General features: G+C 67.2%; 219 protein-coding genes, 3 tRNA genes and 3 pseudogenes (2 of these 225 cut by a window edge). 101 read left to right on the top strand and 124 right to left on the bottom strand.

From position 1 onward, the window contains the following. Both gltB and EQ874_RS00775 read right to left on the bottom strand, forming a co-directional pair. Positions 1-2484: the 5' portion of a glutamate synthase large subunit gene (gltB, locus tag EQ874_RS00770; protein WP_129974987.1), read on the bottom strand. Its footprint begins 2112 nt before the window's first position; 2484 of the gene's 4596 nt are visible here — the first part of the coding sequence; the start codon lies at positions 2482-2484; its stop codon lies off the left edge, out of view. 300 nt (positions 2485-2784) lie between these two features. Next, on the bottom strand, positions 2785-3357 hold the full coding sequence (locus EQ874_RS00775) for a TetR family transcriptional regulator (protein ID WP_242496589.1): 573 nt from the start codon (positions 3355-3357) through the stop codon (positions 2785-2787). A gap of 59 nt (positions 3358-3416) precedes the next feature. On the opposite strand from EQ874_RS00775, the gene EQ874_RS00780 reads away from it, so the two are divergent. From EQ874_RS00780 to EQ874_RS00805, 5 genes are all read left to right on the top strand, one after another. Further along, the gene (locus EQ874_RS00780; protein WP_129974991.1) at positions 3417-4445 is read left to right on the top strand and encodes an FAD-dependent monooxygenase; all 1029 of its coding nucleotides are present in this window, start codon (positions 3417-3419) and stop codon (positions 4443-4445) included. 94 nt (positions 4446-4539) lie between these two features. Then, on the top strand, positions 4540-4857 hold the full coding sequence (locus tag EQ874_RS00785; RefSeq protein WP_064064468.1) for a type VII secretion target: 318 nt from the start codon (positions 4540-4542) through the stop codon (positions 4855-4857). Further along, positions 4858-7224 (top strand): hypothetical protein, encoded by a 2367-nt coding sequence (locus EQ874_RS00790; RefSeq protein ID WP_129974993.1) that lies wholly within the window; start codon positions 4858-4860, stop codon positions 7222-7224. A 53-nt stretch (positions 7225-7277) separates the two neighbouring features. Further along, positions 7278-8024 (top strand): hypothetical protein, encoded by a 747-nt coding sequence (locus tag EQ874_RS00795; RefSeq protein WP_242496590.1) that lies wholly within the window; start codon positions 7278-7280, stop codon positions 8022-8024. An 850-nt stretch (positions 8025-8874) separates the two neighbouring features. Then, positions 8875-9144, top strand: coding sequence for a YbaB/EbfC family nucleoid-associated protein (locus tag EQ874_RS00805; RefSeq protein ID WP_129974995.1), 270 nt, complete (start codon positions 8875-8877; stop codon positions 9142-9144). A 112-nt stretch (positions 9145-9256) separates the two neighbouring features. Here the strand turns inward: EQ874_RS00805 and EQ874_RS00810 are convergent, their stop codons facing one another. The 4 genes from EQ874_RS00810 to EQ874_RS00825 all read right to left on the bottom strand — a co-directional run bounded on the left by EQ874_RS00810 (position 9257) and on the right by EQ874_RS00825 (position 14403). Beyond that, positions 9257-11374, bottom strand: a complete 2118-nt coding sequence (locus EQ874_RS00810; RefSeq protein WP_129974997.1) for a catalase — start codon at positions 11372-11374, stop codon at positions 9257-9259. A 97-nt stretch (positions 11375-11471) separates the two neighbouring features. Next, on the bottom strand, positions 11472-12128 hold the full coding sequence (locus EQ874_RS00815; protein WP_129974999.1) for a superoxide dismutase family protein: 657 nt from the start codon (positions 12126-12128) through the stop codon (positions 11472-11474). Between the two features lie 52 nt (positions 12129-12180). Beyond that, the gene (locus tag EQ874_RS00820; RefSeq protein WP_129975001.1) at positions 12181-12933 is read right to left on the bottom strand and encodes a Clp protease N-terminal domain-containing protein; all 753 of its coding nucleotides are present in this window, start codon (positions 12931-12933) and stop codon (positions 12181-12183) included. Positions 12934-12942: 9 nt separating this feature from the next. Further along, a complete protein-coding gene (locus tag EQ874_RS00825; RefSeq protein ID WP_129975911.1) occupies positions 12943-14403 on the bottom strand; it encodes a wax ester/triacylglycerol synthase domain-containing protein in 1461 nt (486 codons plus the stop codon). Positions 14404-14615: 212 nt separating this feature from the next. On the opposite strand from EQ874_RS00825, the gene EQ874_RS00830 reads away from it, so the two are divergent. The 5 genes from EQ874_RS00830 to EQ874_RS00850 all read left to right on the top strand — a co-directional run bounded on the left by EQ874_RS00830 (position 14616) and on the right by EQ874_RS00850 (position 19469). Further along, the gene (locus EQ874_RS00830; protein WP_129975003.1) at positions 14616-15671 is read left to right on the top strand and encodes an ABC transporter substrate-binding protein; all 1056 of its coding nucleotides are present in this window, start codon (positions 14616-14618) and stop codon (positions 15669-15671) included. 21 nt (positions 15672-15692) lie between these two features. Beyond that, a complete protein-coding gene (locus EQ874_RS00835) occupies positions 15693-17042 on the top strand; it encodes an LLM class flavin-dependent oxidoreductase (RefSeq protein WP_129975005.1) in 1350 nt (449 codons plus the stop codon). Positions 17043-17067: 25 nt separating this feature from the next. Further along, positions 17068-17958, top strand: a complete 891-nt coding sequence (locus tag EQ874_RS00840) for an ABC transporter permease (RefSeq protein ID WP_129975007.1) — start codon at positions 17068-17070, stop codon at positions 17956-17958. Further along, positions 17934-18656 carry an ABC transporter ATP-binding protein gene (locus tag EQ874_RS00845; protein ID WP_129975009.1) on the top strand — a complete coding sequence of 241 codons (723 nt, stop codon included), beginning with the start codon at positions 17934-17936 and terminating at the stop codon, positions 18654-18656. The genes EQ874_RS00840 and EQ874_RS00845 overlap by 25 nt, the downstream gene beginning before the upstream one ends. Positions 18657-18752: 96 nt before the next feature. Continuing rightward, on the top strand, positions 18753-19469 hold the full coding sequence (locus EQ874_RS00850; protein ID WP_129975011.1) for an SOS response-associated peptidase: 717 nt from the start codon (positions 18753-18755) through the stop codon (positions 19467-19469). Positions 19470-19510: 41 nt separating this feature from the next. Here EQ874_RS00850 and EQ874_RS00855 read toward each other — a convergent pair whose 3' ends face one another. Continuing rightward, entirely contained in the window at positions 19511-20146 is a 636-nt protein-coding gene (locus EQ874_RS00855; RefSeq protein ID WP_129975013.1) for a TetR-like C-terminal domain-containing protein, read from the bottom strand. Positions 20147-20337: 191 nt separating this feature from the next. Here EQ874_RS00855 and EQ874_RS00860 point away from each other — a divergent pair, with 191 nt between their 5' ends. The 4 genes from EQ874_RS00860 (at position 20338) to EQ874_RS00875 (ending at position 25284) form a co-directional block, all read left to right on the top strand. Beyond that, the gene (locus tag EQ874_RS00860) at positions 20338-21585 is read left to right on the top strand and encodes an FAD-binding oxidoreductase (protein WP_129975015.1); all 1248 of its coding nucleotides are present in this window, start codon (positions 20338-20340) and stop codon (positions 21583-21585) included. Between the two features lie 35 nt (positions 21586-21620). Continuing rightward, positions 21621-22049 (top strand): RidA family protein, encoded by a 429-nt coding sequence (locus EQ874_RS00865; RefSeq protein WP_129975017.1) that lies wholly within the window; start codon positions 21621-21623, stop codon positions 22047-22049. Between the two features lie 221 nt (positions 22050-22270). Continuing rightward, the gene (locus EQ874_RS00870; protein WP_129975019.1) at positions 22271-23749 is read left to right on the top strand and encodes an MFS transporter; all 1479 of its coding nucleotides are present in this window, start codon (positions 22271-22273) and stop codon (positions 23747-23749) included. Positions 23750-24024: 275 nt separating this feature from the next. After that, positions 24025-25284, top strand: a complete 1260-nt coding sequence (locus EQ874_RS00875) for a glycosyltransferase 87 family protein (RefSeq protein WP_129975021.1) — start codon at positions 24025-24027, stop codon at positions 25282-25284. A gap of 15 nt (positions 25285-25299) precedes the next feature. Here EQ874_RS00875 and EQ874_RS00880 read toward each other — a convergent pair whose 3' ends face one another. From EQ874_RS00880 to EQ874_RS00910, 7 genes are all read right to left on the bottom strand, one after another. Beyond that, entirely contained in the window at positions 25300-26298 is a 999-nt protein-coding gene (locus tag EQ874_RS00880; RefSeq protein ID WP_129975023.1) for an MDR family oxidoreductase, read from the bottom strand. A gap of 46 nt (positions 26299-26344) precedes the next feature. Further along, entirely contained in the window at positions 26345-28627 is a 2283-nt protein-coding gene (locus tag EQ874_RS00885; protein WP_129975025.1) for a heavy metal translocating P-type ATPase, read from the bottom strand. Between the two features lie 26 nt (positions 28628-28653). After that, positions 28654-29616 carry a hypothetical protein gene (locus EQ874_RS00890; RefSeq protein ID WP_129975027.1) on the bottom strand — a complete coding sequence of 321 codons (963 nt, stop codon included), beginning with the start codon at positions 29614-29616 and terminating at the stop codon, positions 28654-28656. After that, the gene (locus EQ874_RS00895) at positions 29613-29819 is read right to left on the bottom strand and encodes a cation transporter (protein WP_016931862.1); all 207 of its coding nucleotides are present in this window, start codon (positions 29817-29819) and stop codon (positions 29613-29615) included. The genes EQ874_RS00890 and EQ874_RS00895 overlap by 4 nt, the downstream gene beginning before the upstream one ends. A 40-nt stretch (positions 29820-29859) precedes the next feature. Then, positions 29860-30216 (bottom strand): metal-sensitive transcriptional regulator, encoded by a 357-nt coding sequence (locus tag EQ874_RS00900; RefSeq protein WP_064064481.1) that lies wholly within the window; start codon positions 30214-30216, stop codon positions 29860-29862. A gap of 256 nt (positions 30217-30472) precedes the next feature. Then, positions 30473-30679 (bottom strand): hypothetical protein, encoded by a 207-nt coding sequence (locus EQ874_RS00905; RefSeq protein ID WP_006553307.1) that lies wholly within the window; start codon positions 30677-30679, stop codon positions 30473-30475. A 47-nt stretch (positions 30680-30726) separates the two neighbouring features. Beyond that, the gene (locus EQ874_RS00910) at positions 30727-31368 is read right to left on the bottom strand and encodes a dihydrofolate reductase family protein (RefSeq protein ID WP_016931865.1); all 642 of its coding nucleotides are present in this window, start codon (positions 31366-31368) and stop codon (positions 30727-30729) included. Between the two features lie 543 nt (positions 31369-31911). Here EQ874_RS00910 and EQ874_RS00915 point away from each other — a divergent pair. Then, positions 31912-32547: a pentapeptide repeat-containing protein gene (locus tag EQ874_RS00915; RefSeq protein WP_242496591.1), complete on the top strand. Its 636-nt coding sequence runs from the start codon at positions 31912-31914 to the stop codon at positions 32545-32547. Between the two features lie 151 nt (positions 32548-32698). On the opposite strand, the gene EQ874_RS00920 is transcribed toward EQ874_RS00915, so the two are convergent. Both EQ874_RS00920 and EQ874_RS00925 read right to left on the bottom strand, forming a co-directional pair. Then, on the bottom strand, positions 32699-33391 hold the full coding sequence (locus EQ874_RS00920) for a DUF2290 domain-containing protein (RefSeq protein WP_165369171.1): 693 nt from the start codon (positions 33389-33391) through the stop codon (positions 32699-32701). Further along, a complete protein-coding gene (locus EQ874_RS00925; RefSeq protein ID WP_129975031.1) occupies positions 33384-35561 on the bottom strand; it encodes an ATP-binding domain-containing protein in 2178 nt (725 codons plus the stop codon). Before EQ874_RS00925 ends, EQ874_RS00920 begins: the two co-directional genes overlap by 8 nt. A 403-nt stretch (positions 35562-35964) precedes the next feature. Between EQ874_RS00925 and EQ874_RS00930 the strand changes: the two are divergent. Continuing rightward, positions 35965-36477: pseudogene (locus EQ874_RS00930) on the top strand (peptide deformylase). An 83-nt stretch (positions 36478-36560) separates the two neighbouring features. On the opposite strand, the gene EQ874_RS00935 reads toward EQ874_RS00930, so the two are convergent. Next, positions 36561-36643, bottom strand: a tRNA-Leu gene (locus EQ874_RS00935). Positions 36644-36845: 202 nt separating this feature from the next. On the opposite strand from EQ874_RS00935, the gene EQ874_RS00940 reads away from it, so the two are divergent. The 7 genes from EQ874_RS00940 (at position 36846) to pknB (ending at position 46719) form a co-directional block, all read left to right on the top strand. Then, positions 36846-38162 carry a DUF3662 and FHA domain-containing protein gene (locus EQ874_RS00940; RefSeq protein ID WP_129975033.1) on the top strand — a complete coding sequence of 439 codons (1317 nt, stop codon included), beginning with the start codon at positions 36846-36848 and terminating at the stop codon, positions 38160-38162. 157 nt (positions 38163-38319) lie between these two features. Continuing rightward, positions 38320-38781, top strand: a complete 462-nt coding sequence (locus tag EQ874_RS00945; protein WP_006550946.1) for an FHA domain-containing protein — start codon at positions 38320-38322, stop codon at positions 38779-38781. Continuing rightward, positions 38778-40313 (top strand): PP2C family serine/threonine-protein phosphatase, encoded by a 1536-nt coding sequence (locus EQ874_RS00950; protein WP_129975035.1) that lies wholly within the window; start codon positions 38778-38780, stop codon positions 40311-40313. The genes EQ874_RS00945 and EQ874_RS00950 overlap by 4 nt, the downstream gene beginning before the upstream one ends. Further along, a complete protein-coding gene (locus EQ874_RS00955; RefSeq protein WP_026002729.1) occupies positions 40313-41761 on the top strand; it encodes an FtsW/RodA/SpoVE family cell cycle protein in 1449 nt (482 codons plus the stop codon). Before EQ874_RS00950 ends, EQ874_RS00955 begins: the two co-directional genes overlap by 1 nt. Then, positions 41758-43242 (top strand): penicillin-binding protein 2, encoded by a 1485-nt coding sequence (locus EQ874_RS00960; protein WP_016931493.1) that lies wholly within the window; start codon positions 41758-41760, stop codon positions 43240-43242. Before EQ874_RS00955 ends, EQ874_RS00960 begins: the two co-directional genes overlap by 4 nt. 1 nt (position 43243) lies before the next feature. After that, entirely contained in the window at positions 43244-44818 is a 1575-nt protein-coding gene (locus EQ874_RS00965) for a serine/threonine-protein kinase (protein WP_129975037.1), read from the top strand. Further along, positions 44815-46719 carry a Stk1 family PASTA domain-containing Ser/Thr kinase gene (gene pknB, locus EQ874_RS00970; protein ID WP_129975039.1) on the top strand — a complete coding sequence of 635 codons (1905 nt, stop codon included), beginning with the start codon at positions 44815-44817 and terminating at the stop codon, positions 46717-46719. The genes EQ874_RS00965 and pknB overlap by 4 nt, the downstream gene beginning before the upstream one ends. Before the next feature lie 69 nt (positions 46720-46788). Here pknB and EQ874_RS00975 read toward each other — a convergent pair whose 3' ends face one another. Both EQ874_RS00975 and EQ874_RS00980 read right to left on the bottom strand, forming a co-directional pair. Next, positions 46789-47451, bottom strand: a complete 663-nt coding sequence (locus EQ874_RS00975) for an aminodeoxychorismate/anthranilate synthase component II (protein WP_129975041.1) — start codon at positions 47449-47451, stop codon at positions 46789-46791. A 125-nt stretch (positions 47452-47576) separates the two neighbouring features. Next, positions 47577-48302, bottom strand: coding sequence for a DUF881 domain-containing protein (locus EQ874_RS00980; protein ID WP_016931497.1), 726 nt, complete (start codon positions 48300-48302; stop codon positions 47577-47579). Between the two features lie 103 nt (positions 48303-48405). Between EQ874_RS00980 and crgA the strand changes: the two genes are divergently transcribed. Next, the gene (crgA, locus tag EQ874_RS00985; protein WP_016931498.1) at positions 48406-48669 is read left to right on the top strand and encodes a cell division protein CrgA; all 264 of its coding nucleotides are present in this window, start codon (positions 48406-48408) and stop codon (positions 48667-48669) included. A 104-nt stretch (positions 48670-48773) separates the two neighbouring features. Continuing rightward, on the top strand, positions 48774-49232 hold the full coding sequence (locus EQ874_RS00990) for a PH domain-containing protein (RefSeq protein WP_129975043.1): 459 nt from the start codon (positions 48774-48776) through the stop codon (positions 49230-49232). Here EQ874_RS00990 and EQ874_RS00995 read toward each other — a convergent pair. Together EQ874_RS00995 and EQ874_RS01000 are read right to left on the bottom strand one after the other, a co-directional pair. Then, complete coding sequence (locus EQ874_RS00995; RefSeq protein ID WP_064064265.1) at positions 49217-50143, bottom strand: rhomboid family intramembrane serine protease; 927 nt, start codon at positions 50141-50143, stop codon at positions 49217-49219. The two genes, EQ874_RS00990 and EQ874_RS00995, sit on opposite strands and share 16 nt — an antisense overlap. A gap of 10 nt (positions 50144-50153) precedes the next feature. Next, positions 50154-50681, bottom strand: a complete 528-nt coding sequence (locus EQ874_RS01000; RefSeq protein WP_016931501.1) for a peptidylprolyl isomerase — start codon at positions 50679-50681, stop codon at positions 50154-50156. A 102-nt stretch (positions 50682-50783) separates the two neighbouring features. On the opposite strand from EQ874_RS01000, the gene EQ874_RS01005 reads away from it, so the two are divergent. Then, positions 50784-51236 (top strand): hypothetical protein, encoded by a 453-nt coding sequence (locus EQ874_RS01005; protein ID WP_084421790.1) that lies wholly within the window; start codon positions 50784-50786, stop codon positions 51234-51236. 371 nt (positions 51237-51607) lie between these two features. Then, positions 51608-53563: an acyl-CoA dehydrogenase family protein gene (locus tag EQ874_RS01010; protein ID WP_129975045.1), complete on the top strand. Its 1956-nt coding sequence runs from the start codon at positions 51608-51610 to the stop codon at positions 53561-53563. A 72-nt stretch (positions 53564-53635) separates the two neighbouring features. Here EQ874_RS01010 and EQ874_RS01015 read toward each other — a convergent pair whose 3' ends face one another. After that, positions 53636-54928, bottom strand: a complete 1293-nt coding sequence (locus EQ874_RS01015; protein ID WP_129975047.1) for a lipase family protein — start codon at positions 54926-54928, stop codon at positions 53636-53638. A 214-nt stretch (positions 54929-55142) separates the two neighbouring features. On the opposite strand from EQ874_RS01015, the gene EQ874_RS01020 reads away from it, so the two are divergent. Then, complete coding sequence (locus tag EQ874_RS01020; RefSeq protein WP_129975049.1) at positions 55143-56249, top strand: hypothetical protein; 1107 nt, start codon at positions 55143-55145, stop codon at positions 56247-56249. Between the two features lie 28 nt (positions 56250-56277). Here the strand turns inward: EQ874_RS01020 and EQ874_RS01025 are convergent, their stop codons facing one another. The 4 genes from EQ874_RS01025 to EQ874_RS01040 all read right to left on the bottom strand — a co-directional run bounded on the left by EQ874_RS01025 (position 56278) and on the right by EQ874_RS01040 (position 59553). After that, positions 56278-57255, bottom strand: a complete 978-nt coding sequence (locus EQ874_RS01025) for a R2-like ligand-binding oxidase (RefSeq protein ID WP_064064261.1) — start codon at positions 57253-57255, stop codon at positions 56278-56280. Positions 57256-57300: 45 nt separating this feature from the next. Then, positions 57301-58476 (bottom strand): Dyp-type peroxidase, encoded by a 1176-nt coding sequence (locus EQ874_RS01030; RefSeq protein WP_129975051.1) that lies wholly within the window; start codon positions 58474-58476, stop codon positions 57301-57303. Further along, positions 58469-58975, bottom strand: a complete 507-nt coding sequence (locus tag EQ874_RS01035; protein WP_024102556.1) for a copper chaperone PCu(A)C — start codon at positions 58973-58975, stop codon at positions 58469-58471. The genes EQ874_RS01030 and EQ874_RS01035 overlap by 8 nt, the downstream gene beginning before the upstream one ends. A 77-nt stretch (positions 58976-59052) precedes the next feature. Continuing rightward, on the bottom strand, positions 59053-59553 hold the full coding sequence (locus EQ874_RS01040) for a hypothetical protein (protein WP_064064258.1): 501 nt from the start codon (positions 59551-59553) through the stop codon (positions 59053-59055). A gap of 142 nt (positions 59554-59695) precedes the next feature. Between EQ874_RS01040 and EQ874_RS01045 the strand changes: the two genes are divergently transcribed. The 3 genes from EQ874_RS01045 to EQ874_RS01055 are packed head-to-tail and all read left to right on the top strand — an operon-like array spanning position 59696 to position 62107. Next, positions 59696-60826, top strand: coding sequence for an ABC transporter permease (locus EQ874_RS01045; RefSeq protein WP_064064257.1), 1131 nt, complete (start codon positions 59696-59698; stop codon positions 60824-60826). Beyond that, positions 60823-61503, top strand: a complete 681-nt coding sequence (locus EQ874_RS01050) for an ABC transporter ATP-binding protein (RefSeq protein WP_006550926.1) — start codon at positions 60823-60825, stop codon at positions 61501-61503. Before EQ874_RS01045 ends, EQ874_RS01050 begins: the two co-directional genes overlap by 4 nt. Positions 61504-61534: 31 nt before the next feature. Beyond that, positions 61535-62107: a TetR/AcrR family transcriptional regulator gene (locus tag EQ874_RS01055; protein WP_129975053.1), complete on the top strand. Its 573-nt coding sequence runs from the start codon at positions 61535-61537 to the stop codon at positions 62105-62107. Between the two features lie 36 nt (positions 62108-62143). On the opposite strand, the gene EQ874_RS01060 is transcribed toward EQ874_RS01055, so the two are convergent. The 17 genes from EQ874_RS01060 to dnaA form a co-directional block, all read right to left on the bottom strand. Then, positions 62144-62581 carry a class I SAM-dependent methyltransferase gene (locus EQ874_RS01060; protein WP_129975055.1) on the bottom strand — a complete coding sequence of 146 codons (438 nt, stop codon included), beginning with the start codon at positions 62579-62581 and terminating at the stop codon, positions 62144-62146. Between the two features lie 97 nt (positions 62582-62678). Further along, positions 62679-62751, bottom strand: a tRNA-Ala gene (locus tag EQ874_RS01065). A 137-nt stretch (positions 62752-62888) separates the two neighbouring features. Further along, positions 62889-62962: transfer RNA gene (locus tag EQ874_RS01070), tRNA-Ile, on the bottom strand. A 75-nt stretch (positions 62963-63037) separates the two neighbouring features. Next, complete coding sequence (locus EQ874_RS01075) at positions 63038-64264, bottom strand: DUF3566 domain-containing protein (RefSeq protein WP_129975057.1); 1227 nt, start codon at positions 64262-64264, stop codon at positions 63038-63040. Further along, the gene (gene gyrA, locus EQ874_RS01080; RefSeq protein ID WP_016931515.1) at positions 64265-66769 is read right to left on the bottom strand and encodes a DNA gyrase subunit A; all 2505 of its coding nucleotides are present in this window, start codon (positions 66767-66769) and stop codon (positions 64265-64267) included. 149 nt (positions 66770-66918) lie between these two features. Beyond that, positions 66919-67752, bottom strand: coding sequence for an MHYT domain-containing protein (locus EQ874_RS01085; RefSeq protein WP_242496592.1), 834 nt, complete (start codon positions 67750-67752; stop codon positions 66919-66921). A 132-nt stretch (positions 67753-67884) separates the two neighbouring features. After that, positions 67885-68697, bottom strand: a complete 813-nt coding sequence (locus EQ874_RS01090; protein WP_242496593.1) for an MHYT domain-containing protein — start codon at positions 68695-68697, stop codon at positions 67885-67887. A gap of 173 nt (positions 68698-68870) precedes the next feature. Beyond that, positions 68871-69683, bottom strand: a complete 813-nt coding sequence (locus EQ874_RS01095; RefSeq protein WP_064064251.1) for an MHYT domain-containing protein — start codon at positions 69681-69683, stop codon at positions 68871-68873. Next, positions 69683-70237 carry an ATP/GTP-binding protein gene (locus EQ874_RS01100; protein ID WP_016691076.1) on the bottom strand — a complete coding sequence of 185 codons (555 nt, stop codon included), beginning with the start codon at positions 70235-70237 and terminating at the stop codon, positions 69683-69685. The genes EQ874_RS01095 and EQ874_RS01100 overlap by 1 nt, the downstream gene beginning before the upstream one ends. 13 nt (positions 70238-70250) lie before the next feature. Further along, on the bottom strand, positions 70251-70625 hold the full coding sequence (locus EQ874_RS01105) for a DUF742 domain-containing protein (protein ID WP_016931519.1): 375 nt from the start codon (positions 70623-70625) through the stop codon (positions 70251-70253). A gap of 13 nt (positions 70626-70638) precedes the next feature. After that, entirely contained in the window at positions 70639-71055 is a 417-nt protein-coding gene (locus EQ874_RS01110) for a roadblock/LC7 domain-containing protein (RefSeq protein WP_006550917.1), read from the bottom strand. Next, on the bottom strand, positions 71052-74606 hold the full coding sequence (locus EQ874_RS01115; RefSeq protein WP_129975061.1) for an ATP-binding protein: 3555 nt from the start codon (positions 74604-74606) through the stop codon (positions 71052-71054). The genes EQ874_RS01110 and EQ874_RS01115 overlap by 4 nt, the downstream gene beginning before the upstream one ends. Before the next feature lie 350 nt (positions 74607-74956). Further along, entirely contained in the window at positions 74957-76993 is a 2037-nt protein-coding gene (gyrB, locus tag EQ874_RS01120) for a DNA topoisomerase (ATP-hydrolyzing) subunit B (RefSeq protein ID WP_016931521.1), read from the bottom strand. 214 nt (positions 76994-77207) lie between these two features. Then, a complete protein-coding gene (locus EQ874_RS01125; protein WP_129975063.1) occupies positions 77208-77762 on the bottom strand; it encodes a DUF721 family protein in 555 nt (184 codons plus the stop codon). Then, the gene (gene recF, locus EQ874_RS01130) at positions 77759-78991 is read right to left on the bottom strand and encodes a DNA replication/repair protein RecF (protein ID WP_064064248.1); all 1233 of its coding nucleotides are present in this window, start codon (positions 78989-78991) and stop codon (positions 77759-77761) included. Before recF ends, EQ874_RS01125 begins: the two co-directional genes overlap by 4 nt. A 22-nt stretch (positions 78992-79013) precedes the next feature. After that, positions 79014-80198, bottom strand: a complete 1185-nt coding sequence (gene dnaN / locus EQ874_RS01135) for a DNA polymerase III subunit beta (protein WP_026002735.1) — start codon at positions 80196-80198, stop codon at positions 79014-79016. Positions 80199-80697: 499 nt separating this feature from the next. After that, positions 80698-82431, bottom strand: coding sequence for a chromosomal replication initiator protein DnaA (dnaA, locus tag EQ874_RS01140; protein ID WP_064064247.1), 1734 nt, complete (start codon positions 82429-82431; stop codon positions 80698-80700). A 586-nt stretch (positions 82432-83017) separates the two neighbouring features. Between dnaA and rpmH the strand changes: the two genes are divergently transcribed. The 9 genes from rpmH to EQ874_RS01190 all read left to right on the top strand — a co-directional run bounded on the left by rpmH (position 83018) and on the right by EQ874_RS01190 (position 89937). Further along, positions 83018-83161 (top strand): 50S ribosomal protein L34, encoded by a 144-nt coding sequence (gene rpmH, locus EQ874_RS01150; RefSeq protein ID WP_006550910.1) that lies wholly within the window; start codon positions 83018-83020, stop codon positions 83159-83161. Between the two features lie 20 nt (positions 83162-83181). Beyond that, a complete protein-coding gene (gene rnpA / locus EQ874_RS01155; RefSeq protein ID WP_084421784.1) occupies positions 83182-83577 on the top strand; it encodes a ribonuclease P protein component in 396 nt (131 codons plus the stop codon). Beyond that, positions 83574-83864 (top strand): membrane protein insertion efficiency factor YidD, encoded by a 291-nt coding sequence (gene yidD, locus EQ874_RS01160; protein ID WP_129975065.1) that lies wholly within the window; start codon positions 83574-83576, stop codon positions 83862-83864. Before rnpA ends, yidD begins: the two co-directional genes overlap by 4 nt. A 69-nt stretch (positions 83865-83933) precedes the next feature. Beyond that, positions 83934-85037: a membrane protein insertase YidC gene (gene yidC / locus EQ874_RS01165; RefSeq protein WP_129975067.1), complete on the top strand. Its 1104-nt coding sequence runs from the start codon at positions 83934-83936 to the stop codon at positions 85035-85037. 22 nt (positions 85038-85059) lie between these two features. Beyond that, positions 85060-85608: a R3H domain-containing nucleic acid-binding protein gene (locus EQ874_RS01170; RefSeq protein WP_129975069.1), complete on the top strand. Its 549-nt coding sequence runs from the start codon at positions 85060-85062 to the stop codon at positions 85606-85608. A 108-nt stretch (positions 85609-85716) separates the two neighbouring features. After that, complete coding sequence (rsmG, locus tag EQ874_RS01175; RefSeq protein WP_129975071.1) at positions 85717-86397, top strand: 16S rRNA (guanine(527)-N(7))-methyltransferase RsmG; 681 nt, start codon at positions 85717-85719, stop codon at positions 86395-86397. A gap of 606 nt (positions 86398-87003) precedes the next feature. Further along, positions 87004-87975: a ParA family protein gene (locus tag EQ874_RS01180; protein ID WP_064064242.1), complete on the top strand. Its 972-nt coding sequence runs from the start codon at positions 87004-87006 to the stop codon at positions 87973-87975. Further along, entirely contained in the window at positions 87972-89189 is a 1218-nt protein-coding gene (locus EQ874_RS01185) for a ParB/RepB/Spo0J family partition protein (RefSeq protein ID WP_242496594.1), read from the top strand. Before EQ874_RS01180 ends, EQ874_RS01185 begins: the two co-directional genes overlap by 4 nt. Before the next feature lie 58 nt (positions 89190-89247). Beyond that, the gene (locus tag EQ874_RS01190) at positions 89248-89937 is read left to right on the top strand and encodes a GNAT family N-acetyltransferase (protein WP_207213455.1); all 690 of its coding nucleotides are present in this window, start codon (positions 89248-89250) and stop codon (positions 89935-89937) included. Positions 89938-90031: 94 nt separating this feature from the next. On the opposite strand, the gene EQ874_RS01195 is transcribed toward EQ874_RS01190, so the two are convergent. From EQ874_RS01195 to EQ874_RS01210, 4 genes are all read right to left on the bottom strand, one after another. After that, on the bottom strand, positions 90032-91210 hold the full coding sequence (locus EQ874_RS01195) for an N-acetylmuramoyl-L-alanine amidase (RefSeq protein ID WP_016931534.1): 1179 nt from the start codon (positions 91208-91210) through the stop codon (positions 90032-90034). Between the two features lie 133 nt (positions 91211-91343). Continuing rightward, complete coding sequence (gene trxA / locus EQ874_RS01200) at positions 91344-91679, bottom strand: thioredoxin (RefSeq protein ID WP_016931535.1); 336 nt, start codon at positions 91677-91679, stop codon at positions 91344-91346. Between the two features lie 44 nt (positions 91680-91723). Continuing rightward, positions 91724-92689, bottom strand: a complete 966-nt coding sequence (trxB, locus tag EQ874_RS01205) for a thioredoxin-disulfide reductase (protein ID WP_016931536.1) — start codon at positions 92687-92689, stop codon at positions 91724-91726. 189 nt (positions 92690-92878) lie between these two features. Beyond that, entirely contained in the window at positions 92879-94078 is a 1200-nt protein-coding gene (locus tag EQ874_RS01210) for an NADH:flavin oxidoreductase (RefSeq protein ID WP_129975075.1), read from the bottom strand. Positions 94079-94185: 107 nt separating this feature from the next. Between EQ874_RS01210 and EQ874_RS01215 the strand changes: the two genes are divergently transcribed. Next, positions 94186-94743, top strand: coding sequence for a TetR family transcriptional regulator (locus tag EQ874_RS01215; protein ID WP_016931538.1), 558 nt, complete (start codon positions 94186-94188; stop codon positions 94741-94743). 17 nt (positions 94744-94760) lie between these two features. Here EQ874_RS01215 and EQ874_RS01220 read toward each other — a convergent pair whose 3' ends face one another. From EQ874_RS01220 to EQ874_RS01240, 5 genes are all read right to left on the bottom strand, one after another. Continuing rightward, positions 94761-95486 (bottom strand): hypothetical protein, encoded by a 726-nt coding sequence (locus EQ874_RS01220; protein WP_242496595.1) that lies wholly within the window; start codon positions 95484-95486, stop codon positions 94761-94763. 54 nt (positions 95487-95540) lie between these two features. Beyond that, positions 95541-96089 (bottom strand): RNA polymerase sigma factor SigM, encoded by a 549-nt coding sequence (gene sigM / locus EQ874_RS01225; protein ID WP_064064269.1) that lies wholly within the window; start codon positions 96087-96089, stop codon positions 95541-95543. 157 nt (positions 96090-96246) lie between these two features. Then, positions 96247-100089: a murein biosynthesis integral membrane protein MurJ gene (gene murJ / locus EQ874_RS01230; protein WP_129975079.1), complete on the bottom strand. Its 3843-nt coding sequence runs from the start codon at positions 100087-100089 to the stop codon at positions 96247-96249. Further along, entirely contained in the window at positions 100086-102566 is a 2481-nt protein-coding gene (locus EQ874_RS01235; protein WP_129975081.1) for a DUF6049 family protein, read from the bottom strand. The genes murJ and EQ874_RS01235 overlap by 4 nt, the downstream gene beginning before the upstream one ends. Continuing rightward, a complete protein-coding gene (locus EQ874_RS01240; protein ID WP_064064238.1) occupies positions 102563-103168 on the bottom strand; it encodes an NUDIX hydrolase in 606 nt (201 codons plus the stop codon). The genes EQ874_RS01235 and EQ874_RS01240 overlap by 4 nt, the downstream gene beginning before the upstream one ends. Positions 103169-103243: 75 nt before the next feature. Between EQ874_RS01240 and EQ874_RS01245 the strand changes: the two genes are divergently transcribed. From EQ874_RS01245 to EQ874_RS01270, 6 genes are all read left to right on the top strand, one after another. Next, complete coding sequence (locus EQ874_RS01245) at positions 103244-104698, top strand: CCA tRNA nucleotidyltransferase (RefSeq protein ID WP_064064237.1); 1455 nt, start codon at positions 103244-103246, stop codon at positions 104696-104698. 175 nt (positions 104699-104873) lie between these two features. Continuing rightward, positions 104874-108959, top strand: coding sequence for a bifunctional nitrate reductase/sulfite reductase flavoprotein subunit alpha (locus EQ874_RS01250; protein ID WP_129975083.1), 4086 nt, complete (start codon positions 104874-104876; stop codon positions 108957-108959). Between the two features lie 64 nt (positions 108960-109023). Further along, complete coding sequence (locus EQ874_RS01255) at positions 109024-109428, top strand: TOBE domain-containing protein (protein ID WP_064064235.1); 405 nt, start codon at positions 109024-109026, stop codon at positions 109426-109428. Beyond that, a complete protein-coding gene (gene modA / locus EQ874_RS01260) occupies positions 109425-110171 on the top strand; it encodes a molybdate ABC transporter substrate-binding protein (protein WP_129975085.1) in 747 nt (248 codons plus the stop codon). Before EQ874_RS01255 ends, modA begins: the two co-directional genes overlap by 4 nt. Beyond that, a complete protein-coding gene (locus tag EQ874_RS01265; RefSeq protein ID WP_129975087.1) occupies positions 110168-110953 on the top strand; it encodes an ABC transporter permease in 786 nt (261 codons plus the stop codon). The genes modA and EQ874_RS01265 overlap by 4 nt, the downstream gene beginning before the upstream one ends. Continuing rightward, positions 110950-112011, top strand: coding sequence for an ATP-binding cassette domain-containing protein (locus EQ874_RS01270; RefSeq protein ID WP_129975089.1), 1062 nt, complete (start codon positions 110950-110952; stop codon positions 112009-112011). Before EQ874_RS01265 ends, EQ874_RS01270 begins: the two co-directional genes overlap by 4 nt. A gap of 23 nt (positions 112012-112034) precedes the next feature. Here EQ874_RS01270 and EQ874_RS01275 read toward each other — a convergent pair whose 3' ends face one another. Beyond that, positions 112035-113354 (bottom strand): hypothetical protein, encoded by a 1320-nt coding sequence (locus EQ874_RS01275; RefSeq protein WP_129975091.1) that lies wholly within the window; start codon positions 113352-113354, stop codon positions 112035-112037. 301 nt (positions 113355-113655) lie between these two features. Between EQ874_RS01275 and EQ874_RS01285 the strand changes: the two genes are divergently transcribed. Continuing rightward, positions 113656-114273, top strand: a complete 618-nt coding sequence (locus EQ874_RS01285) for a YqgE/AlgH family protein (RefSeq protein WP_051017507.1) — start codon at positions 113656-113658, stop codon at positions 114271-114273. Between the two features lie 6 nt (positions 114274-114279). On the opposite strand, the gene EQ874_RS01290 is transcribed toward EQ874_RS01285, so the two are convergent. After that, positions 114280-115236 carry a DUF1648 domain-containing protein gene (locus EQ874_RS01290; protein ID WP_129975092.1) on the bottom strand — a complete coding sequence of 319 codons (957 nt, stop codon included), beginning with the start codon at positions 115234-115236 and terminating at the stop codon, positions 114280-114282. A gap of 9 nt (positions 115237-115245) precedes the next feature. Then, the gene (locus EQ874_RS01295; protein WP_129975094.1) at positions 115246-116400 is read right to left on the bottom strand and encodes a LuxR family transcriptional regulator; all 1155 of its coding nucleotides are present in this window, start codon (positions 116398-116400) and stop codon (positions 115246-115248) included. A gap of 99 nt (positions 116401-116499) precedes the next feature. Between EQ874_RS01295 and EQ874_RS01300 the strand changes: the two genes are divergently transcribed. Then, complete coding sequence (locus EQ874_RS01300; protein WP_129975096.1) at positions 116500-117153, top strand: hemerythrin domain-containing protein; 654 nt, start codon at positions 116500-116502, stop codon at positions 117151-117153. A gap of 9 nt (positions 117154-117162) precedes the next feature. Here EQ874_RS01300 and EQ874_RS01305 read toward each other — a convergent pair whose 3' ends face one another. Continuing rightward, entirely contained in the window at positions 117163-117567 is a 405-nt protein-coding gene (locus tag EQ874_RS01305) for an SdpI family protein (protein ID WP_129975098.1), read from the bottom strand. 96 nt (positions 117568-117663) lie between these two features. Between EQ874_RS01305 and leuS the strand changes: the two genes are divergently transcribed. Continuing rightward, positions 117664-120531, top strand: coding sequence for a leucine--tRNA ligase (gene leuS, locus EQ874_RS01310; protein ID WP_129975100.1), 2868 nt, complete (start codon positions 117664-117666; stop codon positions 120529-120531). A 69-nt stretch (positions 120532-120600) separates the two neighbouring features. On the opposite strand, the gene EQ874_RS01315 is transcribed toward leuS, so the two are convergent. From EQ874_RS01315 to EQ874_RS01325, 3 genes are all read right to left on the bottom strand, one after another. Then, positions 120601-121260: an IF2 family translation initiation factor gene (locus EQ874_RS01315; protein WP_129975102.1), complete on the bottom strand. Its 660-nt coding sequence runs from the start codon at positions 121258-121260 to the stop codon at positions 120601-120603. A 61-nt stretch (positions 121261-121321) separates the two neighbouring features. Beyond that, positions 121322-121924, bottom strand: a complete 603-nt coding sequence (locus EQ874_RS01320; protein WP_129975104.1) for a CsbD family protein — start codon at positions 121922-121924, stop codon at positions 121322-121324. Between the two features lie 71 nt (positions 121925-121995). Continuing rightward, the gene (locus EQ874_RS01325; protein ID WP_064063983.1) at positions 121996-122823 is read right to left on the bottom strand and encodes an alpha/beta hydrolase; all 828 of its coding nucleotides are present in this window, start codon (positions 122821-122823) and stop codon (positions 121996-121998) included. A 147-nt stretch (positions 122824-122970) separates the two neighbouring features. Here EQ874_RS01325 and EQ874_RS01330 point away from each other — a divergent pair, with 147 nt between their 5' ends. The 3 genes and pseudogenes from EQ874_RS01330 to EQ874_RS23020 all read left to right on the top strand — a co-directional run bounded on the left by EQ874_RS01330 (position 122971) and on the right by EQ874_RS23020 (position 124674). Continuing rightward, positions 122971-123354: a nuclear transport factor 2 family protein gene (locus EQ874_RS01330; RefSeq protein ID WP_016934902.1), complete on the top strand. Its 384-nt coding sequence runs from the start codon at positions 122971-122973 to the stop codon at positions 123352-123354. A 102-nt stretch (positions 123355-123456) separates the two neighbouring features. Beyond that, positions 123457-123615: pseudogene (locus EQ874_RS23410) on the top strand (alpha/beta hydrolase); the annotation flags it as partial. A gap of 9 nt (positions 123616-123624) precedes the next feature. Further along, on the top strand, positions 123625-124674 hold the full coding sequence (locus tag EQ874_RS23020; protein WP_207213457.1) for a DUF6777 domain-containing protein: 1050 nt from the start codon (positions 123625-123627) through the stop codon (positions 124672-124674). A gap of 5 nt (positions 124675-124679) precedes the next feature. Here the strand turns inward: EQ874_RS23020 and EQ874_RS01345 are convergent, their stop codons facing one another. Together EQ874_RS01345 and EQ874_RS01350 are read right to left on the bottom strand one after the other, a co-directional pair. Beyond that, positions 124680-125351, bottom strand: a complete 672-nt coding sequence (locus EQ874_RS01345; RefSeq protein WP_064062302.1) for an SDR family oxidoreductase — start codon at positions 125349-125351, stop codon at positions 124680-124682. Between the two features lie 10 nt (positions 125352-125361). Beyond that, positions 125362-126066, bottom strand: coding sequence for an ElyC/SanA/YdcF family protein (locus EQ874_RS01350; protein ID WP_129975106.1), 705 nt, complete (start codon positions 126064-126066; stop codon positions 125362-125364). Positions 126067-126106: 40 nt separating this feature from the next. Between EQ874_RS01350 and EQ874_RS01355 the strand changes: the two genes are divergently transcribed. Together EQ874_RS01355 and EQ874_RS01360 are read left to right on the top strand one after the other, a co-directional pair. Then, positions 126107-127117, top strand: coding sequence for a PHP domain-containing protein (locus EQ874_RS01355; protein WP_064062304.1), 1011 nt, complete (start codon positions 126107-126109; stop codon positions 127115-127117). Positions 127118-127120: 3 nt separating this feature from the next. Beyond that, positions 127121-128563, top strand: coding sequence for an NAD(P)/FAD-dependent oxidoreductase (locus EQ874_RS01360; RefSeq protein WP_129975108.1), 1443 nt, complete (start codon positions 127121-127123; stop codon positions 128561-128563). Positions 128564-128566: 3 nt separating this feature from the next. On the opposite strand, the gene EQ874_RS01365 is transcribed toward EQ874_RS01360, so the two are convergent. Further along, the gene (locus EQ874_RS01365) at positions 128567-129187 is read right to left on the bottom strand and encodes a class I SAM-dependent methyltransferase (protein WP_129975111.1); all 621 of its coding nucleotides are present in this window, start codon (positions 129185-129187) and stop codon (positions 128567-128569) included. Positions 129188-129272: 85 nt separating this feature from the next. On the opposite strand from EQ874_RS01365, the gene EQ874_RS01370 reads away from it, so the two are divergent. Beyond that, complete coding sequence (locus EQ874_RS01370) at positions 129273-129563, top strand: antibiotic biosynthesis monooxygenase family protein (RefSeq protein WP_016931776.1); 291 nt, start codon at positions 129273-129275, stop codon at positions 129561-129563. 47 nt (positions 129564-129610) lie between these two features. On the opposite strand, the gene EQ874_RS01375 is transcribed toward EQ874_RS01370, so the two are convergent. Both EQ874_RS01375 and EQ874_RS01380 read right to left on the bottom strand, forming a co-directional pair. Continuing rightward, on the bottom strand, positions 129611-130639 hold the full coding sequence (locus tag EQ874_RS01375; RefSeq protein ID WP_129975113.1) for a pirin family protein: 1029 nt from the start codon (positions 130637-130639) through the stop codon (positions 129611-129613). Next, positions 130636-131550 (bottom strand): fused MFS/spermidine synthase, encoded by a 915-nt coding sequence (locus tag EQ874_RS01380; RefSeq protein WP_115311515.1) that lies wholly within the window; start codon positions 131548-131550, stop codon positions 130636-130638. Before EQ874_RS01380 ends, EQ874_RS01375 begins: the two co-directional genes overlap by 4 nt. 209 nt (positions 131551-131759) lie before the next feature. Here EQ874_RS01380 and EQ874_RS01385 point away from each other — a divergent pair, with 209 nt between their 5' ends. After that, positions 131760-133097, top strand: coding sequence for a glycogen debranching protein (locus EQ874_RS01385; RefSeq protein ID WP_129975115.1), 1338 nt, complete (start codon positions 131760-131762; stop codon positions 133095-133097). Positions 133098-133160: 63 nt separating this feature from the next. Here the strand turns inward: EQ874_RS01385 and EQ874_RS01390 are convergent, their stop codons facing one another. The 4 genes from EQ874_RS01390 to EQ874_RS01405 all read right to left on the bottom strand — a co-directional run bounded on the left by EQ874_RS01390 (position 133161) and on the right by EQ874_RS01405 (position 138090). Beyond that, a complete protein-coding gene (locus EQ874_RS01390; protein ID WP_129975117.1) occupies positions 133161-135239 on the bottom strand; it encodes a PhoX family phosphatase in 2079 nt (692 codons plus the stop codon). Between the two features lie 129 nt (positions 135240-135368). Then, positions 135369-136598, bottom strand: coding sequence for an alpha/beta fold hydrolase (locus tag EQ874_RS01395; RefSeq protein WP_129975119.1), 1230 nt, complete (start codon positions 136596-136598; stop codon positions 135369-135371). A gap of 60 nt (positions 136599-136658) precedes the next feature. Then, positions 136659-137453: an LLM class F420-dependent oxidoreductase gene (locus EQ874_RS01400; RefSeq protein WP_064062510.1), complete on the bottom strand. Its 795-nt coding sequence runs from the start codon at positions 137451-137453 to the stop codon at positions 136659-136661. A 10-nt stretch (positions 137454-137463) separates the two neighbouring features. After that, positions 137464-138090 (bottom strand): TetR family transcriptional regulator, encoded by a 627-nt coding sequence (locus EQ874_RS01405; protein WP_064062312.1) that lies wholly within the window; start codon positions 138088-138090, stop codon positions 137464-137466. Positions 138091-138192: 102 nt separating this feature from the next. On the opposite strand from EQ874_RS01405, the gene EQ874_RS01410 reads away from it, so the two are divergent. Beyond that, the gene (locus EQ874_RS01410) at positions 138193-139362 is read left to right on the top strand and encodes an acyl-CoA dehydrogenase family protein (RefSeq protein WP_016931785.1); all 1170 of its coding nucleotides are present in this window, start codon (positions 138193-138195) and stop codon (positions 139360-139362) included. Positions 139363-139372: 10 nt separating this feature from the next. After that, positions 139373-140509 (top strand): acyl-CoA dehydrogenase family protein, encoded by a 1137-nt coding sequence (locus tag EQ874_RS01415; RefSeq protein ID WP_129975120.1) that lies wholly within the window; start codon positions 139373-139375, stop codon positions 140507-140509. A 10-nt stretch (positions 140510-140519) separates the two neighbouring features. Here the strand turns inward: EQ874_RS01415 and EQ874_RS01420 are convergent, their stop codons facing one another. From EQ874_RS01420 to EQ874_RS01475, 12 genes are all read right to left on the bottom strand, one after another. After that, a complete protein-coding gene (locus EQ874_RS01420) occupies positions 140520-140813 on the bottom strand; it encodes a gas vesicle protein K (protein WP_016931787.1) in 294 nt (97 codons plus the stop codon). After that, positions 140810-141037, bottom strand: coding sequence for a gas vesicle protein (locus tag EQ874_RS01425; protein ID WP_064062314.1), 228 nt, complete (start codon positions 141035-141037; stop codon positions 140810-140812). Before EQ874_RS01425 ends, EQ874_RS01420 begins: the two co-directional genes overlap by 4 nt. Next, a complete protein-coding gene (locus tag EQ874_RS01430) occupies positions 141034-141822 on the bottom strand; it encodes a GvpL/GvpF family gas vesicle protein (RefSeq protein ID WP_129975122.1) in 789 nt (262 codons plus the stop codon). The genes EQ874_RS01425 and EQ874_RS01430 overlap by 4 nt, the downstream gene beginning before the upstream one ends. Then, the gene (gene gvpJ, locus EQ874_RS01435; RefSeq protein ID WP_064062316.1) at positions 141815-142201 is read right to left on the bottom strand and encodes a gas vesicle protein GvpJ; all 387 of its coding nucleotides are present in this window, start codon (positions 142199-142201) and stop codon (positions 141815-141817) included. Before gvpJ (EQ874_RS01435) ends, EQ874_RS01430 begins: the two co-directional genes overlap by 8 nt. After that, positions 142198-142494 carry a gas vesicle protein GvpO gene (gene gvpO / locus EQ874_RS01440; RefSeq protein WP_016931791.1) on the bottom strand — a complete coding sequence of 99 codons (297 nt, stop codon included), beginning with the start codon at positions 142492-142494 and terminating at the stop codon, positions 142198-142200. The genes gvpJ (EQ874_RS01435) and gvpO overlap by 4 nt, the downstream gene beginning before the upstream one ends. A 4-nt stretch (positions 142495-142498) precedes the next feature. Beyond that, positions 142499-142753 carry a gas vesicle protein GvpG gene (locus EQ874_RS01445; protein ID WP_016931792.1) on the bottom strand — a complete coding sequence of 85 codons (255 nt, stop codon included), beginning with the start codon at positions 142751-142753 and terminating at the stop codon, positions 142499-142501. A 3-nt stretch (positions 142754-142756) separates the two neighbouring features. Continuing rightward, positions 142757-143569, bottom strand: coding sequence for a GvpL/GvpF family gas vesicle protein (locus EQ874_RS01450; RefSeq protein WP_129975124.1), 813 nt, complete (start codon positions 143567-143569; stop codon positions 142757-142759). After that, a complete protein-coding gene (gene gvpJ / locus EQ874_RS01455) occupies positions 143569-143982 on the bottom strand; it encodes a gas vesicle protein GvpJ (protein WP_172506068.1) in 414 nt (137 codons plus the stop codon). The genes EQ874_RS01450 and gvpJ (EQ874_RS01455) overlap by 1 nt, the downstream gene beginning before the upstream one ends. Next, a complete protein-coding gene (locus tag EQ874_RS01460; RefSeq protein WP_129975126.1) occupies positions 143979-145307 on the bottom strand; it encodes an SRPBCC family protein in 1329 nt (442 codons plus the stop codon). The genes gvpJ (EQ874_RS01455) and EQ874_RS01460 overlap by 4 nt, the downstream gene beginning before the upstream one ends. A 5-nt stretch (positions 145308-145312) precedes the next feature. Beyond that, positions 145313-145984, bottom strand: coding sequence for a hypothetical protein (locus EQ874_RS01465; RefSeq protein ID WP_129975128.1), 672 nt, complete (start codon positions 145982-145984; stop codon positions 145313-145315). Between the two features lie 296 nt (positions 145985-146280). Continuing rightward, on the bottom strand, positions 146281-146808 hold the full coding sequence (locus EQ874_RS01470) for a TIGR04338 family metallohydrolase (protein WP_064062321.1): 528 nt from the start codon (positions 146806-146808) through the stop codon (positions 146281-146283). Further along, the gene (locus EQ874_RS01475) at positions 146805-147614 is read right to left on the bottom strand and encodes a DUF2786 domain-containing protein (RefSeq protein ID WP_064062511.1); all 810 of its coding nucleotides are present in this window, start codon (positions 147612-147614) and stop codon (positions 146805-146807) included. Before EQ874_RS01475 ends, EQ874_RS01470 begins: the two co-directional genes overlap by 4 nt. A gap of 98 nt (positions 147615-147712) precedes the next feature. Here EQ874_RS01475 and EQ874_RS01480 point away from each other — a divergent pair, with 98 nt between their 5' ends. The 7 genes from EQ874_RS01480 (at position 147713) to EQ874_RS01510 (ending at position 156151) form a co-directional block, all read left to right on the top strand. Further along, positions 147713-149164, top strand: a complete 1452-nt coding sequence (locus EQ874_RS01480) for an alanine/glycine:cation symporter family protein (RefSeq protein ID WP_064062322.1) — start codon at positions 147713-147715, stop codon at positions 149162-149164. 47 nt (positions 149165-149211) lie between these two features. Then, complete coding sequence (gene ugpC, locus EQ874_RS01485; protein WP_064062323.1) at positions 149212-150285, top strand: sn-glycerol-3-phosphate ABC transporter ATP-binding protein UgpC; 1074 nt, start codon at positions 149212-149214, stop codon at positions 150283-150285. Between the two features lie 156 nt (positions 150286-150441). Further along, positions 150442-151725, top strand: coding sequence for an ABC transporter substrate-binding protein (locus EQ874_RS01490; RefSeq protein WP_064062324.1), 1284 nt, complete (start codon positions 150442-150444; stop codon positions 151723-151725). Positions 151726-151743: 18 nt separating this feature from the next. Continuing rightward, positions 151744-152817 carry a sugar ABC transporter permease gene (locus EQ874_RS01495; protein ID WP_064062325.1) on the top strand — a complete coding sequence of 358 codons (1074 nt, stop codon included), beginning with the start codon at positions 151744-151746 and terminating at the stop codon, positions 152815-152817. Positions 152818-152879: 62 nt separating this feature from the next. Further along, positions 152880-153713, top strand: coding sequence for a carbohydrate ABC transporter permease (locus EQ874_RS01500; RefSeq protein WP_064062512.1), 834 nt, complete (start codon positions 152880-152882; stop codon positions 153711-153713). Continuing rightward, entirely contained in the window at positions 153710-153901 is a 192-nt protein-coding gene (locus EQ874_RS01505) for a hypothetical protein (RefSeq protein WP_016931804.1), read from the top strand. The genes EQ874_RS01500 and EQ874_RS01505 overlap by 4 nt, the downstream gene beginning before the upstream one ends. A 123-nt stretch (positions 153902-154024) precedes the next feature. Further along, entirely contained in the window at positions 154025-156151 is a 2127-nt protein-coding gene (locus EQ874_RS01510) for a transglycosylase domain-containing protein (protein WP_129975130.1), read from the top strand. A 42-nt stretch (positions 156152-156193) separates the two neighbouring features. Here EQ874_RS01510 and EQ874_RS01515 read toward each other — a convergent pair whose 3' ends face one another. Then, complete coding sequence (locus tag EQ874_RS01515) at positions 156194-156781, bottom strand: TetR/AcrR family transcriptional regulator (protein WP_129975132.1); 588 nt, start codon at positions 156779-156781, stop codon at positions 156194-156196. A gap of 79 nt (positions 156782-156860) precedes the next feature. Between EQ874_RS01515 and EQ874_RS01520 the strand changes: the two genes are divergently transcribed. From EQ874_RS01520 to EQ874_RS01530, 3 genes are read left to right on the top strand one after another with little or no spacing between them, the layout of a single operon-like run. Next, entirely contained in the window at positions 156861-158093 is a 1233-nt protein-coding gene (locus tag EQ874_RS01520) for an acyl-CoA dehydrogenase family protein (protein WP_064062327.1), read from the top strand. Positions 158094-158110: 17 nt separating this feature from the next. Further along, positions 158111-159184, top strand: a complete 1074-nt coding sequence (locus EQ874_RS01525; RefSeq protein WP_129975134.1) for a phosphotransferase family protein — start codon at positions 158111-158113, stop codon at positions 159182-159184. Next, the gene (locus EQ874_RS01530) at positions 159181-159939 is read left to right on the top strand and encodes an SDR family oxidoreductase (RefSeq protein ID WP_129975136.1); all 759 of its coding nucleotides are present in this window, start codon (positions 159181-159183) and stop codon (positions 159937-159939) included. Before EQ874_RS01525 ends, EQ874_RS01530 begins: the two co-directional genes overlap by 4 nt. Positions 159940-160027: 88 nt before the next feature. On the opposite strand, the gene EQ874_RS01535 is transcribed toward EQ874_RS01530, so the two are convergent. Continuing rightward, positions 160028-161128, bottom strand: a complete 1101-nt coding sequence (locus EQ874_RS01535; RefSeq protein WP_016932951.1) for an inositol-3-phosphate synthase — start codon at positions 161126-161128, stop codon at positions 160028-160030. Continuing rightward, positions 161121-161678, bottom strand: a complete 558-nt coding sequence (locus EQ874_RS01540; RefSeq protein ID WP_129975138.1) for a PadR family transcriptional regulator — start codon at positions 161676-161678, stop codon at positions 161121-161123. Before EQ874_RS01540 ends, EQ874_RS01535 begins: the two co-directional genes overlap by 8 nt. A 211-nt stretch (positions 161679-161889) precedes the next feature. On the opposite strand from EQ874_RS01540, the gene EQ874_RS01545 reads away from it, so the two are divergent. From EQ874_RS01545 to EQ874_RS01565, 4 genes are all read left to right on the top strand, one after another. Beyond that, positions 161890-162312, top strand: a complete 423-nt coding sequence (locus EQ874_RS01545; RefSeq protein WP_051017502.1) for a DUF5318 domain-containing protein — start codon at positions 161890-161892, stop codon at positions 162310-162312. Between the two features lie 628 nt (positions 162313-162940). Beyond that, on the top strand, positions 162941-165559 hold the full coding sequence (locus EQ874_RS01555; protein ID WP_165369173.1) for a transglycosylase domain-containing protein: 2619 nt from the start codon (positions 162941-162943) through the stop codon (positions 165557-165559). Positions 165560-165568: 9 nt separating this feature from the next. Then, complete coding sequence (locus EQ874_RS01560) at positions 165569-167161, top strand: glycosyltransferase 87 family protein (RefSeq protein ID WP_129975140.1); 1593 nt, start codon at positions 165569-165571, stop codon at positions 167159-167161. Positions 167162-167190: 29 nt separating this feature from the next. After that, on the top strand, positions 167191-167673 hold the full coding sequence (locus EQ874_RS01565; protein WP_064062332.1) for a hypothetical protein: 483 nt from the start codon (positions 167191-167193) through the stop codon (positions 167671-167673). 280 nt (positions 167674-167953) lie between these two features. Here the strand turns inward: EQ874_RS01565 and EQ874_RS01575 are convergent, their stop codons facing one another. The 3 genes from EQ874_RS01575 to EQ874_RS01585 are packed head-to-tail and all read right to left on the bottom strand — an operon-like array spanning position 167954 to position 170288. Then, entirely contained in the window at positions 167954-168364 is a 411-nt protein-coding gene (locus tag EQ874_RS01575; protein WP_064062333.1) for a DUF2752 domain-containing protein, read from the bottom strand. After that, complete coding sequence (locus EQ874_RS01580; protein ID WP_129975142.1) at positions 168361-168948, bottom strand: GNAT family protein; 588 nt, start codon at positions 168946-168948, stop codon at positions 168361-168363. The genes EQ874_RS01575 and EQ874_RS01580 overlap by 4 nt, the downstream gene beginning before the upstream one ends. Then, the gene (locus tag EQ874_RS01585; protein WP_064062335.1) at positions 168945-170288 is read right to left on the bottom strand and encodes a glycosyltransferase 87 family protein; all 1344 of its coding nucleotides are present in this window, start codon (positions 170286-170288) and stop codon (positions 168945-168947) included. Before EQ874_RS01585 ends, EQ874_RS01580 begins: the two co-directional genes overlap by 4 nt. A gap of 154 nt (positions 170289-170442) precedes the next feature. Here EQ874_RS01585 and rpsF point away from each other — a divergent pair, with 154 nt between their 5' ends. From rpsF to dnaB, 5 genes are all read left to right on the top strand, one after another. Next, on the top strand, positions 170443-170730 hold the full coding sequence (gene rpsF, locus EQ874_RS01590; protein WP_016931707.1) for a 30S ribosomal protein S6: 288 nt from the start codon (positions 170443-170445) through the stop codon (positions 170728-170730). 64 nt (positions 170731-170794) lie between these two features. Next, positions 170795-171313 carry a single-stranded DNA-binding protein gene (locus tag EQ874_RS01595; protein WP_064062336.1) on the top strand — a complete coding sequence of 173 codons (519 nt, stop codon included), beginning with the start codon at positions 170795-170797 and terminating at the stop codon, positions 171311-171313. A gap of 41 nt (positions 171314-171354) precedes the next feature. After that, the gene (gene rpsR, locus EQ874_RS01600) at positions 171355-171597 is read left to right on the top strand and encodes a 30S ribosomal protein S18 (protein ID WP_006550800.1); all 243 of its coding nucleotides are present in this window, start codon (positions 171355-171357) and stop codon (positions 171595-171597) included. Positions 171598-171614: 17 nt separating this feature from the next. Next, on the top strand, positions 171615-172070 hold the full coding sequence (gene rplI / locus EQ874_RS01605; protein ID WP_026002765.1) for a 50S ribosomal protein L9: 456 nt from the start codon (positions 171615-171617) through the stop codon (positions 172068-172070). A gap of 468 nt (positions 172071-172538) precedes the next feature. Beyond that, complete coding sequence (gene dnaB / locus EQ874_RS01610) at positions 172539-175763, top strand: replicative DNA helicase (protein ID WP_129975144.1); 3225 nt, start codon at positions 172539-172541, stop codon at positions 175761-175763. Positions 175764-175838: 75 nt separating this feature from the next. Here dnaB and EQ874_RS01615 read toward each other — a convergent pair whose 3' ends face one another. Then, a complete protein-coding gene (locus EQ874_RS01615; RefSeq protein ID WP_129975146.1) occupies positions 175839-176339 on the bottom strand; it encodes an ArsI/CadI family heavy metal resistance metalloenzyme in 501 nt (166 codons plus the stop codon). A gap of 92 nt (positions 176340-176431) precedes the next feature. Between EQ874_RS01615 and EQ874_RS01620 the strand changes: the two genes are divergently transcribed. The 4 genes and pseudogenes from EQ874_RS01620 to EQ874_RS01635 all read left to right on the top strand — a co-directional run bounded on the left by EQ874_RS01620 (position 176432) and on the right by EQ874_RS01635 (position 178093). Next, positions 176432-176791 carry an Rv2640c family ArsR-like transcriptional regulator gene (locus EQ874_RS01620; RefSeq protein WP_129975148.1) on the top strand — a complete coding sequence of 120 codons (360 nt, stop codon included), beginning with the start codon at positions 176432-176434 and terminating at the stop codon, positions 176789-176791. Between the two features lie 24 nt (positions 176792-176815). Then, a pseudogene (locus tag EQ874_RS01625) lies at positions 176816-177107 on the top strand (helix-turn-helix domain-containing protein); the annotation flags it as partial. Then, positions 177088-177420 (top strand): DUF3703 domain-containing protein, encoded by a 333-nt coding sequence (locus EQ874_RS01630; RefSeq protein ID WP_242496596.1) that lies wholly within the window; start codon positions 177088-177090, stop codon positions 177418-177420. The pseudogene EQ874_RS01625 and the gene EQ874_RS01630, both read left to right, overlap by 20 nt. Positions 177421-177487: 67 nt before the next feature. Further along, complete coding sequence (locus EQ874_RS01635; RefSeq protein ID WP_129975150.1) at positions 177488-178093, top strand: phosphoribosylanthranilate isomerase; 606 nt, start codon at positions 177488-177490, stop codon at positions 178091-178093. A gap of 25 nt (positions 178094-178118) precedes the next feature. Here EQ874_RS01635 and EQ874_RS01640 read toward each other — a convergent pair whose 3' ends face one another. From EQ874_RS01640 to EQ874_RS01660, 5 genes are all read right to left on the bottom strand, one after another. Further along, positions 178119-179069 carry a DUF808 domain-containing protein gene (locus EQ874_RS01640; protein ID WP_207213480.1) on the bottom strand — a complete coding sequence of 317 codons (951 nt, stop codon included), beginning with the start codon at positions 179067-179069 and terminating at the stop codon, positions 178119-178121. 205 nt (positions 179070-179274) lie between these two features. Beyond that, positions 179275-179682: an arsenate reductase ArsC gene (locus EQ874_RS01645; protein ID WP_129975154.1), complete on the bottom strand. Its 408-nt coding sequence runs from the start codon at positions 179680-179682 to the stop codon at positions 179275-179277. Next, positions 179679-180758: an ACR3 family arsenite efflux transporter gene (arsB, locus tag EQ874_RS01650; RefSeq protein WP_129975156.1), complete on the bottom strand. Its 1080-nt coding sequence runs from the start codon at positions 180756-180758 to the stop codon at positions 179679-179681. Before arsB ends, EQ874_RS01645 begins: the two co-directional genes overlap by 4 nt. Beyond that, the gene (locus EQ874_RS01655) at positions 180755-181111 is read right to left on the bottom strand and encodes a metalloregulator ArsR/SmtB family transcription factor (RefSeq protein ID WP_129975158.1); all 357 of its coding nucleotides are present in this window, start codon (positions 181109-181111) and stop codon (positions 180755-180757) included. The genes arsB and EQ874_RS01655 overlap by 4 nt, the downstream gene beginning before the upstream one ends. 196 nt (positions 181112-181307) lie before the next feature. Next, positions 181308-182297, bottom strand: coding sequence for a bile acid:sodium symporter family protein (locus tag EQ874_RS01660; RefSeq protein WP_165369174.1), 990 nt, complete (start codon positions 182295-182297; stop codon positions 181308-181310). Positions 182298-182381: 84 nt separating this feature from the next. Between EQ874_RS01660 and EQ874_RS01665 the strand changes: the two genes are divergently transcribed. Both EQ874_RS01665 and EQ874_RS01670 read left to right on the top strand, forming a co-directional pair. Next, positions 182382-183239 (top strand): LysR substrate-binding domain-containing protein, encoded by an 858-nt coding sequence (locus EQ874_RS01665; RefSeq protein ID WP_064062344.1) that lies wholly within the window; start codon positions 182382-182384, stop codon positions 183237-183239. A gap of 70 nt (positions 183240-183309) precedes the next feature. Then, complete coding sequence (locus tag EQ874_RS01670) at positions 183310-183804, top strand: hemerythrin domain-containing protein (RefSeq protein ID WP_064062345.1); 495 nt, start codon at positions 183310-183312, stop codon at positions 183802-183804. Here EQ874_RS01670 and EQ874_RS01675 read toward each other — a convergent pair. Beyond that, a complete protein-coding gene (locus tag EQ874_RS01675; protein ID WP_129975160.1) occupies positions 183797-184477 on the bottom strand; it encodes a phosphodiesterase in 681 nt (226 codons plus the stop codon). The genes EQ874_RS01670 and EQ874_RS01675 overlap by 8 nt on opposite strands. A gap of 87 nt (positions 184478-184564) precedes the next feature. Between EQ874_RS01675 and EQ874_RS01680 the strand changes: the two genes are divergently transcribed. Both EQ874_RS01680 and EQ874_RS01685 read left to right on the top strand, forming a co-directional pair. Further along, positions 184565-185833 carry a glutaminase gene (locus EQ874_RS01680; RefSeq protein WP_129975162.1) on the top strand — a complete coding sequence of 423 codons (1269 nt, stop codon included), beginning with the start codon at positions 184565-184567 and terminating at the stop codon, positions 185831-185833. A gap of 213 nt (positions 185834-186046) precedes the next feature. After that, entirely contained in the window at positions 186047-186919 is an 873-nt protein-coding gene (locus EQ874_RS01685; RefSeq protein WP_129975164.1) for an alpha/beta hydrolase, read from the top strand. 278 nt (positions 186920-187197) lie between these two features. Here EQ874_RS01685 and EQ874_RS01690 read toward each other — a convergent pair whose 3' ends face one another. From EQ874_RS01690 to EQ874_RS01715, 6 genes are all read right to left on the bottom strand, one after another. Beyond that, a complete protein-coding gene (locus EQ874_RS01690; RefSeq protein ID WP_129975166.1) occupies positions 187198-187662 on the bottom strand; it encodes a hypothetical protein in 465 nt (154 codons plus the stop codon). Between the two features lie 101 nt (positions 187663-187763). Beyond that, on the bottom strand, positions 187764-188438 hold the full coding sequence (locus EQ874_RS01695; RefSeq protein WP_165369175.1) for an ABC transporter permease subunit: 675 nt from the start codon (positions 188436-188438) through the stop codon (positions 187764-187766). Continuing rightward, positions 188435-189079, bottom strand: coding sequence for an ABC transporter permease (locus EQ874_RS01700; protein ID WP_064062349.1), 645 nt, complete (start codon positions 189077-189079; stop codon positions 188435-188437). The genes EQ874_RS01695 and EQ874_RS01700 overlap by 4 nt, the downstream gene beginning before the upstream one ends. Then, the gene (locus EQ874_RS01705) at positions 189076-190200 is read right to left on the bottom strand and encodes an ABC transporter ATP-binding protein (protein ID WP_129975170.1); all 1125 of its coding nucleotides are present in this window, start codon (positions 190198-190200) and stop codon (positions 189076-189078) included. The genes EQ874_RS01700 and EQ874_RS01705 overlap by 4 nt, the downstream gene beginning before the upstream one ends. Positions 190201-190216: 16 nt before the next feature. After that, positions 190217-191128: an ABC transporter substrate-binding protein gene (locus tag EQ874_RS01710; protein ID WP_129975171.1), complete on the bottom strand. Its 912-nt coding sequence runs from the start codon at positions 191126-191128 to the stop codon at positions 190217-190219. Between the two features lie 162 nt (positions 191129-191290). After that, entirely contained in the window at positions 191291-193366 is a 2076-nt protein-coding gene (locus EQ874_RS01715) for an ATP-binding protein (RefSeq protein ID WP_129975173.1), read from the bottom strand. A 283-nt stretch (positions 193367-193649) separates the two neighbouring features. Here EQ874_RS01715 and EQ874_RS01720 point away from each other — a divergent pair, with 283 nt between their 5' ends. Beyond that, on the top strand, positions 193650-194576 hold the full coding sequence (locus EQ874_RS01720) for a LysR family transcriptional regulator (protein WP_129975175.1): 927 nt from the start codon (positions 193650-193652) through the stop codon (positions 194574-194576). Between the two features lie 71 nt (positions 194577-194647). Here the strand turns inward: EQ874_RS01720 and EQ874_RS01725 are convergent, their stop codons facing one another. From EQ874_RS01725 to EQ874_RS01765, 9 genes are all read right to left on the bottom strand, one after another. Continuing rightward, the gene (locus EQ874_RS01725) at positions 194648-195493 is read right to left on the bottom strand and encodes an SRPBCC family protein (protein WP_064062353.1); all 846 of its coding nucleotides are present in this window, start codon (positions 195491-195493) and stop codon (positions 194648-194650) included. A 51-nt stretch (positions 195494-195544) separates the two neighbouring features. Then, positions 195545-196399: a xanthine dehydrogenase family protein subunit M gene (locus tag EQ874_RS01730; RefSeq protein ID WP_129975177.1), complete on the bottom strand. Its 855-nt coding sequence runs from the start codon at positions 196397-196399 to the stop codon at positions 195545-195547. Then, complete coding sequence (locus tag EQ874_RS01735; protein WP_129975179.1) at positions 196396-198795, bottom strand: xanthine dehydrogenase family protein molybdopterin-binding subunit; 2400 nt, start codon at positions 198793-198795, stop codon at positions 196396-196398. Before EQ874_RS01735 ends, EQ874_RS01730 begins: the two co-directional genes overlap by 4 nt. Then, a complete protein-coding gene (locus tag EQ874_RS01740; protein ID WP_129975181.1) occupies positions 198792-199286 on the bottom strand; it encodes a (2Fe-2S)-binding protein in 495 nt (164 codons plus the stop codon). Before EQ874_RS01740 ends, EQ874_RS01735 begins: the two co-directional genes overlap by 4 nt. 214 nt (positions 199287-199500) lie before the next feature. After that, the gene (locus EQ874_RS01745; protein WP_129975183.1) at positions 199501-200643 is read right to left on the bottom strand and encodes an XdhC/CoxI family protein; all 1143 of its coding nucleotides are present in this window, start codon (positions 200641-200643) and stop codon (positions 199501-199503) included. After that, positions 200636-201748 carry a VWA domain-containing protein gene (locus tag EQ874_RS01750; protein ID WP_129975185.1) on the bottom strand — a complete coding sequence of 371 codons (1113 nt, stop codon included), beginning with the start codon at positions 201746-201748 and terminating at the stop codon, positions 200636-200638. The genes EQ874_RS01745 and EQ874_RS01750 overlap by 8 nt, the downstream gene beginning before the upstream one ends. Further along, complete coding sequence (locus tag EQ874_RS01755) at positions 201745-202638, bottom strand: MoxR family ATPase (protein ID WP_129975187.1); 894 nt, start codon at positions 202636-202638, stop codon at positions 201745-201747. Before EQ874_RS01755 ends, EQ874_RS01750 begins: the two co-directional genes overlap by 4 nt. A 111-nt stretch (positions 202639-202749) precedes the next feature. After that, the gene (locus tag EQ874_RS01760; RefSeq protein ID WP_129975189.1) at positions 202750-202962 is read right to left on the bottom strand and encodes a hypothetical protein; all 213 of its coding nucleotides are present in this window, start codon (positions 202960-202962) and stop codon (positions 202750-202752) included. A gap of 360 nt (positions 202963-203322) precedes the next feature. Continuing rightward, positions 203323-203655: a helix-turn-helix transcriptional regulator gene (locus tag EQ874_RS01765; RefSeq protein ID WP_064062359.1), complete on the bottom strand. Its 333-nt coding sequence runs from the start codon at positions 203653-203655 to the stop codon at positions 203323-203325. Between the two features lie 151 nt (positions 203656-203806). Here EQ874_RS01765 and EQ874_RS01770 point away from each other — a divergent pair, with 151 nt between their 5' ends. Beyond that, complete coding sequence (locus EQ874_RS01770) at positions 203807-204232, top strand: Hsp20 family protein (RefSeq protein ID WP_064062360.1); 426 nt, start codon at positions 203807-203809, stop codon at positions 204230-204232. Positions 204233-204289: 57 nt separating this feature from the next. Here the strand turns inward: EQ874_RS01770 and EQ874_RS01775 are convergent, their stop codons facing one another. Continuing rightward, positions 204290-205471 carry a zinc-dependent alcohol dehydrogenase gene (locus tag EQ874_RS01775; RefSeq protein WP_064062361.1) on the bottom strand — a complete coding sequence of 394 codons (1182 nt, stop codon included), beginning with the start codon at positions 205469-205471 and terminating at the stop codon, positions 204290-204292. 227 nt (positions 205472-205698) lie between these two features. Between EQ874_RS01775 and EQ874_RS01780 the strand changes: the two genes are divergently transcribed. Beyond that, complete coding sequence (locus EQ874_RS01780) at positions 205699-205944, top strand: DUF6480 family protein (RefSeq protein ID WP_129975191.1); 246 nt, start codon at positions 205699-205701, stop codon at positions 205942-205944. Between the two features lie 30 nt (positions 205945-205974). Here the strand turns inward: EQ874_RS01780 and EQ874_RS01785 are convergent, their stop codons facing one another. The 4 genes from EQ874_RS01785 to EQ874_RS01800 all read right to left on the bottom strand — a co-directional run bounded on the left by EQ874_RS01785 (position 205975) and on the right by EQ874_RS01800 (position 209838). Beyond that, complete coding sequence (locus tag EQ874_RS01785) at positions 205975-206427, bottom strand: response regulator (RefSeq protein ID WP_026003108.1); 453 nt, start codon at positions 206425-206427, stop codon at positions 205975-205977. A gap of 10 nt (positions 206428-206437) precedes the next feature. Beyond that, entirely contained in the window at positions 206438-208075 is a 1638-nt protein-coding gene (locus tag EQ874_RS01790; RefSeq protein WP_129975193.1) for a sensor histidine kinase, read from the bottom strand. Positions 208076-208393: 318 nt separating this feature from the next. After that, entirely contained in the window at positions 208394-209164 is a 771-nt protein-coding gene (locus EQ874_RS01795; protein ID WP_129975195.1) for a thioesterase family protein, read from the bottom strand. Beyond that, a complete protein-coding gene (locus tag EQ874_RS01800; RefSeq protein ID WP_129975196.1) occupies positions 209161-209838 on the bottom strand; it encodes a TetR/AcrR family transcriptional regulator in 678 nt (225 codons plus the stop codon). The genes EQ874_RS01795 and EQ874_RS01800 overlap by 4 nt, the downstream gene beginning before the upstream one ends. Positions 209839-209927: 89 nt before the next feature. Between EQ874_RS01800 and EQ874_RS01805 the strand changes: the two genes are divergently transcribed. Genes EQ874_RS01805 through EQ874_RS01825 form a run of 5 tightly spaced genes read left to right on the top strand, consistent with a single transcriptional unit; the run spans position 209928 to position 216007 of the window. Further along, positions 209928-211523 carry a carboxyl transferase domain-containing protein gene (locus EQ874_RS01805; RefSeq protein ID WP_129975198.1) on the top strand — a complete coding sequence of 532 codons (1596 nt, stop codon included), beginning with the start codon at positions 209928-209930 and terminating at the stop codon, positions 211521-211523. An 8-nt stretch (positions 211524-211531) separates the two neighbouring features. Next, a complete protein-coding gene (locus tag EQ874_RS01810) occupies positions 211532-213538 on the top strand; it encodes an acetyl/propionyl/methylcrotonyl-CoA carboxylase subunit alpha (RefSeq protein ID WP_129975200.1) in 2007 nt (668 codons plus the stop codon). Continuing rightward, positions 213535-214698 (top strand): acyl-CoA dehydrogenase family protein, encoded by a 1164-nt coding sequence (locus EQ874_RS01815; protein ID WP_129975202.1) that lies wholly within the window; start codon positions 213535-213537, stop codon positions 214696-214698. The genes EQ874_RS01810 and EQ874_RS01815 overlap by 4 nt, the downstream gene beginning before the upstream one ends. Next, positions 214695-215189 carry a MaoC family dehydratase gene (locus EQ874_RS01820; RefSeq protein WP_006550752.1) on the top strand — a complete coding sequence of 165 codons (495 nt, stop codon included), beginning with the start codon at positions 214695-214697 and terminating at the stop codon, positions 215187-215189. The genes EQ874_RS01815 and EQ874_RS01820 overlap by 4 nt, the downstream gene beginning before the upstream one ends. Then, positions 215186-216007 carry a CoA ester lyase gene (locus tag EQ874_RS01825; protein ID WP_129975204.1) on the top strand — a complete coding sequence of 274 codons (822 nt, stop codon included), beginning with the start codon at positions 215186-215188 and terminating at the stop codon, positions 216005-216007. The genes EQ874_RS01820 and EQ874_RS01825 overlap by 4 nt, the downstream gene beginning before the upstream one ends. A 7-nt stretch (positions 216008-216014) precedes the next feature. Here EQ874_RS01825 and EQ874_RS01830 read toward each other — a convergent pair whose 3' ends face one another. Beyond that, the gene (locus tag EQ874_RS01830) at positions 216015-216788 is read right to left on the bottom strand and encodes an IclR family transcriptional regulator (RefSeq protein WP_129975206.1); all 774 of its coding nucleotides are present in this window, start codon (positions 216786-216788) and stop codon (positions 216015-216017) included. Positions 216789-216990: 202 nt separating this feature from the next. Here EQ874_RS01830 and EQ874_RS01835 point away from each other — a divergent pair, with 202 nt between their 5' ends. Together EQ874_RS01835 and EQ874_RS01840 are read left to right on the top strand one after the other, a co-directional pair. Then, complete coding sequence (locus EQ874_RS01835; RefSeq protein ID WP_129975208.1) at positions 216991-217752, top strand: CoA transferase subunit A; 762 nt, start codon at positions 216991-216993, stop codon at positions 217750-217752. Between the two features lie 4 nt (positions 217753-217756). Then, on the top strand, positions 217757-218410 hold the full coding sequence (locus tag EQ874_RS01840) for a CoA transferase subunit B (RefSeq protein ID WP_129975210.1): 654 nt from the start codon (positions 217757-217759) through the stop codon (positions 218408-218410). Here the strand turns inward: EQ874_RS01840 and EQ874_RS01845 are convergent. Beyond that, entirely contained in the window at positions 218397-218933 is a 537-nt protein-coding gene (locus EQ874_RS01845) for a DUF1992 domain-containing protein (RefSeq protein WP_016931951.1), read from the bottom strand. The genes EQ874_RS01840 and EQ874_RS01845 overlap by 14 nt on opposite strands. Before the next feature lie 116 nt (positions 218934-219049). Here EQ874_RS01845 and EQ874_RS01850 point away from each other — a divergent pair, with 116 nt between their 5' ends. From EQ874_RS01850 to dmpG, 4 genes are all read left to right on the top strand, one after another. Continuing rightward, entirely contained in the window at positions 219050-219805 is a 756-nt protein-coding gene (locus tag EQ874_RS01850) for an IclR family transcriptional regulator (RefSeq protein ID WP_129975919.1), read from the top strand. 91 nt (positions 219806-219896) lie between these two features. Next, positions 219897-220739, top strand: coding sequence for a fumarylacetoacetate hydrolase family protein (locus tag EQ874_RS01855; protein WP_016931953.1), 843 nt, complete (start codon positions 219897-219899; stop codon positions 220737-220739). Continuing rightward, a complete protein-coding gene (locus tag EQ874_RS01860) occupies positions 220736-221668 on the top strand; it encodes an acetaldehyde dehydrogenase (acetylating) (protein ID WP_129975212.1) in 933 nt (310 codons plus the stop codon). The genes EQ874_RS01855 and EQ874_RS01860 overlap by 4 nt, the downstream gene beginning before the upstream one ends. After that, positions 221665-222720, top strand: coding sequence for a 4-hydroxy-2-oxovalerate aldolase (gene dmpG / locus EQ874_RS01865; RefSeq protein WP_016931955.1), 1056 nt, complete (start codon positions 221665-221667; stop codon positions 222718-222720). Before EQ874_RS01860 ends, dmpG begins: the two co-directional genes overlap by 4 nt. 76 nt (positions 222721-222796) lie before the next feature. Here dmpG and EQ874_RS01870 read toward each other — a convergent pair whose 3' ends face one another. The 9 genes from EQ874_RS01870 to EQ874_RS01910 all read right to left on the bottom strand — a co-directional run bounded on the left by EQ874_RS01870 (position 222797) and on the right by EQ874_RS01910 (position 229863). Beyond that, entirely contained in the window at positions 222797-223087 is a 291-nt protein-coding gene (locus EQ874_RS01870; RefSeq protein WP_064062375.1) for a GNAT family N-acetyltransferase, read from the bottom strand. A gap of 93 nt (positions 223088-223180) precedes the next feature. Next, positions 223181-223657 (bottom strand): bacterioferritin, encoded by a 477-nt coding sequence (gene bfr, locus EQ874_RS01875; RefSeq protein ID WP_016931957.1) that lies wholly within the window; start codon positions 223655-223657, stop codon positions 223181-223183. Positions 223658-223705: 48 nt separating this feature from the next. After that, positions 223706-223903 (bottom strand): (2Fe-2S)-binding protein, encoded by a 198-nt coding sequence (locus EQ874_RS01880; protein WP_026002802.1) that lies wholly within the window; start codon positions 223901-223903, stop codon positions 223706-223708. Between the two features lie 142 nt (positions 223904-224045). After that, positions 224046-224804, bottom strand: a complete 759-nt coding sequence (locus tag EQ874_RS01885; RefSeq protein ID WP_064062376.1) for an AIM24 family protein — start codon at positions 224802-224804, stop codon at positions 224046-224048. Continuing rightward, the gene (locus tag EQ874_RS01890; protein ID WP_129975214.1) at positions 224801-225505 is read right to left on the bottom strand and encodes an AIM24 family protein; all 705 of its coding nucleotides are present in this window, start codon (positions 225503-225505) and stop codon (positions 224801-224803) included. Before EQ874_RS01890 ends, EQ874_RS01885 begins: the two co-directional genes overlap by 4 nt. Before the next feature lie 6 nt (positions 225506-225511). Next, positions 225512-226132, bottom strand: coding sequence for an AIM24 family protein (locus EQ874_RS01895; RefSeq protein WP_064062378.1), 621 nt, complete (start codon positions 226130-226132; stop codon positions 225512-225514). Positions 226133-226214: 82 nt separating this feature from the next. Next, on the bottom strand, positions 226215-227372 hold the full coding sequence (locus EQ874_RS01900) for an acyl-CoA dehydrogenase family protein (protein WP_064062379.1): 1158 nt from the start codon (positions 227370-227372) through the stop codon (positions 226215-226217). A 56-nt stretch (positions 227373-227428) separates the two neighbouring features. Beyond that, on the bottom strand, positions 227429-228622 hold the full coding sequence (locus EQ874_RS01905; RefSeq protein WP_064062380.1) for an acyl-CoA dehydrogenase family protein: 1194 nt from the start codon (positions 228620-228622) through the stop codon (positions 227429-227431). Continuing rightward, positions 228619-229863 (bottom strand): CoA transferase, encoded by a 1245-nt coding sequence (locus tag EQ874_RS01910; RefSeq protein ID WP_129975216.1) that lies wholly within the window; start codon positions 229861-229863, stop codon positions 228619-228621. The genes EQ874_RS01905 and EQ874_RS01910 overlap by 4 nt, the downstream gene beginning before the upstream one ends. 301 nt (positions 229864-230164) lie before the next feature. On the opposite strand from EQ874_RS01910, the gene EQ874_RS01915 reads away from it, so the two are divergent. Beyond that, positions 230165-230686, top strand: partial view of an MFS transporter gene (locus EQ874_RS01915; protein WP_129975218.1) — the 5' end (the start) only. It continues 825 nt past the right edge of the window; the window shows 522 of its 1347 coding nt (coding positions 1-522); its start codon is at positions 230165-230167; its stop codon lies off the right edge, out of view.

Genomic DNA, 230686 nt, shown 5'->3' on the forward strand with positions numbered 1-230686 from the left:
CGTGTCCGGGTTGAACAGGTGGTACTCGCCCTCGCGGCGCCACTGGTACTCGCCGCCCACCTCGAGCTCGCGGTGCGCGCGCTCGGACTGGCGATCGAGGAAGGCCGTCCGGTGGCGGGCCGCGACGTCCGCGGCGATCTCGTCGAGACCCACGCCGCCGAGCTGCGACTGCAGACCGGTGAAGTACTCGTCGACGAGTTCCTGCGACAGGCCGATGACCTGGAACAGCTGGGCACCGGTGTAGGAGGCGAGCGTGGAGATGCCCATCTTGGACATCACCTTGAGCACGCCCTTCGAGGCCGCCTTGATGTAGTTGGCAATGGCCTTCTCGAGGGTGATGCCCCCGGGCAGGTCGCCGTTCTGCAGCAGTTCGTCGATGCTCTCGAACGCCATGTACGGGTTGACCACGGCCGCACCGAAACCGCACAGGGCGGCGATGTGGTGGACCTCGCGGGCGTCGCCCGCCTCGACGAGCAGACCGACCTGGGTGCGGGTCTTCTCGCGGACGAGGTGGTGATGCACCGCGGAGGTCAGCAGCAGCGACGGGATCGGCGCGAGCTTCTCGTCCGACTCACGGTCGGACAGCACGATCAGGCGTGCGCCCTTCTCGATGGCCTGCGAGACCTGCTCGCGGATCGAGGCGAGCGCGCGACGCAGGCCCTCACCGCCCTCCGCGACCGGGTACAGACCGCGGATGATGACGCTGGAGAAGCCGGGGAACTGCTTCTCGTCGTTGACATGGATGAGCTTCTGCAGGTCGTCGTTGTCGATGACCGGCGCGCCGATGAGGATCTGCCGGCACGAGGCCTCGGTCGGGTTCAGCAGGTCGCCCTCGGGGCCGAGCATGCCGCCCATGCTGGTGACGATCTCCTCGCGGATCGCGTCGAGCGGCGGGTTGGTCACCTGCGCGAACAGCTGCGAGAAGAAGTCGAACAACTGACGCGGACGCGACGACAGCACGGCGATGGGCGTGTCGGTGCCCATCGAGCCGAGCGCTTCCGCCCCGGAGGCCGCCATGGGCTTGACGAGCAGGTCGACTTCCTCGCGGGTGTAACCGAAGACCTGCTGACGCAACACCACACGCTCGTGCGACATGTAGGTGTACTTGCTCTCGGGCAGATCCTCGAGGCGGGTGACGCCGCCGGCGACCCATTCCTCGTAGGGATGCTCGGCGGCGAGTTCGCGCTTGATCTCCTCGTCCTCGACGATGCGGCCCTTGGCCGTGTCGACGAGGAACATGCGGCCCGGCTGCAGGCGGCGCTTGCTGACGATCTTCTCGGTGGGGATGTCGAGCACACCCACCTCGGAGGCCATGACGACGAGACCGTCGTCGGTGACCCAGGCACGCGAGGGGCGCAGACCGTTGCGGTCGAGCACCGCGCCGATGACGGTGCCGTCGGTGAAGCACACCGAGGCCGGTCCGTCCCACGGCTCCATGAGGGCCGCGTGGTACTCGTAGAACGCGCGACGGGCCGGATCCATCGAGTCGTGGCGCTCCCACGCCTCGGGGATCATCATGAGCACGGCGTGCGGCAGGCTGCGGCCACCGAGGTGCAGCAGCTCGAGCACCTCGTCGAAACGTGCGGTGTCGGACGCGCCCGGTGTGCAGACCGGAAAGATCTTCTCGAGCTTGTCGCGGCCACCGAAGACCTCGGTGTCGATCAGCGCCTCACGGGCGCGCATCCAGTTGGCGTTGCCCGTGACGGTGTTGATCTCACCGTTGTGCGCGACGCGACGGAAGGGATGCGCGAGCGGCCACGACGGGAACGTGTTGGTGGAGAAACGCGAGTGCACGAGGCCGAGAGCCGAGACGACGCGCTCGTCCTGCAGGTCGCGGTAGAAGCCCTTCATCTGGGGCGTGGTGAGCATGCCCTTGTAGACGAAGGTCGACGCCGACAGGCTCGGGAAGTAGACGGTCTCGCTGCCGGGACCGTCCTCGCCCGCACCGTGGTGGCCGAGCTCGTGCTCGGTGCGCTTGCGCACGACGTACGCGCGGCGCTCGAGCTCGAGGCCGGTGAGCGCGCGGGCGCCGGAGGCGATGAAGATCTGCCGGAAGGTGGGCATGGCGTCCTTGGCCATGGAACCCAGCTCGGACTCGTCGATCGGCACCTCGCGCCAGCCGAGGACCTCGAGGCCCTCCTCGGCGACGATGCGATCGACCTCGGCGGCCGCGGCGTCGGCCTTGGCCGTGTCCTTGGGCAGGAACGCGATACCGGTCGCGTATGCGCCTTCGGCGGGAAGATCGAAGTCGACGACCTCACGGAAGTAGGCGTCGGGGACCTGGATCAGGATGCCGGCGCCGTCGCCGGTGTTCTGTTCCGCTCCCGCTGCACCGCGGTGTTCGAGATTCACCAGGGCGGTGATCGCCTTCTCCACGATGTCGCGACTGCGACGACCGTGCATGTCGACGACGAACGCGACGCCACAGGAGTCGTGCTCGTTCGCCGGGTGGTAGAGCCCTCGAGGCCCGGGGAGATGAGTCATACCTAGCCTTCGTTGATGCGATAGCACCGACGACCAGCAGCGCTGATGGCCATCTACTGCCGTAGACGGGTATCGGCCGGGTGCCCGATACCTTCGACATCGCCAGTATCCGCTCATCCGCGACGGTGCGGGTGCCTTTTCGGCAGCGCGAGCGTGGACCCGGCGACCGGTGGGACGTCGTGGTCCCACCGTCTTCGAATCGAACGATATGCCAGGTGGCGGGGGGTAGCGCAAGCCAGTGTTCCCTATCCGGCCCCTGATCTGCGGAAACGTCGGCGTAATGTGACCGAATCGTACCCGTCACGCCGCGGTTCGAAGCACCGCACGCACGGCGAGAACGATGCCGGGACGCGGGTCGGGTTCGTCCGCTCCGGCCGTGCAGCGATGCAGGATGACACCGTCCAGATAGTCGATGAGAAGCCGCGCGCCCGTGGCGGAATCGTCCGCGCCGAGGGCCTCGAGCATGCTGCGGACCCACGTCCGGAGTTCGCCTCGGCGCGCATCCACTCCGGCCCGCAGTTCCGGCGTTGCCATCGCTTCGACGAACATCGCGAACCGCGCCCGGGTCCGGACGATGTCGGGGCCGGTCACGAACATCACGTAACCGTGCATCAGATCTTCGAGCTCCCGGGCCGAGGCCGGAGCGGTGGTTCCGCTCAACGCCTGCGCGTCGATCCGGTCGCGTGCGAGCAACCGGTCGAGCACTCCTTCGACGAGGGCCTGCCGGGTGCGGAAGTAGTTGGAGGTGGATCCGGCGGGCACGTTCGCGGTGGTGTCCACGCGCCGGTGGGTCAGGGCGCGCAGTCCCTCGGTGCCCACGAGTTCGATTGCGGCGTCGAGGACGGTGGCGCGTTTGTCGGTCACGAGAGGCATTCTACGAGGATCACTACAGGGGTAGTGACTGTCCACTACATACGTAGTATCGTCATGACATGACCGTGAAGCCAGGCAGTGCAGCGATCCTCGGCGGCGGAATCGGAGGGCTCACCGCCGCGAACACCCTCCTCCGCCACGGATGGCACATCGATGTGTTCGAACGATCTCCGGAACCTCCGCGCACCGGCACCGCGCTCGGGATGTGGCCTCCTGCCCTGGCCGCACTCGAAGTTGCCGGCGTCGGCGGACGGGTGGAACAACTCGGGGTGACACAGCGCTCCGCGACGCTCAGACGCTGGGACGGTGTGGTGCTCGCCCACGTCGGGGACCTTCGCCGGGCACCGGTCATGGTGTCCCGGCCCGCCCTCCTCGACATCCTGCTGTCCGGCCTCCCCGACCACACCGTGAAGTTCGACGCCCCCGCGCCACCGCTCACGGCCCTCGCCGGATACGACGTGATGATCGGCGCGGACGGAATCGGCAGTGCAGTACGCGACGAGGTGTTCGGTCCGACCTACCGGCCCGTGCACACCGGGTACGGAGCGTGGCGCGGCTGGGTCGGCGGCTCCACCACGAACCATGGAGAAACCTGGGGTCCCGGCGCGCTCTTCGGAATCACCGACCGCGACGGCGACCTCACCAACTGGTTCGCCGCCGTCCGCACCACCGAAGGCACCGGCGGCACCCTCGACGACCTGTACGGCCGCTTCCACGACTGGCACCCCGGCGTACGCGACATCCTCGGCCGCCTCGACCCCGACGACGTCATGTACCACGACCTGTACGAATCCCCCCGCCTCCCGTCGTACGTCCGCGGCAACACCGCACTGATCGGCGACGCGGCGCATGCGATGGCACCGAATCTCGGCCGCGGCGCATGCGAAGCAATCGTCGACGCCACGACACTCGCGACGCTGTTGTCCGAGCATCCGGTACCGGTCGCTCTGCAGCGCTACGACCGTGCCCGTCGACGCCGCACCCAGCTCCTCGTGCCCGCGTCACGGGCGGTCGCCAGGATCGCGACCGCGTCCCGGCTGACATCTCTCCGCGACTCCTCCATCACAGCATTCGGCCGCATCGCCTGAAACGTTCCGAAAATCACCCGGTCGAGGGAACCGATCGTCACGCTGCTGCGTCCAACCCTGATGGAACGTCTGCCGTACAGGAGTTGGTGAGCTGATGTCAGCGCTGAAGGTCGACCCGGACTCGTTGAAGAGCCTGGCCCATGCCCTGGAGGGAGAAGCCGAGACCATCTACGCGTTGGAACCGTCCGCGGCGCTCGAGTCGGTAGCGGGCGCGATGCCATCCTCAGCGGTCGGTGGTGTCGCCGGACGCGCGGGAGCACCACTCGACACCGCCTACCGCGCTATGGCCAACTGCCTGCGACGCATGGCCGAGGCCACCGAAGCGGCCGCACGGAACTACGAGGTGGCCGAGGAGGAATTCAGCCGCCAACTCGCGGCCGTCGGATCCGACTTCGAAGGAAAGTCCCTGTAGATGTGGTCTCCTTCCGCGATCCGCTCGCTCGATCCGGCTGCGCTCACCACGGCTGCCGACGCGGTCGAGTCCGCAAACAACACATTCCGGGAGTCGACCCACCGCGTCGACCGGAATGTGGACTCCACATTCGGTGGATGGGACGGTGAAGGCGGAGCGGCCGCCGCGGCACGTGCGTGGAGTGACCGGGTGGCCGGCCAAGGCATCAGCCGCGCTGTCGACGAGCAGGTCGACGCCCTCCGCGACGCCGCAAACACGCTCATTCCCGCCCGCGCCACCGTCGTCGGAATCGTCGACAACGCGGTTGCAGCCGGCTTCACCGTCCACGACGACGCGCGGGTCGAGGCACCCCGAACCCACACGGGCGACGCGCAGACCGACCTCGTCGTGCAAGCGGGTCTCGACGACACCGCCATGAACTTCGAGGTCCAACTGAAATCGGCAGTGCGCACATTCGACGAACTGGATCGAGACGCCGCCGTCCGACTCGAGCAGGTCAGCAACCGGCTCTCCACGTTCGGCGGTGAATTCCGTTCCCAAAACACACATTCCATCGATGCTCCGGACGGTGCTGCCGACGCTGCGCTCCTAGCATCCGGGGCTGCACGCGATACCGATCTCGAACGCATCGGACGCACCCTGTCGCTACCGTCGGGTGCGAGCATCGAGTACCTCGACGCCTTCTACAACAGCCTCGACGAGGACGAACTGGCGAACCTGCACGAGACGTACAAGACATGGGAAGCCGAAGGCAACCCCGACGCGGCGCGCTGGGCCGACGGTCTCGGCAACGGTCTGCTCATCCTGTCGAATCCCGAATACGGCGGGTCGTGGGAGTCGGTGCCGCAGGACATCCGAGACACCATTCGATACGGCTACGAACCCGACCCGAACGCCGAGCACCCCGGTGAACCACTGGACCGGCTGGATCGACTCGGCGCGATACTCGGCGAGGCCAACCCTCAGTATCGACCCGGAACCGAGATGGGCATCGAGATGAGCCGGGTCGCCGGATACATGGCGGGCATCCCCACCTATGCCGATCCCCACATCGTCCCCACCCCCGACCCTTCCTATTACGACCACATGGCAAGCACATTCCTCGACCTCGCCACCCGGAACACCGACACGTCGTATCACCTGCTCACCGGCACCGACGTCGACGGCAGCCCTGCGGACTTCAGTAGGGACGAGGTGCTCGTTCCGCTGCTCACCCGCGAATGGGCCGACGACGGAGCAACTCTGGCCGGCCTGACGGAGTGGATCGCTGCCGACGCGTTGCCCGCCGACCCGGGTGACCCCGCAGCAGTAATCCGAGCCGAACGTGCGGGCGAGGCAGCATTCGGTTTGGCCAAGGTGTTGTCTGCGCCGGAATCGGAGTGGAACTCCGACAACAACTTCAACCGTTTCCTCCATATGCCGGGTGCCTTCCGGGAAGAAACCGACCTGACCATAGGCGACGTCAATCCTGTTGCTGTCCGTTCCTTCGCGACCGCCCTGTCACCGTTCGTCGGCGACATGGTCGGTTCCGTCGACGACGCCACCGCCACCAGCGGCTTCGGTGAACTCGGCCCGGTCCCGGCGACGCGCGTATTCACCCTCATGAACACCGACCCCGCGGCAGGTGCCCTTCTCAACGGTGCAGCAATCGCGCAGGCCACCGATTTCGACCGCCGGTTCGCTCTCGAACAACTCGACGGTGTGAACAAGTACAGCTACGGAACGTATTCGGGCCGGTTGCAAAGCCTCGTCGAGGTCGGTTTGAGCAGCACCTACGAGAACGAGAAGCTGGTCGAGCAGGCTGCGATCGACAACCGGAACCAGTCCAGAGCAGACGCGTATGCCGTGGCCCAAACCCTCGTCACCGGTGCGGTGACGGCGTTGCCGGGTGGCGTGGTCACGGGTCCGCTCGTGTACTCGACAGGGGTTCTGCTGCAATCCGAAATCGTCGATGCTGAAGGGCAATACGTGGGGCATCCGTCGGGGGTCGAGGGGTTCGATTCCGAAATGTATCTGACGGAGACGGGCGCCGAAAATACTCGGAGATACAACATGCTCAATGCGTTGGTCGACGCCGGAAGAGTGGATCCAGCGGACATGCCCTTCAGCCAGGCAGAGGGTCACACTATCCCTGAACGCACCAAAGCCGATGAACACGTCCTGACGAATCAAGCTGCCAGCATCATTTCGGAAAACGGGATCGATTACGGGTCCCAGGACATGTATCTCGGATCTGCCTCGAACGGAGCGGGCGACCTCCGAAATATCGTCTACGCAGACCAGAGGGACGGCACCGACGGATTTCGCGATGTGCTCGTAAACGATGTTGTTCCGGCCGGAGGAGAAAGGTGGAACTACGGCGCATGACAACAACGTGCCCGCGGGGGAACCGGAAACTCGTTACCACTCTAGTCGTTTTCATGCTTGTCGCATGCACGTCGGAAACCGAGCCGGCACCGCAGCAATCCCCTTCCCTTCCCGTAGACGCGAGCGAATACCAAGCGCCGGAGCAGGTTCGCAACGCGACCTACGTCTGGTCGGCGGAGCCCGGAATTGATCTGCTGGATAACCGTGGAAAATTGATCCGGGCATCGCACGAATCGATGATGATCGCATTCTACGGAGGTATCGAAACAACCTACCCAGGATTCAGCAATGCGATCGATCCCAGGTATGCGCGCAGGATAAATACCATCGCTACGCGCGCGCTAGTGGGCACGATCCGAGCGCACCTTCTTCAGGTGCATCAGACAGAAAAGGGTTTCAACGCGACCGTCTGCATTCAGCCCTCACACTATGCAGTGCGAAGAGACGACGGCCAGTATCACACTGTGCATGGCTCGGCCATCGAAGAGAGAGTCGAGTTCAACCACCCCACCGCTGAGGATCGCGACCTCGCCCGGGTCCGACCCAACCTCCCACCGAGCACCACTCCCCGCCCGCCATCTCCTCCCATCGCCGACGCGACTCACCAATGGTCCGCGCCGACGGAGGACGTCTTCGCGGGCACCGAGTGGTTGATCAGTTTCGGCGCAGATCTCGGCGATGCCAAGAAACGTTGCGAAGAGTGGGGACGCAGCATCGAGCCGGGGGTGCCCGATGACGGGGCCGAGTTTCTCGCCTCCCCCACCCCACCCGAAACCCTGCCCGCCTACCCGGGCTGGTGAGCACATGAACCGAATTATTTGCGCTGCAATAGCATTCCTTGTCGGATCATCCCTACTTGCAAGCTGCACGCCCGATCGAGCGCCGGCACCGGTTGCGCCCCAGACCATCATCACCGCCGAGTACGAACCACCCGGACAGGTCCGAAGTTCCACCTTCGTGTGGTCCGCAGAACCGGGAATCGACCTTGCGGATCAACGCAGCATCCTCACCCGAGCCGCGTACGAATCCATGATCATCGCCCACTACGGCGGACTCGATACCACCTATCCCGGGTTCGCCGGAGCACTCGTCCCTTCCTACGCACGCAAAGTCCCAACTGCGCTGGAAACATCCCTCGTCGGAACATTTCGGGCGCACATCCTCCAAGCGCTCGATACGGCGGCTGGGTTCAAAGCAACCGTGTGCACCCAATGGTCGAAGGTGGGCATCAGGGTCCGAGACGGCGACTATCGCATCAACCAATTTTCCGGCAGGAGGAATTTGTCGAGTTCACCCGTGACACCGAGGAACATCGGCGCGAAGGGCAACTCCACAGGCACGACCCGGAACCACCGACACCAAGCGATCAGTACCTGACTTCTCTCCCCACCACCGAGCACCAATGGTCCGCTCCTACGGAAGATCTGTTCACCGATACCGGACTCAGAATCGACTTCGGGGGCGACTTGGGCGAAACGATGTATCGATGCGAAGCATGGGGTCGCAGCATCGAACCCAGCTTGCCGCCCTACAGAAGTTCCGAAACCATCATCTCCCCCACCCCACCCGAGACCCTCCCCGCCTACCCGGGCTGGTGAGAAAGGAACCATGTTGACGTATCCGGAAGAACTCTCTGTCACCGTCAGGCGCGTGCAGGACACGATCGAACGGATAGTAGGCAACGGATCGGCCCACAGCATCCGTATCAGCGTCACCCCGACCGGCCGCATCGTCGCCCTCGAGATCCCACCCGAGGCGTACAACTGGTCGCCGGATGTGCTCGCGACTCGCATTACCGCCGCCCACGACCTCGCGTCCGCGGACGCCGACGAGCAGGCTCGCTACGCGCGCGTCGAGTTGGCCGACGACCCGCGTATCCGGCGCATCGTCTCGGGGATCGGGCAGCTGACCTCGAGGTGAACGGCCCGTAAATAACAACTGGCCGCAGCGATAAGAATCAGCTGCGGCCAGAGGTAACGAAAGAATAACTTGGGTCCCCCGAACTTAGGAAGGCACGTTCAGGTGAGGTCTGTCACATGATGTCTCGTTCCCACACGCGGTGGGTACCCAGCAGCTCCAGAACCTGCGCAACGGCCGTTTCGGGACCGTCCGTGATCTCGACACCGGGTGCCTTCAGCTCGTCCAGCGCCGCTGCCCCGGCCCCCCACGCGGCCAGTGCCTTGTGGTGGCGGAACATCTCGTCGACGAGGATCCGGACTCTCGTGTCGGGCACGGTGGTCGCCATGATCACCGCGTCGAACTCGATCGACCGGGCCGTGAGGAAGGTGCGCGAGATGGGCACGACTCCCCCGAGCATCCCGCCGTGCGGAGCGATCACGAGGGGCACGCAGTCGGCCGCATCCACGGCCTGCACGGCCGCAAGGACCTGGTCGACGTCGGTGGTGTCGTCGGCGACGATGCCGATCAGCCGACCCTGCACGGGCCACGTCTTGCCGACCTGTGCCAGCGCGGGGCTCTGCGGCAGATCGGAGACCTCGACGGCCGGCTTCGGGGCCGGCAGACCGAGACCGGCGGCCACCTTCTCGCACAGCCCGGCGTCGATGTTCGCCAGGACCTGCAGCTGCCGCTCCTTGATCGTCTGCTCGTAGCACTTGCCCAGCTCGAACGTGTAGGCGTAGGCCACGTGGTCCTGCTCGATGTCCGACAGGCTCAGATAGAACTGGCGGGCCTGTGTGTAGTGGTCGTCGAACGACCGGGAGACCTCGCGTTCCTTCTTCGCCGCCGGTACCTCCACCGGTAGGTCGACGAAGGCCCCCTCGGTGATGCCGGCCATGAACGGGCATCCCGCGTCGAGCGAGTTCGGCTTGTACGGAGCGACACCGGTGTGGACGGCGTGCTGGTGGAAGCCGTCGCGGAACATATCGTTGACGGGAGCGTGCGGACGGTTGATCGGGATCTGCCCGAAGTTCGGTCCACCGAGTCGCGTCAGCTGGGTGTCGAGGTACGAGAACAGGCGGCCCTGCAGCAGCGGATCGTCGGTGACGTCGATGCCCGGGACGAGATGGCCCGGGTGGAAGGCGACCTGCTCGGTCTCGGCGAAGAAGTTGGTGGGGTTGGCATTGAGGACCATCGTGCCGATGATCTGCACGGGCGCGAGTTCCTCGGGGACGATCTTGGTGGGATCGAGCAGGTCGATGCCTTCGAAGACCTGTTCCGGGGTGTCCGGGAAGACCTGTACGCCGAGATCCCATTCGGGGTAGGCACCGGCCTCGATCGCGTCGGCGAGGTCGCGGCGGTGGAAGTCGGGATCGAAGCCGTTGATGAGCTGGGCTTCCTCCCACACCAGCGAGTGCACGCCGAGCCGCGGCTTCCAGTGGAACTTCACCAGCGCGGTATCACCCTCGGCATCGACCACACGGAAGGTGTGGACACCGAAGCCCTCCATCATGCGGTAGGAGCGCGGGATGCCGCGGTCGGACATGTTCCACATCGTGTGCGCCGTGGCCTCGGTGTGGAGCGAGACGAAATCCCAGAAAGTGTCGTGAGCGCTCTGCGCCTGCGGGATCTCGCGATCCGGGTGCGGTTTGGCCGCGTGGACGACGTCCGGGAACTTGATGGCGTCCTGGATGAAGAACACCGGGATGTTGTTGCCGACGAGGTCGAAAGTGCCTTCCTCGGTGTAGAACTTCGTCGCGAAGCCACGAGTGTCGCGCACCGTGTCGGCCGAGCCACGGGAACCGAGCACCGTCGAGAACCGTACGAACACCGGCGTCTCCACGTCTTTCTGGAGGAACTGGGCACGCGTGATCGAGCTTGCGGCACCCGTCGCGCGGAAGACGCCGTGGGCGCCGGCGCCGCGGGCGTGCACCACGCGCTCCGGGATGCGTTCGTGGTCGAAGTGGGTGATCTTCTCGCGGAAGTGATGATCCTGCAACAGGATCGGCCCGCGCCGACCGGCCTTGAGCGAGTGGTCGGTATCCGTCAACCGCGCCCCCTGAGCCGTCGTCAGGTATTCCCCCTGCTGGGCACGGCCGCGCGGCAGGTCCGCGGGAGTGCCGGTGGCGGTCCGCACCGCGGGCTCCGCCTGATCGGGCTTGGGCTCGGGCGGCGTCGTGGGCGTCGTGGGTTCCTCCACGGGTGGCACGGTGGACGAGGGGACGCCGGGGATCTTCGGGGTGTCGTCGGGCATATGAGAACTCCGATTCGTGGCTGTCGTCGGGGCTGGACACGTCTTTTCCACGGCTACCCGGAAGGACGGCGGCCAAACGCGGCGGCGGGCGGTCGGGTCAGAAGTCCTCGTCGATGCAGGCGAGCCGGTCGCCGGCCTGTCCGGCCTCACCCGGTGCGGTCTTGGTGTGCTGTGCGTGGAGCACCACCGAGTTGGCTTCGCCGTCGCGGAATTCCCAGTCGACGGTCGTGGACGCCTCGGCGTTGCCCTGCGCGTCGGTGGTGATGTCGAGCCAGATCTCGTTCTGCGGATTGGCGTAGGCGGGGTCGGTGGACGGGGAGTCGGGGTTCGCCGCCGGGTCGACCCGGTTCTGGTAGTGCGGCCCCGAATCGGACGGGTTCGGCCCGCACGGCCGGGTGTGGACGTGCGCCCCGAAATCCCGATCGGGTTGCAGACCCATCACCCTGAGCGTGACGGTGGTCCGGCCGTTCTCCTCCTCGGATTCGACGTCGAAGGTCGCGCCGGCCGGCACGGCCGCCTCGTCGTAGGTGAAGGCGTTGTCGTCGTCGCCCCCCTCGTTCGGAAGACCGAAGGCATCGCCGCTCATCCCGGGCAGCGGCGTGGGCATGGCATCGGTGGTGGTGGTCGCGAGGGAAGTGGGTGGCGTTTCGACGGTGGCCTCGGTGTCGGTGGACGAGTCGTCGCTGCCGCACCCCGCGGCCACGAGCGTGGCGACGGAGAAGCCCGCGACGAGACATGCGTGGCGTGTGTTCATGACTTCGACGTACCCCGGGGACGCCGTCCGCGAACCTGCCCGCGCTTGTCGCCTAGTCCTGGGTCCCGGCCTTCCGTTCCTCGGCCTTCCGGGCCTCGACGATCGCGGCGAGGTCCTCCGCGATCTTCTTCTCCACGGCGCTCTTGCTCACCCCGGCCCCGGCCAGCACACCGTGACCGTTCTCGAGTTCGAGCAAGGCGAGGAGGATGTGCTCGGTGCCGATGTAGTCGTGTCCGAGTCGAAGGGCTTCGCGGAAGGTCAATTCGAGGGCCTTGCGGGCTCCGGCGTCGTACGGAACGAGTTCGGGAATGTCGTCGGCCGCTTCGGGGAGCGTCGCTTCGGCGGCCGCGCGCAGGGCCGCGGAGTCCACGCCCTGAGCCGCGAGTGCGCGGGCTGCGAGCGACTCGGTGTCGACCAGCAGACCGAGCAGCAGATGCACGGGTGTGATCTCGGGGCTTCCCGTGGCACGCGCTTCGTTCATCGACGCCATCACGGTGTTCTGCGCGCGTGGGGTGAACCGCGAGAACCCCTGCTCGGGGTCGAGGTCGTTGTCGCTCTTCGAGACGAACCGCTTCTGGGCGGCCTGCTTGGACACCCCCATGCTCTGCCCGATCTCGGACCACGACCTGCCGGACCGGCGCGCCTGGTCGACGAAGTGACCGATCAGGTGATCGGCGACCTCACCGAGATGATCGGCCGCGATGACGGCGTCGGACAGTTGCACGAGGGGATCGTCGTGGACCTTCTTGATGGCGTCGATGAGGTCGTCGAGTCTGATGGGGTGGGACGGCCGAATGGGTTCCATGCGTCAACTCTAGGTTGACGCATGGAACCCGTCAACCGTTGGTTGACGATGCGAGGGCGGCGCGGCAGACAGGACGGCCTCGATGCGCGCGCCTTCGCCACCCACCGCAAGCACGTCGCCGAAGCCCTCCACCATGGACTCGACGAGGACCGGCAGGTCGGGAACGGCTGCGGAGTCGGCGTTGATGCCGATGCAGCAGTGCGTCGTGTGCGACATCAGCGTGATGTTGACCGCCGAACCGAGGGTGGGAGCGAAGGGGTAGTACCTCAGCACCTCCGCCCCGGCCATGTAGAGCGGAACCGGCGATCCGGGAACGTTCGACGCGAGGAAGTCGATGTGTTTGAAGATTCCGCCCAGAACACCGGCCGGGAGCACGTTCAACGCACCCGCGATGGCGGACGAGAGCGGTACGGCCGGTTCGTCCCGCCAGGAGCGGACGATCCGATCCACCCGGTGCATCAACGCGACCGGTTCGGCGATGTCCAGGGGAAGCGCGAACCGGGCCAGCGTGATCCGGTTCCCTCCGATCGCGTCGCCCTCCTGCCGGAGACTGATCGGCAGTGTCGTCATCAGCTCGCCGGCCTGCGTCCCGTGGCGGGCATGATAGTTCCTCAGTCCCGACAATATTCCGGCGAGGAAGGCGTCGTTGAGAGAGGAGTCCGCTGCCCGCCCGGCCCGCCGTAGTGCGTCGAGGGGCAGGTCGAGAGCGGCGACCTCACGAACCGTGCTGCGGTCGATCATCACCGGGGAACGCGTCGTGAACACCGGCCGCACGAACCGGGCCGTCGACCCGGCCGTGCCCACGACGGTACGCAGCGCCGCGACGGGATTCGCCAGCGACCTCAGGCCGGAGCGCACGAGCCACGGCGCACCTCGGCCCACCGCCTCGCCGGCCGTCGAGAGGTACCAGCCCACGGAGTCGGCGAGGTCCGATGCCGATGCCGGGGAGGGCGGAGTCTCCGGCCACGGCCCGCGATCGGTGCCGTCGCGTTCGAAGTCGACCATCTCGTTCGCGATCTGGATACCACCGATGCCGTCGGTGAGCGCATGATGCACCTTGAGGACGATCGCGGCACGACCGTCGTCGAGGCCGTCGACGATCGTCGCCTCCCACAGGGGACGGTCCTTGTCGAACGCCGACATCGCCGCGGCGCGCACGAGCGGAAGCACAGCGTCCAGTCCCCCGGAATGTGGGAGGGCGATCCGCCGCAGATGCCAGGACAGGTCGAAATCGGGATCGTCCACCCATCGCGGTGGGGTCCGCCCGAACGGGGAGTCGGCGAGCTTGCGGCGGAAGCTCGGCACCGCACGTGTGCCGCGCTCCATCATCCGGACGAAGCGCTCGTGGTCCGGGGACCGGTCGAGCAACGCCACCGCGACGATCGTGGACCGCAGGACGGGATCGGACTCCATCCGCCAGGACATCAGATCCGTCTGCGACATGCGCCGGTCATCCGTGCTCATGCGCATCTCCCTCCCTGCCACCGATTCTCCCTCGCACGGTAATCGCTGCGAAGCACGGATATCGGCGATACCGGCCCACGAGCAGGCCCGATGCGCGACGGATCCTTTCGCTCACGCTGACGCAAAACCTGGTTCCCCGGCGGCGGATCGCCCAGGATCGGTGACGTCCTCGACTCCGTCGAAGACCTCTCCCCGTTGTCGGAACCGTGAGGAAGTCCATGCCTCGTCTACGTCGTGCCGGATCGACAGCCGTCATCGCGCTCCTTCTGACCGCGGTCGCGGCATGCAGCTCCGGTTCCTCGGGCGAGGGCCTCGGTTCCGACAGCGCGCTGCCCACCGAGGTCCCCGCGGGCACCAAGCTCGTCATCGCCGATCAGGGTGAGCGCCAGCAGATCCCCCTCGAGGCCTCCGGACAGCTCGAGGCGGTGCCGTTCGAGTACGAGTTCGCGACCTTCCAAGGGGCACCTTCGATCCTCGAGGCGTTCCGCGCCGACGCCGTCGACATCGCGTGGGCCGGTGAGATCATGACCGTCCAGTCCCTCGTCGCCGGCGACGATGTGCAGGTCGTCGCGGCCATCCAGACGAACAACGGTCTCAACATGGGCATCGCCCCGAACGCCTCGGACATCGAGACGCTCGCGGATCTGAAGGGCAAGCGGATCGGTTACGCCGAGGGCACCTCGCAGCAGGCCTTCGTCCTCCGCGGCCTCGACAAGGCCGGTCTGTCGGTCGACGACGTGAACCTCGTCCCGATGTCGTTGCCGGACTTCCTGGATGCGCTGCGCTCCAACCAGATCGACGCCGCTCCGATGAGCGAGCCGGTCTTCTCCCGGTACATGCGGACCCCGGGCGCGACGTCGCTGCCGCGTCCCGAGATCGAGGACCTCAGCGAAGGCATCTCGTACCTCTACTCGAGCAGGAAGGCCCTGTCCGACCCGGCCACGGCCGCAGCCGTCCGCGCCTACGTCACCGCCTACATCAAGGCGATCGACTGGGCCGACGACAACCGCGACGCGTACATCGACGCCTACTTCGTCGAGAGTCAGGGTCTGACGGTCGAGGACGGCGAGCGCATCCTCGACACCGCCGGGATCACCACGTTCCCGCATCTCGACGACGAGCTCATCGCGATCCAGCAGCACACCATCGACGTGATCGATGCCGCCGGTGAACTGCCGAAGCCCGTCGACGCCGCCGACGCATTCGACCTGCGCTTCGACGAGGTCGTCACCGCCGCAGTCGCCGAGACCGGCGCGTCGCACACCCGCAGCTGACCTTCCGAAGGGAACCCGAAGATGACGTACCGCCGGCTCAACCTCAACGCCTTCATCTATCCCACCGGCCACCACGAGGCGTCGTGGCGCCATCCCCTCAGCGTGCCCGAGCGCCTCTACGACATCACCTACTTCCAGGAACTCGCTCGCCTCGCGGAGGGCGCGAAGCTCGACGCGGTGTTCTTCGCCGACGGCCCGGCCCTGCGCACCGAGGTGAAGTACCGGCCCGACTACGGTCTCGAGCCGATCACCACGCTGGTCGCGATGGCCACGGTCACCACGCATCTCGGGCTGATCGCCACCGCATCGACCACCTACTACGAGCCCTACAACCTCGCGCGTCTGTTCTCCTCGCTCGACCACATCTCCGGTGGCCGCGCCGGTTGGAACATCGTCACCACCGCGACCGACGCCGCGGCGGCGAACTTCGGTCTCACGGAGCACCCCGACGTGCACGAGCGGTACGCCCGGGCACGCGAATTCGTCGACGCCGCAGTGAAACTGTGGGATTCGTGGGAGGACGACGCACTCGTCGTCGACAAGGTCGCCGGCGTCTACGCCGATCCGGACAAGATCCACCGCACCGACATCGACGGTGACTACGTCAAGGTGCGCGGTCCGTTCGGTTCGGCCCGCTCGCCGCAGGGGCGTCCGGTGCTCGTGCAGGCCGGATCCTCCAACGACGGGCGCAATTTCGCATCCACCCATGCCGAGGCGATCTTCACCGCACACCAGCGCATCGAGGACGCCCGGGCCTTCTACACCGACATCAAGACTCGCGCAGCGGCATCGGGGCGTAACCCCGATCACGTGAAGATCCTGCCCGGCCTGAGCCCGTTCATCGGCGCCACCGAGGCCGAGGCGAAGGACCTGCATCGCGAGTTCAACGAGCTGACCATCGTCGAATACGGCCTCGGGCAGCTCCAGAAGATGGGGCGCGTCGACGTGTCCCGGCTCGAGCTGGACGAGAAGGTGCCGTTCGAATTGTTCTCCGGCGCAGGCGACATCACCGACAACGACAACAGTCGCCGTCTTGTCTTCGCGAAGATCGTCGAGCGCGAGCAGCCGACCCTGCGTCAGCTGCTGCACAAGCTCGCCGGTGCACGCGGCCACAACGTCGTCGCGGGCACGCCGGTGCAGATCGCCGACATCATCGAGGAGTGGTTCACCGACGGTGCCGCGGACGGCTTCAACATCATGCCGCCGCAGTACCCGCAGGGCCTCGAGGCCTTCGCCTCCCAGGTGGTGCCGATCCTGCAGGAGCGCGGCCTGTTCCGGACCGAGTACACCGGCACCACGCTGCGTGACCATTACGGCCTGCCGCGTCCGGAGAGCCAGTACGCACGCACACTCGCGGCTGCCGGCGTCTGACCGAACGGACGAAAGGACTGGAGCCATGAGCATCTCCACCGTCGAATCCCGGCGTTTCGGCAGTGGCCCGGCCGGTGACGCCGACACCGGCCGGAAGCCCGATCCCGGCGCGACGGCCGACCTGTCGCCCCGCACGACCCGCAGCCACCTCGCCCCCGGCAAGCCGATCACGTTCGGCCTGGCGATCGGTCCGGTGCTGCTGCTGGTCCTGTGGGTCGTCACCTCTGCCACCGGGGTGCTCGACCCGAAGACCCTCTCGGCGCCGTGGACGGTCGTCACCACCGCATGGGATCTGATCGGCGACGGGCGACTGCAGTCGAACCTGTGGACCTCCGTCCAGCGCGCCCTGATCGGCGGGGTCATCGGCGTCGCCCTCGGACTGGTGCTCGCCCTGGCCGCCGGCCTGTCGCGCATCGGGGAGGCGCTGATCGACGGTCCGGTGCAGATCAAACGCTCCATCCCCACGCTGGCGTTGATGCCGCTGGCGATCCTGTGGTTCGGCATCGGCGAGGAGATGAAGATCCTGCTCGTCACCCTGTCGGTGTTCGTCCCTGTCTACATCAACACCTACGCGGCGTTGCGCGGCATCGATGCCCGCTACGTGGAACTGGCCGAGACACTGGATCTGTCCCGCGCCCAGTTCGTCCGTCGCATCGCTCTGCCGGGGGCGCTGCCCGGCTTCTTCACCGGTCTGCGCCTGGCGGTGACCATCTCCTGGCTGGCCTTGGTGGTCGTCGAGCAGGTCAACGCCTCGAGCGGTATCGGCTACCTGATGTACCAGGCCCGCAACTACGGCCTGACCGAGATCATCATCGTCGGATTGGTGGTCTACGCGATCCTCGGTTTCGGCAGCGACCTGCTGGTCCGTGCGGCGGAGAGGAAGGCACTGGCATGGCGCAGGACGATCGGCAGCTGACCGTACGCACCCGGGGTCTGAGCCGTGGCTTCGACGGACGGGCGGTCCTGAACAACATCGACCTCGAGATCGCACCCGGCGAGTTCGTGGCGCTGCTCGGCCGTAGTGGCTCGGGCAAGAGCACCCTGCTGCGTGCCCTGGCCGAACTCGACCACGGCGTGCCGGGATCGGGAACGCTCGAGGTACCGAAGAAGCGGGCGGTGGTCTTCCAGGACTCGCGACTGCTGCCCTGGGCGCGGGTGCTCGACAACGTCGTCCTCGGCCTGGACGGCGACGACGCCGCCGAGCGCGGCCGCACGGCCCTGGCAAAGGTCGGGCTCGCCGGACGCGAGAAGGCCTGGCCCACCGAACTGTCCGGCGGTGAGCAACAGCGCGTATCGCTCGCGCGGTCGCTGGTGCGCGACCCCGAACTGCTGCTCGCCGACGAGCCGTTCGGCGCCCTCGACGCACTGACGAAGATCAAGATGCACGGTCTGTTGCAGGAGTTGTGCGCCGAGCACCGGCCCGCGGTGCTGCTCGTCACCCACGATGTCGACGAGGCGATCGCGCTCGCCGACCGTGTGCTCGTGCTCGATCACGGCTCGTTCGCCGTCGAGCTGAACATAGACCTGCCGCACCCGCGGGCCGATCACGTCGTCGAGGCGGCCGACTACCGGCGCGCACTGCTCGAGGTGCTGGGGGTCGAGCTCTCCGTCTGAGCGACCCGCACTGTCTCTGCCGGAGCAGCCCGCTCCGGAGCGACCGATGCGAGAGAATCGACTCGTCGCTCCGGAGTCACCGACGGGAGATACATCGTGTGTGGACGTTATGCCAGCACCAGTACCCGCGGGGATCTGCTCGCGGCCTACGACGCCGTCGAGACCGCGGGTGAGGAACTGCCACCCTCGTACAACATCGCCCCCACCCAGCGTGTGAACGCCGTACTCGAACGAGCGCCGCGCGAGGAACCGGACGCCGAACCGGTGCGTATGGTGTCCTCGCAGGTCAAATGGGGGTTGGTGCCGTTCTGGGCGAAGGACCCGAAGATCGGGTCGCGCATGATCAACGCCCGCTCCGAGACGATCACGCAGAAGCCCGCCTTCAAGGCGGCCGCAGCGCGGCGGCGGTGCGTGCTGCCGGCCGACGGTTACTACGAGTGGATGACAGGCGAGGACGGGAAGAAGATCCCGTTCTTCCTGCACGCGGACGCACCGATCTCCATGGCCGGGCTCTACGAGCTGTGGCCGAACCCGGAACTCCCCGAGGACCATCCCGACCGCTGGTTGTGGACGTGCACCGTACTGACCCGTCCGGCGACCGACGCCGCCGGGCACATCCACGAACGTTCGCCGGTGATCCTCCCCGCCACCTTCGTCGATCCGTGGCTCGATCCCGAACTGAACGACCGCGACGACGTCGATGCCCTCCTGAATTCGATTCCCGAACCCCGCCTCGAACCGTACGAGGTGAGCACGGCGGTCAATTCACCGCGCAACAACAATCCCGACCTGCTGCGACCTGTCGATTCGTGAAAGACCGGCCGTCTGCCGTTCCCCACGCCGGGAAGGAACCATCAACCGGAGGTGTCGCTGCTCGTACCGGGCAGCGGCGTGGGCGTGGAGTCGGTGGACGAGTCCGGCCTGGTGGCCGCAAGAACCATCCTGACGATCCGGTCGATCTCCTCTGCCGATGCCTTGCGACCCAACATCATCGGCGCCAGGAACAGCGGCGCGGCCAGCGCGTTCACCATCGCTTCCGGCGAATGGTCGGAGTTGGCATCTCCACGTTCGATCGCCCGGCGGGCCATCGTCCGCCACGCTTCGAGAACGGGACGGTACTGCTCGAGCACGAGTTGGTTGAAGTCGGGATAGCGATGACTCGCCATGAGTGCCGCCGAGGCGACCTCGACCGGGCCTGCTGCGTACTCCGCGATGGACTCGGCGAAGGCTCGGACGTCCGATTCCCATGCGCCGGTGTCCGGCGGAGCCACCTGTCGCACGTGCATCGACACCGCTTCGACGAGCAGGTCGTTGTGTGTGGGCCACCATCGGTAGATGGTCTTGCGGCTGACACCGGCGCGGGCGGCGACCTCGACGGTGGTGAAGTCGAGTCGCCCCTCCGCGAGAAACGCCAGGCATGCCTCACCGACCGCGATCCGGACCTTCTCGCTCCGTCCACCGGTCCGAATCCGTTCAGGCTTGTCGCTCACTCCCGCTCTCCCCGCTCGAAACACAATATTAACGACACACGATGTTGACTTAGTGACCGGTGCTGTGGATGATCTACATCACATCGCCGCAGACACCGCCTCCAGCCTCTCAGAGCACACGGTGCCTGCGGAATCTCGATCGAGTCATTTCAACGGAAGGCCGGTACCCGACCGGCCGCGGAGGAGCATCCATGCACGAGAGAAGTCACTTCGACGTCGTGGTCGTCGGCGCAGGACCCATCGGCACCGCCACTGCCCGGCATGTCAGCGAACGAGGTGCATCGGTACTGCTCGTCGGGCCCGACGAACCCTCCGACTTCACCGACCACGACGGCGTGTGGGCCGGTTACTACGACCAGGGACGCCTGGCACACGTCCTCGAGGTCCCGCTGATGACGTCCCTTCTGGCGATGCGGTCCATCCGCCGGTTTCCCGAGCTGCAGGAACGCACCGGCGAACGGTTCGCGACATCCACACATTCACTGACGGTCATGCCGGACGACTCGGAGCCCAGCGGTGTGACCACATGGTTCAACCGCGCCCTGCTCGCATCCAATGCCGCCGATCTCGGTATCGACGTCGAGCACCTCGACAGCGACCGGTTGCGCAGCGAATACCCGGAGCTGCGCTTCGCACCGGGTCATGTCGGCATCGTCCAACGCGATGATGCCTTCATCGTCAATCCACGCGGGCTGGTTCGAGCCGAGCTGGCCGCCGCAACCGAACGAGGGACCGTGGTGATCCGCGACATCGTGGACACGATCGATCGGTCCGATCGCGGGGCGATCGTGACCGCTCGTTCGGGTGCATCCTGGAGCTGCGAGAAGGTGGTGGTCGCGACCGGAGCCGCCACCAACGTCAGCGGCCTGCTCCCCCGGCCCCTGGACATGCTCACCTACGGTGCGACGGTGGTCCTGGTCGAAGTGCCGGATCCGGCCGACTTCGACATTCCTGCCATGATGTACCTGAAGGCTCCCGGCGGACGAGTGGAATTCGGCGGAATCGTCATGTCGCCCTTGCAATATCCGGACGGACGGTGGTATCTCAAATGCTCCGGCAGGAGCCTTCTCGACAACCCACTCGACTCCGCCGAGGCGATCGCCCGCTGGGTCCGCACCGGGGGCCGCCGGGAAGACATCGCCGACACGCTCGGGTTGCTCACCGAACTGTTACCCGGCAAGAACTTCGGCTCTGCACATACCCGGCCCTGCATGGTGTGCGAGACCCCCACAGGGTTGCCCTACATCGACCGGGTGGACGACCACACGATCGTTGCGATCGAAGGCGAGCGCGGCGCCATGGCTGCGGACGAGATCGGCAGGCTCACAGCAGGACTCACCCTCGATGGAATGTGGACCGACGGCATTCCGCATGCCGCCTTCCGAGCCCGCTGGGTGGAGGCCGAGTCGGTACGGCCGCTGCTCCCGGCGGGCGTGTGAGTCCCATGGATCCGTACACAGAAACGACCCACACCATGCCGAACCCGAGCGGTCCCGTCATCCCGGCAGAACTCACGCACATGTATCAGCAGTGGCACATCTCGCCGGCGGTGCGCGCAGGCAACTTCCTCATCTGTTCCGGAGTACTCGGCCAGCGCCTCGACGGAACCGTTCCCGACGATCCGACCACGCAGTTCACCCTCGCATTCGAGAATCTCCAACGGGTGCTCGCGGCCGCGGGTGCCGATTGGACCCACCTGGTCGAGTTGGTCACCTTCCACATCGATCTCGAGGGCGACCTCGAAGCCTTCAGTGCAGTCAAGGAACGGTTCGTCCGGGAACCGTACCCGGCGTGGACCGCCGTGGGCGTCGCTGAACTCGGCGCGGGACCGGAACCGTCCCCGCGAGTCGAGATGAAAGCGACGGCCTATCTGGCCGATGCCGTCGCACCGCCCGCTCGATAACGATCGACCGTTCCTCGCACGTCCATACGCGGGCAGGAACCACCACAGTCCCCCGGTTACGGGGGTTCCGCTCCCCGACGGCGATATCGGGATCGCGACTCCGCGCGACATTTCCTGTGCTGCTCCATCCTTCGAACCGCCACGCCCGCACCGTGTCTCGGCCCGGGCGTGGCCGGCACGATCCTTTCATCCATCCGGGCTCCCACCTGAAAGGCCTCCCCATGGATCTCGCATCCTCCAGCGGTGACACGTTCGTCGCGACGTCGAAGGAACCGCATTCCGGTAGAAGAGGCTGGACGCCACAACTGGCGGTCTCGTTCCTCTCCATGGTGCTGGTACTCGAGATGCTCTCCTGCAGCTATCTGATGGTTTCCGTTGCACTGCCGCAGATCTCGGGTCACTTCCGAACCACCCAGGGGGTGTGGATCATCACGTCCTTCCTGCTGGTCGGGGCGGTCTCGTCACCCTTGATCGGCAAGCTCGCCGACATGCACGGCAAGCGGAAGCTGCTGCTGTGGTGTGTTGCGCTGGCAGCGGTCGGTGCACTCATCGCTGCGGTGGCTCCGAACATTGCGATCGTCGTCCTCGGCTGGTCGCTGACCGGGTTTCTCAGCCCGTGCCTGTTCCTGGTCTACTCGCTGATCCGCGATGTCTACCCGCCACGGACGGTGGCGATGGCAGTGAGTATCTCGACGACCGGCATGGGCCTGGTCGCCATCCCGGCTCCCTTCGTGGCAGGCTGGATCATCGACAACTTCGGGTTCCGCGGGGTCTTCTGGTTCTTCGTCATCGGCCTGTCGCTTCTCACCGTCGTCATACGCGCCACCACCGAGGAGTCGCCGATCCGGCTGCGATCGACAATCGACCTCGTCGGTGCAGCCCTTCTGGGCGCAGGCCTCGGCGGGCTGCTCCTCGCAATCAGCTTCGGACCGGACCGGGGGTGGGCGGCACCGTCGACCATCATCTTTCTGATCGGTGGGCTGGTGTTCGTGATCGCCTGGTCGGTGTCGGCACGGGTACTACGCGATCCCGTCATCGACCTCTCGATCCTGACGCAACGTCCTGTGGCACTGACCTCGCTCAGCTCCGGTCTCGCGTGGGCCGCCATGGCCACCTTCGTGATGATCTTGCCGATGATGATCATGGCTCCGAGCGATGTGGGTCTCGGCTACGGGTTCGGTGCCGATGCCGGCCGGTACGCCTGGTTCCATGCTCCCGAAGCCGTGATGACCCTGATCGGTGGGTTCATCGTCGGCGGGCTGGCCCCGCGAATCCGGCCCAAGGCATTGCTCGTTGCCGGGCTCACCGTCGTCACCGTCGGCAGTCTGTCACTCGCGTTGTCGCACGATTCGGCAGTGGTCGTCGTCCTGCTCGCCGCGCTCGTCGGCCTCGGCGGCGGCATGGCCTACGCAGCGACACCGAACCTGCTCATCGAAGCTGTTCCGGCTCAGCAACTTGCGACGGCCGGGGCCATCGCTTCCACGGCGGGCAACCTCCTCCCCGCTGTTCTCCCGGTTCTCGTATTCGCAATGCTGAACTCCCACATCGCTCTCGCGATCGACGGGAGCGTGCTGTATTCCGACGCGGGCATGTCCATCGGATTCGCGATGGTCGCAGGCGCGGCACTCGTCGGAGCACTGGCCGCACTCGCCATTCCCCGGATGATCCGCCGAGCGGACGCGCTCACCCCGTCCGACTGACCCGGATGCCGTACCGGTGCTGTCCTCCGGGTCCCGGGTCTCCACGAGTGCGACACGTGTGCTCCCCGCATCGTCTTCGCCACGTCACTCCTGCTCACCCGGCCCGGAGCAGCACATCGTCACCGTTCTCGTATTCGAGCGGCGCGAAGCGTAGATGCTCGATGTCGGTGCAGTCGTGTCCGAGTCGCAGGCCCTGACGGGAGATCGTCTCGACGGCCGTATGTCGTTCCCCACGTCGGACGGGAACGATTGCCGGAATTGACTAAAGTTGCCGGGTGCGACATTCACCGCAGGATCCGATCGGCTCGACGACGCCTCCGCTCTTCTCCGGAAGAAGAGGCACTGCCGTCGTGGCGGTCGCGTCGCTCGTCTCCGTCGGTGTGCTCATCACGATCCTCGTCAGAAGCGAGCTCATCGACTTCCTGGTCTACCGGATGGGCGCGCGGGTTCTGCTCGACGGCGACGACATCTACGGGCAGATGCCCCCGGTGACCGACGACTTCGCGTTGCCGTTCACCTACCCGCCGCTGTCGGCGATGCTGTTCGCTCCCCTGGCGCTGATTCCCGTGACGTTCGGCAAGATCGTCTTCACCCTCGTCTCCGTCGCGGCGCTCGTCGTCACCCTGCGGGTCGTGCTGGACCGGCTCCGCCCGGACTTCGAGGCGCGGACGGCGTGGATCGTCACGGCAGTGGCGGTCGCCGGAGCGCTGCTGCTCGAGCCCGTGCGCGAGACGATCTCGTTCGGGCAGATCAACCTCGTCCTGATGGCGCTCGTCGCCCTCGACGTCCTGGTGAAGACCCCGAAGTGGCCGCGCGGACTGCTGATCGGGCTGGCCGCCGCCGTCAAGCTCACGCCCATCGCATTCCTGTTGCTGTTCCTGCTGCGGCGCGACCGGCGGACCAGCGCCACCATCCTCGCGTCGACCTTCGGGTTCACCGCCCTCGCGTTCGCCGTGATGCCCGCGACCTCCGCGAAGTACTGGCTCGACACCCTGCCCGACACCGGCCGGATCGGCGCGGCGTACTTCGCCACCAACCAGTCCTTCAAGGCGATGATCTCCCGCTTCGGACCGCCCGAACTCATGGGTTCCGTGCTGTGGCTGCTCGCCGTCGCGGTGATGCTGCTGGTCGCGGTGGTGGCCATCCGGCGGGCCCTCGCACAGGGTGATCTCGTGCTCGCCCTGCTCGCGAACGCCACGGCCGTGTTGTTGTCCTCGCCGGTGTCGTGGTCGCACCACTGGGTGTGGATCGCACCGGCGCTGCTGACGCTGTCGCCCGCGGCACGGCGCGCAACCGATCCGCAGAAGCTCGCGGCGATCGCAACGGGCGTGGCACTCGTCTTCGCGATCGGCCCGCACCACCTGTTCCCCACCGGTGACGACCTCGAACTCACCTGGGCCGCATGGCAGCACCTGCTGGGCACGCTCTACGTGACGGTCGGCTTCGGGTTTCTTTTCTGGCTCGCCTTCGGTCGTCTCCCCGGTCCGGAAGCCGTGGCACCGGAACCGCTTCCGGACGCGGAGACGTCGAAGTAGTCCCTCGTCCGGACGTCAGGCGGTGACGTCGACGACCACCCGGCCACGCACCTTGCCCGCCAGGATCTCCTCGGCGAGTCGCGGGACGTCCGAGAGCGGTTCGACGCGCGACAGCGAATCCAGGATGCTCGCAGGGAGATCGCGGGCGAGGCGCTCCCATGCCGACCGGCGGAGCTGTGCCGGCGCCATCACCGAGTCGACGCCCAGCAACGCGACGCCGCGCAGGATGTGCGGCAGCACCGTCGCATCCGGCATCGACGGCGATTCGGTGAGACCACATGCGGCCACCGCACCGCCGTACCGGATCTGCGACAGCACGTTCACGAGCGTCGAACCACCCACCGCGTCCACGGCGGCATCCCAGCGTTCCTTGCCGAGGGGCCGGCCCTTGCCCTGCAGTTCGGCGCGGTCGACGAACGACGACGCACCGAGTTCGCTCAGGAAGTCGTGGGTCTCGGGACGGCCGGTCGCGGCGACCACCGTGTGTCCGGCGGTGGCGGCGAGCGCGACGGCGATCGACCCGACGCCACCTGCCGCGCCGGTGACGAGCAGTTCCGCGTCCGATGCGATGCCGTAGCGTTCGAGCGCGTCGAGGCACAGGGCGGAGGTGTATCCGGCGGTGCCGACGGCCATGGCGTCGCGGGTGGAGAAGGCGTCGGGGATGCGCACGAGCCATTCGGGCTTCACCCGCTGGCGCCGGGTGTACCCGCCCGACTGGGTCTCGGACAGGCCCCATCCGTTGACGACGACGCGGTCGCCGGGCTTCCAGTCGGGATTGCCGCTCTCGAGGATGGTGCCGGCCAGGTCGGCTCCGGCGACCAGCGGGGTGCGTCGCGCCATCTTCTGCGGCCCCGCGATCACGAGACCGTCCTTGTAGTTCAGCGACGAGTACTCGACCTCGACGAGAACATCGTGGTCGGGAAGGTCGGCATCGGTCAGTTCGCGGAACTGTGCCACCTGGCCGTCGTCGGTGTCGTCGACGACCAGGGCACGGAAGGAGGACGGCTGTGTCATGGATCCGATCCTGACAGGCCGCCCTCCTCGCTGCAGCCGAAAGCGGTCAGGCCGCGTGGGCGCGGAACCGTCGCAACCGCAGGCTGTTGGAGACCACGAAGACCGACGAGAACGCCATCGCCGCGCCGGCGAGCATCGGGTTCAGCAGGCCCGCGGCCGCCAGCGGCAGTGCCGCGACGTTGTACGCGAACGCCCAGAACAGGTTTCCCTTGATCGTCGTCAACGTGCGGCGCGACAACCGGATGGCGTCGACCGCGACCATCAGGTCGCCGCGGACCAACGTCAGGTCGCTCGCCTCGATCGCGACGTCGGTGCCGGTGCCCATCGCCAGGCCCAGGTCGGCCCGGGCGAGCGCCGCGGCGTCGTTGACACCGTCGCCGACCATCGCGACCACCGCGCCCTCGCGCTGCAGTCGCTCGACCACGTCGACCTTGTCGGTGGGCAGCACGTCGGCGATCACGTCGGCCTCGTCGATGCCGACCTCGGCCGCCACGGTGTGGGCGACGGCGGCGTTGTCGCCGGTGAGCAGGATCGGACGCAGCCCGAGTTTCCGCAGTTCGGCGATTGCCTGCGCGGAGGTCGGCTTGACCGCGTCCGCGACGACGACGATGCCACGGGCCTTCCCGTCCCAGCCGACGGCGATGGCCGTGCCGCCGGACTTCTGCGCCTGCTCGAACGCCCGCTGCAGCTTCTCGGAGAGGTGCTGCGACCAGTCGGCCAGCAGCGTCGGACGACCCACCAGCACCGCGCGGCTCGTGTCGCCGTCGACGAGCACTCCCTGGACACCGAGACCCTCGACGTTCGTGAAGTCCTCGACCTCGGGCAGACCGCCGAACCTGTCCGCGGCCGCATCACCGACGGCACGTGCGATCGGGTGTTCCGACGCCGACTCGAGTGCCCCGGCGTACCGCAGCACCTCGTCGGCGTTCTCACCGTCGTCGGCGACGACCTCGCGCAGGGTCATCCGGCCGGTGGTGACCGTGCCGGTCTTGTCGAGGACCACGGTGTCGACCGAGCGGGTCGATTCGAGGACCTCGGGGCCCTTGATGAGGATGCCGAGCTGAGCGCCGCGACCGGTACCGACCATCAACGCGGTCGGGGTGGCCAGGCCGAGGGCGCAGGGGCAGGCGATGATCAGCACGGCGACCGCCGCGGTGAAGGCCGCCGCGGGTCCGTTGCCGGTGCCGAGCCAGAAACCGAGGGTGCCGGCGGCGATCAGCAGCACGATCGGCACGAAGATGCCGGAGATCCGGTCGGCCAGGCGCTGCACCTGGGCTTTGCCGTTCTGGGCGTCCTCCACCAGCTTCGCCATCTGCGCGAGCTGGGTGTCGGAGCCGACGCGGGTCGCACGCACCACCAGTCGTCCACCGACGTCGACCGTTCCGCCGACGACACTGTCGCCCACACCGACCTCGACGGGAACCGATTCACCGGTCAGCATCGACGCGTCGACCGCCGACGTGCCCCGTGCGATCACACCGTCGGTGGCGATCTTCTCGCCCGGACGCACGACGAACAGGTCGCCGACCGCCAACTGCTCCACCGGAATCCGGGTCTCGGTGGTCCCGTCCGGTCCGAGGACCGCGACGTCCTTGGCTCCGAGTTCGAGCAGGGCATGCAGGGCGGCGCCGGCACGTCGCTTCGACCGTTGCTCGAAGTAGCGCCCGGCGAGGATGAACGTCGTGACACCGGCCGCGGCCTCGAGATAGATGTTGCCGCTGCCGTCGCCCCGCGCGATGGTGAACTCGAAGGGGTGGACCATCCCCGGTTCACCCGCCGTTCCCCAGAACAGGGCGTAGACCGACCATCCCAGGGCGGCAAGGGTTCCCAGCGACACGAGCGTGTCCATGGTGGACGTGCCGTGGCGCAGGTTGATCCACGCCGCCCGGTGGAAGGGCCAGGCACCCCACACCACCACCGGTGCGGCGAGGGTGAGCGAGAGCCACTGCCAGTTGGTGAACTGCAGGGCCGGGATCATCGCCATCGCGATCACCGGCACCGTCAGGATCGCCGAAACGACGAGCCGGTGACGAAGCGGCGCAACGGGATCGGATTCGGGCACGTCACCGGTCCGGCCGGTCGCCTGCGCGGACGGCGGCGGCAGTGCGGCACCGTAGCCGGCCTGCTCGACGACCGTGACGAGATCCTCGGGGGTCATGTCGTCGGGGTAGGTGACCTTCGCCTTCTCGGTGGCGTAGTTGACGGTCGCGGTGACGCCGTCGAGCTTGTTGAGTTTGCGTTCGATGCGATTGGCGCAGGATGCGCAGGTCATGCCGGTGATGGCGAGTTCGATCGATTCGGCGGCGACCGGCTGACTCTGCGTGGTCATGTGTGTCTCCTCGGAAAAATGGGCCGTCAGCGGCCGGAATGGCTGTGGTCGACCGGCGCGGAGGGTTCCTCGTGCGTGGCTCCGGCGCCGTCGGCGGTGAGCGCGAAGGCGGCGGTACGGACCACTCCGTCGTGCTGGAAGTCGAGATAGAGGTGATAGGTGCCGGCACTCGGGACGGAGGTGTGGAAGACGACCTCGGGGCCGGGACGTGTGGTGCCGTCGCCGGGTGTTCCGTCCGGGTGGACGTGGAGGTAGGCGAGGTCGCCGCCGCGCAGCGCCACCAGGTGTCCGTAGGCACCGAGATAGGGCTGCAGGTCGGCGACCGGCTGTCCGTCCTTGCTCACGGTGAGGGTGAGCATCGCGTCGCCACCCGACGACAGATCGCCGTCCAGGGTGACCTCGTAGCCGTCGACGGTCGCGGTGCGGTTGTCGGCTTCGGTTGCGGCAGGGACGAATTCGCCCGCCACCGTGAGATCGGTGCCCAGCGTGAGCGCCTCTCCCCCGGTGGGTGTGAAGTCGGTGAAGACCCGCCACGTGCCGGGCGTGAGGTCGACGTCGACGGACCAGATTCCGGTGTTCTCGTCGAGCACGGGATGGACGTGCTGGAAACCGGTGAAGTCGCGGCGCACGGCGATCAGGTGCAGCTCTTCGTCGTGGGTGACGTCGAAGTCGGTCACCGGCGCGCCGTCGGGACCGTTGATCGCGAATGTCAGGTTCCTGTCCTCGCCCGACTCGAGGTTCGTCTCGGCGAGTGCGAGGGCATAACCGTTCCGATAGGTCATCAGTCCTCCCGGGATTTCTTCCACAGCAGGTGTTTCCGCGGCGTCGCCGGTGGCGGTGTCGTCACCGTGACCGGCGTCGTGGGCGCTCGCGGCAGGATCCTCGGTCTGCTCCTCCACCGGGCCGACGGTCGCGCCGACGAGCAGCGCGATACCGAAGACCGCGGCTACGGCGGCGACGAAGCCGGTGAGCTTGGCCGGGGTGTTCATGCGAGGTTGTAACCGGCCTCCTCGACGGCGGCCGCGACGGCGGCATCGTCGAGGGACTCGGCGCTCGTGACGGTGACGGCACCGGTGGCCAGGTCGACCTCGACGTTCTCGACGCCGGGGATCTCCTGGACCTCTTCGGTGACCGACGCGACGCAGTGCCCGCAGGTCATGCCGGTGACGGTGTACGTGCTGGTCTCACTCATGGGTACTCCTCGGTGACGGGTCGTGAACGGGTGGGGACGGTCAGGAACGGACGAGTCGCGCGATGGCGTCGCCGGCTTCCTTCAGCTTGAGGTCGGCTTCGTCGCCACCGGCGCGCACTGCACCGGCCACGCAGTGGGCCATGTGCTCGTCGAGCAGGCCGAGCGCGACGGCCTCGAGAGCCTTCTTCATCGCCGCGATCTGCGTGAGGATGTCGATGCAGTACTTCTCTTCCTCGACCATCCGCTGCAGACCGCGGGCCTGCCCCTCGATGCGACGCAGTCGCTTGAGGTAGTCGGCCTTGGTGTTGTTGGCGATGTAGCTGTGCTGATGCGTGTCGTCGGGCGCGACGACATCGGCAGTATCGGGCTTCCCGGTTTCACTGGTGGTGTTCGGCATCGAAATCGTCCTTGTCGGTGCGCTCGGCGGTCGTCCTACCGGATACCATACCCCCCTAGGGTATCTACGACAACCACGACGACGGACAGAGCATCTGCCCAGGTAGAGGCACATGGAATCGCCAGGGATACACACGTCGGCCCCGCATTCCGGGAATGCGGGACCGATCCGAAGAGGGTTTCCCAGGTCTGCGGACGACACGCCCGAACACCTCACGAGGTGATCGAGCGCCTCGTCGTCGATACGTCGCGGGACGTCACGGCACGTGCATCATCTTCCCGGCGAGGGTGAACAACCGGCGGGAGAGCCGGATGACGGGGATGCCCAGCGGAATCAGCAGGATCGTCACGCACAACACCGCACCCAGGAGCATCACCACCGCGGCGACGATCCCCAGGACGGTGCCGAGCAGGGCGGTGAGAAGTCCGAGCACGACATCCAGTAGGCCACTCAGAGCACGCATGACGACCTCCTAGCCACACCCCCCCATTATGCGCCGCCCCCGGGTGTTCACTTCCTCCAGAACAGGTGATGCATCACCCCGCTCGTGCTGGGCACGACCTCGAGGTGGAAACGATCCCGTAGTTCGTCCGGGGAGTCCCAGAGCTTCAGGCCGGCGCCGTACCGCACCGGCGACACCACCACGTGCATGGTGTCGACCAGATCGGCGTCGAGGAACTGCCGGATGGTGGAGACGCCACCCCCGAGGCGGACGTCCTTGCCCTGCGCGGCGGCGCGGGCCTGATCGAGCACCGCGGCCGGCTCGCCGTTCACGAAGTGGAAGGTGGTGTCGGCGAGCGTGAAGGACGGGCGTTCGTGGTGGGTCAGGACGAACACCGGGGTGCGGAAGGGTGGCTCATCGCCCCACCAGCCCTGCCACTCGTGGTCCTTCCAGGGACCCCGCTGGGGGCCGAATTTGTTGCGCCCCATGATCTCCGCACCGATGTTGCAGGAGAAATCCCGGATGAAGTAGTCGTCGAGTCCGCGGCTCCCACCGGGCTCGGTGCGCAGGTTCCAACTCGCCGTGGCTGCGGCCCACTCGAACATCGGGCTCGGATCCAGGCCGAAGGGACTCTCGACACTCTGGTCCTTCCCCGCGCCGATCCCGTCGCTCGACACGGTGAAGTTCTGTACTCGCAGCAACTGGCCCACTCTCTTCTCCTCGCATCCCGATCGCACCGGTACGAAGAGGAAGACCTCGTGAGCCGTGCGAACTCATCGGATCGTGCTCGGATCACGAAGAGATTCGGCGACAGCCGTCCGGCCCGGCGGCACTGCACGTGCCGACTGGTATTCTCGTATCCAGTGATCAGCACCGTGTATCCGTGAGACAGACGTCCCGCGCCATCCGTGAACCGCGCCTGCAGGCGGCGGTGATTCCGTGTGCCCCGAGAGGGAACCCGCGCCAGGGTTCCCCGATCCCATCGTGCAGTCCTTCATGCATCGGAATCGACTTTCGGAGTTCACATGTCCACCCCATCACCTCACTCGTCCCCATTACCGGCCGTTCATCGATCCGACCTCCGGGGCGACTGCAGCCGTTGCTTCGCATTGTGTTGCACGGCTTTCGGATTCACGCGGTCGTCGGACTTCGCCGAGGACAAGCCCCCCGGTTCGCCGTGCCGGCATCTCGACGCGCGCTTCGCGTGCACCATCCATGAGACGCTGCCGTCCCGTGGCTTCCGCGGATGTACGGTGTTCGACTGTTTCGGAGCGGGACAAGCCGTCTCCCAGCGGTTGTTCGCCGGCGTGAGTCGGCGGGACCGACCCGACACCCGCTACCGGATGTTCTCGGCGTTCGCCGTGGTGAAAGAGCTGCACGAGATGATGTGGCACCTGCTCGAGGCCCAGCAGCGCACCTACGATCCGGAGCTCGCGGACGACGCGCGGGAGCTCGTCGAATCCCTTGCCGTCCTGACTCGCAGGGGCGTGGACGAACTCGAGTCCCTCGAGATCGGCGAGATACGTGCATCCGTTCGGCCGGTCCTCATGGAGGTCAGTGCGGAGGTGCGGGGTTCGTACTTCGCGGACGACGAGGGAATCGATCCCGATCTCGTCCCGGGCGCCGACCTCGCCGGAACCGATCTGCGGGGCCACCGGTTGTGCGGCGCCGACCTGCGGAACGCACTGCTCATCGGCGCCGATCTCCGAGGATGCGACCTCGCGGGGGCGGACCTGCTCGGCGCGGACCTGCGCGGTGCGCGAGTGGAGGACGCCGATCTCTCCCTCGCCCTGTATCTCACGGGACCACAACTCGCCGCCGCGCACGGCAATCGACGCACCCGAGTACCCACGGGCGTGCCGGTACCGCGGAGTTGGCACTGCCGATAGGCGGCATGTGGAGGGCGTTATCGGTTCTCATACGACGGGGAGGTTCGACGGGCAGTGACATATGTCCCGCGGTTTCATAGTGGTGGATCCTACAAAATCCCGTTTACAGTCCCGAGAAGCTCTCCGATGGAGGATACGAACTACTTAATACTTATTTTACTCCGATACTAAAATGTACGCCATTACGTTCTCTTTCGGTAATCGTGGCACCCCATCCAGAGACGTATTTCTTCAAAATAATCCTGTTCATACTTGGTGTTGAGTAAAAACTTCCCAATATGAACTCGACAAAAATTCGTGGAGATACGGGATGTGTTGCCGGAATCCGGCAGTGTTGATATTGACCCAAGGTCACATGTGAGACCGGATGAATCGTGTCTACAGGTACACCCTCACGGTTATCAAAATCGAATCGAACCGGAACGGGCACTACTTGGTGACCAACAATTTCTACGAAATGTTGTTCCATAAAGTACAGGTCGGGATCATCCTGGAATGGCCTGAGGCTGGGGGAAGGAAAATAGGCCAATCTGTGTCGAATTAACGTCTCTCCGGAGCCTTCGTATGAAAGCTGCATCATAGCGCCATCCAGAAAAAGAAGGTTATAACTTTCAGCTCCAATCAAACTGAGATATATTTCTTCATACGGGCTGCTCTTTAGAGAGAGGTGTAGTTTCGCACCGGATTGACCGACCTGCCACAGTCCATTGGGACCGGTATCTATCGACGCATAATTCTGGGCGTCGACAAGGCCTACCCCGATCAACTCTGACGTTAACTCAGTTATCTCCTGATATATTGCTAGAGCGAGGCTGCTACTCTCGCCAGCTTTTTTCCTACTCATTCGTGCTTTCCTCATTGAGGATAGCCTTCAGCTGGTCAAGCAATTCGGGTGGCAAGTCTTCTTTGTAGAGCTGCCCGGATCGAACGCCTTCAATAAACTTGGTTACCGCTTCTCCGGCCTCAGAAATTTGCTCTTGAGCGGCACTATTGATTTCTCGATGAACGATACTCAGTCGCTCTCGCTGACGTTCCGTCGGATATCCGAATCGCAGTTCAAATGATTGTTTCTTTACTCTTTCAAACTCTTCCTGAAGAAGCTTCATTTCGTGTCCGGTGCCGCAAACCCGGACCCAAGCTTTGCTTCTGGTTATTGCAGTAAAAAGCCGATTTCGAATTGCCGCAAGATTTGCACGACTATCGTTGCCCTCCTGAGCGTTTACAATGTACACCATTCCAGCTTCGTTGCCTTTTGCTCTATGGATTCCTGTGAACGTGACCGATTCTCGTTCGGGTGAAAAGAATGAGTCAGCCGAGTTGTCAACACCAGCCATATGATTGTTCACACCCTGCTCAAGGAGCAATTTGCGCAGCGGTCCTAGATTTCGGCGGGCCGTAAAAGGATTAGGATTTATGACCATGACATCGTCATACCGCAGTTCATCCTCTTGGAGATTGCGGACGAGCTGATCAGACACCCAGGAATTTTGCTCGTCTACACTATCGAATACATGGAATTGAATCAGATCTGCAGGATCCGAATGATCTTCAAGGAATTTCGGACTACTCTCGGGGGTTCGAGCCAATGACACTTTCTTTCCGTCTGCAAGCTCCCCAGATTTCACATAATATCCGATTTCTTGCCACAATCGCGTCTGTTCAAAAATTTGGACGAGCCCGATATCATCGGTAAATCTTGGATCTCGATAAATACCAAAACCGAGAGAATGCGCAGTCACGAGTACCGGTCGCGAGTTTCTATAGCATTTCTCTAAAACGATGTCACGACGAGCACCGAGATCGTAGGGGGAGATCTCAAACGACACGCGAGGTTCTCCGTGCTCGTCATGACCGAAGATCTCTGTAGCATCAGGGAGTCCGTCACCATTTAGACTTTGAAGCTCATCGTACGCATATACCAGCCGGCGATCCGAATTAAGCATCCAGTAACAAAGACGTAGAAAGGCCGGAGGAAAATCCTGAGCTTCATCGACAAGGATTAGGTCATAGACTTCCTTGGGATCTTTTGCTTGTGCGAGCGCCCGTTTAACAGCGCCCTCGAAAGCATTGGGTCTTCCGAACTCATTTGAAGCGGTTTGCAAGTCGAAGTAGTCAACGCCATTCGCGTCACAAAATTTTTTATAAATTCCTGTTCTCTCGATACCCCCACGCCCACCCCAGGCATTAATTACGTGTACCCGATCCCAATCGGGCTCCATACCTGTCTGTTCTATACAGAATGTAGTGATTAGCCTTTTGAACTGTTCTTTTAACGACCGCGTGTAGAACGTCACGGCAATATTCCAGTCCGGATGCCTTCCGTGGAGGTACGCGGCCTTTAATGCCAGGATGATAGTCTTTCCAGATCCGGCCAACCCGCGGATACGTTGGACGCCGTCAATCGTTTCAATCACCGCGTGGTGTTGCTTGTTGTCCAAGGTGGAGATCGAGTTTTCGAGTTTTAGCAGTTTTGCACCGCGAGAATTTTTCTTATCTACAACTCGAGTCTGTCGCGCTTTACGTATAGATGAAATGCTTTGTGCAGCGGAAAGCAGCTTCTCATATGTATCTTCGTCAAGACTTCGTGCTTCAAAACCACCAATAACATCGAAAAGATTCTGAGAATCAGCGACGACACTTTCATCGCCCACCTTGTTGCCAGACTGGAGGCTCGTACCGGGAGCAAAGGTGACGACTTGGATATCTACAGTCAAACTTCTGTTCTTGACAAGTTCGCGGTGCTGAAACAACCTCGCGTGGAAGAGTCGGTAGAGGTCATCCTGGCGACGGTCAACGTCTCCTAGAGATGTTCCCTCGACTAGGTCGAAGAGTATTGCTCCGAAGGAGCGGGATACCCACAAAGCATCTGCTGTTGCATCACCAACCTGACCACCAAGGTTCGGGAACCCAATAATCAACTGCCCCTCCGCCTCAGTCTCCGCACGGAAGAGCCTGATCAGCTCCTCGGTAGCAGCAGGTTTCGTGGTCGTACCGCGGATGATCTCGATTGGCATGCATGGATCGTAATTGGCCGCCAGGCGACAAACTACGAATGTATCGGGAGAGCAGGGTCGAACCTTCGCTTCGCAGCGCGAGAACACTGCTGTGACCAGGGTAAATGATCTAAACCGTGACAACGCGTCGGAGCGGTAGATCAGTTACTAACAAGTTCAACCTCAGTCGCGCACATCGTCCGGTGCGTTGTCGACGGGCTCAGGGGTTGCCCAGTTGCAATGGAATGACCCTGCATGTAGAAGAGTGTCGGAAGGACCGAGATCCTCGGCTGACAACCCGACTGCCTTGGGGGTAGACGGGTAGGACGCGTCTACCCACAAATTGCCTAGTGAGGCTAGCTATCGTTTTCGGCGCACTATCTATGGTCTGTCGCACTATCTTACGAACTGTAGAATGAAGCGCTTGACTGTCGTTCGTTCTGAGCTGGTTAGTCCGTGCGATGCACGATTCATCGACTCCACCTCCTTCATAAGTCTCGGTACCGCGCGACCGATCCTCCGCTGGGGAACTCCCGTTCTCCACACACCGACTCGGCCGGTCACCGATTTCGGTGCCGAGCTCCAGGAACTTCTCGCCGACATATTCGCGACGAACACCGCTGCGGAGGGAGCCGGTCTGGCCGCTCCGCAGATCGGTGTCGACCTCGCCGTGTTCGTCTACGACTGCACGGACGAGACCGGGACCCGCCGCACAGGTGTCGTCTGAAATCCGACGGTCGAACTTCCGGAGGGGCCGGATCGGCGCCTCGCCGAATACGGGGAGGGGTACCTCTCCCTGCCCGGTGCCTACGCCGAGGTTGCCCGACCGGAGTTCTCGACGTGCCGAGGACAGGATCAGTACGGCGACCCGATCGAGATCACCGCGGGTGGAACTCTCGGCCGGTGCTTCCAGCACGAGACCGACTGGCCGGCCTAGAAAAACGAGAACGAAAAGGACGAGGTCACGATCTCCGAAGAGTTCGTGGCCTCGTCCGTCGCAGTTCGTGGAACTGCACACTGTGGGCGAAGGGGGACTTGAACCCCCACGTCCCGAAGGACACTGGCACCTGAAGCCAGCGCGTCTGCCATTCCGCCACTCGCCCGAGCAACGCCGAAAACAGTAACACACACCGGAGCGAAACAACCATTCGCCTGGTCAGACGGCTGTGAGCCCCGCCGACTCGATCGCTGACGATATCCGTCGGAGACGTGCCGCATGCCTCAGGGTCGAATCCGGGGAAAAGTGGATACCATGCAGTGACGAGATCTGCATTGCGACACGCTGAGTACGGAAAGGGGGTCGCCATGGGCATCGCCCAGCGCTTCGAGCGCAAACTACAGGCCGCGATCGGCGACGCTTTCGCCCGCGTGTTCGGCGGCGGCGTCGTGCCCCAGGAAGTCGAGGCGGCGCTGCAGCAGGAGGCAACGGACGGCGTCCGACAGCTCGATCGGGGTCATATGCTGGCGCCGAATCATTACGTCATCACGATCAGCGAAACCGATCACAATGCCCTCGCAGCGGATCGGGACTTGACTGTGAAGGCGTTCTCCCGTCACCTTGAGGACTTCATCCGAGAACAGGGATGGCAGACATACGGTGAGATCCAAGTCGTCTTCGAGTCGTCGTCGGCACTGCACACCGGGCAGTTCCGGACTCGCGGCTCGGTAGATCCCGATGCGGGGCGCTCAGCGACGCGTGCTCCGTCACCACGGAACCCACAGAACCGCCCACCCGCGACCTCTGAACCAGGAGCTGGCCCCATGACGCAGAACCCCGGCTACGACCCCAGCCGTGACCCCGCCGAGGCGGAACCGCAGTACGCACGCAACGGTCACGCGCACGTCGGCCAGGAGCAGCGCTACAACCAGGGCTACGGGAACGCCGGTTACGACCAGGGCCAGGGCGGCTACGACCAGCAGGGTGGATACGACCAGCAGGCGTACGGGCAGGCCTACAGCGAGCAGGACTACCAGCAGGCCGGCTACGACCAGCAGGCCTACGGAGCCCAGGATGCCCAGCCCCAGGCGTACAGCCAGGACTACGGCCGCGACTACCCGCAGCAGGGCGGCTACGACCAGCAGGCGTACGGCCAGCAGGCCGGCTACGACCAGCAGGGTTACGCGCAGCCCGGTTACGACCAGGGTTACCAGGATCAGGGCTACCAGCAGGGCGGCTACGACCAGCAGGCCTACGGTCAGCAGAACTACGCACAGCCGGGCTACGACCAGCAGCACGGCGCGCAGCAGGGCTACGACCAGGGTTACGCCGCTGCGGCACCCGGCTACGACCAGGGCTACCAGCAGGGCGGCTACCAGTCGCCGGCGGCCGGTCGTGTGCTGACCGCGACCCTCCAGCTCGAGGACGGCAGCGGCCGCTATTACCAGCTCCGCGAGGGCAGCAACATCATCGGCCGCGGCCAGGACGCACAGTTCCGCCTCCCCGATACCGGTGTCTCGCGTCGCCACATCGACATCCGCTGGGACGGCCAGGTCGCGATGCTCTCCGATCTCGGCTCGACGAACGGCACGACGGTCAACGGCGCGTCCGTTCAGGACTGGCAGCTCGCCGATGGTGACGTGATTCGCGCCGGGCACTCCGAGATCCTCGTGCGCATCCTCTGATCAGCCGGTATCGAAAGACCCACCGGACCCGTTCATACCGTCCGACGCGTGTCGCAGCGCGTCGGACGCTGCATGGAGTCGTCCGGTGTCCGTATTGTGAGTGACCGCACGACCCGGAAGACCACGACCGGTCTACTACCCCGAAGGAGGATGCACCGTGCAGGGGCTGATTCTGCAGCTGACCCGAGCGGGATTCCTCCTCCTGCTGTGGTTGTTCGTGTGGGCGGTGTTGCGCACGCTCCGGTCCGACATCTATGCCGGTGCCGCACGCCCGCTCCCGCGCTACTCCCCCAAGCAGTCGGTGCTGCCGACGCTGAGCCGTAACAAGACCGCCAAGTACCTGGTGGTCACGCAAGGCGCGCTGGCAGGCACCAGGATCACGCTCGGCACCCAACCGGTTCTCATCGGCCGTGCCGACGACTCCACACTCGTGCTGACCGACGACTACGCATCCACGCGCCACGCACGGTTGTCGCCCCGAGGTTCCGACTGGTACGTCGAAGACCTGGGGTCGACGAACGGCACGTATCTCGACCGCGCGAAGGTCACCACCGCCGTCCGTGTCCCACTCGGAACCCCGGTTCGGGTGGGCAAGACCGTGATCGAGCTCCGCCCGTGACCCTCGTACTCCGTTATGCCGCCCGCAGCGACCGCGGCCTCGTGCGCTCCAACAACGAGGACTCCGTCTACGCCGGCGCCCGCCTGCTCGCCCTCGCCGACGGCATGGGTGGTCACGCAGCAGGTGAGGTCGCCTCACAGCTGATGATCGCGGCGCTCGCCCATCTCGACGACGACGAGCCCGGCGGCGACCTCCTCGGCAAGCTCGCCGCGGCCGTCCGCGAAGGCAATGCCTCGATCGCCGATCAGGTGGAAGAAGAGCCCGAACTCGACGGCATGGGCACGACGCTCACGGCCATCCTGTTCGCAGGCAGCAAGCTCGGACTCGCCCACATCGGCGATTCCCGCGCCTATCTGCTGCGCGACGACCAGCTCACCCAGATCACCCGCGACGACACCTTCGTGCAGTCGCTGGTCGACGAGGGGCGCATCACCCCGGAGCAGGCGCACACGCACCCGCAGCGGTCGTTGATCATGCGGGCGCTGACCGGCAGCGAGGTCGAACCCACCCTCACCGTGCGCGAGGCCCGCGCCGGCGACCGCTACCTCGTGTGCTCCGACGGCCTGTCCGACGTCGTCAGCGACGAGACGATCGCCGACACCATGCGGCAGGGCACGCACGACGAGTGCGCCGACCGGCTCATCGAGCTGGCACTGCGCAGCGGCGGCCCCGACAACGTCACCGTCGTCGTCGCCGACGTCATCGATCTCGACTACGGCCAGTCGCATCCCATCGTCGCCGGTGCCGCATCGGCGGACGACGAGGACACTCCCCCGCCGAACACCGCGGCCGGTCGGGCCGCCGCGATGCGGCCACCGCGCGCCACCCCCAAGCGGGTCATCAACAAGGCCCCGGAGCCGGCGCCGAAGAAGAAGCGCAGTCGCCTGTGGTGGCCGGTCGCCGCCGTCGTGGTGATCGCGGTGCTGGTCGGCGGTCTGTTCGTCGGCCGGCAGTTGATCCGCAACAACTACTACGTCGGCGCCGACGACGGTCGCGTGACCGTGCTGCGCGGTATCCCCGGCGACGTCTTCGGCTACTCGCTGCAGGAGGCGGCGCGCGTCGGGTGCATCACCGACGAGGGCGACCTCACGCTCGTCGATCCGAACAGCGCGTCGTGCCGGGTGATGCTCGTCGACGACCTGTGGCCCGCCGCTCGCGAGCAGGTCCGTGCCGGCCTTCCGTCGGGTTCGCTCGACGACACCCGCGAGCAGATGCAGCGGCTCGCGGAGCTGGATCTGCTGCCGGTGTGCACTCCGGAGGAACCCGCACCCACCCCCGGCGGGCCCGCTCCGGGCCCGGGAGAGCCGACGCCGGCGCCCGGACCGAACGGCACTCCGCCCACCGAGACACCTGCGGTGCAGCCTCCGGCGCCCGGCGAGCCCACACCGCAACCGGGTGAGCCCGCACCGGCGTCGCAACCCGGTGCGTCGCCCCCCGGGGAGCCGGCCCCCGGCGAACCCGCTCCGAACACGGAACCGGCTCCCGAACCCGCGCCCCAGATCCCCGGTCAGAACTGCAGGGTGGGCGCCTGATGTCGGTGTCCCATGGTGTGGGGGCCTTCCCGAGTCCTCCGGGAGGTTTCGCCCCGGCTCCGGTCCAGTCGACCCGGCGCAACACCGAACTGGCCCTGATCGTCGCGGCCATCGGTGTGACGACGGTGTCGCTGATGCTCGTCGAGGTCTCGATGGAGCAGGCGCTCACCCTCGACCTGCTCAAGTACGGGGTGACGTTCGCGGCGCTGTTCCTCGCCGCGCACCTCGCGGTCCGGCGCTTCGCGAAGTACGCCGATCCCCTGCTGCTGCCGATCGTCGCGCTGCTCAACGGTCTCGGGCTCGTGCTCATCCACCGGCTCGATCTGTCCGATCAGGAGAACGCCCGCTACATGGGTCTGCCGCCACCGTCGCCCGATGCGACGCAGCAGGTGCTGTGGACGGCGCTCGGTATCGGATTGTTCATCGTCGTCCTCGTGTTCCTGCACGACTACCGGCTGCTCGCGCGCTTCAGCTACACGCTCGGCCTCGTCGGCCTGGTGGCACTCGCGATCCCGGCCCTGCTGCCGAGCCGCTTCTCCGAGGTCAACGGCGCGAAGATCTGGATCCGGCTGCCCGGTTTCAGCATCCAGCCCGGTGAGTTCGCGAAGATCCTGCTGATCATCTTCTTCGCGTCGGTCCTCGTGGCGAAACGCGATCTGTTCACCACGGCGGGCAAGCACTTCCTCGGCATGGATTTCCCCCGGGCCCGCGATCTCGGCCCGATCCTGGCGGCCTGGATCATCTCGATCGGCGTGATGGTCTTCGAGAAGGATCTCGGCACGTCGTTGCTGCTGTTCACCACCGTGCTGGTGATGCTCTACATCGCGACCGAACGCGTCGGCTGGCTGATCATCGGGTTCTCGCTGCTCGCCGTCGGCTTCTACGCGGCGTACCAGATGTTCGGCCACGTGCGGGTGCGTGTGGAGACGTGGCTCGATCCGCTCGCCGACTACAACAACACCGGCTACCAGATCTCCCAGTCCCTGTTCGGTCTCGCAACCGGCGGAGTCGCCGGCACCGGCCTGGGCAGCGGACGGCCGGGGCAGGTGCCGTTCGCGAAGACCGACTTCGTCGTCGCGGCGATCGGTGAGGAGCTGGGCCTGATCGGTCTCGCCGCCATCCTGCTGCTGTTCCTGATCCTCGTCGTCCGCGGCATGCGTACGGCGCTGGCGGTGCGCGACAGCTTCGGCAAGCTGCTCGCCGCCGGCCTGTCGTTCACCCTCGCCGTCCAGCTGTTCGTGGTGGTCGGCGGGGTCACGAAGTTGATTCCCCTGACCGGTCTGACCACACCGTTCGTGTCCTACGGTGGCTCGTCTCTGCTCGCAAACTATCTGCTCCTGGCTCTGCTGATGAAGATCTCGCACGCTGCCCGCCAACCCGCGATCCCCCGCAAGAAGGCACCCACGCCCATCGCCGAGGCCCGGACCGAAATGATGGGGCGCGAATGAACGGTCCGCTCCGCAAGGTCGCGATGGCCGTGATGTTCATGGTCGTCGCGTTGCTCGCAAACGCCACCTACGTGCAGGTCATCAAGGCCGACGATCTCCGCACCGATCCGCGCAACTCGCGTGTGCTGATCGACGAGTACTCCCGTCAGCGCGGACAGATCGCCGCGGCCGGGCAGGCTCTCGCGGTGTCGGTGCCCACCGACAGCCGCTACAAGTACCTGCGCGAATACCCGGCACCGCCGACCCAGCCGATGAGTCCGCTGGCCTACGCGCCCGTGACGGGCTTCTACTCGATGCAGTACGGCAGCACCGGACTCGAGCGGTCCGAGGACTCGCTGCTCAACGGTTCCGACAGCCTGCTGTTCGGCCGTCGCCTGTTCGACCTGGTGTCGGGTCGCAACCCGCGCGGCGGCAACGTCGTGTCGACGATCGACCCGGTGGTGCAGCAGGTGGCCTACGACGAGCTGACCGCGAAGGGTTACACGGGTTCGGTGGTCGCGATCGAGCCGAGCACCGGCAGGATCCTCGCGATGGTGAGCACCCCGAGCTACGACCCCAACCGCCTGTCGGGGCACGACGGCGCCGCGACCTCCCAGGCCTGGGACGAGCTGAACGCCGATCCCGACAAGCCGATGCTCAACCGCGCGATCTCCCAGACCTATCCTCCGGGCTCGACGTTCAAGGTCGTGGTGACCGCGGCCGCGCTCGAGAACGGGGTCACCCCCGACACGCAGTTCACCGCGGCACCGCAGATCACCCTGCCCGACACCGCGACCACCCTCGAGAACTACGGCGGGGCGGCGTGCGGTGGCGCACCGACGGTGACGTTGCGGGAGGCGTTCGCGCGGTCGTGCAACACGGCCTTCGTCGAGATGGGTATCGACGACGGACGCGAGGCCCTCGTCGGCCAGGCGGAGAAGCTCGGCATCGGGGAGACCCTCGACATCCCGCTGCCCGTCGCGCCGAGCACCGTCGGCCCCATCCCGGACGGCGCGGCGCTCGGCCAGTCGAGCATCGGTCAGCGCGACGTGGCGCTCACTCCGCTGCAGAACGCGTCGATCGCCGCGACGATCGCCAACGGCGGTGTCCGCATGAAGCCGTATCTCGTCGACCGGCGCCAGGGCCCCGATCTGTCGGTGCTCGCGGAGACCAAACCCGAGTCGCTCGGTCAGGCCATCTCGCCGGAGGTCTCCGCGACCCTCACCGACCTGATGATCGGCGCCGAGAACAACGCCGGTGGCGGCGGTGCGATCCAGGGTGTGCAGATCGCGTCGAAGACGGGCACCGCGGAGCACGGCAACGATCCGCGGAACACCCCGCCGCACACCTGGTACATCGCGTTCGCACCCGCACAACAACCCCGCATCGCCGTGGCGGTGCTCGTGGAGGACGGCGGCGACCGAGCTCTCGCCGCGACCGGCGGCTCGGTGGCCGCCCCGATCGGCCGGGCCGTCATCTCGGCCGGATTACAGGGAGGCTGACATGGCTCTGAGCAGCGGCGCCATGATCGCCGACCGTTACCGTCTCCAGCGGCTCATCGCGACCGGCGGAATGGGTCAGGTGTGGGAAGGACTCGACACCCGGCTCGACCGGCGGGTCGCGGTGAAGGTCCTCAAGGCCGAGTTGTCGGGCGACGAGGACTTCCTCGCCCGGTTCCGGTTCGAGGCGCGCACCACCGCACAGCTCAACCATCCCGGTATCGCCGGGGTGTTCGACTACGGCGAGACCACCGACGCCGAAGGCCAGTCCATCGCCTATCTGGTGATGGAGCTGGTGCACGGCGAGCCGCTCAACGCCGTCCTGTCCCGGCTGGGACGCCTGTCGCTGCCGCATGCGCTCGACATGCTGGAGCAGACCGGACGCGCGCTGCAGGCGGCACACAACGCCGGCGTGGTCCACCGCGACGTCAAGCCGGGCAACATCCTCATCACCCCGACGGGCCAGGTGAAGATCACCGACTTCGGTATCGCGAAGGCGGTCGATGCCTCCCCGGTCACCCGCACCGGCATGGTGATGGGCACCGCGCAGTACATCGCGCCCGAGCAGGCATTGGGCCAGGAGGCCACGTCCGCGAGCGACGTCTACTCGCTGGGCGTCGTCGGCTACGAGGTGCTGTCGGGCCGGCGTCCGTTCCTCGGCGACAGCGTCGTGACGGTCGCGATGAAGCACGTCCAGGAGACCCCGGCACCCCTGCCGACGGATCTTCCGGCCGAGGTGCGCGAACTCATCGAGATCGCGATGTCGAAGGACCCCGCCTACCGCTACGCGAACGGTGGCGAGTTCGCGAACGCCGTCGCTGCGGTGCGCTCGGGCCGGCCCGTGCCGCCGCCCGGCAACGTGCCGCCCGTGACCAGCGCCAACCGGGTTCTTCCGCCCGGCGTTCCCGGGACCACGGCCCCGACCTCCGCGACCCGTGCACTGCATCCGACCCAGCAGTACGACCAGACCGCGTACTCGTCGGTGCCGCGCTCCGCGCAACCGCCCACCGCCGGACGCCCGCCGGTGATGGGTCCGCCGACCTCGGGTATGCCCGCCGACGACCGCGGTCGGCGTATGCCGAGCCCCACCGCGCTGGCCTGGGCCGCGGGTGCGGCCGTCGTGCTCGCCCTCGTGACCCTGGGAATCGTGCTGTTCGGCGGCGACGACGAAGAACCCGCACGCGCCCCGTCGCCGACGACACAGCTCACCACGACCCGCGCGACCACCACCACGACGACCCGGCCGCCGCAGACCACCACGACGACGTTCGTGCCGTTGCCACCGCCCGTCGAGACGGAGACCTTCGTCCCCACTCCGACGCCGACCACGACGGTGCCGCCGACGACCACGGCGGAGCCGACGACCGTGCCACCCACGACCACACAGCCCACCACCACGGCGGAGCCGACGACCACCGCGACGACGACCACCCCCACGGAGGCCACGGGTGGCGGCAACGGCGGAACGGGCGGCACGGAGGGTGGCGGCGGCAGCGAGACCGACCCCGAGGCCGCAGGTGGAGGGGACGACAATTCATCCGCAACCAGCAACGGTACGAACAACCAAGGAACGTCATGACCACACCCCGCAAGCTCTCCTCCCGCTACGAGCTGGGTGAGATCCTCGGCTTCGGCGGTATGTCCGAGGTGCATCTCGCGCGGGATCTGCGGCTCGGCCGGGATGTGGCCATCAAGGTGTTGCGTGCCGATCTTGCACGCGACCCCACGTTCTACCTGCGTTTCCGACGCGAGGCGCAGAACGCTGCTGCACTGAACCATCCGGCGATCGTCGCCGTCTACGACACCGGTGAGGCCGAGACCGAGGCCGGACCGCTGCCCTACATCGTCATGGAGTACGTCGAGGGTGACACGCTGCGCGACCTCGTGCGCGCCGACGGACCGATGACTCCCAAGCGGGCGATGGAGATCATCGCCGACGTGTGCGCGGCCCTGGACTTCAGCCACCGCAACATGATCGTGCACCGCGACGTGAAGCCGGCCAACGTCATGATCAACAAGGCCGGGGCGGTGAAGGTCATGGACTTCGGCATCGCCCGTGCCATCTCCGACGCCGCGAGTCCGATGACACAGACGGCCGCGGTGATCGGCACCGCGCAGTACCTCTCGCCCGAACAGGCACGCGGTGAGCAGGTCGACGCCCGGTCGGACGTCTACTCGGTGGGCTGCGTCCTGTTCGAGATCCTCACCGGCGAACCCCCGTTCAAGGGCGACTCGCCCGTCGCGGTGGCCTACCAGCACGTGCGGGAGGATCCGCCACTGCCGTCGTCGGTGAATTCGTCCGTGCCGCCCGAGCTCGACTCGGTGATCCTCAAAGCGATGGCGAAGAACCCCGCGAACCGCTACCAGTCGGCCGCGGAGATGCGCAGCGACCTGATCCGCGTGCTGAGCGGACAGCGTCCGAGCGCGCCGATGGTGATGACCGACGAGGACCGCACCACGCTGCTCGACTCCGCCGACAACAACCCCGGCCGGTACAACCGCGTCGCGCCCGCCGGTGCGGCCGGAGCACCCGCCGACGATTCCGGGGGTGGTTCGGTTCTCAAGAAGGTGCTGCTCGGGATCGCCGCGGTGGCGGTCGTCGGCGTGGTCGGTGTCTTCCTCTGGTCGCTCGGACCCGGTTCGACGGCCGCCCAGGTCGCGGTTCCCGACGTCCGCAACGTCCCCGCCGAGGTCGCCGAGAGCCGGCTGCAGAACGCTGGCTTCCGGGTCTCGATCCAGCAGAAGAGCGATCCGGTGGTCGCGAAGGGCAACGTCATCAACACCCGTCCCGTGCCCGGGAGCCAGGCCGAGGAAGGCTCGACCGTGACGCTCGAGGTGTCGAGCGGGCCCGAGCAGGTGCAGATTCCGCGGCTCGAAGGGATGACGCAGGAACGCGCAGCCCAGGAGCTGTCCGCCGTCGGTCTGCGGCTCGACCCGAATGTCGGCCGCGCTCCGTCGGCCGCCGCCGACGAGGATCTCGTCGTCGACCAGAGCCCCAGCGCAGGCGCGAGTGTCGACCGCGACAGCCCGATCACCGTCACCCTGGGATCCGGCCCCGAACTGGTGCGTGTCCCCAATGTGGTGGGCCAGACCGTCGAGGTGGCGAGCGACAACATCGAAGGTGCCGGCTTCACGGTGGTCGTCGAGCAGATCGACTCCAGCGAGACCGAGGGCACCGTCGTGTCGACGAGCCCCGCCGGTGGCGCCTCCACCGAACAGGGCTCGACGGTGACCGTGCGGGTGTCCAACGGCGACCGCATCGAGATGCCCGTCATCACCAACCGCTCGGTTTCCGACGCGCTGACCGCCCTGCGCAGCGCCGGCTGGACGGGCAACGCCTCCCAGCTCCAGCAGACACGGGAGGCGACGCTCGACGTCGATCTCGTCGGCACGGTGATCACGCAGGCCCAGCCACCGGGTTCGGAGATCTCGAAGAACCAGCCCATCACCGTGGGAGTCGGTGTGCTCGGTATCCGCTGAGCGGCTCGTGAACCACGAAAGGCGCCGGTCCTCGAAGGGACCGGCGCCTTTCTCGTCGAACGGGGATGCTCAGGCGGCTCCGCCGTCGAGGGCGCGGGCCATCTGCGCCTCGAGCCGGGCGACGAGCGCCTCGTCGGGGGCTTCACCGCAGACCGTGAGCCAGTTCGCGAGCATCCGGTGACCGCCCTGCGTGAGCACCGACTCCGGATGGAACTGCACACCGTGGATCGGCAGCTCGGCGTGACGCAGGGCCATGACGATCCCTGTCTCCGTATGACCGGTCGGCTCCAGTTCGGCGGGCATCGTCTCGGGCAGCACGGTCAACGAGTGGTAGCGGGTCGCGGTGAACGGGTTCGGCAGGCCCGCGAGCACACCCGCACCGGTGTGGCGGACCAGGCTGGTCTTGCCGTGCAGCAGTTCGGGAGCGCGGTCGACGGTCGCGCCGAACGCGACGCCGATGGACTGGTGACCGAGGCACACACCGAGCAGCGGAGTGCCGGTGTCGGCGCATGCCTTGACCAGGTCGATGCTCACCCCGGCCCGTTCGGGGGTGCCCGGGCCGGGGCTGAGCAGGATGCCGTCGTACCCGCTCGCGACCCGCGTGAGAGCACCCGGTGCGGTGAGCTGCGCGTCGTCGTTGCGCCACACGTCGGCCGTCGTTCCGAGCTGACCCAGATACTGAACCAGGTTGAAGACGAAGCTGTCGTAGTTGTCGACGACGAGAATGCGCATGAGACGAGGGTACTCAGTGGTCCGTATCGGGCGACCCGCCCGGTGTCCGTATCGGGCGACCCGCCCGGTGTCCGAATCGGGCGACCCGCCCGGTATCCGAATCGGGCGACCCGCCCGTGCACCGCTCAGCGCGCGGACGAACCGCCGGTGTAGGCGGGAACCGACAGGTCGTTCGACACCTGCTGCCCGTAACCGAGTTGATAGCGAGCCGCGTACTGCTTGTAGATGCGGATACCGGGTTCGGCGTCGAGGGCGGCCTGCAGCCGCGCCGGGTCGCCCAGTGCGGTGACGACATAGGGCGGCGAATAGGTACGTCCGTGCAACAGCAACGTGTTGCCGATACAGCGAGGCGCGGACGTCGCGACGATCCGCTGGTCCTGCATGGCCACGGCCTCGGCACCGCCGGCCCACATCGCGTTGAGCACGCTCTGCACGTCCTGCTGGTGCACGACGAGATCGTCGGGCGACGCACCGGACGGATACCGCCCGTTCGCGTCGCGGGGTGCGTCGGTGAGGGTCACGGTCACGCCCGGGCCTCGCCGGGCCACGAGCCCGGCCGGGTCCTCGATCGCCGACAGGTCGTCGAGTACCGCGGCGACGTCCTCGTCCGTCACGGCGGCGCGGTTCTGGAGTTCGTCGATGCGGGCGGCGAGATCGTCGCGTGTGGCGGCCAGTTCGTCGGCCTTCTCCTGCGCGGCGCGGACCAGATCGGACAGTCGCGGGGAGTCGCCGGCGCGCAGTTCGTCGCCGTCGGACACTCCGCGGGTGGTGCCCACGAGCAGACCGGCCACGAGGCAGACGACGAGGGTCGCGACACCCCACACGGGTGCGCGCAGTCGTCGTTCCGACACGTCGTACCTCCGATCCTGGCCTTACGTTAGCGTGATCTCGACAGGTAGCCGACCGACCACTCCATCCGTATGCGACGGATGGAGTCGTGAGAACGAGGACATCATGCCCAAGTCGAAGGTTCGCAAGAAGGACGTCTCCGCGACCCGGACCGTGAGCCGCACACCGGTGAAGGTCAAGGCCGGGCCGTCGAGCGCGTTGTACGTGACGGTGATGCTCGGCCTGATGGTCATCGGACTGTTGTGGCTGGTCGTGTACTACCTCGCGGCCGAGCAGATCGCCTGGATGAACGATCTCGGAGCCTGGAACTTCCTGATCGGCTTCGGGTTCATGGTCGTCGGCCTGATCATGACGATGAGATGGCGCTGACTCCACCCGCACGGGTTACACCGATGTTATTCATCCCCACCTGGGGATAACACTGTGCACAACCCGATGATCGGCCCCGCACGAGGACGCTGAAGAGGACGCGCATGCCCGACGACACACCGTTGCGATGGTCGACCCCGCCCGCCGCGATCGCGGCCCTGTCGGCCGCCGGTATCGCCCTCGCCGTCACGGCGGTAGTCGCGGTTCCCGACTCGGCCGGTCGCGTGCTGGTGGGTTTCGCGGCGATGCTCGTCCTCGTGACGGTCGCGCTCGCACTGCGACAGCGTCCGCGTCTCGAGGTGCTACCGGGAGGGGCGGGTATCGCGACGATGCGGCTGACGGGTCGTCGCGAGTTCCCGCGCGCGGCCCTGCACCGCGTGCGGATCGTCGAATACCCGCGGTTCGGGCGGCGCGTGCCGATGCTCGAGATCGACACGGTCGACCCCGCGACCGGCACCGAGAGCCTGATGATCTTCGGCCGGTGGGATCTGGGCACCGACCCGAGGACCGTGCACGCGGCCCTCGCGGTGCGCGATCTGGCGCCCGATCAGACGCCCAACTGAGCGCGTAGCCGCAGCACGGCGAGCACGATCGCGACCAGCGTCACCACGACGACGGCGACCAGCGCGATCCATCCGGTGCGCACGATGCGTTCCCGGTCGTTGCCGGCGCCGAGATACTGCGGGGCGTACAACAGGGCCGCGGTCGCGGCGGCACCGGCCACGAGACCTCCCAGGTGACCCCACAGCGAGATACCCGGGATCGTGATGCTGATGATCACGTTGAGGCCCACGATGGTGAGCACGGGTGCCGGGCTCCGGCGCAGACGCAGCAGGATGACGGCCTGTGCCCCGAGCAGACCGAAGACCGCTCCCGACGCACCGGCCGTGACCGCACCGGTCTCCATGAACAGCACCGCGGCGGATCCGCCGAGGATCGACACGAGATAGACCGAGAGGTAGCGGACGCGTCCGAGCACGAGTTCGGTGTCGCGGCCGATCACCCACAGAGCGAACATGTTGACGGCCAGATGCATCGGACCGAAGTGCAGGAAACCGCTGCCGAGGATCCGGATGTACTCGTCCTGCGCGGCGATGAGGGGCGGCCACAGCGCCCAGTCGAGGAACAGCGCAGAACCCTGCTCGTTGTTCAGCACGCTCGCCGACTGCGCGGCGGTGATGCCGAAGACGAGCACGTTCAGGGCGATGAGCACGTACGTCACGATCGGCGACGGCCGATCCGAACGGACGGGCGCGCCGGCGATCGTGCGGGCCCGCGGCACCGACCGTTCGGCTGCGGCGACGCAGTCCACGCAGTGCTGTCCGACAGACGCGTCGCGCAGGCACTCGGGGCACGAGGGCCGGCCGCACCGGGAACAGGCGAGAAGGGTGGGACGGTCGGGGTGGCGAACGCACCGCGGCTGGGGCTGCGGGCCACCACCCTCGGGCACGGAGCCCCAGCCGGGGTTCGTCATGGGAACTCTCTCAGGCGATGGTGATGCTGTTGATCACGACGTCGTCGACCGGGCGGTCCGCGCGGTCGGTGGCGGTGGTGGCGATCGCGTCGACGACCTTCTTCGAGTCGGCATCGACGACCTCACCGAAGATGGTGTGGCGGCGGTTGAGATGCGGGGTCGGGCCGACGGTGATGAAGAACTGCGAGCCGTTGGTGCCCGGGCCGGCGTTCGCCATCGCGAGCAGGTAGCCACGGTCGAACTGCAGCTCGGGGTGGAATTCGTCGGCGAACTGGTAGCCCGGGCCGCCGCGGCCGGTGCCGGTGGGGTCGCCGCCCTGGATCATGAAGCCGTCGATGACGCGGTGGAAGACCGCGCCGTCGTAGAACGGGCCGCTGGTCTCGCCCTTGGCGTTCTGGGTCTTGTACTCCTTGGTGCCCTCGGCGAGGCCGACGAAGTTCTCGACCGTCTTGGGAGCGTGGTTGCCGAAGAGGGCAATCACGATGTCGCCGCGGTTGGTGTGGAGCGTGGCCGTTGCTGTCTGATGCGGTGAAGTCACTCCCCCATGGTGCCATTGCCCGCCTCCCGGGCAGGACAGGCCGCGCAGGACACGCTCTCCGGTCACGGCCACAAGGCCGGGACCGTATGGAAGAGTGGACGCATGAGCAAGCTGATTCATGCCGACACCGACAACGTGTGGCTTCCGGCATTCGTGCGGCGCCACGACGAATCCGGCGATCTTGCGGGTGCTCTCCGTGTGGCCGGCGAGGGCGCTGTCGCGCTCGCGCAGGGTTCGAGTGCCGCCGGACTGTTCGCGGCCCGCAAGGGTCTGGACGTCGCGGGCGGATTGCTCACGGCAACACGACACGCCGCGGCCGCGCGGTGCGCCACGAAGTCGGCCGCGAGACGCGAGCGCAGGGGTAGGCGGACCGGTCTCGTCATCGCGGGCGTGGTGGCCGTCGCTGCAGCCGGAGGGGTCGTGCTCTACCGGCGACGCAGGCCGGCCCACCCTCCGATCGCTCCGGAACCGCCGCGCGTGCGGCCTGCGGAGTCGCCGGAGGCGACGACCGGCACGGTGGAGTCGCCGGGGACCACCGACGCGTCGGGCGACTGACCGCCGGGACCCGCCGAGACCTCGTCCGCCTGTCCGAATTCTCGTTCCGCCGAACGGATCTCGTAGTCGACGATGAGACGGGCCGCGAAGTAGAACACCGTCGGCAGAGCGAGTAGGACGGGGACGAAGGCCAGGAATTCCATGGCCACCTCCGTTCCGATCCGTGATGGGACCGGCGAGTAACGGGCGGGCGCGTCGTCGATGACGGTTCGAGCGTAGGCGTGTCCGGAAGAGCCGGCACGTCCCGGGCCCTGTCCCGGGCGGTGATCTCGTTCACACTCCCGTGGCTTCATGATCGACTTTCCGGAAGCTGTGATAAGCGACACATCCGGGTGCATACTCACCAGTAGGCACGCGACCCGGAGGCAGTCATGGCAGACAGCGCCGATGTCCGAACCCCACAGGTCACCGAACGGCAGGCCCGAGAAGTGGCCGAGCAGGCCCGCGAAACCGAATGGAACAAGCCGTCCTTCGCGAAGGAACTGTTCCTCGGACGTCTCACCCTCGACCTCGTCCATCCCTTCCCACGTCCGACGCCCGACGAGGACGCCCGCACCGAGGAGTTCCTCACCCGGCTCCGCGCGGTGTGCCGCTCGATGGACGGCGCCCGCATCGAGCGCGACTCGCGGGTACCCGACGAGTACGTGCGCGACCTGGCCGGACTCGGCTGCTTCGGCATGAAGATCCCCGAGGAATACGGCGGCCTCGGCCTGTCGCAGGTCGCATACAACCGGGCGCTCACCGTGGTCGCCGGGGTACATCCCACCATCGGTGCACTGTTGTCGGCGCATCAATCGATCGGGGTGCCGGAACCGCTGAAACTCGCCGGCACCCCCGAACAGAAGCAACGCTTCCTGCCGCGATGCGCGCGCGGTGCCATCTCGGCCTTTCTGCTCACCGAACCCGACGTCGGTTCCGACCCTGCCCGACTCGCGTCCACCGCCACCCCGATCGAGGACGGGAACGCCTACGAACTCGAGGGCGTCAAGCTGTGGACCACCAACGGGGTGGTCGCGGAACTGCTCGTCGTCATGGCACGCGTACCGAAGAGCGAGGGGCACCGCGGAGGGATTTCCGCATTCGTCGTCGAAGCGGACTCCCCCGGCATCACCGTCGAACGCCGCAACGCCTTCATGGGGTTGCGCGGTATCGAGAACGGCGTGACCCGGCTGCACGCGGTGCGTGTCCCGAAGGAGAACCTCATCGGGCGCGAAGGAGACGGTCTGAAGATCGCGCTGACGACGCTCAACGCCGGCCGGCTCGCCATTCCCGCGATGTGCGCGGGCGGCGGGAAGTGGGCGCTGAAGATCGCTCGTGAATGGTCGTCGGCGCGGGTCCAGTGGGGTAGACCCGTCGGTGAGCACGAGGCCGTCGCCGCGAAGATCTCGTTCATCGCCGCAACCACCTACGCGCTCGAGTCCGTCGTGGAACTGTCGGGACAGATGAACGACGAGCAGCGCAACGACATCCGCATCGAGGCCGCACTGGCGAAACTGTGGGCGAGCGAGATGGGCTGTGTCATCGCCGACGAACTCGTGCAGATCCGCGGGGGCCGCGGTTACGAGACCGCCGCGTCGCTCGCGGCGCGCGGTGAACGAGCCGTTCCCGCAGAACAACTCGTCCGCGACCTGCGGATCAACCGCATCTTCGAAGGGTCGAGCGAGATCATGCGTCTGCTCGTCGCCCGCGAGGCGGTCGACGCTCATCTGCGCGCCGCCGGCGAACTCGCCGACCCCGACTCGACGGGTAAGGCCAAGGCCCAGGCCGCGGTACGGGCGAGCGGGTTCTACGCCCGGTGGCTGCCGAAGCTGGTCGCCGGCAAGGGACAGCTACCGCGGACCTACAGCGAATTCGGTTCCCTCGCAGCACATCTTCGATACATCGAACGCAGTTCGCGCAAGCTGGCCCGCTCGACCTTCTACGGGATGGCCCGCTGGCAGGCCGGACTCGAGAAGCGGGAGAACTTCCTCGGACGGATCGTCGACATCGGAGCCGAGTTGTTCGCCGCGACCGCCGTATGTGTACGCGCCGAACGGCAACGCGTCGACGGGCATCCCGGAGCCGACGCGGCCTTCGAGCTGGCCGATACCTTCTGCCGGCAGTCGCGGCTGCGGGTGGACAGATTGTTCGACGCCCTGTGGACGAACACCGATTCCGAGGACCGGCACACCGCGGTGGGCGTTCTCGAGGGCAGATACGAGTGGCTCGAGCGCGGTGTGCTCGATCCGAGCGAGGGCACCGGCCCGTGGATCGCCCGCTGGGAACCGGGTCCGTCGTCGGAGACGAACGTCGCGCGCCGGATCATCGACACCCGTCACTCGGTGTAGACCCCTCGTACGGATCAGGCCCGCACCCCGGGAGGGAGTACGGGCCGGATAGGTCGTGAATCGGCCGGAGCGTCAGAAGGTTCCGCAGTTGGACGGTGCGGGCTCACCACGCAGTCGCGCCTCGATGTACGCGACGGATTCGGGCAGCCCGGCGATCATCGGCACCGCGTGGTTGATGACGAAGCCGGGAAGGACGGGCGGCGTCGTGTTGGGCAGGAACTGCACCGTCGCGCCCTGGCCGCACCAGTCCAGCGCCAGCTCCCGGCCCTGACCGTAGGGAACGGTGTCGTCCTGCGTACCGTGCTGCAGCAGGACGGGCACGGCCGGGGTGCGCTTGCCGATGCGCTGTTCCTCGAGGATCTTCCGGACCTCGGGGAGGCGGCCGAGCACGATGTCGAGGGGCTCGCCCGTACGCGTGTAGTCGCCGGTGCGCTGGAACGCGAAGTTCGCCACCGTCTCCGGGACGCACTGGTTCGCCACGGCCGCGAGCATCTGCCGGCCACGATCCCCGATCTCGGCGTCGATCTCGTCGCGCAGTTCCGGGTACGCCTCGCCCAGACCGTTGATCGTGTAACCGATCGCACCGGTGAGCAGCGTGCCGTCGATCTGCTTCAGTGTGGCCACGAGATCGGCAGGCGGAGCACCCACGTAGGCACCGGCGAGGTTCAGTTCGGGGGCGTACTCGGGAGCGAGCTCGGCCGCCGCGCCCGATGCGCCGCCCCCCTGCGAGTAGCCGAACAGGCCGACCGGGCTGTTCTCGGTCACCGAGGCGTTCTCGAGTTTCAGCGCCGCACGCACCGAGTCTAGGACCGCGTGCGCCTCTGCGGCCCGGTTGACGTAGGTGTGGTGCCCCGGCGTACCGAGACCGTCGTAGTCGGTGACGACCACGGCGATGCCCCGCAACAGCAACGCGTTGATCGACAGCACCTCGTACTCGGTGAAGAAGTCGAGCGGTGGGTTGTAGTTGACGAGCGCCCCGAGATTTCTCGACGGCGCACACTGGTCGCCCTGACCGTGGGTGCCGACGGCCAGCGCGACGAGCGGACGGTCGCCGGGACCGTTCCACGGGGTCGACGGCTCGATGTAGGTGCCGCTCACCGCGTTGGGTGCACCCTTCGCATCGTTGCTGCGATACAGGAGCGTGGTGCCCTGACCGGGGAAGACGCCGTCGGCGACCGGCACGCGCAGCGCCAGATCGGACGGTGCTGCGCGCAGGACGTCGCCGGGAGCGCCCGCCGGCGACAGGTCGGGGGGAAGGTAGAAATCCGTCTCGGCTCCCGCGGTCGTCGCGGTTCCGAGAAGCCCACCCGCGAGGACGATCGTCGTCACCGCCGCGGTCATCCATGTCCGAGCACGCCCCACCATGTGTTCCTCCCACTGGACACACCGGCACTGTGTGTCCCTCGTCACGGTGGTACGGACTGTAACACGCACCTACCCGCCAGTAGGGTCGGCACTTTCCGGCCGGTCTGCCACAATCGTTCTTCGCGCCCGAAGCGGTGTATTTGTCCGGCCTACCCGCAACGGGTCGGGTCCTCGGCAGCACGACGGGCGGACAGCCTCTCGAGGAAGGGAAGACATGGCGATCGGTGTCGGCCTCCGGATCGGGCGAGTCGTGTCCACGGCGGTCATCGCATCCAACGAACCCGGCACTCCCGACCCTGTCGTCCTCGCCCGCGACACCGTCCTGCACGTCGACCACGACGGCACCACGTCGCTCGGCAGCGTGGCGCACGGAGACGAAGCACGCACGATCGCGGGGTTCCTCACCCGGGTCGGCGACGCCTCGGGCATCACCGCGAGCGACGGTCGCATGTACCGCGCCGAGGACGCGATGGCCACCGCCATCCACTGCCTGTTGCGGGAGTGCCACCCGTTGCCGACCTTCGGCGGCATGGACCGGGACAGCGATCCCGGCTACGCCGCCACCTACCCGTCGCACTGGGATCCGGACACCATCGCGACCTTGCGTGCCGCCCTGGACTACGCGGATCTGCGGCACGTGGATCTCGTGTCCGACGCGCAGGCGGCCGCCGCCTGGTACGCCTCCGAGATCTCCGAGACCCCAGGCCAACTCGTGGGGGTCTTCCATCTCGACGACGGCGGTTCGACCGTCACCCTCGTACGCTCGGGCGTGCCCGCCGGCAAGGCCTACCGCACTCCCGCTCAGGGCGCTCCGTCCCCGGCGGCCCAACTCGCCACGGCCCTCGGATCGTTCGGCTGGATACCGGACAATCTCGAGGCCGTCGTCGTCATGGGCGACGGTCTCGTCGCACGCGATCGCACCCACATCCAGGAGATCGCGAACAGCCTCGCCACGAAGCTCACGGTGCGCAGCCTCGTCGGGCCGGGCCCGGAACAGACGGCGGCGCTCGGCGCCGCGATCCTCGCGGCCGGATTCACGCCGGCACGCGAGACCACCAAGACCCGGATCGGACTTCCACCCTCCTACGACGAAACCGACGTGCTCACCGGCGGTTTCGCTCGGCTGCGCGAACTCGAGGAGAGACGTCTCGGGGCCGAGAGCACCGCCGAGAACAGCGGAGCAGCGAGGAAGGAGGCCGCGCCCGTTCCGGTACTCACCACGGGCACCACGGACGAGAACACCGGCAACACGAGAACGGTCGTCATCGGGGTGGTCGCCGTTCTCGTGCTGATCGCGATCCTCGCCGGCATGCTGCTCTGACCGATCTCCTGTCTCCGATCGACCCTGCTCAGTCCGTCGGGGTGCGGTCGGGAGCCGGAACCGCAGCGAGCGCGGCGGCGTCCTCGTCCCCGAAACGATCCTCGAGCACGGCGGGAGCGAAATCGAGATCGATCTCCTCCAGCGGGCGTCCGCGCGCGGATTCTATTGCACCGAGCCGTCTCTGTGCCCGGTCGGCCGCATAGGAGATGAACTCGTCGTTGTCGAGACCGTAGGGCTGTTCGTCGAACTGCTCGTTCTGCCACTGGATCATGCCGGTCGCGAGGGGAAGCAACTCCTCCATCCGCTGCAACACGACGTTCCAGTTCGAATCGTCCGCTGCCACATGCCGTCGGCAGGTGAAGGTCCCCCACGCCATGTGCCGGCGCTCGTCGGAGCCGATCCGCCGGATGATCTCCTGCATGCCCGGCAGGATCCCGTACTTGGTGCACACCTTCTGCCACGCGTAGTAGCCCGTCAGCGCGAGACTGCCCTCGATGACGTGGTTGTAGGTGACACTCGCGCGGACCTGATTGGCCGGGGACGGATCTCGATCGAGCACGCGCAGGCTGTGCGGCAGCTCCTCGTAGAACAGCCGCCGGTAGTAGGGATTCTCGGCAACGAACGGGTGCAGGTCGGACGTCAGTCCCACGGTGTCCATCCAGCGACGGAACACCTGCACGTGCTTGGCCTCCTCGTAGCAGAACTGGGTCAGGTACATCTCGTCACCCAACCGGCCCTCCGCTTCCATGGCGCGGAGGAACGGAAGGATGTCCTGCGTGACGGCCTCCTCGCCGGCGACGAACAACGCGACCAGATAGGTCGAACTGCGGCGTTGTTCCGAGTTGAGCGACGCCCAGTCCTCGGCGTCGTGGGAGAAATCGATGTCCATCGGATCCCAGTGCGCTGCGTTGCCCTTCGCGAAGAGCCGGAGCGGGAAGGCGTCCCAGTTCAGGCCGCCTTCCCGCAGCGACGCGAAACCCTGACGTATCTGTGTAATCTCGGTCACACCCTCGAGGCTAGACCTCGATTCCACATACGTCGCGGTCTTGTCTCAGACACCCAGCAAGGTGTCGCCGGGATACCCCTCCGGACCGAATCCCGGAGGGACGAGAAAGACCGCCGACCCGATCGGCGTGATCCACGGATTCAGCGCGTCGTGCTCGGCGAGGCGCTGCTGCACCGGGACGAACTGACGGTCCACATCCGCCTGATAGGCGGCGAACAACAGACCGGCGCCGTCCTGATCGTCGTAGTTGTAGCCGCGTCGCAGGAACTGCTCGTCGCCGGTGCGGGGACGTGCCCGCGCGACGTGCGATTCCGGTGGGATCACCGGGATACCGAACCGGTCGGTGGCCTCGAAATCGGCGTCGTCGTGTTCCTCCGAACCCGTCAGCGGAGCGCCGTTCGACAGTCGCCGGCCGAGCGCGAGTTCGCGAGCCGGACGGTCCAGCTCGTCCCATGTGTCGAGTTCCATGCGGATCCGGCGCAGCACGAGCGAGGTGCCACCGGCCATCCACGGCGGGTCGCCGGGATTCCACACCTGCCGGTCGAAGTCCGGGCTGCGCGGGACGGGATTGACGGTGCCGTCGACCTGTCCCATGAGGTTGCGCATCGTCGTCCCGTCGGGCCGCGTACCGGCCGCACGCCGGAATCCGCGCTGGATCCACCGGACCGTCGCCAGCGATCGCACGCTCCTGGTGAGTGTGCGCACCGCGTGGGAGACGGTCACCGGGTCGTCTGCGCAGACCTGCACCAGCAGGTCACCGCCGGACCATCGCTCCTCGAGCCGGTCGATCGGGAAGGCCGGCAGCGGCTTCAGCCACGCCGGTCGCCGGTCGGTCAGGCCCGCGGCGGCGAAGACCGCGGGACCGTAGCCGACCGTGACCGTCAGACGGGCCGGGTCGACGGCGAGTTCGGGCTCGGTGTCGCCCAGCGCCGGCGTCCCGGTGGTGAGTCGCCGCGAATCCTCGGCCCACACCCGCATGATCCCGACGAGCCCGTCACGATCGACACCGTCGGCGAGGTCCAGTGCCACGAACGACACGAACGACTGCGCGGGGGTGTCGATACCCGCCTGATGGGCGCCGTGGATCTCGACGGTCTGCGAGCCCCTCGGTTCGGGCGCACGGGACGCGACCGCTGTGCCACCGCCGACCGCACCGAGCCCGGCCGCACCCAGCGCGGCGACACCGCCACCGAGCAGGGTGCGTCGAGTGAACCTAGCCATCGTGGGCTGCCCCGTCGTGGGACGGCACGTACTCCTCCTGCGCCCCGGCGAAGTCGCGGACCTGGGCCGTGAACTCCTCGGTCGATCCGTCCGCGAACTCGAGTGTGAAGGTCACCGTGCTCCCGGGTCGCAGAGGCTCCACGAGGTCCATGAGCATGAGGTGGTCGCCGCCGGGCGCGAGGCTGTGCACGGTGTCCGCGGGGATGACGAGCCCGTCCCCCATCTCCTGCATCACCATCGAGGCGCCGCCGGACGACACCATCTCGTGCAGTTCCGTGGTGGCGGATGCAGGACTGGACGCGCCGACGATGTGCACGTCACTGCTGCCGGTGTTCTCGATCTCGGCGAAGGCGCCGGTCATCCCGGTGTCGGATGCCTTGACCCAGGCCTCGGACACGACGACGGCCTCGGCCGAGTCGGTGGTGCCGGTGTCGGAACCGCAGGCGGCGGCGAGCAGGGCCGTTGCGGCGATCGCAGTGCCGAACATGGTCTTCTTCATGATTCTCCGTAAGTGTCGGTGCCTCTGCGGGCACACGGAACGAGCGGTCGCCGGCGGCGGCGACCGAGAAGGTTGACCTAGCGGAGAACAACGGGAGGTGCGCGGCTGCCGGTTCCGCCGACGAGTAGTACGCCGGGACCGATATCGGGGCGGTGGATCGTCGGGACAGGTTCGGCGACGGCCACGGGCAGCGTGCGGTACGTCTCGGGAACGATCCGGCGCAGCGCTGCGAGTGCTGCTTCGCAGCCCTTCTCGGCGCCCCGTACCAGCACTGCGGCGAGGAGGACGGCAACCGCGTGGGCGGACATCATTCCGGATCCCGGTGTGTGCAGGTGACCGTCGTGGAGTCCCAGCACGAGGTGGCCGGCGACCTGCCCGAGGACGAGGACGAGCGGCACCGGAAGCCTGGTTTCGCCGGTGAGGACTCCGATGGCGAAGGCAAGCCCGAGGAGGAACACCAGGGCGTCCTGGTGGGGAATCGCTCCGCCGGCGAAGGCGTGCGCGGCGATGCTCAGTGCGGCCGAGATTCCGCTCACGAAGACCGCGCGCATGCGCATCACGGTGTTCACCTCGGCCATGAAGTCAGAATACTTCCCTCACCTGCGATTACTACCCCATGTAGTAACCATCACGAAATATAACGACAGCGCGTCGGTAAGATATCGACGTGCCGTCGAGAAGATTGGGCACATATCCGGTCCAGCCCACGAAGGACTCCGCATGTTTCTTGCCATGCGCGAACTATGGTTCGCGCGCACCCGCTTCCTGTTGATGGGCGCCGTCGTCGCGCTCATCTCGATCCTCATGGTGATCCTGTCCGGTCTGTCGTCCGGTCTCGTCGTCGACGGCGTCTCCGCACTGCAGCGCACACCGGTGCAGGCATTCGCCTTCGCCGAAGGAACCAAGGCCGACTCCGCATTCTCCCGATCCGTGGTCACGGAGGACCAGGCCGATGCCTGGCGTGCCCGCCCGGACGTCGCTCGGGCCGAACTGTTCGGCAACACCATCGTCAACGCGAAGACCGAGAGCGGGGTCCCCGTGGACCTCACACTCTTCGGCATCCGGCCGGGCTCGTTCCTCGAACCCTCGGTCGCCGAGGGGGCACCGCTCGGTGGTGACACCGATGTCGTCCTCAGCGACAGCGCCCGCGCCACCGGCGTCGAACTCGGCGACACGATCGTCGTCGATCGTCTCGGTACCCGGTTGGACGTCGTCGGGTTCACCTCCGACAAGCGCACCTTCGGTCACGTCGACGTCGCCTACCTTCCCCTGAGCACCTGGCAGGAGATCCACGCCGGTGTCCGGCTCGGTGAACAGGTCCCTCCGAGCGCGTACACCGAAGCCAGTGTGGTCGCGATCGAGGGTGTGGACGGAGCACTGCCCGATCTCACCGCGGGTGACGCAGCGGCCGGTACGACAGCGAAGATCCTGGAGGAATCGTTCGATTCCTCCCCCGGCTACAGCGCCGAGATGATGACGATGTCGATGATCACCGCCTTCCTCTACGCGATCTCAGCCCTCGTCGTAGGAGCGTTCTTCACGATCTGGACCGTGCAGCGCAGCCGTGAGATCGCCGTCCTCCGCGCCATGGGCGCCTCCACCGGATTCCTCCTGCGCGACGCCCTCCTGCAGGCCGTGATCGTGCTCGTCGGCTCGGTCGCCTTCGGTGTGCTCGTCGGTCTCGGACTCGGGTCGGGCCTCGAGGGCAGCGGCATGCCGTTCGTCCTCGAATCCGGCCCCGTCGCTCGAGGTGCCGTTCTGCTCGTCGTCCTCGGCCTGCTCGGCGCCGCCCTCGCCGTGGTCCGCATCGTCCGTGTCGATCCGCTCGCTGCCCTGGGAGAGAACAGATGACCGTCACCACCTCCACCGGCCTCGCACTGTCCGACGTCTGCCTGTCCTTCGGCGACGGCGACAGCACGGTCCACGCCCTCGATCACGTCGACCTGGGCGTCGAGCCGGGTGAACTGGTCGCCGTCGTCGGGCCGTCCGGTGCCGGCAAATCGAGTCTGCTGGCGGTCGCCGGTGGCCTCGGCCGACCCACTTCCGGCACCGTGAGTGTCGACGGTATCGAGGTGACCGCACTCGACCCGCGGGCGACCGCGAAGCTGCGCCGAGAGCGGGTCGGGTTCGTATTCCAGTCCGGCAATCTCCTCCCCGCCCTGACCGCACGCGATCAACTGCTCCTCGTCGAGAAGATCGCCGGACGCCCCGGACGGAACCCTGACGAGCTGCTCGCCTCGGTGGGTATGGAGCACCGCGCCCAGCGGCGACCCGGGCAGCTCTCGGGCGGTGAGCGTCAACGTGTCGGCATCGCGCGGGCCCTGATGGCCGAACCGTCGTTGTTGCTCGTCGACGAACCCACCGCCGCCCTCGATCGGAAACGCAGCCACGAGGTCGTCGAACTGCTGGCACGGGAAACCCACACCAGTGGAGTGGCTACGATCATGGTCACCCACGACCACGAAATCCTGCGGCACTGCGACCGCGTGCTCGAAATGGTCGACGGAAGACTTCGACCACACGACTGAACGGTCGACAGCCGAACGAGGAGGGCCGGCGGTGCCGAAGATTTCCGCAGCGACGGTCGCGGAGCACCGCGCAGCGCAGCGCCGTGCCCTCCTCGACGCGGCGCTCGAACTCCTCGCCGAGAAACCGGAACAGGCACCCTCGCTCGGCGACGTGGCGCGTCGTGCGGGTCTGGCCCGGTCGAGCGTCTACAACTACTTCGATTCGCGCGACGACCTGCTGCACGCGGTCGTCGTCGACATGTTCCCGCGCTGGAACACGCGCGTGGTCGAGGCGATGGAGAAGGTGTCCGATCCGACGGAGCGGGTGCTGACGTACATCGACGTCAATCTGCAGCTGGTCGCCGAAGGAGAGCACGCGATCGTCGGTGCTCTCGCCGCTTTCACCCCTCAGGCGTTCAGTGACGAGAGCATGCACGCCATGCATCAGGACCTCGTCCTCCCCCTCGTCGAGTCGCTGCGGGTCCTCGGAGTCGCGGATCCCGAACTCGATGCCGAGCTCGTCACCGCGCTCGTGCACAAGGGAACGGAATTGATCGAGGCCGGTCGCGGGCTCGACGACGTACGTGCCTCGATCCGAAGAATCCTCACCACCGCCCTGTCCTGATGTTTCACGTGAAACGGCGCACCGATTAGGGACTCTTCACGATCCTCTCGGGATCGGAAGTTCCCTCAACGGATCACCACCGTCGATGAACAGTCGCGCATCCGGGCACGTCGCCGCCGCGATGCGTGCCAGAGCTGCCCTACCGGCTTCGGGGTGCCGTCCGTCGAGGGCGCCGACCCTGATTGCGAAGACGAGGTCGAACGGCTCCTCGTCCACGCCCGGGACGAAGTCCTCGACGGCGACACAGCGCGCCCTCAACCGGCCCGCAGCGATCAGATCTCCGGACGACGAGGTCAGCCGGTCGATCGCCACCGGGGACCGGTCGAGAGCGAGAATGTGTCCGGTGGTCAACCGTTCGGCGACCGCACGCGCTGCGGCCCCGGGCCCACAGCCGATCTCCAGCACCCTCAGGTGAGGCTCCAGAGGCAGGGCCGCGACGATCTCGGCGAGTCGCGGAGAGAGGCGAGGCGTCACCCTTCGAGTGTGGGATGTAGGCACACCAGCCGGGGCAGCAACAGAGAAAGGGCGCTTCCGGAATCCCGGAAACGCCCTCTACCTGAATATTTTCTTGTGGAGCCTAGGAGATTCGAACTCCTGACATCTGCCTTGCAAAGGCAGCGCTCTACCAACTGAGCTAAGGCCCCGTCCGCCGCTTCAGCGACTGGGAACCGCGTGCCATTCGTCTTCGCTCCGAAGCATGCGAGCAATTCCGAGAACGATCAGGAACCCGGTTCCCACGAGTGCGAGAACCTTCATTCCGATCACCCTTCCGGCACGGGAGTGGGCCTAGGAGGACTTGAACCTCCGACCTCTTCGTTATCAGCGAAGCGCTCTAACCGCCTGAGCTATAGGCCCTCGAACCGAGATGGAACACTACCCCACCGAAGCCGCCAGAAACAAATCGCCTCGGCGGGGCAGCGTTCCCGCAGGTCAATCCGGGTCGGCGAGGGTCGCCTGAACCCCCCCGACGAGATCGGTGCAGAGGTTGTAGATGAACGCACCGAGAGTCGCGAGAGCCGTCAGCAACACCGTGTTGGCGATGCCGATGATCGTCGCGTAGCCGAACACCTGGCCGGCCGAAACGAGCGCACCACTACCGGAGTCGGAGACGATGTCGGTGAACGCACTGTTGAGGCGTTCCCACACCCCCATACCGGCCAGCACGCCGTAGAGCAGGCCCACCGCGATCATCCACACGAAGAACAGCGACACCGAGATCACCGACGAGATCTTCAGCATCGACCACGGGTCGATACGGCGGATCTGGACGGTGGCTCGCAGCGGTCCCGTGGCAGGAATCGCCGTGGGAACCGCAGTCGTGGCTGCAGCCGCGCTCACCTGAGGGGTCTCCCCCGTGCTCGGCGAACCGGACGACGGATGCTTCACGGCGGACAGATCGGGCAGATCCTTGGCGAGATCCTTGCGCTCGATGTGCCGGGTCGGACCGTCGATGACCGCGGACTTCGCCTTCGCCGCAGCGGCACGGTCCGCTTTCGCCGCAGCGACCCGGTCGGCCGCCGCCCGAGCGGCATCTCCGGAACCGGCGGGGCGAGCCCCTCCGGCGGCCTTGGGAGCGGCCGTACCCGTCACGACGGGACGCGTCGACGGATTCGCACCTCCGGGCGCAGCACCCTTACCCGCGGACGCAGCGGGACGCTGAGGCGATCCGCCCTGTTTGGAGAGACCGGGGCCGACACCGGGAACGTTCGTCTGCGGAGCGTTCTGCTGGGCACCCGACTGCGCCGAGGCCGTTCCCCGCTGCCAGGGAGGGGTCGGGCCACCGGAGCGAGGCGACTGACCTGGGCGCCCCTGACCGTCGGCCACGGAGGCACCACCGGACTTCGGCGCGCCCTCCTGGACCGGCTTCTCCGGGGTCGCCTTCGCCGGTGCCTCGGCGGCCTGCTGCGCGGGTGCCGTATCTGCCGGGGAATCGTCGCGACGCGGCTGCTCCGGCGCCCCCGCTGTCGGACCGGACGAGTCCTTCGCCGGTGCCCCGGCCGCCTGGGACGGCCGGTTCTCCGGCGCCGGTTTCTGCTCCGGTGCCGCGCCCTGCTGCTGACCCGATGTCTCGGGTGTCACCTCGTTCTCTGTACGGTCCTCCGGCTTCCGACCGGGTTGCCCGCGATCGGCCCCGTTCGGTCCCTGGGGAGTGCTCACTTACGACTCCTTAGCTCCGGCTGCGTCGGCTTCGTCCGGCTCGTCGGCGTTGCGTGCGATCGCGAGCAATGTATCGCCCTCGGCCAGATTCATGAGCCGCACGCCCTTGGTCTGACGGCCTGCCTTGCGCACCTGCTTCGCCGCAGTGCGGATGACACCGCCGCTCGAGGTGATGGCGTACAACTCGTCGTCGTCCTCGACGATGCGTGCGCCGACAAGGGTGCCACGTTTCCGGTCGTACTGGATCGTCAGGACGCCCTTACCACCGCGACCCTGCACCGGGTAGTCCTCCATCGCGGTGCGCTTCGCGTAACCACCGGACGTTGCGACCAGCAGATAGGTGCCTTCCTTGACGACATTGAGCGAGAGCAGCCTGTCGTCGCCGTTGAAACGCATGCCCTGCACACCGGAGGTCGCGCGGCCCATCGGACGCAGTGCCTCGTCGGTGGCCGAGAAGCGGATGGACTGGCCCTGCTCCGACACGAGCAGCAGGTCGTCGTCGGCGGAGCACAGTACGGCGCCCACCATTTCGTCGTCGCCGCGCAGATTGATCGCGACGATGCCGCCCGAGCGGTTGGAGTCGAAGTCCGACAGGCGCGACTTCTTCACCAGACCGTTGCGGGTCGCGAGCACCAGGTAGGGGGCGTCCTCATAGGTCTTGAGACGGATGACGCCCTGGATGCGCTCGTCGGGCTGGAAGGCCAGCAGGTTCGCGACGTGCTGGCCACGCGCAGTGCGGTTCGCCTCGGGCAGCTCGTACGCCTTCGCCCGGTAGACGCGGCCCTTCGTCGTGAAGAATAGCAGCCAGTCGTGCGTGGACGTCACGAAGAAGTGCTTGACGATGTCGTCCTGCTTGAGCTCGGCTCCCTTGACGCCCTTACCGCCACGCTTCTGCGAGCGGTACAGGTCGGTGCGCGTGCGCTTGGCGTAGCCGGTCTCGGTTATGGTGACGACGACGTCCTCGCGTGCGATGAGGTCCTCGTCGTTGACGTCGCCGTCGGCCGCGACCAGCCGGGTGCGACGATCGTCGCCGTACTTGTCGACGATCTCCTTCAGCTCGTCGCGGACGATCGCGCGCTGCCGCTCGGGCTTGTCGAGAATGTCCTTGTAGTCCTCGATCTCGCGCTCGATCTCGGCGAGGTCGTCGATGATCTTCTGCCGTTCGAGAGCGGCGAGGCGACGGAGCTGCATCGCAAGGATCGCGTCGGCCTGGATCTCGTCGACCGTGAGCAGGTCGATCAGGCCGGCACGCGCGATGTCGACGGTCTGCGACGCACGGATGAGCGCGATGACCTGGTCGAGCGCGTCGAGCGCCTTGACCAGGCCGCGCAGGATGTGGGCGCGTTCCTCGGCCTTGCGCAGCAGGTAGCGCGTGCGCCGGACGATGACTTCGACCTGGTGGTTGACGTACAACCGGATCATCTGGTCGAGGCGCAGCGTGCGCGGCACCCCGTCGACGATCGACAGCATGTTGCAGCCGAAGCTGGTCTGCAGCTGCGTGTGCTTGTACAGGTTGTTGAGGACGACCTTTGCGACGGCGTCGCGGCGCACCGTGACGACGATGCGCATTCCCACGCGGTCCGACGACTCGTCGTGGATGTCGGAGATGCCGGCGATCTTGCCGTCCCTGACCTGCTCGGCGATCGAGGTGATCAGGTTGTCCGGGTTGACCATGTACGGCAGCTCGGTGATCACGATGGTGTTGCGACCCTTGGCGTCCTCTTCGATCTCGACGACGCCGCGCATCTTCACCGAGCCGCGACCGGTCGTGTACGCATCGTGGATGCCCTGGGTGCCGGTGATGAGGCCGGCCGTCGGGAAGTCCGGTCCCTTGATCCGCTCCATCACAGCGGCGAGGGTGGTCTCCTCGTCGGCCTCGAAGTTCTCGAGCGCCCAGTAGATGGCCTCGGCGACTTCGCGAAGGTTGTGCGGAGGAATGTTGGTGGCCATACCCACCGCGATGCCACCCGAACCGTTGATCAACAGGTTGGGGATACGGCTGGGGAGAACCGTCGGTTCCTGCGTGCGGCCGTCGTAGTTGGGCTGGAAATCGACCGTCTCGTGGTCGATCTCGCGCAGCATCTCCATCGCGAGCGGCGTGAGCCGGCATTCGGTGTACCGCATGGCGGCCGCGCCGTCGTTGCCGCGGGAACCGAAGTTGCCCTGGCCGTCGACGAGCGGATAGCGCATCGACCACGGCTGGGCCAGACGCACCAGCGTGTCGTAGATCGACGAGTCGCCGTGCGGGTGATAGTTGCCCATGGTCTCGGCGACCGCGCGTGCCGACTTCACGTACCCGCGGTCGGGGCGGAAGCCGTTGTCGAACATCGCGTAGAGCACGCGACGATGCACCGGTTTGAGGCCGTCACGCACGTCGGGCAGAGCACGGCCGACGATCACGCTCATCGCGTAATCGATGTAGCTGCTCTGCATCTCCTGCTGGATGTCGACGGGCTCGATGCGGTCGTGCCCCGGCCCCTCGGGAGGCAACGTGGTGTCGGTCATGAGCTCCTTCTTCTACTCGGCTCGCACGCCCCGGCTCCGGCCTTCGGCCGGACGGACGTCTCGCAACCACACGAGTCTATAGGTGCAGGTCAGCTGGTGCCGCGAAGGACAGGCACTTCACATGCCGAGATCTGTCCGGAACGGGGCTCTCACATGTGGGATCCGGTCACGGGGTCGCGGTCGACCTGCCGTTCCACCTCTGCCGCCCACTGCTCGAGCCGGGCGTCGCGCACGGCGTCCTCCGGGTCGGAGGCGAGCAGCAGCGCGGTGATCGGCACGGCCAGGACGATGATGCCGAGAACGAACGCGGGGAAGAGCAGCGACAACACGGTCATGCCTTCCGGCGCGGGCAGGCTCGGGTCGAGGGTGACCCGCACCCCCGCCATACCGGTGTAGTGCAACGCCACGACCGCGCACCCCATGACGACCGCGGCGACGATGCGGATCTCGAGCCGCCGCGCCCGGCGCGCGAGTGCGAGGGCAACCGTGGAGGCGACGACACCGATGATCACCGACGCGATCACGTAGCCCGTCTCGTGTTCGATCGTGCCCCGGATGCGGATGGCGAACATGCCGCTGTAGTGCATCATGCTCACCGCGGCGCCCATCAGCAGACCGCCGACGAGCAGACGCACCGATTCCGCCACCTGGCGCTTGCTGACGGCGTGCACGTCGGCGATCCTCAACCCCACGAGAGTCGCGACGACGGCGAGAACGACCGAGAAGACGGTCGGTGCCAGCTCGTACCGGATGGCTGTGCCCGGCACGGAGAAACCCATCATGCCGATGAAGTGCATGAGCCAGATACCCACGCCACCGATGGACAGCGACGCCATGAGGAGCCACCAGTTGCCGCTGCGCCGGGGCTCGTCGAGCGACCGTCGAACGCAGGACAACCCGACGAACGACCCTATTACCGCAGTGGCATAGGACAGGAAGAATACCCACATCCCCATGGAGAAGTGGTGTACGTCGTGTGACACGTGGGCCCTCACAGTGGCACGCTGTCACCACCGCGCTCGGAGGGCGCGCGCCACGACCTACCCGATGCGAGCTGCACCCCGACTGTCCAGCAGCGTAAGAGACCTTATCGCACTGTGGGCGTTCACATCACATCACCGTTCCACACGTCGTTCGTCGGGACCGGACATAACATCGGAGCGGTCCTCGCCCAGCCAGCTCGCCATTTCTCGTTCCTGCTCGAGGTCCTGGGTGCTCGCCGACGCCATCAGAGCGACGACCGGGACAGCGAGCAGCGCGACGCCGATGATGAATCCGGGGAACAGCAGAGTCATGATGGTCATCCCCTCCGGGTTCGGAGCGGACGGATCGACGGTCACCGCGATCCCGGCCATTCCCGTGTAGTGCAACGCCACGACAGCGCATCCCATGACCGCAGCGGCCGGGACCCGTACGGCGGGCCGTTCCGCGACCCGCGACAACCACAGCGCCACGACCGACGCGACGACACCGATGGCCACGGACGCTGCGATGTACAACCGTCCCTGCTCGAGTTCGCCCTGGACCCGCACCGCGGCCATGCCGCTGTAGTGCATGCCGGCGACGGCGAACCCCATGATCACTCCGCCGATGAGAATCCGCACGTCGGACGGCATCGCGCGGAGCCACTGCACGTCGGTGTCGACGATCCGTAAGCCGAACAGGGTGGCTGCGACGGCGAGCGCGACCGACAGCAGCGTCAGTCCGAGGTCGTAGCGGATGGTGGAACCGGGTACGTCGAATCCCATCATCCCGATGAAGTGCATCAACCAGATCCCGACGCCCCCGATGGACAGGGCTGCCATGAGCGTCCATCGGGTTCGGGCGACCGATGTCCATGCGTTCGCGGCTTTGCGCGCGCAGGACAGACCGGCATAACATCCGACCGCGGAAGTGATGTAGGCGAGGGCGAAAACCCATACACCCATGGAAAAATGGTGAACCTCGTGCGACATGTTGCCCCCAGGAGAGCGGCACGCACGACGCATCGGTTCGTGTCGTGCCGAGTAGACCGACAGCGCCCCCCGACGCTATCCAGCAGCGTACTCCCCTTTTCCGGTTTCAACCAGATGTGCTGGGTGACAATATATTCGGAAAATCTTCAGAAGGTCCGTCCGTCGACCGACTCCACCGGTCCTTCCGCAGCCCACCGCTCGGACTCCGCTTCCAGTTCCGCCGCAACCCGATCCGGCGCCTGAAGCACCAACACGATGGGTACGGCCAGCAACAACAGACCACCGACGAAGAGCGGGAAGAGAATCGAGAAGACCTCGATCCCACCCGAGACCACCACCGCGGGATCGATCTTCACACGCACCGACGCGGCGGCGAGAAAGTGCACGGCGATCACGGCAGCACCGGCCAGCGCGCTACTGAGCAGACGTTTGGGCCACGTGTCCGCGGTCTTCACCTGCGCCAGGAAACCCACGGCGGTCACGACCGCCAGCACCACCGCCGCGACGACCCAGACGGGATCGAACGTCAGTGAACCCCGGATCCGCACCGCGGCGAGGACTGTGAACGGCACGGCTGCCAGGCCGGCGCCCAGCACCAGAGCCCCCATGACCGTGCGGCCGAGGGTGGCAGGGCTGTCGCCGGAAATCGCGACGAGCAGAGCCACGTACACCGACACCATCGCGACGAGTATCGAGAACACGATGGTGACGGTGTCGTACCGCACCACGCTGTCGTCGACGTTGAAGCCCGCCATGGGCAGGAAGACGGCGAGCCAGACACCCACACCGCCGCTCACCAGCGCCGCGAGAATCATCCAGTACGAACGCAATCGATCACTGGAGGTGGTTCGTACACGCCGAGCACCGGTGCCCCCGACGAACACCCCGATCGCCGAGGTCAGATAAGCGAGGACCGTAACCCACGACCCCATCGTGAAGAGTTCGAGGCCCTCCCCCATTACTGGGTCACCGGCTGGTGCAACTTGCGCAGGGCATATTCGGTGACGGTGACCAGCGCCTGCTTCGCCGATTCCCGTGCTCGGGCGTCGATGGAGACGATCGGCACATCAGCCGAGATCGCCATCGCCTGCCGGATGTCCTCGAGCGGGTACCGGGGAGCATCGTCGAATTCGTTGATGGCGACGATGAACGGGAGATTGCGCGCCTCGAAGAAGTCGACGGCGGCGAAGCTCTCGTCCAGGCGACGCGTATCGATCAGCACGATGGCACCGATGGCGCCGCGGATGAGGTCGTCCCACATGAACCAGAAGCGATGCTGTCCGGGGGTGCCGAACAGGTAGAGGACGAGGTCGTCGGCCAGACTGATACGACCGAAGTCCATGGCGACCGTAGTAGTGGCCTTCTGCGGTGTCGCAGAGAGGTTGTCGACGCCGTCGCTGGCGTTCGTCACGAGCGCCTCGGTGCGAAGCGGCACGATTTCCGACACCGCCCCGACCAGAGTCGTCTTACCGACGCCGAAGCCTCCGGCAATGACGATCTTGGTCGAGGTCACGCGCTTCGTGGCGTTAGAGTTCGCGAAGTCCACTGAGGACCCTTTCAATCAGCTCACGACGCTCCGCGTCGCTCGAATCGTCTTTCAGCGTGGCCAGGATCTGTACGTGTCCGGCTTCGACGAGATCGGCGACGAGCACGCGTGCCACGCCGATCGGCAACCCCACGCGCGCGGCGATCTCCGCGACGGAGGGTGATTCCTTGCACAGCTCCAGGATCGTGGCGTTGATGTTGTCCAGATCCCGAGACCGATCGTCGGTCCCCGGAATGGCCTGGATGAGCGCCTCCAACGCCAATTCGACCGCAGGACTCGTACGTCCCGAAGTCAGGGAGTAGGGCCGGACCAGACTGGGCTGATCCGGCACCGACTCCGGCTTCCGCGATTCCATGGCCACCTCGACGTCAGGACCCTAGACCGACCCGCGGCGTGGCTTCGACCGAAGCACCCACTCGATCGACCAAGAGCGCCATCTCGTAACCGACCTGTCCGATGTCGCACTCGGAGGCCGTCAGAGCCGCAAGGTGGGAGCCGTCGCCGACACTCATCAGCAACAGGTAGCCGTGCTGCATCTCCACGACGGACTGCAGCACACCTCCCCCGTCGAACAGCTGCGACACACCGTTGGACAGACTCGCCAGGCCCGAGGTCACCGCAGCGAGCTGCTCGGCACGATCCACCGGGAGGTGGGCGCTGGCGGCCATGAGAAGGCCGTCGGCGGACACGAGTACGGCATGCGAGACACCCGGGACTTCGCGCGCGAAGTTGGAAACCAACCAGTCCAATGGACGAGCTGCGTCGGATCCATGATCAATATTCATCGAACTCCCTGTTCGTCGTTCTCGCGATTGCTGGTATTCGCCGAGGCGCGTCCGTCGCGGACACCCTGCTGATGGCGGCTCAAGTTGGCCCGGATGGCTTCCGGGTCTCGACGTCGAATGGTCCTCGGCAGTTCACCCGTTGCCGGCGCCCGTACGGCACCCGGCACCAGGCGTTCGCCGGGGGCACGCCGCGGAAGACCCGCGGTGGTGTGCTCCTCCACGGGGGCTTCCGAAGCACGCTGAGCTGCTTCCCAACCCGCGTCCGCGGCGGAGTGCCATTCCCGCTTCCTGCGATCCTCCGGAAGGCTCGTCGGGTCGACGAGCCAATCCGACATCATCGTGGTGAAGATCGGAGTGTTGGCCGGCTGCGGACGGGCCGACGCCAGGTCGGACCGTGGCTGGAAGAACGACGCCGTCTTCGCCGAGTTGGTCCGGTAGCGGTGCCGGGCCGCCTGCTGCGCGTCGCTGCGCGGCGACACGGAACCACCGTCGGCGATACTGGGCCCGGACGCCCCTGCGGCCGAATCGAATCCGGCACCGTTGGTCGCCGCAGCGGGTCGCTGCGGAAGCCCCGGAGTGCTGCCCGGCTGACGGCGCGGCAGACCGGGCGCGCTTCCCGGACGCCGCTGCGGAAGACCCTGGAAGAGTTCCGACTGACGACGGCCCGCATCCGGGGCCGGCGCGCGCTGCGGCAGGTCGGAACGGCTCGGTGCCTCCGTCCGATCCGTGGATTCGCCACCCGCGAGCGGACCCGCCATCGGCTGCTGCGGCCGGTTCTGCGGAACCGAGGGGGACGATCCGGAAGCCCGTCCCGGAAGCCCGGGAGTCGCGCCCGGACGACGCTGCGGAAGACCGGGGGAAGCGGGGCGCTGCTGCGGGGCGGGCGCACGATGTGCCGAGTCCTGCTGCGGCTCGCGGACCGGCAGGGACTGCTGCGAGTCCCATGCCTGCGACTGATCCTGCCGGCTGTCGCGTGCGGGCGCGGAATTCGTCGGCGGCAGACCCGGCGTGGCACCGGGGCGACGCTGCGGAAGACCCGAAAGTCCTTCACGACGAGCGGGATCGGCGTCGGGCCGCGGAGTGGAACCGTTGTGTCCCTCACCATTGCGACCGTCGGTCGAGTGCCCGTTGGTCTCCTCCGGTCCGCGGCGAGGACCGCGCGGGGGCAGGGACGACGCGAACGCTGCTGCGGCATCCGGTTCGATCCGGCGCGGCTGCGGTGACCTGGGCGGAGTCGGCAGACCCGGAGTCCCACCCGGCTGACGAGTGGGCAGACCCGGAGTTCCGCCGGGGCGACGTTGCGGAAGACCCGACGGCCCGAACTCACGCGAGGCCGACGGTGTCCGGTCGTCGGACGAGGGTGCTCGAGAGTCGCGCAGCGAGGGTGCCGGAAGTGACGACGGAGGCGGGGTGAACTCGTTCCGTCCCGATTCGCGTTGCAACTCGTCCCGGCGCTCGTCCTGGTAGGACGGCGCCGTGTCCCGCGCAGCGGAAGGAGTTTCGTCGACATCGCTCGCGTAACTGTCGTTCGCGTAGCCGGCTTTCGCGTACGCGTCGTCGGACTCGCCGGCCCGGACATCGTCGTTCGCGGCCTCGGGAAGACCCTGCCGTGCGACGGGCGCCGAGATCGCCTGCGGTGCCGAGTACTCCTCCGGCTCCAGTTCGAGAGGGGGCTGAGGACCGGTGTGCGACAACGCAAGCGGGGACACCAGCAGCACGTCCGGGATGTGGACGCTCGCGGTGATACCCGGGTTGCGTGCGGTGTCGAAGGTCGGGCGCAGACGCACGGTGAGACCGTGCCGCTCGGCGAGTCGCGACACCACGAACAGACCCATGTGGCGTGCGGTGTCCGGACCGACCTCGCCGCCCTTGGCGAGACGCTGGTTGATGACCTCGAGTTCGTCGGCCGGGATACCGATACCGCGGTCGGCGATCTCGACGAGCAGACCGCCGTCGACGGCACGCGCGAAGCTGAAGGTGACGTTGCTGTCGGGCGGTGACGCACGCAACGAGTTGTCGACCAGCTCGGCCAGGAGGTGCACGATGTCGGTCGCGACCGCGCCACTGAGAGCACCGTCGGGCGTCGAGCCGATCTGCACGCGCTGGTAATCCTCGACCTCCGACATCGCGGCGCGCAGGATGTCGCCGAGCTGAACGGGCGCGGAGTGACCGCGACGCATGCGCGTACCGGAGAGAATCAGCAGGTTGTCGCCGTTACGACGCATACGCGCGGCGAGGTGGTCGAGACGGAACAGGCTCTCGAGTCGAGCGGGGTCCTTCTCCTCGTACTCGAGTCGTTCGATGAGACCGAGTTGCTGCTCCACGAGCGACTTCGACCGACGCGCGAGCGTCTCGAACATGTCGCTGATCTGCAGACGCAGGTGGGCCTGCTCGCCGGCGAGGCGCAGAGCCTGCCCGTGCATGTCGTCGACCGCGCGAGCGAGCTGCCCGATCTCCTCGGTGGTGTGCACCGGGACGCGGGTGAACTCGATGTCCTCGATGTTGTCGCCGACCTTGATTCGGTCGATCGCCTCGGGAAGCTCCTGCCGCGCCACCTTCAGGGTGCCGTAGCGCAGACGACGGATCGGTCCGACGAGCGAACGCGACACGAGCAGTGCGAGCACGAGTGCCGCGAGCAGGGCCGCGAGCACGATCGCGGTATCGCGGAGCGCGGCCGAGCGGGTTTGCGCCGCGCGTTCCTGAATGGTGGTGCTGACCTGGTTCGACGCTTCTTCGATGATGGTGCCGTAGATGTCGACACTGTTGAGCAACGACGCGCGGAGGTTGAGGATCGGGAGCGGATCCGAGCCGGCCGCGTCGACCATGTCGGCACGCTCCTGGACGCCGGCACGGAGTTCGGCGATCTGAGCATCGGCCATCGGGTAGGAGCGGGCGAGCAGATCGAGCATCGCGAGTTCGGCGCCGGACGCCGACACCAGGGCGGTGCCGGGCTGAGTGGGGTCGCCGAGGAGCTGGAGCAGACCGAGTACCTGACCGAAGAGGTAGCGCTGGGAGTACCACGCGTTGATCAGCTGGTCGCCGTAGCCGAGGATCTCGCGATCGTCGACCTCGCCGAGGATGGCCTCGACGATACGGTTGAGGCTGTCGCGCACCTCGCTCGTGACGGCACCGATCTCTTGGATCGGCACCGGACCGGCCTGCATCTTCGTGTAGAGCGACTGGGCCGTGGCGGCGGTGCGGCTGAGGTCGGCGGTCACCGCGGGATCGAGTTCGGGGTTCTCCGTGACCGAGGCGATCGTGCCGAAAGCGTCACCGAGAGCCGCCATTTCCTCGGGGGTCGCCGTTCCGGCCGCGGCACCCGCGGTGGCGGTGGCGAACGCCGTCGAGAAATCCACGATGTCCGGCACGGCTGCGACCTGATCGGCTGCGGACGAGAAGTGGACGGCGTTGCTGAGCTCGTTCTCGACCCGAAGACCACCGAGGACCATTGCCACGGTCACGGGGACAGCGAGAACGGCGGTGACCTTCCTGCGAAGACCCCACCCCTCGATGTTCCACCACCGCTGCTGGGGCGGCGACTTGTCACTCATGGATCACAGCTCTCCTTCCACCCCGTCCGCGCCGGGCGACGAACACCAGTCGGCACTGCACTCCGATGAGCGCGCTTTCGATCGAGTGCAGTCGAACGAGACGTTTCGGGTGAGGGCACCATATCGGGACATACAGCGGATACGGAAGAGTGAGTTCTTCCCGTACCCCCGCGCTGCCCCGGCCCCCTCGTCGGCAGCCACACGTACAGATGGCCGATAGGAGTGTACTCACGAGTAACGAAGAAGGCTAACGACCCTTCCCACTTCCGGGCGCACGACATGCGAATCCCCGCCGTGATGTACGACACAGCGGGGATTCGCATGCAGTTCTCCGGCGCTGCCGGCCGTGATCAGACGTCGAGGAAGCGGACATCCTTCGCGTTACGGGTGATGAAGCTCCGTCGTGCCGCGACGTCCTCGCCCATGAGGACGCTGAACAACTCGTCGGCCGCGGCGGCGTCGTCGAGGGTCACCTGACGCAGGACGCGGACGCTCGGATCCATCGTGGTCTCCCACAGTTCCTTGGCGTTCATCTCACCGAGACCCTTGTAACGCTGGATACCGTCGTCCTTGTTGATCTTCTTGCCCGCGGCGAGACCCGCCTCGAGCAGGGCGTCGCGCTCACGGTCCGAGTACGCGAACTCCGGCTCGCTGCGCTGCCACTTGAGCTTGTACAGCGGCGGCTGCGCCAGGAAGACGTGACCTTCCTCGACCAGCGGGCGCATGAAACGGAACAGCAGCGTGAGCAGCAGCGTCGCGATGTGCTGACCGTCGACGTCGGCGTCGGCCATCAGGACGATCTTGTGATAGCGCAGCTTCGCGATGTCGAACTCTTCGTGGATGCCGGTACCGAACGCCGTGATGATCGACTGGACCTCGGCGTTCTTGAGCACCTTGTCGATACGGGCCTTCTCGACGTTGATGATCTTGCCGCGCAACGGAAGGATCGCCTGGTACATCGAGTCGCGACCCGACTTGGCGGACCCCCCTGCGGAGTCGCCCTCCACGATGTAGATCTCGCACTTGCTCGGATCCTTCGACCGGCAGTCGGCCAGCTTGCCGGGCAGACCACCGATGTCCGTCGCGCTCTTGCGGCGGACGAGCTCGCGGGCCTTTCGGGCGGCGACACGTGCGTGCGCCGACGACACGGCCTTGGTGACGATCGTCTTCGCGTCGGCCGGATTGGCCTCGAACCAGTGCGAGATGTGCTCGTTGCACGCCTTCTGCACGAACGACTTCACCTCGGTGTTGCCGAGCTTGGTCTTGGTCTGGCCCTCGAACTGCGGCTCGGCGACCTTGACGGAGATGATCGCTGCCAGGCCCTCGCGGATGTCGTCGCCCGTGAGGTTGGGGTCCTTCTCCTTGAGGAGCTTCTTGTCCTTCGCGTAGCGGTTGACGACGGTGGTCAGCGCCGCGCGGAAGCCTTCCTCGTGCGTGCCGCCCTCGTGGGTGTTGATGGTGTTGGCGAAAGTGTGGACGGACTCGGAGTAACCCGAGTTCCACTGCATCGCGACCTCGAGTTCGTGGCCGGTGCCCTTGGCCGTGAACCCGACGACCGAGTTGTGGATGGGCGTCTTCGTGCGGTTGATGTGCCGCACGTAGTCCTCGAGACCACCGGGGTAGTGGTACGTGCGGACCTTGACCTTGTGGACCTCGGGTTCGGCGGCCTCGACGGCCTGGTCCTCCGCGGTCTTGGGGGCGTCCGCGGTGTCGGGGACGTCTTCCTCGGTGACCTCTTCGGGTGCGACCCGCTCGTCGGTGAGGGTGATGGTCAATCCCTTGTTGAGGAACGCCATCTCCTGCAGGCGACGCGCGACGGTCTCGAAGTTGAACGTCGTGGTCTCGAAGATCTCGGGGTCGGGCCAGAACCGGACGGTGGTACCCGTGCGCTTGGTGGCCTCTCCTCTGACCAGCTCGCCCGGCTTCGAGGCGGTGTACGTCTGCTCCCAGTGGTACCCGTCGTTGTCGATCTCGACCTCGAGGATTGTGGACAGGGCGTTCACCACGGAGATACCGACACCGTGCAGACCGCCGGAGACGGCGTAGGCGTCGGAGTCGAACTTGCCGCCGGCGTGGAGCTGGGTGAGGACGACCTCGACGGTAGGGACACCGGACGCGTGCATACCGACGGGAATACCGCGGCCGTCGTCGACGACCTGGACGCCACCGTCGGCGAGGAGGGTGACCTCCACCTTCGACGCGTAACCGGCCATGGCCTCGTCGACCGAGTTGTCGACGACCTCCCAGATCAGGTGGTGCAGACCACGCTCTCCGGTGGAACCGATGTACATGCCGGGGCGCTTGCGCACCGCCTCGAGACCCTCGAGGACGGTGATGGACGACGCACCGTACTCATTCTTGTTGTTGTTCGACTTCTGGGCAGCCACGGGTGGGTAGCTCTCCTTCTCCGATCGGCCCCGCGCACGCGCGCGACGCATTCCTGTCCATCCTACGTGCCCTGAGGCCCTGCACCGGGGTCGACACGAATGCGGGCATCCGCACCGCTGACGTCCCCGTAGCCGCCCCTTCGCGAGCGGGACGACGTGATTTCCTAGGCACCCGGATTTTCGCCCCGTGTACGGGCCGCGAGCGATCCGGGAATCACCCGTAGGTGTCACGTGGTCCGCGGCCGCGGATGTGACGTTCGCCCTTCCGCCAGCTCGGAGCCGTCGGGCCGGTGATCCGCAGTTCCTTCACCACTCCGTGCCCCACGGCCGCGGCGATCTTCGCGAGGATCTGCGACTGCATCATCCTCAACTGCGTCGCCCAGGCCGTCGACTCGGCCGAGACGTGCAGGATTCCGTCGCGCAGTGTGGTCGGCTGGGCATGGCTCGCGATGTCGTCACCCACGACCCGGGCCCAGCTCCCCATGACGGTGCCTTCGGACACGTGCGTCGACCACCCCCGCTGCTTGGACAGCGACTGCGCGAGGGAACCGAGCGGCTGGGGGTCGCGGTCGTCCGGTCCGGGCCCCGACCAGCCGCGACGCCGGCGTTTCGGGCGCAGCCGGCCCCGCGACGCGCGTCCCTGTCCGACGGCCTTGCCGCTCGCCTTCGCGGCGGCCCGAGCCTCCTCGAGCGCGCGACGGGCCAGGTCGATGCCCTTCAGCTCCGGCTCGTTCGAACCGCCCTCGGCACCTGTCCGTTCGTCGTTCATCCGACCTCCCCGGTGATCCGGTCCGTCTCCCGTTGCACCGATCCCAGCACAGAGATACGACCTTCTCCGGTGTCCTCGACGTGGACGGGGAACCGGGCACCGTTCAACTCGGCGGGCACGTCCTCCGGCACGGCCGCCGTGATCAGCACCTGCTCGGCCGTCGTGGCGACCTCGGCGAGCGCGGACCGCCGGCGACGATCGAGTTCGGCGAAGACGTCGTCGAGCATGAGAACCGGATCGGTGCCGTCGGTGCGCAGCAGGGCGAACGCCCCGAGCCGTAACGCGAGCGCGAACGACCACGATTCGCCGTGGCTCGCATAACCTTTCGCCGGCTCGGCGCCGAGCATCAGCTCGAGATCGTCGCGGTGCGGTCCGACGAGGCAGACTCCGCGTTCGATCTCCCTGGACCGCATCTCCGCGAGCCGGTGGAGGAAGACGGTCTCGAGAAACTCGCGATCGTCCCGTGCAGGCATCCGGGCCGGATCGGAGAACTCCGGTGGCAGCGCGTCACCGAGGCTGCTGCGGTAGCGCAGACTCGCCGGACGCGACTCGGGTGCGATCGATCGGTACGCCTCGGATACATGCGGGGCCAGTTCGTGCAGCAACGCGATGCGCGCCGCGAGCAGTTCGGCCCCGTGGGCCGCGAGGTGGCCGTCCCACACGTCGAGGGTGGCCAGAGCGCTCGCCCCGTCGTCGGAGCGGTTTCCCCGCCGCAGCGCCCCACCCGCCGTCTTGAGCAGCGCGGACCGCTGGCGCAACACCTTGTCGTAGTCGGCGCGGACCCCACTCATCCGCGGGAATCGCGTGCTGAGCAGTTCGTCGAGGAACCGGCGGCGATCGCCCGGGTCGCCGCGGACGAGGGAGAGATCCTCCGGTGCGAAGAGCACCGTGCGGAGGATGCCGAGGATCTCACGGGGCCGGCGGGCCGGCGACTGGTTGATCCGCGCCCGGTTCTGCTTGCCCTCGTTGATCTCGATGTCGATGCCGAGTTCACGGCCGTTGTTGACGACCAGAGCCCCGGCGAACGCCCGTGATGCGCCGGCCCGCAGCAACGGACCGTCGGAGGACACCCGGTGCGACGACAGCGTCGACAGATATCCGAGGGCCTCGAGCAGATTGGTCTTCCCGTGTCCGTTGCGCCCGACGAAGACCGTCGCCCCCGGAGTGAGGTCGACGGAAACCGTTCTCCACGAACGGAAGTCGCGCAGCGAGAAGGTGCGAACGTACACGGGGGTCCAGTCTCGGGGCCGGTCAGCCCGGCAGGCGCACCGGCATCAGCAGATAGGTGTAATCGCTGTCCGGAGCGGCGAAGGTGCCCGACGAGTCCGGCACGGGTTCCTCGTCGAGCGCGGGGCGCAGCACGGCGGGCCGACTCGAGGTGGTGAACCCGAACGAGACCTTGTCGGTGTGCAGCGACGTCAGTCCGTCGAGCAGGTAGCCCGGGTTGAACGCGATGATCAGCGGCTCCCCGAAGAACTCGGCGGGATGGGATTCCTCGGCCCGGCCCGCGTCGTCGCCACCGGCCGAGAGCAGCACGCTACCCTCCGTGAACTCGAGTCGGACCTGCGCGCCGCGCTCGGCGACCAGCGCCACGCGCTTGATCGCGTCGACGAGCGGTGCGATCTCGACGGTCGCCATCGCGGTGTGCTCGTTGGGGAGCAACTGGCGGAACTTGGGGAATTCGGCGTCGAGCAGGCGCGTCGTGGTGCGGCGACCTTCGGCGACGATGCCGAGCAGACCCTCGGCACCCACCGACGACCCGCTGCCGAGAGCCAGCTGGACCGGGGAGTTCGAGGACCCGCCAACGGTTTTCGCGGCCTCGGAGAGGGTCTTGGCGGGTACGAGCACGGCCGAACTCGTGGATTCCGCGGTGGGCATCCACTCGAGCTTCCGCACCGCGAGACGGAACCGGTCGGTGGCCGCGAGCACCATGTCGGTGCCCTCGATCTCCACCCGGATGCCCGTGAGCATGGGGAGCGTGTCGTCCTTGCCGGCTGCGACGGCGACCTGGCTGATGGCCTCGGCGAACAGATCGCCGGACAGCGCACCGGTCTGCTGCGGGAGCTCGGGCAGCTGCGGGTAGTCCTCCACAGGCATGGTGGGAAGTGAGAACTTGGCGCTACCGCACGTGATGAGCACGCGGGTGCCGTCGAGCACGACATCCACAGGCTTGTGAGGCAACGCGCGGGTGATGTCGGCGAGCAGTTTGCCGGACACCAGCACCCGGCCCGGAGTGATGACCTCGGCCGAGACGTGGACCTGCGCGGATACCTCGTAATCGAAGCCAGAGACCGTCAGCCCGCGTTCGTCGGCACCGAGCAGGACACCGCCCAGAACCGGAACGGGGGGTCGCGACGGAAGGCTTCGGGCAACCCATGCAACGGAATCGGCGAAGTCCTCGCGAGGCACACGAAACTTCATACTTCCCAGCTCCATCGCCCGGTGGATCCCTTCGATCGTGGTCTCGACAAGTCTACGAAGTCTGTCACAGAACCCCGACACCGATGAGGCGGAGCCGGGGGATGCGGGTCCACGTTATGCCTTCCGTCGCTGCTTGGAAAGCCGGGAGGCTCGAGGCGTGACCCTCACTCGAGGGCCTGTGGACCGAAGCTCTCCACACACCTGTTTTGAAAGAAGATTTCTGAAGAGAACTCACAGAAGTAGTAATAGGGCCTGTGGAATCTGTGGACGAACGACCGTCTAGGCTGGTGGGCGATGTTCTCGAGGGGTACGAACTCGAGGATGAACTCGAGGAGTTCTCGAGGATGAATGTGGATTCCTCGAGACTGTTCATCCTTTGTCCACCGTTCGTCCACAAAGATCCCACGTTCTGCACACCCTTGTCCACAGGTGTGGGAAGCCGAAATTTCTCGAGATACGGGACAGGGAGCGCCCTGTGGACGCTCCCTGTGGATGGATACTCGAGGCTCGAGGATCAGCGCTTGGACCGCTGCTTGATGCGCGCGGTGAGCTCCTGCACCTGGTCGTAGACCTTGCGACGCTCGGTCATCTCCTTGCGAATCTTCTTGTCCGCGTACATGACCGTGGTGTGGTCGCGACCGAAGGTCTGCCCGATCTTCGGCAACGACAGATCGGTGAGCTCGCGGCACAGATACATCGAGATCTGGCGTGCCTGCGCGAGCGGGCGTGCCTTCCCGGGGCCGCACAGGTCGTCGATCGACGTGCCGAAGTACTCCGCGGTCACGGCCATGATCGTGGCTGCGTTGATCTCGAGCGCGGACGAGTCCGGCATCAGATCCCGCAGCACCACCTCGGCGAGGGTGAGATCGAGTGGTTGCCTGTTGAGCGACGCGAAGGCCGTCACGCGGATCAGGGCACCCTCGAGTTCGCGGATGTTGCGTTCGATCCGGCTCGCGATCAGCTCGAGCACGTCGTGCGGCACGTTCAGGCCGTCCATGCGCGCCTTCTTCGACAGGATCGCGATGCGCGTCTCGAGTTCCGGCGGCTGGACGTCGGTGATCAGGCCCCACTCGAACCGGGTCCGCAGTCGTTCCTCGAGCGTCGCGAGCTGCTTGGGCGGGCGATCGGACGAGACGACGATCTGCTTGTTGGCGTTGTGGAGGGTGTTGAAAGTGTGGAAGAACTCCTCCTGGATACCTTCCTTGCCCTCGATGAACTGGATGTCGTCGACGAGCAGGATGTCGGTCTCGCGGTAGCGCCGCTTGAACGCGACCTTGCGGTCGTCGCGGAGGCTGTTGATGAAGTCGTTCGTGAACTCCTCGGTGGAGACGTACTTCACCCGCATCCCCGGGAAGAGCCGCTGGGCATAGTGGCCGGCGGCGTGCAGCAGATGCGTCTTGCCCAGGCCCGACGCACCCCAGATGAAGAGCGGGTTGTAGGCCCGTGCCGGTGCTTCGGCGATCGCCACCGCTGCGGCGTGCGCGAACCTGTTCGACGCACCGATCACGAAGGTGTCGAAGGTGTACTTCGCGTTGAGGCTGCTGCTGCCCATGGGCGGCGTCTCGGGCGGTGGGGGCTGGGTGAAGTAGGACGGCCACGACTCGCGCACGGCGGTCATCGCCTCCCGGTCGTCGTCGACCTCCTCGAGTTCGCCGTGGTCGGCCTCGAGCATGTCGTGCTCACGCGAGGAGATCAGGCGTCGCCGATAGGCGGCACCTTCACCGGGAAGCATGCCGTCGCGCGTGAATTCCCCGTCCCTCGGTCCGACGCCGTCCCTGGACACGGCGCCGTCCCGAGGCATCGCCCCGTCGCGCGGACCGCCGGCATCGCGGGGTATCGGAGCCTCCCGGCGCAGATCACGGCTGCGTGTCTCCGCGGTGCGCGGATTCACAGGCTGTGCATCGACCGGCAGGCCTTCGAGGGGCAGTGTGTCGCGAGGTTCGGCGTAGGGATCCTCGGCAGGATCATCCACACGTTCCCGCGGCTCGACGCGCACACCGAGACCCTCGACCCGGTGGCCGAGGTGCCGGTTGAGGGTGCGGAGGATGGGTTCGCGCAGATCGCGTTCGATCGACTGCTGGGCGAGCGTGGAAGGCACCGAGAGCAGGGCGAATCCCTGTGCGAGCGTGATCGGTTTGACGAGCGCGAGCCATGCCTTCTGGCTCTTCGTCAACAATCCGTCGTCGATGGTCAGCTCGGATACGACGTCCGTCCACACATCGGCCAGCGCGTTCGGCTCGTCGCTCACGCAGCTTCCCTCCCTTTGATCACCGGTTTTCCACACGATTATCCACAGGTGTGGACAACCGGGGGAATCACCCGGTGGATATGTGGATGGGAGGTTGTGTATTCGCTCAGCGGGTTCGTGGGCCCGGGCGGTCTGCGGGGATCAGTGTGACACACGGTGCGATGCGATCCGGGCTCGTACGCCGCGAATGCGCCCGGAGAAGCTGCGCGAGGGCGCCCGTGCAGGCGCGGGACAGCGGGCCGTCACCGGCCGGCACATCGTCGTCGAACGGAGCGTGACGCGGGACTGCACAGGTAGTCGCGATGCGCCGTCGAAGACATGGCCCACAGCGTACCCGAGCTGTGCCCTGGATCACATACCTTCTCGGGGTGTAGTTTTCGTCGACGCGTCCGGCGTGTCGCGTTGATTGCCGGTGATGGTCGCGGTTTGATTTCGCGCCCGCGTCCGAGTAGCCTCGAACAGTCACTCATACTGAGGTGATGGGTTCGTCCTGCTCTTCCGGGCAATCGGATCCTGCGAATTCACGTACACGTTGGAACGACGGCGCTCACCCGTGCCGTCGCAGAATTATCGAGGAGTGTCGACCGTGGCCAAGGGCAAGCGGACGTTCCAGCCGAACAACCGACGCCGCGCGCGCGTTCACGGCTTCCGTCTCCGGATGCGGACCCGTGCGGGTCGCGCAATCGTTTCGGCGCGTCGCCGTAAGGGCCGCGCTTCTCTCACCGCCTGATTCCCTAACCGGAGCTCGGGGTGTTACCTGAGCCGTATCGACTGCGGCGCCACTCGGACTTCTCGGACACCGTCCGCCGAGGGCGTCGTCAGGGGCGGCGGGATCTGGTCGTTCACGTTCTCGAACGCGATCGCACCGAGTCCTTGGTGAGTGTCGGCGGTCCGCGTTTCGGACTGGTCGTGAGCAAGGCTGTCGGGCCGGCGGTGATTCGACATCGAGTCGCACGCCGGCTTCGTCATATCTGTGCAGGCCTCGTCGAGGCTCTGCCCTCCGAGACCGACATCGTGTTGCGCGCGTTACCCGGCGCCGCCACCGCGGAATCCCGCGAACTCGACAAGCAGGTGCGATCGGGTCTCGCTCGCCTCGGGCTGCTCGACCCCGCTGCTCCGGTCCCGAGTGGGAGTGCCCGCGCATGAACGAGGCGGAGCCGAGGTCGTGGTGGCGATCGCTGCGGTCCGCCCCGGCCCGGGCACTGATCTTCTGCATCGAGCTCTATCGCACCTATGTGTCGCCCACGCGGATGCCGACCTGCCGCTTCACCCCGACCTGTAGCGAGTACGCCGTGGAGGCGCTGCGCACGCGGGGTGTCGTCGTCGGTTCGGTCCTGGCATCGGTGAGACTGCTCAAGTGCGGCCCCTGGCACCCTGGTGGGTGGGATCCGGTACCCGAACGGAAACCTCGGTCGTCCCCAGTGGGTACCTGACCGGAGCCGAGACCCGAGACCGACGCCTCTTCGTGGCGATGATGGACGACCAGAGGAGTACATAGAGCCGTGCTCGACTTCATCTACTATCCCGTGTCCTGGATCCTGTGGGTCTGGCACAAAGTCTTCGCCGCGATCCCCTTTCTGGGGCCGGACAGCGGTTGGACCTGGGCGCTGTCGGTGGTGTTCCTCGTGTTCACCCTCCGCGCGATCCTGTACAAGCCGTTCGTCAAGCAGGTGCGTACCACCCGCCAGATGCAGGAACTGCAGCCGCAGATCAAGGCGCTCCAGAAGAAGTACGCCAAGGATCGACAGCGCCAGGCGCTCGAGATGCAGAAGCTCCAGAAGGAGCACGGCTTCAACCCGCTGATGGGATGCCTGCCCGTCCTGCTGCAGGTTCCCGTCTTCATCGGCCTGTTCCACGTGCTGCGTTCGTTCAACCGCACCGGCACCGGTTTCGGCCAGCTCGGGCTGACTCCTGAGCAGAATGCGCAGCTCGGCAACTACGCGTTCAGCCCGGAAGACGTCCAGTCCTTCCTCAGTGCCCGTCTGTTCGGTGCTCCGATCTCGTCGTGGATCACGCAGCCGATGGCGTCGCTCGAAGCCTTCGCGCCGTTCGGCGGCATTCCGACGCGCTGGGAGATCGCCGCCGTCGCAGTGCCGTTGATGGTCGTCGCCGGTATCGCCACGCACTTCAATGCGCGCGCCTCCGTCGCCCGCCAGAGTGCTCAGGCCGCCGCGAATCCGCAGGCCGCGATCATGAACAAGTTGGCCCTGTACGTCTTCCCGCTGGGTGTGCTCGTCGGTGGCCCGTTCCTCCCGATCGCCGTCATCCTCTACTGGGTCAGTAACAACATCTGGACCTACGGACAGCAGCACCTCGTCTTCCGACGTATCGACAAGGAGGAAGAGGAGAAGAAGGCTGCCGCCCTGGCACGCCGGAACGAGAACGCACCGAAGCCGGGTGCCCGACCCGACAAGTCCAAGAAGAAGGGCACGGCCGCAGCGGCAGTGTCCGATGCCGGTGACGCCCCGGTCGACGAGACCGGCGAAGTGTCGCTGCAGAAGGACTCCGCGGGTGACGCGGACACGGCAGCATCGGCTCCGAAGCCCGGTGCGACCGCTCCCAAGCCGGGCAGCCGCCCCAAGAACTCCAAGCGCAAGCGGCGCTGACCGAAGTAGAAGAGAGCTGAACATGGCCAGTGACCTGGACAAGGTGGAAGAGGATCTCGCGGTGGCACCCGAGGAGAGCGACCCCGCGGCGGACGCCGATCTCGATGACGACGATTACCTCATCGAGGAAGGCGAAATCGCCGGCGACTACCTGGAGCAGTTGCTCGACGTTCTCGATTTCGACGGCGACATCGACCTCGACGTCGAGGGCGACCGCGCTGTCGTGAGTATCGATGGCGGCAAGGATCTCACCAAGCTGGTGGGTCGCAACGGTGAGGTTCTCGACGCTCTCCAGGAACTCACCCGCCTCGCCGTGCAGCAGGCGACGGGTGAGCGCAGCAAGCTCATGCTCGATATCGCGGGGTGGCGCGCGGGTAAGCGTAACGAACTGTCCTCGCTGGGTGCGTCGGCCGCGAAGCGCGTGCTCGAGTCCGGTAAGCGTGAAGAGCTGGAGCCGATGACGCCGTTCGAGCGCAAGATCGTGCACGACGCCGTGGCGAAGATCGACGGTGTGTCCAGCGAGAGCGAGGGTGCGGAGCCGAACCGCCGTGTGGTGATCGTCAAGGATTGAGTCGGCCGCGCCGACCGAAGAGGGACTCTGCGTCGCCAGGGTCCCTCTTCGTTTTTCGTATCGATGCTGTGGGCCCCGATGTTGTCTCGGGTGGGTCCACAGGAAAGGATGTTTCACGTGGAACAGCACGAGGCGGAACTGTCGGCGATCGCACAGCAGGTGTTCGGGGATCGAATCGACCTTGCCGAGCGATACCACCAGTCGTTGTCGACGGCGGGTGTCGAGCGGGGACTCATCGGGCCGCGCGAGGTACCGCGCCTGTGGGAGCGGCACATTCTCAATTGCGCTGTGGTGGGTGAACTCATCCAGGAGGGTGAGACGGTCGTCGACGTGGGCAGTGGCGCCGGCCTGCCGGGTATTCCTCTCGCGCTCGCCCGTCCCGACCTCCAGGTCACTCTCGTCGAGCCGCTTCTGCGTCGCACCGTCTATCTGGCGGAATTCGTGGAATCCAACGGGATCGAGAATGTCCTCGTGGTCCGCGGCCGAGCCGAGCAGCCGAGCGTGCTCCAGGAAGCCGGCGGTGCGGATGTCGTCACCTCGCGTGCAGTCGCACCCCTCGCCAAACTCGCCAAGTGGTCACTGCCCCTCGTCCATGAGGGAGGACGGATGCTGGCATTGAAGGGCTCATCCGCTCGAGAGGAGATCGAGCGGGATCGCGACGAACTCACTCGCTTGGGCGCCGGCAATCTCGAGGTGCTCGAGTGCGGAGGTGATCTTCTTCCCGTTCCTACACTCGTCGTCAAGGCCGAGCGGATCCCGCGTCCGGCGAGACGTCGCAAGAAGCGCTGACGCAGGATCGAGCGTTCGGCAACCCCTCATCACCCTCCCTCCCCCACCGGGTCGGGAGGGTGTTGTCTTTTCGGGACGACTCGAGGAATCTACTCGAGTGCTTTTCCGGGATGAAAGGGCCATTTCCATCGTTGTCACACCAGACCCATTCACCCCAGGTAGTTTCGTCACTGTGATGTTTGACTCGACTGCGAGCGTAGGATTCTCCGAAAGTGCTTCTACGCAATGAATTTCGAGATGAGTGCCATGACTGTTGTTGCAATGCACAGCAATTCATTTTCCTCCTTCTATCGTCCTCTCCCCTTCGCTGACCGCTGTCGACGTTTCACGTGAAACATGGCGATTCCTTTCGCTGTGTTTCACGTGAAACAACCGCCGCGTCGTTTCACGTGAAACGACGCCCGGCCATGTCGTCGACGGAACCTAGAATGCGGATGGAATACTGGACCAACCGAGAATGCGTGCGCGTGCTCGGGAAGCCGGGACAGCTCCGGGCCAGGGGCTCGCATTCTCTCGTCGGCGCCTCGGCCCGCTTCGAAGCCGGGACCGGGAGGCGACGAAGATGTAGCGTGCGAACCGAGCGGATCTACGTGTAAGGAGTGTTCGATGACGGGTGGATCTGAATCCGCTGTTTCACGTGAAACCGGAGGCGTCGAGGACGACTTCTCCCCTGTGCCCTTCGACGGCTTCTCCGCTATCGACACGCCTATCGGCGCGGCCGCTCATCGCGCCACCCAGGTCCTGCATCCGAGCGAAGCCAACTCCCTACCCAAGCCTCGCGAGCGTCGCGTCTTCACGATCGCCAACCAGAAGGGCGGGGTGGGTAAGACCACCACGGCGGTGAATATCGCCTCCGCTCTCGCCGTCCAGGGTCTGTCCGTTCTCGTCGTCGACCTCGATCCGCAGGGCAATGCGAGCACCGCATTGGGCGTGCCGCACTACTCCGGCATTCCCTCGAGCTACGAGATCCTCCTCGGGGAGATCAGTGCCGCCGAGGCCGTGCAACAGAGCCCTCACAACGAACGCCTCTTCTGCATCCCCGCCACCATCGACCTCGCGGGCGCCGAAATCGAACTCGTCTCGATGGTCGCCCGAGAGAACCGTCTCCGGAACGCCCTCACGAAGGAAGCTCTCGGCGATCGCGACTTCGACTACGTGATCATCGACTGCCCGCCCTCGCTCGGCTTGCTCACGGTCAACGCTCTCGTTGCCGCGAAGGAAGTCCTCATCCCCATCCAGTGCGAGTACTACGCACTCGAGGGCGTCGGGCAGCTCCTGCGCAACATCGAGCTCGTCCAATCCCACCTCAACCCCGAACTGCACGTCTCGACCGTTCTCCTGACGATGTACGACGGGCGAACCAAACTGGCCGATCAGGTCGCTGCAGAGGTACGTGCCCACTTCGGCAGCGCGGTGCTGCGTGCCGTCATCCCCCGTAGCGTGAAAGTCTCCGAAGCTCCCGGTTACGGGATGACAGTTCTCGACTACGATCCTGGATCGCGCGGCGCGATGAGCTACCTCGACGCCGGGCGCGAGTTGGCGGCACGCGGGGCACACGAGAATCAGGGGAACGGATGAGCGCGACACGCAAGGGCGGGCTCGGTCGAGGTCTGGCAGCTCTCATCCCTACCGGACCGCCGGTGGACGCAGAGCAGAAGCCGGCCCCCGCTACCACCACTACGGCCACCGCCCCGGCCGAGCCGGACCCGGTTGCCCCTGCGTCCACCAAGCCCGCAGCGTCCGCACCTGCGAAGCCTGCTGGGGGCGGGCAGCCCACCAAGTCGGCCGCTGCGCGTCGCGCAGCGTCGTCGGTCCTGAACCTGCCGTCGTCCGGTCTGGGCACGGCCGCCGCCGACGTCATCATCGGCGACGGCAAGCCGACGACACCGGTGTTCCGGAACGAGGCGGCCCGGCCGTCCGACGACTCGGCGGAGTCGTCCACAGCGACCATCGAGAGTGAACCCCTCCCCTCCCCCGCCGGAGCGGTGTACCTCGAGATCCCGATCGGCCGGATCGAACCCAATCCGAAGCAGCCGCGTCAGGTCTTCGACGAGGAAGCACTCGCGGAGCTCGTCCACTCCATCCGTGAGTTCGGGCTCATGCAACCGGTCGTGGTCCGCCGTCTCGACGGCGACCGCTTCCAACTCGTGATGGGCGAACGTCGCTGGCGTGCCGTCCAGGAAGCCGGGCTCGACACGATCCCCGCGATCGTTCGCGACACCGAGGACGAGTCGCTGTTGCGCGACGCGCTGCTGGAGAACATCCACCGGGTGCAACTCAACCCCCTCGAAGAGGCAGCGGCATATCAGCAGTTGCTCGAGGAGTTCGAGGTCACCCACGAGGAACTTGCCGGCCGGCTCGGTCGATCGCGACCGGTCATCACGAACATGATCCGCTTGCTCAAGCTGCCGGTCGCGGTGCAACGGCGAGTGGCGGCCGGGGTGCTGTCGGCCGGGCATGCGCGCGCCCTGCTGGCGCTCGAGGCCGGTGCCGACGCCCAGGAAGCACTCGCCGCACGCATTGTCGCCGAGGGTCTGTCCGTGCGTGCGACGGAAGAAGCCGTCGTGCTCGCCAACCGCAACGACACCCCCGACGCTCCGCAGCAGAAGCGCCGGAAACCCATCCAGATGCCCGGACTGCAGGATGTCGCGGAGCGGCTGTCGAACTCCTTCGATACGCGCGTCACCGTGAGTCTCGGCAAGCGCAAGGGCAAGATCGTGGTGGAGTTCGGTTCGGTCGACGACCTCGAACGCATCGTGAAGATGATGGAGTCGCAGACCGACCTTTCTTGACTCCTCGTCGGGGCAGGACAACAGTCTGTAGACGAAAGACGTGGAGGCGAACTATCCCGTGTCGACTCGAGTGTCACCGCTCACGCTGAGTGCGATCGAGCAGTTGCCTGCTCATGCGCGGCGATGCGTGTTCTGGGAGATCGATCCCACCGCGTCGCCCGACCTGCAACACTTCGCCGACCCCGAGTTCGAGAAGGAAGCATGGCTGTCCATGGTCCTTCTCGAATGGGGGTCGTGCGGCCAGATCGCGACGATCGGCGACAAGGCCGCGGGGTGCGCGCTCTACGCTCCCCCGGGCATGGTTCCCCGCTCGCAGGCCTTCCCCACCGCACCCGTCAGCGCCGACGCGATCCTGCTGACGTCGATGCGGACCGAGCCGCATGCCGCCGACCTGAACGTCGGTGCCGACCTTGTTCGGGGTGTCGTCGCCGATCTCGTTCGGCGCAATGTTCGTGCCATCGAGGCCTTCGGAATCCGGCACGGCGCCGACGCCGAGGCCGGCGATGTGCCGCACGCGACGGCCGCACTCGGATGCTCCGACACGGAGTGCATGATCGACGCCGACTTCCTCGAGGACATGGGCTTCGAGGTCGTCGCACCGCACCACCGATATCCGCGTCTGCGTCTCGAACTCGACCGCGACCACGAATGGAAGATCGCCGTGGAGGCCGCGCTCGACAGGCTCCTCGAGGAGTCCTCTCTCACCATCGCGGATCTGACCGCAGGGTCGCCGGTGGGCGCCCACTGACGTCCTCCGGGACATCGATCGCCCTCCGGGACACAGAGGAAAAGGACCGCTCCGCAGCGTATGCGGAGCGGTCCTTTTCTCGTGTGTGGTCCGGTCAGCGACTGTCCGAGATGGAGAGCTCTTCGGCGAGCAACTCGGCGAAGGTATAGGTGCCGGTCGGCTGGTCGTCCTGGCCGAGCAGGTACAGCCGCTTCACCGCGATGAGGATCGCCTCGGCGATGATGTCGCGGCTGCGCGGATCGGCGAGCAACGTGGCGTCGTGCTCGTTGGTGAGGTAACCGAGGTCGATCTGGACCGTGGGCATGTTGGTCAGGCGCAGCAGGTCCCAGGTGCGGCCGTGGCTACGGCAGTCCTGCAGGGTCGTGCGGGCGACGATCTCGCGCTGGATGTAGCCGGAGAGCACCTGGCCGATCATCGATTCGGAACCGTGCGAGTTGCCGTAATGGAAGCTCGCGATTCCGTTCGCGGCGGGGCTGCGACTCGCATCGCAGCGCAGCGAAAGCATGAGGTCGGCGCCGAAGGCGTTGGACGTGCCCGCGCGTTCGACGTCGGTCGGATTCACGTGGTACGGCCGCGACAGGAAGGTCTCCATGCCCGTCGCCGCCATCCGGCCCTCGAGTCGCCGCGCGAGATCCCACAGGATGTCGGCCTCCGAAATGGGGCCGTGAGGGCTCGGCACGATGATGCCGTGGGTGTTGCCTCCGAGACCGGGGTCGATGACGATGCGCTTGCCGCTGAGCTGTGGCCCGGAGCGGCGGACGATTTCTTCCTCGCTGATCGCGTGGGGCGAACCACCCGACACGCGGGTGCCGAGCAGTTCGAGCGCGCGCAGGGTCTCGGCACCGCAGATGCCGTCGGAGGCGAGGCCGATCTCGCGCTGGAAGGAACACAGCCCTTCGTGCGTCTTCGGACCGAAGTAACCGTCCACGCGGTCGACGTAGAAGCCGAGATCTTGCAGACGGGTCTGCAGGGCGGCGACATCGTCTCCGTAGAGCGGAGCGGAGAGCTGATACATCAGGGTGCGCGCACCGAGTTTGTACGCCGCTTCCTTCAACGAGCGATAGGTCGCGGGTCCGACGATCCCGTCGACGAGCAGACCGCGCTGCTGCTGGAATGCACGCACAGCTCCGTCGAGTTCACGATCGAACGGGACGTCCGATCCCATCCAGTCGCCCGACTCCTCGGGCTCGTTGTGAAGGAATCCCAGGCCGGCCAAGGTGCTCCGGATCTCGGCGACAGCCGGACCGTGGTCGCCGTGACGAAGAGGGCGCATGTATCGGGCCTTTCCGTGCTGACCGGATCGGTGCCCGGCATGAGGGCTGGGCAGCATCGAACGGGGGTGGATGAAGGATGTGCCCGTGCAAACGGACTCACGGGCACATCCGAGCGTTGATCCTGGGACGGTACTACAGGACGTCCGCGAGGTCCCGAAGCAACGCCGCCTTACCCTTGGCCCCCACGATCGTCTTCGTGGGCTTGCCGCCGGAGAAGAGGATCATCGTAGGGATCGACATGACCTGATAGTCGCGGGCGGCCGACGGGTTGGCGTCGATGTCGAGCTTGGCGACGGTCAGCTTGTCGCCGTGCTCGGCCGCGATCTCCTCGAGAACCGGAGCGACCATCTTGCACGGACCGCACCAGGTGGCCCAGAAGTCGACAAGGACGGGCTTCTCGGACTGCAGTACGTCTTCGACGAACGACGAGTCGGTGATGGTGACGGTGTTGGCGTTGTTGTCGGCCACGTAGGTCTCCTGAATCTGGGGATGGAATGTGGAACGGGGGTGGATCAGGCTTCGGCGAGCGTGGGGGCGGCGACCTCGCGGTTCGCGACCAGCCAACGCTCTGCGTCGATGGACGCCGAGCATCCGGTGCCGGCGGCGGTGATCGCCTGACGATAGGTGTGGTCGACGAGGTCGCCGGCGGCGAAGACACCCGGCACGGACGTCGCGGTGGACGGCGCCGAGACCTTCACATAGCCCTCGTCGTCGAGGTCGACCTGACCCTTGACGAGCGAGCTGCGCGGGTCGTGGCCGACGGCGACGAACAGGCCGGTGACCGGGAGGTCGCTGCGCTCGCCGGTGACCGTGTCCTCGAGGACGAGGTTCGTGACGCTGTTCTCGCCCTGCACCTCGGCGACCCTCGCGTTGGTGACGAAGCGGATCTTCTCGTTGGCACGGGCGCGCTCGAGCATGATCTTCGACGCGCGGAACTCCTCGCGGCGGTGGATGAGGGTGACGCTGCGGGCGAAGCGCGTCAGGAAGGTCGCCTCCTCCATCGCGGAGTCGCCACCGCCGACGACGGCGATGTCCTGGTCGCGGAAGAAGAAGCCGTCACAGGTGGCGCAGGCGGAGACGCCGCGGCCGAGCAGTTGCGACTCACCGGGCACGCCGAGATAACGCGGTTCGGCACCCATCGCGAGGATGACGGCGTGGCTGCGGTAGGTCTCGCCGTTGGCAACGACCGTCTTGACCGAGCCCGTCAGGTCCATCTCGTCGACGTCCTCGGTGCGCAGATCGGCGCCGAAACGCAGTGCCTGCTCGCGCATCTGATCCATGAGCTCCGGGCCCATGATCCCGTCCTTGAAACCCGGGAAGTTCTCGACCTCGGTGGTGGTCATGAGCTCCCCACCGAACTGGGTTCCCTCGAAGACGAGCGGGGAGAGTTCGGCGCGGGCCGCGTAGACCGCGGCGGTGTATCCGGCCGGTCCCGAACCGACGATGATGAGGTCGTGAATCGTGGGCGAGGTCGTCATGCGGCGAAGCCTTCCGGTTGGGTGATTCGGGGGCGCAAGAACTGCCGGCGGTCCGGCCGAAACCGGACGGCAGCCTACAGATACTGTCAACACCAGGGTAAACGGTGTTGTTCCCCTCCGACCGTGCGTCCCGCCACAGACGTCCTGTACGGAGCTCGGACGGTCGCGCTCGATGCGACCGCCGCTCGCTCAGACCGCGTCGGGTACGTCCCGCAGCGTCTCGCGGATCACACAGTGCGTACCGGTGTAGATCGTCGGCATGCACTTGTTGCAGTGGATGCACAGACCTTCCCGGGCCGAGTTGTCCTCGAACTTGCGCACGAGATACGGATCACGCAGCAGCGCGCGGCCCATGGCGACGAACTCGAATCCCTCGTCGAGTGCCGTCTCGATGGTGTCGAGTCGGTTGATGCCGCCGAGCAGGATCAGTGGCAGGGACAGCTCGGACCGGAACTGACGTGCCATCGGCAGGAAGAAGGCCTCCTCGAACGGGAGCTTCGGGAAGATCTTCGGTCCGTAGACCCTGAGTCCCCAGCCGACGACCTTCGGCTGCGACTCCTGGAACTCCTTCATCGGCACGTCGCCGCGGAAGAAGTACATCCCGTTGAGCAGCGAGCTGCCGCCCGTGAGCTGCATGGCGTCGATGGTGCCGTCGGACTCGATGAGCTTGGCCATGGGCAGCGACTCGTCGAGCCACAGACCCTGGGGTACGCCGTCGGTCATGTTGAACTTCGCGATGACGGCCACCCTCTCCCCCACTGCCGTGCGGACGGCCTCGAGCACACGACGCGGGAAGGCGGTGCGGTTGGCGATGCTGCCGCCGTACTGGTCGGAGCGCTTGTTGAGATTCGGGCTCATGAAAGAGCTCAGCAGATAGTTGTGGCCGAGGTGGACCTCGACGGCATCGAATCCGGCCTCGACGGCGAAGCGCGCGGCGCGGGCGTAGTTCTCGACCACCCGGTCGAGCTGCTCGAGTGTCGCGCCGCGGACGAGCCCCATGGCGGGGGCACTGATGCGCGTGGACGGTGCGAGCGTCTTCATCTTGTTGGAGATCTGGTTGGCGACGAGTCCGGCGTGGCCGATCTGCGCGGACGCCAGACCGCCGGCGGAGTGCACGGCGTCGGTGAGCCGGGTCAGGCCGGGCACGGCGTCGGCGTCGAGCACGAGGGTGTCGCGGTGGACGCGGCCGTCGTGGGAGACCGAGCAGTACGCCACGGTCGTGAGGGCGGTACCGCCGCGGGCGACCTCGGCGTGGAACTCGACGAGTTCGTCGGTGATGGTTCCGCGGGGCATCACACCTTCGAAGGTCGCTGCCTTCACGATGCGGTTGCGGAGGGTGAGCGGCCCGAGTCGGGCCGGCTCGAACACGGTGGGTCGCGGCGAAGACATGCCCCTACTTTCGATGCCAGTGGTACCGTAATTACGTTTCGACTATAACGCTCGTCACAGTCTGCGCCAGATCGATTCCCACTCAGCCCTGCGACATCACGGATCCCATGCCGACCACCACTCCCGGGCGTCCTCGCGACCCCCGAATAGACAACGACGTCCTCACCGTCACCCGCGACATGCTCCGCAGTCACGGCTGGGACGGACTGAGCCTGCGTGCCATCGCCGCCCGCGCCGGTGTCGGCCGCGCCGCTCTCACCCGCCGATGGCCGACCAAGGCCCACCTGGTGCTCGACGCGCTGCTCGGATCCGCACCCGACCTGACGCCCTACGACGGCATCGATCGCAAGGGCTGGATCGAATGGGTGGTCGCCGGGAGCATCGAGCTGTTCTCACGAGCGGAGGTCCGCGCAGCGCTGCCAGGGCTCCTCGCGGCACTGCGCGACCACGACGACCTCCGCAACACGCTCTGGCGCACGTTCAGCGGGCCCAGTACCGCCCTGTTCGTCGACGGTGAGGATTCGGACGTCGAGATCGATGCCAAGGCAGTGCTCGTGATGGCGGCGGGGTCGGCGCTGTTCGCCGGGCTCATCGCCGCGGAGGACGACACGCCCGCCCTGCGCACCCGGATCCTGGAACTGCTCTCCACGGTGGCGGAACGCTGACCGGAGGCGGTGCGCCGTCAGCCGATCGTCTTCCGGGCCAACGTTGCGGGATTGTCTGCGTCGCAGTCGGTTCCGACCACCAGCGCCGTCAATGCCGGAGCGTCGGCGCCGCTCATCAGGACGAGGACGGCATCGTCGTCCCCGAACCGCACGGTGCGTGAACCGAGAGGTGCCTGCCCGGAAAAACCGTTCGCGTCCAGACATTCCCGGAGACGATCGGGGCCGCCGAGAAGACCGGGCTCGGTCTCACCGATCATCGTCCGCAGAGCGGAGGGCTCGAGCAGGGTCTCGTCCTCCGCGGCCGCGACGGGAATCCGGGCCGGATCATCGTTGCCGAGAACAGTTCCGCGCACGACCATCACGAGCATCACCGCCACCGCGGCAGCCACCCCCACACCGGCCATCGCCCACCCTCGACGCTGCGCGAGCGTCCGGGACGGGGTGGGCCGGTCTTCCGCGAGCGCCGACTCGATCCGCGCGGCGATCTCGGGCGGAATCGCTCCCTTCGACGGAGCGTCGCGCAGGGCCGACAACCGCGCCTGCGTCGCATCGAGCCGCGCCAGATACGCGACGGCCTGGGGATCGCGACGTACGAGCGGCCACAACCGGTCCGCGAACGCCTCCTCGAGGACACCCGCATGCAGATCGGCGAGCAACTCGGCGGAGAACGGCGGACGCATCCCGGCAGAGTACGACGGAGGCACCTCGGCCGAGTACGACGGGCGCATATCGTCCTCGTTCATGCGCGACTCTCCTCCGCGGCTCGGCATCTCTCACCAGAGTAAGACGGAGGCGGATCACAATCGGTTCCCGTCGGCGCGAAGGTCGTCGAGAAGGACCGCGAGCCGGCTCCGCGCGCGGGCGCACCGGCTCTTCACCGTGCCCTCCGGGATGCCGAGGCGCCGCGCGGCCTCCCGGACGGAGAAACCTTCGACGTCGACCGCGACGACAGCCGCTCGTTGCTCGGGTGGCAGTGCGAACAGGGCGGACTCGATGTCGAGTGCGACCTCGGCGTCGCGGATGGGGTCGCGGGCCGTACGCAGGTCGTGCGAATCGTCCTCGAACAGCGGGACCGTCACGCGTACGCGATTGCGGCGGATGCGATCGAGGCACGCGTTGACGACGATCGAATGCAACCAGCTGCGTACCGCGGCGTCCTCCCGGAAGCTCGACGCCCGCCGATGCGCCGCCAGCAGCGCCTCCTGCAAGGCGTCGGCTGCGTCCTCGTTCGAGTAACTGGTCCGCCGCGCGACCTGCCACAGATGGTCGTGATGTCGTGCCAGCAAGGTGGAGAAGGCGTGCCGGTCGCCCGCGACGTGTGCTGCGAGCAGTTCGACATCCGACACCACACGATCGGACGCCACCCCGTCCGCCGACACCCCGTCCGGCACAGCACAGCCGTCGTTCATACCCCCGTCGGGCACGGCGAGTTTTGCGATCCCCCCGAAAATTCGCACGCGCGGATGGTAGCCGATCCGGACGGTTCCGCCCGGCTGTCCGCGGTCAGCCTGCGGTGGTGAATTCCACTTCGGAGATGGAACTCTTGTTGCTTCCGCCGCTCGAGCTCAGATCGGTGATCCACAGCAGCACGTGCGAGGTCTGCCCGTCCGACTCGACCGGGATGGTGGTCTCACCGGAAGCCAGTGTGCCCGAACCGATCACCTGCGTCTGATCGAGCGACGTCGACTCGGAGGGAGCGCTGCGGACCTCGAGAACGGTGCCCGGCATGTCGGTGGTCACGGTCACCGAGGAGAGTTCCGATGCGTCGGCGAGCGTGAACAGAAGTCCGACACCGTTCTTCAGCGACGGAAACGGATCGAAATAGGCGTCGGTGCTCCACGAGGTGGACGGATCGCCGTCGATCGCCTGCGACGCGGTGGCCGGCGAGTCGGGTGTGCCCTGCGGGGAGAACACCGACACGGAGCGCGCCGAGACCGGAGCGGTCGCGGCGGGCCGCGGCGGCGCAGCCTCGGCCTGCCCGTCACCCGGCCCGTCCTCTGCGGGTGCCTCGGCCGTGGAGGTCAGGCCGAACTCCTGACTCGTCAGCGGGGCATCGTCGGCGTCGCCGGCGAGCAGGTTCGCGATCCACCATCCGATGAGCGCGAGCAGCAGCACCGTCGTGACACCGAGCGCGGCGAGCGCGATGAGCATCCGCTGGGAGTGCTTCTTCTTCTGTTCCAGCGCCTCGGGATCCGCGAGCGCATGGGACTCGGCGGCGGCAGCGCGCTGCCCGATCCGCAGCGCCGGGATCATCTCGGTCTTCTGGTCGACGACCGAGGCCTGATCGAGGATGTGCTGCACGGTGGCGGCGGTACGGATGCCGCCGTCCTCGGACAGGGCGCGCACCGCGACCGCCGAGATCTCGAACGGGACATCGGGACGCAGGATGCGCGGTTCCACAGGGACACCGTCCGCGTTGCGGTCGGCCTCCGGCATCCCGCCGATGGTGGCACCGCTGTGGTGCGGGGCGGGGGCACCGCCCGGAGCCGTCGGCTCACCCAGCGGCCACCGCCCGGTCATGAGTCCGTAGAGGCTCGCACCCAGTCCGCGGACGTCGGCCATCGCGTCGGCATCGGAGAACGTCGCGGGGAAGGCCAGCACGGCGTCGCCGGCGACGCTGATCCGGATACGGTCCGGGTGGTCGATCGACAGGGCGCTGCCCGCACGGTGCGTCGCCTCGGCCGCGGCCGCGAGTGCGCGGATCGCGCGGGCCGCACCGATCGGCGACGGCTCGGTGGTGGACATCTCCTTCAACGACCGGCCGGGGGTCCACTCCGAGACGACGATGCCGCCGGAGCTGCCGCGCACCACGTCGAGGACGCGGGCGAGGCCGGGCGAGTTGATCCGGCCGAGACGCAGGGTGCGCGAGAGCACGGCCTGCGGGGAATCGGGGCCGGTGCCGTCGGCTGCACGCTGCTCGGCGTCGACGAAGGTCAGCGCTACCTCACGGTCGAGCTTGACGTCGAGTGCCTGCCAGAAGCGCAGGCCGCGCGCTCCGCCGTGCGGCGCGAGAAGCCGGTAGCGGCCACCGGCGACCGAGGCGCCGGCGATGAGGTCGGGGCCGCGCATCGGGCGGCGCGGCTGGGAGGCCGGACCCGTGACGCGCATCGGCGGGAGCTGCGGGGATCCGACCGGGATGACACCCGTGTCGAGGTTCGGATCGCGCGGCGGACGGCCACCGTCCTTGCCGGCAGGTTTCTGCCGTGCGGCGGCATCGGCAGGTGTCTGCCGCGTGGCGGCATCGATGGTGGACTTGCCGGCAGCGTGGTCGTCGCTCACCCTCACTCCTTCGTTGTCGACTCGTCCACTTCCGGTGTGCAGACGCGGGTCGCCGCTGGGGGCCGCGAAGAACCGTGGTCGCCGGCTCCCGGACCGTACCTGCTGCTGATCAGGGTACGGGAGTTGTCCGTGTGCATTGCTGCGACCGGGCACGTCCCTGATGACGGGCATGACCTCTGTGATGGCGTCATAAGGTCCGACGCCGTACTCGCCGTAGTCGATACGCGGCAGCACGACGGTCTTCTCGGCATCCGATTCGGGGTAGCGCGGGCGCGGGACGCGGGCGGGTGCTTCGCCGGCGGTCGTTCCGGTGTCGGGTTCGGCCGGTGCCTCCTCGGCCGGGGCGGTACCGCGCAGCGCCGCGACCTTCCGGCGGACGGCGGCCTCGATCGCGAGGATCTCCGGCACCTTGAGCAGGTACATCCCGACCAGGGCGACGAGCACCATCAGCACACCGTCGAGCCCGACCCGCACCAGTGAGCCGATGCCCCCGAAGCGGTCGGCGAGTGCGTCGAGCTGTAGGAGACGGTCGGTCATCAGGACCACGATCGCCGCGGCCAGCGACGCGAGCACGACATGCCAGACCGTCCGGCCGACGTTCGCCATCTGCAGGTCGCCGAGCGTGCGGTGCAGCAGATAGCCGCCGATGAACGCTCCGACGGTGAACGCGATGCCGGTGGCCGCGCCGAGGAGCAGCACCACCTGTTCGTCGTTCGCCGCCACGACGGGTGCCAGTGCGGACAGACCGATCTTGACGGCGGTGATGCCGAGGATGATCCAGGTGGGGGTCCAGGCCTGTTCACGTGCGTAGAACACGCGCAGGTGGATGAGGACCAGGGCGTACGGGATGAGTGTGAACGCCGACCAGCTCACTGCCTGGCCGAGACGTTCGGCGTTGCTGCCGCCGAAGTTGCCGTAGCCGTACAGCGCGGCGCCGACCTGCGAGCCCGCGATCGTCAGGAAGGTGACGATCGGGATGAGCGAGATCATGGTGAGGCGGGTCGCGACGGACAGGTCGTCGACGACGGCCGGGGTGTCGTCCGCGGCGGCGTTGCGGCTCAGCCGCGGCATGATCGCGGTGAGCACGGTGACACCGAGGACGCCGTAGGGCAGCTGCAGCAGCAGCCACGCGTTGTTGTAGATCGCGGGACCGGCTTCGTCGGCGCCCGACGACACGCGGGTCGCGAAGACCATGCCGGCCTGGCTGATCAGCACGTACAGCACGATCGCGGCGGCCATGCCACCGAACTGCCGGAGCCGGTCGTCGAGACCCCACAGCGGCCTGAGATCGATGCCCTCGCGGCGGAGCGCGGGTACCAGGCACATCGCCTGCGTCATCACGCCGAGCAGCACACCGACACCGAGGACGAGCAGTTTCGGATCGCTCATCCGGACCGGATCGAGGGTGATCTCACCCGGCATCAGGTAGTAGATCACCAGCACGGTGAGCACCACGAGGTTGTTGCACACCGGGGCCCACGCGCCCGGCTTGAACACCTGCCGGGTGTTGAGGATGCCCGTGAACAGGCCCGACAACCCGTAGAACATGATCGCGGGCAGGAGCAGGTACGACAGCGCCGTGGTCAGCGACGTCGACACCTTGCCGGACTCGTCGAGGAAGACGTGGGTGGTGAGGACCGGTGCCGCGGCCACGGCGAGAACCGTGGCGGTACCGAGCAGCACGAGCGCCGCGGTGAACAACCGGCGGACGAAGGCCTCACCGCCGTCGGGGTCCTCCCTCTCGGCCCGCACCAGCACCGGAACGACGATCGAGGTCAGGACGGCACCGAGTACCAGCTCGGAGATCATGTTGGGGATCTGGTGCGCCACGGTGAAGGACGACGCGACGCTCGCACCGAGCAGGGTGAGGACGAGCAGCTGCTTGAGGAAGCCGGTGATACGGCTGACCAGGGTCGCGACGGCGATGGAGCCGGTCGCCGCCAGCAGACTCTGCGGCTTGCGGCGACCCGCACCGGCACCCGTGACGTCCGGTGACGTGGTGGGCGAGTCGGGTGGCCCCGGGTTCGGGTGTGTCTCCACGTCGTCCCGTGTGGAGTTCCCGGTCATTTCTCATACCCTTCGTCGGCTGGGTCCGGCTCTCCCCGGAACCGGTGCAGAAGTCGCCTGCCCGCCAGGAACAGCAGAAGCGCTCCTGCACACCCCGTGACGACGGCGAGGATCCGGCCGTACGCATTGGAACGTACCGTCACCGTCGTCGGGCTGCCGAGCGGCAGGCCGGACTCGGTGGTGAGCGCGAACTCCAGTTCGAGTTTCCGCGAGTCGCTGATCTGCGCCGGCACGGTGAGGGTGCGGCTGCCGCGCGGCGGGAGCTGGGTGGGCCCGATATCGGTGACGTCCACTGCGGCGGGCACGTCTACCTGCAGGCGCACGGTGATGCCCACGGGCAGGTCGTTGCGGGCCGTCAGCAGCAGCGGACTCTGTTCGGACGTGAGGGTGTAGACACCGCCGGTGGAGATCACCGTCACGGCGTCGTAGATGTCGTCGACGGCCTCGCGCACCTCGGCGGCGCGGTGCTCGCCGGTCGCATAGGCGCCGTCGGCGTCGTCGCCGCGACGACCGGCCAGGGTCATCGCGCGCAGCAGGTCCTCGCGCAGCGGGGCGGTGAACTGCTGCGGGGTGAGCTGGGCCTGCGGGTCCTCGACCAGCGCGGTCTGGATCGCGTCGAGGCGGTGGATCTGTTCCTCGGCCTCGGACACGACGGCAGCCGAGGCACCGTCGGTGATCGCCTGCTCGGGATAGACGAGCAGCGAGGCGGTCGGATCGTTCGCGGTGCTCGCGGCCGCGTCGACGAGCGCGGCGAAGGGGCGGGGCGTGGTCAGACCCGACCGGACGAGCGTGGAGAGCATGGACAGCACGGCGGCGGCGTCGTCCGGTGACGCCGACCAGTTCTGCGGCGGCGCGAACAGCACCGATCGGCCCGCGGCCGGCGGTGCCTCCCCGGTGGCCTCGCTGACCGTCGGCACCAGTGCGGGCCAGGCCAGCGCCCCGAGGGAATCCTGCAGGCGGGCCGTGGAGGAGTCGCGGGTCAGGTCGTAGCGCGCCGCGGCGGGGACGAAGGAGGGTGTCTGCGGGTCGGTGCCCATTCCCGCCAGCGCCGCGGAACCGGACGAGTCGAACAGGGCGGCGGTGAGGCCGGAGACACCGGAGATCCGGAAGCCGTTGCCACCCGGCGCGGTGGACGCCGATGTGGTGCCGGCGAGCAGGGCGCGACCGCCTTCGACGGCGTTGTCGGACAGCAGGGCGGTCACCGGGCCGTCGGCGGTGAGCATCGATCCGGTCTTCTCGGTGAGGACACCGGCGTCGGGCCACACCACGCCCGGGGTGGAGGTGATGCCGAGGATCGAATCGACGATCGCTGCCGGTGACCCGAGCGCCGATTCGGTGAGCGACGAGTCGGCGAGGTCGGCGAGGGCGGTGAGATCGGCCTGGGCGAACGGCACCGCCATCGTGCAGGTCGTCGCAGCGAGGGCGCGCAACCGCCCGAGCCAGGAGACCGCGGCGTCCGTGCCCGTTCCCGGCCGTGCGTCGCCGGTCGGTTCGCTCGGGTCGTCGACCACCAGATAGTCGCGTGTCATGTTGGCCACGGTCACGAGGAGATCCGGATCGACGGCCAGGCACAGTCCCTCGAGGACGCGGGGCTCGGTGCGAGCGGTGTCTTCGACGGCGCGCAGCAGGCCGTCCAGCCGCCCGCCCTCGGCGAGCGAGACCGCGAGGTCGTCGTCGATCAGCCGTACGGGTTCGGCGCCGGAACCGGCCACGCCGGCGGCGAGCCGGGGCCGGTCGGCCAACGGCCACAGCATCGTGACCGCGGCGGGGCGGGACACATCGGGAGGCACGGCGGGGAACGACTTCTCGTCGCTGTCGAGCAGACCGCCGTCGGACGAGCGGGTCGTGCCCCGCGACCCGCCGTTCCCTGTTCCGGTCTCCTCGGCGATCTCGTCGCTCGCGGGAACCGCGAGGACGGGCAGCAGGAAGCGTGCATCGTCGAGCCGGGCCGCGCCGCCGTACTCGGGGACCCCGTTGACGTTCACCAGCAGCGGGTAGACGCCGGGAGTGTCGATGTCGAGCGAGGGAACCAGGTCGGAGCGCAGCGGCAGTTCGAGTTCGAAGTCGGTGCGCTCACCTTGTTCCAGCCGGTCGGCGACCTCCTCGAACTCGCCGACGGTGTCGAATCCGGCCTGGTCGAGGGACAGCGAGGTGCGCAGGGCCGCAGAATCCGAGATCACCGGTGCGCGCTGCAGCCGCACCCAGACGTCCTCGACGTCCCGGTCGCCGATGTTCGTCACCGTGCCGCGAACCCTGACGACGGACCCACTCGTGAGCGTGACGGTCTGCGGCGTCACCTCGTCGATGCTCAGCTCGAGGAAACGCGGCTGGTCGGGGTCGGTCTGCGCCGCCGCCGGATCCGCCGTCGCCGTCGGGAGAAGAGCCGCCGGCAGGAAAGGCGTCACGCCTGCCGTTGTGAGGACGAGTACGAGCACGGCGAGCACCGCGGCGCCCGCCCGGGACACCACCACCGTCATCCGCGTGGGGCCCCCGGTTCGTCGACGTCGGGGAGTCGCTTCTGATCCATCTCGGCGATGAGCCGATCGGCGATGTCCGCGAGTTTGCGCTCGTCGGCGTATGCCAGACGGTTCCGCAGTTCCCGCAGCGGCACCCACGCCACCTCGGTGACCTCGACGTCCGCGTCGGAGAGTTCTCCGCCCAGATAGCGCAGCAGGTAGTGGTGCACGGTCTTGTGGACCCGGCGTCCCTCGGTGACGAACCAGTAGTCGATGCTGCCCAGCTCGGCCAGGACCGTACTGCGCACCCCGGTCTCCTCGTGGACCTCGCGCATCGCGGTTTCCTCGGCGGTCTCACCCTGCTCGATGTGACCCTTCGGCAACGACCACAGCAGGCGGCCCCGGCGGTCGGTGCGGCCGATCAGCGCGGCACAGAGTTTCTCGGGCGGACCGCCGAGTCCGTCGACCACCAGACCTCCCGCGGAGGTCTCGCGGACGGTCCGCATGCGGGGTCCGGGCGAAGCGGACGAACCGGGTGAAGCGCCGTGAGCGGTCTTCTTGGTGCCCGCGCCACGCCGCCGCGAGCTGCGGCGGTTACGGTTGGCACGTTCGGCGGGCGACACCTCATAGATAGTAGATGGACCGACGTCGGTCCCGGCTCAACCACACGAACGTGCTGCTCGGTAAGGTGCAAAGACGTGAACTCCCCCACCGCGGACACCGACCGTCGTACCCGGCTGCTCGCCGGAGCCGAGGCCACTCTGCGTGATCTGTCCGACATCCTCGCCCCGCTGGGTGCTCGGTTCGCCGACGCCGGACACGAGCTGTATCTCGTCGGTGGCAGCGTGCGCGACGCGCTGCTCGGTCGCCTCGGCACCGATCTCGACTTCACCACCGACGCGCGTCCGGAGGTCGTGCAGGAACTGCTGCGCGGATTCGTCGACCATCAGTGGGACACCGGCATCGACTTCGGCACGATCAGTGCGGTGAAGGGACTCGAGCAACTCGAGATCACCACCTTCCGCAGCGACGCCTACGACCGTGTCACGCGCCACCCCATCGTGAAGTACGGCACGAGTCTCGAGGACGATCTCGTGCGCCGCGACTTCACCGTCAACGCGATGGCCGTGCGCATCGGAGCGGACGGCGCGGGCGAGTTCGTCGACCCCCTCGGCGGCATGGACGCCTTGCTCGCCGGCGTGCTCGACACCCCCGCGAAGCCCGAGGACTCCTTCCACGACGACCCGTTGCGCATGCTCCGTGCGGCGCGCTTCGTCTCCCAGCTCGGATTCGCCCTCACCGAGCGCGTGCACACCGCGATCGTCGCCATGGCCGACGAGATCCTGCGGATCAGCGCGGAACGGGTGCAGGCCGAGCTCGACAAGCTGATCCTCGGCGACTACCCGATCGAGGGCATCGACACGATGGTCGAGACGGGGCTCGCGCAGCGGGTGATCCCCGAGATCCCCGCGATGAAACTCGAGATCGACGAGCACCACCAGCACAAGGACGTCTACTGGCATTCGCTGACCGTGCTGAAGCAGGCCATCGATCTCGAGGACGGCGACCCCGATCTCGTCCTACGGTGGGCCGCGCTGCTGCACGACATCGGCAAGCCCGGCACCAAGCGCAACGAGCCGCACGGCGGCGTCAGCTTCCACCATCACGAGGTGGTCGGCGCGAAACTCGTGCGCAAGCGCATGCGCGCGCTCAAGTACTCGAAGCAGATGATCGAGGACGTGAGCCGCCTGGTGTTCCTGCACCTGCGCTTCCACGGATACGGCAAGGGCCAGTGGACGGATTCGGCGGTCCGCCGATACGTGCACGATGCCGGGCCGCTGCTGCCGAAGCTCCACAAGCTCGTGCGCGCCGACTGCACGACCCGCAACAAGCGTCGTGCCGCTGCCCTGCGGTCCACCTACGACGGACTCGAGGAACGGATCGAGCGGATCGCCGCCGAGGAGGATCTCGCCAAGGTGCGGCCCGATCTCGACGGCAACGCGATCATGGAGCTTCTCGGGATCCCCGCAGGCCCGACGGTCGGCAAGGCGTGGACCTATCTCAAGGAGCTCCGGCTCGATCGCGGTCCGCTCGAGCGCGACGAGGCCGAGGCCGCGCTGCTCGAGTGGTGGGCGCACCAGCAGAAGGCCTGACCTCACACCGCCGTGACGGCGTCATCTCACACCGCCGTGACGGCGTCATCTCACACCGCCGTGACGGCGAGGTGAGCCAGATGTCACCGTGTGCTCACCGCGGGTGACGCCACGGCAACACCTGTTCTCCAGCATGGACACCGGCGTAGTCGAGACGGTGTCGAGGAGTTGCGGGATGCAGGACGAGATCACCACGGTGAAATCCACCTGCTCCTACTGCGGTGTGGGATGCGGGATGCTCCTCGACGTCGCCGTCGATCCGGTGACGGGCGATCGACGAGTGGTGAGGGCATACGGAGACAAGGATCATCCGGCCAACAGGGGACGGTTGTGCACGAAGGGCGCGACGAGCGCCGAGATGCTCGCCGCCGGGGGCCGGCTCGAGACGGCGTGGCTGCGCAGCGAGCGGTCCGACGCCCTACCTTCCGAGCACGCAGCCGACCTCGCACCGTTTCCTCTCGACGATGCGATCGCCGAAACCGCGCGGCGCCTGAGCGGCATCGTCGCGGCCCACGGCCCCGATGCGGTGTCCCTCTACGTCTCGGGACAGATGTCGCTCGAGGCCCAGTACCTCGCGACCAAGCTCGCGAAGGGATACCTGCGCACCTCGTACATGGAGTCGAACTCGAGACTGTGCATGGCCGGCGCCGCGACCGGCTACAAGCAGTCGCTCGGATCCGACGGCCCACCCGGCTCGTACGAGGACTTCGACCATGCCGACGTCTTCTTCGTGTCGGGTTCCAACATGGCCGACTGCCATCCCATCCTCTTCCTCCGCATGATGGATCGGGTCAAGGCGGGAGCGCGACTGATCGTCGTCGATCCGCGACGCAGCGCGACCGCCGACAAGGCCGACCTGTTCCTGCAGATCACGCCGGGCACCGACCTGGCGTTGCTCAACGGACTGCTGCACCTGATCGTCGAGAACGGGCACGTCGACCGCGCCTTCGTCGAGGAGTTCACCGACGGCTGGGACGCCATGGAGTCCTTCCTCGTCGACTACCCACCGCACCTCGTCGCCGAGGTCACCGGTCTGGCCGAGGCCGACATCCGCACGGCGGCGCAGTGGATCGGCGAGGCCGGCGAGTGGATGAGTTGCTGGACGATGGGTCTGAACCAGAGCACCCACGGCACGTGGAACACCAACGCGATCTGCAATCTGCACCTCGCGACCGGGGCGATCTGCCGCACCGGCAGTGGGCCGTTCTCCCTCACCGGCCAGCCCAACGCCATGGGTGGCCGCGAGATGGGATACATGGGGCCGGGCCTGCCGGGGCAGCGCAGTGTCCTCTCCGACGACGACCGCGCGTTCGTCGAGGACCGCTGGTCGCTGCCGCGCGGCACGCTGCGCACCGCGGGCGGCGGCGGCACCGTCGACATGTTCGAACGGATGGCGGCCGGAGAGATCAAGGCGTGCTGGATCATCTGCACCAATCCCGTGGCGTCGATAGCGAATCGGTCCACCGTTCTCGAGGCGCTCGGGAAGGCCGACCTGGTGATCGTGCAGGACGTCTATCGTGAGACCGAAACGGCTTCGTACGCAGATGTTCTCCTCCCCGCTGCTCTGTGGGCCGAATCCGAGTACGTCACCGTGGGATCCGACCGCACCGTCAATCTCCTGCAGCAGGCCGTCGAACCCGTCGGCGAGTCGCTGCCCGACTGGAAGATCATCGCGCGGGTCGCGCAGGAGATGGGTTTCGGCGATGCCTTCGACTATTCGAGTGCCGAGGAGATCTTCGAGGAGATCACCGGATTCGCGAACCCGCAGACCGGATACGACCTGCGCGGCATGACCTACGACCGCCTGCGGGAAGGGCCGGTGCAGTGGCCGTGCCCGCCGCAGTCGACCGAGACCCGGCACCCCGTCCGCTATCTCAACGACGGGACGAGCCGGACGCCGGTGGTGCGCGAGGACGGTTCCGGACCGCGCCTGGCGTTCGCGACCCCCGACGGCCGTGCCCGTTTCTTCCCGCGACCGCACATGCCCGCCGCGGAGATGCCCGACGACGAGCACCCGTTCGTCCTGAATACCGGACGGGTCCAGCACCAGTGGCACACCCTCACCAAGACGGGGAAGGTCGAGAAACTCACCAAGCTGAATCCCGGGCCGTTCGTCGAGATCAATCCCGAGGACGCCCGACGCCTGTCGATCGTCGAGGGTGATCGCGTCGAGATCGCGTCGCGTCGGGGACGGGCCGTACTGCCCGCCGCCGTCACCGATCGGGTGCTGCCCGGTAATTGTTTCGCGCCCTTCCACTGGAACGACCTGTTCGGCGACGACCTCGCCGTCAACGCCGTGACGAACGACGCCGTCGACCCGGTCTCGCTGCAACCCGAGTTCAAGGTCTGCGCCGTATCGGTGCGGAAGGGCGCGGGCGGAATCGAACCGGTACTCGAGGGCGGCTCGGTGATCGATCGCCTCGAGACGGTGCTGGGGCTCGAGAGCATTCCCGCGCCGACCTTCGACGACGCCGAACGCGGTTATCTCGCCGGGTTGCTCGCCGGACTCAGAACTACGGATGTCACTGCGACACCGGTACTTCCCACGACCGCGCCGTTCCCGGCCGACAAGCGCGCCTGGGTCGACGGGTTGCTCGCCGGAATGTACGTGCACTCGGTTCCGGTTCCCGGCGCGGCCCCAGGCGAGACGGTGCCGGACGGGCCGGCCGTCGTGGTGGCCTGGGCGTCGCAGACCGGCAACGCCGAATCCTTCGCGGCGAGTTGCGCACAGCGGCTCCGCGATGCCGGTCGAGCGGTGCGCTCGGCGGGACTGAACGAACTCGACATCGCGACGCTGGCGGACATCGAGGAATTCGTGGTCGTCACGAGCACCTTCGGCGACGGCGACCCGCCCGACAACGGCGGTTCGTTCTGGCGGGCACTCGACGCCGACACCGCACCCGTTCTGTCCGGAATGCGCTACGCGGTACTGGCTTTCGGTGACTCGAGTTACGACGATTTCTGCGGATTCGGACGTCGCGTCGACGACCGTCTGAGTGTTCTCGGCGCGACCCGCCTGACCGGGCGTGTCGACTGCGAACCCGGAGAGGACGAGCGCGCACAGAACTGGCTCGAGTCGCTCGTACCGATGCTGGGATGCTCGACGGCCCCGGTTGCCTCGGCCGCGCCGGCTCCGGTCTCTCCCGTCTACACCCGCAACTCGCCGCTCGTCACGCGGATCACCCGCAATATCGCACTCAGCGGCGCGGGTTCGGCGAAGGACGTGCGCCAGTTCGGATTCGAGATCTTCGATCCCGCATTCGAATACGAGGCCGGCGACGCCCTCGGGGTGATGCCGACGAACGGCCCGGAAGCCGTCGACGAATGGCTCCAGGTCACGGCCCTCGACGCGGAGACCGCCGTCGAACTCGGCGACCGTCCCACCGTGCCGCTGCGGGAGGCCGCGACGCGTCACCTCGACATCACCCGGGTGACACCGGAACTGCTCCGGTTCGTGCAGAAGCAGAGCGGCAGTGCCGAACTCGCGAAGCTGCTGCGACCGGGCAACAAGATCGAGCTGCAGCAGTGGCTGTACGGGCGGCAGGCGATGGACGTCATCGCCGAGTACCCGTTCAAGGCACCCTGGGTCGAATGGAAGGAGCTGCTCGGTCGTCTTCGCCCGCGCCTGTACTCGATCTCGTCGAGCCCCAGGACGAATCCCCGCGAGGTGCAGCTGACGGTGTCGGTGGTGCGCTACGAGTTCGAGGGTCGCTCCCGGGCGGGCGTGTGCTCGTCCTTTCTCGCCGATCACAGCAAGGGCATGGACATTCCGATCTTCGTGCAGCGTAACGAACACTTCCGGCCGCCGGCGGCGGAGACCGACATGATCATGGTCGGTCCGGGCACGGGCATCGCGCCGTTCCGTGGTTTCCTCCACGATCGTCGCGAGGCCGGGCACACGGGCCGCAACTGGCTGTTCTTCGGTGACCAGCAAGCCGAGACCGACTATCTCTACCGCGACGAGATCGAGTCGATGCACGAGGGCGGCTTCCTCACCGAACTGGCCCTGGCGTTCTCCCGCGACCAGCGGCAGAAGATCTACGTGCAGGACCGGATGCGCGAGCACGGCGCGCAGGTGTGGAAGTGGCTGCAGGACGGCGCTCACTTCTACGTGTGCGGCGATGCCGGACGTATGGCGAAGGACGTCGACGCGGCCCTGCGCGAGGTGGTGCAGACCCACGGACGGCTCGACCGGGACGCCGCCGCGGCGTACGTCGAGCAGATGGCCGCCGACAAGCGGTACGTCCGCGACGTCTACTGATTCCCTTGTTTGTCCGCAGACGCGGATATAACGTGTCGTTCATGACGTATATGCGGAGTCGAGAGTGACTGCGATCCGGATCCGCGAGGCCGCGTCGCTGCTGGGAGTCAGCGACGACACGGTCCGCCGCTGGATCGACCAAGGGCTGCTGCAGGCCGGCAAGGACTCCGCCGGACGCAAGACCGTCGACGGCGGCGAACTGGCCGAGTTCGCGCGCACCCAGGCGGCCTCCGGCCCCGACCTGCTCGGGGTGGGCAGCTCCGCCCGCAACCGCTTCGTCGGACTCGTCACGCGCGTCGTGTCCGACACCGTCATGTCGCAGGTGGAGATGCAGTGCGGTCCGCACCGGGTCGTCTCGCTCATGAGCACCGAGGCCGTGACCGAACTCGGTCTCGAGCCGGGCAGCATCGGTGTGGCCGTCGTGAAGGCGACCACCGTCATCGTCGAGACACCCGGAGGGTCCGAATGAGGCGCCGGGCGCTCGCCGTGCTCGCTGCCGCTGCGGCGCTGACGTCGTGCGGCAGCGGTGGAGGGGACCCGGAGGTCCTCACGGTCTACGCGGCGGCCTCGCTTCGGGCTCCGTTCACCGAGATCGCAGAACGATTCGAGCAGACGAACCCCGGAGTGACGGTGGAGTTCTCCTTCGCCGGCTCGTCCGATCTCGAGACCCAACTCGAGCAGGGCGCACCGGCCGACGTCTTCGCCTCCGCCGACACCCGCACGATGGATTCCGCCGTCGAGGCCGGACTCGTTACCGGTGAACCGATCCCGTTCGCGACCAACACGCTCACGATCGTCACCGAACCCGGGAACCCCGAGAACATCACGTCGTTCGCCGATCTCACCGGAAAGGGTGTCTCGGTGGTCGTGTGTGCGCCTCAGGTGCCGTGCGGTGCGGCCACCACGCGACTCGAGGAGGCTGCCGGTACCGACCTCGAGCCGGTGTCCGAGGAGTCGTCGGTGACCGACGTGCTCGGCAAGGTCACCTCGGGTCAAGCCGATGCCGGTCTGGTCTACGTCACCGACGCGACGAGAGCCGGCGAGACCGTCTCCGTCGTCTCCGTTCCGGAGGCTGCGGAGATCGTCAACGTCTATCCCATCGCAAGGCTGTCGGATTCCGGCAACGCCACTCGCGCCGATGATTTCGTGCGCTTCGTCACCGGTGCGGACGGCCGGGCAGTCCTCGCCGATGCGGGCTTCGGTATACCGTGACCGCGACGGGACTGCCCCGGTGGTTGTTCGTCCCCGCCGCGCTCGGGTTGCTGTTCGTCGTCGTGCCCCTGGTGTCGATGCTGCTCACCGTCGACTGGACGACGTTCCCGTCGCTCGTGACGTCTCCGGCGTCCCTCGACGCGCTCGCATTGAGCCTGCGCACCTCCGCGGCCGCTACGGCATTGTGCCTCGTGCTCGGCGTGCCTCTCGCGGTGGTGCTCGCGCGCAGCCCCTTCCGCTGGATATCCGTGATCCGCGGGTTCGTCCTGCTGCCGCTCGTGCTGCCACCGGTCGTGGGTGGCATCGCCCTGCTCTACACCTTCGGACGCCGGGGGCTGATCGGTGAGCATCTCCACGCGCTCGGCGTGCAGATCGCCTTCACCACCACGGCGGTCGTGCTCGCGCAGACCTTCGTCGCGCTGCCCTTCCTCGTCACGAGTCTCGAAGGGGCGCTGCGCAGCGCCGGTTCGCGCTACGAGGACGTCGCGGCCACGCTCGGGGCGCGCCCCACGACGGTCTTCCGGCGCATCACCCTGCCTCTCGTGCTACCCGGTCTCGTCTCGGGCTCGGTGCTCGCATTCGCCCGTGCCCTGGGTGAATTCGGCGCGACCCTCACCTTCGCCGGCAGCCTGCAGGGCGTGACCCGCACGCTGCCGCTCGAGATCTATCTGCAGCGGGAAACCGACCCGGACGCCGCCGTCGCCCTGTCGCTGGTACTGATTCTGGTGGCCGTCGTGATCGTCGTGGCCGTGTACTCGCGGCGGAAGGAGCGGCCGCTGTGAGCCTCACGGTGCGGGCCCGGGTCGCCGCACGCGATGTCGACGTCGAACTGGAGGTCGCGCAGGGTGAGATCGTCGCGGTGCTCGGCCCGAACGGTGCCGGAAAGTCGACCCTCCTGGGTGTGGTGTCCGGGCTGCTGCGTCCCGATGGCGGTCGCGTCGAACTGGACGGCCGCGTCCTCACCGACACCGCGACCGGTGTCGCTGTGGCTCCGCACGACCGGTCGGTGGTGCTGCTCGCCCAGCAGGCCCTGCTCTTCCCGCACCTGACCGTCGCGGGCAACGTGGAGTTCGCGCCGCGCAGTGCGGGTGTGGGCCGGCGTGAAGCCCGTGCCCGCGCCGAGAGATGGCTCCGGGAGGTCGATGCGGCGGATCTCGCCGATCGCCGCCCGCACGAACTGTCGGGTGGACAGGCACAGCGGGTCGCGCTCGCGCGTGCCCTGGCGGCCGAGCCGCACCTGTTGTTGCTCGACGAGCCGATGGCCGCGCTCGACGTCACCGCGACGCCGGTGCTGCGGTCGTTGCTGCGGCGCGTCCTGCGCGACAGCGGCCGCACGGCCCTGCTCGTCACCCACGACCCGCTGGACGTGCTCGCACTCGCCGATCGGGTGATCGTGATCGAGGCCGGCCGCATCGTCGAGGACGGACCGGTACGCCGGGTGCTGACGCGACCGCGCAGCGCCTTCGCCGCCCGCATCGCGGGGACCAATCTCGTGACCGGAACCGTACGACAGGACGCGCTGGAATCCGCGGACGGTGTCGTCCACGGTCGCGTCCACGACGACTGCGTTCCGGGCACGGCAGCCGTCGCCGTCTTCGCGCCGTCGGCGGTGGCCGTCTACACCGATGCCCCGCACGGGAGCCCTCGCAACGCCCTGCGCGTGAGGATCGCGGAACTCGAGGCGCAGGGATCGACGGTGCTCGTGCGGTCGGGTACGGGTATCGCCGCGGAGATCACGACGGCGGCACTCGCCGACCTGGACGTCCACCCGGGCGACGTCGTGTGGTTCGTCGTGAAGGCCACGGAGGTGGGGATCCATCCGGCCGCGCTGCGCTCGTGAGCGATACCACGCTGCACGCGTGATCAGCACCGCGCGCGGCGCACCGCGAGCACGGCGGCGAGGCCGATCAGGTACACGACCCCGCCTGCGACGGCCAGTGCGGGCGTGCGTCCGTCGGGATCGATCATGAAGGCCGTCACGACGATCGCGCCGAGGAAGGCGATGTTGAAGACGGTGTCCTGCAATGCGAAGACGCGTCCTCTGCGGGCGTCGTCGATGTCGATCTGCATCGCCGCATCGCCGGTGAGTTTGATGGTCTGACCGGCGAGACCGAGCAGGAATGCCGCGGCGAGCAGTGGTCCGGCCGCCACGGTGGTGACGAGCGTGAACTGGACGATCGCGGCGGCGATCAAGCCGAGCGTGACGGTGCGTGGACGGCCCAGCCTGGGGATCAGGATCGGTGCGAGTACCGCTGCGAGGAGCATGCCGGCGGCGGTGCAGGCGACCGCGACACCGAATCCGGAGAAGCCCGTCAGCAGATCGGAGCCGCTGTCCCCGGCCGGAGCACCGGAGTTGCCGCCCGCGGCGCGCAGTACGAGCACCATGATGAGTGTGTCGATGCCGAACACGATGCGGTGCGCGCCGATTCCGAGCATCGCGACGGTGACACCCGGCGCGTCGAGCACGGCACGCGCACCGGTCCGCAGACCCGACAGGACGGTGCGGATCACCGTCCGGGGTCGTATTCCCTCGGGGCCGAGCACATTCGCGGCGAATCCGGATGCGGCGACCGCTCCGACGATCGAACCACTCACGCCGAGAAGGACGGCCGTGCCCGAGCCGGTGTCTCCCGCACCCACGAATCCGATGGTCGCGACCGCCACGGCGGCCCCGACCGCCGAGACACCCGAACCGACCGTGGCCAGAACGGAATTGACAGGGACGAGCCATGATCGGGACGCCACATGCGGGAGTGAGGCCGATACACCGGCCAGGACGAATCTGCTCACGCCGACGGCGGCGAGCGCGAGCAGCATGAGCGGGAGCTGCGGTCCTCCGAGGAGCAGGACGGCCGCGGCCGCCGCGATGAACACTCCGCGCAGCAGAGCGGCCCACACGAGGACGAGACGTCGGTCCCATCGGTCGAGCAGGGCGCCGGCGAACGGGCCGATCACCGAGTACGGCAACAGCAGCACCGCGAAGCCGGCCGCGATGGCGACGGGGTCGGTGTGACGTTCCGGGTTGAACAGGATCGCCCCGCCGAGTGCGGCCTGGAACAGTCCGTCGCCGAACTGGCTCGCGAAGCGCACCACCGTCAGACGGACGAGGCCCGGTGAGTGCCGCAGGGCGATCGCGGTCGATCGCCACGCCCGCTGCCTCGACGGCTGCCCGGAGTCTCGCACGAGTACGACACTATCGGCTCCGCGCGGGCAGGCCTCGTTCGGCAATTCGGTGTCCGGTTGCACCGCCCCGCCGAGTGCACCACCGCGCCCGGTATCCGTGCGATCCCTCACCGTCCGGATTCCGTACCGGCACGCGGCATCCGGGCATGGTCGTCGTTGTTCGGAGTCGTGGGTTCCGAGGTCTTCGGGCAGTACGGACCCGACACTTCTCCGGACCGCGGGGTCCTGTTCGAGCATCATCTCGCCCTGTGGCCACATACCGTCGGGTTCCGCCCCACGCGCCGGTGACGGCGGTGACAGAATGGCTGACGTGGCGCAACATCAGGACGAACCCGAGGATCGCACCGCACCCTCGACACCCAGGGTGCGGGCGGGCAGCCTGCTGGTCTCCGCCACCGACCTCACCGAGCCGACCTTCCGCCGCACCGTCGTCTACATCATCGAGCACACCGATGCGGGCAGCTTCGGCGTCGTCCTGAACCGCATCAGCGACACCTCGGTCGACGCCATGCTGCCGCAGTGGTCGTGGCTCGCCACCGAACCGAAGTCCCTGTTCGTCGGTGGTCCCGTCCACCGCAGTTCCGCACTGTGCCTCGGCACCTTGCGGGTGGGGGCCGACATCACCGACGTGCCGGGTATCCGCCACGTCGACGGCCGCGTCGCGATGATCGACCTCGACGCCGATCCCGGGCACATCGCCCACTACGTCGAGGGCGTGCGGATCTTCGCGGGCTATGCGGGATGGAGTGCCGGTCAGCTCGACGGCGAACTGCGCAACGACGACTGGATGGTGGTCTCGGCACTGCCCGGCGACGTGCTCGCGCCCGCGCATCTCGACCTGTGGGCGAGGGTGTTGCGGCGCCAGCCGCTGCCGATGGCTCTGCTCGCGACCCACCCCATCGAGGTCGAGCGCAACTGAGCTCCGTCAGCGGGCATCGGCGAGGGTGTTGAGCGCGCCGGCCATCTCCTCGGCCCTCGCTGCGGTCACGGTCAACTCGTATCCCGAGGCCGTGGTCACCACGACGGCGGGTCCGGTGCGGGTGACCAGGCCGTACCGCTTGCCACCCTTGGCGCGTAGTCCCCAGCCACCCCAGTCCTGGAAGGGCCGGGTCTCGGTGACCTTCGCGCCGACGATCTCGTCGAGGTCGTAGCCGAGCGCGTCGGTCGCCAGGTTCGACACCCGGATCCCGTCCGCGTCGACCACCACGGTGTAGCGCAGCAGACCCAGGACGAGCAGAACGACGGGGGCGATCAGGCCCAGGGGCCACCAGCTCTGCACAGCGGCACACACGATGAACGCCGGGATCAGGACGAGCAGCGACAGTGCCGCCGTCGTGCCCGCACCGGTACCCACCTGTTCGACGATCGGCAGGTCGGCCCGGCCGCGCGGCAGTGCCGGATCCGGAGCGGCGGTCGCCGCCTTCCGTTCCCGGCCGTCGCGCAGGTGCCGACCGCCGAACCAGCCCACCGCGATACCCGCCCACATTCCGAATACCGCGGGCCACCCTTCCAGCGGTGCCCGCGTGGCGTCGGTCGTGTCGAGCTGTCCCGTGAGACCGGCGAGGAACAGCGTGGTGATCGTGCCGGTCACGCCGAGACCGATCGCGAGCATGTAGCGGCGCATGAGCAGCTGCGCCTGCGCGAGCGCGGCGATCGCACAGCAGCCACCCCCGACGAGCACGATCAGCAGGGCGGCGGTCCACGCCGAGGTCATGGGCGAGCCGAACGAGTCGGGGGTCGTGCCCGACCAGTGCGTCGCGATCTCACCGGGCAATCGTGGGAGCCACGAGCGGGTGAATACGAGCACGGCCACGGCGCACAGCACCGGAACGGCCAGTCCGAGCAGCACCCCCACAGGGTCGATCCGACGCGTCGTCGTCATGGGGTCAGCCTAGGGGTGGGCCTCCACCGCTGCCGTCTTCGTTCCGTTCTCGTCGAACCATCCGTCGGGGCGCAGGTCCGCACCGAACCGGGGCATGTATTCGGTACACGCGAGTCGCGAGACGAGGGTGCGACGGCTGTTCACGCCGGTCTTGGTGAAGATGTTCTTCAGATGGTCCTGCACCGTGTACGGGCTGATGAACAACCGGCTCGCGATCTCGTTGCGCGACCGTCCGGCGAGAACTTCGACGAGTACTTCCGATTCGCGTGGCGTGAGGCCGTGGGCGGCGGTGACCAGGGCGACGATCTCGGGTAGACGTGCCCGCTCGAAGGTCATGACGACGCGGCCGGTCTCGTCGAAGATCGCGGCGCGCAGTACGAGCCATTCGCCGTCGAGGGTGCGAACACGCACATCCGCGGGCACGGGTCGTGTTCTGCGGACCTGGCGGGCGATCACGTGCGCCGGGCCGGGGCGCCCCCGAGCGGGACTCTCCCAGCCGAGGCGTTCGAAGAAGATCGTCGCTGCGGCAGTGACGGAATCGAATTCGCCGTCCGCCCCGATCACCACCACGGCCGGGCCCGAGCATCCGCAGGCGGCGCTCTCGGCGTCCGTGCTCCGTGTTCGTGCGGATGCGTGCCGGATCAACGTGGTGCGGAATCCGTTCGCGATGTCGTCGAGAACGTCGTCGAGCATCGCGAGTTCGGCGTCGGAGAAACCTCGGCCCGGCCCGCGGAGCAGATCACCGACACCCCAGCATCTACGGTCTCCGTCCCGGAAGACCAGTTGCACTTCGTGTCCCATGCCCAGATGCGACACGAGTTCGAGATAACGCCTGTTGTCGTATCCCGGTCCGCGGCCGGAGGGTTCTCCGATCCGCCGTACTCCGGACCGGTGCTGCATGAGCGCGTAGAGACTGTCCGGATCGAGGTCCGGACCGTACTCGAACTCGATCGACAACCGGAGTACCTCGGCGGGGTCGTCGAGGCCGCGGGTGGTGAAGCCGGTGGGAACCCCGACGGCCGGGTCCACGGGCGCGACACAACCACCGTCGTACGGAACGAAAGCGCCGAGCACATCCATCACGAACTCGCGGAACTGCGCCCCGTCCGCAGCTGCGGACGCTGCGTCATGGATGCCTGCTCTCAACCGCTGCGCAGAGCGCATGCCTCGAAGTATCCCCCTCGAATGTGGGATTGAGAACACCTCGCGAGGCGGCGAGGCTCGTAGCACGGGGAGATTCATCCGAAAGTCGAGGTGCCCGTCATGACCACCGCTCACGCCACCCCGTTGTCCGCCGAGGACCTGGAGGTCGTGCATCTGATCCACGCCGCTCTACGCCGGGACACCGAACGTCTCGCCGACTTCGCACAGAAGTGGCGGACCGCGGACCCCGGCACGCACGATGCGCTGCTCCTCGGCTGGCACGGCTTCAGCACCGAACTGCACACGCACCATTCCATCGAAGACGTCTACGTCTGGCCGTTCATGCGGCCGCGGCTCGCCGACGATGCGGGGGCGATGGAGGTGCTCGATGCGATGGAGGCCGAACATTCCGTGATCGATCCGGCGCTGGCGGAGATCGAGAACGCGCTCGACGACCGGGAGACGGCGACCGAGCGGCTCGGCGGTCTGCTCGACGGTCTCGTGACGTCGCTGGGTGCTCACCTCGCACACGAGGAGCGTGACGCCTTCCCCCTGATCGAACGGTCCTTCACCAAGGAGGAATGGCACGACCTCTCGATGCGTGCGTTCGAGCAGCTGGACAAGGACGAGGTCTCCGAACTGCTGCCGTACATCTTCGAGGGGGCACCGAAGGACCGCGTGTCCGTCGTGCTGAAGAGCCTCCCGGTACCGGTGCGGGTGCTCAACCGGTTCTGGTGGACCCCGCGTTACGCGCGGGCACGCCGCTGGGAGTGAACAGCCCGGTCAGGCGGTCGGCTCGCACGCCCCGCGCAGGCTGCACGCGCCGCACGAGGTACCGCAGCCGGCCGTCTCCTCCGGCTTCGTCGCTGCGGCGACCCGCGCTGCGACGGATCCACCGGCACCGGCGGTGACCAGGGCGGCCACCACGGTGACGACCACCGCGATGATCCCGGCAACGGTGGGCAGGGTCAGCGACGCGACTGCACCGACGGCGAGCAGCACCGCAGAACCCAGCATGCTGGGTGCGGCGACCTTGTTGGCCAGCGCGAACGCGGCGTCGTCGCGCAGCGACTCCGGGGTGCGCACGCCGGCCCAGCGGTTGCGCGGCAGTTTGCCGGTCAGTGCCGCGACACCCACCGCGCCGACGACGAGAGCGAGCACGAAGAGCAGGACAGCGACGATGAGCACCCGACCAGGATACGCGTCGGGCGGTGCCACCGGTCTGCGCGGGTGGGGGCACGTTCTACCCTGGTGGGAGCCCTCACACGTCCGGCCGAGTAGATAGTGATCCCCGTGACCCGTCCCGAACAGACCTCCCAGCCCGAACCCGGCAGCACGCCGCAGCATCGGTACACCGCCGAACTCGCGGGGCGGATCGAGCAGCGCTGGCAGGAGCTGTGGCGCGAGCGCGGCACCTTCCACGCCCCCAATCCGGTGGGCGATCTCGCCGGCGACGTGCCCGCCGACAAGCTGTTCGTGCAGGACATGTTCCCGTATCCGTCGGGCTCGGGTCTGCATGTGGGCCATCCGCTCGGCTACATCGCCACCGACGTGTACGCCCGGTTCCACCGCATGCAGGGCCGCAACGTGCTGCACACCCTCGGCTACGACGCCTTCGGTCTGCCGGCCGAGCAGTACGCCGTGCAGACGGGCACGCATCCGCGCACGACCACCGAGGCCAACATCACGAACATGAAGCGTCAGCTCGGCCGCCTCGGGCTCGGGCACGACGACCGCCGCTCGGTCGCGACGACCGACGTCGACTTCTACCGCTGGACGCAGTGGATCTTCCTGACGATCTACAACGCCTGGTACGACCGCGAGGCCGGCCGCGCCCGCCGCATCTCCGAACTCGGAGCCGAGTTCGCGGACGGCACCCGCAGCCTCGGCGACGGCCGTGACTGGGCGTCGCTGTCGGAGGACGAGCGCGCCGCCGTGATCGACTCCTACCGTCTGGTGTACCGCTCGGATTCGCTCGTCAACTGGTGCCCGGGTCTGGGCACGGTGCTCGCCAACGAGGAGGTCACCGCCGACGGCCGCTCCGAGCGCGGCAACTTCCCCGTCTTCCGGAAGAACCTGCGGCAGTGGATGATGCGGATCACCGCCTACTCCGACCGCCTCATCGACGATCTCGAGCACCTCGACTGGCCCGAGAAGGTCAAGTCGATGCAGCGCAACTGGATCGGGCGCTCGCACGGCGCTCAGGTGAAGTTCGCTGTCGCCGAACACGATTCGGCGATCGAGGTGTTCACCACGCGGCCCGACACCCTGTTCGGGGCCAGCTACGTGACCCTCGCTCCCGAGCACGAGCTCGTCGACCGGATCGCCGGTACGTCGTGGCCGGAGGGCGTGGACGAGCGGTGGACCGGCGGCGCGGCCGATCCCGTCGCCGCCGTCGCGGCCTACCGCGCGTCGATCGCCGCGAAGTCCGACCTCGAGCGTCAGGAGTCGAAGGAGAAGACCGGTGTCTTCCTCGGCGCCTACGCCGTGAACCCGGTCAACGGCGAGAAGCTGCCGATCTTCATCGCCGACTACGTCCTCACCGGCTACGGCACCGGCGCGATCATGGCCGTGCCCGCCCACGACCAGCGCGACTGGGAGTTCGCGACCGCTTTCGGTCTGCCGATCCGCGAGGTCATCTCCGGGGGCGACGTCACCGCCGAGGCCTACACCGGCGACGGTGTGCTGGTGAACTCCGGCCTGCTCGACGGTCTCGACGTCGCCGAGGCGAAGAAGACGATCGTCGCGAAGCTCGAGGCGGACGGCGCCGGTCGCGGCACCATCCAGTACAAGCTGCGCGACTGGCTGTTCGCGCGGCAGCGGTACTGGGGCGAGCCGTTCCCGATCGTCTACGACGAGCAGGGACGTGCGCACCCGCTGCCCGAATCCGCTCTGCCGGTGGAACTTCCCGAGGTGGAGGACTACGCGCCGGTCTCCTTCGATCCGGACGACGCCGACTCCGAGCCGTCCCCGCCGCTCGCGAAGGCCACCGACTGGGTGAACGTCGAACTCGACCTCGGCGACGGCCTGCAGCGCTACACGCGCGACACGAACGTCATGCCGCAGTGGGCCGGCAGTTCGTGGTACCAACTGCGTTACATCGACCCCACCAACTCGGATGCCTTCTGCGACAAGGAGAACGAGGCCTACTGGACAGGCCCCCGGCCGGACGTGCACGGCCCGAACGATCCGGGCGGTGTCGACCTGTACGTCGGTGGCGTCGAGCACGCGGTGCTGCACCTGCTGTACGCGCGGTTCTGGCACAAGGTGCTCTTCGACCTCGGCTACGTCACCTCCTCGGAGCCCTACCGGCGCCTGTTCAACCAGGGCTACATCCAGGCCTACGCCTACACCGACTCGCGCGGTGTGTACGTGCCGGCCGACGAGGTCGTCGAACGCGACGGCACGTTCTACTGGACGGGCCCGAACGGTGAGCAGGAAGTCGCCCGCGAGTACGGGAAGATGGGCAAGTCGCTCAAGAACTCGGTCGGTCCCGACCGGATCTGCGACGACTACGGTGCCGACACCCTGCGCGTCTACGAGATGTCGATGGGTCCGCTCGACCAGTCGCGCCCGTGGGCGACCAAGGACGTCGTCGGTGCGCAGCGGTTCCTGCAGCGTGCGTGGCGTCTGGTCGTCGACGAGGAGAGCGGCGACCTGCGCGTCACCGACGAGACCCCGGGCGACGACACTCTGCGGGCGCTCAACAAAGCGGTGGCAGGTGTGTCCGACGATTACGCCCACCTGCGCGACAACACGGCGATCGCCAAGCTGATCGAATACACGAACCACCTGACCAAGCAGTACCCCTCGGGTGCTCCGCGCGGTGCCGTCGAACCGCTCGTGCTGATGCTCGCGCCGGTCGCCCCGCACCTCGCCGAGGAGTTGTGGTCGCGACTCGGACACACGGAATCGCTCGCGCACGGCCCGTTCCCGGTCGCCGACGAGAAGTGGCTCGTCGAGGACAGCGTCGAGTACCCGATCCAGGTCAACGGCAAGGTGCGCAGCCGCATCACCGTCCCGGCCGATGCCGCTCCGGATGCGATCGAGGCGGCCGCGCTCGCCGATGAGAAGATCACCGAACTGCTCGGCGGTGCCGCACCGCGCAAGGTGATCGTGGTTCCCGGCAAGATGGTCAATGTCGTGAAGTAGCAAATTCTTCCGACGGACGAGACCCCGGTGCACAGGGAGCACCGGGGTCTCGTCGATTCACAGCCGGGATCAGGGGTGCTTGTGCTCGATCTTCTCGAACTCGGCGACCTCGCCCGCATCGTGTGCGCGCTCCTCCGCTTCCTTCGCCTCGAGCTGCTTGGCGACGGCCTCCTTGAGGGAGACCTTGGCGGGCTCGGCGGCCTCCTGCTCGGCCTTGCGGATCCGCTCCTCGTCCTTCTTCTTCGCGGTCTCGGCGGCCTGGCGCTTCGCGGCGGCCTCCTGGTCGGCCTTCGCGGTCTCGGCGGCCTTCTTCTGCTCGGCCTCCTTCTCCACCTGCTTCGCGCGTTCCTGCGCACGCTCCCGGGCCTGCCGGACTTCGTTCTCGCGGTCGCGTCGCGCGGCTTCCTGCTCGGCAGCGGCACGTTCACGCGTTCGACGGAGTTCGGCGTCTGCCGCGCGCTTCTCGGCAGCGGCCTGCGCGTCGAGTTTCTCCGCGCGCTTCACCGCGTCGGCGCGTTCGGTGGCGAGCGCCCCGCGCGTGGCGATCTCCCGATCGTCGAGCACGCTGCCGACGATGCCGTCCAGCATGCCCAGTCCCCGCTCGTACATCAGCCGTGGCGGGGCGTCGGTGGGCAGGAACCGCAACTGCTGCTCGATCAATCCCAACGGGAAACGGGCGATCTTGTACTGCAATCGCAGAACACTCTTGGGCAGGGTGGTGAGGTTCATGGGCGCATCTCCAACTTCGGTGGGGGTACAGCTCCGGTAGGGAATGTCGGTGGTGGGTTCGTCAGCGATCCCGCTCGTCGGTGTCCTGCTCGGTCAGGGCGTGATCGAGGGCTTCGGCCTTGCGCCGTTCCTGTTCGGCCTGGAGAAGGGCACGTTCGGCGTCGTGGGAGGCAGCGCGGTGGTCGTTCTGTGCCGCCGAGACCTCCGCAGCGGCATCCATGGCCTGGGCGTTCTCCTCGCGACGTGCCTGCGCTTCCGCAGCCGTGGCCTCGCGGGCGGCGTCGGACTGCTCCCGGACCACATTCTCCTGGTGTTCGAGTTCGGCGGCCTGCTTGCGGATCTGTGCCTCCCGCTCGGCCTGCGACTGCGCCACCTCGGTCCGGTGCTGCACGGCTTCGCGTTCCTGCTGTCCGGCTCGGCGCACGGCGTCGAGTTGTTCCACGGCCTCGTCGCTCTCGGCCTCCGCCATGTGGGAGAGGGTGTCGGCCTTCCTGGTCTGCCGCGCCTGCTCCTGCTCGAGACGGCCTTCGGTGGTGAGGGAATCGTTGCCGGTCAGGGCTCCGGCGACCTCCTTCGCCTTGCCGACCACGGTCTGCTTCAACCCGAGGCGTGCCTTGTCGGATGCATCGGGGCGAGCCCTGTCGGATGCGTTGTCTTCGGCCATGGATCATCTCCTTCCGTACGGGACACGAAGGGGACGGCCCCGTGAGAAGGGGTAGCCCGCCGCGCCGGGCTTCAATCCTCGAGAGACTCGAGAGGGTGGATGTGTGTGCCGACGAAGTCGACGACATCGCCCAGGACCTCGTCGCGGTTGGTCTCGTTGAAGATCTCGTGCCGCGCCTCGGGATAGGTCTTCGACGACGACCCGCGGCCTGCGAACGACGACCATCCGGTCGCGCTGCCGTCCAGGGGAACGAGCCGGTCGTCCTCGCCGTGCAGCCACAGCACGGGCACGTCGTCGACGGCGCCACCGGCGGCGATGGTGTCGAGACAGCTCTTCAGCGCCTGCACGGTGGTGCGCTTGAACGGCCCGTGCCAGACGAGTGGGTCGGCCACGTACGCGCGGCCCACCTCGGGGTCGCGGGAGAGGGTCGACGGATCGATGGGGGTATCCGGGATCTCCTCTGCCGCGAGCAGTGCGTCGACGGCCGCCCAGCTGCCGAGCACCGGACCGGACAGGACGACGGCCGCCAGCTCCGAGCCGTATCTCTGGGCGTATCGGGCGGCGATCATGCCGCCCATCGAGTGCCCGATGAGCACGACCGGCACGTCGGGATGTTCGCGCCGTGCCGTGAGATCGAGCAGCCGGAAGTCGTCGACCACCTTCTCGAAGTCGTCGATCAGTACGCGTTCGCCGTCGCTGAGGCCGTGACCGACGTGGTCCATCGCGTAGACGGCGGCTCCGTCGGCGACCAGGCGCGTGGCCACGTATTCGTAGCGTCCGCAGTGCTCGCCGTAGCCGTGGCACACCAGTGCCACGTAGCGCGGGGTCTCGCCGACCCAGTTCCGCGCTGCGAGAGCGCCGGCGTGTCCGTCGAGGGTGAAGGCGACAGCGTCGATCATCGGGTCTCCGATCGTTCCGGTTGATGGCGATGTCATCGTCCTCCGGCGCGGGGTCCTCCGAGTGGGAATCGTGAGTGCATCCGCAGATCCGCGCCATTATCGTCGAATTGAAACGTGTTCCGGATCCGACCGAGCGGAGGAGGCCTCATGGCAGCGAGCAGGGACGCGATCCGTGCCACCGTCGAGAACTACGTCAAGGCTGTCGCCACGGGCACCGTGGACGACGTGCTCGCCTTGTATGCGGCGGGCGCCACGGTCGAGGATCCGGTCGGCACGCCCGTTCGCACCACCGAGGCCGAGATCCGCGAGTTCTACAAAGTGGTCGAACCGCTCACGCAGACCGCTGGAGTGATCACCCTCAAGATCGCGGAGAACAACGCGGCCTTCGTGTTCCGCCTGGTCACACACCTGGGTGAGCAGGATCTCGTGATGGAGGTCGTCGACGTGATGACCTTCGACGACGACGCGAAGATCACGAGCATGAGGGCGTTCTGGAGCCAGGAGGACATGCAGAGCGTCCCCGCTTCCTGACGGGAAGCCGCATCGTCGAAGTCGACGGTTTCACGTGGAACATCGACGAGCGCGGCGAAGAAACCGCGGTCGCCGATGTGCCCCGGATTCCCCGACCTCGGTCCCGATCCACGAGGGGTGCACCTGCTCGAAGGGTCACGGCATTTCGTGCAGATGGAGCGCCGCGACGAGGTGAACGAGCTGCTCGTACACGTCGTCTCCGGCATCGCGATACCGACGAGAACCGCCGAACAGCCCTTTTGCCGACGATCATCGACCTAGCATGGCGGCGTGACCAGCGACACGATTCGTGGACTCGGGCTGGCACTCGCACTGACGGCACTGGTGGCGGGTGCCTGCTCGTCGGGCGGTTCGGTCGATACGTCGACGCCGGTACACCTGCAGGTCGCCACCGCGCAGGACGATCCGTGGACGCCGCGGCTCGTGCCGCCGCAGGTGCCGGTCGCGGTGCCGCCCCCTCCCCCGGAGGCGGTCGAGGCCGGCGGCGACCCCGTCACCGCTGTCTCCGGAACGCCGGCGGTCCCGGGTGATCGCACCGCGCTCTACGGGGGAAGTCTCGACCGGCCCCTGTGCGACCGCGAAGCGCTCATCGTTCACCTCGAGGAGGATCCGGCCAAGGCCGAAGCGTGGCGCGGTGTCCTGGACGTCGCCGATGTCCGCGGCTACACCGACACCCTCACCGCGGTCCTGTTGCGCGCCGACACCCGGGTCACCATGTACGAATACCGCGACGGTGCCGCGCGCCCCGTGCAGTCGCTGCTCGAGCGCGGCACGATCGTGCTCGTCGACGAACTCGGCGTCCCCCGCGTGCGATGTGTGCGCGGCAACCCGCTGTCCGCGCCGGTGCTCACCGGGAACGACGAACTCGAAGGCCCGAAGTGGCCCGGACTGAACGCCGAGCGGTTGTTCGTCGTCCAACCCGCCGCGGCGCACGTGCGAGAACTGAGGGTCGTCGACATCACGACGGGTGCGATGGTCCCGGTGCCGGTCGGTGACGCTCTGCCGAAGACCACGTCGCCGGCCCCGGAAACTTCGGAGGAATCGCTGCCACAGACCGAGGCGTTGCAGGCACCCGTTCCCGACGTTCCCCAGCCGCGGCGCGACCCCGTGCCGGAAGTCGCCCCGCCACCGCCACCGCCACCGCCGCCACCGGCTCCGGAACCACCGCCGCCACCGCCGCCCGCACCCGAACCGCCGCCGCCTCCGGCCCCGGCACCTCCTCCGGCGCCCGCACCCCCCGCACCTGCACCACCGCCCCCACCACAGATCCAGATCCAGATTCCGGGAGGCCCTCCGGTGGTGATCCCGCTACCGTTCTGACCGGATCAGCGGGGGCGCAGAACGATCTCGGTGGGATGCGCATCCACGGGCGCTTCGACCACCTGCCGCACCGCGCGGGCGACCGATCCGGGGGTGAGGAACTGCGACGGGTCGTACTCGCGACCCTCCGACGCGACGATCGCGCGCTGCATGTCGGTGTCGATCCGGCCCGGGTGGATCGAGGTGACCCGCAGAGCGGGCTCCTCCTCACGGAGCACATCGCCGAACGCGCGCAGCGCGAACTTGCTCGCGGCATAGGCACCCCAGCCGGGACGGGCGCGCAGACCGGCCCCCGAATTGATGAGCACCACGTGCCCGCTCGCGGCCCGCAGGGCCGGCAGCAGCAGCTGGGTCAGTGCGACGACGGCGACCACGTTCGCCTCGAACGTCTCGCGCCACTGCCGTGGTTCGGTGTCGGCGACGGTGCCGAGCTCGGCGACACCGGCGTTGTGGACGAGCACGTCGAGCCGGTCGATGTCCGCCACGGCCGCGGCGACGGCGTCGTGATCGAGCAGATCCACCGGCCACGGCGTGGCGTCGGGGAGTTCCTCGAGGATCGCATCGAGCGACTCGCGACGTCGGCCGCCGAGGAGCAGATCGTGGGTGGGTGCGAGTTCGTGGGCGATCGCGGCGCCGAGACCGCGACCCCCTCCGGTGACGAGAGCTGTGGGGCGCATGGACACGAGCCTAGGAATCCGACGGCGGGGTGGCCACCACACCGTGCTCGAGACCGGACAGGATCTCGGCCAGCCGGTCGTCCGGCGGCGTCGACACCGCCGGGTCGCGGGGAAACCGGAGCTCGAGAAATGCCTTGGGCCGCGACAGCACGTACTCGCGCGCCAGATTCCTGATCCGCGTGCGCGGCCGCACGTCGTTCGCAGCGCGAACCCCGGCGATGTCGATCCCCACCCGCCTGCACAACGCCACCGCGCGCGGCAGGTGGAACGACTGGGTCGTGATCAGTGCCTGTCGCACTCCGTAGGTGGCGACGGCACGCCGGGCGGTGTCGTAGGTGTCGAGACCGTACGGATCGGCGACGATCCGCTCGCGGTTCACGCCCTGCTCGACGAGATACGAGATCATCGCCTCGATCTCGTCGCCCGAGTTTCCCGCCGCATCACCCGAGACGAGCACGGCCTGCACCCGCCCCCGCTCCATCAGCGAGACCGCGACGTCGAGGCGGCTGCGGAGCACCCGCATGGGACGTCCCCGGTGCACCCGCGCACCCGGCACGATCACCACCGGCGCCGCCGGCGCATCGTCCACCTCGTATACGAGGTCCTTCGCCTCGGCCGCCACACGCGCGGAGACGAGTGTCAGCGCGGACACCGCACCGACGGCCAGTGCGGAGACCGCACCGAGAGGAGACGACGACCTGACGGATTCGAGCATGCGTCCCAGATTACGGACGCCCCACGGCCACAATGGAGGGGTGGACCCCGTCGACGCCCTCCGTGAAGTCGCTTTCCGGCTCGAACGCGACCGTGCCGACACCTATCGCGTGCAGGCCTACCGCCGTGCGGCCGAGGTGCTCGCCGACGTGAGCGAACACAAGCGCGAGGTCTTGCGGAAGACCGACTCGTGGACCGACCTGCCGGGCGTCGGGAAGAAGACCGCGACGATCGTTCGCGAGTCGTTCGACGGAGTGCCCGCCTATCTCGCGCAGTTGCGTGAGGAGGCCGAGCCGATCGGGTGCGGCGCCCGCGACCTGCTCGGGTCGCTGCGCGGCGATCTGCACACCCATTCGAACTGGTCCGACGGTGGCAGCCCGATCGACGAGATGCACCGTGTCGCGTCGACGATGATCGGGCACGAGTACTTCGCCCTCACCGACCACTCCCCTCGGCTGAAGGTGGCGAACGGCCTGACCGCGGAGCGATTGCGTCAGCAGCTCGGCATCGTCGCGCAGATCAATGAGAAGAACGGCGGTGCAAGGATTCTCACCGGGATCGAGGTCGACATCCTCGACGACGGTTCGCTCGATCAGGACGAGGCGCTGCTCGCCGAACTCGATGTCGTCGTCGCGAGCGTGCACTCGAACCTGCGGGCCGACCGGTCGGTGATGACGAAACGCATGCTGCGTGCGGCAGCGAACCCCCACGTCGACGTCCTCGGGCACTGTACGGGGAGGCTCGTCGCCGGTGGCCGTGGGAGCCGGCCCGAATCGAAGTTCGACGCCGAGAAGGTCTTCGCCGCATGTCGCGACCACGACACCGCCGTCGAGATCAACTGCCGGCCCGAACGACGCGACCCGCCCTCGCGTCTCGTCGATCTGGCACTCGAGATCGGGTGCCTGTTCTCCATCGACACCGACGCGCACGCACCCGGGCAGCTCGACTGGCTCGGGTACGGTTGCGAACGTGCCGCCGAGCGGGGTGTCGAACCCGAACAGGTGATCAACACCTGGGGGGTCGACGACCTGCTGGCGTGGACCGACAGGTAGGGGATGCACGTGGAACACATCGACGTACTGATCGTCGGAGCCGGACTGTCCGGCATCGGTGCCGGTTACCGGCTGCAGACACGCTGCCCGGATCTCGAGTACGCGATCCTCGAGAGTCGAGAGGCGATCGGCGGTACGTGGGATCTGTTCCGGTACCCCGGAATCCGGTCGGACAGCGACATGTACACGCTCGGTTTCCCGTTCCGCCCGTGGCGGGGCGAGAAGTCCATCGCCGACGGTCCCGACATCCTGCAGTACATCCGCGACACCGCCGCCGAGTTCGGCATCGACAAACGGATCCGGTTCGGCCACAAGGTTATCGACGCATCCTGGTCCTCGGAGGACGCCCGCTGGACGGTCCGCGCCACGACCGGGAGCGGTACCGTCGAGATCTCCTGTACCTTCCTCTACATCTGCAGCGGCTACTACAGCTACGAGTCCGGTCATCTCCCCGACATCCCCGGTCTGCAGGATTTCGCCGGAACCATCGTGCACCCGCAGTTCTGGCCCGACGATCTCGACTACGAGGGCAGGAAGGTCGTGGTGATCGGCAGCGGCGCCACGGCTGTGACGCTCGTGCCCGCTCTCGCGGAGAAGGCCGAGCACGTGACGATGCTGCAGCGCTCCCCCACCTACGTGATGTCGCTGCCTGCGCGCGACCCGATCGCCGCGCGGATACGGCGTGCCCTGCCGGATCCGGTGGCCCACCGTGCGGTGCGGGCGAAGAACGTGGTGCTCAATCTCGGCTTCTACCAGTTCTGCCAGAGATTTCCCTCGGCGGCGAAGCGCGTGCTGCGCACGCTCGTCGCGCGTCGTCTGCGTGGCCGCGTCCCGGTCGATCCGCACTTCTCGCCGCGCTACGACCCGTGGGATCAGCGGCTGTGCGTGGTCCCCGATTCCGACCTGTTCCGCACCCTGCGCGCCGGGAAGGCCGAGATCGTCACCGACCGGATCGACACCGTCACCGAGAAGAGTGTGCGGCTGGAGTCCGGACGAGAACTCGAGGCCGAGATCCTGATTCCCGCAACCGGTCTGCGGTTGGTGCCGGCCGGGGGAATCGAATTCGTCGTCGACGGCGAGAAGATCGACCTCTCCACCCGGTTCATCTACCGGGGCATGATGCTCGACGGCGTTCCCAATGCCGCGATGTGCCTGGGCTACACCAATGCGTCGTGGACATTGCGTGCCGATCTCGCGTCCCTCTACGTGTGTCGGGTGCTGCGGCACATGCGCCGCAACGGCTACCGCTCGGCGGTTCCGAGATATTCGGGCGACGGACGCACCCGTCCGCTTCTCGGTCTCGACTCGGGCTACATCCACCGGGCGGAAGGTGCTCTCCCCAAGCAAGGTTCGCGCAGTCCGTGGCTCATGCGCCAGAACTATCTGCTCGACCTGCCCACCATGCGGTTCGGGCGCATCGACGAGTCGATGGTGTTCACACCCTGACCGTCAGCGCCGGCGCGCCGCCAGATGGACGTCGGGGAAGCGATGGCCGGCGTCGGGACGGCCGACCGTCCGCCACACCTCGTCGAAACCGGCATCGGACAATGCCGCGGCGAGACGATCCGGGTGCCACCGCCATGCCGGCGCCACCGCGTGATCGAACTCGACCACCTCGCCGGGGGTGTCGGTGGTCTGGCCCGCGATGAGCACCACGCCCCCGGACGGGATCCTTTCCGCCCACCCGTCGAGGATCCCGAGGATCTCGGACGGCGCAACGTGGATGAGGCTGTACCGCGCGATGATCGCGCTCGGAACCACTCCGCGCAGCTCGCCGGATCCGAGTCGTGCATCGTCCCGGACGAATCGCAGGGCGGGATGAGCACCCCGCGCGATGCGCAGCATCTCCGTGCTGGGATCGAGGCCGACCACGTCGAGTCCGCGTTCGGCGAGGTCCGCGGTCACATATCCGGGTCCGCACCCCACGTCCAGCACGACGCCCTGCACCGGGCTGTGCCGCACCATCTCGGCGAAGGCGGCGACCGTGTGGCGTTCGAGCGGCGTCAGGTAAGGATCGGGGAACAGTTCGACGTACAGATCCGCGAGAGCGTCGTATCCGGGCTGGGTCACTCCGGCATGGTACGACGGGCCGCGATGAGTTCGACCCCGTTCACAGGTCCTACCGACGACGAGTCGGTTACCGCAGGAGGGATCCATGATCATCGTCGCAGGACATCTCACCGTCGACGCCGAGCGGCGCGAGTCCTACCTGGCGACCTGTGAGGCCGTCGTCGAGGCCGCGCGCAGAGCACCGGGCTGCCTCGACTTCGCCGTCACCGCGGACCTGCTCGAACCCGACCGCGTCTGCATCTACGAACGGTGGGAGTCGCAGGCACACCTCGACACCTTCCGCGGCAGCGGGCCCGGCGACGATCAGGCCCGCTGGATCCGGTCGATGGCGGTGGCCGAATACCGCGTCCCGGATGTGCAACCGTCGAACGAGTAGTTCTCGTCGCAGATCCTGCGGGAGATCGACAGGATCTGCGCACGCGGTCAGCGTTGCTCGAGCTTCTCGTCGGGATACCGGGCGAACCGCCCGGCGTCGCGGTCGTGCACGGGACCGTCGCTGTCCCAGGGCCATCCACCGAATCCGGTGCGACGGTAGTCCTCGAACGCCTGGCGGATGCCGGCCTCGTCGTCGAGCACGAACGGGCCGTACGAGACGACGGGTTCGCCGATCGGTCGGCCCTGCAGCATCAGGATCTGCGTGCCCTCGTCGCCGCCGGTGAGGTGTACCGGCACCGACGCGTCGACAACGATCCCGTGTCCGGACTCGATCGTCCGGTCGCCGATCCGCACCGGGGAGCCGCTGTACACGTACAGGACCCGCTGCGTCCGGTCGCCGCGTGCGGCCGGCAGCTCCCGGCACGCGCCGGACGACAGGTCGATGTTCCAGATCGCCACGTCGGTGTCGGGTCGGGACGCCCACGAATTCGGCGGGGGCGGAGGCGGAGTGGAGCCGTCGAGTTCACCGGCCAGGACCCGGACGGAGACCGTGCGTCCGTCCTCGTCTGCGACCGTCACCGTGGGAGTGTCCTCGTTCCACAGCATCGAGAAGTGCGGGTCGGCGGACTTCGATTCGGCCGGCAGGTTCAACCAGATCTGGAACAACTCGAGCGGGTTTCCCGAATCCTTGTTCAGCAGAGGGAACATCTCGCTGTGCACGATGCCGTTGCCGGCGGTGAGCCACTGCGTGTCGCCCTCACCGAAACGCGCCGCCGCACCCACCGAATCGGAGTGGTCGACGAAACCCGAGCGGACGAAGGTCACCGTCTCGAAGCCGCGGTGCGGATGTCCGGGGAAGCCGGGGACGGTGGTGCCGTGGTACATGCTCCAGCCCGCCGGATTGCCGAAGTCCTGGCCGAGCGGGCGGCCGTCGAGCGATGCGTCGGGTCCGAGATCGTCGTTGCCCGCCGGATAGGCGTCGAGGTGGTGCACGGCGAACAGGAACGGATCGAGCGTCTGCCAGGGCGAACCCAACCGGAACACCTGGAGTACCGGAGTGGAGGCTGCTGAGGTCATGACCGGTGCAACTCTGTACCCGTGCTCTTTGTTCCGGGGGGTGTGGTGGCCTCACTGTCGTCGAGTACCCGCGACCCGGCGGCGAACTTCACCACCTGGTCACCCAGGCGTATCTGTGCGGGTACGGCCCCGCCGAGCAGGTCGCGGGCAAGGGCCGGGGACTCGCCGAGCGGCAGGTCGCTGCCGGCGATGACGACGTTGCCGTAGCGACGTCCCTTGAGCATCGCGGGGTCGGCGATGATCACCGTGTGCTCGAAGACCTCGCCGATCGTCGCGGCCTCACGTTTCGCGACGGCCAGATCGCGGAAGTCGCCGCAGTTGACGACGTAGACACCGCCGGGTGCGAGCACCCGCCGGGCGTGCTGCGTGAACTGGACGGTCGTGAGCGCGACGGGAGTGCGGTTGTAGGCGAAGACATCGCGCACGATCACATCACGGCTCGCATCGGAGAGCGAGGTGAGTACCTGGCGGGCCTCCCCCACCCGGATGCGCAGCAGCGGTGCGCGCGGCAGGTCGAACCAGTGGCGGACGAGTTCGGCGAGGCGGCCGTCTATCTCGACGACGACCTGCCGCGCGTCGGGGTGGACCGCGGCGAAGTAGCGCGCCATCGTGCACGCGCCTCCGCCCAGATGCAGCACGCGCAGTCTCGAGTCGCGGTCGAACCTGCTCTCGACGAGCATCGCGATCCACCGCATGTACTCGAACTCGAGCAGCGCGGGGTCGCTCAGGTCGATGTGCGAGCTGGGCACCCCGTTGATCTCGAGCACCCATCCGTCGGCGAGATAGCGGTCCTTGACGAGCTCGCACGTGCCCGTGTCGATGTCGTACAACCCCTCGACCGGGCCGCCCGGGGCACCCGTCTTCTCCTTGCGCGGCGACGATGCGGCGCGGCCACCTCGTTGCCTGCTCATAGGACGAGCCTAGTACCACCCGCCCGGTGTCCGAGCAGAGGTGGAGCTCCTCCTTGTGCATCATCGAGGTCGCAACGACGCTGATGACGGGCGTGAGGACGAGATCACCGCAGGCGAGCCACCGACCGCGGGTCGCGCCGAATGTGTCGACGCTGTTACAGCTACGGCCCTCGTCGTGCGAATCCGTCCGCACGACCGAGAATGGGGCCATGCCGGACCGAGGATTCACATCCACGCAGCTCGCCGCCCGCGCGGCGTACTTGCTGCGTGGCAACGACCTGGGCACCATGACGAGTGCCGCTCCCAAGCTCTATCCACACATGTGGAGCTGGGATGCGGCGTTCGTCGCCGTGGGCCTCGCGCCGCTGAGTGTCGAACGAGCAGTGGTCGAACTCGACACCTTGCTGTCGGCGCAGTGGAACAACGGGATGATCCCGCACATCGTCTTCGCCAACGGCGTCGACGGCTACTTCCCCGGCCCGTCGCGCTGGGCGGTCTCCGAGCTGGCCGCGCACGCACCGGGTCAGGTGCAGACCTCGGGCATCACCCAGCCTCCCGTGCACGCCGTCGCCGTGCAGCGCATCCTCGAACATTCGAGGCGGCACGGTCGCTCGACGCGTGCTGTCGCCGAGGAGTTCCTGGACCGCCGGTGGGCGGATCTGGTGCGCTGGCACCGCTGGCTCGCCCACGCGCGCGATCTCGACGGCAACGGCCGGATCGCGCTGTACCACGGATGGGAGTCGGGCATGGACAACTCGCCACGCTGGGATGCGGCGTACGCCAACGTCGTCGCAGGTCCGGTACCACCCTTCCACCGTGAGGATCTCGAGCACGTCGCCGACGCCACCCAGCGACCCAGCGATCGTGAATACACGCGTTATCTGTGGTTGCTCGAGGAGATGAAGACGGCGCGCTACGAAGACGGCGTGCTCGCGAAGGCCATGAGCTTCGCGGTGGAGGACGTCTTCGTCAGTGCGGTGTTCTCGTTGTCGTGTGAGGTGCTCGCGACCATCGGCGAAGAGCACGCCCGTCCCAACGCCGATGTGCGCGAGTTGTATTCATGGTCGGACCGATTCCGGAAGGGGGTGATCGCCACGACCGACTCCCGGACGGGAGCGGCGAAGGACTTCGATCTGCGCAGCGGGAAGTGGGTCGCCACCGACACTCTCGCGATGTTCGCCCCGCTGCTGTGCGGTGGGCTCGACCGGCAGGCCGAACGGGCACTGTTGCGCACCTTCGAAGGACCGAAGTTCTGCGGGCATCCGGATCTGCGCTACGCGGTACCGCCGTCCACCTCCCCCGTCTCGGGCGACTTCCGGCCGCGCGAGTACTGGCGCGGACCGGTGTGGCCCGTGATGACCTGGCTGTTCTCGTGGGCCTTTGCTCGTCGAGGTTGGGCCGAACGCGCGAACGTGCTTCGCGCGGAAGGACTCCGGCAGGCGAGCGACGGCACCTTCGCCGAGTACTACGAACCGTTCACCGGCGACCCGCTCGGCAGTATGCAGCAGTCGTGGACCGCCGCAGCGGTATTGGACTGGCTGGGTTAGGCCGCTCCGCGGCCCGTGCGTGGTTTCGGCAACCGCGACCACCGAAACCACGCACGAGGGGCATCAGACTCCGATCCGGCCGCCGTCCGACTTCCACGCCGCGACCACGGAAGGACGCGGCTGGGAGTCGCCTCCGTCGGGCCAGTGCGAAGCCGGCGACGCCCACGACGCGTCGTCGGTCTCCCCGGGATGCTGGACGCACACCACGACACGGCCGTCCTGCACGATCGGACCGCACGTCTCCGCGCCGATCGGCACGGTGAGGAACTGCTTCGTCTCCCCGCGGCGCGGTCCGTCGAGGACGACGCTGAACAACCCGTCGTTGGAGCCGAGTGCGTTGCCGTCCGTGGAGATCCACAGGTTGCCGTACGAATCGAAGGCCAGGTTGTCCGGGCACGAGATCGGGCTGACCTGCGACTTGTCGAAACCGCCGAAGTAGGTGTCGGCCTCGTTCGGATCGCCGCACACGAGCAGCAGGGTCCAGGTGAAGGACGTACCCGCGTGGTCGTCGTCGATCTCGAGAACCTGACCGTTCTTGTTGTTCTCGCGCGGATTCGCCTCGTCCGCCGGCGCCGCTCCGTCGACACCGCGCTTGGTGTTGTTGGTGAGCGCGACGTAGACCTTGCCGGTGACCGGGTTCGGTTCGAAGTCCTCGGGACGATCCATCTTCGTCGCGCCCACCTTGTCGCCCGCGAGTCGCGTGAACACCGCGACCTCCTCGGCGCTCATGCCGTCGACCAGCGACTCGGCGCTGCCGTCCTCGTTCGTGCGCAGCAACGCGATCCACTCGCCCTTACCGCGGAACTCGCCGCCGCTCGGCAGAGTTCCGGATCCGTCGATCGCGTCCGGATGGTCGCCGCTGAGCTTCGCGACGTACAGTATTCCCGCGTCGAGCAGGGTCATGTTGTGCCGCATGGCAGCCCGGGATCTTCCGGGTTGGATCCTCCGCGACGACACGAACTTGTACATGTAGTCGAAGCGTTCGTCGTCGCCGCTGTAGGAGACGACGGTGCCGTCACCGGTGACGTGAACGGTGGCCGCTTCGTGCTTGAACCGTCCGAGGGCGGTGTGCTTGACGGGTACCGAGTTCGCATCCCACGGGTCGATCTCGACGATCCATCCGAACCGGTTGACCTCGTTGGGTTCTGCTGCGATGTCGAAGCGGGGGTCGAAACGTTCCCACTTCCGTTCGGTCTCCGTGCCTTCGAGTCCGTACCGGGCGAGACGTTCGGCGGCGACCGGGTCCGTCACGCTCTCGGCGTTGGCGAAGTACTGATCGAAATTCTCCTCGCCGGACAGCACGGTGCCCCAGGGCGTGAGACCACCGGCGCAGTTGTTGAACGTCCCGGCGACCCGCGTGCCGGTCGGGTCGGCGGAGGTCTTCAGCAGGTCGCTGCCCGCGGCCGGTCCCGTGAGGAGAAATGGTGTGGTTCCGGTGATTCGACGGTTGTACTCACCGAATTCCGGTGTCAGACGACCGGTCCCTGGCTCACCCTTCACTTGGACCACCGACAGTCCGTGACCCGCGATGCCGATGCGTACCTGTTCCTCGGTGGGGGAATCCGCGTCGTAGTCGGCGAACATGAAGGGCTCGGTGGTGTATTCGTGATTGACGACGAGCAGATGGGTGTCGGGCCTGCCGTCCACCGGCAGCAGACCGGCGAAGTCGTTGTTGAACCCGAACTGCTTCTCCTGAGCGGCGGCCGTCTGACTGCCGATGTCGAAGGCCGGAGCGTCGGGCAACACCGGGTCGCCCCAGCGGATGACGACCTCCTGCTCGTAGCCGTCCGGAACCGTCACCGCGTCATCGGTGTTCGGGGCCACGGCGGTGAAGTTCGTGCCGTCCGGCACCGGACCGAGATCATCCGCGCCCGCTGCGTCGCTGCCGGCAGCCGCGGCGGAATCGTCCGCGCAGGCCGTCAGTACACCACCGGCACCGACGGCGAGCACCGCCATGGCACCACCCCGCAGCACCCCGCGACGCGAGACGGCGGCTCGAACGATGTCGCCGAAGTACTCACCGCGCGAGGTGTTGGGAACTGCGTGCGAACAGGCGTCCCCGCACTTGTACTTGCAGGTGATGTTCGAGCGCGACGATATGCCGTCGTGCGTGACGAACAGGGGCAGGATCCTACGGGCCACGACTATCTCCTCGGAATCGGTTCGACGCGGGAACCGTAGGAGCATCAGGCGAGTCGGACGGAACGAGAAGGTGAACACCCGATGAGCATTCGGCTGCCGTGAGACGGCAATCACAGAAGGGGAGCGAACTCAGCCCGGGGCGATGCGGTCCAGGTCCATGATCGGCCGTACGCCGGGACGTTCGCCGTCGAAGAACTCGTCCGGTGGTTGCTCGTCCTCGTCCTGCATCTCGCCGGGTCTCGCGTCGACGAACGGCACCACCCGGTCGGCGATCGCGTCGTTGTACGAGTCGGGTGCCCGGATGGGATCGGCGTGCCCGGTGCGGTCGAGTTTCGACACCAGAAGGGTGCCGTCGATACCACCCGACTGGTCGACGAGAATCCGGTGACTGTACTCGACGTCCACGACAGTGTCGGCCGATGCATTCCGTGGTCGGAGGAACACCACGGCGGGCCGGATCTTGTCGCCGCGCTCGTCGGCCAGTGCCTTCAGGTTGTCCACCGCGCCGGACGCGACGATCGCCCGGAACTGCGACTCGATCAACCCGTTGCTCGCCGCGTCCGTCGAGAGGATCTTGTCGTGCAGCACCTCGGTCGCGGCCTTCCTCAATTCCTCGGTGTCGATCCGGCGGTACCGCCGCTCGGAAGGAACGACGAAGCGATCCTTCCGGGCGACGATCTCGACGAGCATCCGCATGCTGCGGCTCTCCCGCGCACCCGGCAACCAGCCGATCCAGCGCAGCAGATCCTCACCGGCATCGCGTGCGCCGGCCCGGACGGCGTGCAGGTCCAGCGGCGTGCAGTCCAGGATCACACCGGTCACCTCCAGCGAGGTGTCCTGGTACAGATGCTGGGCGACCTCGAGCGCGATGATCCCGCCCATGCTGTGCCCCGTGAGCACGATGTTCTCTATGCCGGTCCACGCCGCACGCTCCTGGATCAGGCGGCTGACGACGGCGGTGTCGAGACCACTGTTGTCGTACTCGACCGCCCACACCTGTCCGAGTTCGCTCAGTGCGGGCAGCGCCGTGGCGGTGTCGGTCGCGTCGAGGTTGCCGAGACCCACGAGATCGACCACGGCCGTGTCGCGATCCTCCCGTGCCGCCGCGTCGTATATCGGATGCAGCTGAGGTCGGGTGAGGGCGAGCCGCTCACGGACCGGCGCGACGTCCCACGCCCAGTACTGGGTGAACAGGGCGACGAGTGGGAGCGCCGCGACGGCCGTGCGTGCGAGAGCTCGCCGGAGCCGGCCGAACCGGACCCAGTGATGTCCGGTGCGAGTGTCGCGGAGACGGCGCCGCCGGCGACTGTCGTCCCAGTCGTCGGCGGTACAGGGCGGAAGCCATGGTGCGTTCGACATGCACCACCGATGCTACCGACGCACGGTGCTCGGCTCAGGGCCCGTCGGTACGGGCCGGGATCAGCTGAGCCCTGTCAGCGGCGGTGCGGAGTTCTCGTCGCGCCATGCGATCGCTTCCCGCAATTCGTCGAGGTCGTAGTCGGGACCGCCGACACCCACGGTGAACTGGGTGATACCGAGATCGACATAGGACGGTGCGGCCTCGGCGCCGGGCCACGAGGTGGACCGTTCGATCTCCTCGGGACGACGACCGGCGTCGGCGCAGCGCTGCGCGAGGATCTCGGACTTCTCGGCGTGCGTCTCCATCTCGCCGAAGCTGTGCCAGATGTCGGCGTACTTCGCGACCATCGGCAGTGTCTTCTTCGGGCCGCCGCCACCGATCAGGATGGGAATGTGCCGGGTGGGCTGTGGGTTCAGCTTGCCGAGGCGGTTCACGATGCGGGGCATGTACTCGGCGAGCAGGTCGAGGCGGGAACCCTTGGTGCCGAATTCGTAGCCGTACTCGTCGTAGTCCTTCTCGAACCAGCCCGAGCCGATGCCGAGGATGAGACGGCCGCCGCTGATGTGGTCGACGGTGCGGGCCATGTCGGCGAGCAGGTCGGGGTTGCGGTAGCCGCCTCCGGTGACCAGGGCGCCGATCTCCACGCGTTCGGTCTGCTCGGCCCAGGCGCCGAGCATCGTCCAACATTCGAAGTGGGCGCCGTCGGGGTCGCCGTAGAGCGGGTAGAAGTGGTCCCAGTTGAACACGATGTCGACGCCGGCGTCCTCGGCGCGGAGCACGGTGTCGCGGATGACGCCGTAGTCGGGTTGCTGCTGGGGCTGAAGTTGGAGTCCGATGCGAATGGGGCGCGTCATGGAGTCCACGTTAGGGCAACATCTCGTATCGTCGCCCGAGTTCTCGCAGGAAGGACTCGAGAACGAGGTCGAAGCTCTCGGCGTCGATCTCGGCTGCGTACTCGCGGAGCCGATGCGCCTGTGACAGATGCGGATACCGCTCGTTGTAGGTGTCGATGTGATCGTCGAACCCCCCCGCGAACGACGTGATCGCGGAGCCGATGACGATGTACTTGATCGAGGCGCCGATCATCGTCGCGAACCGTGGTGGCCAGCCGGCGCGCGTGAGACCGCCGTGGATGGCGTCGGACGCCTGGAGGGAGACGGGCCGGGTGCCGGGGCTCGCGGCGAGGAAGGGAACCATGTTCGGGTGCGCGGCGAGCGCGTCCCGGTAGGTACGGGCCCACCGGCGTAGCGCTTCCTGCCAGTCGTCCCCGGCGAACGCGCTGACGTCGACCGATTCGCCGATGGCATCGGCGATGTCGTCGAGCAGCTGTTCCTTGGTGGAGTAGTGGCTGTAGAGCGACGGGGCGCGCACACCGAGTTCGGTGGCGATCCGGCGCATCGACACGGCGTCGAGGCCGTGTTCGTCCACGAGTCGCAGCGTGACGTCGCGGATGAGTTCACGGCTGAGCAGAGGCGTGCGGGGGCGCGCCATCCGTGGTCCTCCTTACGGGCAGGCCTGGACGAACTAACGATGTAAGGTTAGTTTGGAATCGCGAGAAGCGCTACGGCGCCGGCATCCCTGGAAGGTCTCTCCATGAACCTGAAGCTCACCGAGGAGGAGCGCGCGTTCCGCGACGAGCTGCGCACCTTCTTCACCACCGAGATCCCCGCCGACGTGCGCGCGAAGACCGCGTCCGGCACCCCGCTGGGCAAGGACGACTTCGTTGCCGTCCAGCGCATCCTGCATTCGCGGGGCCTCGCCGTTCCCAACTGGCCCGTCGAATGGGGTGGCCAGGACTGGACGCCGATGCAGCGCAATATCTGGCTCAGCGAGCTGCAACTCGCCTCGGTGCCCGATCCGCTGCCGTTCAACGCGTCGATGATCGGCCCGGTCATCGCCCAGTTCGGTTCGCAGGAGATGAAGGAACGCTTCCTTCCCGCCACCGCGAACCTCGACATCTGGTGGTGCCAAGGCTTCTCCGAGCCCGAGGCCGGCTCCGATCTCGCCTCCCTCAAGACCCGCGCCGTCCGCGACGGTGACGACTACATCGTCAACGGGCAGAAGACGTGGACGACGCTCGCCCAGCACGCCGACTGGATCTTCTGCCTCGTGCGCACCGATCCGAACGCGAAGAAGCAGGCCGGTATCTCGATGCTGCTCTTCCCGATGGACACCCCCGGTGTCACCCGTCGCCCGATCAAGTTGATCGACGGAAGCTACGAGGTCAACGAGGTCTTCTTCGAAGACGTGCGGGTTCCCGCAGAGAACCTCGTCGGCGAGGAGAACACCGGCTGGACACAGGCGAAGTTCCTGCTCGGCAACGAGCGCACCGGCATCGCCCGCGTCGGCGCCACCAAGGTGAAGCTCGCCCGTGCGAAGTCCCTCGCGGCCGAGACCCGCCTCGGGGGCGGATCACTGCTCGACGATCCGATCTTCGCGGCACGTCTGGCCGAACTCGAGAACGAACTGCTGGCTCTCGAGCTCACCCAGCTGCGCGTCGTCGCCGGGTCGGCCGACGGCAAGCCCAACCCGGCGTCGTCGCTGCTCAAGATGCGCGGTTCCGAGCTGCAGCAGGCCGCGACCGAGCTGCTCGTCGACATCGCCGGCCCCGATTCGCTACCCGCCGGTGAAGCCGATATCGACTCGCCCGACTGGGCCCGGCTCACGACGCCGACCTACCTCAACAACCGCAAGGTCACCATCTACGGTGGATCGAACGAGGTCCAGCGTTCGATCATCGCTTCCTCGATTCTCGGACTGTGAGGCCCCGGACATGAATTTCGAACTCGACACCGAACAGGACATGCTTCGCGCGACCGTCCGCGACCTGCTCTCGGGCGCGTACGACGTCGAGTCGCGCAACCGGGTGGCCGAGAGCGACCTGGGATGGAACCGCGACGTGTGGAAGCAGCTCGCCGAACTCGGCGTGCTCGGTCTGCCCTTCGCCGAGGAACACGGCGGTATGGGGGCCGGACCGGTGGAGGTCATGGCCGTCATGACCGAGATCGGTCGTGCCCTCGCGCCGGAGCCCGTGCTCGACTGCGTCTACCTGCCCGGCCGCCTCGTCGCCGAGATCGGCAGCGACGCGCAGCGCTCGGATATCGTTCCGCGACTGTCCGAGGGCACCGCGCTGCTGGCGTTCGCACACGACGAACCGGGCAACCGCTGGCCGCACACCGAGGTGGCCACCACCGCAGCGCGCGACGGCGACTCCTGGACGTTGTCCGGACGTAAGAACCCTGTGCTGCACGGTGATTGCGCCGACACGCTGATCGTCTCCGCGAAGCTCCCCGAAGGCGGCATCGGCCTGTTCGTCGTCGACGCCGGAGCCGACGGTCTCACCCGTACGCCCTACCGCACCCACGACGGGCGTCGCGGCGCGCAGGTCGTGCTCGAGAATGTCGCGGCCACCCCGCTCGGTGAGGCGGTCGACGCGTCGGCAGCGATCACCGCAGCTCAGGTGCACGCGCAGGCGGCGCTGTGCGCCGAGGTGGTCGGAGCTCTCGACTCCTCGGTGCAGCTGACGACGGGTTACCTGAAGCAGCGCAAGCAGTTCGGTGTGCCGCTGTCGATGTTCCAAGCGCTCACCCACCGCGCCGCCGACATGTACGTGCTGTACGAGCTGGCGTCGAGCATGAGCCTGTACGCGACGATGGCACTCGCCGACGGCATCGTCGATCCGGCGATCGCGTCGCGTGCCAAGCTGCAGGTCGGCCGGTCCGCACGCAAGATCGGTCAGGAGGCGGTACAGATGCACGGTGGCATCGGTGTCACGGCCGAGCACTCCATCGGTCACTACCTCAGCCGCCTGACCGCGATCGAGCACACCCTCGGCACCATGGACGATCACCTGCGGGTGCTCGTCGGCGGCCTGAAGGACTACGAGCTCGTGGAGATCGCCGGAATGTGACCGCTCGGGCTCACTCCCGGGGCAGCAGTGTCCCCAGCGGACCGAGATCGATGTTGAGATCCTCGGGGGTGAGCCCGAAATGGTCGCGCAGTTCCGCCATGCGCTGTTCGAGCAACATCAGAGTCGTTCCGAGACGTTCGATCTGTTCGTCGCTGAGGTCGCCTGCGTCCACGCGGTGCAGTGCCTGACGTTCCATGAGTTGCCGGAGCAATTCGACGAGTGTGAGCACCAGCGTCACCAGGCCCCGCTCCACGGATTCGGGGTCGGCGTCGATGCGGGAGGGGATGTGTGCGGACTCGCTCACGTGCCCTCCCGCGCTCCACGCGGAACGGGGGCATCGATCCCCGGTACGGACAGCGTGCTGATCGACGAGATGAGCGCACGCAGCGAGATCCGCACCAGATCGATCTCCGCGATCGAGAGGGTGATGTCGCCGGTGATGACCACACCTCCGGACAGCACCCGATCCAGCAGATCGATCAGGGCGATCCGCCGCTCCTCGTCCACCGACCCGTCGGCGTACCTCATGGTGATATCCGTTCTGCTCCCGCGAACGAATAGGGCGGCCACGGTCCACTCGTCTCGAGGCGGATCCCCGGGAATTGCGATCCGAGTTCTTCCACTTCGGAACGGAATTCGTCCGTCCGGTCGTCGTCGACGAGATACGTGCCGTTGAGCACCATCCATTCGTGGCTTCCGCTCAGTGCCGGATCGGTCGGCGCGCCCCGGCGACCCGCCGCCGACGTGCGCAACAATCGGTCGTGGATCTCGTTCGCGCGTGCCGCCGCGTCGCGTTCGACGTTCTCCTGTGCTGCGAGTTGCGCGCGACGACGGAGCAGATAGGCCGTGCCGCTTCCGGAATCTGCTTCGCCCGAGTCGGATTCGGCGACGGCTGCGGTCAGCGTCTTCCGGTCCGCGAACGCCTTGACACCCCACTCGGTGCGTCCCGCGACGAGGGTCAGCGCCGACGAGAACTGCTCCTCGTGTTCGGTCAGGAGCGCACGGACCCGAGCGTCGTCGAGGCAGACGGTCGCGAGCCGGAGCGGTACGACCGATACGTGCCGCGCCAGGCCGGCGACAACCGAATCATGGGCACGCGCCACCCTTTCCAGCCAGTCCAGGTCCTCGAGATTGCGTGCCAGCGCGGCCTCGCCGAAATCGTCCAGAGGTACCGTTCCGACCACGGCGGTCAATCCCCCCTCGTGCACCGCACGGACATGTTCTCCGGCCACACCGGAGGCGGCCTCGGTCTCGTCACCGGCGAGCGCCCCGTCGGTCACGGCGTACATCCACACACCGGTCGTCTCAGTCACGGTCCTCCTCGTCCACGATCTCCGCCGGTTCCGCTTCCGTGGCCGCCTCGAGTGCGGCCAACCGCTCGCGCAGTTGCCTGTTCTCCAGCTCGAGTTCCGCCCGGCCCGAATCGACCTCGGGTGTACGCGGCTTGCTCGTCAACCACGGATCGCTCTCCCACCAGTCGATTCCGACGGCCTTGGCCGTCTCGAGCGAGGCGATGACGAGGCGGAGTTTGATGGTGAGGAGTTCGATGTCGAGCAGATTCACCTGGATGTCGCCGGCGATCACCAGTCCCTTGTCGAGGACCCGTTCGAGGATGTCGCCGAGATTGGTCGATCGTCCGCCGCCCCCGTAGGGTTGCGGCGACGACGTGCCGCCTCCACCCACGACCGTCATGTCCCGGCCCTCGCTCCGATATCGCTGCTTCCGCGTCCGTAGCGCCGGGTCCGCCGATACGCGAGCAGACCCCCGTCCAGATCGATCTCCACCTCGTAGAGCGCGAGCATGTCGGCCGACGACGGTATCCGCCTGTCCTCGACGACTTCCACCTCGACGACCCATCCGTCCTCGGTGGGTTCGATCGAGGTGACGCCCTGAGCTTCCTTCGAGGTCAGCTCCTTCAGGTGGGTGAGGGCCGCCGATGCGGCCTCGGCCGCCGAGATCGCGGGCGGGCCGGTATCTCTTGCCACGGGATCACCCCTCTCCCTCGCCGGGAGCGGAACCACCGCGGGAGATCATCCGGTTGAGCACGGCCTGTTGCGCCTCGTCCTTCTCCTCGGGAGTCAGTTCACCGGCCTCCGCCGCCTCCTCGATCTGCTCGAGCTCGCGTCGTACGTTGGCCGGATCGTGCAGTTGCTGCTCGACCTGCTCCTGGATGATCTCTCCGAGCCACATCACGCCCTTCACCGGAGCGAGAGGCAACGTGAACAGGGAGGACAACAGTCCCATGCGTCAACCCTCCTCCCCCGGATCGGATTTCGCCACGAAGTCGTAGGCCGCCATCGGGCCGAGCAAGGAGATGTCGACCCGGTCCTCCCATTCCTGGCCCAGCTCGCGGAGAATCTGCTCGAGTTCGTCCTGCCGCTCGAGCTCGACGAGGATGGCGATGTGCACGGCATCCTGCTCGTGGGTGGGTTGCCGCTCGTTGACCATCGGATCGAGGGAGGACAGAGCCTCGACCGTGCGCCGCGTGTCCTCGTTCCGTTTGGCTTCGATCGTCGCGTTGATGATCTCTCCGAGCGCCATCCGGGCCTCACGGGTCGCGTCCTCGGACTGTCCTCTGATCTGCTCCCGCAATTGTGCTGCGTCGGAGTTCTCTTCGAGAATCTCCTGCAGGATGGCCCTCTCGTCGTATCGTCCCTTCACGACGAACTGGGCGAGACCCTCGAGTTGCTCCAGCGCCGAGGCGAGTTCGTCCTCGTGCCCCTCGAGCAACTCCTCGGCCACCGCGTCGCGGTCGGTGAGAACAGCGCCGAACCGGAGAGGCAGGACCGGTGCGACGGCCACGGTCCCGTCGAGCAGTGCGGCATGTGCCTTGAGATCGTCCGGTGTGCCCAGTGCCCGGTCGGTCGGGATCTCGCTCACCAGAGCGGCGATACCTCCGGAGCGGACGACGGAGATCTGCGCGGGTGGGTTACCCACGCCCTCCGCATGATCTTCCGGTTCCACATCGGACGGCACGATTCCGTACACGTATACTGCAGTGGTCGTGGCGGTTTCGTCATTGTCACCCTGACCGGATCGTTCGGTCTGTTCGGTGGACATCAATCATCACCCCTGCGTGATCGTCGAGCAGGCTGCCGTTGTTCCTGCACGTCCCCGAGAAACTCGCTGACCTTCTCCCCAGCGGCCTCGAGAGCTCCTTTCGTCTTGTGCTTGGATCCACCGGAGGTGATGTCGCCGACCAGATCCGGAAGACCTTTCGGTTCGTTGTCGGAGATCTCCAGCCGGTTGACCGCTTCCGCGAACCGCAGATAGGTGTCGACGCTGGCGACGACGACGCGGGCGTCGATGGTGAGCAGTTCGATACCGACGAGTGAGACTCGCACGAATGCGTCGATGACGAGTCCCTTGTCCAGGATCGTATCGATGACGTCGGCGAGGCCGGACGAGTTGGGGCGGGCCATGCCGCCCCCACCGCCACCGCCGCCACCGCCCCCTGCAGGTTGGATGGTCATGAGCGGGATCCTCTCGAGCGTGCCGAACGCGTGCCGGTGGACTTCGCCGCCCGGGTTCGTTTCGCGGGGGCACGTTTCCGAGGCGGTTCGGGTTCGTCCTCTTCTTCGTCTTCCTCTTCGCCGGACTCTTCGTCGGGTTCCTCGTCCTCCTCATCCGGATACTCGTCCTCGAGGTCCTCCTCCTCGTCCCGGAGGTCCTCGTCGTCCGGCGACTCCTCGCCCTCTTCCTCGTCTTCACCTTCGCCTTCGTCGAAATCTTCGTCCTCGTCGCGGATCTCGTCCTCGTCGCCGGACGTGTCGGCGTCTTCTTCGTCACCTGTTCCGGCGGAGTCCTCCTCGGTCTCCTCGCCGGTGTCCTCCTCCTGTTCCCGTTCCTCTTCCTCTCTGCGCGCCGTCTCGTCGTCCTTGACGACTTCGCTGTCGCGGATCTCTCCGTGCCAGCCCATGATGTCGTCGGGATGCAGTACGGCTTCGGTCATGACGTGGCGCCGGAAGTGCTTCAGTTCCAGGCGGGACCGGCGACCCACTGCCCGCCACAGGTTCGCGGTGCGCTCGAACAGGCCCCGGGGGTGATATTCGAGGACCAGGAGGATCCGGGTGAGATCCGGTGTGAGTTCGTGGAAGGTCACCGCGCCGTCGATGTAACCCTTTCCGCCCGTGGAGCGCCACACGATCCGTTCGAACGGCACCTGTTCGAGGATCGTGGACTCCCAGTTCCGGCGCGACCAGAAGACCTTGCCGGTCCAGTGAAGTTTCTCGTCCTCGACCTGTTCGACCTGTTCGACCTTCTTCATGAACTTCGGCCAGTCGGCGAACTGGGTCCACAGATCGTAGGCAAGGTCGATCGGCACTCCTACGTCGATGCTCTCGACGATGTTGGTGAGCTTGATCTTCTTGTTGCCACCACCGCCGCCCTTGCCCCCGCCGGTGACGGCCTCCTTGACGTCCTGGAACTTGTCCTTCGCGGTGTTCTTCAGGTTCTCGAACCCCGAGCTCGCCGCCGCCTTCAACGGCGACTCGCCCTGAGCGAGCTTGTCGACACCGGTCAGCGCGCTGGCCAGATTTCCGCCCTTGCCCTCGGAGTAATCCTGTAATCGTCCCGCCGTGCCGGTGACTCTGTCCGACAGGCTCGACAACGCATTCTGCGCGACGGTTCCCGCGAGGCCCTGCAACGATTGCTGCAGACCACCGGTCAGTCCGCCCGTGGCCTTCCCCGCCGTATCCGTGGCGGTGCGGCCGGCCTTACCGGCGGTATCGGTCGCGGTCTTCCCGGCCTTGCCCACCGCGTCGGTGACTCCACTCGATACATCACTCGATCCGGCCATCGCTCTCACCGCTTCGTTCGACGTACGGGCGCACGACCGGAGGACGACGCACTGCTACGCGCTGCGCGCTTGCGCGGCTTGGGAGATGCCTCTTCCGAATCGTCCGAGTCGTCGCTGTCGGATGTCTTCTTGCTGCGGGAAGCCCGCGGACGGGACGTGGCGCGGGCGGCGCGGCGCCGGGGTGCGGGGCGCTCGGGTTCCGGTTCCTCGTCGTCGCCCGAATCCTCCTCGTCGGCACCCTCTTCGTCCGTCTCGTCGTAATCCGGTTCCTCGTCGCGAGTCCTGCTGCCGCGACTCCTGCCGCCGCGACTTTCTTCCCCCTCGCGTGATTCGTCGTATTCGTCTTCGTATTCCGCGTCCTCGGGCTCTTCGTCCGCTCCGCCCCCGGCCCGCGCCTGCAGACGCTCGTTGAGGGCATCGATGCGGTGGCTGGCCGCGGTCACGGCTGCGGCACGCGCCGCGTGCATGAGTTCTCCGCGAACGGATTCGGTGATCTTGCTGACCTCGGGAGACGAACCGAGCATCGAGGCGCTTCGCTGCAGGAGTTCCTGCGGGTTGCTGGGCAGTTTGCCGGTGACTCCGGCACCGGCGAGCATCATGGCCAACCGCATCTTCTTGGTTCGGCCCAGGAAATATCCGATGCCCACACCGAGGGCGACTCGTGCTCCGGGTTTCATCACCGTTCTCCTTCATCTGCCGCGCGTCGTGTAGGCGTGCTCGGAAGGTGGCCGGAAGGTCTCGGTACGGTACGCAGCCGACGCGTGTATTTATGTGATGCAAACCACAGTACGTCACTCGGGACCGTGATTCGCATGCTTCGCCGCCCTGCGGATCCGGGCAGATGACGAGAGTCGGTAGAGTACCAATCAGTATGTTCTACAGCAGGATACGAGTGTTGCTACATATTCGGTCCGCGCAGCGCGCTGTTCCCAAAGAACAGTTCTCGTACCGGCAATGCATTCGGAAAACGGATCTATCGCCCCGGCCCGGCCGGAGCGGTGATCCCCGTGGCCTGCAACGCGAATGCCGCTTCCGGGCCGATGATCTCGCCGACGAGGACGAGGAACCGGTCGACGAAAGCGGGACCATGGGCACCCTCGGTGGCGTCGTCCGGATTCTGTGGATCGAGATGGTGCGCGAGTTCGTGGAGCACCACCATCTCCCGGAACGCCCATGCGGTGTTCGCGCGGTGCTCGGGAAGGGCGATCGTCGCGCAGTCGCGTTCGTAGTGCGCGGCCGCGTTGCCGGCCCGGGCCCGCACGCGCACGGGCACGGCGGCGCGTTCCCACCGCATGATCACCCAGTCGAGGCCGAGCACGGCATCGATGTAGTCCTGGACGGAGGCGATGGAGGCGAATCGTCTCTCGACCGGAAGCGTGACGTGGGAACCGGCGACCTCGACCGTTCTCAGACCTCGTTCGTCGGCGCGGTCGAGCATCTTCCGTACGATCGACTCCGCTTCGTACACAGCGGTTCTGCGGGTGTCGCGCACCTTGGTCACCGTTCCAGCCTCCTCGGAGCCGACGGCAGTTCGGGTGCCGTTCCCAGTCGTGCCGCCCGGCCGGCGCGATCGCCCGCGCGCTGGGCGTCGGCCGAGCGCGCCGACGGCGCCCGGTTGCCCCGCCAACTGCCCCGCGCCTGCGACGTACTGCTGTAGAAGTCCTGGAGTTCCAGATTCTTCCCACGCAACACCAACGCCGTGCCCGGCGCGGATGTTTCCGCCTCGCGTTCGATCTGCTGCTTCGCCTCGGCCAGCCTGGCGCCGATCCGGGCGGCGAACGCCGACTGGAAGTTCAGTCGGGCCGTGACCGGGGCAACGGGTTTGCGTACGCGTGTGCGCACACGCCGGTCGCCGCGTTCCTCCACGACGGTACGCACCGTGGTCTCGGCCCGGTATGTGCCCTCACGCAGATACGCATCGGACGCCCGGACCATCTGCACCAGCAGGGAGGAGTACAGGGCCTCGCAGACGTCGATGTCGTCGGCGAAGCCGTAGGCGTAGATGACGGTGGAGTTCGCGGTGATGTCGCACTGCACGTCGTTGGCCGCGGCGATCGCGATGAACAACTGTGCGTAGGTACGCAGTCCCTTCTTGCCCGTCTCACCGATGGTGATCAGTCGCTGGACGGGGGCGGCACGGCGTTCCTTCGCCGCGGTGTGGCTGCGCGCGACCGCCAGATCGATCGAGGCGGACGTCGCGAGTCGCTGCGCTGCGGCGAGGAAGGCGTCGGCCTCGTGAGGGTTGTCGGTGGACTCCGCCTGGCGGAGCAACCCGCCGATACGACTCAACATCTTGTCCGAACTCACCCCGCGAGCGTAGAACGCGACACCGACTCCACCCACGAGAGCGAGAACACGTCCCGAAATTCCTGCAGAACCGCCTACTACCCAGCAAGATCGTGCAGATGGACACTGCGGTCGATTTCGTCACCGATATCAACGACACCTTCTGGTACGCGGTGATCGCGTTGCTCGTCGGCTCCGGCCTGTACTACACCGTGCGCTCGCGATTCATCCAGATCCGGCTCGTGCCGGACATGCTGCGTTCCGTGGTCGAGAAACCGACGACGATGCCCGACGGCACGAAGGGGATCTCGCCCTTCCGGGCGTTCTCGGTATCCGCGGCCTCGCGTGTGGGCACCGGCAACGTGGCAGGTGTCGCGATCGCGATCAGCCTCGGCGGACCGGGCGCGGTGTTCTGGATGTGGGTGATGGCATCGATCGGCGCGGCCACCGCATTCCTCGAGTCCACCCTCGCCCAGTTGTACAAGGTGCGCGACAAGGATTCCTTCCGCGGCGGACCCGCCTACTACATGCAGTACGGACTCGGAAAACGGTGGATGGGCATGATCTTCGCGGTGATCATCACGATCACCTACGGCTTCGTGTTCAACGCGGTGCAGACCAATTCCATCGTCGACGCGGTCTCGAGTTCCGTGGGCGAGAAGTCCACGGGGTTGCAGGTGGGTGTGGGCCTCGTCGTCGCCGTCCTCGTGGCCGTGGTGATCTTCGGCGGAATCCGCCGCATCTCCGGAGTGTCGCAGGTGCTGGTGCCGATCCTGGCGATCGCCTATCTCGTGATCGGCGTCATCGTCGTGATCCTCAACATCGGTGAGGTTCCCGCGATGTTCCGGTTGATCGTCGAGAACGCGTTCGGCCTCGAGGAGATCGTCGGTGGAGGCTTCGCCGCAGCCTTCATGAACGGCATCCGCCGCGGGTTGTTCTCCAACGAGGCGGGCATGGGGTCGGCGCCGAACGCCGGTGCCACCGCGGCAGTTTCGCATCCGGTGAAGCAGGGTCTGGTTCAGAGCCTCGGTGTCTACTTCGACACCCTGCTGGTGTGTTCGATCACGGCCTTCATCATCCTGTTGTCCGAGCCCGAGTTCGGCAGCGGCCTCGAAGGCGCGGCCCTGACGCAGAATGCGCTCGCCCTGCAACTCGGCGACTGGACGGTCCACTTCCTGGCGGTGCTGATCTTCTTCCTCGCGTTCACCTCCGTGATCGGCAACTACTACTACAGCGAATCGAACATGGAGTTCCTCACCGGTTCGCGCCGAATCCTCCCCTACCTGCGGGCGGCGGTCGTGGTGTGCGTGTTCCTCGGAGCCGTCGGCTCCCTCCCCCTCGTGTGGGCGCTGGCCGACCTCGCCATGGGAATCATGGCCACGGTGAACCTCATCGCGTTGATCCCGCTGTCGGGTATCGCCTACGCGTTGTTCCACCATTACTCCGCGCAGCGCAAGCAGGGACGCGACCCGGTCTTCCACGCGGGCGACGTACCGGGGGTGCGTGGAATCCAGGTGTGGACGGACGAGGACCTCGCGCCGGTCGACCGTGATGCGGACAGGACACGGTAGATTCCCCTACCGCACGAGCGTGTTCCGCTTCGGAAAGGATCTGCGAAATGGCGTCGGTGACCTTCGACAAGGCCACATGCCTGTTCCCCGGCTCGAGTACGCCCGCGGTCGACGCGCTCGACCTCGAGATCGAGGACGGTGAGTTCCTCGTCCTGGTCGGGCCGTCGGGCTGCGGCAAGTCGACCTCGCTGCGCATGCTCGCCGGCCTCGAGGAGGTGCACAGCGGGCGCATCCTCATCGGCGACGACGACGTCACCGGGCAGGATCCGAAGGAACGCGACATCGCGATGGTGTTCCAGAACTACGCGCTGTACCCGCACATGTCGGTCGCCGAGAACATGGGCTTCGCGCTCAAGCTCGCCAAGACACCCAAGAACGAGATCCGCGAGCGGGTCGTCGAGGTCGCGAAGATGCTCGACCTCGAACAGTTCCTCGACCGCAAGCCCAAGGCGCTGTCCGGTGGTCAGCGTCAGCGTGTGGCGATGGGACGTGCCATCGTCCGTCAGCCACAGGTCTTCCTCATGGACGAGCCGTTGTCGAACCTCGACGCCAAGCTCCGCGTCCAGACCCGCACGCAGATCGCGCAGCTGCAGCGACGGCTCGCCACCACCACCGTCTACGTCACCCACGACCAGGTCGAGGCCATGACGATGGGCGACCGCGTCGCGGTGCTCGAGAAGGGCATCCTGCAGCAGTGCGCGTCGCCGCGCGTGCTCTACAACAGGCCCGCGAACGTCTTCGTCGCCGGCTTCATGGGCTCGCCCGCCATGAACCTCTTCCGCCTCCCCGTGTTCGACCGCGGCGCGTTGCTCGGCGACACGCACGTCCCGATCCCACGCGACGTGGTCGGCCAGGTCACCGAGAAGGAGGTCGTGCTCGGCATCCGCCCCGAACACCTCGAGATCTCGAACGACGGCCTGGCCATGGACGTCGATGTGGTCGAGGAACTCGGATCCGAGGCGTACGTCTACGGCCGGGCCGACGTCGGCGGCATCGTGCAGCAGATCGTCGCGCGCAGCGACTGGCGCAACCCTCCGCAGAAGGGCGACCGGCTGTACCTGCGCTTCGACCCCGAGCACGTGCACGTCTTCGGAACGTCGGACGGGAAGCGAATCGGCTGACCCCCGCTCCGGAATCGGGCCGCGGAGTCGACACTCGACCGATTCAGGATGGGCGGAATGCCGACTTTTACCGGTGGTGCGTGCCACAGTAGTGGCCGGTGTCGGTGCACCTGGTCACCGACGTGTGTTCTTCGACCTCGAAATGGGGAGTTGTTGATGGTTCTGAATACGAAGGCGATGCGGAGGGCTGCGATCGCCGCAACGGCCGCGACCGCGCTCGTTCTCGCGGGTTGCTCGTCGGACAGCGGGGGCGACGACACCTCGACCGGCGGTGAGGGCACCGCTGCTTCCGGTGAGGGCCGCGGCCCCATCACGATCGTCGAGGGGCAGGATCCCCTGAACACGGCGCTCGAGAGCATCATCGCCGACTGGAACGCCGAGCATCCCGACGAGCAGGTGACGTTCAAGCCGCTCGCCAAGGAGGCCAACGACCAGTACGCCGATATCGCCCAGCGGATGCAGGCCAAGAGCGACGAGTACGACCTCATCGCCGTCGATGTCACCAACACGGCGGAGTTCGCCGCGAACGGCTGGCTGCTTCCCCTCGAGGGCGACCTGGCGATCGACACCGAGGGCGTGCTGCCCGCGACCGTCGAGTCGGGTACCTACAACGGCACCCTCTACGCCGCCCCGAAGAACACCAACGGCGCGTTCCTGTACTACCGCACCGATCTCGTCGACAAGGCGCCCGCGACCTGGGACGACCTGAAGGCCGAGTGCCCGAAGGCGGAGGAGGCGGGCATCGCCTGCTACATCGGTCAGTTCAAGAACTACGAGGGCCTGACGGTCAACGTCACCGAGATCGTCAATGCCTTCGGCGGCTCCTTCGTCTCCGAGGACGGCCTGACCCCGGCCGTCGACGACAAGACGGCCGAAGGCCTGCAGTTCCTCGTGGACAATTTCGAGGACGGCATCATCCCGGCCGCCGCCCAGACCTACACCGAGGGTGAGTCGCAGACCGCCTTCGGCAACGGTGAGGCGCTGTTCCTGCGCACGTGGCCGGGCTTCTACACCGACGGCGAGACGTCGTCGGTCGCCGGCAAGTACGGCATCGCCGTCCTGCCCGGCGTCGACGGTCCCGGCGTCTCGACGCTCGGCGGGTACAACGTCGGCATCAGCGCATTCTCGGATGCTCCCGCCACCGCGCGCGACTTCCTCGAGTTCATGCAGACCCGCCAGTCGCAGATGCACTACGCGGAGGCGGGCGGCGCACCGGTTCTCGCCGAGGTCTACGACGACGCGTCGATCCTCGAGCAGTACCCCTACTTCTCGACGTTGAAGGAAGCCCTCGAGGCCGCGAAGCCGCGTCCGGCGTCGCCGTACTACTCGGCCGTGTCGAAGGCGATCGCCGACAACGCCTACGCTGCGATCCGTGGCGAGAAGACCGTCCAGCAGGCGCTGGACGACACCGAGGCCGGCATCGAGACCGCCGGCAACTGATGCTCCAGGAGCAAGTACATGGCTGACCCGCAGGTCGATAATCCCGCGGATCCGTCACACGCCTCCGCGGTCGGGACCGTGTCCGGTCCCGACCGCGGACGTGTCGGCGGACGTCACCGCGTGCCCGCGCCTCCCGCCGCGGAGGTGAAGACGCGGCGCAAGGTCCCGGTATGGATGTTCGTCGCACCGTCGATGCTCGTCCTGGCCGTGATCATCCTGTATCCGCTCGGTCGAGCGATGTGGATGTCGCTGCAGGGTGACGCGAAGCGGCTCGATCCCGAGACCGGGCGGTTCGTCACCGGAGGCTTCGTCGGGATCGAGAACTACACGCGCTGGATCACCCAGACCTGCGGTACCGCCACCGGTTCGATCCCCTGCCCTCCGGGCACCCTCGGCTCGCAGTTCTGGCAGTCGATCTTCAACACTTTCTTCTTCACCGTCGTCACGGTCTCGCTCGAGACGGTGATCGGTTTCGCCATGGCGGTCGTGATGGCCAAGTCGTTCCGGGGTCGCGGTCTGCTGCGTGCCTCGGTGCTCGTGCCGTGGGCGATCCCCACCGCCGTCACCGCCAAGCTGTGGTTCTTCATCTTCGCCAACGACGGTGCCGCCAACAAGCTGCTCGGCACCGACTACCTGTGGACCGCCGATCCGTGGCCCGCCCGGGTCGCGATCATCGTCGCCGACGTGTGGAAGACGGCGCCGTTCATGGCGCTGCTCATCCTCGCCGGACTGCAGATGATCCCGCAGGACGTCTACGAGGCGGCGAAGGTCGACGGCGCGAACGCCTGGCAGCGGTTCAAGATGATCACCCTGCCGCTGGTGAAGCCCGCCCTCATGGTGGCGATCCTGTTCCGCACCATGGATGCGCTGCGCATGTACGACCTGCCCGCGATCATGATGGGTTCGAATCCCGCGACGTCGACGATCTCGGTGCTCGTCGTCGACCAGATGCGTCAGGGTGCGAACTCCGCGTCCGCCCTGTCCACGATCACCTTCCTGCTCATCTTCGCCGTCGCCTTCGTGCTGGTGCGGTTCCTCGGCGCCAACGCGGTGAGCACGCAGGAGAAGCAGCGTAAGGGGGAAGTCGTATGACCGTCACCACCACCGAGGCACCCCGCACCGAGCCGGATCCGGTGCAGGTCCGCAAGGTGCCGATGAAGCGCCGATTGAGCACGGTCGGCACCTATGCGGGCGTCGCGCTGATCGTCGTGTGGGGTCTGGCCCCCTGCTACTGGATGGTCGTCACGGCTCTGCGCGACCCGTCGGAGACGTTCAGCACGACCCTGTGGCCGTCGAACCCGACGCTGCAGAACTTCGCCGACGCACTCGACCCCGACGCCAAGGTCAACTTCTCGCGGGCGCTGCTCAACAGCGTCATCATCGCCGGTGCCACCACGGCGGTCGCGCTGCTGCTGGGCGTGTTCACCGCCTACGCACTGTCGCGCTTCGACTTCCGCGGCAAGTACTTCGTCACCGGCATCATCCTCGGCGCGTCGATGTTCCCCGTCGTCGCGCTCGTGACGCCGCTGTTCCAGTTGTTCACCGACATCGGCTGGATCGGCAAGTACCAGGCGCTGATCATCCCGAACATCTCGTTCGTGCTGCCGCTGACCATCTACACGCTCACCTCGTTCTTCTCGGAACTGCCGTGGGAACTCGAGGAGGCCGCCCGCATGGACGGTGCGACGCGGGGGCAGGCGTTCCGTCTGGTCATGCTGCCGCTCGCCGCCCCCGCCCTGTTCACCACAGCGATCCTCGCCTTCATCGCGACCGTCAACGAGTATCTGCTGATGTCGCAGCTGTCGAACGAGAGCACGGCCCCGGTGACGGTCGCGATGGCACGATTCACCGGCACCGATCCGTACGTCACCCCGTATGCATCGATCATGGCCGGTGGCACCCTCGTCATGGTGCCGCTCGTGGTGATGGTGCTGATCTTCCAGCGGCGCATCATCTCGGGCCTGACCGCGGGTGGCGTCAAGTCGTGAGGAAGGTTCCGCGCCGGAACCGACTCGAGATGCTGCTCGGCCTCCTCACGGTGTTCACGGCGATGGCCGTGATCGCCGCAGTCGCCGAGCTGACGTCGCCGCAACCCGGTGTCGTGCCGTCTCTCGTGCTGCTCGCATTCGTCGTGATGTGGGGGCTCGCGTTCCGCGCGTGGCGCCGATCGGGATGACCACGCACGTGGCGTGAGAAGCACCGGAACGGTGGTCCGGAGGTGTCCCTCGGTCGTTTCCGTACCATACGGTGGGCGGGAGTCCCTCCCGCTCGGATGTCCGGTACGGAGAAGGTGGAACGAGTGACGAGCCCCAAGAGGTCTACCTCCTCGCGTGCCGCTGCGGCCGCAGCGAAGAAGAGCAGGGGACACATCGTCCGCTACGCCGTACTCGTCGCGTTCGTTCTCGCCGTGCTCGTACCGCTCGGCGTCTTCGCCACCGCGTACTACTCGGCGGACGTGCCGACCCCGTCGGACATGAAGACGAACCAGCTCGCGCGGGTCTACGCGGCCGACGACGCCACCGAGATCACCCGGGTGGTCCCGCCGGAGGGCAACCGTCTCGAGGTCGGGATCGCGCAGATCCCCGAGCACGTCCGCAACGCCGTGCTGTCGGCGGAGGACCGCAACTTCTACAGCAACCCCGGCTTCTCGATCACCGGTTTCGCTCGTGCGGCCCGCGACAACGTCATGGGCAAGGACACCGCCGGTGGTGGTTCCACGATCACCCAGCAGTACGTCAAGAACGTGCTCGTCGGCGCCGACCGCACGCTCGAACGCAAGATGCGCGAACTCGTCATCTCCACCAAGATGGCGCGGCAGTGGTCGAAGGACGAGATCCTCGAGGCGTACCTCAACACCATCTACTTCGGCCGGGGTGCCTACGGCATCGGCGCGGCGTCCCAGGCGTACTTCGGCAAGCCCGTCGAGGAGCTGTCGGTCTCCGAGGGTGCCGTCCTGGCCGGGGTGATCCGGACACCGTCCTCGCTCGATCCCGAGTACAACCTGCCGGCGATCGAAGAGCGCTGGAACTACGTGCTCGACGGCATGGTCGACATGGACGTCCTCGACCCGTCGGAGAGGTCGGCCCAGGTGTTCCCCCCGACGGTGCCGTCGAACACCCTCGTGCTGGCCACGGAGGCGACGGGGCCGGAAGGCCACATCCGCACGCAGGTGTTGCGCGAGCTGTCCGCGGCGGGGATCAGTGAACAGACCCTCAACACCGAGGGTCTGCGGATCACCACCACGATCGACCCGAGGGCACAGCAGGCGGCGATCGACTCCGCCCGGTCCACGCTGTCGGGGGAACCCGGGGAATTGCGCACCGCGGTGGTCTCGGTGGACCCCCGCTCGGGGGCCGTGCGCGCCTACTACGGCGGTGAGGACGGCGCCGGCTTCGACTTCGCGCAGGCGCCCGTCCAGACCGGGTCGGCGTTCAAGGTGTTCGGCCTGCTCGCCGCGCTCGACGACGGGATCGGCCTGAACGCGCGCTTCGACAGCTCGCCGCTGACGGTCGGCACTGTCCGCATCGGCAACGTCGAAGGCGAGTCGTGCGGGCGGTGCACGATCGCCGAGGCGCTCAAGCGGTCGCTGAACACGAGCTTCTACCGGCTCATGATGTCCATGTCGAACGGTCCCCAGAAGATCGCCGACGCCGCGCACGCCGCAGGAATCCCCCTGACGATCCCCGGCGTCGAGGGGCAGACGCTGAGCGAGAACGGCGGTTCCCCGGAGGGCGGCATCGTTCTCGGTCAGTACCAGGCGCGGGTGATCGACATGGCGTCGGCCTACGCGACGATCGCCGCGTCCGGTGTCTTCCACGAGCCGTACTTCGTGCAGAAGGTCGTGACGGCCGACGGGGTCGTGCTCCTCGATCGACCGGCGTCACCCGGCGAGCAGCGCCTCGACGCCGCGGTCGCCGACAACACGACCCAGGCCATGATGCCGATCGCCGCGTATTCGCGCGGGCACGCGCTCGCCGGTGGCCGGCCGTCGGCGGCGAAGACCGGTACCACGCAGCTCGGCGACACCGGCCTGAACAAGGATGCCTGGATGGTCGGGTACACCCCGTCGCTGTCGACGGCCGTGTGGATGGGCACACCCGACGCCGGGCCGATCACCAACAGCTGGGGTGGGTCGATCTACGGCTCCGGTCTGCCCTCGGACATCTGGAAGGGAACGATGGACGGCGCCCTCGAGGGCACGCCGGTCGAGAGCTTCCCGTGGCCGGCGCCCATCGGTGGACAGGCGGGTGTCCCCAAGGACGCCGGTATCGAGACCAACACCCCCCCGCCGCCGACCTTCAGGCTGCCGGACCTGTCGAACCTGCCGCCGATCACGATTCCCGCACCGCCGGTCGATCTCCCCGTTCCGGTGCCCTCGCAGATCGAGGTGTTCCCCGGCGTCACGATCCAGATCCCCGGCTTGTAGACATGTACTCCACCCCTTCGTCGTCGACGAGCCGGCCGGGGACTACGACCCCGTCAGCACCGTCGGCAGCAGGGCGGCCGAATAGTCGACGACCTCGTCGATGCTCGGCGTCCCGTCGCGGAACCGGTCGATCGCCAGCGACTCCACGAGTGCCCACCAGGCCCGCAGCCGCATTCGGGTCACGCGGGTGTCGTCGCAGCCCAGCGCCGCGACGACTCGCCCGACCATGGTGTCGCGCATAGAGTCGTGGATGTCGCGGATCTGGGGGTCGGATCCGACGCCGCTGTGGAAGAAGGCCTGATAGTTGTCGCCGTGGCGGTCGATGAACGAGACGAACGGGTGCACTACGGCCCGGAGCGGATCCTGCTCGTCCGGGTCGGGATCCGCGGCGCGGAGCAACCGGCGTGACGCGGCGCCGACGACCGCGACGTAGAAGTCCTGCTTGGTGGGGAAATAACGGAACAGCAGGCCGCGGGAGATACCGGCGATCTCGGCGACGCGGTCGATGGACAGGGCGTGGATGGGCCGGGTCGACAGTTCCTGCAGTCCGATGGCGACGAGTTGCCGGCGACGTTCCTCCGGCGGCAGACGACGCCGGCCTGTGGATGCCTCTTGTCGCGGGGTGCTCACACCGATAGCCTAACTGAGCATCGCTCAGTTAAGGCCGCCCGGCCGGGCAGTTCCCGGTCGACTCGACGGAAGGCACCCGATGGATTTCGCACAGTCCGAGCGCAGTCGCGACTATCTCGAACGTCTGCGGGCGTTCATCGCAGGCGAGGTCACGCCTGTCGAGCAGCAACTGCGGGCCGCGCGACGCACGGCGGGTGAAGGACGACGCGACATCGACGCCGCCGAGAGGTGGGCCGTCTCCCCCGAATTCCGCGAGCTGCAGCGCAAGGCCCGCGCCGAGGGGCTGTGGAACCTCTTCCTTCCCGACGCCGAACTCGGTGCCGGATTGTCGAACGTCGACTACGCCCCGCTCGCCGAGGAGATGGGCCGCTCGCCGTTCGTCTCCGCGGTGTTCAACTGCGACGCGCCCGACACCGGCAACATGGAGGTGCTCTATCACTACGGCAGCGCCGCGCAGAAGGAGCAGTGGCTGCGGCCCCTGCTCGACGGCGAGATCCGCTCGGCTTTCTGCATGACCGAACCCGAGGTCGCCTCGTCGGACGCCACCAACATGGCCGCGACCGCCGTGGTCGACGGCGACGAGATCGTCCTCGACGGCCGCAAATGGTGGAGCACCGGCATCGGCCACCCCGACTGCAAGGTGCTCATCTTCATGGGCCTGACCGATCCGGAAGCCCACAAGTACCAAAGACATTCGATGGTGCTCGTGCCCATCGACACGCCGGGCGTCGAGGTCGAGCGCATGCTCCCGACGATGGGCTTCTTCGACGAGCCCAGCGGCCACGGCGAGGTGTCCTTCACCGACGTGCGCCTGCCGCTCGACGCCGTCATCGCGGGCCCCGGAAGGGGATTCGAGATCGCGCAGGGACGCCTCGGACCGGGACGCATCCACCACTGCATGCGCCTCGTCGGGCTCGCCGAGCGCACTCTCGAGCTCGCGTGCCGTCGCGGTCTCGAACGCACCGCCTTCGGCAAGCCGATCATCGATCTCGGCGGCAACCGGGAACGGATCGCCGACGCGCGCATCGCGATCAACCAGCTGCGTCTGCTCGTCCTGCACGCGGCATGGCTGCTCGACACACAGGGACTCGCCGGGGCACGCTCGGCGGTCTCCGAGATCAAGGTGGTCGCACCGCGCGTGACCCAGCAGATCGCCGACTTCGCCATCCAGATCCACGGCGGCGGTGGGCTCTCCGACGACTTCCCCCTCGCCGGTGCATGGACGGCGGCACGCGCACTGCGGCTGGCGGACGGGCCCGACGAGGTGCACCAGGGGCTTGTCGCCCGGTTCGAACTCGGCAAGTACGCGTGAGACGGGAGATTCCGACGATGACCGCACTTCCCGACAACGCCCGCACCGTTCGCGACGAGGACGCCTTCGACGTCGACGCGGTCGCCGCCTGGCTCGACGAGAACGCCGGTATCCGAGGGGTACCGGAGGTTCGCCAGTTCTCCGGCGGCGCATCCAATCTCACCTATCTGCTGCGGTATCCGGACCGCGATCTCGTGCTGCGTCGCCCGCCGGCGGGGGCGAAGCCGTCGTCGGGGCACGACATGGCACGCGAGTACCGCATCCAGTCGATGCTCGCACCGGTCTACCCGTACGTTCCCACCATGGTCGGCCTGTGCACCGATCGCGGTGTGCTCGGCAGCGACTTCTACGTCATGGACCGGGTTCCCGGCACCATCCTGCGGACGAATCCGCCCACCGACCTCGACCTCACCGAGGCGGACACCCGCACATTGTGCCTGCGCATCGTCGACCTGCTCGTCGAACTGCACGGCATCGATCCGGAGTCCGCAGGACTGTCCGAACTGGGTCGCGGTTCCGGCTACGTCGCACGGCAGGTCGCGGGCTGGACGTCGCGCTACACCAAGGCCCGCACCGACAACGTCCCCGACTTCGCCCGTGTCACCACGTGGTTGGCGGCGCGGCAACCCGAGGACGTCGCACAGACCGTGATCCACGGCGACTTCCGCCTCGACAACATCGTTCTCGACGAGAACGACCCGCTGAAGCCGGTTGCGGTGCTCGACTGGGAACTGGCCACCATCGGCGACCCCCTGATGGATCTCGGATCGTCGCTCGCCTACTGGGTGCAGGCGGACGACGACGACATGCTGCTGCTCACGAAGCGGCAACCGTCCGACCTGCCCGGCATGCTCACCCGGCAGGAGATCGTCGAATATTATTCCGAGCGAACCGGATTACCGGTGGACGGCTGGGGATTCTACGAGGTGTTCGGACTGTTCCGCCTCGCCGTGATCGCCCAGCAGATCTACTACCGCTACCACCACGGCCACACCACCAATCCGGCCTTCGAGGACTTCTGGATCGTGGTCGGCTACCTCGAATCCCGTTGCAGTGCATTGATCGATCGATACGAGAAGGAGAACCGATGAGCCGCCCGCAGCGACGGAACATCCTCATCACCGGTGCGAGTTCCGGGCTCGGTGCCGGTATGGCGCGTGAATTCGCGGCGCGTGGAAGGAATCTCGCGCTCGCCGCCCGTCGCGTCGAACGGCTCGAGGAGTTGCAGGACGAACTGCTCGCCGCGCACCCGGGCATCACCGTGAGCGTGCGCGCCCTCGACGTGAACCGGCACGACGACGTGTTCACCGTCTTCCGCGAGTTCGACGACGAGCTCGGCGGTCTCGACCGGGTGATCGTCAATGCCGGTCTCGGCAAGGGGCAGCCCCTGGGCACCGGTTACTTCCGTGCCAATGTCCAGACTGCGAACACCAACTTCCTCGGTGCGCTCGCGCAGAGTGAAGCGGCGCTCGAACTCATGCGCCCCCGCGGGCGCGGCCACGTCGTGCTGATCTCGTCGATGAGTGCGCTCCGCGGCATGCCGCGCAACCTGACGACCTATGCCGCGTCCAAGGCCGCCGTCGCCTCTCTCGGTGAGGGGATGCGTGCCGACCTCGCCGACACCGATATCTCGGTGAGCACGATCTTCCCCGGATACATCCGGTCGGAGATCAACGAGAAGGTGAAGAAGGTCCCGTTCATCGTCGACACCGAAACAGGTTGTCGCGCACTGGCTGCTGCGATCGAAAAGGAGCCCGCCAAGGCGTATGTGCCGGGATGGCCGTGGATTCCGCTCGGTTACGCCATGAAGGTGCTGCCGCTGTCGGTGATCCGGAAGATGGCGTAGACGGGGTCGGAACCCGCAGAGCGACAACGACGAAGGCCGCATCCCGAAAGGATGCGGCCTTCGTCGGAAATCGCTCCGGAGAGCGGCTCTACGCGTCGGCTCCGATGATGAACGCCTCGAGCTCGGCGCGTGCCGTGTCGTCGGCCATCTGGACCGGCGGGGACTTCATCAGGTAGGCCGAAGCCGGGAGGATCGGGCCACCGATGCCGCGGTCCTTGGCGATCTTCGCCGCGCGGATGGCGTCGATGATGATGCCGGCGGAGTTCGGGGAGTCCCACACCTCGAGCTTGTACTCGAGGTTGAGCGGGGCATCGCCGAAGGCGCGACCCTCGAGGCGGACGTACGCCCACTTGCGGTCGTCGAGCCACTGCACGTAGTCGGAGGGACCGATGTGCACGTCGCGGTCGTGGACCTTGCCGGCCAGCGGGCCGTTGAGGTTCGAGGTGACGGCCTGGGTCTTGGAGACCTTCTTGGACTCGAGACGCTCACGCTCGAGCATGTTCTTGAAGTCCATGTTGCCGCCGACGTTGAGCTGGTACGTGCGGTCGAGCACGACACCGCGGTCCTCGAAGAGCTTCGCCATCACGCGGTGGGTGATGGTGGCGCCGACCTGCGACTTGATGTCGTCGCCGACGATCGGGACACCGGCGTCGGTGAACTTCTGCGCCCACTCGGGATCGGAGGCGATGAACACGGGGAGGGCGTTGACGAAGGCGACACCGGCATCGATGGCGCACTGCGCGTAGAACTTGTCGGCCTCTTCGGAACCCACGGGGAGGTAGGAGACGAGAACGTCGACCTCGGCGTCCTTCAGTGCCTTGACCACGTCGACGGGCTCGGCGTCGGAGAGCTCGATGGTCTCGGAGTAGTACTTGCCGATACCGTCGAGCGTGTGGCCGCGCTGGACGGGCACGCCGAGCGGCGGCACGTCGGCGATCTTGATGGTGTTGTTCTCGCTCGCGAGGATCGCCTCGGACAGGTCGAAGCCGACCTTCTTGGCGTCCACATCGAACGCGGCGACGAACTTGACGTCGCGCACGTGGTAGCGACCGAATTCGACGTGCATCAGACCGGGGACGGTGGTCTCGGCGTCCGCATCCTTGTAGTACTCGACGCCCTGGACCAGGGAGGAGGCACAGTTCCCCACGCCCACAATGGCCACGCGCACCGCGGTGCTGTTCTCACCCATGGTCGGGTTCTCCTTCTTTGTTGCGTGCTGCTGACGACTGCTCGGCGGCGATGAGTTCGTTGAGCCAGCGCACTTCGCGCTCGCTCGACTCGAGGCCGAGCTGATGGAGCTGACGGGTGTAACGATCGAGAGTGCCGCTGGCCCGTCCGATCGCATCGCGGAGCGCTTCTCTGCGCTCCTCGACCTGGCGGCGCCTGCCTTCGAGAATTCGCATCCGCGCTTCGGCGGGGGTGCGACCGAAGAAGGCGAGGTGCACGCCGAATCCGTCATCGGTGTAGTTCTGCGGTCCCGTGTCGGCGACCAGCTCGGTGAAGCGTTCTCGCCCCTTCGGGGTGAGCTGGTAGACGCGGCGGGCACGTCGCTTCACGGGACCGGGAGTTCCCGAATTCTCTTCGATGAGGCCGTCCGCCTGCATCCTCCGCAGGGTCGGATAGAGCGACCCGTAGGAGAAGGCACGGAAGGCCCCGAGGAGCCCGGTCAGACGCTTGCGCAGCTCGTAGCCGTGCATGGGCGACTCGAGGAGGAGCCCGAGTATCGCCAATTCCAGCACGGGTCACCTCCTGTTTCCGTTCGAACCAACCGATTGATACGACGCAGAACTATATCGTGCCGATATATTCGACGATACGCCGCACGGGCTGGATGTCACACGACGTTCCGGACGGACATCCCTCTCCGGAGTCGACCGGGACCACACGGGTTCGTATCGAGTGGGCGACTCCACGCCCATCGCCCCATCGCCCGCACGTACTCTGGAAGCCGTGCGAATTCAGCGGCAGGTGGTGGACTACGCGTTGCAGCGGCGCTCGCTGCTCGCGGAGGTCTACTCGGGGCGGCGCGGAGTCAGCGAGGTCTGCGACGCGAGCCCCTATCTGCTGCGGGCGGCGAAATTCCACGGACGGGGCAGCGATGTGGTGTGCCCCATCTGCCGTAAGGAGCAGTTGACCCTCGTCTCGTGGGTCTTCGGCGACAAGCTCGGTCCGGTGTCCGGGTCGGCGCGCACTCCCGAGGAGCTGGTGCGTCTGGCCGCCAGCCAGGAGGAATTCTCGGTCCATCTGGTCGAGGTGTGCCGTACCTGTAGCTGGAACCACCTGGTGCAGTCGTACGTCCTGGGCTCGCAACCTGCCCCCAAGAGCCCGCGTCGCCGGTCGACGGGATCGAGCCGTCGTACCGCCAGCGAGTGAAGGGGCACCGGCGACGTGCCCGTACGCTTTCCTCTGGAGTTCGCTCCTGGGTCCGACCCGCACGACCTGATCGTCGCGTCGTCCGCTGCGCACATCGTCGAACGGCTGCCGTCCACCGGCGTCGTCGATCGGCTGTCCGTGGAGCAGTGTCGAGGCCGCGGCGTGATGCGTCGCGAGAACAGTTGGAGATGAGTACGTGAGTTCCCCCGACAACGAACCCGAGGACAACAAGGTTGTTCCGCCCCGGCGCGGTGGTCCTGCCGGACCGCAGCCCGGGCCGCAACGCCCCGGTCCTCCTGCCGGTCAGGGACAGCAGCGCCCTGCTCCGGGCCCGGTGCAGGGTCGCCCGTTGCCTCCGCAGCCCCGACCGCAGGGTCAACCGGGAGCACCGGGGCAACCGGGAGCACCGGGGCAACCGGGAGCACCGGGGCAGCCGGGTCGCCCGGGGGGTCAAGGACAGCCGAGCGGTCCCGCCGGCCCGCCGCCGCGTCCCGGCGCACGCCCGCCGTACCCGCCGCAAGCTCCCGGTCAGGGGCCGCGTCCCCAAGGTCCCGGACAAGGTCAGGGACCGCAGGGACCGGGTCCCCAGCAGGGCCGGCCGGGGCAGCCTTACCCGCCGCGCGGACCGATGCCCGCCCCGGGTGCGAACCCGCCGCGTAATCCCGACCAGCCGATGCCGCGTCCCGGCACGTTGCCCCCCGTCCAGCGCTCGCCGCAGGCCGATCCGACCGTTGCGATGCGTCCCGGAGCGGACGCCCCGGCACAGCGTTCCGGAGCGGACGCCCAGGCACAGCGTCCCGGAGCGGACGCCCCGACCCAGCGGGTTGCCGCGTCGACACCCGTCGGCGGTGCCGATCGTGCGGGTGAGGCGCCCACGACCCGCGTCGCCGGGGGCCCGCCTGCGGGTGGTCCTCCCACCGTTCCGCCCGGTGGCGGTTCCGGCGGCGGGGCCGGTGGCGGAAAGGGCGACGGCAGGAGCAACCACTGGCGCACGATCCGCCGGGTCGGTTACGGCGTGGTCGCCGCGGGCATCCTCGCCCCGATCCTCATGTTCATGCTGGCGTACGTCGTCCAGGACGTGCCGCGTCCGGGTGAGCTTCAGACGAACCAGGCCGCGACCATCTTCAATTCCGACGGTGAGGGCGTCATCACGAAGGTGATCCCGCCGGAGGGCAACCGCACCGAGGTCGAACTCGATGCGATTCCCGTGCACGTCCGCAATGCCGTACTGGCCGCCGAGGACCGCGATTTCTACAGCAATCCCGGCTTCTCGATCACCGGTTTCGCGCGCGCTGCCCGCGACAACGTGCTCGGTCGCGACAGCGCCGGTGGTGGCTCGACCATCACCCAGCAGTACGTGAAGGTCGCGGTCGTCGGTTCCGAGCGGACGTTGACCCGCAAGCTCAAGGAGCTGGTGCTGTCGACGAAGATGGCGAACCAGTGGGCCAAGGACGACATCCTCGCGGCCTATCTCAACACCATCTACTTCGGCCGCGGTGCCTACGGCATCGCAGCGGCGTCGAACGCGTACTTCGGCAAGCCCGTCGGTGAACTCACCGTCGAGGAAGGTGCCGTGCTCGCCTCGTCGATCCAGCTGCCGTCGCTGCTCGATCCCGAGCAGAACCCCGAGGGTGCGGAAGCACGGTGGAACTACGTGCTCGACGGTATGGTCTCCGCCGGCACGCTCGATGCGGCCGAGCGGTCGGGAATGCGGTACCCGGCATACATGCCGATCGCGGAACTCGACAACGGCGACCAGTCGTCCGGTCCCGAGGGGCTGATCAAGAACCAGGTGCTCGCCGAGCTGGCGCGTGAGGGTATCGACGAGAATCTCCTCAACACGGCCGGACTGCAGATCACCACGACGATCGACGCGCAGGCACAGCAGTCGGCGGTCGAGGCGGCGCAGACCAATCTCGAGGGGGAGCCCGAGGAATTGCGCACCGCGGTGGTGTCCGTCGATCCCCGCTCCGGGGCGATCCGCGCCTATTACGGCGGTGAGAGCGGTGTCGGTTACGACTTCGCGCAGTCGGGCCTGCAGACGGGTTCGTCGTTCAAGGTATTCGGTCTGGCGGCCAACCTCGATCAGGGTGTGCCGCTGTCGCAGACCTACGACAGCGGTCCGCTGACGGTCAACGGCATCGAGATCGGCAACGTGGAGGGCGAGTCGTGCGGGCAGTGCACCATCGCCGAAGCCCTGAAGCGGTCGTTGAACACGAGTTTCTACCGGATGATGCTCGCGATGGACAACGGCCCGCAGGCCATCGCCGACATGGCGCACAAGCTGGGCATCGCGAAGGAGCTGCCGGGCATCGGCGAGACCCTCACCGAGCCGGACGGTGCCGGCCCCAACTACGGCATCGTCCTGGGTCAGTACCAGTCACGCGTGCTCGACATGGCGTCGGCCTATGCCACGCTCGCGGCGTCCGGCCGTCATCACGAGCCCTATTTCGTGCAGAAGGTCGTGACGTCCGACGGTGAGGTCCTCCTCGACCGCGGCACTCCCACCGGCGAGCAGGTCGTCGACGCGGCGGTGGCCGACAACACCACCTCCGCGATGACCCCGATCGCCGCGTATTCGAACGGTCACGCCCTGGCCGGAGGCCGTCCGTCCGCGGCGAAGACCGGCACCGCCCAGCTCGGTGACACCGGCTCCAACAAGGACGCGTGGATGGTCGGCTACACGCCGTCCCTGTCGACCGCGGTGTGGGTCGGCACGGAGGAGGGACTGCCGCTGGAGAACAGCTGGGGCGGCATGATCTACGGCTCGGGCATCCCGTCGGACATCTGGAAGGACACGATGGACGGCGCTCTCGAGGGCACCGAGGTCGAGTCGTTCCCGAAGCCGGCAGCGATCGCCGGTGTCTCCGGGGTACCGGCCTGGACCGCGACGACCACCGCCCCGGCCACCCGTCAGGAGACCACCACCTCGCGTGTGGTGCCGAGCCTGCCGGAGGTTCCCGAGATCACCACTCAGAACGTGGAGATCTTCCCCGGTGTCACGATCCCGGTTCCGGGTGTCGCTCCGCAGACGACCACCCAGAGCGTGCCCACCCGTCCCGGTACCGGTGGTCAGCAGGAGGAGAGCGAGGACACCGGCGGCGGAACCGGTGGTGGCACGGGAGACGAGTCAGACGGCGGTGGATCGCCTCCGCAGAACCGCATCCCGGGACTCGAGAGCCCCGCGATTCCGGGCGCGCAGGGCGGTAGTCCCCAGGGCGCGTTCGAATACGCTCCGGCCGGGTAGCCTCGCCGCGTGAGCGACGACCGGCGATCCGACGTCCGGCCGGTGGTGTCCGCTGCACCACCGGCCGAGGATCGTCGTTCCCTGGACTGGCGCGACACCCCCGGGCGCACCGATCCGACGGTGACGCGGCTGACCACGGTCATCGGTGGTCCGGTCGGGCGGCATGCCGTGCTGGGTCGCACCCGCTTCTTCACTCCCCTGCGGGCGATGTTGTTGCTCGCGGTCGTCTTCCTCGCCTTCGGATGGTTCACGAAGGCGGCCTGTGTACAGCAGGGACCCGTCGGATCCGACGGCGCGCTCGGTCTGGACTGGAGCGGCGACCGGCAGTACGTGGCGATGTGTTATTCCGACATCGTTCCGCTCTACGGCGCCGAACGCCTTGCGGAGGGCGCCTTCCCGTACCGGACGTCGTGGGAGGAACCCGGTCCCGACGGGCAGATGCAGACCCGGTACATGGAGTATCCGGTGCTCGCGGGTCTGTACCAGTACGGTTCGATGCGCATCGCGAAGGCGTGGGATGCCACACCGTGGCTTCCCCACGCTCTGCAGGTCGCGATCTACTTCTCGGTCGTCGCGGTCGGGCTCGCGCTCGCCTGGCTCGTCACGGTGTGGGCCACTGCGATGTCGGCGGGCCGGAGGATCTGGGACGCTGCCCTCGTCGCAGCGTCCCCGCTGGTCGTGGTGCACGCGTTCACGAATTTCGATGCCCTGGCCACGGCGTTCGCTGCCGGTGGCCTGCTGGCGTGGGCCAGACGCCGACCGGTTCTCGCCGGTGTCCTGCTCGGTCTCGGTGCGGCGACGAAGTTGTATCCGGTGCTGTTGCTCGGTCCACTGCTGGTGCTGTGTCTGCGTACCGGCCACCTGCGGTCGTTCGCCCGCACCGCAGGAGCTGCTGCCGCCGCATGGCTGGCCGTGAATCTGCCGATCATGGTGTTGTACCCGCGCGGATGGGCGGAGTTCTTCCGCCTCAACTCCGATCGCGGAGCGGATCCCGATTCGATCTACAACGTGCTGCATTCTTTCCTGGGGTGGCCGAGCTGGTCGGCGTCGACCTTCAACGGGGTGTCGCTCGTGCTGTTCGCGGCGGCCTGCATTGTGATCGGCTGGATCGGGCTCACCGCGCCGCGGCGTCCCCGCCTGGCGCAGTTGTGTTTCCTTCTCGTCGCGGCCTTCCTGCTCACCAACAAGGTGTGGAGTCCGCAGTACTCGTTGTGGCTCGTGCCGCTCGCCGTGCTGGCGGTACCCCACCGCCGCGCGCTGCTCGCCTGGATGACGATCGATGCGCTGGTGTGGGTTCCGCGCATGTACTACTACCTGGGCACTGATCGGAAGGGGCTGCCGGAGCAGTGGTTCACCGGCACGGTCTTCCTGCGCGATGTCGCCGTGGTGGCGTTGTGTGCGGTGGTGCTGTGGCAGATCCGGCGTCCGGTGAGGGATCCTGTGCGATACGGCTTCGTCGACGATCCCGTCGGTGGGGTACTCGATCAGGCACCCGATCGTCCGCCCCGGTGGCTGCCCCACAGATTGCGGCCCGCTCACCATCGGGTCACAAGAGAAGAATCATCCGAACGATGGCTGCCGGAGGCGACGTCCTCGCCCTAGGCTCGGAATCGAGCCACGAGGGGGGGCGAATGACGAGCGGCAGATGGAGATTCGGCGCGGGGACGGATGTCACCGCATCGCAGTTCACGACGTGCGAGCTGGCGTGGACGGTCGCGGCCGGCGACGCCACCGCGATCCCGCGACTTCTGCGCGACCTGCATCCGCTCGTGACCGCCTACTTCCGGGCACGCGCGAAAGCCGCCGGAGGCACCTTTGCCGAGGCCGACCGGCTCGCTCCGGCCGCTTGCCGCGCGATCCTCGCCGAACTCGCCGCGCCGTCCGGGGCCGACCGGCCTTTCCTGCGGCTGGCGTACACGGTGGTCTCCGACACTGCCGATTCCGAGTTCGTGAGCTCGGAGGCGATCCCCCTGACTCGTCTCCAGCAGGAGATCCTCATCCTGCGCACCATCGTCGGTCTCGATGCGCGGCAGACCGCGGTGGCTCTCGCCGTCGCGCCGGGACGGGTCGGTCTCGAGCAGCACGCGGCCCTGAGCTCACTGCGCGCAGCCTGAAGCCGGGTGGACGAACAGCGCATCTTCGTGAAGTTCGTCGCTGATATCCGACCTCGTTCCTGCCGGAACGGAAGACCTACGACGTTCCCGACCGAATCCAGGTGTTCTACGGCGGCTCCCCGATCTACGACACGGGCCGTATCGGTGACAGCATCGACGAAGGCACCGGATCGGCGGTGGTGAACGTGCCGGCAGGGAGCGCGGACTCGGTTCTCGTCCGCGTGACCGGTGACCCGGGACGGATCGGGAGCACACGGTCGACTGCCCGGTCCTCCGACGGTCAGATCCGTAGGGCGGTGAACGGCGCGACCGGAATGTTGCGCACGACGAACCACACCGCGGTGAGGACCAGCACGATGTGCGGGGCCCACCGGTATCGCGTCCACCGCGGCATCGGTGTGCCCCGCCTCCTGCTCCACGTCCATGCTCCGAAGACCACGACCAGCACGCCCAGCGCGACCAGGGCGAGGGCGTTGTAGTGCAGCGCGGCCGGCACGTCGAGATGGACGAGCGAATACATCATCCGGGAGGAACCGCAACCGGGACACAGGATTCCGAACAGCGAATAGGTGGGGCAGGGCGGAATGATCCCGCCGGGCGTGGTCGGGTCGGCCCACGCCACCGCTGCGCACACCGCGATCGCACCCGCGGCGACCGCCATGGGGGCTGCGAGCGCGCGCCTCGTCCTCATCGCCTCAGGCGTTCCTCGAGCCGGGCGCGTACCTCCGGCCACTCGTCGTCGGTGAGGGAGAACAACGCGGTGCTCCGCCAACTGCCGTCGCGGCGTCTGCGGTGCTTGCGGAGCAGGCCTTCCTCGGTGGCGCCGAGTCGGCGCAGGGCGTCGCGCGAACGGGTGTTGTGCTCGTCGGCGTGCCAGGTCACACGCACGGATCCCAGCTCGTCGAACGCGCGGTGCAGCAGAAGCAGTTTCGATTCGCTGTTGACGTGGGTCCGTTGCACGCGCGTCGACAGCCAGGTGTAACCGATCACCAGCGTGCGGTAGGTGGGCTCGAGCAGGTAGTACGACGTCGACCCCAGCACCTCGCCGGTCGTCCGGTCGACGATCGCGTAGGGGAGGCGCCCGGGATCGGCCACGGCGTCGCGGACGAAGGCGTGTGCGCTGTCGAGGTCGCGGATCTCGGTGGACGACCACCGGAAGATCGTGTCCGGATCGTCGGCGGCCTTCAGCAGCCCCTCGGCGTGCGAGTCGGTGACGGGCTCGAGTCGGATACGAGGACCCTCGAGGACGGGATGTTCCGTCCAGTTGTCGTTCATCGCCCTCCCCCGGTCGTCGTCGGAGGGCGAGCGTAACCGGTTCGTTCCGTCTGCTGCCACGGAGTTCTGGGCGAGACGCGCAGGAAGACGAAGAACAGCACGACCAGTAGGACCGCACGTCCCCACACCCCGATGTGGACGAGCGTGAGCGGCAGGGCCATGTCCGTTTCGCCGGCGGTGGCGGCGAACCACCGGAAGATGCCGATGCCGATGGCGAGGTCGGCGAGAAGATACGCGGCGACGAGACCCCACGGCACACGCAACAGGATCAGCAGCGGCAGCAGCCACAGGGTGTACTGCGGTGAGTGCACCTTGTGGAAGAGCACGAAACCGCACAGCATCGCGGCACCGGTGCCGAGCCAGGGATAGATGCCGTCGCGCAGGTACCGGCGCCATCCGAGCCACAGCGCGAGCGCGAACGACAGCGCGATCAGCGTCGGCGACAGCTGGGCCACCAGGTCGTTGTATGCGGGGGTGTTCTCGTATCCCTGGTAGCCGCCCATCAACGGCCGCAGCCCCCAGTACCAGATGGAGTTGCTGGTCCCGTCGGCTTCCCGGTTCTGCTGGAAGGCGAACGACGCGCGCCAGCCCTCGTAGCCGAGGAGTGCGAAGGGCAGGTTGATCGCGGCGACCGTGGCCGCCGCCGTGCCCGCGACGGCGAGGGCGCCGGGGACGTCCCGCTTCCGGTCGGAATCCGGCCCGCCGGTGAAGACGTAGGCGACGAGCGGCAGCACGAAGATGCCCGGATAGAGCTTGAGACAGAATCCGACTCCCAGCAGCACCGCCGCGACCACCCCGCGAGTCCGCAGCGACCAGCGTTCGAGCGTCAGCACCGCGACGGCGGCGACGGTGACCGCCACGACCGGCAGGTCCCAGTTGAGGAAGGCGTAGAGCACGAGCGGCGGCGTGAGCGACCACAACAGTGCGGCCCACCCGGCCATCCGGGCGAGCAACCATGCGGTGAGCAGACCGAAGGGCGCGAGCAGGAGAGCCGACTGGAGGAGGAACTCCGCGTCGGTGTGGGCACCGATCGCCCCTACCCACATGAGCACCCCGCTGAGCACGGGGTATTCGACGGTGCCTCCGGTCAGTGCTCCCGAGGAGGTGATCCCTCCGTCGACGAAGGGGAACACGTGCGTGTTGATACCGCGGCCGATCCACAACTGCTGGATGTCGGAATAGCAGACGTTCGCGTCCTTGATGTCCTCGAACCGCAGCGTGCGGCCCTCGGCGTCGAAGGTGGGGCCGGCGCACCGGGCCTTGTTCAGGTAGCCGAACCACGTCATCACCGCGCACGTCAGGACGGCGACGAGTGAGACGGTCCCGGAACTCGTGCGCATGTCCTCACCCTAGGACAAATCCTCTGCCTGCGAAGGCCGGCGATTTCGCTGGTCGCCGGGCTGTCGTGTACCCTTCATGGGTTGCTGACGCAACGACCCTCCTGTCACGGAACGTCCGTGACCGTTCACAGTCCATAGGAGGTGATGAGGTCTTATGCGTCATTACGAATTGATGATCATCCTGGACCCCAGCCTGGACGAGCGCACCGTCGCTCCCTCGCTGGAGACGTTCCTCAACGTCATTCGCCAGGAAGGCGGCAAGGTCGACAAGGTCGACGTGTGGGGTAAGCGCCGTCTCGCCTACGAGATCGCCAAGAACAGCGAAGGCATCTACGCGGTGGTCGACATCAGCGCGACGCCTGCTGCCGTTGCAGAGCTGGATCGCCAGCTCGGCCTGAACGAGTCGGTGCTCCGCACCAAGGTTCTGCGCCACGGCAAGTGAGCCTGTCGGCGCCGGGCCGTAGGCTCTGGCGCATCAGGACTCCCCACACTGCAGGAGGAACCACATGGCAGGCGATACCGTCATCACCGTGGTCGGCAATCTGACCGCCGACCCCGAACTGCGTTTCACCCCCGCGGGTGCTGCGGTTGCGAATTTCACCGTCGCATCCACGCCCCGCGTGTTCGACCGTCAGTCCAACGAATGGAAGGACGGCGAGGCTCTGTTCCTGCGCTGCAACATCTGGCGTGAGGCAGCGGAGAACGTGGCCGAGAGCTTGACTCGCGGCTCGCGTGTGATCGTGCAGGGCCGGCTCAAGCAGCGCAGCTACGAGACGCGTGAAGGCGAGAAGCGCACTGTCGTGGAGCTCGAGGTCGACGAGATCGGCCCCTCGCTCCGTTACGCCACGGCCAAGGTCACCAAGGCCGGTCGCGGCGGCGGTGGCGGAGGCTTCGGTGGTTCCTCCGGTGGATCGGGCGGTGGCCGTCCCGCTCAGAACGCGAACGTCGGCGGAGACGACCCGTGGGGCGATGCCCCGCAGTCGGGCTCCTTCGGCGGTTCCGGGGACGACGAGCCTCCGTTCTGATCCGACCTCGATCGGAACATCCAAAATTACGGAGAACGACCATGCCTAAGTCGCCCGCGCGCGAGAAGGTTTTGAAGAAGAAGGTCTGCACCTTCTGCAAGGAAAAGAACGTGCAGATCGATTACAAGGACACGACGTTGCTGCGCAAGTACGTCAGCGATCGCGGCAAGATCCGCGCTCGCCGCGTCACCGGCAACTGCGTGCAGCACCAGCGCGACGTCGCTGTTGCTGTGAAGAACTCTCGTGAGGTGGCTCTGCTCCCTTACGTCTCGACGACTCGCTGAGGAAAGGGAGGGACACGATGAAGCTCATCCTTACTGCTGACGTGGACAACCTCGGTGCGCCTGGCGACACCGTTGAGGTCAAGGACGGCTACGGCCGCAACTACCTGCTGCCCCGCGGCCTGGCGATCGTTGCCACCCGTGGTGCCCAGAAGCAGGTCGAGGGCATCCGCCGTGCTCAGGAGGCTCGCGCCGTGCGTGGCCTCGAGCACGCCCAGGAGCTCAAGACCGCCATCGAGGGCCTCGAGGACGTCTCGCTGAGCGTCAAGACCTCGAGCGACTCGGGCAAGCTGTTCGGCTCGGTCACCGCTGCCGATGTCGCCGGTGCTCTCAAGGCTGCCGGTGGCCCGGTTGTCGACAAGCGCATCGTCGAGCTGCCCAAGGCTCACATCAAGGCGACCGGTAAGCACCAGATCGTCGTGAAGCTGCACCCGGACGTCACCGCGAAGTTCACACTGAACGTCGTGGCTGCCTGATTCCGGCCTCCCGAGGAGCCCCGCGCCTGCTTGGCGTGGGGCTCCTCGTCGTCTGTGCACAGCCTGTGGATAAACCGGGGGGTAAACCACACCGTTGTGACTCCTCGGAATGTCGTTCGGGGAACGAAAGGGTGAACACGCCCGGCCCTGCGACACGCCGAAATTCTTTTCCTCCACAGGTGTGAGAAGCCTTTTTTTGCTTTCTACCTGGGGAGATGTGAGATGTGAGATGTGTTGTCCCCAGGTTGTGCACATCCGGTGCACAACCCTGTCCTCCCCTTTCCACAATTCATCCCCAAGTGTGTGCACAACCCGAGTTGTGGACGATCATCCAGATCCCTAACGTCGGGCGCACGACTCCACACACAGGATGTCGGTAGGGGCGAGTAGAACCGGACACGAACCCCGGGTACCGACACCGGGAGTGCGTGCAGGTATCCGCCGGTGCGCAGCGCACCGAGTGGGGACATGTGGAGGAAGGCAGGCACTGCAGTGGCCGTCGTTGACGATCGTGGTAATCCCGAATATTCGGGACCTCCCGAGGAACCGAGTGGAGACTTCGGCCGCCAGCCCCCTCAGGATCTCGTGGCCGAGCAGTCCGTGCTCGGCGGCATGCTGCTGAGCAAGGACGCCATCGCCGACGTTCTCGAGGTACTGAGGCCCGGCGACTTCTACCGGCCCGCTCACCAGGCCGTGTACGACGCGATCCTCGATCTCTACAGCCGTGGCGAACCCGCCGACCCGGTCACCGTGTCGGCCGAACTCGACCGGCGCGGCGAGCTCAAGCGTCTCGGCGGAGCCGCCTACCTCGTCACGCTCACCCAGACCGTGCCCACCGCGGCCAACGCCGGCTACTACGCCGAGATCGTCGCCGAGAAGGCCGTCCTGCGACGGCTCGTGGAGGCCGGCACCCGCATCGTCCAGTACGGCTACGCCGGTGCCGAAGGCCAGGATGTCGCCGAGGTCGTCGATCGCGCGCAGGCCGAGGTCTTCGAGGTCGCCGAACGACGCACCACCGAAGACTTCGTGCCGCTCGAAGAACTTCTGCAGCCCACGATGGACGAGATCGACTCCATCGCCAGTCGCGGTGGCATCTCCCTCGGTGTGCCCACCGGCTTCGCCGAACTCGACGAGCTCACCAACGGGCTGCACGCCGGCCAGATGATCATCGTCGCCGCCCGCCCCGGTGTGGGCAAGGCCCTCGCGCTCGACACCCCCCTGCCCACCCCCACCGGCTGGACCACCATGGGCGAGGTCGGCGTGGGCGACGAACTCCTCGGCGCCGACGGCCGACCTACGCGCGTCCTCGCCGCCACCGAGGTGATGCACGGCCGTCCGTGCTTCGACGTCGTGTTCTCCGACGGCACTGTGATCGTCGCCGACGAGCAGCACCAGTGGCGCACCGGCGACGGTGTGATCCGCACCACCGGTGAACTCCTCGCCACCGCCGAGGCACCGCACGATATCGCCAATGCCGCTCCCCTGGCGCTTCCCGCCGTCGAACTGCCGGTCTCCCCCTTCACACTCGGCGCGTGGCTCGGCGGTCCGTCGGCCGATCCCGAACTGCACATGCGGGTCGAAGGCGAGGGCGGCTTCACCAGCGCCCTCGTCGCCCTCGGTGCCCATATCCCCGCCGAGTACCAGCGAGCATCCGAACAGCAACGCCGCGAACTCCTCGCGGGCCTGCTCGACGCCGGTGGAGAAATCGACGACGACGGCACCATCCGGTTCGTCGGCTCGTCCGAGCAGTTGGCGCAGGGCGTCGCCGAACTCCTCGCAGGTCTCGGTTACGCACCCGCTCTCGACGGCGTCGAGATCTCCTTCACCGCCGACGACGACGTCTTCGTGTTGCCCAGTAAGGCCGTGCGGCACAAGGAATGCCGTGCCGAGGCGCCGCGTGGGCGCCGCGTCGTCGCCGTCCGCCCGGTTCCGTCGGTCCCGGTGCGGTGCGTCGAGGTCGACGGCGACCACATGTACCTCGCGGGTCGCGCGATGGTGCCCACGCACAACTCCACGCTCAGCATGGACTTCATGCGGTCGTGCTCCATCAAGCACGGCATGGCGTCGGTCATCTTCTCCCTCGAGATGGGCAAGACCGAGATCGTCATGCGTCTGCTGTCCGCGGAAGCGAAGATCAAGCTCGGCGACATGCGATCCGGGCGCATGACCGACGACGACTGGACGCGCCTCGCCCGCCGCATGAGCGAGATCAGCGAGGCGCCGCTGTTCATCGACGACTCACCGAACCTCACGATGATGGAGATTCGCGCGAAAGCGCGGCGGCTCAAGCAGAAACACGACATTCGTCTCATCGTCATCGACTACCTGCAGCTCATGTCGTCCGGTAAGAAGGTCGAGTCGCGTCAGCAGGAGGTCTCCGAATTCTCGCGTAGCCTCAAGCTTCTGGCGAAGGAGCTCGAGGTTCCGGTCGTCGCGGTGTGTCAGCTCAACCGTGGCCCGGAGCAGCGCACCGACAAGCGGCCGCAGGTCTCCGACCTTCGTGAGTCGGGTTGCCTGCCGGCGTCCACGCGCATCATGCGCGCCGACACCGGTGCCGAGGTCACGCTCGGCGAACTGCTCGAGTCGGGCGAGGAGCCCCTCGTGTGGTCGCTCGACGAACGCATGCGGATGGTCGTCCGGCCGATGGTGAAGGTCTTCCCCAGCGGACGTAAGGAAGTCTTCCGCTTGGAGCTGGCCTCGGGGCGCCGTGTCGACGCCACGGCGAACCATCCCTTCCTCACCATCGACGGCTGGATGCCGCTGGGCGAGTTGATCGCCGGTGAGCGTGTCGCAGTGCCGCGCGCGGTGCCCGCACCGCTCGACGTCATGCCCGCGTCCGACGACGAGGTGGCCGCTCTCGCAGATACCGCCGTGGCCGGCCGACCGGTCCCCACCCGCGCGTTCTCGCTCCCCAAGGAGCAGGTCGCCGAGCTGGTCTGCCACATCTGGGAAGACGGCGGTGAGGTCTCCTGGGACGCAGGCACTGCCCGCGCCGTCGTCCGCTACCGGTCGGCGGATCGCCGCCTCGCCGACGACCTCGCGCGCCTGCTCCTGCGCATCGGCGTGTTCGCGCGGATCACCGATACCGGCGACGGCTGGGACCTCACGGTCACCGGGGCGGAGAACCAGGCGGTCTTCCTCCACGACGTGGGTAAGCACGGAACCGCGGCGCAGTGGGTCCTGGCGCAGCTCGGACCGAAGCTCGTCAAGCACAGCCCCGACACCGTCACGCCCGAGATCGAAGCCGAGCTCGGCGAACTGCTCGCGGTCGAGCAGCTCGCCCCGATCGGGCCGGTCGCATCCGCCACCCCGCGCACCGTCACGGGCGCACGCTCGCGACTTGCCCGGGTCGCCGACGTCCTCGACACGGCCGACATCGACATGGTCGCCACCAACAACGTGTTCTGGGACGAGATCGTCTCGATCACGAGCCTCGGCGAACAGGACGTCTACGACGGAACGGTGCCCGGCACACACAATTTCGTCGCCGACGGCATCGCGGTGCACAACAGCCTCGAGCAGGACGCCGACATGGTCATCCTGCTGCACCGCCCTGATGCGTTCGAGCGCGACGACCCGCGTGGTGGCGAGGCCGACCTCATCGTCGGCAAGCACCGTAACGGCCCGACCGCGACCATCACTGTTGCCCACCAGCTGCACCTGTCGCGGTTCGTGGACATGGCGCGAGGCTGATCCGAGTCGTCGCTTCGGCCTGTGGGGAGGCGACAGCCCTCGTCCTGACTCTGCGAGCTTCGTAGCGAAAGGTGCTCAGCAGCACGAGGTTACGTCGGACTTCGGCGTGGAGTTGTCGTCCTGCTGCTCGTCCGGGGCGCCGGCCGTGCAGCAGGCTCCGCTGCCGGATTCCTGCGGACCGTCGAGGTGCTGTGGACTCGACCCGAAGGTCTCCGAATCTGCCAGGACGGTGTATACCTCCCACTTCTCCCCCGCCGGTCCGGTGACCCACGCCTTGTCCTGGGTGGCGTAGCAACAGGTCGTGCCGATCTCCTCGTCGGTGAACAGGCCGGCTTCGGTCAGGCGGGCGATCTCCGAGTGCACCTTCTCGGACGAGTCGACCTCGACCCCGAGATGGTTGATGGTCCCGCCCTTGCCGGGATTTTCGAACAACACCAGTTTCAACGGCGGATCGGCGATCGCGAAGTTGGCGTAGCCCGGTTCGAGTTTGACCGGTTCGGTGCCGAACAGTGTCGAGTAGAAGGCGACTGCTTCGGGCAGATCGTCGACGTTGAGGGCGAACTGGATGCGTGACATGACAGCCTCCACTTGTGTGGCATATATCGAATTACTACCACAGGATCCTCCCCTATTTCGACATATGTCAAGAAGGTAGCTAGACTCGAATCATGCCGAAAGCTCTGCCAGTGATCGATGTTCGCGCTCCGATCTGCTGCGCACCGGTATCGGCCGCACCGATGAGTGACGATGCCGCCCTCGGGGTCGCGTTGAGACTGAAGGCCCTGGCCGATCCGGTGCGCATCAAACTCGTGTCGATCCTGCTCACCGCAGACGAAGGCGCGGTGTGTACCTGCGATCTTGCAGCCGGTGTGGATCTTGCGGAATCGACGGTGAGCCATCATCTCGGGCAACTGCGCAAGGCCGGCATGGTCGAATCCGAGCGACGCGGAATGAACGTCTATCACCGCGCCCGCTCCGAGTCCCTCGAGGCGCTCAGGGTGGTTCTGGATCCGAACTGCTGCCGTTGATCGAATCCGCGAAACGAGTGGGTGCCCGGCTATCCGTCCGGCCTCGCGGAACAGACCGGCGTCTCCCGGCAGATCCTCTCGAATCACCTGGCGTGCCTGCGGGGTTGCGGATCGGTGGTCGCAGTCCGGAAAGTCGGCGGAATCGATACGAGTCGGCGGATCCCCGAATCGGGCATGCACTCGACGGCCTGATCGGTCTCGTCCGGACGTCGACCCCGAGTGCTGCTTACGTCGGCAACCGGAACCCATTGCGACTGCTGTGACGACGAGAAGGGCGGAGATCGATGAAGGCACGAATGACGGACAGGGCTCGTGAGGTGTACCGGCACGAGATGGACGCAGCGAAAAATGCTGCAGAAGCAGAGGATCGGTGGCGTCACCTCGAGCGTGCCCACATTGCGTCCCAGCCCGATCCGTGGTTGCACACGTGCAATCACGTCGCCATGCTCGCCCTCGCATTGCGGCAACGTGATCGGCGGGAGGCGCTCGGGCAGGTGGTGCGAATCCTCGTCGCTGCCCCAGGCTCGTGGACGGGACGATATCCCGAGGGCAACACGGGACGAGTGAGTGCAGGGCTGACCACGCCCATGACCGTTCCCGCCGACCTGGCCGACGAGTTGTCGCGGTAGGCACGGCGATCGTCTGCGTCACTGCCGGGCCTATCCTCGACGTGGCGGACCGGTGGGAAGGTAGACGATGACGTTCATCAAGATGTGCGGATTGCAGGACGAGGCGACAGTCGATCTCGCCGTCGAACTGGATGTCGACGCGGTCGGTTTCGTCTTCGCCGAGAGTCCCCGTCGAATTCCCCCCGACCGGGCTGCAACCCTTCGTACCCGCGTGCCCGCCGGAACGCTCGCGGTCGGCGTCTACGTGAAGATGCCGCTCGACGAGATCATCGCGACCGCCCGCGCCGCCGATCTCGACCACGTCCAGGTGCACGACCTGCGGTCGGCCGACGACGTACGCATATTGCACGACGCCGGGCTGACGGTGATCCGCGCGGTCAACACCGGAGGAGCCGAGGCACTGTCCGAGGACTTCGGTGCCGACCTGCTGCTCGTCGACGGTGCCGTCGCCGGTGCCGGCAAGACGTGGGACTGGCAGGATCGCAGTGCTCTGCCGTCCGGTCGATGGATCCTCGCGGGCGGACTGAATCCCGAGAATGTGAAGAAGGCGATCACCACGTCCGGGGCGTGGGGTGTCGACGTCTCCAGCGGTATCGAAGCCGAGCGCGGCGTCAAGGATCCCGGTCTCATGAGGGCGTTCGCGTGGTCGGTCCGGGGCCGAGCCCCGGAGTGACCTGTTCGGCCGATCGACTCGTGCTTCAGTGCGCGGCGTCGGCCTTCTTCCGCCGCGGGATCAGGTGCATGATCAGCACGACGATCGCGCCCACGACGAGACCGACGACGGCCGACGCTACCGTTCCCGCCGTCCACGACAGAACGCCGCCGAATCCGCCGTGCACGAGTTCGCCGAACCAGTGCTCGAGGTCGTGCAGGCGATCGGCGGGCCAGTGGAATCCGGCCTCGCCGACGTTGACGAGCAGGATGTGCCCACCGACCCACAGCATGGCGGCGATACCGACAACGGTGAGAACGGTCATCAGCTTCGGCATCGCCGTCACGAGACCGCGACCGACGCGCTGAGCGAAGGTGGACTTCCGTTTCGCGAGCGCCAGGCCGACGTCGTCCATCTTCACGATCAGGGCGACCACGCCGTACACCAGGACGGTGATGAGGACGGCGACGACGATGAGGACGAGCAGGCGGGTCAGGAAGGGTTCGTCCTCGACCGAGGCCAGCGAGATCACCATGATCTCGGCGGACAGGATCAGGTCGGTGCGGATCGCGCCGCCGATCATGGCCTTCTCGAACTCGGGGCCCTTCTCCGCCGCGGTGGTTTCTTCTTCGTGGTGACCGCCGGTGAGTGCTTCGTAGACCTTCTCGGCGCCCTCGTAGCAGAGGAACAGACCGCCGGCGATGAGCAGATACGGCAGGGCCTGCGGGAGGAACTGACTCAGGATCATCGCGATCGGCAGGATGATCAGCAGCTTGTTGCGGATCGACCCGATCGCGATCTTGCGGATGATCGGCAGTTCGCGATCGGGGGTGAACCCGTGCACGTAGCGAGGGGTGACGGCCGTGTCGTCGACGACCACGCCCGCTGCCTTGACGCTCGCCCTGCCGGCCGCAGCGCCGATGTCGTCTATGGATGCCGCGGCTGCCTTCGCAAGTACCGCGACGTCGTCCAGAAGGGCGACGAGACCACCAGCCACGGGAACCTCCCACAGTTCGGCTGCACCGAGCCGATCGACCGACACGCGATTACGAGTCGTCTCGGAACGCTACCGGACCTGCGATGACGTGCAACGCGGTGTCCGGAGCCTGCCGGGGACGACGTGCGTCCACACCGAGCGCCCTACGCGGGCGCCCAGTGTGACAGGCCTGTGGGTACCCGGTGGATGCGGTCGCCGAACTCGATCATGCCGACGATGTCAGCTCGGCGATCAGAGCTTCGACCTTCGCCCGGATCTCGTCACGGATCGGACGCACGGCGTCGATTTCTCGTCCGGCCGGGTCGTCGAGCGCCCAATCCCGGTACGAGGTGCCGGGGAACGCCGGGCAGGTGTCGCCGCACCCCATCGTGATCACGACGTCGGAGGTCTGCACGGCGTCGGCGGTGAGGATCTTCGGGTTCTCGCCGGAGATGTCGATTCCGACCTCGGCCATCGCTGCGACCGCAGCAGGGTTCACCTCGTCGGCGGGCGCGGACCCGGCGGAACGGACGGTGATGCGGTCCCCCGCGAGGTGGCTCAGGAATCCGGCTGCCATCTGGGACCGACCGGCATTGTGGACGCACACGAACAGCACCGACGGAACAGCGGTCACGACGCACCTCCGGCGCGTGTGGCGAAACGTGTGCGCAGGGCCAGAGCCACGTAGACGAGTGCGACGAGGACGGGCACTTCGATGAGAGGGCCGACGACTCCCGCCAGGGCCTGCCCGGACGCAACTCCGAACGTGCCGATCGCGACGGCGATGGCGAGTTCGAAGTTGTTTCCCGCGGCGGTGAAGGCGAGTGTGGTGGTGCGTTCGTAGCCGAGTCCCAGAGCAGCACCGAGCAGATACCCGCTCCCCCACATGATCGCGAAGTACGCCAGCAATGGCAGGGCGATGCGTACGACGTCGAGTGGTCGTGAGGTGATCTGCTCGCCCTGCAGTGCGAACAGGATCACGATGGTGAACAGCAGTCCGTACAGTGCCCACGGTCCGATACGCGGAAGGAAGGTCTGCTCGTACCAGCTGCGGCCCTTGGCCTTCTCGCCGAATCGACGAGTGAGGAAACCGGCCACGAGTGGGATCCCGAGGAAGATCAGCACGGATTTCGCGATCTGCCACGGGGAGACGTCGAGCCCGGTCTGCTCGAGGCCGAGCCATCCGGGCAGCACCGACAGGTAGAACCAGCCGAGGGCGGCGAACATGATCACCTGGAAGACCGAGTTGATCGCGACCAGCACGGCTGCGGCTTCCCGGTCGCCGCACGCGAGGTCGTTCCAGATGATCACCATCGCGATGCAGCGCGCGAGGCCGACGATGATCAGACCGGTGCGGTATTCGGGCAGATCCGGCAACATCAGCCACGCGAGCGCGAACATCAGTGCGGGACCGACGATCCAGTTGAGGATCAGCGACGAGATCAACAGGGTGCGGTCGCCGGTGACGGTGTCGAGACGGTCGTAGCGCACCTTCGCCAGCACCGGATACATCATGATCAGAAGACCGAGGGCGATCGGCAGCGAGATTCCGTCGATCTCGATGAATCCCAGGGTTTCTCCGATTCCGGGAACCGTGCGCCCGAGCAGCAGGCCGATGACGATGGCGGTGCCGATCCAGACGGGAAGGAAGCGATCGAGTGTCGACATCCGGCCCATGACGGGGCTGTCCACAGCGGTGCGCTCTCTCATGCGGGTACCTCGGCCGATTCGGTCACGAGCACATCGGAGAGTTGTCGTAGTGCGGCCGGAACCACCCGGTAGTACACCCACGTTGCGCGACGCTCGCATTCGAGGAGGCCCGCCTCGCGCAGAATTCTGAGGTGGTGCGAGATCGTCGGTTGGGACAGATCGAACGAGCCCGAGATGTCGCATACACACGCCTCACCGTCGGCATGGCTCGCGACGAGCGACAGCAACCGCAGGCGCACCGGATCGCCGAGTGCCTTGAACATCCGGGCGAGGTCGGCGGCGCGGACCCCCGTCAAGGGTTCGCGCACGAGTGGAGAGCCGCACGCGACTCCCTCGGCATCTTGTTTCGACATGTGTCTATATTGACAGATGTCGAATCTGCACACGGATCCGGAGGGTGAAGCTGTCCAGCCACACCGTTGCGCCTGCCGGCTCCGAGGGGCTCGACCTCGTACCGGATGACCTCCGGCTCCACCGGATCGGACACAGCGTCGTTCGAGGGGGCGGTCGTCGTCTCGTCGCATCCCTTACCGTCGGACAGGTGCTCTGTCACACGACGGCGAGGCTTTCCGGTGTCTTCTTCGCCAACCGCCCGGCGAGGACCGCACACACCAGGAGCTGCATCTGGTGGAACAGCATGAGTGGCAGCACGATCAGGCCGATGGGCTGGCCGGGGAAGAGCACGATCGCCATGGGCAGACCGGTGGCGAGGGACTTGGTGGAACCGCAGAAGAGGATCGCGACACGGTCCTGATGCTCGAAACCCAGTCCGCGCGACGAATACCAGGTGAGTGTGAGCACGATTGCGAGCAGCACCGCGCACACACCGACGAGGGCGAACAGGCGACCGACCGAGATCATCGACCAGATGCCCTCGTTCATGCCCCGGCTGAACGCCACGTACACGACCAGCATGATCGATCCGCGGTCGACGAGCTTGAGCGGCTTGCCGTGGGCCTTCACCCAGCCGCCGATCCAGCGCCGCAGGAGCTGACCTGCGACGAACGGCACGAGCAGCATCAGCACGATGTCGAGCACGGCCGAGCCGCTGAAGCGAACGCCCTGCGTGGACATCGTCAGCGCGACCAGCAGCGGCGTCGCGAAGATACCGATCAGGCTCGAGGCGCTGGCCGAGACGATCGAGCCCGGGATGTTGCCGCGCGCCACCGAGACGAGTGCGATGGCCGACTGCACCGTGGACGGCAGCAGGCACAGGTACAGGACGCCGAGATAGAGCGGGTCGCTCAGGATCGACGGCACGAGCACCTCGGCGGCCAGGCCGAGCAGCGGGAAGACGACGAAGGTCGTGGCGAGGATCGTCAGGTGCAGACGCCAGTGCCCGAGACCCTCGATGGCCTCCCGCGTGGACAGGCGCGCGCCGTACAGGAAGAACAGCAACCCGATGGCGATCTTGGCGGCCCAGTTCACACCGTCGAGTACGACCCCGTCGGCGGGCAGCAGAGCAGCGACGGCGACGGTGGCGAGGATGGCGAGCAGGAACGGGTCGAGCCGTCCGAGCACGGGGATCTTGGAGAGCACGAATCGACGGTACGGCAGCCGGAGGTCATTACAGAAGACGGTCACCGCGTTTTCTGTCATCGCGATTCGTGATGAAATGGGGTCGTGTTCGATCCGGTGCATCTACGGAGCTTCCTCGCCGTCGAGCGGGAGCGCGGCTTCACCGCGGCCGCCCAGCGGCTCGGCCTGCGGCAGTCGACGGTCAGTCAGCACGTCGCACGACTCGAGAAGGAGATCGGGCGCCGCCTCTTCGTCCGCGACACGCACAACGTCGAACTCACGGCCGACGGGGCCGACATGGTCGCCTTCGCCCGCGAGATCCTCGATCGCCACGATGCCGCCCGCCGGCACTTCTCGGAGTCGCCGCTCAGCGGCCGGCTGCGCTTCGGGGTCTCCGAGGATCTGGTGCTCTACGAGCTTCCCTCGATCCTCGCCGAGTTCCGTCGCAGTCATCCCCGCATCGATCTCGAACTCACCGTGGATCTGAGCGAGGATCTGCAGCGCCGGCTCGACGACAACGAACTCGATCTGGTCTTCGGCAAGCGCCGACCGGGCAGCCGCCACGGTGAGATGATCCTCCGCGAGCGCCTCGTCTTCCTCTCCGCCCCCGATTACGTCCTCGACCCGGACGAGCCCACACCGCTGGTGTCCTATCCGCCCCCGGCCCTGACACGCGACATCGCCCTCGAGGTCCTTCAGCGCAGTGGACGCGGCGTCCGCGTGGCGTGCACGACCGACAGTCTCAACGGTCTGCGCGCTGCCGCGCTCGCCGGGCTGGGTGTGGTGCTGCACGCCGAGCGGCTCCCTCCGCCCGGCCTCGTTCCGGTGCGCGATCCTCAGCGGTTGCTCCCCGACGCCGGTGACATCGAGTTCGTGCTCGTCGCGCGCCGGTCCGTTCTCACCGGTCCGGAGGCGGCACTGCGCTCGGCGATCCTGGCGAATGCGGATCGCGTGCGCGTGTGATGTTGTCCCGGATGGGTATTCCTGTGCCACGCCCGCTGGGGGTAGCAGTGCTCACGCCGCAGGAGGAACCGTGTCCACAGACGCGATCGTGTTGCTGAAGGAAGATCACAAGGAAATCAAGAAGCTCTTCCGCGACTTCCGGAAGGCGGAGGGGGAGAAGGAGAAGGGCAAGATCGTCGACAGGATCATCGAAGCCCTCACCGTGCACACCTATCTCGAGAACGAATGCATGTACCCCGAGGTGCGCTCCCTGCTCCCCGATCTCGAAGACGACATCCTGGAATCCTACGAGGAGCACCACGTCGCCGATGTGCTCATCGTCGAATTGGCCGGAATGAAGCCGGACGCAGAGCGTTTCGATGCGAAGACGACGGTCCTGATCGAGAACGTCGAGCACCACATCGACGAGGAGGAGGACGAGTGGTTCCCCAGGGTGCGCGAAGCTCTGGGCCGTAAACAGCTGCAGGACATCGGTGCCCGCATGCTCGAGATGAAAGAGGATGCCCCGCGCTCACCGGCGCAGCCGTCCGCGCTGAAGAAGACGATCGATGCGGTGATCAGTTGACGGTGTGCTGCGGCCGGGCGAGGGAGGCGCCTCGTCCGGCCCGGCTCGCCCGGTAGGCGTCGCGCCGCGTCTCGGCGAGCCATCCCGGCCACGGATCGACGAATCCGGGGCAGTGGACGGTGGGATCGAAGGAGGGTTGCTCGGAATCCTTCTCGGGCAGCCGGCGGCTCAGTGTCAGGCGACCGGCCGGTTCCAGCGATCCCCGGGCCGAACCCACCAGCAGGGAGAACTCGAGTGGGATCTCGAGTGCCTCGACGGAGGTGGTCGAGGACGGATGCCGTCCTCGCGGAACGGCAGTGATCCACCGCGGCGTCGGGTCGGCATCGGTCCGGTAGGCCATGAGAGTGCTGTAGCGGGCCCTCGACCACGAGCGGGCCGGCAGCAGCGTCACCCGGCCGGGCAGGTACGCCGAGGCGAACAGGACGTCCCAGGGGCCGGTCTTCAGAGGAAAACGCAGCGCGAGGCCGAGCACATCCGGCATTCCGTCGGGTGTGCCGATGCCCCGCGACACCCGCGCGATCACAGGGGTGGGGCGAGGGATCTGCAAGGGCCACCAGAACCCGAGATCGGCGACCCCTTCGAAGGTCGCGCCGCGCGGGTGGAACACGCGTGCTCCGCGCAGCGCGGATCCCACTCTGAACGGCACGGACAGCACCGACGACAGGGCAGTCATGACGGTCGCATACCCTTCCGCCGGGCGGTTCAATCGCGTTCGTCACTCCGCGCCCGTGCGGGGCCCGATTCGGTCACGATGAAGGATATGCGTTCACCGTTGCCGGATTACCTGACCGAAGTGCTCCGAGGATGTGCCGACAGTTCCGGGGCACTCGCCGATTACATCCCGGAACTGGCGAGGGCCGATCCGGACCGGTTCGCTCTCACCCTGGTGACTGCCGAGGGCGCGATGTACTCCGTGGGTGACGACGACACCGAGTTCACGATCCAGTCCGTCTCGAAGCCCTTCGTCTACGGTCTCGCACTGCAGCAAAGGGGATTCGGCGCCGTGCTCGACGTGATCGACGTCGAGCCGTCCGGTGAGGCGTTCAACGAGGTCTCGCTCGAACGCAACACGGGACGCCCGCTGAATCCGATGATCAACGCGGGCGCGCTCGCCGCTCACGCTCTGGTGCTCGACGGTCGCCGGCCCGAGGACTCGGTGGAGGACATCCGCTGCCTGCTGTCGTCCCTGGCGGGTCGTGAGCTGGTGATCGACGAGAAGGTCGCTGCGTCGGAACTCGGCAACTCCTACCGAAATGTGGCTATCGCCAACCTTCTTCGCGGATACGAAGTGTTCGAGGACGATCCCGACGAGATCGTCGAGGGATACATCCGGCAGTGCTCCGTGACGGTCACCACCAAGGACCTCGCCATGATGGCCGCGACACTCGCGGCGGGCGGCGTGCAACCCGTGACGTGTGAGGAGGTTCTCTCCCGCGATGTCGTGCGTCAGGTGTTGTCGGTGATGGCGACCTGTGGGATGTACGACGCGGCAGGGGACTGGCTCTCCACCGTCGGCATCCCGGCCAAGAGCGGTGTGTCCGGAGGAATCATAGGAATCCTACCGGGACAGTTGGGTATTGCGGCCTACTCGCCGCGGCTCGACGATCACGGGACCAGCGTGCAGGGCGTCGCGGCCTTCGGCCGTCTGTCCCGCGATATGAATCTGCATCTGATGGACGCGCCGATGGTTTCGCACTCGGTGTTGCGCAGACGGCATGTGATCGGTGAGGGTGAGGAGGCTCTCACACTCCTGGAGTTGCAGGGCGACCTCCAGTTCACCAGTGCCGAAGGGCTCGTGACGGCGGTCGTCGACGAGCCGGTGGAGACGAAGCGCGTGGTCTTCGACCTGTCGCTCGTCCGCACGGTGCTGCCCGTGGGCCGACGTCTGTTGCTGGAGATGATCGGTCGGCTCCATGGCGACGGGGTGGAGGTCGTCGTCGTGGACCCCGAGGGGCATCTGCCCGAGCCCGACACCGGTCACGGGTTCCGGCCGCAGGTCCACGCCACCTGGGAGGACCTGGAGACATAGGGATGAAGGGGCATTCGGCACGAGAGTGACCCGAGTGGCGCCTGTGGAGTCTCGGGAACCACGGGTGGCGTTCCTGCCGAAGACTGGGCTACGGTGTCCTGCGGTGTGCCGGAGGCTGGTCGGCGAAAGACGGTCGTACCCCACGAAAGAAGATCCACTCATGCCGTTCACCCGTGAATCCCTCGTCCCCGGAAACGTCCGGGCAGGAGGATGATGGCGTTGCTCACACGTTCGCCCTACCGCTGCCCCGGAGACGACAGCGTGATCCACCATGCGTGTGCAGGACTGCTGACCTATTGGAAGCGTCCCGTGAAGGAGCACGTCGCCCGTACCTCGCTGGGGGAGACGTACGTGCTCACCACGGGTCCTGCGACGGCACCACCGGTCGTGGTGCTCGCGGGCGGCGACCTTCCGGCGGCTGGGCTGCGTCTGCTGGCCGAGCAGTTCGGTGAGCAGCACCGGGTCGTGCTCGTGGACGTCCCGGGTCTGCCCGGTGCGAGTGCGGGCGGCCGGCCCGACAGTCGCATCCACGCGGTCTACGGCCACTGGCTCGTCGAGGTCCTCGACGCACTCGGCGTCGAGCGGGTTCCCGTGATCGGTCTCGGCTGGTCGGCGTCGGTGGCGGCCGCGGTGGAGGATCTCGACAGGATCGAGAAGCTGGTGATCGCCGCGCCGCTGGGACTCGTTCCGCGCGTCCGGTGGCACCGCGCCCTCATCCCCGGCTTGCAGTGGCGCAACGAACCCAATCTCGAGAACACCGAGCGCTACCTCCGGGCGCTCGCGGGCTGCGATTACCGCCCCGACGAGCAGACTCTGCGGTGGTCCTGCCGCGTGGGTGCGTACTGCACGTCGCTGACGAACCTGCCCCGCCTCGATCGAGCCGTACTGCGTCGCTGGCGCGGGCATCCGGTCGAGGTGGTCGTGGGCGTCAAGGATCCCCTCGTGCAGGTCGACGCGCTGAACAAGCTGGCCGACGACATGGGAGCGCATTTCGTGGCGATTCCCGACGCGGGTCATCTCCTCGCGGTCGAGGCGCCGGCGGCTCTGGCGGCGATGAGCGCTGCTGTGTCTATCGCAGAGAACTGAGTTTCGTCGGTCTCGGAGAACCGAGTTACGGTCGACCGAGGCGGAAGTGGCGATGCCGGGCTGCCCCCGACGGGCGTAGTTACCAGTCCGGCATCGCCACCTCCGGTCACCTCCCGGCGGAACCCGAGCAATCGGGTACCCGATCCAGGGCTGCGATAGTCCCCGAATTGTTACGGTTTGGTCACGGGGACGCTCATGACGGTACCACTGAAAGCCGAGTCGTTGCAGATGTCTGTATCGGCGCGTCACACATCCGCGATAACGGAGTTTCGGCCGCGTCACGCGACGGCAGGGCTCCAATCGACGACGACCGACCTCGCGCCGATGTATTCCAGCAGGTCGCGAACCGGCCCGCCGAAGCGGAGCTGACGGTCGACCTCCAGCTCGTCGAGATCGTCGTCCTCCGTGCCGACGAGGATCCCGTTCGCCACGCTGCGGGCCGCGGACAGCACGAGCATCTCCTCCGCGGCAACCCGTACCGGCACATCGGTCTCACCCGCGACCGCACCGACCGTCACGGCCACGTAGTCCCTGTCCTCGCCTGCGTCGTGATACGCGACCAGACGGCCGTGCAGCAGGGATTCGGGCAGGAGCCGGTCGAGCGTCACACCCGAGGGAACGCTCTCGTCGTCGAAAGGGGCGCTCGAACCGGGTGCGGCCGATGTAGCCGGGAGCTGCGCGGCGGCGTACAGAGGTACGCGCCGAGACGTCCAGCCGAAGTAGGTTTCGCGTTGCGCATACATCGCACCTGCGCCTCCTCGATAGGACTTCGTCTCTACTCGTAGTGTGCTCCGGGCCACCGACAGGTTTCCGGGCCGCCCAAGGCGTCGGAGGCCGTCCGAGGCTAGTCCCGTGAGGCGCGGACGCCGGGCGAGACGAGTAGCCGACCGAGGACGGCGAAGATCGCGAGCACCAGCAACGAGCAGATCCCGGCGAGAGCGGCACCGCCCACGACCAGTGCATAGTCGCTGCGTGCGAGACCGTCCACGATCGGTCTTCCCACTCCACCGAAACTCACCGCCGCGGCGATGGTCGCGGTCGCGACGATCTGGACGGCGGCGGTACGCATACCGACGAGCACGAGCGGCAGTGCGACCGGTAGTTGGGCCCGCAGGAGGATCTGGGACGAGGTCATCCCCATTCCTCGGGCGGCATCGGTCAGCGCCGGGTCGACCCCGCGGATCCCTTCGTAGGAGTTCAGCAGGATGGGCGGGATCGCGAGTGCCACGAGCGGCACCAGCACCGGTACCAGTCCGATCCCGTACAGCACCACGAGCAACACGAGCAGGCCGTAGGTGGGGAGAGCGCGTGCGGCGTTCGCCGTGAGGGATACGAGCACGCCGCCGCGACCTGTGTGCCCTGTCCACAGGCCGAGAGGCAACGCGAGGAGAACGGAGATCACGAACGCGAGCAGCGTGTACCCGAAGTGCTGGGCCAGTCGCGTCGGGATCCCGGAAGCACCCGACCAGTTCGCGGCGTCACCGAAGTACTCGGCGAGGTAGTGCAGCAGCGTCGTCATCGGCGCGCTCTCGAGGGGCCACGCATCCACGGAGTGGTGAGGCGCTGGACGAGTACGAGCACCGCGTCGACGACCAGCGCCATCACGACGGTCGCGACGATGCCGATGATCGCCAGATCGAGCCGGTCGAGTTGGACCGACGCGGTGAACAGCGCACCGAAGGCTCCCATGCCGATCAGCGCCCCGACGCTCACCATGCTGATGTTCGCTACCGTGGCCACACGCAGCCCGGCAATGACCGCGGGGATCGCCAACGGCAGGTCGACGGTGAGCAGCCGGCGGGGTGTCGAGAACCCCATCGCCACCGCCGACTGGCGCACACTGTCCGGTACGGCGCGCAACCCGTCGACGACATTGGGGACGAGTCCCGCCAGTGCGTAGACGGCGAGCGGAAGGATCACCGTGGTCCGGCTGATCCCGGTGAACGCGATGAGCAGAACGAAGAAGGCAAGCGACGGAATGGAATACAGAACGCTGCAGACCGTGAGCACCGGCGCATACACCCGCGGCCACCGCACACACGCCAGGCCCAGGGGCAACGCGATGACCAGGCCGAGCAGCGACGCGCCGAGCGCCATGACGAGATGATCGCCGAGCAGTTCCCAGAACGTCCCGAGGTAACCGGGAATGCGCAGGCTCACGGCGATTTCCGCATCTCGAGCCGAGGTGCGGCACCGGACTGCCGGCCGTCGTGGGCCGCGCGGGCTGCCGCCGCCACCTCTTCGCCGCTGATCACCCCGAGCACGCGGCCGTCGTCGTCCACCGCCACGGCATGACCCGACGGTGAGAGCACCGCCGCGTCGAGTACGACGCGCAGTGGATCGCGTCCGGGAACGAATGCTCTTCCCACCGGGACGAATTCCGTATCGGCATTTCCGTCGCGGGCGCTGCCGTCGAGCCACCCTGCCGGATGCCTCTCGTCGTCGACGACGAGGGTCCAGCGACCGTCGCCGACGGGTTCGGCGTCGTCCCGGGTGACGATCGGATCCGTGCGCAAGGGCAGGTCGGCGGACGAGAAGAACGACATGAGCCGCACCCCGCGATCGACGCCGAGGAAGCCGGCGACGAAGTCGTCGGCGGGAGCAGTGAGAAGCTCCTCCGGCGTCGCGTACTGGGCGAGCACTCCGCCGGGCCGCAGGACGGCCACGCGATCGCCGAGCTTGATCGCCTCGTCGATGTCGTGGGTGACGAGCACGATGGTCTTGGCCAGCACCGACTGCAGGCGCAGGAGTTCGTCCTGCAGGTCCTTGCGGACCACGGGATCGACCGCGGAGAACGGCTCGTCCATCAACAGGATCGGGGGATCGGCCGCCAATGCGCGTGCCACGCCGACACGCTGCTGCTGCCCACCGGAGAGCTGCGCCGGATAGCGTTGCACCAGTTCCTTTCCGAGTCCGACCCGCATGAGCACGTCCATCGCTGTGGCGCGGGCCTCCTTACGGCTCGCACCGAGCAACCGGGGCACGGTGGCGACGTTGTCGACCACCGTGCGGTGGGGGAACAGCCCGGCGTGCTGGATGACGTATCCGATGCCGCGGCGCAGGATCCGGGGATCCTCGTCGAGGACGTCGCGGCCCTCGACGAGCACACGCCCGCCCGTGGGTTCGACCATCCGGTTGATCATGCGTAGCGAGGTGGTCTTCCCGCACCCCGACGGCCCGACGAACACCGTCAGGGTACCCGTCGGGACCTCGAGCGAGAGTCCGTCGACCGCGACGGTCCCGTCGGGATAACGCTTCTCGACGTTGTCGAATGTGATCACGCGGCACCGATTTCCGTCAGTTCAGATCGTTCTGCTGCAGCCATTCCTCGGCGACGACGTCGATGTCGCGGCCGTCGGTGACCACCTGTCCGACCAGTACGACGAGGGTGTCGGTGGTGAGCTTCTCGGACACGGCATCGATCTTTGCGACGTCGTCGTCGTCGAGATCGGCGCGATGCACCAGCGGGGTGACGTTCTGGGCTCCGAACACCGACTTCGGGTCCTCCAGTGCCACAAAAGGTTCGGTGCTCAACGACGGGTCGGTGGTGAAGATGTTCGCGGCCTGCACGGTGCCGTCCGAGAGCGCCCGGATGGTGATGGGGCCACCCGTGTCGGTGGGCACGAACTCGCGGAACTCGACTCCGTACACCTCGCGCAGACCCACGACACCCTGCTGCCGGGTCTCGAACTCCGGGGGACCCCCGAGGGCGAGCTCGCCCGCGACCGGTGCGAGATCGGCGATACTCGTCAGGTTGTACCGCTGCGCCGTCTCCTCGGTGACGACCAGGGCATCCTTGTTCTCACCGGGAGCGGAGGCCAGGATCTCGAGCCCGTCCGGAAGAGCTTCGGACAGAGCCGCATCGACATCCTCGGTCGTGGTGGCCGTGCTGTCGGGATCGACCCGCGCGAGAAGCGCGCCGTTGTACTCCGGAACGAGCGTGATGGCACCCGATGCGACCTGGTCGTAGTAGATCTCGCGGCTGCCGATGTTGAACTGTCGGGTGACCTCGGACCCTGCGCTCTCGAGCGCCTGCGAGTAGATCTCCGCGAGCAGGACGTTCTCGGGGAAGTTCGCCGAACCGACGACGATCGCGCCGCCGTCCGCCGAATCCCCGGCGAGGGGATCGTCGTCCCCGCCACCGGAGCAGGCCGCCAGGGCGAATGCGGACACGGTGAGAAGTGCTGTGGTGCGCGCGAAGCGTTTCACGGGTTGCTCCCTCGGATACGGCACGGTCGAGGTCCGACTCTATCCCGCCGGATACCCACCGTGCCGGATTTGTCGCACGAGTGGGTCACCGGTCGTCACTCGCGCGCTCCGAGTCGGCGGGGGTGAGGATGCCGTTCACGAGCCGGGACGGCAGACTGCCTGTCACTGTCCCGCGCCGCCGGGAACCCGTCGTTCGTGCAGTCGACCGCGTCGGATGCCCGGGCTCGTCCCGGGTGTCGCGAGAACGTGTGCGGGCGCGGGCTGCCGGTTCCCGGCCGTCGGCTGCGACACGGACACCGGGTCGGCGTGATACTGCTCGGTGCGCTCCGGAGGAGGGTCGGGCAGGCGGCGCGGCCGATCGATCCGGTACGGATCGTCGTAGTTCCTGCCGGTTCCCTTGAGCAGGCTGGTCGGCAGGTAGATGCTCGCGGTGATGCCGGCGTCGGTGGTCGAGTCGAAGGTCGGACGCAGCCGCACCGTGATGTTGTGCCGATCGGCGAGGCGCGCGACCACGAACAGGCCCATTCGGCGTGCGGCACCGGATCCGGCTTCGCCGGCCGAACCGAGTCGCATGTTGATCTCGAGGAGTTCGTCTGCGGGAATACCGATTCCGCGGTCGGCGATCTCGAGGAGAAGACCGCCGTCGACGGCGCGTGAGAACGCGAACGCCACGTTGCTCTCGGGCGGTGAGGCACGCAGTGCGTTGTCGAGGAGTTCGGCGATCATGTGGACGACGTCGGTGACTGCGCTGCCGACCAGACTGCCTTCCGGTGCATTGCCGATGTTCACGCGCTGGTAGTTCTCGACCTGCGAGACGGAGGCGCGCAGGACATCGACGAGCCGTGTGTCGGGGATTCGGCCCAGGCGTTGGCGCGTGCCGGCGAGGACGAGCAGCGAGTCGCCCGTGCGCCGCATGCGGGCGGCGAGGTGGTCGAGTGCGAACAGGTTCTGCAGACGCATCGGGTCGCGCTCCTCGTGTTCGAGCGAATCGATAAGCGCCAGCTGCTGTTCCACGAGTGTCTTGTTGCGGCGGGCGAGAGTCTCGAGCATCTCGTTCACCTGCCGTCGCAACTGGGCCTGTTCGCCGGCCAGACGCAGGGCACCCTCTTTCATGTTGTCGACGGCGCGCGCGACCTCACCGATCTCCTCGCGGGTGCGGACGCGAACCGGATCGAGTGTGACGGACTCGATTTCGGCGCCGTCCTTGATCGCGGCCAAGGCGGCAGGAAGGTCCTGTTCGGCGGTGCGCAGGGTGTCGTCGCGCAGTCGGCGCAGCGGCCGCACGAGCGACATCGCGATCACGATCGCCAGGGTGAGGGCAAGCAGGAGGATGATCGCGACACCGATGGCGTTCTTGAGAGCCTCGGTGCGCGCTCCGGCCGCGAGATCGTCGAGGACGGCCACCGCGCGGGTCGCGGAACCGGAGACCTCCTCCTGGTAGACCATGAGACTCTCGAAGATCGACCCGCGCAGGGCGGCGACGTTGCCTTCGTCGTTGTCGAGGTCGGCCGTGATGCTGCGGCGGTTCTGGAGCTGGGACATGAGGCCGTCGACCCGGGCGGCGTCGGCGGCGTCGTTCTCGACGAAGGTGTCGCGAAGGACGGCCAGTCGCGCGGACTCGACGCCGAGTGCGTTGTTCCACATGAGCAGGGCGCCGTCGGTTCCCGTGCTGAGCGCGGAGTACGCGAGGACCTGGTCGAGCAGGGACCACTGGGTGTCCCACAGATCGAGGAGTGTCGCGCTCTCGCGCTGGACGGTGAGATCGTCGGTGGTGGTCGTGATGGCGCGGTAGGCGGCCTGGGCGCGGCTGACGAATCCTTCGGCGCGTTCGCTGGCCACGGTCGGCGCGAGTGTTCCCGACGATGCGCTGTCGAGCAGGCTCTCGCCTTCGGCGAGCATGCGGTTGATCATCGCGGCGATCTGCGGATCGAGATCCTTGCCGTCGATGTGATCGCGCAGGGTCGCAGCGGATTCGCGGGCGACCTGGGCGCCGTTGTCGACGGGGAGGGACAGGATCGTCGCCGCGGCGGCACCGGTGACGCTGGTGGCGTAATCGGCGAGGGTCGGCAGGATCGAGACGTTCTCGGCAGCGGCGCTGTAGGCGTCGTTCTCCTGGTACAGGTCGTACACGCGGAGCGAGCCGTACAGGGTGGCGGCGACGATGGGGACGGCGACGACCACGGTCATCCTGCGCCACAGACGCCAGTTCTCCGGTGTGTGGCGCCGGAATTGCCTCATGAGACCCACGATGTTCTGCCCCCGAACCTCTCTGCATGCCTGAGTCGGCGGCCGCCGAAACGGACTTCGGCGAGGAAGAGCGTCGCCTTCGCAATTCGGGCCAGGGCGAATCACGGTTCGCTGCCGTCAGGACGGGGGTCAGAGTAGGTAGTACGTCGTGGCGCTCACAAGATCACTGTCCAAGTCCGATAGCTGGTATCCGACCTTGCGTATACATCACGGTCGTGCGTTACGATGCCGCCGGAATTTCCCGTTCCGCCGGGTTTCGATGTCAGGGGGGCACATGGAGCTGCGACGGGTCGATCTCAACCTGCTCGTCGTACTCGATGTCCTGCTCTCCGAACGCAATGTGACCCGTGCGGCCCGTCGCCTGAACATGTCGCAGCCCGCGACGAGTACGGCTCTTGCACGCTTGCGCAAGCAATTCGACGATCCGCTCCTCGTCAAGAGCGGCCGCACGCTGCGGCTCACCGCGCGGGCCCAGGCGATCGTCGAACCGCTCCGCGAGGTGTTGCGAACCCTCGAACGTTCGGTGCTGACCGCACCCGGTTTCGACCCCGCGACGGATTCGCGCACCTTCACCATCATGACCGGCGACTACGCAGAGATCACCCTCCTGCGCCAGCTGGTCCGGGGGAGCGCCCCGGCCGATATCCGTTTCGATCTGCTGCCGCTCAACGGCGCCGGACTCGATGCCTTCCGTCGATTCGAGATCGACCTGGCCGTCCTGCCGGAATACGTCCTCGAATCCCCGGAGTTCGAGAACTGCAGGAAGAGGGTCGTGCTGTCCGACAGATTCGTCGGGGCGGTGTGGTCCGGGCACCCGTACACCGGCACGAAGCTCACGCGCGAAGTGCTCGGTCGGTACCCACTGCTGTCCTATGCGCCGTACTCCGAGGACACCAACCTCGGTCGAGCGTTACTGCGTGCCGGTGTGGTGGCGCGGGTCGGCGCGACCAGCGGCAACCTGGCGGTTCTCCCGTATGCACTGGAGAACACACGCCTGATCACGTTTCTCCCCGAGCGCATGGCCCGGCACCTCGCAGAAGCGGCGTCCCTGCGCATTCTCGAACCGACCTTCCCGTTGCCGCCCCTGCGCGAATTCGCCGTATGGCACGCCGAACGTGATGCGGATCCCGCGCACACCTGGCTCCGAGCGCAACTGGACCCGGTGGTCGAGCGCCGGCGCGTCGCAGCTCAGGCGGGCTGACCACGACGAACGCTGCGGACCGGTCCGTTCGACGGGGTCCGATCCGCAGCGTTCGAGTGGATCCGGCGAGGTCAGCGTCCCGATCGACGCTGAAGTATCACCGCGATGACCACGACGAGAATTGCGATCACTCCCACCGGCGCGACCCGCGTCACGACCGATCCCTTCGCGTACTGCATGAGGTCGAGCGGTTCGGCCTCGGGCTGCGAGGGTGCGGCCGGGGAGGGAATCGTCGACGGCGTGGGAGGTGCCGGCGTCATCGCCGGTGCCGGGGAGGCGCTCACCGGGCTGGGTGGCACCGACTCGTTCGGCCGCGCCTGCGCGGAGTCGCCGTCCCCGGCGCCGGGCCCGACGAATGCGCCGCCGGGCGCCTCGTCTCCCGAGCCCGCGGTGGTGAGTGGCGGGCTCGCCGGCACGGATTCGTTGGGCTGCGACTCGGCTGCCTCGGCGGTCGTCCCGGCGGGGGCCGCCGCCTCGGGCCCGAGCTTCTTCGACAGGCAGTCCGCGAACTGCTCGAGGATCTTGCCGCCGACATCCGAAATCATTCCCCGCCCGAACTGGGCAGGTTTGCCGGTGATCTTCATGTCGGTCTTCACGGTGCCGTCGGTGCGGTCGCCGTCGCCGGTGAGGACGACCGTGATCGTCGCGGCCACCGTGCCGTTGCCCCGGGTGTCCTTCGCATTGGCCTCGATGACCGCCCGGCGGGCGTTCTCGTCCTTCTCCACGTACACGCCGGTGCCCTTGAACGTGAGCGCCACCGGTCCGAGTTTCACCTTGACGGTCCCGGTGAAGGTGTCGCCGTCGACGCCGGTGAGCGTCGCGCCGGGCATGCACGGCGCGACCTTCTCCGGATTCAGCAGGGCGGTCCACACCTCCTCGACCGGTGCGGGAACGGACAGTGTGTGTTCGAGTTGCATGGGGTCCTTTCCGAACAAGTGGTTCCGGGAGCAGGACGTTCTGCGGAACGCCTAGACCCCGGAGGCAGTGGTGATCGCTCGTCGGGTGAGTACCCGGGCGAGGTGGCTCCGATACTCGGCGTCGGCATTTCCGTCGGTCATGGGAGCCGTGCCCTCGGTGGCGCGCTCGGCGGCGGCGTGGATCGTCTCGGCCGTCGCAGGCTTGCCGACCAGCGATTCCTCGACGCTGCGTGCCCGGACCGGGACGGCCGCCATGTTCGTGAGGGCGATCCTGGCCCGCTCGATGGTGCCGCCCGACGCTTCGAGGGTCGCCGCGACGCCGACGATGGACCACTGCTGAGCTGCGCGATGGAACTTCTCGTAGCGCGCCGACCAGCCCGTGTGCTTGGGAATCCGGACCTCGACGAGGATCTCCCCGGGTTCGACGGCGGTCGTGAAGTAGTCCTGGAAGAAGTCGTCCGTCGCGATGGTACGACGACCGGACGGTCCGGCCACGGTGAAGGTCGCCTCGAGCGCCACGGCGGGTGCGGCGAGGTCCCCGGCCGGATCGGCGTGCACGAGCGACCCGCCGAACGTGCCGCGATGCCGGATCTGGGGGTCGGCGACGGTCGCCGTCGCCTCGGCCAGCAGCCGTGCGTGCTCCGCGACGAGCTGGTCGTGCAACACGTCGTGGTGAGTGGTGGTCGCGCCGATCACCAGCGCGTCGCCGTCGTCGCGGATGCCGCGCAGTTCGGGGATCCTGCCGAGGTCGACGAGCACCGTCGGTGCCGCCATCCGCAGGCGCAGGACGGGCATCAGGCTCTGCCCACCGGCGATGACCTTCGCATCCTCACCGGCCTCCGCCAGCGCGGCGACTGCTTCGTCGACGGTGGACGGAGCGACGTAGTCGAACGGGGCCGGAATCATTTCGTGCCTCCTCGGGCGTCGCGGAGAGCATGCCATATCCGCATCGGTGTACAGGGCATCTCGACGTCGGTGACGCCGAACGGCCGTACCGCGTCGAGTACGGCATTGACGACCGCCGGCGTGGAAGCGATGGTGCCCGCCTCGCCGACTCCCTTGACACCCAACGGATTACCCGGTGCAGGGGTATCGGTACGATCAGTGACGAAGGGTGGCAGATCCACCGCCGTGGGCAACAGATATTCGGCGAACGACGAACTCAGCAAGGTACCGGACTCGTCGTGCACCGCCTCCTCGTAGAGGGCCTGGGCGATGCCCTGGGCGAGTCCGCCGTGCACCTGACCTTCGACGATGAGCGGGTTCACGACGTGGCCGACATCGTCCACACACACGTACTTGCGAATGCGCGCGTGTCCCGTCTCGGTGTCGACCTCGATCGCGCACAGATGGGTGCCGTGCGGGAACGAGAAGTTGTCGGGGTCGTAGGTCGCCTCGGAGTCGAGATTCGGTTCGACGCCGTCCGGCAGGTCGTGCGCGGCGAACACCGCGAGCGCGACGTCGGTGAGCCCGACGGACTTCGACGTTCCCTTGACGCGGAACTGCCCGGATTCGAAATCCAGGTCGTCCTCGGAGCATTCGAGCAGATGCGCGGCGATCGGCCGGGCCTTGGCCACCACCTTCTCGGCGGCCTTGACGACCGCGATGCCGCCCACCGCGAGCGACCGGGAGCCGTAGGTGTCGAGACCACGCGGTGAGCTCTGCGTGTCGCCGTGCAGGATCTCGATGTCGTCGAACGGGATTCCGAGCCGATCGGCGACGATCTGACTCCACGCCGTCTCGTGGCCCTGGCCGTGCGCGGACGCACCGGTGACGACCTCGACCTTGCCGGTCGGCAGCATACGGATCGCGGCGTGCTCCCACCCGCCGGCACCGTAGGAGAGCGAACCGAGCACCCGCGACGGGGCCAGGCCGCACATCTCCGTGAACGTGGAGACACCGAGACCGAGCTGGACCGGGTCGTCGCGTTCGCGCCGTTCGGCCTGCTCACGTCGTAATGCGTCGTAGTCGAACAACTCTCGCGCCTTGGCGGTCGCGGCCTCGTAGTTGCCCGAGTCGTAGGTCAGACCCGCGACCGTATCGAACGGGAACTCCTCGTGCTTGATCCAGTTCTTCTCACGGAGCTCGAGGGGGTCCATGGACAATTCGACGGCGAGCTCGTCCATGATGCGTTCGATCGCGAAGGTGGCCTCGGGACGGCCGGCGCCGCGGTAGGCGTCGGTGGGCACCTTGTCGGTGAACACGTTGGTGCACGCGAAGCGATAGGAGCCGAACTTGTAGATGCCGGTGAACATGAACGCGCCGAGGATCGGTACACCCGGCGTCACCAGTCGCAGATAGGCGCCCATGTCGGCGAGCAGTTCCACCTTCAGGCCCGTGACGGTGCCGTCGCGGCGGGCGGCGAGGGTGAGCTTCTGGACCTGGTCGCGTCCGTGATGCGCGGCGAGCATCGACTCGCTGCGCGTCTCGGTGTACTTGACGGGCTTGTGCAGGCGACGTGCGATGAGGAGGGTGAGCACTTCCTCCGGCGTGACCTGCAGCTTGCCACCGAAACCACCGCCGACGTCGGGGGCGATCACGCGCAGTTTGTGCTCGGGGAGGCCGAGTGTCATCGCGAGCATCGATCTCAGGATGTGCGGCACCTGAGTGGCCGACCACATGGTGATCTGTGAGGCGGTGGGATCGACGACGACCGAACGCGGTTCCATGAAGGCCGGGATGAGCCGCTGCTGCCGGAAGGTCCGTTCGACGACGACCTCCGCATCGCGGATCGCGTCCTCGACGTCGCCGCCGCTGCCGGCCTCGGCCGAGTCGAACACCCACGTCGCGCTGACGTTGGTGCCGAGATCGGGATGGACGAGGTCGTCGTCTCGTGCCGCGGTCTCGAGGTCGAGGACCACGGGCAGGTCCTCGTAGTCGACGTCGATGGCATCGAGGGCGTCGTGGGCCTCGTATGCGCTGCGGGCCACCACGACTGCGACGGCCTCACCCGCGAAGCGCACGGTGTCGACGGCGAGGGCGGGGGCGTTCGGGGTCTTCATGTCCTCGGTGATCGGCCACGCGCACGGCAGGCTGCCCTGCTCCTCGGCGAGGTCGGCGCCCGTGTAGACGGCGACGACCCCCGGCTTGCCACGGGCCTCGGAGACGTCGAGGGCGGTGATGCGGGCGTGCGCGACCGGGCTGCGCAGGATCGCGGCGTGCAGCATCCCGGGGAGCACGATGTTGTCGGTCCAGCGCGTGCGGCCGGTGATGAGGTGCTCGTCCTCCTTGCGGCGGCGCGCCCGGCCGAGTTCGGAGTCGCCGGCGCCCTCGTCGGTGGTCGGATCCACGGTGCTCGTCATCGTGCGGCCTCCTCGGTAGCTGCCGGGTTCTCGCGCAGCCGCTGCGCGGCGTCACGCGCGGCGGCCACGATGTTCTGGTATCCGGTGCAGCGGCACAGATTTCCTTCGAGACCGTGCCGTACGTCCTCGTCGTTCGGATCGGAGTTCTCGGAGAGCAGGTCGATGGTCGCCATGATCATCCCGGGCGTACAGAAGCCGCATTGCAGTGCGTGCTTCTCGCGGAACGCTTCCTGGACCGGATGCAGGTTGCCGTCCTCGGCGAGCCCTTCGACGGTGGTGACGGAGTGCCCGTCGGCCTGCACCGCGAGCACCGAGCACGACTTGACGCTGCGGTCGTCGAACAACACGGTGCAGGCACCGCAGTTGCTCGTGTCGCAACCGACCACCGTGCCCACCTTCCCGAGTCGATCTCTGAGGTAGTGGACGAGAAGCAGTCGCGGTTCCACGTCGTCCGTGTACTGCGTTCCGTCTACGGTGACAGTGATGCGCATGGGTCCTCCAAGTACCTCACGTGACGCAGTGATACAGATCACTGACACTCTGCTGCATATCGCGCACAGGAAGGACCCGAATCGCCGAAATCGCCTTCGCGCCGATCGGAGGCGGAACCTGCCCCGAGGAACTGCATGACCGCCGCCTCGAGGACAAGCCACGGAGGAGTCCGGCTCCGATCGGCGCCCAGAGCTTCGCGATCGACGAGGGCGCTCAGGACTTCCGAACGCCGATGTGCTCCTCGTGGATGTGGATCGGTCCGCGTGTCTCCGCGAGCCGGCCGCCGCCCCCGCCCCATCGCAGCGCGATGATCTCGGCGGCGATGGACACGGCGGTCTCCTCGGGGGTGCGGGCACCGAGGTCCAGACCGATCGGCGACGACAGGCGTCCCAGTTCCTCCTCGGTCAGGTCCGTCTCCCGCAGGCGCTCCATGCGGTCGTCGTGGGTGCGGCGCGAACCCATCGCGCCGACGTACGCCACGTCGAGCCGCAGCGCGACCTCGAGGAGCGGCACGTCGAACTTCGGATCGTGGGTGAGAACCGTGATGACGGTACGGGCATCCACGCGACCCGCTTCGGCCTCGGCCGCGAGATAACGGTGCGGCCAGTCCACGATCACCTCGTGGGCACCGGGGAAGCGGGCTTCGGTGGCGAACACCCCGCGCGCGTCGCACACGGTCACCGTGTAACCCAGGAACGAACCGAGCCGGGCCATCGCCGACGCGAAGTCGATCGCCCCGAACACGATCAACCGGGGTGGGGGCTGGAAGACGTTGACGAACAACGACATTCCCTCACCGCGACGCTCACCGTCCGTGCCGTAGTGCAGGGTGCCCGAACGTCCCACCTCGAGCAGGCCGCGCGCGTCGTCGACGACGGCGTCGTGCATGCGTGACGAGGCGAGCTGCCCGTCCGCACGGTCGCGCCACACGACCATCCGCCGTCCCCGCACCGCCGGGTCGGGATGGGCGGTGACGGTCGCGAGAGCGACGGGCTCGCCCGCCCGGACGGAGCCGAGCAGGTCGGTGAAGGCGGGAAAGGAGTCCGCATCGATCCGTTCGACGAAGACGTCGATGATGCCGCCGCACGTGAGGCCGACGGAGAACGCGTCGTCGTCGGAGACCCCGTAGCGCTGCAGCACCGGCTGCCCGCTCGCGATGATCGATCGGCCGAGTTCGTAGACATCGCCCTCGACGCATCCGCCCGAGACGCTGCCGGTGACGGTCCCGTCCTGGGCGACCAGCATCGATGCACCCGGGCCCCGCGGTGCCGACCGGAAGGTGGAGACCACGGTGCCCACCGCGACGGTCTCCCCGGCCCGGTACCGCCGGTCGAGTTCGTCCAGAATTTCACGCACGCCGAACCTCCTCGAGAAGTTCTTCCAGTGTCGCGAGGCTGTGTCCCGCGAGCAGACGATCGATATGCGGCAGCGCCGCGGAGATACCCGACTGGATCGGTTCGTAGCCCTCGCCGCCGGCGTGCGGGTTCACCCACAGCACGCGGTGCGCGAGGCGGTGCAGCTGCGCCATCTGCTCTCCGAGCAGTGAGGCGTCGCCGCGTTCCCAGCCGTCGGAGAAGATCACGACCACCGCACCCCGCGCGGAACCCCTACGCCCCCAACGGTCCAGGAAGGCGTGGAGAGTGTCGCCGAGGCGTGTCCCGCCGGCCCAGTCGGGTACCGCTCGTGAGGCCCCGGCGAGCGCGACGTCCGGGTCGCGGGCTCTCAGCGCCCGCGACAGGCGGGTCAGCCGCGTGCCGAGGGAGAACACCTCGGTGGACGAGGGGGCGGCACGTGTGACGACGTGCGCGAACCGTAGCAGCGCGTCGGCATAGGGACTCATCGAGCCGGACACGTCGATGAGCAACACCACCCGGCGCGTTCGGGTCGCCCGCGCACGGTGCCGTGGCAGTACGGGTTCGCCTCCGCTCGCCAGCATGTCGCGCAGGGTGTGCCGCGGGTCCACCGCTCCGCGCCGGGAAGGCTTCGAACGCAGTGCCCGACGTGTCGGCGGACGGGGCTGCAACCGCGCGAGCAGTTCGGCGAGATGAGCGCGTTCGGCGGTCGTCAGTTCGGCCACGTCGCGATGACGGAGGACATCGGTGTCGTCCGCCGCGACCTGCAGTCGTGGTGCCTCGTCCCCGGAGTCGCCGTCGGCGCCCTCGCCTCGGGACAACGCGGCGATCCGCGCGGTGCGGGTGCGCTGCCCGTGGGTCCGCGAACCGGTCGGGACGGTGTCGCCGAACCAGTGGACGAAGGCCGCGTCGTAGCGGGCCGTATCGTCCGGTGTGCGGCACAGCGTGGCGCGACCCGCCCAATAGACCTGGACGGGATCCCCGACGTCGACGTGTCCCAGGGCGTCGAGATAGGTGGCGGTCGCGTCGAGAGCGACGGGAAGACCGGCGGCGGCGAGGGCGCGGCCGAAACCTGCGAGGCCGACGACCGGGCCGGCGGCGGTCGTCACCCCGCCCTCGACAGGTCGAGACCGGTTCGGGTGACACGGTCGATGTCCTCGCGGTACTTCAGGACCGCGCCGAGTGTCGCCGCGGCCGTCGCCGCGTCGAGGACGTCGCGATCGAGGGCGAGCAGTGCGCGTGCCCAGTCGAGGGATTCGGCGATACCGGGCGGTTTGAGAAGTTCCTGTCCGCGGAGCGACTGCACCGCGCGGGCGATCTGCTCGGCGAGCGGGCGCCCCAGTCCCGGTAGCCGCCGCTGCAGGATCGCGACCTCGCGTTCGAGATCGGGATGCTCCACCCAGTGGTACAGACAGCGGCGTTTGAGTGCATCGTGCACCTCGCGGGTCCGGTTGGAGGTGAGCACCACCAGAGGTGGGACCTCGGCACGGACCTCACCGAGTTCGGGGATCGTCACGGCGTTCTCGTCGAGCAACTGGAGCAGAAATGCCTCGAACTCGTCGTCGGCACGGTCGATCTCGTCGACGAGCAGCACGCACGGTGATTCGGTGAGTGCTCGCAGCAACGGGCGGACGAGGAGATAGCGCTCCGTGTACAGGGAACGTTCGGCGGTGTCCGCGTCGAGCGCACCGTCGCTCGCCGCCTCGAGCGACCGTAGATGGAGCAGCTGCCGGGGAAAATCCCAGTCGTAGAGGGCCTGCGAGGCGTCGATGCCCTCGTGGCACTGCAGACGGATCATCGGAAGGCCCAGGGCCCGGGCGAGTGCCGCTGCGAGCGAGGTCTTCCCGGTGCCGGGTTCGCCTTCGCAGAAGAGCGGGCGGCCCATGCGCATCGCGAGGAAGACGACGGTCGCCAGTCCGTCGTCGGCGAGATAACCCGTCGTGTCGAGCGCAGCCGAGAGCTTCTCGGGTGAATCGATGCGTGTCGCGTCGCCGGCCATGAGGCGAGCCTAGATGCTCACCCGCCTCCGGACCGGCGACTGCCACGATCGAACGGCTCAGCCGTCGGGACGATCGGACGGCTCAGCCGTCGGGACGATCGGACGGCCGGTTCAGCCGTCGGTGTGCGCGAGCTGTGTTGCCCCGTCGACGAACAGGGTGGCGCATCCGGGGCACAGCGTGGTCGGCCCGGTGGCCCAGCCGTTCACCTGGGCGTGGAGTTCGGCCTCCAGTCGACTCCGTGCGGCAGTGCGGTAGCAGTGATCGCAATGATCGCAACGGAAGACCCACCGGTCACCGGCAAGCGGGTCGCGGCGCGGCATCATGTGTCCACCTCGGTGTGGTCGAATCGGTCGGAACTGCCTGCGGGGGTGTCGGTCCGGTCAGGGAACGGACTTTCCCATGACACGGGCCCACCATGCGTCGAGTGGGCTGGGATCAGGCCAGCGAATCGTGTCGTCTGCGATGGAATGCGACCGGGACGCGGTGTCTTCACGTCCGTTTTCGGCGCTCGGTGAATCGGAATGTGCATTACGCACTGAGGTCACCCCTTATTGCTATCGGCGCGTCCGTTCGTCGGACACACACCTACGCACCTGTGAGGCGTTCTTCGATGCTAGCCTCCTTTGCGCGTTCCGGGTCCGTTTTCCGGTATCTCCGCTGGTCGTCGCACGGAGACCGAAGACCTACGACCCTCCCGGTAGGGGAGGTGGGCCGCCGTCGAGTGCGGAACGCAGACGTGTGTTGTCCGCCTGCAGCGCCGCATTGCTTGCTTCGAGCTCGAGGATCCGGGCGACGCCGGCGATATTGACACCCGATGCCACGAGCTCGACGATCCGTTGCACGGTCTCGAGATCGTTCTCGCTGTAGCGACGCGTTCCACCCGCTGTACGGGCAGGATTGAGCAGGCCCCGGCGTTCGTACAGGCGCAGGGTCTGTGGGTCGAGTCCCGAGAGTTCGGCGGCCACGGAGATCCCGTAGACCCCGCGCTGGGCGCGCAGAAAAGGATCGTGCGTCATCGTCTCCTCCGGTGGGCCGTGGGGGCCGCAGCTGACCAAAGCCTTGACCGAAGTGTATCAGCAGCGCCATAATAAATCTGTGTCAACTGGCACAGATAATTGACGGAGTGTGGCCGTCACGAACGGCCGGACAGTCGGAGGTGACAGACCGATGTTGATGCGCACCGACCCGTTCCGCGACGTCGATCGTCTCGCGCAGCAGGTGCTCGGCACCATGGCCCGTCCCGCGGTGATGCCGCTCGACGCATGGCGGGAGGGCGACCGTTTCGTCGCGGAGTTCGATCTCCCCGGCGTCGACGCCGGGTCGATCGAACTCGATGTCGAGCGCAACGTGCTCACCGTTCGCGCCGAACGCCCGGAAGTCGACCGGGACAAGGAGTTCATCTCGACCGAGAGGCCGCGAGGCGTCTTCACCCGTCGGTTGTTCCTCGGCGACACCCTGGACACCGATCGAATCGAAGCACAATATCGGGGTGGTGTTCTGCGCGTGACGATTCCGGTCGCGGAGAAGGCGAAGCCGCGCAAGATCTCCGTGATCGACGCGGAAGGCAACGGACAGACCGCGATCGAGAACTGAGTCACTGCGACGAACCGGGCCCGGGATCATTCCCGGGCCCGGTTCCTGTTGCTCCGCTTACGGTTTGAGGCCGATCTTGATTGCGCCGTCTTGCTTCTTCTGGAAGATCTCGTACGCGCGCGGTGCGTCGTCGAGCGGGAGGCGGTGGGTGGCGAAGTCGTCGACCCCCAGCGGATCTTCGTCGGTCAGCAGCGGCAGGATCTCCGGAACCCAGTTCAACACGTTCGCCTGCCCCATACGGAGACGGATCTGCTTGTCGAACAGGGTGAGCATCGGCATCGGGTCCGCCGCCCCGCCGTACACGCCGCTCAGCGAGATCGCGCCACCACGTCGCACGACGTCGATCGCGGTGTACAGCGCGTGGAGACGATCGAGGCCGGCCTTCTCCATGAACGGCTCGGCGATCGCCGACGGCAGGAGGCCCGCAACGCTCTGGGCGAGCTTCGCAACGGGGGAGCCGTGCGCTTCCATGCCCACCGCGTCGATCACCGAATCGGTGCCGCGCCCGTTCGTCATGTCGCGGATCATGTCGCCCGGGTTGTCGTCGACCTCACGGAGATCGACGACCTCGATGCCGCGAGACGCCGCCCGGGCGAGCCGTTCGGGAACGAGATCCACCCCGATCACCCGGGCGCCCTTGTGTGCGGCGATGCGGGCGGCCATCTCCCCGATGGGGCCGAGGCCGAGCACCGTCACGCTGCCCCCGTCGGGGATCTCCGCGTATTCGACGGCCTGCCATGCGGTGGGCAGCACGTCGGAGAGGTAGACGAAGCGATCGTCCGCCGGACCCTCGGGGACCTTGATGTGGGTGGCATCGGCGTGAGGTACCCGCAGGTACTCGGCCTGCCCGCCCGGCACGCTGCCGTAGAGCTTCGAGTAGCCGAACAGGGCGGCACCCGTACCCTCCTCCCGGACCTGCGTGGTCTCGCACTGCGAGTGCAGTCCGTGGGAACACATGAAGCACTGACCGCAGCACACCTGGAAGGGGATCACCACCCGATCGCCGGGCTTCAGCTTCGTGACTCCGGAACCCACCTCCTCGACGATGCCCATCGGCTCATGGCCGAGGATGTCGCCGGGAGTCATGAAGGCTCCCAACACCTCGTACAGGTGCAGGTCGGAGCCGCAGATGTTCGTGGTGGTGACGCGGATGACGGCGTCACCGGCCTCCTGGATCGTCGGGTCGGGCACCGTGTCGACGCTGACGTTGCGGCGGCCCTGCCATGTCACTGCCTTCATGTCGCTCCTCGCCTCCTCGGGTGAAGGAATGTCGGGCCGTGCCCGGCATGTGTCTCCCGATGCCTACCCGCGCTCGGCGCGGGCAAACGCTGCCCGCGAGCGGGTCCCTGCCGCGCCGCACATGTTTGCGCGTGCCGGAGGAGAGGTATGTCGCCACAGAACCGAATCACCGCGACACATGTCTGTGGCCGCTCTTGCGGGAGCGCAGCCGCACAGGAGGAGGTCAGGTGACCACTTCGGACCCCGAACACCACGGAAGCCAGGATCCCGAACCTTCGCGCACCCCGGATCTCGAGCCCGGTGGCGGCGTGGCACCCGGATCGACGCCCCCGGACTCGGGGACGACGTCCGGGCTGTCCGCTCCGGAACCGGACACGAGAAAGCGATTCCCCCTCAGCGGGTGGCTCACGCTTCTCGCCGTCGCGGTGATCGTGATCATCTTCGTGGCCGCGATCTTCGGCATCCTCGCCTGACGGTTCGCTCGGCGAGCGCCCGGGACGATCTCAGGGACGTCCGCGGCGCGGTAACCGCACGACCTGCACGAAGAACTCGTCGATCTGCTTCACGGCACCGATGAACTGGTCGAGATCGACCGGCTTGGTGACGTATGCGTTGGCGTGCAGCTTGTAGCTGCGCAGGATGTCCTCCTCGGCCGAGGAGGTCGTGAGTACCACGATGGGGATGTCGGACAGTTCGGGATCGGACTTGATCTTCGTCAGGACCTGCCGGCCGTCGTATTTCGGCAGGTTGAGGTCGAGCAGGATCAGGTCCGGGCGCGGAGCGTTCTCGTGGGCACCCCGTCGGTACAGGAAGTCGAGGGCTTCCTCCCCATCGTGGACGACGTGGAGGGCATTGCCGATCTTGTTGTCCTCGAATGCTTCGCGGGTCATGAGCTCGTCGCCCGGATCGTCCTCGACCAGCAGGACGTCCACCGGACGGGCAGCGGGATAGGTCACGTAGTGCTCCTCAGGCGGTGGTCCCGTGCTTCTGCTCGCCGGGTGGTGGTGCGGTTCCGAGGGTGAAGCAGATTCGAGTGCCCTCGGGGTGAGTATCGCTGTACTCGGTGTCGATCCAGATTCTTCCCGCGTGATACTCGACGATTTTCTTGCACAATGCCAATCCGATACCGGTGCCCTGATAGTCCTCGCGGGGATGGAGGCGCTGGAAGATCACGAACACCTTCTCGGCGTATTCGCTGTCGATCCCGAGGCCGTTGTCGATTACGCAGAACTGCCACTGCGAGCTCGACTCGTCCTCGACCTTCTCGCACTCGATCCGGATGACGGGGGTGCGATCGGGATGCCGGAACTTGATCGCATTGCCGAGCAGGTTCTGCCACAACATCGTCAGCAGTGTCGGGTCGCCCGTCAGTTCGGGTAGCGAGTCGGGTCGTTCGATCCGAGCCTGCGACTCCTCGATCGACGCCGAGAGATTGAACAACGCCTTGTCGAGCGGTCGCCCGAGGTCCACCCGGACGTAGGCATCGTGCACGCGCCCGACCCGCGAGAAAGCGAGCAGATCGCTGATCAGGACCTGCATGCGCTTCGCGCCGTCCACGGCGTATTCGACGTACTGCCGCCCACGATCGTCGAGGACGTCCCCGTAGCGCTTCTCGAGGAGCTGGCAGAAGGACGCGACCTTCCGGAGCGGCTCCTGCAGGTCGTGCGATGCGACATAGGCGAACTGCTCGAGTTCGGCGTTGGAACGTCGTAGTTCCTCGGCCTGGGCGTCGAGATCCTCCGCCTGTCTGGCCAGCAGGGCCTGCTGGTTGCGGGAATCCGACAGCGCATCGGCGATACGACCGCGCATCGTCTCGACGTCGAGGGCCAGTGCCCGGATGTCCTTCGGTCCCTGCGGATAGATGTGCTGGTAGAAGTTCTCCTCCAGCGCGACCCGGCGACTGGCCTTGCGGAGCTTGCTGAGCGGCACGGCGACGAGATTGTGGACGAGCGCCACCATCGCGAGGCCGGTGAGGATGAACGTGATCACCATGGCGATCAGGACCGAGTTGCGGATCGTCCGGGACTGCACGAGATCGTCGAGGTTCTCTTCCAGGACACGGGAGAGCGCGCTGTTCTCCTGGACGAACATCGACCGGATCTCACCGAAGGTCAGCCGGTCCTCCTCTGCCAGGGCCGGATCGACGGGCCGCGGCTCTCCGGGCACGACGGTGGCGATGATCGGCTCTGCATACTGCAGCTGCCACTGCCGGGCGGTGGCGTCGATGGAGTCGATGTCGGCGAGGAGCTCCGGATGGTCGGCGAGGAGTTCGCGGAGACGGTCGAGCGCGACCTGCTGATCGGCCCGGCCGGCGCGATACGGCCCGAGGAAGGCCGGGTCGGTCGTGAGCGCGTACCCGCGGACTGCGGTCTGTTGATCGAGCAGCGAGGTCTGCAACCGGTAGGCCTGCGTCATCGCGGGCTGGATCCGCCCGGTCAGCTCGTCGGTGATCTGCACGGTGCGCTGGATGAAGATCCCGCCCACGATCGAACCGAGGACGGCGAACACCGCCAGAACCGCGAACGCGACCTGGAACCAGCTCTGCACGACCAGCCGAGACGAGAACCGCTCGATACGCGGTTCGGGAACCGAAGGATCCCTCATCGCCGCACCGTCGCTCCGACCTCGGCAGAACGCACGAAACCGATCACATCCACCCCAGCTTCCCGGCCCGTGCCCGATTCACGCCGAAGGCGAGGAATCCCGACGGCGGTGCGGACCGGACCTTTCGGTCTGCGAACACACGTTTGGACGGGCTGCCTGCTGAACCCAGGAGCGAACTGTAACCCACCGGTGCGGCGCCTCCGGAGCCAGCCATGGGCTCGGAAAACTCCCGGGCGCCGGAACGGCTCCAGGGTCGCTCGGGTACCGGCAGCTCGCGTCCTCGGCCGCGACCTCGGGAGCCGAACTCGGTGCGATCGATCAGATCGGTCGCACCGTGAGGATCTGGGACATCGTGCCGATCGGGCCGGTGGTGTCGTGCAGCACCGTGCTCGTCAGGCCGATGCCGTCGGCACCGAACGAGACCGACGTGTCGAAACCGACCCATTCCCCGCGCGGTTCGGTGAACAGGTGCGCGGTGAGGTCGAGATTGGGGAAGGCGACCTTACTCGGGTCGGCGCGCACCGCCATGCCGTTGGCGATGTCGAACAGACCGGCCGTGGCGGCGAGACCGCTGACCTTCTCGCCGTCCACGAGCGCGAGCGGCGTGCGCACCCAGAAGGAGGCCCGTCCGGGACCGGACGAGGTGCGACGCACCTCGACGGAGTCGATGAATCCTCCCGGCCACAGGGTCGTCGGATCCCAGGGTTCGCTGTCCTCGGGCGACGGGATCGACTGCAGAACCGTGCCGGCGATCTCCGCGGTGGTCCGGGTCTGCATCAGCCACGCCCGGGCGCGCACGATCGCGCGCCCGTCGTGGGCCAGGGTGGCCTCGACGAGTTCGATGGTGCGACCGGGACGCAGGACCTCGACGGTCGTGACGACGGGACCGACCGGCACGGTGCCGAGGATGTCGTACGACAGGCGCCCGATCACCAGTCCGTCGTCGCGTCGGGTGTCGCGGTCGCATTCGATGACGTGGGCGATCAGACCGAGGGCGGGAGCGATGTGCTGTTCGGCTTCGTTCCACGCCCCGCCGACGTGCTCGGTGGCGCGGAAGGATGTCGGACCGAGTCGTTCGAAGTAGCTCATGCGGTCTCCGTTCGGGCCGTGTCGGCCGGGGATGCTGTGTCTGCCGGGAATGACGAGGGGGTCGCGGTGAGGGCCGACAGGGCCATGCGTCGCAACACCGCGCGAGTGCTCTCCGGGGAGCGCGGGTCGGCGCTGTGCGGTGTGGAGTTGATGAGCCCGAAGGTCGCGTGCGCCATCGTGCGTGCATCGGATTCGGGCAGTACCGGGTCGATGCGGCGCAGTACGCCGACCCAGATCTCGACGTAACGACGCTGGGTCACCCGCACCTCCCGCTGTGCCTCGTCGGGGAGGGACGCGAACTCGCGGTCCTGCACGCGGATGAGGTCGGGCTCGCCCAAGGCGAAGTCGAGATGGAAGTCGACCAGGCCCTCGAGGGCGTCGCGCGGTTCGGGATTCGTCTCGGCGACCTGCGTGCCACCTGCGAGCAGGCGGCGGCTGATCTCGACGAGGATCTCGACGAGCAGGGCGTCCTTGTTGGGGAAGTGTCGGTACACGGCGGGTCCGCTGATACCCACGGCGGCACCGAGATCCTCGAGGCGGACCCCGGGGAATCCGCGTTCGGCGATCAGGTGCGCTGCGGCACGCAGGAGGTCGCGTCGGCGTTCCGCCTTGGCGAGGCTACGCCGCGTCGGGCGTCCCGAGGCGGTCGAGACGTCGATCGCGGACTGGGTCATGAAAATCTCCGCTCGGTGTGGTCTGGACAACTCGGTTAATCATAACTAACCTGGATTTCAGTTAATGACGATTATTCGATCTACCGAGGATGGTGTTCGTGACGACCGCTGAGACGGCCTCGACAACCAGCCGCGACCAGCACGAACAGCTGGTCGGAGAGCTCCGGGACAAGCTCGCTGCCGCAGCGCGGGGTGGTAGTGAGAAATCACGGGAGCGGCACGTCGCACGGGGCAAACTGCTTCCCCGCGACCGCGTGGACGAACTGCTCGACACCGGCAGCCCGTTCCTCGAGCTGTCACCCCTCGCGGCGAACGGCATGTACGACGACGAGTGCCCCGGCGCCGGCATGATCGCCGGAATCGGCCGCGTCGCCGGCCGTGAGTGCGTGATCGTCGCCAACGACGCCACCGTCAAGGGCGGCACCTACTACCCGATCACGGTCAAGAAGCACCTGCGGGCACAGGAAGTCGCACTGCAGAACAACCTGCCGTGCCTGTACCTCGTCGACTCGGGTGGCGCCTTCCTGCCGCGGCAGGACGAGGTCTTCCCCGACCGCGAGCACTTCGGCCGCATCTTCTACAACCAGGCCACCATGAGCGCCAAGGGAATTCCGCAGATCGCCGCGGTCCTGGGCTCGTGCACCGCCGGCGGTGCCTACGTCCCCGCGATGAGCGACGAGGCCGTCATCGTCCGCAACCAGGGCACCATCTTCCTCGGCGGCCCGCCGCTGGTGAAGGCCGCGACCGGTGAGGTCGTCACCGCGGAGGAACTCGGCGGCGGCGACCTGCACTCGAAGGTCTCGGGCGTCACCGACCACCTGGCCGAGGACGACCGCGACGCGCTGCGCATCGTGCGCGACATCGTCTCCACTTTCGGTCCGCGCACTCCGCGCCCGTGGGACGTCGAACCCACCACCGAGCCCGAGGCCGACCCCGCCGAGCTGTACGACGTGGTGCCCACCGATCCGCGCATCCCCTACGATGTGCACGAGGTCATCACCCGCGTGGTCGACGGCTCCTCCTTCCACGAGTTCAAGGCCGAGTACGGCAAGACCCTCGTCACCGGCTTCGCGCGTATCCACGGCCACCCGGTCGGCATCGTCGCGAACAACGGGGTGCTCTTCGGCGAATCCGCCGTCAAGGGCGCGCATTTCATCGAACTGTGCGACAAGCGGTCGATCCCGCTGGTGTTCCTGCAGAACATCTCCGGCTTCATGGTCGGCCGCGACTACGAGGCCGGTGGCATCGCCAAGCACGGCGCGAAGATGGTCACCGCGGTCGCGTGCGCGCGGGTGCCGAAGCTGACCGTCGTCATCGGCGGGTCGTACGGCGCGGGCAACTACTCGATGTGCGGGCGCGCGTATTCGCCCCGCTTCCTGTGGATGTGGCCCAACGCCCGCATCTCGGTCATGGGTGGTGATCAGGCTGCCTCGGTGCTGGCCACGGTGCGCTCCGATCAGCTCGACGCCTCGGGCAAGCCCTGGACACCGGAGCAGGAGGAGGACTTCAAGGCTCCGATCCGTGAGCAGTACGAGGCGCAGGGCAACCCTTACTACTCGACCGCACGTCTGTGGGACGACGGCATCATCGATCCCGCAGACACCAGAAAAGTTCTCGGACTGGCACTGTCGGTGTGCGCCAACGCCCCGCTCGAGCCGGTCTCCTACGGCGTCTTCCGGATGTGAGTGCACCCATGACTGATACGACTCGGATCGACACGGTGTTGGTCGCCAACCGCGGTGAGATCGCGGTGCGCGTCATCCGCACCCTGAAGGCGATGGGCATCCGCTCGGTCGCCGTGTTCAGCGAGGCCGACCGCGACGCGCGGCACGTGCAGGAAGCGGACACCGCGGTGCTGCTCGGGCCGGCTGCGGCGCGTGAGAGTTATCTGGTGATCGACAAGGTGATCGACGCGGCCCTCGCGACCGGCGCGCAGGGCATCCATCCCGGTTACGGATTCCTCTCGGAGAACCCGGCTTTCGCCGCCGCGTGTGCCACCGCGGGCATCGCCTTCCTCGGCCCGTCCGCCCACGCCATCGAGACGATGGGCGACAAGATCACCGCCAAGGCGGCGGTGTCGGAGTTCGGCGTTCCCGTCGTGCCCGGCATCTCCCGCCCCGGCCTGACCGACGCCGAACTGATCGCGGGCGCCGACGAGGTGGGTTATCCCGTGCTCGTCAAGCCGTCGGCCGGCGGGGGCGGCAAGGGTATGCGGCTGGTGGAGGATCCGAAGGACCTGCCCGCCGCGCTCGAATCCGCCCGCCGCGAAGCTGCTTCGGCGTTCGGCGACGACACCCTCTTCCTCGAGCGGTTCGTGCAGCGTCCCCGCCACATCGAGGTTCAGGTGCTCGCCGACGCGCACGGCAACGTCGTGCACCTCGGCGAGCGCGAGTGCAGCCTGCAGCGACGCCATCAGAAGGTCATCGAGGAGGCGCCCTCGCCACTGCTCGACGAGGTCACCCGCGCCCGCATCGGTGAGGCCGCGTGCAACACCGCGCGCAGTGTCGACTACACCGGCGCCGGCACCGTCGAGTTCATCGTCTCCGCCGACAAGCCGGACGAGTTCTTCTTCATGGAGATGAACACCCGGTTGCAGGTCGAGCATCCCGTCACCGAGATGGTCACCGGCCTCGACCTCGTCGAATGGCAGGTGCGTATCGCCGGGGGCGAGCCACTCGGATTCACCCAGGACGACATCACGCTCACCGGTCATGCGATCGAGGCCCGTGTCTACGCCGAGGATCCCGCTCGCGGCTTCCTCCCGACCGGTGGCGAGATCGCCGACGTCGTCGAGCCCAGCGGCCCCGGGGTACGCGTCGACTCCGGTATCCGGGCCGGCACCGTCGTGGGCAGCGACTACGACCCGATGCTCGCCAAGGTCATCGCCCACGCCGACAACCGCGCCGCAGCGCTGCGCCGTCTCGACCGGGCGCTCGCGCAGACCGCGGTGCTCGGCGTCGTCACCAACGTCGACTTCGCGCGATTCCTGCTCGCCGACGACGACGTGATCGCCGGCGCGCTCGACACCGGCCTGCTCGACCGTCGACTCGGCGACTACACCCCACCCACGACCGCCGATTCCACGCTCGTCGCCGCGGCTGTCCTGCGGTGGCTCGACCGCTGGGCGGACGACACCACCGATCCGTGGGCGGTGCCCGACGGCTGGCGTGTCGGTGCCCACCGTCCCGTCACGTCGCGGCTCACCTCGGGCGACCGCACCGCGCACGTGCGCCTGACGGGAACCCCGGCCGCGGGCCTCGCCGAGGTCGAGGACGGTGAGACCTACCGCTTCAGCGCGGTGCTGCACGGCTCCGATCTGGCGGTGGTGCTCGACGGTCGTCGTCACAGCTACCGTGTCGGCGAATCCGACGGCGCGGTCTGGCTTTCCGACGGCCACGGCAGCGTCGCCGTCCGTGAGGTGCGGGAGGCGTCGGTACGCGGGGACGACGCGCACGCCGGTGATGCCGACATCACCAGCCCGATGCCCGGTGCCGTCATCGCGGTGTCCGTCGCGTCCGGCGACACCGTCACTGCCGGGCAGACGCTCGTCGTCGTCGAGGCCATGAAGATGGAACATTCGCTCACCGCTCCCGTCGACGGCACCGTCGAACTGTTCGCGACCGCCGGTGAGCAGGTCAAGGTCGATCAACTTCTCGCGCGGGTCACCCCGCACGCCGACACGGAGGAAGCACAGTCATGACGGAATACCTGGCCACGGGTCAACTTCCCGACGAGTACGAGCAGCTGCGCAAGACGGTCGCCGACTTCGCCCGCACCGTGGTCGCGCCGGTCGCCGCACAGCACGACGCCGAGCACTCGTTCCCCTACGAGGTCGTGCAGGGCATGGCCGAGATGGGTCTGTTCGGCCTGCCCTTCCCCGAGGAGTACGGCGGCATGGGCGGCGACTACTTCGCGCTGTGCCTCGCGCTCGAAGAGCTCGGCAAGGTCGACCAGTCCGTCGCCATCACCCTCGAGGCCGGTGTCTCGCTCGGCGCGATGCCGATCTACCGCTTCGGCAACGAGAAGCAGAAGCAGGAGTGGCTGCCGCAGCTCGCGACCGGCCGCAACCTCGCGGCCTTCGGTCTCACCGAGCCGGGTGCGGGCAGCGACGCCGGTGGCACGAAGACCACCGCGAAGCTCGAGAACGGCGAGTGGGTCATCAACGGCAACAAACAGTTCATCACCAACTCGGGCACCGACATCACCTCGCTGGTGACGGTCACCGCCGTCACCGGTGTGCGGGAGAACGGTAAGAAGGAGATCTCCACGATCCTCGTGCCGGCCTCCACTCCGGGCTTCACCGCCGAGCCCGCCTACAACAAGGTCGGCTGGAACGCTTCCGACACGCATCCGTTGACCTTCGCCGACGTGCGGGTCCCCGAGGAGAACCTCCTCGGCGAGCGGGGCCGCGGTTACGCCAACTTCCTGCGCATCCTCGACGAGGGCCGCATCGCCATCGCCGCACTGTCGACCGGCGCCGCCCAGGGCTGCGTCGACGAATCGGTGAAGTACGCCAAGGAACGCGAGGCGTTCGGTAGCCCGATCGGCAGCAACCAGGCCATCGCCTTCAAGATCGCCCGCATGGAGGCGCGCGCCCACACCGCGCGTACCGCCTACTACGACGCGGCCGCGGCGATGCTCGCCGGCAGGCCGTTCAAGAAGCAGGCCGCGATCGCCAAGCTCGTCGCGTCCGAGGCCGCGATGGACAACGCCCGCGACGCGACGCAGATCCACGGCGGCTACGGCTTCATGAACGAGTACGCCGTCGCGCGGCACTACCGCGACAGCAAGATCCTCGAGATCGGTGAGGGCACCACCGAGGTGCAGCTCATGCTCGTCGGGCGGGAGCTGGGACTGTGAGCGAGACCGACACCACCGTGGAGAAGCGGATCGTGCAGCGCGGACTGTGGTTCGAGGAGTTCGAACTCGGCGCGATCTACGAGCACCGCCCCGGCCGGACGATCACCGAGGCCGACAACACGCTGTTCACGACGCAGACGATGAACACGCAGGCGCTGCACCTCGACGCCGCCTATGCCGCCGAGACGAGTTTCGGTGAGCGGCTGGTCAATTCGATGTTCACGCTCTCGACGATCGTGGGACTGTCGGTCGCCCAGCTCACGCAGGGCACGATCGTCGCGAACCTCGGCTTCTCCGAGATCTCCTTCCCCAAGCCGCTGTTCCACGGCGACACGCTCTACGCCGAGACGAAGATCGTCGACAAGCGTGAGTCGAAGAGCCGCCCGGGGGAGGGTATCGTCACCCTCGAGCACACCGGTCGCAACCAGCACGGCGATGTCGTCGCCGTCGCCGTGCGCAAGACCCTCGTCCAGAAGAGGCCCACGACATGACCTGGGAACTTCCCGGCCCCGCATGGCTGTTCTGTCCTGCCGATCGTCCGGAGCGCTACGGCAAGGCGGCGGAACGTTCCGACGTGGTGATCCTCGATCTCGAGGATGCCGTCGCGCCGGCCGACAAGCGGGCCGCCCGTGAGGCGCTCGTCGCCACTCCGCTCGATCCCGAGCGCACCGTGGTGCGGGTCAACCCGGTGGGCACCGCCGACCACGAGGCCGACCTCGAAGCGCTGAACCGGACGTCGTACACGCGGGTCATGCTGCCCAAGTGCGAGAGCGGCGACGAAGTGCGCTCACTCGCCCCGCTCGAGGTGGTCGCGCTCATCGAGTCGCCCCTCGGGGTACTGGCCGTGGAGGACATCGCCGTCGCCGAGAACACCCTCGGAATGATGTGGGGGGCCGAGGATCTCGTGGCAGGGCTGGGTGGCAACGCGAGCCGTCGCGCCGACGGGACGTACCGGGCGGTGGCGCAGCACGCCCGGTCGGTGACCCTGCTCGCCGCGAAGGGTCACGCCCGCTGGGCGCTGGATTCGGTGTACCTGGACATCAAGGACACCGACGGCCTGTACGAGGAGGCGCTCGACGCCGTGGCGGTCGGATTCGACATCAAGGTGTCGATCCACCCGAGCCAGGTCGACGTGGTCCGCCGGGCATACGCCCCCACGCCGGAGGAGGAGGCGTGGGCGCGACGCGTCCTCGAGGCCGCCGAATCGGAGCGCGGTGTGTTCGACTTCGAAGGGAAGATGGTCGACGCCCCCGTGCTGCGGCACGCCGAGCGCGTGCTGCAACGCGCGTCGGCGGCGGCCTCGGCATGACCGTGCGTCACCGGGGACGGTGACGCAACAACTGAGTGAGACGGTGGGCGCTGTCGAGCAGCGCCTCACCGAGTTCGGGCACACGATCGGGCCGGAACCGGCTCTCCACGCCGGTCAGGCTCAATGCCCAGGTCGGGGTGCCGCGGTGATCGAACACCGCGGCGCCCATTCCCCAGCTGCCTTCGACGAGAAGGGCCGGATTGACGGCGTAGCCGGCCAGTCGCGTGGCCTCGAGGCGCTTCTCCAGTGCGGGTCGTGCATGGTCCGGTCCCCATTCCGCGGTGAGATCGACCCGCGACAGATACGCCGCGATGTCCTGGTCGTGCATGTGCGCGAGGATCGCCAGACCCGCGGACGCCACCCCGAGCGGGAAGCGGATCCCGATGTGGAGCACGTGCGAGCGCAGCGGGAAGCTGCCCTCCTCGCTCGCGAGGCACACCGTCTCGTCGCCCCGCCGCGCCGAGAGGAAGGCGCTCTCGCCGGTCGCGCGCGCCAGGTCGCGCAGCACGTCACCGGCGAGATCGGTGATGTCGTAGCGCACGGAGGCGAGCGACCCGAGCAGGTACAGCTCGGGTCCGAGGGCCCAGCGTCCCGACGCCGGATCCCGGTCGACGAGCCCTTCCTCGGCGAGCGAGCTGAGCAGCCGGTGCACGGTGGGCCGGGCGAGGTCGGTGGCGCGGGCGACCTCCGAGGTCGTCACCCCTTCCGGCTCGTGTGACGAGACGGTGCGCAGCAGAGCGGCGATCCGCGCGACCAGTTGACCCCGGGCATCGGATGACATGTCCCGATCATACGTCCACTGAGTGAACGGATTGACGATCTCTGTTCGATGTACGACCAATTGCCGGAAGATTTCTCGAAGCACTTGTGTTCCTTACCTGCCCGATCTTTAGTAGATCCCAGGAATGTGACCGCGTTCATCCAGTGGACGTGATCGGTTCAGCGGAGCACCCAGCGGCTCCCCGGATCCCGAGAGGTGTGAATTGGCAACGAAAGTGTTCGACACGGTGGCGGAGGCCGTCGCCGATATCCGTGACGGTGCGACTCTCGCGGTGGGCGGATTCGGATTGTGCGGCATCCCCGACATCCTGATCCAGGCCATCGCCGACACCGGCACCACCGACCTCGAGGTGTTCTCCAACAACTGTGGCGTCGACGGACACGGTCTCGGAATCCTGCTGGCAGACAAGCGTATCCGCCGGGTCACCGCGTCGTATGTCGGGGAGAACAAGGAATTCGCCCGGCAGTACCTCTCGGGTGAGCTCGAGGTCGAGCTGACCCCGCAGGGCACCCTCGCCGAGAAGCTCCGCGCCGGTGGCGCGGGCATCCCCGCCTTCTTCACCCCCGCCGGGGTCGGCACCCCCATCTCGCAGGGCGGACTGCCCTGGAAGTACAACGCCGACGGATCGGTCGCCGTGGCGTCGCCGGCGAAGGAGATCCGCGAGTTCCGCGGCAAGCGGTACGTGCTCGAGGAGTCCATCACCGCCGACTTCTCGCTCGTGCACGCCCTCAAGGGCGACACCGAGGGCAACCTCGTGTTCAACAAGGCCGCGATGAACTTCAACCCGCTCGCCGCCATGGCCGGGCGTGTGTGCATCGCCCAGGTCGAAGAACTCGTCGAGCCGGGCGAGATCGATCCCGGCGAGGTGCACCTGCCGGGCATCTTCGTGAACCGGGTCGTGCACACCGGTGTCCAGGACAAGCAGATCGAAAAGCGCACCGTCAGCGCCGGGAAGGGAGCGTAGAGACATGACCACAGCTGTCGAGACACTGGGCTGGACGCGCACGCAGATGGCTGAGCGAGCCGCACGCGAACTCGCTCCGGGGGAGTACGTCAACCTCGGCATCGGGTTGCCGACGCTGATCCCCAACTACCTGCCCGAGGGGGTGCACGTGACCTTGCACAGCGAGAACGGCATCCTGGGCACCGGGCCGTATCCGACCGAGGACGCCGTCGACCCGGATCTGATCAATGCCGGTAAGGAGACCGTGACGGTCGATCCCGGCGCGGCCTTCTTCGACTCGGCGCTGAGCTTCGGCATGATCCGCGGCGGCCACATCGACACCGCGGTGCTCGGCGGCATGGAGGTCTCGGCCACCGGCGATCTGGCCAACTGGATGGTGCCCGGCAAGATGGTCAAGGGCATGGGCGGGGCGATGGATCTCGTCCACGGGGCCCGCACGGTCATCGTGCTCATGGAGCACACCGACAAGCAGGGCAACCCGAAGATCGTCTCGCAGTGCTCGCTGCCGCTCACCGGCGAGGGCGTGGTCCAGCGCATCGTCACCAACCTCGCGGTGATCGACGTGACCGCCGACGGCCTCGTCCTGACCGAGTGCGCCCCGGGCGTCACCGAGGATCAGGTGCGCGCCGCCACCGGAGCACCGCTCACCCTTCCCTGACGACGGGCCGGTTCCGCCTGCGGAACCACCGGAAGATCCACCTTCTCCGCGCGACCCCGGTCTCGGACTCCGTCTCGAGCCGGGGTCGCGTCGAGTTCAGGGCCGTGCGGGCCTCCTCGCGACGACGTGCCCGCTCGACCTTCCACACCTCCACCATCTCCTCGGCGTCGACCTTGTGGATCGGTACGGGCAGGCCGCTCGGGAAACGCAGGCAGTCGGCGATCCGCCGGTTGAGATCGGAGACGATGTCGCGCACCACCTTCTCACTGGGCGCCGAGCCGACCGTGCCGGGCAGCCGCTCGATCTCGCGCCGCAACTGCAGTTCGGGCGGCAGCAGCGCCTCCGTCGACAGACCCTCACGCGCCAGATAACTCTTCACCCACCACAGATCGTCGTCGCCGTGGTCGGGGATGGGTTTGCCGTATCCGGGCAGATCGTCGAAATCGCCCCGGTCCTGCGCCACGCGGATCTGCCGTTCGATCCACGTCTCGAACGTCAGATCCCACCGCTTGCGCTCGGTCACACATCCAGGATGCCAGCGCGGGCGCCCGTCCCGGATGCGGTGCGTGGTGTCCTAACCTGAGCCACGTGGAAGGACAACGCGAGTCGCCGGTGCATGCCCGTCCGCCGGGCGACGGGGTGGACACCAACACGGTGCTCGGCAAGGTTGTCACCGTGCTGTGGGCGTTCACCGCGGACGACCATGTGCTCACCCTCGCCGAACTGGGCCGGCGCACGGGACTACCCAAGGGGACGCTGCACCGCGTCGTCACCGATCTCGTCGCCGTCCGCCTGCTCGACAAGGATCCGGCGGGATACCGCCTGAGCGGTCAGCTCTTCGAACTCGGTCTGCGTGCCTCCGTCGAGCGGGGGCTGGTCGAGGTCGCGATCCCGTTCATGGAGGATCTGTACGAGCGCACCCACGAGACCGTGCACCTCGGTGTCCCCGAAGGAGTCGAGGTCGTCTACGTCTCGAAGATCGGCGGGCACCGGCCCGCCTCCACACCGTCCCGGATCGGCGGGCGAATGCCCATGTACTGCACCGGGATCGGCAAGGCTCTTCTCGCGTTCTCCCCACCGGAACTGCTGGCGGAGGTGGTCGAGGCCGGCTTGTCGCGCAAGACTCCCCGGACCATCACGACCCCCGGCCGGCTCGGCGCGAACCTGGCGACCGTGGTGGAGCGTGGCGTGGCGTTCGAATTCGAGGAGTCCGCCGTCGGACTCGCCTGTGTCGCCGCCCCGATCTTCGACGAGGACGAGCGCCCGATCGCGGCGGTGAGCGTCACCGGTCCGGTCACCCGATTCCGTCCCGAGAAACACGGGGGTGCGGTGAAGGCCGCCGCCGCGGGCATCGCTGCCACCCACGCCCGTCGCGAGGCCATCCGCAACTTGTGAGGCCGAGCGTTCCACTCACCGGAACCTCACGCTATGCCGGAGCGTGTGTCCCGGTAACGATGGGGATCGACCATCGAAGGACGAGGACGTGATGACTACGAGCTCCAACACCCCATCCGTGGCGGATCGCACCCGCGTCGCCGGTGCGGCAGACCGCCTCATCGAGGCCATGCGCAGCGCCGTGCCGTGTGGCCCGGTCCGCGATCTGATCGGGGAGACCGACATCGACCTGGCGTACGCGGTGCAGCAACAGCTCACCGACAGCCGGCTCGCCGCGGGCGCCCGCATCGTCGGCCGCAAGATCGGCCTGACGTCCCCGGCGGTGCAGGGGCAGCTCGGTGTCGATCGTCCCGACTTCGGCGTGCTCTTCGACGACATGGACGTCACCGGCCTCGACGAGGTACCCAGCGACCGTCTGCTCCAGCCGAAGGCCGAAGCCGAGATCGCATTCGTCCTCGCCGCCGACCTCGACTCGGACGATCTCGATCTCGCGACCGTCCGGGCCGCCGTCGGGCACGCGGTCGCCGCACTCGAGATCGTCGACAGCCGCGTCGACGGCTGGGACATCAAGATCACCGACACCGTCGCCGACAATGCTTCCAGCGGCCTCTACGTGCTCGGCTCGCAGACGCTCACCCTCGACGAGTTCGAGCCGATCGACGTCACCATGCGGATGTACGTCGACGACGAACTCGTCTCCGAGGGGACCGGCGCGGCGTGCCTCGGCGATCCCCTGAACGCGTTGCTGTGGCTCGCTCGCACGGCACGCGAGTTCGGGCAGCCCCTGCGCGCAGGGCAGGTTGTGCTGTCGGGCGCACTCGGCCCCATGGTTCCGGCACCCCCCGGTGTCACGGTCCGCGCCGAGATCTCCTCGCTCGGCACCGTGACAGCGCGTTTCTCTTCCGAAAGCTCCACCGCACAGGAGAACTCATGACCACCAAGGTTGCCATCATCGGGTCGGGCAACATCGGCACCGACCTGCTCATCAAGATCAAGCGACTGGCGGACGCCGAACTCGAGACCATCGCGTTCGTGGGTATCGACCCCGAGTCCGACGGACTCGCCCGGGCGAAGCGTCTCGGTATCGATGCCATCTCCACGGGCGTCGAGGGCCTCCTCGAGCACCCCCGGTTCGACGAGATCGAGATCGTCTTCGACGCGACGTCGGCGAAGGCACACGAGTACAACGAGAAGCTCCTGCGCCCGCACGGGAAGATGCTCATCGACCTCACGCCGGCCGCGATCGGCCCGTACACGGTGCCGCCGGTGAATCTCACCGAGCATCTCGACGCGCCGAACGTCAACATGGTCACCTGCGGTGGACAGGCGACGATCCCGATCGTCGCCGCTATCTCCCAGGTCACCAAGGTGCACTGGGCCGAGATCGTCGCCTCGATCTCCTCGAAGTCGGCCGGTCCCGGTACCCGCGCCAATATCGACGAGTTCACCGAGACCACCTCGCAGGCCATCGAGAAGATCGGTGGTGCCACGCGCGGCAAGGCGATCATCATCCTCAACCCGGCCGAACCGCCGATGATCATGCGCGACACCGTGCTCGCGCTCGTCGGCGAGGACCGCAAGGACGAGATCGTCGCGTCCGTCGAAGCGATGGTCGCGAAGGTCCAGGAGTACGTGCCCGGTTACGCCCTCAAGCAGGAGGTGCAGTTCACCGAGGTCACCGAGTCCATGGCGACGCTCACCGACCACACCGGTCCCCTGTGGAAGGTCGCGGTGTTCCTCGAGGTCAAGGGCGCAGCACACTATCTGCCCGAGTACGCGGGCAATCTCGACATCATGACCTCTGCGGCGCTGCAGGTCGCACGCGCCGTGGCGGCACGCACGAAGGATCAGGTGACGGCATGACCGCGGCAACGACGACGACTCGCGAATTCGCAGGCGACGGAACGGCTCTGTACATCCAGGACGTGACCCTGCGCGACGGCATGCACGCCATCCGTCACCGCATCACGCCGCAGGACGTCGCGAAGATCGCCGGTGCGCTCGACCGTGCCGGTGTGGACGCCATCGAGGTGTCGCACGGCGACGGTCTCGCCGGTCACTCCCTGACCTACGGCCCCGGCAGCAACACCGACTGGGAGTGGCTCGAAGCCGCAGCGGGAGCGATCAACTCGGCGACTCTCACCACGCTGCTCCTGCCCGGAATCGGAACCGTCCACGAGCTGAAGCGCGCCTACGAGATCGGCGTGCGGTCGGTGCGTATCGCGACGCACTGCACCGAGGCCGACGTCTCCGCGCAGCACATCGCCGCGGCGAAGGAACTCGGCATGGACGTGTCCGGCTTCCTGATGATGTCGCACATGGCTCCGTCCGAGGAGCTCGCCCGGCAGGCGAAGCTCATGGAGTCCTACGGTGCCGACTGCGTCTACGTCACCGACTCCGGCGGACGCCTCACGATGGACGGTGTCCGCGAGCGTGTGCGTGCCTACCGTGAGGTCCTGAACGAGACCACTCAGATCGGCATCCACGCGCACCAGAACCTGTCGCTGTCGGTCGCCAACTCCGTGTGTGCCGTCGAGGAAGGCGTCATCCGCGTCGACGCATCGCTGGCCGGACACGGTGCCGGCGCCGGTAACTGCCCGATCGAGCCGTTCGTCGCCGTCGCCGACCTGCTCGGATGGAAGCACTCCTGTGATCTGTTCGGGCTGCAGGACGCCGCCGACGATCTCGTGCGTCCGTTGCAGGACCGTCCGGTGCAGGTCGACCGCGAGACCCTCACCCTCGGCTACGCCGGCGTGTACTCGAGCTTCCTGCGTCACGCCGAGACTGCCGCGAGCATCTACGGTCTCGACACCCGCGACATCCTCGTCGAGATCGGCCGCCGCGGGCTCGTCGGTGGTCAGGAGGACATGATCACCGACGTCGCACTCGACCTGCGCAATCGCGCAGGACACTGATCCGGTCGCATCCGACCGGAACAGCTGCGTCGGGCGCGGCACGACCCACCCGGTCGTGCCGCGCCCGCGTGCATGTCTAGGTAGTCAGATCCTGGTAGTCGGGGTGTTCGGTGACGAACTTGTCGACGTACGAGCAGATCGCGACGATGCGCTTGCCGCGTTCGCGGACGTCGTCGAGAGCGAAACCGACGAGTGTGCCCCCGAGTCCCTGCCCGGAGTAGCCCTTGTCGATCTCGGTGTGGTCGAAGACGAGGCGACCGTCGTCGTCGGGGTGGTACTGCGTGTACCCGATGACGGCGTCGTCGTCCCGGACTTCGTAACGTTGCTTCTCGGCGTTGTGCACCACGGTCACGGACGAATCGCTCATGGTCTTCCTCTCCACCGACGACGGGCTGGTGTGTCCCACAGCATAGAGAAACGGGCCGCGGCGCAGTGCCGCGGCCCGTTCCGTCGTGCCGGGTTATTCCGGCGGAGAGATGTGCTGGGCGAGGTACAACGGCTCACCGAGTTGCTCGATCAGATCGAGCTGGGTTTCGAGGTAGTCGATGTGTTCCTCCTCGTCGGCGAGGATCTCCTCGAAGATGTTGGCCGAGGTGATGTCGCTGACCGAGCGCATGTACTCCGATCCCTTCCGGAGCCGGTCGCGGGCCTCGATCTCCACCTGCAGGTCGGCCTCGAGCATCTCCTTGACGGTCTGGCCCAGACGCAACGCCCCGAGGCGCTGGTAGTTGGGGAGCCCGTCGAGATACAGGATCCGATCGGTGAGTCTCTCGGCGTGACGCATCTCGTCGAACGACTCGTCGCGGGTGTGCTTCGCGAGTTTCGCCCATCCGCGGTTGTCCTGCATCTTCGAATGCAGGAAGTACTGGTTGATCGCGGTGAGCTCGGCAGTGAGTTGTTCGTTGAGCAACTCGATGACCTTCTTGTCGCCCTTCATGGCACCTCCCGGGGTGAACCATCAGGTTTACCGCCGGGTAGGGGCTGGCTACACGGCGGTCTCGAGTTCGATGGTCTCATTCCGCCCGCGTGCCTGCCGGATGATCGCCGAGATGTTCCGGACGCAGCTGCCGCAATCGGTGCCGGCGCGGCACTTGGCACTCACCTCGCGGGTGCATCGTGCGCCCGCGGCCACCTCGGCCTCGATGTGGTGGTGGGTAAGAGCGTGGCAACTGCAGACGATCATCAGAGCCACCTTTCTGCGACCGAGGGAACACTCACTTAGGTAGTCCAAACCTTACACCGGCTTAGGCTAGCCTAGCTTGTGAGCGTAGTCACAGAACGAGGGGTGCGGATCGGTGTTGTGCCCAGTTCCCCGCCAGGGTGTGTCACAGCTGTTGCTGTTGTTGCATCTGTTGCGACACCACCTGGTTGATCCGCTGTAGTCCCGGCGACGTGAGGCCCGGGATCTGGTTCTCGATCGTGCGCACCAGCGGTGAATCGTCGAGGACCTTCTCGCTGGACTGGATCAGGACGGTGCCCGCACCGGTGAAATCGAACTGCCGCTCCTCGCCCGACTGCACCCCGAAACGGCGCGCCCCGGCAGAGACGAAGCCTGTGATCCACGATTCGTCGTAGTGGTGGCTGGGGGACGGACAGTCGGCCCATCCGACCAGCGCCTCCGGATCCACCCGCAGTGGCGGTTCGGCGAACATCACCGGGCCGTTCGACGACGCGAGGAACCGGCCCGTGCCGATCAGGGTGAGGAAGCCCGGCACGATCGACTGGTTCAACGACAGGCCCGGCTCGAACGCGAGCAGGTTCGCCTGACGGATGGTGAGGTTGCCGTCGTCGAGGTCGTAGGAGTTGATGTCGTAACCGCGGTCGCCGAGGATCAGCTTCCCGAAGCCCTCGGCGACGACGTAATCGCCGAGGTAGAGCGGCGCCGAGAACTGCTGCGCCACCATCTGCAGCAGGCCGCCCTGCAAACCGTGGGTGAGCGCCGAGAACTGCATCTGCCCGTAGTAGGCGATCATCGCGCCCTTCGACAGGAACCACGGCGACTGCAGGTCGATGCAGTAGGCGTACGAGTTACCGGGCACGTTGTCGCTGCCCGTGAAGCTCGAGGGATTCAGGACGGTACTCACAGTTTCTCCTCCGATGCCTGCACGTAGACGATTCCCTGACCGGTGCACTCGAGTTGCATGGCCTCCCCGCCGGTGCGCCCGACGTTCCGCCAGCTCATCGAGGACTTCAGCTCGGTGCGGACCGGGCCGTAGGACGCCACGAACGCCTGCGGGTCGACGACCACCGGAGTCGGGCCCCCCACCTGCAGCTCGAACACTCCGCCGTGGGCGAGCAGCACCGCCGCACCCTGGCCGGTCAGCTGGGTGGTGAACATGCCCGTGCCGGTCATCGCGCCGGTGGCCGCGCCCCGCAGCGCACCGAACAGACCCCCACCGCCACCGCCGCCACCGGAAGCCGCGGCCACCGAGACGACGGCGGACTGCAGTCCGGGTGTGTGAGCGAGCAGGCGGGAGGCCTCCACGCGCAGTTCCCCGCCGGCGGACATGTCGACGATGTGCGTCTCTAGTCCGCGGAAGCCGTAGTGCACGACACCGTCGCCCTGCGCGAGCATCGTGGCCTCGTGCTCGCCTTGCAGCATGCGCCCCGCCATGCCGGCGAGTCCGCCGAGGCCGGGCGCACCCCCGGCCCCGCCGGGAACGCCGTGAGGGGAGAACCGCACGTTGCCGGTGTAGAACAGCATCGCGCCGCGCCGCGCCACGACGGGACCGGACTGCCGCAGGTCGACACGGACGACCTTGCCGTTGATCTTCGTGAAGCTCATCTGTTCCTACCGTTCCGCCGGCTGGATGGAGACGACGCCCACGCCGTCCCATTTCAGGGAGAACGCCTCGCCGCTGCCCTGACCGATGGCCGAGCGCCACGACACGTCGGTGACGAACGACTGCGAGAGTTGGCCTTTCGCACACACGAAGGCGTCGGGATCGACGACGAGCGGATACTGTGGCGACACCTCGAGATGGATGAGCGGACCCCCGGCCGACAGCAACGCGACCTGTCCGGTGCCGGTGACGGTGGTGGTGAACAGCCCCTGCCCGCTCATGCCGCCACGCAGGCCTGCGAAGGTGACGTTGGTGTTCAGGTTTCCGCTCAGGGCGAGCAGCTGCTCGGATTCGACCTGCAGGGTCTCGTTGTTCAACTCCAGGATCGTGACGTCCTGCGCCTGGTGCGCGAGATACACGACGCCCGTGCCGGCGCATTCCATGAGGGACAGGCCCTCGCCGGTCGCGCGTTGCCGCAGACCGGCGAGAACGCCTTCGCCACCGCCGAACCCGGCGGACTTGAAAGTGATCTGTCCCTCGTAGGCCACCATCGACCCGGACAGTGCCCGGACCGCGGAACTACTGAGCCGAGCCTCGATGACCCGTTTCGATTTCACGAGCAGTTGCATGGGGCAAGACGATAGCCGGAAAAGACTTCGGTGGAGTGGACCCCGGGTCGCGGGTCCACTCCACCGAAATGGTTCAGCAGACCTACAGGCCGAGATCCTTGGCGATGATCGTCTTCATGACCTCGCTGGTGCCGCCGTAGATGCGGCTGACACGGGTGTCCGCGTACAGGCGCGCGATGGGGTATTCGGTGATGTATCCGTACCCACCGTGCAGTTGCAGGCACTTGTCGATGATGCGGCCGGCCGCCTCGGTCGAGAACAGCTTCGCGCGGGCCGCGTCGGCCACCGACAGCTCACCGCGGTCGTTGAGTTCGATCGCGTTGTCGACCATGATCTGCATCGCCTGCAGTTCCGTCGAGCACTCGGCGAGCACGAACTTGGAATTCTGGAACGAGGCGACGGGCTTGCCGAAAACCTTGCGCTCCTTGGTGTATGCGATCGCGTGCTGGATGGCGGCCGCGGCGGTGGCGGCAGCACCGAACGCGATCGTCAGGCGTTCCTGGGCGAGGTTCTGCGTCAGGTACGAGAAGGCCTCACCCTCCTTGCCGAGCAGATCGGTGACGGGCACCTTCACGTCGTCGAACGACAGTTCGGCGGTGTCGGAGGCCTTGAGGCCGATCTTGTCGAGCTTGCGTCCGACGGAGAAACCTTCGGAGGTGGTGTCGACGACCAGGATCGACAGGCCACCGCGACGGTTGTCGGGATCGAACGGAGTCGTCCGGCACACCACGAGGATGCGATCGGCGAGGGCACCGCCCGTGATGAACGTCTTCGCGCCGTTGACGACGTAGTGGCTGCCGTCCTCCGACAGCTTCGCGGTGGTCGCGATGTTGGCGAGGTCGGAACCGGTGCCGGGCTCGGTCATTGCGATCGCGAACATCAGCTCGCCCGAAGCGAATCCGGGGATCCACCGTTGCTTCTGTTCGTCGGTGGCGTTCTCCATGAGGTACGGCAGGATCAGGTTCGAGTGCACCGAGTACGAGCCGAACGTCACGCCGGCAGCGGAGGTTTCCTCGGCGACGACAACGTTGAACTTGAGTGACGACTCGCCGCCGCCACCGAACTCCTCGGGCGCCTGGATTCCGAGGATGCCCAGTTCGCCGAGGCGGTTGTAGAACGTGCGCGGCGGGTGGCCGGCGTCTTCCCACTCGTGGTAGACGGGAGTGACTTCCTTGGCGATGAAGTCGCGCACCGTCTGCCGGAACGCCTCGTGATCCTCGTCGAATACCGTACGCTTCACGCGTTGTCCTTCCGGATGTATAGGTATGGAAACCGATCCAATTGCGGCGCAATCTATTACAGTGCGTAGCTGCGGAGGATGCCCTTGCCGATGATGGTCTTCTGGATCTCGCTGGTGCCCTCACCGATCAGCAGGAAGGGAGCCTCGCGCATGAGACGTTCGATCTCGTACTCCTTGGAGTAGCCGTATCCGCCGTGGATGCGGAAACTGGCCTGGGTGACCTCGGAGCAGTACTCGCTGGTGAGGTACTTCGCCATGCCGGCGGCGACGTCGTTGCGCTCACCCGAGTCCTTCAGGCGGGCGGCGTTGACCATCATCAGGTGGGCCGCCTCGACCTTGGTGGCCATCTCCGCGAGGGAGAACGAGATCGCCTGGTGCTGGGCGATGGGTTTACCGAAGGTGGTGCGCTGCTGGGCGTACCGCGCGGCGAGCTCGAAGGCACGGATCGCGACACCGCAGGCACGGGCCGAGACGTTGACGCGGCCGATCTCGACGCCGTCCATCATCTGGAAGAAGCCCTTGCCGGGCTCACCGCCGAGAATCGAATCGGCCGATGCCTTGTAGTTGTCGAAGACGAGTTCGGTGGTGTCGATGCCCTTGTACCCCATCTTGTCGATCTTGCCGGGGATGGTGACGCCCGGGACGACCTCACCGAAGCCGGCGGGCTTCTCGACGAGGAACGCCGTGAGGTTCTTGTGCGCCTTGTCGGAGCCTTCCTCGGTCTTGACCAGCGCTGCGACGAGGGTGGAGCTACCACCGTTGGTCAGCCACATCTTCTGGCCGTTGATGACGTAGTCGCCGTCGGCGTCGCGCTCGGCCTTGGTGCGGATCGCGGCGACGTCGGAGCCGAGTTCGGGCTCGGACATCGAGAACGCGCCGCGGACCTCGCCGGTGGCCATGCGCGGCAGATAGTACTGCTTCTGCGCTTCGGTGCCGTGCCGGCGGATCATGTACGCGACGATGAAGTGCGTGTTGACGACACCCGAGACGCTCATCCAGCCGCGGGCGAGTTCTTCGACGCACAGCGCGTAGGTCAGCAGCGACTCGCCGAGTCCGCCGTACTCCTCGGGGATCATCAGCCCGAACAGACCCATATCGCGCATCCGGTCGACGATGGCCTGCGGGTAGGTGTCCGAGTGCTCGAGTTCCTGAGCGTTCGGGATGATCTCGCGGTCGACGAAGGTGCGGACCGTGTCGAGGATCTCGGACTGCAATTCCGTCAGACCGAGGGTCTGGGCGAGGCGGGTCATGCGTGCTCTTTCGGGGAGATGCGGATGGTGCCGGATGCTGCGAGGGCGTCGACCTCGTCGTCGGTCAGCCCGAGATGTTCGGTGAGCACCTCGGCGGTGTCGTCGCCGTTGGCCGGCGCGGGACGGACCTCGGGGTACCGGCCGTCGAAGGACATCGGGGTGCTCGGTGCGTGGTAGCTGCCGATGCGCGGCTGGTCGAGCTTGTGGAACATCGGGTTGTCGGTCACGCGCGGGTCGGCGGCGAGCTCGGCGAAGGTGCGGTAGCGCTCGTGCAGGATAGAGGTGCCGGCCAGGGTCTTCTCGACCTCGTCGGCGGTGTGACGGGCGAACCAGGCGCCGAACAGGCTGTTCAGCACGTGACGGTGTTCGAACCGGGTGCCCTCGTCGCGGAAGTTCACGCCCAGTGCGGATTCGAGGGCGGCCACGGCGTCGGCGGTGCCGGTGAGCCCGGTGAGATCGCGGAAGTGCCGTGGCGTGAGCGCGACGATCATGAAGCGTGCGCCGTCGCTGGTGGCGAAGTCGCCGCCGTAGGTGCCGTAGACGGAGTTGCCGACCTTCTCCCGGACGGGACGGCCGAGCTGGGCCTCGGCGATGTAGCCGAGATTGCCGACGGTCGCGAACGCGACGTCCTCGAGCGGAAGCACAACCTTCGTTCCGGCACCGGTGATCTCGCGGCGATAGACGGCCGAGGCGACCGACAGGGCGGCGTACAGGCCGCACGAGACGTCCCAGGCGGGCAGCACGTGGTTGACCGGGGTCGAGACGTTCTCGGCGCCGGTGACCTGCGGGAAGCCCGCGGCGGCGTTGACGGTGTAGTCGACGGCACCGGTGCCGTCGGCGCGACCGAGGACCTGCACGTGGATCAGGTCGGGGCGGATCGCGGCGAGCTCGTCGTAGTCGAGCCACGAGCGACCGGCAGCGTTGGTGACCAGCACGCCGGCATCGATGATCAGGTCGCGGATCAGCTTCTGCGCGTCCGCATTACGGAAATCCGCTGCGAACGACCGCTTGCCCTTGTTCAGGCCGGCCCAGTAGATCGACTCGTTGTCGTCGGTGACCGGCCAGCGACGGTAGTCGGCGGCACCGCCGATCGGGTCGACCCGGATCACGTCGGCGCCGAGCGCGGCCAGGGTCATGCCGCACAGGGGTGCGGCCACGAAGCTGGACACCTCGACCACGCGCACTCCCGCGAGGGGTGCAGTGGACGAGGGCAGCTCGTCGGTGGAAGCGGTGGAATTCATGCTGGGCTCGCTCGTCGTCGCAGATTGTTTCGGGCACAGTCAGCATGCCCAGGTTCTGCCGCCGGGAACAGCGCCGATCGGCTATCGCTCGGTTAGCGCAGACCAATACTCGATGCGGACCGAATCCGCCCGGTGAGGGGTCATAGGTTTCAGTGATCGATTCGTTCATCTTCCGCTCTTTGTGTCGGGTGACCTGGCTCACGTTCAATACATGCAGACGCCAGGCGTGACGTTCTTCCGACAGCGACATGCAGATTGTTCGCAAGTCGGCCATCCCGCTCGAGTTCTGAAGGGACTCTCAGTGACCACAGGCGAAATCGCGCACGACAAGTCGGCCACCGCCGACGGACCCGGCCGGCCGGTGACCGGCTCGACACCTCTCGTGACCCCGGGCCGCGCGTGGAGCATGACCGGCCTGGTCATCTTCCTCTACGTCGTCAACTACGCCGACAAGGCCGTCCTCGGCATCATCGCCCAGCCTCTGGCGCGTGAGCTCGGCATGAGCTCCTCCCAGATCGGCCTGGTCGGTTCGCTGTTCTTCGTCACATTCACCGTCGGCGGATTCTTCGCCGGGCCGCTGAACAAGTACATGACCCTCCGCTGGGCCCTGCTGGCCCTCGGCCTGATCTGGTCGGTGGTCATGCTGCCGCTCGTCGTCAGCGCGAGCTTCGCGATGCTGGTGGTCACCCGCATGCTGCTCGGTCTCGCCGAAGGACCGAGTTCGGCACTCATGCACACCGCCGCGTACTCGTGGCACCCGCCGGCCAAGCGTGGCCTGCCCGGCGCCTTCCTGGCCGGTTCCGCCTCGGTTGCCAAGATCGCC

Origin of the sequence: Rhodococcus sp. Q1, from assembly GCF_004153645.1 — a bacterium.
In the GTDB taxonomy this organism is placed as follows: Bacteria; Actinomycetota; Actinomycetes; order Mycobacteriales; family Mycobacteriaceae; genus Rhodococcus; species Rhodococcus gordoniae.

Excerpts from the sequence above, each read along its gene's own strand:
- EQ874_RS00775 (WP_242496589.1), bottom strand. The coding sequence starts at position 3,357 with ATGCCTCTCGTGACCGACAAACGCGCCACCGTCCTCGACGCCGCAATC.
- EQ874_RS00780 (WP_129974991.1), top strand. The coding sequence starts at position 3,417 with ATGACCGTGAAGCCAGGCAGTGCAGCGATCCTCGGCGGCGGAATCGGA.
- EQ874_RS00785 (WP_064064468.1), top strand. The coding sequence starts at position 4,540 with ATGTCAGCGCTGAAGGTCGACCCGGACTCGTTGAAGAGCCTGGCCCAT.
- EQ874_RS00790 (WP_129974993.1), top strand. The coding sequence starts at position 4,858 with ATGTGGTCTCCTTCCGCGATCCGCTCGCTCGATCCGGCTGCGCTCACC.
- EQ874_RS00795 (WP_242496590.1), top strand. The coding sequence starts at position 7,278 with ATGCTTGTCGCATGCACGTCGGAAACCGAGCCGGCACCGCAGCAATCC.
- EQ874_RS00810 (WP_129974997.1), bottom strand. The coding sequence starts at position 11,374 with ATGCCCGACGACACCCCGAAGATCCCCGGCGTCCCCTCGTCCACCGTG.
- EQ874_RS00815 (WP_129974999.1), bottom strand. The coding sequence starts at position 12,128 with ATGAACACACGCCACGCATGTCTCGTCGCGGGCTTCTCCGTCGCCACG.
- EQ874_RS00820 (WP_129975001.1), bottom strand. The coding sequence starts at position 12,933 with ATGGAACCCATTCGGCCGTCCCACCCCATCAGACTCGACGACCTCATC.
- EQ874_RS00825 (WP_129975911.1), bottom strand. The coding sequence starts at position 14,403 with ATGCGCATGAGCACGGATGACCGGCGCATGTCGCAGACGGATCTGATG.
- EQ874_RS00830 (WP_129975003.1), top strand. The coding sequence starts at position 14,616 with ATGCCTCGTCTACGTCGTGCCGGATCGACAGCCGTCATCGCGCTCCTT.
- EQ874_RS00835 (WP_129975005.1), top strand. The coding sequence starts at position 15,693 with ATGACGTACCGCCGGCTCAACCTCAACGCCTTCATCTATCCCACCGGC.
- EQ874_RS00840 (WP_129975007.1), top strand. The coding sequence starts at position 17,068 with ATGAGCATCTCCACCGTCGAATCCCGGCGTTTCGGCAGTGGCCCGGCC.
- EQ874_RS00845 (WP_129975009.1), top strand. The coding sequence starts at position 17,934 with ATGGCGCAGGACGATCGGCAGCTGACCGTACGCACCCGGGGTCTGAGC.
- EQ874_RS00860 (WP_129975015.1), top strand. The coding sequence starts at position 20,338 with ATGCACGAGAGAAGTCACTTCGACGTCGTGGTCGTCGGCGCAGGACCC.
- EQ874_RS00865 (WP_129975017.1), top strand. The coding sequence starts at position 21,621 with ATGCCGAACCCGAGCGGTCCCGTCATCCCGGCAGAACTCACGCACATG.
- EQ874_RS00870 (WP_129975019.1), top strand. The coding sequence starts at position 22,271 with ATGGATCTCGCATCCTCCAGCGGTGACACGTTCGTCGCGACGTCGAAG.
- EQ874_RS00880 (WP_129975023.1), bottom strand. The coding sequence starts at position 26,298 with ATGACACAGCCGTCCTCCTTCCGTGCCCTGGTCGTCGACGACACCGAC.
- EQ874_RS00885 (WP_129975025.1), bottom strand. The coding sequence starts at position 28,627 with ATGACCACGCAGAGTCAGCCGGTCGCCGCCGAATCGATCGAACTCGCC.
- EQ874_RS00890 (WP_129975027.1), bottom strand. The coding sequence starts at position 29,616 with ATGAACACCCCGGCCAAGCTCACCGGCTTCGTCGCCGCCGTAGCCGCG.
- EQ874_RS00895 (WP_016931862.1), bottom strand. The coding sequence starts at position 29,819 with ATGAGTGAGACCAGCACGTACACCGTCACCGGCATGACCTGCGGGCAC.
- EQ874_RS00900 (WP_064064481.1), bottom strand. The coding sequence starts at position 30,216 with ATGCCGAACACCACCAGTGAAACCGGGAAGCCCGATACTGCCGATGTC.
- EQ874_RS00905 (WP_006553307.1), bottom strand. The coding sequence starts at position 30,679 with ATGCGTGCTCTGAGTGGCCTACTGGATGTCGTGCTCGGACTTCTCACC.
- EQ874_RS00920 (WP_165369171.1), bottom strand. The coding sequence starts at position 33,391 with ATGAGTAGGAAAAAAGCTGGCGAGAGTAGCAGCCTCGCTCTAGCAATA.
- EQ874_RS00925 (WP_129975031.1), bottom strand. The coding sequence starts at position 35,561 with ATGCCAATCGAGATCATCCGCGGTACGACCACGAAACCTGCTGCTACC.
- EQ874_RS00940 (WP_129975033.1), top strand. The coding sequence starts at position 36,846 with ATGGGCATCGCCCAGCGCTTCGAGCGCAAACTACAGGCCGCGATCGGC.
- EQ874_RS00955 (WP_026002729.1), top strand. The coding sequence starts at position 40,313 with ATGTCGGTGTCCCATGGTGTGGGGGCCTTCCCGAGTCCTCCGGGAGGT.
- EQ874_RS00960 (WP_016931493.1), top strand. The coding sequence starts at position 41,758 with ATGAACGGTCCGCTCCGCAAGGTCGCGATGGCCGTGATGTTCATGGTC.
- EQ874_RS00965 (WP_129975037.1), top strand. The coding sequence starts at position 43,244 with ATGGCTCTGAGCAGCGGCGCCATGATCGCCGACCGTTACCGTCTCCAG.
- pknB (WP_129975039.1), top strand. The coding sequence starts at position 44,815 with ATGACCACACCCCGCAAGCTCTCCTCCCGCTACGAGCTGGGTGAGATC.
- EQ874_RS00975 (WP_129975041.1), bottom strand. The coding sequence starts at position 47,451 with ATGCGCATTCTCGTCGTCGACAACTACGACAGCTTCGTCTTCAACCTG.
- crgA (WP_016931498.1), top strand. The coding sequence starts at position 48,406 with ATGCCCAAGTCGAAGGTTCGCAAGAAGGACGTCTCCGCGACCCGGACC.
- EQ874_RS00990 (WP_129975043.1), top strand. The coding sequence starts at position 48,774 with ATGCCCGACGACACACCGTTGCGATGGTCGACCCCGCCCGCCGCGATC.
- EQ874_RS00995 (WP_064064265.1), bottom strand. The coding sequence starts at position 50,143 with ATGACGAACCCCGGCTGGGGCTCCGTGCCCGAGGGTGGTGGCCCGCAG.
- EQ874_RS01005 (WP_084421790.1), top strand. The coding sequence starts at position 50,784 with ATGAGCAAGCTGATTCATGCCGACACCGACAACGTGTGGCTTCCGGCA.
- EQ874_RS01010 (WP_129975045.1), top strand. The coding sequence starts at position 51,608 with ATGGCAGACAGCGCCGATGTCCGAACCCCACAGGTCACCGAACGGCAG.
- EQ874_RS01015 (WP_129975047.1), bottom strand. The coding sequence starts at position 54,928 with ATGGTGGGGCGTGCTCGGACATGGATGACCGCGGCGGTGACGACGATC.
- EQ874_RS01020 (WP_129975049.1), top strand. The coding sequence starts at position 55,143 with ATGGCGATCGGTGTCGGCCTCCGGATCGGGCGAGTCGTGTCCACGGCG.
- EQ874_RS01030 (WP_129975051.1), bottom strand. The coding sequence starts at position 58,476 with ATGGCTAGGTTCACTCGACGCACCCTGCTCGGTGGCGGTGTCGCCGCG.
- EQ874_RS01035 (WP_024102556.1), bottom strand. The coding sequence starts at position 58,975 with ATGAAGAAGACCATGTTCGGCACTGCGATCGCCGCAACGGCCCTGCTC.
- EQ874_RS01040 (WP_064064258.1), bottom strand. The coding sequence starts at position 59,553 with ATGGCCGAGGTGAACACCGTGATGCGCATGCGCGCGGTCTTCGTGAGC.
- EQ874_RS01045 (WP_064064257.1), top strand. The coding sequence starts at position 59,696 with ATGTTTCTTGCCATGCGCGAACTATGGTTCGCGCGCACCCGCTTCCTG.
- EQ874_RS01050 (WP_006550926.1), top strand. The coding sequence starts at position 60,823 with ATGACCGTCACCACCTCCACCGGCCTCGCACTGTCCGACGTCTGCCTG.
- gyrA (WP_016931515.1), bottom strand. The coding sequence starts at position 66,769 with ATGACCGACACCACGTTGCCTCCCGAGGGGCCGGGGCACGACCGCATC.
- EQ874_RS01090 (WP_242496593.1), bottom strand. The coding sequence starts at position 68,697 with ATGGGTGTATGGGTTTTCGCCCTCGCCTACATCACTTCCGCGGTCGGA.
- EQ874_RS01095 (WP_064064251.1), bottom strand. The coding sequence starts at position 69,683 with ATGGGGGAGGGCCTCGAACTCTTCACGATGGGGTCGTGGGTTACGGTC.
- EQ874_RS01105 (WP_016931519.1), bottom strand. The coding sequence starts at position 70,625 with ATGGAATCGCGGAAGCCGGAGTCGGTGCCGGATCAGCCCAGTCTGGTC.
- EQ874_RS01110 (WP_006550917.1), bottom strand. The coding sequence starts at position 71,055 with ATGAATATTGATCATGGATCCGACGCAGCTCGTCCATTGGACTGGTTG.
- EQ874_RS01115 (WP_129975061.1), bottom strand. The coding sequence starts at position 74,606 with ATGAGTGACAAGTCGCCGCCCCAGCAGCGGTGGTGGAACATCGAGGGG.
- EQ874_RS01125 (WP_129975063.1), bottom strand. The coding sequence starts at position 77,762 with ATGAACGACGAACGGACAGGTGCCGAGGGCGGTTCGAACGAGCCGGAG.
- dnaN (WP_026002735.1), bottom strand. The coding sequence starts at position 80,198 with ATGGAGCTGGGAAGTATGAAGTTTCGTGTGCCTCGCGAGGACTTCGCC.
- yidD (WP_129975065.1), top strand. The coding sequence starts at position 83,574 with ATGAACGAGGCGGAGCCGAGGTCGTGGTGGCGATCGCTGCGGTCCGCC.
- EQ874_RS01170 (WP_129975069.1), top strand. The coding sequence starts at position 85,060 with ATGGCCAGTGACCTGGACAAGGTGGAAGAGGATCTCGCGGTGGCACCC.
- rsmG (WP_129975071.1), top strand. The coding sequence starts at position 85,717 with ATGTTTCACGTGGAACAGCACGAGGCGGAACTGTCGGCGATCGCACAG.
- EQ874_RS01180 (WP_064064242.1), top strand. The coding sequence starts at position 87,004 with ATGACGGGTGGATCTGAATCCGCTGTTTCACGTGAAACCGGAGGCGTC.
- EQ874_RS01185 (WP_242496594.1), top strand. The coding sequence starts at position 87,972 with ATGAGCGCGACACGCAAGGGCGGGCTCGGTCGAGGTCTGGCAGCTCTC.
- EQ874_RS01195 (WP_016931534.1), bottom strand. The coding sequence starts at position 91,210 with ATGCGCCCTCTTCGTCACGGCGACCACGGTCCGGCTGTCGCCGAGATC.
- trxB (WP_016931536.1), bottom strand. The coding sequence starts at position 92,689 with ATGACGACCTCGCCCACGATTCACGACCTCATCATCGTCGGTTCGGGA.
- EQ874_RS01210 (WP_129975075.1), bottom strand. The coding sequence starts at position 94,078 with ATGTCTTCGCCGCGACCCACCGTGTTCGAGCCGGCCCGACTCGGGCCG.
- EQ874_RS01215 (WP_016931538.1), top strand. The coding sequence starts at position 94,186 with ATGCCGACCACCACTCCCGGGCGTCCTCGCGACCCCCGAATAGACAAC.
- EQ874_RS01220 (WP_242496595.1), bottom strand. The coding sequence starts at position 95,486 with ATGAACGAGGACGATATGCGCCCGTCGTACTCGGCCGAGGTGCCTCCG.
- murJ (WP_129975079.1), bottom strand. The coding sequence starts at position 100,089 with ATGACCGGGAACTCCACACGGGACGACGTGGAGACACACCCGAACCCG.
- EQ874_RS01235 (WP_129975081.1), bottom strand. The coding sequence starts at position 102,566 with ATGACGGTGGTGGTGTCCCGGGCGGGCGCCGCGGTGCTCGCCGTGCTC.
- EQ874_RS01250 (WP_129975083.1), top strand. The coding sequence starts at position 104,874 with ATGCAGGACGAGATCACCACGGTGAAATCCACCTGCTCCTACTGCGGT.
- modA (WP_129975085.1), top strand. The coding sequence starts at position 109,425 with ATGAGGCGCCGGGCGCTCGCCGTGCTCGCTGCCGCTGCGGCGCTGACG.
- EQ874_RS01285 (WP_051017507.1), top strand. The coding sequence starts at position 113,656 with ATGGCTGACGTGGCGCAACATCAGGACGAACCCGAGGATCGCACCGCA.
- EQ874_RS01290 (WP_129975092.1), bottom strand. The coding sequence starts at position 115,236 with ATGACGACGACGCGTCGGATCGACCCTGTGGGGGTGCTGCTCGGACTG.
- EQ874_RS01295 (WP_129975094.1), bottom strand. The coding sequence starts at position 116,400 with ATGCGCTCTGCGCAGCGGTTGAGAGCAGGCATCCATGACGCAGCGTCC.
- EQ874_RS01300 (WP_129975096.1), top strand. The coding sequence starts at position 116,500 with ATGACCACCGCTCACGCCACCCCGTTGTCCGCCGAGGACCTGGAGGTC.
- EQ874_RS01315 (WP_129975102.1), bottom strand. The coding sequence starts at position 121,260 with ATGAACCTCACCACCCTGCCCAAGAGTGTTCTGCGATTGCAGTACAAG.
- EQ874_RS01320 (WP_129975104.1), bottom strand. The coding sequence starts at position 121,924 with ATGGCCGAAGACAACGCATCCGACAGGGCTCGCCCCGATGCATCCGAC.
- EQ874_RS01325 (WP_064063983.1), bottom strand. The coding sequence starts at position 122,823 with ATGATCGACGCTGTCGCCTTCACCCTCGACGGACACGCCGGCGCTCTC.
- EQ874_RS01330 (WP_016934902.1), top strand. The coding sequence starts at position 122,971 with ATGGCAGCGAGCAGGGACGCGATCCGTGCCACCGTCGAGAACTACGTC.
- EQ874_RS01345 (WP_064062302.1), bottom strand. The coding sequence starts at position 125,351 with ATGCGCCCCACAGCTCTCGTCACCGGAGGGGGTCGCGGTCTCGGCGCC.
- EQ874_RS01350 (WP_129975106.1), bottom strand. The coding sequence starts at position 126,066 with ATGCTCGAATCCGTCAGGTCGTCGTCTCCTCTCGGTGCGGTCTCCGCA.
- EQ874_RS01360 (WP_129975108.1), top strand. The coding sequence starts at position 127,121 with ATGCACGTGGAACACATCGACGTACTGATCGTCGGAGCCGGACTGTCC.
- EQ874_RS01370 (WP_016931776.1), top strand. The coding sequence starts at position 129,273 with ATGATCATCGTCGCAGGACATCTCACCGTCGACGCCGAGCGGCGCGAG.
- EQ874_RS01375 (WP_129975113.1), bottom strand. The coding sequence starts at position 130,639 with ATGACCTCAGCAGCCTCCACTCCGGTACTCCAGGTGTTCCGGTTGGGT.
- EQ874_RS01380 (WP_115311515.1), bottom strand. The coding sequence starts at position 131,550 with ATGAGCAGGCAACGAGGTGGCCGCGCCGCATCGTCGCCGCGCAAGGAG.
- EQ874_RS01385 (WP_129975115.1), top strand. The coding sequence starts at position 131,760 with ATGCCGGACCGAGGATTCACATCCACGCAGCTCGCCGCCCGCGCGGCG.
- EQ874_RS01395 (WP_129975119.1), bottom strand. The coding sequence starts at position 136,598 with ATGTCGAACGCACCATGGCTTCCGCCCTGTACCGCCGACGACTGGGAC.
- EQ874_RS01400 (WP_064062510.1), bottom strand. The coding sequence starts at position 137,453 with ATGACGCGCCCCATTCGCATCGGACTCCAACTTCAGCCCCAGCAGCAA.
- EQ874_RS01405 (WP_064062312.1), bottom strand. The coding sequence starts at position 138,090 with ATGGCGCGCCCCCGCACGCCTCTGCTCAGCCGTGAACTCATCCGCGAC.
- EQ874_RS01410 (WP_016931785.1), top strand. The coding sequence starts at position 138,193 with ATGAACCTGAAGCTCACCGAGGAGGAGCGCGCGTTCCGCGACGAGCTG.
- EQ874_RS01415 (WP_129975120.1), top strand. The coding sequence starts at position 139,373 with ATGAATTTCGAACTCGACACCGAACAGGACATGCTTCGCGCGACCGTC.
- EQ874_RS01425 (WP_064062314.1), bottom strand. The coding sequence starts at position 141,037 with ATGAGGTACGCCGACGGGTCGGTGGACGAGGAGCGGCGGATCGCCCTG.
- gvpJ (WP_064062316.1), bottom strand. The coding sequence starts at position 142,201 with ATGACGGTCGTGGGTGGAGGCGGCACGTCGTCGCCGCAACCCTACGGG.
- EQ874_RS01445 (WP_016931792.1), bottom strand. The coding sequence starts at position 142,753 with ATGGGACTGTTGTCCTCCCTGTTCACGTTGCCTCTCGCTCCGGTGAAG.
- EQ874_RS01450 (WP_129975124.1), bottom strand. The coding sequence starts at position 143,569 with ATGTCCACCGAACAGACCGAACGATCCGGTCAGGGTGACAATGACGAA.
- gvpJ (WP_172506068.1), bottom strand. The coding sequence starts at position 143,982 with ATGACCATCCAACCTGCAGGGGGCGGTGGCGGCGGTGGCGGTGGGGGC.
- EQ874_RS01460 (WP_129975126.1), bottom strand. The coding sequence starts at position 145,307 with ATGGCCGGATCGAGTGATGTATCGAGTGGAGTCACCGACGCGGTGGGC.
- EQ874_RS01465 (WP_129975128.1), bottom strand. The coding sequence starts at position 145,984 with ATGAAACCCGGAGCACGAGTCGCCCTCGGTGTGGGCATCGGATATTTC.
- EQ874_RS01480 (WP_064062322.1), top strand. The coding sequence starts at position 147,713 with ATGGACACTGCGGTCGATTTCGTCACCGATATCAACGACACCTTCTGG.
- ugpC (WP_064062323.1), top strand. The coding sequence starts at position 149,212 with ATGGCGTCGGTGACCTTCGACAAGGCCACATGCCTGTTCCCCGGCTCG.
- EQ874_RS01490 (WP_064062324.1), top strand. The coding sequence starts at position 150,442 with ATGGTTCTGAATACGAAGGCGATGCGGAGGGCTGCGATCGCCGCAACG.
- EQ874_RS01495 (WP_064062325.1), top strand. The coding sequence starts at position 151,744 with ATGGCTGACCCGCAGGTCGATAATCCCGCGGATCCGTCACACGCCTCC.
- EQ874_RS01500 (WP_064062512.1), top strand. The coding sequence starts at position 152,880 with ATGAAGCGCCGATTGAGCACGGTCGGCACCTATGCGGGCGTCGCGCTG.
- EQ874_RS01520 (WP_064062327.1), top strand. The coding sequence starts at position 156,861 with ATGGATTTCGCACAGTCCGAGCGCAGTCGCGACTATCTCGAACGTCTG.
- EQ874_RS01525 (WP_129975134.1), top strand. The coding sequence starts at position 158,111 with ATGACCGCACTTCCCGACAACGCCCGCACCGTTCGCGACGAGGACGCC.
- EQ874_RS01530 (WP_129975136.1), top strand. The coding sequence starts at position 159,181 with ATGAGCCGCCCGCAGCGACGGAACATCCTCATCACCGGTGCGAGTTCC.
- EQ874_RS01535 (WP_016932951.1), bottom strand. The coding sequence starts at position 161,128 with ATGGGTGAGAACAGCACCGCGGTGCGCGTGGCCATTGTGGGCGTGGGG.
- EQ874_RS01555 (WP_165369173.1), top strand. The coding sequence starts at position 162,941 with ATGCCCGCCCCGGGTGCGAACCCGCCGCGTAATCCCGACCAGCCGATG.
- EQ874_RS01565 (WP_064062332.1), top strand. The coding sequence starts at position 167,191 with ATGACGAGCGGCAGATGGAGATTCGGCGCGGGGACGGATGTCACCGCA.
- EQ874_RS01575 (WP_064062333.1), bottom strand. The coding sequence starts at position 168,364 with ATGAGGACGAGGCGCGCGCTCGCAGCCCCCATGGCGGTCGCCGCGGGT.
- EQ874_RS01580 (WP_129975142.1), bottom strand. The coding sequence starts at position 168,948 with ATGAACGACAACTGGACGGAACATCCCGTCCTCGAGGGTCCTCGTATC.
- EQ874_RS01585 (WP_064062335.1), bottom strand. The coding sequence starts at position 170,288 with ATGCGCACGAGTTCCGGGACCGTCTCACTCGTCGCCGTCCTGACGTGC.
- rpsF (WP_016931707.1), top strand. The coding sequence starts at position 170,443 with ATGCGTCATTACGAATTGATGATCATCCTGGACCCCAGCCTGGACGAG.
- EQ874_RS01595 (WP_064062336.1), top strand. The coding sequence starts at position 170,795 with ATGGCAGGCGATACCGTCATCACCGTGGTCGGCAATCTGACCGCCGAC.
- rpsR (WP_006550800.1), top strand. The coding sequence starts at position 171,355 with ATGCCTAAGTCGCCCGCGCGCGAGAAGGTTTTGAAGAAGAAGGTCTGC.
- rplI (WP_026002765.1), top strand. The coding sequence starts at position 171,615 with ATGAAGCTCATCCTTACTGCTGACGTGGACAACCTCGGTGCGCCTGGC.
- dnaB (WP_129975144.1), top strand. The coding sequence starts at position 172,539 with ATGTGGAGGAAGGCAGGCACTGCAGTGGCCGTCGTTGACGATCGTGGT.
- EQ874_RS01615 (WP_129975146.1), bottom strand. The coding sequence starts at position 176,339 with ATGTCACGCATCCAGTTCGCCCTCAACGTCGACGATCTGCCCGAAGCA.
- EQ874_RS01620 (WP_129975148.1), top strand. The coding sequence starts at position 176,432 with ATGCCGAAAGCTCTGCCAGTGATCGATGTTCGCGCTCCGATCTGCTGC.
- EQ874_RS01630 (WP_242496596.1), top strand. The coding sequence starts at position 177,088 with ATGACGGACAGGGCTCGTGAGGTGTACCGGCACGAGATGGACGCAGCG.
- EQ874_RS01635 (WP_129975150.1), top strand. The coding sequence starts at position 177,488 with ATGACGTTCATCAAGATGTGCGGATTGCAGGACGAGGCGACAGTCGAT.
- arsB (WP_129975156.1), bottom strand. The coding sequence starts at position 180,758 with ATGAGAGAGCGCACCGCTGTGGACAGCCCCGTCATGGGCCGGATGTCG.
- EQ874_RS01655 (WP_129975158.1), bottom strand. The coding sequence starts at position 181,111 with ATGTCGAAACAAGATGCCGAGGGAGTCGCGTGCGGCTCTCCACTCGTG.
- EQ874_RS01675 (WP_129975160.1), bottom strand. The coding sequence starts at position 184,477 with ATGACTGCCCTGTCGTCGGTGCTGTCCGTGCCGTTCAGAGTGGGATCC.
- EQ874_RS01680 (WP_129975162.1), top strand. The coding sequence starts at position 184,565 with ATGCGTTCACCGTTGCCGGATTACCTGACCGAAGTGCTCCGAGGATGT.
- EQ874_RS01685 (WP_129975164.1), top strand. The coding sequence starts at position 186,047 with ATGGCGTTGCTCACACGTTCGCCCTACCGCTGCCCCGGAGACGACAGC.
- EQ874_RS01690 (WP_129975166.1), bottom strand. The coding sequence starts at position 187,662 with ATGTATGCGCAACGCGAAACCTACTTCGGCTGGACGTCTCGGCGCGTA.
- EQ874_RS01695 (WP_165369175.1), bottom strand. The coding sequence starts at position 188,438 with ATGACGACGCTGCTGCACTACCTCGCCGAGTACTTCGGTGACGCCGCG.
- EQ874_RS01715 (WP_129975173.1), bottom strand. The coding sequence starts at position 193,366 with ATGAGGCAATTCCGGCGCCACACACCGGAGAACTGGCGTCTGTGGCGC.
- EQ874_RS01720 (WP_129975175.1), top strand. The coding sequence starts at position 193,650 with ATGGAGCTGCGACGGGTCGATCTCAACCTGCTCGTCGTACTCGATGTC.
- EQ874_RS01725 (WP_064062353.1), bottom strand. The coding sequence starts at position 195,493 with ATGCAACTCGAACACACACTGTCCGTTCCCGCACCGGTCGAGGAGGTG.
- EQ874_RS01730 (WP_129975177.1), bottom strand. The coding sequence starts at position 196,399 with ATGATTCCGGCCCCGTTCGACTACGTCGCTCCGTCCACCGTCGACGAA.
- EQ874_RS01735 (WP_129975179.1), bottom strand. The coding sequence starts at position 198,795 with ATGACGAGCACCGTGGATCCGACCACCGACGAGGGCGCCGGCGACTCC.
- EQ874_RS01740 (WP_129975181.1), bottom strand. The coding sequence starts at position 199,286 with ATGCGCATCACTGTCACCGTAGACGGAACGCAGTACACGGACGACGTG.
- EQ874_RS01755 (WP_129975187.1), bottom strand. The coding sequence starts at position 202,638 with ATGGCCGGCGACGCGACACGCATCGATTCACCCGAGAAGCTCTCGGCT.
- EQ874_RS01760 (WP_129975189.1), bottom strand. The coding sequence starts at position 202,962 with ATGATGCCGCGCCGCGACCCGCTTGCCGGTGACCGGTGGGTCTTCCGT.
- EQ874_RS01765 (WP_064062359.1), bottom strand. The coding sequence starts at position 203,655 with ATGACGCACGATCCTTTTCTGCGCGCCCAGCGCGGGGTCTACGGGATC.
- EQ874_RS01770 (WP_064062360.1), top strand. The coding sequence starts at position 203,807 with ATGTTGATGCGCACCGACCCGTTCCGCGACGTCGATCGTCTCGCGCAG.
- EQ874_RS01775 (WP_064062361.1), bottom strand. The coding sequence starts at position 205,471 with ATGAAGGCAGTGACATGGCAGGGCCGCCGCAACGTCAGCGTCGACACG.
- EQ874_RS01790 (WP_129975193.1), bottom strand. The coding sequence starts at position 208,075 with ATGAGGGATCCTTCGGTTCCCGAACCGCGTATCGAGCGGTTCTCGTCT.
- EQ874_RS01795 (WP_129975195.1), bottom strand. The coding sequence starts at position 209,164 with ATGAGCTACTTCGAACGACTCGGTCCGACATCCTTCCGCGCCACCGAG.
- EQ874_RS01800 (WP_129975196.1), bottom strand. The coding sequence starts at position 209,838 with ATGACCCAGTCCGCGATCGACGTCTCGACCGCCTCGGGACGCCCGACG.
- EQ874_RS01805 (WP_129975198.1), top strand. The coding sequence starts at position 209,928 with ATGGTGTTCGTGACGACCGCTGAGACGGCCTCGACAACCAGCCGCGAC.
- EQ874_RS01810 (WP_129975200.1), top strand. The coding sequence starts at position 211,532 with ATGACTGATACGACTCGGATCGACACGGTGTTGGTCGCCAACCGCGGT.
- EQ874_RS01815 (WP_129975202.1), top strand. The coding sequence starts at position 213,535 with ATGACGGAATACCTGGCCACGGGTCAACTTCCCGACGAGTACGAGCAG.
- EQ874_RS01825 (WP_129975204.1), top strand. The coding sequence starts at position 215,186 with ATGACCTGGGAACTTCCCGGCCCCGCATGGCTGTTCTGTCCTGCCGAT.
- EQ874_RS01830 (WP_129975206.1), bottom strand. The coding sequence starts at position 216,788 with ATGTCATCCGATGCCCGGGGTCAACTGGTCGCGCGGATCGCCGCTCTG.
- EQ874_RS01840 (WP_129975210.1), top strand. The coding sequence starts at position 217,757 with ATGACCACAGCTGTCGAGACACTGGGCTGGACGCGCACGCAGATGGCT.
- EQ874_RS01855 (WP_016931953.1), top strand. The coding sequence starts at position 219,897 with ATGACTACGAGCTCCAACACCCCATCCGTGGCGGATCGCACCCGCGTC.
- EQ874_RS01860 (WP_129975212.1), top strand. The coding sequence starts at position 220,736 with ATGACCACCAAGGTTGCCATCATCGGGTCGGGCAACATCGGCACCGAC.
- dmpG (WP_016931955.1), top strand. The coding sequence starts at position 221,665 with ATGACCGCGGCAACGACGACGACTCGCGAATTCGCAGGCGACGGAACG.
- EQ874_RS01870 (WP_064062375.1), bottom strand. The coding sequence starts at position 223,087 with ATGAGCGATTCGTCCGTGACCGTGGTGCACAACGCCGAGAAGCAACGT.
- bfr (WP_016931957.1), bottom strand. The coding sequence starts at position 223,657 with ATGAAGGGCGACAAGAAGGTCATCGAGTTGCTCAACGAACAACTCACT.
- EQ874_RS01880 (WP_026002802.1), bottom strand. The coding sequence starts at position 223,903 with ATGATCGTCTGCAGTTGCCACGCTCTTACCCACCACCACATCGAGGCC.
- EQ874_RS01890 (WP_129975214.1), bottom strand. The coding sequence starts at position 225,505 with ATGAGCTTCACGAAGATCAACGGCAAGGTCGTCCGTGTCGACCTGCGG.
- EQ874_RS01895 (WP_064062378.1), bottom strand. The coding sequence starts at position 226,132 with ATGCAACTGCTCGTGAAATCGAAACGGGTCATCGAGGCTCGGCTCAGT.
- EQ874_RS01905 (WP_064062380.1), bottom strand. The coding sequence starts at position 228,622 with ATGACCCGCCTCGCCCAGACCCTCGGTCTGACGGAATTGCAGTCCGAG.
- EQ874_RS01910 (WP_129975216.1), bottom strand. The coding sequence starts at position 229,863 with ATGAATTCCACCGCTTCCACCGACGAGCTGCCCTCGTCCACTGCACCC.